The 230,686-nt window shown below is 70.8% G+C and carries 204 protein-coding genes, 1 tRNA gene, 1 pseudogene and 2 riboswitches (2 of these 208 running past the window's edge); of the genes and pseudogenes, 128 read left to right on the top strand and 78 right to left on the bottom strand.

From position 1 onward, the window contains the following. Positions 1-171 carry the final stretch of a 5-formyltetrahydrofolate cyclo-ligase gene (locus OHS57_RS10680; RefSeq protein WP_328581746.1) on the top strand. 555 nt of this gene lie to the left of the window's left edge, so only the last 171 of its 726 coding nucleotides appear in the window; the start codon falls outside the window, past its left edge; it ends in the stop codon at positions 169-171. Positions 172-548: 377 nt separating this feature from the next. Next, positions 549-1,424: a hypothetical protein gene (locus OHS57_RS10675; protein WP_328581745.1), complete on the top strand. Its 876-nt coding sequence runs from the start codon at positions 549-551 to the stop codon at positions 1,422-1,424. 178 nt (positions 1,425-1,602) lie between these two features. Here the strand turns inward: OHS57_RS10675 and OHS57_RS10670 are convergent, their stop codons facing one another. From OHS57_RS10670 to glnA, 3 genes are all read right to left on the bottom strand, one after another. Beyond that, a complete protein-coding gene (locus OHS57_RS10670) occupies positions 1,603-2,475 on the bottom strand; it encodes a TIR domain-containing protein (RefSeq protein ID WP_328581744.1) in 873 nt (290 codons plus the stop codon). Between the two features lie 42 nt (positions 2,476-2,517). Then, a complete protein-coding gene (locus tag OHS57_RS10665; RefSeq protein ID WP_328581743.1) occupies positions 2,518-3,027 on the bottom strand; it encodes a hypothetical protein in 510 nt (169 codons plus the stop codon). A 1,285-nt stretch (positions 3,028-4,312) separates the two neighbouring features. Next, on the bottom strand, positions 4,313-5,722 hold the full coding sequence (gene glnA / locus OHS57_RS10660) for a type I glutamate--ammonia ligase (RefSeq protein ID WP_041990516.1): 1,410 nt from the start codon (positions 5,720-5,722) through the stop codon (positions 4,313-4,315). A 221-nt stretch (positions 5,723-5,943) separates the two neighbouring features. Between glnA and OHS57_RS10655 the strand changes: the two genes are divergently transcribed. Next, the gene (locus tag OHS57_RS10655) at positions 5,944-6,411 is read left to right on the top strand and encodes an RDD family protein (protein ID WP_041996601.1); all 468 of its coding nucleotides are present in this window, start codon (positions 5,944-5,946) and stop codon (positions 6,409-6,411) included. A gap of 99 nt (positions 6,412-6,510) precedes the next feature. Here the strand turns inward: OHS57_RS10655 and OHS57_RS10650 are convergent, their stop codons facing one another. From OHS57_RS10650 to lipB, 4 genes are all read right to left on the bottom strand, one after another. Then, positions 6,511-7,209, bottom strand: a complete 699-nt coding sequence (locus OHS57_RS10650) for a DUF4191 domain-containing protein (protein ID WP_328581742.1) — start codon at positions 7,207-7,209, stop codon at positions 6,511-6,513. A 10-nt stretch (positions 7,210-7,219) separates the two neighbouring features. Then, a complete protein-coding gene (locus OHS57_RS10645; protein ID WP_328581741.1) occupies positions 7,220-7,426 on the bottom strand; it encodes an SCO2195 family GlnR-regulated protein in 207 nt (68 codons plus the stop codon). A gap of 239 nt (positions 7,427-7,665) precedes the next feature. Then, complete coding sequence (locus OHS57_RS10640; protein WP_328581740.1) at positions 7,666-8,667, bottom strand: lipoyl synthase; 1,002 nt, start codon at positions 8,665-8,667, stop codon at positions 7,666-7,668. A 156-nt stretch (positions 8,668-8,823) separates the two neighbouring features. After that, positions 8,824-9,615 (bottom strand): lipoyl(octanoyl) transferase LipB, encoded by a 792-nt coding sequence (lipB, locus tag OHS57_RS10635; RefSeq protein ID WP_041990521.1) that lies wholly within the window; start codon positions 9,613-9,615, stop codon positions 8,824-8,826. A gap of 226 nt (positions 9,616-9,841) precedes the next feature. Here lipB and OHS57_RS10630 point away from each other — a divergent pair, with 226 nt between their 5' ends. Further along, positions 9,842-11,341 (top strand): regulator, encoded by a 1,500-nt coding sequence (locus OHS57_RS10630; protein WP_328581739.1) that lies wholly within the window; start codon positions 9,842-9,844, stop codon positions 11,339-11,341. A 16-nt stretch (positions 11,342-11,357) separates the two neighbouring features. On the opposite strand, the gene OHS57_RS10625 is transcribed toward OHS57_RS10630, so the two are convergent. Next, positions 11,358-12,551, bottom strand: coding sequence for an FAD-dependent oxidoreductase (locus OHS57_RS10625; protein ID WP_328581738.1), 1,194 nt, complete (start codon positions 12,549-12,551; stop codon positions 11,358-11,360). Positions 12,552-13,231: 680 nt separating this feature from the next. Further along, positions 13,232-14,125, bottom strand: a complete 894-nt coding sequence (locus OHS57_RS10620; RefSeq protein WP_041990524.1) for a TIGR01777 family oxidoreductase — start codon at positions 14,123-14,125, stop codon at positions 13,232-13,234. Positions 14,126-14,160: 35 nt separating this feature from the next. On the opposite strand from OHS57_RS10620, the gene OHS57_RS10615 reads away from it, so the two are divergent. Then, the gene (locus OHS57_RS10615) at positions 14,161-14,646 is read left to right on the top strand and encodes a GNAT family N-acetyltransferase (RefSeq protein WP_041990525.1); all 486 of its coding nucleotides are present in this window, start codon (positions 14,161-14,163) and stop codon (positions 14,644-14,646) included. Between the two features lie 26 nt (positions 14,647-14,672). Here OHS57_RS10615 and OHS57_RS10610 read toward each other — a convergent pair whose 3' ends face one another. Continuing rightward, positions 14,673-15,188: a DUF4240 domain-containing protein gene (locus OHS57_RS10610; RefSeq protein WP_328585036.1), complete on the bottom strand. Its 516-nt coding sequence runs from the start codon at positions 15,186-15,188 to the stop codon at positions 14,673-14,675. 109 nt (positions 15,189-15,297) lie between these two features. On the opposite strand from OHS57_RS10610, the gene OHS57_RS10605 reads away from it, so the two are divergent. After that, positions 15,298-16,236, top strand: a complete 939-nt coding sequence (locus OHS57_RS10605; protein WP_328581737.1) for an SDR family oxidoreductase — start codon at positions 15,298-15,300, stop codon at positions 16,234-16,236. A gap of 62 nt (positions 16,237-16,298) precedes the next feature. On the opposite strand, the gene OHS57_RS10600 is transcribed toward OHS57_RS10605, so the two are convergent. Continuing rightward, on the bottom strand, positions 16,299-17,150 hold the full coding sequence (locus OHS57_RS10600; RefSeq protein ID WP_328581736.1) for a winged helix-turn-helix domain-containing protein: 852 nt from the start codon (positions 17,148-17,150) through the stop codon (positions 16,299-16,301). Positions 17,151-17,409: 259 nt separating this feature from the next. On the opposite strand from OHS57_RS10600, the gene OHS57_RS10595 reads away from it, so the two are divergent. Beyond that, on the top strand, positions 17,410-17,595 hold the full coding sequence (locus tag OHS57_RS10595; protein ID WP_041990528.1) for a hypothetical protein: 186 nt from the start codon (positions 17,410-17,412) through the stop codon (positions 17,593-17,595). Here the strand turns inward: OHS57_RS10595 and OHS57_RS10590 are convergent. The 8 genes from OHS57_RS10590 to OHS57_RS10555 form a co-directional block, all read right to left on the bottom strand. Beyond that, positions 17,587-18,501: a winged helix-turn-helix domain-containing protein gene (locus OHS57_RS10590; protein WP_041990529.1), complete on the bottom strand. Its 915-nt coding sequence runs from the start codon at positions 18,499-18,501 to the stop codon at positions 17,587-17,589. The two genes, OHS57_RS10595 and OHS57_RS10590, sit on opposite strands and share 9 nt — an antisense overlap. A 100-nt stretch (positions 18,502-18,601) precedes the next feature. Then, a complete protein-coding gene (locus OHS57_RS10585; RefSeq protein WP_198533304.1) occupies positions 18,602-19,576 on the bottom strand; it encodes a helix-turn-helix transcriptional regulator in 975 nt (324 codons plus the stop codon). Positions 19,577-19,712: 136 nt separating this feature from the next. After that, positions 19,713-22,379, bottom strand: coding sequence for a pyruvate dehydrogenase (acetyl-transferring), homodimeric type (gene aceE, locus OHS57_RS10580; RefSeq protein ID WP_041990530.1), 2,667 nt, complete (start codon positions 22,377-22,379; stop codon positions 19,713-19,715). Between the two features lie 229 nt (positions 22,380-22,608). Continuing rightward, complete coding sequence (locus OHS57_RS10575) at positions 22,609-23,232, bottom strand: GntR family transcriptional regulator (RefSeq protein WP_041990532.1); 624 nt, start codon at positions 23,230-23,232, stop codon at positions 22,609-22,611. Between the two features lie 99 nt (positions 23,233-23,331). After that, on the bottom strand, positions 23,332-25,152 hold the full coding sequence (gene sucB, locus OHS57_RS10570) for a 2-oxoglutarate dehydrogenase, E2 component, dihydrolipoamide succinyltransferase (RefSeq protein ID WP_328581735.1): 1,821 nt from the start codon (positions 25,150-25,152) through the stop codon (positions 23,332-23,334). 110 nt (positions 25,153-25,262) lie between these two features. Then, a complete protein-coding gene (lpdA, locus tag OHS57_RS10565) occupies positions 25,263-26,651 on the bottom strand; it encodes a dihydrolipoyl dehydrogenase (protein ID WP_041990539.1) in 1,389 nt (462 codons plus the stop codon). Between the two features lie 331 nt (positions 26,652-26,982). Continuing rightward, positions 26,983-28,515, bottom strand: coding sequence for a leucyl aminopeptidase (locus tag OHS57_RS10560; protein ID WP_328581734.1), 1,533 nt, complete (start codon positions 28,513-28,515; stop codon positions 26,983-26,985). A gap of 202 nt (positions 28,516-28,717) precedes the next feature. Continuing rightward, the gene (locus tag OHS57_RS10555) at positions 28,718-29,518 is read right to left on the bottom strand and encodes an adenosylcobinamide-GDP ribazoletransferase (protein WP_328581733.1); all 801 of its coding nucleotides are present in this window, start codon (positions 29,516-29,518) and stop codon (positions 28,718-28,720) included. A 101-nt stretch (positions 29,519-29,619) separates the two neighbouring features. Between OHS57_RS10555 and OHS57_RS10550 the strand changes: the two genes are divergently transcribed. After that, positions 29,620-30,384: a hypothetical protein gene (locus OHS57_RS10550; protein WP_328581732.1), complete on the top strand. Its 765-nt coding sequence runs from the start codon at positions 29,620-29,622 to the stop codon at positions 30,382-30,384. A 20-nt stretch (positions 30,385-30,404) separates the two neighbouring features. On the opposite strand, the gene cobT is transcribed toward OHS57_RS10550, so the two are convergent. Continuing rightward, positions 30,405-31,493 (bottom strand): nicotinate-nucleotide--dimethylbenzimidazole phosphoribosyltransferase, encoded by a 1,089-nt coding sequence (gene cobT / locus OHS57_RS10545; protein WP_328581731.1) that lies wholly within the window; start codon positions 31,491-31,493, stop codon positions 30,405-30,407. Positions 31,494-31,564: 71 nt separating this feature from the next. Next, positions 31,565-32,773 (bottom strand): bifunctional adenosylcobinamide kinase/adenosylcobinamide-phosphate guanylyltransferase, encoded by a 1,209-nt coding sequence (locus OHS57_RS10540; RefSeq protein WP_328581730.1) that lies wholly within the window; start codon positions 32,771-32,773, stop codon positions 31,565-31,567. Positions 32,774-32,864: 91 nt separating this feature from the next. Here OHS57_RS10540 and OHS57_RS10535 point away from each other — a divergent pair, with 91 nt between their 5' ends. Continuing rightward, the gene (locus OHS57_RS10535; RefSeq protein ID WP_041990553.1) at positions 32,865-33,074 is read left to right on the top strand and encodes a hypothetical protein; all 210 of its coding nucleotides are present in this window, start codon (positions 32,865-32,867) and stop codon (positions 33,072-33,074) included. A gap of 78 nt (positions 33,075-33,152) precedes the next feature. Here the strand turns inward: OHS57_RS10535 and OHS57_RS10530 are convergent, their stop codons facing one another. The 3 genes from OHS57_RS10530 to OHS57_RS10520 all read right to left on the bottom strand — a co-directional run bounded on the left by OHS57_RS10530 (position 33,153) and on the right by OHS57_RS10520 (position 35,746). Further along, complete coding sequence (locus tag OHS57_RS10530) at positions 33,153-34,250, bottom strand: S1C family serine protease (protein WP_328581729.1); 1,098 nt, start codon at positions 34,248-34,250, stop codon at positions 33,153-33,155. A 138-nt stretch (positions 34,251-34,388) separates the two neighbouring features. Next, positions 34,389-35,108: a class I SAM-dependent methyltransferase gene (locus tag OHS57_RS10525; RefSeq protein ID WP_041990557.1), complete on the bottom strand. Its 720-nt coding sequence runs from the start codon at positions 35,106-35,108 to the stop codon at positions 34,389-34,391. Between the two features lie 41 nt (positions 35,109-35,149). Next, the gene (locus OHS57_RS10520; protein ID WP_041990559.1) at positions 35,150-35,746 is read right to left on the bottom strand and encodes a DUF3043 domain-containing protein; all 597 of its coding nucleotides are present in this window, start codon (positions 35,744-35,746) and stop codon (positions 35,150-35,152) included. Between the two features lie 296 nt (positions 35,747-36,042). On the opposite strand from OHS57_RS10520, the gene OHS57_RS10515 reads away from it, so the two are divergent. From OHS57_RS10515 to OHS57_RS10495, 5 genes are all read left to right on the top strand, one after another. Further along, positions 36,043-36,837: a PspA/IM30 family protein gene (locus OHS57_RS10515; protein ID WP_198533305.1), complete on the top strand. Its 795-nt coding sequence runs from the start codon at positions 36,043-36,045 to the stop codon at positions 36,835-36,837. A gap of 9 nt (positions 36,838-36,846) precedes the next feature. Then, complete coding sequence (pspAA, locus tag OHS57_RS10510; protein WP_041990563.1) at positions 36,847-37,128, top strand: PspA-associated protein PspAA; 282 nt, start codon at positions 36,847-36,849, stop codon at positions 37,126-37,128. 128 nt (positions 37,129-37,256) lie between these two features. Then, positions 37,257-38,552 carry a sensor histidine kinase gene (locus OHS57_RS10505; protein WP_443043068.1) on the top strand — a complete coding sequence of 432 codons (1,296 nt, stop codon included), beginning with the start codon at positions 37,257-37,259 and terminating at the stop codon, positions 38,550-38,552. Beyond that, positions 38,549-39,235: a response regulator gene (locus tag OHS57_RS10500; RefSeq protein WP_041990568.1), complete on the top strand. Its 687-nt coding sequence runs from the start codon at positions 38,549-38,551 to the stop codon at positions 39,233-39,235. The genes OHS57_RS10505 and OHS57_RS10500 overlap by 4 nt, the downstream gene beginning before the upstream one ends. Before the next feature lie 198 nt (positions 39,236-39,433). Beyond that, entirely contained in the window at positions 39,434-42,586 is a 3,153-nt protein-coding gene (locus tag OHS57_RS10495; RefSeq protein WP_328581728.1) for an efflux RND transporter permease subunit, read from the top strand. 88 nt (positions 42,587-42,674) lie between these two features. On the opposite strand, the gene nadA is transcribed toward OHS57_RS10495, so the two are convergent. Continuing rightward, positions 42,675-43,877 (bottom strand): quinolinate synthase NadA, encoded by a 1,203-nt coding sequence (gene nadA, locus OHS57_RS10490; RefSeq protein WP_041990573.1) that lies wholly within the window; start codon positions 43,875-43,877, stop codon positions 42,675-42,677. Positions 43,878-44,126: 249 nt separating this feature from the next. Between nadA and OHS57_RS10485 the strand changes: the two genes are divergently transcribed. Further along, positions 44,127-44,483, top strand: a complete 357-nt coding sequence (locus OHS57_RS10485; RefSeq protein WP_041996613.1) for a HesB/IscA family protein — start codon at positions 44,127-44,129, stop codon at positions 44,481-44,483. Between the two features lie 90 nt (positions 44,484-44,573). On the opposite strand, the gene OHS57_RS10480 is transcribed toward OHS57_RS10485, so the two are convergent. Then, on the bottom strand, positions 44,574-46,085 hold the full coding sequence (locus OHS57_RS10480; RefSeq protein WP_328581727.1) for a hypothetical protein: 1,512 nt from the start codon (positions 46,083-46,085) through the stop codon (positions 44,574-44,576). A 95-nt stretch (positions 46,086-46,180) separates the two neighbouring features. Continuing rightward, positions 46,181-46,405: a hypothetical protein gene (locus tag OHS57_RS10475; protein WP_041990577.1), complete on the bottom strand. Its 225-nt coding sequence runs from the start codon at positions 46,403-46,405 to the stop codon at positions 46,181-46,183. Between the two features lie 173 nt (positions 46,406-46,578). Between OHS57_RS10475 and OHS57_RS10470 the strand changes: the two genes are divergently transcribed. Continuing rightward, on the top strand, positions 46,579-47,553 hold the full coding sequence (locus OHS57_RS10470) for a carbohydrate kinase family protein (protein WP_041990578.1): 975 nt from the start codon (positions 46,579-46,581) through the stop codon (positions 47,551-47,553). Positions 47,554-47,577: 24 nt separating this feature from the next. On the opposite strand, the gene OHS57_RS10465 is transcribed toward OHS57_RS10470, so the two are convergent. Next, positions 47,578-48,966, bottom strand: a complete 1,389-nt coding sequence (locus tag OHS57_RS10465; RefSeq protein ID WP_328581726.1) for a cysteine desulfurase/sulfurtransferase TusA family protein — start codon at positions 48,964-48,966, stop codon at positions 47,578-47,580. Positions 48,967-49,199: 233 nt separating this feature from the next. On the opposite strand from OHS57_RS10465, the gene ctaC reads away from it, so the two are divergent. The 4 genes from ctaC (at position 49,200) to OHS57_RS10445 (ending at position 53,869) form a co-directional block, all read left to right on the top strand. Next, on the top strand, positions 49,200-50,162 hold the full coding sequence (gene ctaC / locus OHS57_RS10460; RefSeq protein WP_041990581.1) for an aa3-type cytochrome oxidase subunit II: 963 nt from the start codon (positions 49,200-49,202) through the stop codon (positions 50,160-50,162). Further along, complete coding sequence (gene ctaD, locus OHS57_RS10455; protein WP_041990582.1) at positions 50,159-51,898, top strand: aa3-type cytochrome oxidase subunit I; 1,740 nt, start codon at positions 50,159-50,161, stop codon at positions 51,896-51,898. The genes ctaC and ctaD overlap by 4 nt, the downstream gene beginning before the upstream one ends. After that, positions 51,895-52,293 carry a cytochrome c oxidase subunit 4 gene (locus tag OHS57_RS10450; protein ID WP_041990584.1) on the top strand — a complete coding sequence of 133 codons (399 nt, stop codon included), beginning with the start codon at positions 51,895-51,897 and terminating at the stop codon, positions 52,291-52,293. Before ctaD ends, OHS57_RS10450 begins: the two co-directional genes overlap by 4 nt. A 286-nt stretch (positions 52,294-52,579) precedes the next feature. Then, complete coding sequence (locus OHS57_RS10445; RefSeq protein ID WP_041990586.1) at positions 52,580-53,869, top strand: L,D-transpeptidase; 1,290 nt, start codon at positions 52,580-52,582, stop codon at positions 53,867-53,869. Positions 53,870-53,893: 24 nt separating this feature from the next. Here the strand turns inward: OHS57_RS10445 and OHS57_RS10440 are convergent, their stop codons facing one another. Next, positions 53,894-54,295, bottom strand: coding sequence for a hypothetical protein (locus tag OHS57_RS10440; RefSeq protein WP_041990588.1), 402 nt, complete (start codon positions 54,293-54,295; stop codon positions 53,894-53,896). A 174-nt stretch (positions 54,296-54,469) separates the two neighbouring features. On the opposite strand from OHS57_RS10440, the gene ctaE reads away from it, so the two are divergent. The 6 genes from ctaE to OHS57_RS10410 all read left to right on the top strand — a co-directional run bounded on the left by ctaE (position 54,470) and on the right by OHS57_RS10410 (position 61,520). Next, entirely contained in the window at positions 54,470-55,090 is a 621-nt protein-coding gene (ctaE, locus tag OHS57_RS10435; RefSeq protein WP_041990590.1) for an aa3-type cytochrome oxidase subunit III, read from the top strand. Between the two features lie 74 nt (positions 55,091-55,164). Continuing rightward, positions 55,165-55,977, top strand: a complete 813-nt coding sequence (gene qcrC / locus OHS57_RS10430; RefSeq protein WP_041990592.1) for a cytochrome bc1 complex diheme cytochrome c subunit — start codon at positions 55,165-55,167, stop codon at positions 55,975-55,977. Then, positions 55,974-57,026, top strand: a complete 1,053-nt coding sequence (gene qcrA, locus OHS57_RS10425; protein ID WP_041990594.1) for a cytochrome bc1 complex Rieske iron-sulfur subunit — start codon at positions 55,974-55,976, stop codon at positions 57,024-57,026. The genes qcrC and qcrA overlap by 4 nt, the downstream gene beginning before the upstream one ends. After that, positions 57,023-58,651 carry a cytochrome bc1 complex cytochrome b subunit gene (qcrB, locus tag OHS57_RS10420; RefSeq protein ID WP_041990596.1) on the top strand — a complete coding sequence of 543 codons (1,629 nt, stop codon included), beginning with the start codon at positions 57,023-57,025 and terminating at the stop codon, positions 58,649-58,651. Before qcrA ends, qcrB begins: the two co-directional genes overlap by 4 nt. 181 nt (positions 58,652-58,832) lie before the next feature. Next, positions 58,833-59,900 (top strand): anthranilate phosphoribosyltransferase, encoded by a 1,068-nt coding sequence (gene trpD, locus OHS57_RS10415; protein WP_328581725.1) that lies wholly within the window; start codon positions 58,833-58,835, stop codon positions 59,898-59,900. 99 nt (positions 59,901-59,999) lie between these two features. Further along, positions 60,000-60,116, top strand: a riboswitch (SAM riboswitch). A 39-nt stretch (positions 60,117-60,155) separates the two neighbouring features. Next, complete coding sequence (locus OHS57_RS10410; RefSeq protein WP_328581724.1) at positions 60,156-61,520, top strand: aminotransferase class V-fold PLP-dependent enzyme; 1,365 nt, start codon at positions 60,156-60,158, stop codon at positions 61,518-61,520. 28 nt (positions 61,521-61,548) lie between these two features. On the opposite strand, the gene OHS57_RS10405 is transcribed toward OHS57_RS10410, so the two are convergent. Further along, positions 61,549-61,830, bottom strand: coding sequence for an Lrp/AsnC family transcriptional regulator (locus OHS57_RS10405; RefSeq protein WP_041990602.1), 282 nt, complete (start codon positions 61,828-61,830; stop codon positions 61,549-61,551). Next, on the bottom strand, positions 61,827-62,540 hold the full coding sequence (locus OHS57_RS10400; RefSeq protein WP_241778617.1) for a rhomboid family intramembrane serine protease: 714 nt from the start codon (positions 62,538-62,540) through the stop codon (positions 61,827-61,829). The genes OHS57_RS10405 and OHS57_RS10400 overlap by 4 nt, the downstream gene beginning before the upstream one ends. A 140-nt stretch (positions 62,541-62,680) precedes the next feature. Here OHS57_RS10400 and OHS57_RS10395 point away from each other — a divergent pair, with 140 nt between their 5' ends. The 5 genes from OHS57_RS10395 (at position 62,681) to OHS57_RS10375 (ending at position 68,164) form a co-directional block, all read left to right on the top strand. Next, complete coding sequence (locus tag OHS57_RS10395) at positions 62,681-62,923, top strand: hypothetical protein (protein WP_041990606.1); 243 nt, start codon at positions 62,681-62,683, stop codon at positions 62,921-62,923. Between the two features lie 36 nt (positions 62,924-62,959). Then, positions 62,960-64,324, top strand: a complete 1,365-nt coding sequence (locus tag OHS57_RS10390) for an NYN domain-containing protein (RefSeq protein ID WP_041990608.1) — start codon at positions 62,960-62,962, stop codon at positions 64,322-64,324. 316 nt (positions 64,325-64,640) lie between these two features. Continuing rightward, positions 64,641-65,663 (top strand): C40 family peptidase, encoded by a 1,023-nt coding sequence (locus tag OHS57_RS10385; RefSeq protein ID WP_041990610.1) that lies wholly within the window; start codon positions 64,641-64,643, stop codon positions 65,661-65,663. Between the two features lie 233 nt (positions 65,664-65,896). Beyond that, positions 65,897-66,931: a C40 family peptidase gene (locus OHS57_RS10380; protein WP_328581723.1), complete on the top strand. Its 1,035-nt coding sequence runs from the start codon at positions 65,897-65,899 to the stop codon at positions 66,929-66,931. Positions 66,932-66,964: 33 nt separating this feature from the next. Then, entirely contained in the window at positions 66,965-68,164 is a 1,200-nt protein-coding gene (locus OHS57_RS10375; protein WP_328581722.1) for a hypothetical protein, read from the top strand. Here OHS57_RS10375 and OHS57_RS10370 read toward each other — a convergent pair. Beyond that, entirely contained in the window at positions 68,121-69,359 is a 1,239-nt protein-coding gene (locus OHS57_RS10370) for a glycosyltransferase family 87 protein (protein ID WP_328585035.1), read from the bottom strand. The genes OHS57_RS10375 and OHS57_RS10370 overlap by 44 nt on opposite strands. A 103-nt stretch (positions 69,360-69,462) precedes the next feature. Between OHS57_RS10370 and OHS57_RS10365 the strand changes: the two genes are divergently transcribed. Further along, a complete protein-coding gene (locus tag OHS57_RS10365; protein WP_041990615.1) occupies positions 69,463-70,602 on the top strand; it encodes a glycosyltransferase family 4 protein in 1,140 nt (379 codons plus the stop codon). 500 nt (positions 70,603-71,102) lie between these two features. On the opposite strand, the gene OHS57_RS10360 is transcribed toward OHS57_RS10365, so the two are convergent. Beyond that, complete coding sequence (locus OHS57_RS10360) at positions 71,103-72,914, bottom strand: AMP-dependent synthetase/ligase (protein ID WP_328581721.1); 1,812 nt, start codon at positions 72,912-72,914, stop codon at positions 71,103-71,105. A gap of 312 nt (positions 72,915-73,226) precedes the next feature. Between OHS57_RS10360 and OHS57_RS10355 the strand changes: the two genes are divergently transcribed. From OHS57_RS10355 to OHS57_RS10330, 6 genes are all read left to right on the top strand, one after another. Next, positions 73,227-73,994: a metallophosphoesterase gene (locus OHS57_RS10355; protein ID WP_107070196.1), complete on the top strand. Its 768-nt coding sequence runs from the start codon at positions 73,227-73,229 to the stop codon at positions 73,992-73,994. A 56-nt stretch (positions 73,995-74,050) separates the two neighbouring features. Continuing rightward, entirely contained in the window at positions 74,051-74,497 is a 447-nt protein-coding gene (locus OHS57_RS10350; protein ID WP_328581720.1) for an SRPBCC family protein, read from the top strand. Further along, entirely contained in the window at positions 74,497-75,684 is a 1,188-nt protein-coding gene (locus tag OHS57_RS10345; protein WP_328581719.1) for an ArsA family ATPase, read from the top strand. The genes OHS57_RS10350 and OHS57_RS10345 overlap by 1 nt, the downstream gene beginning before the upstream one ends. 90 nt (positions 75,685-75,774) lie before the next feature. Further along, positions 75,775-76,257 carry a DUF5304 domain-containing protein gene (locus OHS57_RS10340; protein ID WP_041990623.1) on the top strand — a complete coding sequence of 161 codons (483 nt, stop codon included), beginning with the start codon at positions 75,775-75,777 and terminating at the stop codon, positions 76,255-76,257. Between the two features lie 65 nt (positions 76,258-76,322). Further along, positions 76,323-77,264 carry an ROK family glucokinase gene (locus OHS57_RS10335; RefSeq protein WP_041990624.1) on the top strand — a complete coding sequence of 314 codons (942 nt, stop codon included), beginning with the start codon at positions 76,323-76,325 and terminating at the stop codon, positions 77,262-77,264. A 137-nt stretch (positions 77,265-77,401) separates the two neighbouring features. Next, complete coding sequence (locus OHS57_RS10330; RefSeq protein WP_328581718.1) at positions 77,402-78,154, top strand: endonuclease/exonuclease/phosphatase family protein; 753 nt, start codon at positions 77,402-77,404, stop codon at positions 78,152-78,154. Between the two features lie 32 nt (positions 78,155-78,186). On the opposite strand, the gene OHS57_RS10325 is transcribed toward OHS57_RS10330, so the two are convergent. Both OHS57_RS10325 and OHS57_RS10320 read right to left on the bottom strand, forming a co-directional pair. Further along, positions 78,187-78,828: a hypothetical protein gene (locus OHS57_RS10325; protein WP_328581717.1), complete on the bottom strand. Its 642-nt coding sequence runs from the start codon at positions 78,826-78,828 to the stop codon at positions 78,187-78,189. Next, on the bottom strand, positions 78,821-79,600 hold the full coding sequence (locus tag OHS57_RS10320; RefSeq protein WP_041990629.1) for an alpha/beta hydrolase: 780 nt from the start codon (positions 79,598-79,600) through the stop codon (positions 78,821-78,823). Before OHS57_RS10320 ends, OHS57_RS10325 begins: the two co-directional genes overlap by 8 nt. A gap of 194 nt (positions 79,601-79,794) precedes the next feature. Here OHS57_RS10320 and OHS57_RS10315 point away from each other — a divergent pair, with 194 nt between their 5' ends. From OHS57_RS10315 to OHS57_RS10300, 4 genes are all read left to right on the top strand, one after another. After that, entirely contained in the window at positions 79,795-80,505 is a 711-nt protein-coding gene (locus OHS57_RS10315; protein ID WP_041990630.1) for a lysophospholipid acyltransferase family protein, read from the top strand. A gap of 30 nt (positions 80,506-80,535) precedes the next feature. Then, positions 80,536-81,717 (top strand): MacS family sensor histidine kinase, encoded by a 1,182-nt coding sequence (gene macS, locus OHS57_RS10310; RefSeq protein ID WP_328581716.1) that lies wholly within the window; start codon positions 80,536-80,538, stop codon positions 81,715-81,717. Continuing rightward, positions 81,714-82,379, top strand: a complete 666-nt coding sequence (locus tag OHS57_RS10305; protein ID WP_328581715.1) for a response regulator transcription factor — start codon at positions 81,714-81,716, stop codon at positions 82,377-82,379. Before macS ends, OHS57_RS10305 begins: the two co-directional genes overlap by 4 nt. A gap of 124 nt (positions 82,380-82,503) precedes the next feature. After that, positions 82,504-83,532 carry a 6-phosphofructokinase gene (locus OHS57_RS10300; RefSeq protein WP_041990636.1) on the top strand — a complete coding sequence of 343 codons (1,029 nt, stop codon included), beginning with the start codon at positions 82,504-82,506 and terminating at the stop codon, positions 83,530-83,532. A 92-nt stretch (positions 83,533-83,624) separates the two neighbouring features. Here the strand turns inward: OHS57_RS10300 and OHS57_RS10295 are convergent, their stop codons facing one another. Continuing rightward, positions 83,625-85,568 (bottom strand): anthranilate synthase family protein, encoded by a 1,944-nt coding sequence (locus OHS57_RS10295; protein WP_328581714.1) that lies wholly within the window; start codon positions 85,566-85,568, stop codon positions 83,625-83,627. A 267-nt stretch (positions 85,569-85,835) separates the two neighbouring features. Between OHS57_RS10295 and OHS57_RS10290 the strand changes: the two genes are divergently transcribed. Both OHS57_RS10290 and OHS57_RS10285 read left to right on the top strand, forming a co-directional pair. After that, positions 85,836-87,197 carry a class II 3-deoxy-7-phosphoheptulonate synthase gene (locus OHS57_RS10290; protein WP_107070197.1) on the top strand — a complete coding sequence of 454 codons (1,362 nt, stop codon included), beginning with the start codon at positions 85,836-85,838 and terminating at the stop codon, positions 87,195-87,197. A 179-nt stretch (positions 87,198-87,376) separates the two neighbouring features. Then, entirely contained in the window at positions 87,377-87,646 is a 270-nt protein-coding gene (locus OHS57_RS10285; protein ID WP_328581713.1) for a (2Fe-2S)-binding protein, read from the top strand. A 52-nt stretch (positions 87,647-87,698) separates the two neighbouring features. Here OHS57_RS10285 and bfr read toward each other — a convergent pair whose 3' ends face one another. Then, positions 87,699-88,178, bottom strand: coding sequence for a bacterioferritin (bfr, locus tag OHS57_RS10280; protein WP_041990640.1), 480 nt, complete (start codon positions 88,176-88,178; stop codon positions 87,699-87,701). A 156-nt stretch (positions 88,179-88,334) separates the two neighbouring features. Here bfr and OHS57_RS10275 point away from each other — a divergent pair, with 156 nt between their 5' ends. Then, on the top strand, positions 88,335-88,967 hold the full coding sequence (locus OHS57_RS10275) for a sulfite oxidase-like oxidoreductase (RefSeq protein ID WP_041990642.1): 633 nt from the start codon (positions 88,335-88,337) through the stop codon (positions 88,965-88,967). A gap of 34 nt (positions 88,968-89,001) precedes the next feature. Here the strand turns inward: OHS57_RS10275 and OHS57_RS10270 are convergent, their stop codons facing one another. The 6 genes from OHS57_RS10270 to thiO form a co-directional block, all read right to left on the bottom strand. Further along, complete coding sequence (locus tag OHS57_RS10270; RefSeq protein ID WP_041990643.1) at positions 89,002-89,496, bottom strand: DUF4396 domain-containing protein; 495 nt, start codon at positions 89,494-89,496, stop codon at positions 89,002-89,004. An 81-nt stretch (positions 89,497-89,577) separates the two neighbouring features. Continuing rightward, positions 89,578-90,432, bottom strand: coding sequence for a deoxyribonuclease IV (locus OHS57_RS10265; protein ID WP_328581712.1), 855 nt, complete (start codon positions 90,430-90,432; stop codon positions 89,578-89,580). A 55-nt stretch (positions 90,433-90,487) separates the two neighbouring features. Further along, positions 90,488-92,461, bottom strand: a complete 1,974-nt coding sequence (gene pknB, locus OHS57_RS10260) for a Stk1 family PASTA domain-containing Ser/Thr kinase (protein ID WP_328581711.1) — start codon at positions 92,459-92,461, stop codon at positions 90,488-90,490. Positions 92,462-92,886: 425 nt separating this feature from the next. After that, complete coding sequence (locus OHS57_RS10255) at positions 92,887-93,684, bottom strand: thiazole synthase (RefSeq protein ID WP_328581710.1); 798 nt, start codon at positions 93,682-93,684, stop codon at positions 92,887-92,889. A gap of 6 nt (positions 93,685-93,690) precedes the next feature. Then, the gene (gene thiS, locus OHS57_RS10250) at positions 93,691-93,915 is read right to left on the bottom strand and encodes a sulfur carrier protein ThiS (RefSeq protein WP_328581709.1); all 225 of its coding nucleotides are present in this window, start codon (positions 93,913-93,915) and stop codon (positions 93,691-93,693) included. Continuing rightward, the gene (thiO, locus tag OHS57_RS10245; protein ID WP_328581708.1) at positions 93,912-95,111 is read right to left on the bottom strand and encodes a glycine oxidase ThiO; all 1,200 of its coding nucleotides are present in this window, start codon (positions 95,109-95,111) and stop codon (positions 93,912-93,914) included. Before thiO ends, thiS begins: the two co-directional genes overlap by 4 nt. Then, a riboswitch (TPP riboswitch) is annotated at positions 95,109-95,222 on the bottom strand. It overlaps the preceding gene by 3 nt. 114 nt (positions 95,223-95,336) lie before the next feature. On the opposite strand from thiO, the gene OHS57_RS10240 reads away from it, so the two are divergent. The 5 genes from OHS57_RS10240 to OHS57_RS10220 all read left to right on the top strand — a co-directional run bounded on the left by OHS57_RS10240 (position 95,337) and on the right by OHS57_RS10220 (position 99,760). Beyond that, entirely contained in the window at positions 95,337-96,557 is a 1,221-nt protein-coding gene (locus tag OHS57_RS10240) for an NAD(P)/FAD-dependent oxidoreductase (protein WP_328581707.1), read from the top strand. A gap of 92 nt (positions 96,558-96,649) precedes the next feature. Next, positions 96,650-97,015 (top strand): Rv2175c family DNA-binding protein, encoded by a 366-nt coding sequence (locus tag OHS57_RS10235; RefSeq protein WP_041990658.1) that lies wholly within the window; start codon positions 96,650-96,652, stop codon positions 97,013-97,015. A gap of 97 nt (positions 97,016-97,112) precedes the next feature. After that, a complete protein-coding gene (gene thiE, locus OHS57_RS10230) occupies positions 97,113-97,763 on the top strand; it encodes a thiamine phosphate synthase (protein WP_328581706.1) in 651 nt (216 codons plus the stop codon). A gap of 65 nt (positions 97,764-97,828) precedes the next feature. Then, positions 97,829-98,743, top strand: coding sequence for a methylenetetrahydrofolate reductase [NAD(P)H] (gene metF, locus OHS57_RS10225; protein WP_328581705.1), 915 nt, complete (start codon positions 97,829-97,831; stop codon positions 98,741-98,743). Positions 98,744-98,794: 51 nt separating this feature from the next. Next, a complete protein-coding gene (locus OHS57_RS10220) occupies positions 98,795-99,760 on the top strand; it encodes a hypothetical protein (protein WP_328581704.1) in 966 nt (321 codons plus the stop codon). Between the two features lie 41 nt (positions 99,761-99,801). Here OHS57_RS10220 and OHS57_RS10215 read toward each other — a convergent pair whose 3' ends face one another. After that, positions 99,802-101,316: a phytoene desaturase family protein gene (locus OHS57_RS10215; protein ID WP_328581703.1), complete on the bottom strand. Its 1,515-nt coding sequence runs from the start codon at positions 101,314-101,316 to the stop codon at positions 99,802-99,804. A 10-nt stretch (positions 101,317-101,326) separates the two neighbouring features. After that, positions 101,327-101,938 carry a DUF4126 domain-containing protein gene (locus OHS57_RS10210; protein WP_328581702.1) on the bottom strand — a complete coding sequence of 204 codons (612 nt, stop codon included), beginning with the start codon at positions 101,936-101,938 and terminating at the stop codon, positions 101,327-101,329. A 522-nt stretch (positions 101,939-102,460) separates the two neighbouring features. Here OHS57_RS10210 and OHS57_RS10205 point away from each other — a divergent pair. From OHS57_RS10205 to OHS57_RS10195, 3 genes are all read left to right on the top strand, one after another. Beyond that, positions 102,461-103,000 carry an SAV_6107 family HEPN domain-containing protein gene (locus OHS57_RS10205; protein WP_041990670.1) on the top strand — a complete coding sequence of 180 codons (540 nt, stop codon included), beginning with the start codon at positions 102,461-102,463 and terminating at the stop codon, positions 102,998-103,000. A gap of 133 nt (positions 103,001-103,133) precedes the next feature. Continuing rightward, positions 103,134-103,919, top strand: coding sequence for a methyltransferase (locus OHS57_RS10200; protein ID WP_107070108.1), 786 nt, complete (start codon positions 103,134-103,136; stop codon positions 103,917-103,919). A gap of 274 nt (positions 103,920-104,193) precedes the next feature. Further along, positions 104,194-104,592 (top strand): DUF3040 domain-containing protein, encoded by a 399-nt coding sequence (locus OHS57_RS10195; protein ID WP_041990674.1) that lies wholly within the window; start codon positions 104,194-104,196, stop codon positions 104,590-104,592. 196 nt (positions 104,593-104,788) lie between these two features. Here the strand turns inward: OHS57_RS10195 and OHS57_RS10190 are convergent, their stop codons facing one another. The 4 genes from OHS57_RS10190 to OHS57_RS10175 all read right to left on the bottom strand — a co-directional run bounded on the left by OHS57_RS10190 (position 104,789) and on the right by OHS57_RS10175 (position 110,502). After that, positions 104,789-107,296, bottom strand: coding sequence for a transglutaminase TgpA family protein (locus OHS57_RS10190; RefSeq protein WP_328581701.1), 2,508 nt, complete (start codon positions 107,294-107,296; stop codon positions 104,789-104,791). Further along, positions 107,293-108,648, bottom strand: coding sequence for a DUF58 domain-containing protein (locus tag OHS57_RS10185; RefSeq protein ID WP_328581700.1), 1,356 nt, complete (start codon positions 108,646-108,648; stop codon positions 107,293-107,295). The genes OHS57_RS10190 and OHS57_RS10185 overlap by 4 nt, the downstream gene beginning before the upstream one ends. Next, positions 108,648-109,694, bottom strand: coding sequence for an AAA family ATPase (locus tag OHS57_RS10180; protein WP_041990681.1), 1,047 nt, complete (start codon positions 109,692-109,694; stop codon positions 108,648-108,650). The genes OHS57_RS10185 and OHS57_RS10180 overlap by 1 nt, the downstream gene beginning before the upstream one ends. A gap of 235 nt (positions 109,695-109,929) precedes the next feature. After that, entirely contained in the window at positions 109,930-110,502 is a 573-nt protein-coding gene (locus tag OHS57_RS10175; RefSeq protein ID WP_041990683.1) for a beta-class carbonic anhydrase, read from the bottom strand. A gap of 424 nt (positions 110,503-110,926) precedes the next feature. On the opposite strand from OHS57_RS10175, the gene rsmH reads away from it, so the two are divergent. From rsmH to OHS57_RS10095, 16 genes are all read left to right on the top strand, one after another. After that, positions 110,927-111,856: a 16S rRNA (cytosine(1402)-N(4))-methyltransferase RsmH gene (gene rsmH / locus OHS57_RS10170; protein ID WP_443042866.1), complete on the top strand. Its 930-nt coding sequence runs from the start codon at positions 110,927-110,929 to the stop codon at positions 111,854-111,856. Next, positions 111,853-112,449 carry an FtsB family cell division protein gene (locus tag OHS57_RS10165; protein ID WP_328581698.1) on the top strand — a complete coding sequence of 199 codons (597 nt, stop codon included), beginning with the start codon at positions 111,853-111,855 and terminating at the stop codon, positions 112,447-112,449. Before rsmH ends, OHS57_RS10165 begins: the two co-directional genes overlap by 4 nt. Positions 112,450-112,453: 4 nt before the next feature. Next, on the top strand, positions 112,454-114,424 hold the full coding sequence (locus tag OHS57_RS10160; protein ID WP_328581697.1) for a peptidoglycan D,D-transpeptidase FtsI family protein: 1,971 nt from the start codon (positions 112,454-112,456) through the stop codon (positions 114,422-114,424). Positions 114,425-114,614: 190 nt separating this feature from the next. Continuing rightward, complete coding sequence (locus OHS57_RS10155) at positions 114,615-116,177, top strand: UDP-N-acetylmuramoyl-L-alanyl-D-glutamate--2,6-diaminopimelate ligase (protein WP_041990689.1); 1,563 nt, start codon at positions 114,615-114,617, stop codon at positions 116,175-116,177. Between the two features lie 4 nt (positions 116,178-116,181). Beyond that, complete coding sequence (locus OHS57_RS10150; protein ID WP_328581696.1) at positions 116,182-117,612, top strand: UDP-N-acetylmuramoyl-tripeptide--D-alanyl-D-alanine ligase; 1,431 nt, start codon at positions 116,182-116,184, stop codon at positions 117,610-117,612. Then, positions 117,609-118,679, top strand: coding sequence for a phospho-N-acetylmuramoyl-pentapeptide-transferase (mraY, locus tag OHS57_RS10145; protein WP_041990693.1), 1,071 nt, complete (start codon positions 117,609-117,611; stop codon positions 118,677-118,679). The genes OHS57_RS10150 and mraY overlap by 4 nt, the downstream gene beginning before the upstream one ends. Further along, positions 118,676-120,109 (top strand): UDP-N-acetylmuramoyl-L-alanine--D-glutamate ligase, encoded by a 1,434-nt coding sequence (murD, locus tag OHS57_RS10140; RefSeq protein WP_328581695.1) that lies wholly within the window; start codon positions 118,676-118,678, stop codon positions 120,107-120,109. The genes mraY and murD overlap by 4 nt, the downstream gene beginning before the upstream one ends. A 44-nt stretch (positions 120,110-120,153) precedes the next feature. Next, the gene (gene ftsW / locus OHS57_RS10135; protein ID WP_328581694.1) at positions 120,154-121,557 is read left to right on the top strand and encodes a putative lipid II flippase FtsW; all 1,404 of its coding nucleotides are present in this window, start codon (positions 120,154-120,156) and stop codon (positions 121,555-121,557) included. Positions 121,558-121,563: 6 nt separating this feature from the next. Beyond that, entirely contained in the window at positions 121,564-122,658 is a 1,095-nt protein-coding gene (gene murG, locus OHS57_RS10130) for an undecaprenyldiphospho-muramoylpentapeptide beta-N-acetylglucosaminyltransferase (protein WP_041990699.1), read from the top strand. A 20-nt stretch (positions 122,659-122,678) separates the two neighbouring features. Then, positions 122,679-123,470 carry a cell division protein FtsQ/DivIB gene (locus OHS57_RS10125; protein WP_041990702.1) on the top strand — a complete coding sequence of 264 codons (792 nt, stop codon included), beginning with the start codon at positions 122,679-122,681 and terminating at the stop codon, positions 123,468-123,470. 276 nt (positions 123,471-123,746) lie between these two features. Continuing rightward, positions 123,747-124,955 (top strand): cell division protein FtsZ, encoded by a 1,209-nt coding sequence (gene ftsZ, locus OHS57_RS10120; protein WP_041990704.1) that lies wholly within the window; start codon positions 123,747-123,749, stop codon positions 124,953-124,955. Next, on the top strand, positions 124,952-125,698 hold the full coding sequence (gene pgeF, locus OHS57_RS10115; RefSeq protein ID WP_041990706.1) for a peptidoglycan editing factor PgeF: 747 nt from the start codon (positions 124,952-124,954) through the stop codon (positions 125,696-125,698). Before ftsZ ends, pgeF begins: the two co-directional genes overlap by 4 nt. 6 nt (positions 125,699-125,704) lie before the next feature. Next, the gene (locus tag OHS57_RS10110; RefSeq protein ID WP_041990708.1) at positions 125,705-126,424 is read left to right on the top strand and encodes a YggS family pyridoxal phosphate-dependent enzyme; all 720 of its coding nucleotides are present in this window, start codon (positions 125,705-125,707) and stop codon (positions 126,422-126,424) included. A 123-nt stretch (positions 126,425-126,547) separates the two neighbouring features. Beyond that, complete coding sequence (locus OHS57_RS10105) at positions 126,548-127,156, top strand: cell division protein SepF (RefSeq protein ID WP_041990709.1); 609 nt, start codon at positions 126,548-126,550, stop codon at positions 127,154-127,156. Positions 127,157-127,225: 69 nt separating this feature from the next. Then, positions 127,226-127,522, top strand: a complete 297-nt coding sequence (locus OHS57_RS10100; protein ID WP_041990710.1) for a YggT family protein — start codon at positions 127,226-127,228, stop codon at positions 127,520-127,522. 49 nt (positions 127,523-127,571) lie between these two features. Beyond that, the gene (locus tag OHS57_RS10095; protein ID WP_041990711.1) at positions 127,572-128,807 is read left to right on the top strand and encodes a DivIVA domain-containing protein; all 1,236 of its coding nucleotides are present in this window, start codon (positions 127,572-127,574) and stop codon (positions 128,805-128,807) included. 485 nt (positions 128,808-129,292) lie between these two features. Here the strand turns inward: OHS57_RS10095 and ileS are convergent, their stop codons facing one another. Then, positions 129,293-132,454: an isoleucine--tRNA ligase gene (gene ileS / locus OHS57_RS10090; RefSeq protein ID WP_328585034.1), complete on the bottom strand. Its 3,162-nt coding sequence runs from the start codon at positions 132,452-132,454 to the stop codon at positions 129,293-129,295. Positions 132,455-133,069: 615 nt separating this feature from the next. Here ileS and OHS57_RS10085 point away from each other — a divergent pair. The 5 genes from OHS57_RS10085 (at position 133,070) to OHS57_RS10065 (ending at position 137,561) form a co-directional block, all read left to right on the top strand. Then, a complete protein-coding gene (locus OHS57_RS10085) occupies positions 133,070-133,777 on the top strand; it encodes a TraR/DksA family transcriptional regulator (RefSeq protein WP_328581693.1) in 708 nt (235 codons plus the stop codon). Positions 133,778-133,877: 100 nt separating this feature from the next. Next, on the top strand, positions 133,878-134,438 hold the full coding sequence (gene lspA, locus OHS57_RS10080) for a signal peptidase II (RefSeq protein WP_328581692.1): 561 nt from the start codon (positions 133,878-133,880) through the stop codon (positions 134,436-134,438). Between the two features lie 17 nt (positions 134,439-134,455). Next, complete coding sequence (locus tag OHS57_RS10075) at positions 134,456-135,397, top strand: RluA family pseudouridine synthase (RefSeq protein ID WP_041990717.1); 942 nt, start codon at positions 134,456-134,458, stop codon at positions 135,395-135,397. Beyond that, complete coding sequence (locus OHS57_RS10070; protein WP_328581691.1) at positions 135,394-135,879, top strand: GNAT family N-acetyltransferase; 486 nt, start codon at positions 135,394-135,396, stop codon at positions 135,877-135,879. The genes OHS57_RS10075 and OHS57_RS10070 overlap by 4 nt, the downstream gene beginning before the upstream one ends. Before the next feature lie 95 nt (positions 135,880-135,974). Beyond that, complete coding sequence (locus OHS57_RS10065; RefSeq protein WP_328581690.1) at positions 135,975-137,561, top strand: Na+/H+ antiporter; 1,587 nt, start codon at positions 135,975-135,977, stop codon at positions 137,559-137,561. Positions 137,562-137,640: 79 nt separating this feature from the next. On the opposite strand, the gene OHS57_RS10060 is transcribed toward OHS57_RS10065, so the two are convergent. Further along, positions 137,641-138,795 (bottom strand): mechanosensitive ion channel family protein, encoded by a 1,155-nt coding sequence (locus tag OHS57_RS10060; protein ID WP_328581689.1) that lies wholly within the window; start codon positions 138,793-138,795, stop codon positions 137,641-137,643. A gap of 46 nt (positions 138,796-138,841) precedes the next feature. On the opposite strand from OHS57_RS10060, the gene OHS57_RS10055 reads away from it, so the two are divergent. Further along, complete coding sequence (locus OHS57_RS10055; protein WP_041990728.1) at positions 138,842-139,411, top strand: dienelactone hydrolase family protein; 570 nt, start codon at positions 138,842-138,844, stop codon at positions 139,409-139,411. A gap of 149 nt (positions 139,412-139,560) precedes the next feature. Here the strand turns inward: OHS57_RS10055 and OHS57_RS10050 are convergent, their stop codons facing one another. The 3 genes from OHS57_RS10050 to OHS57_RS10040 form a co-directional block, all read right to left on the bottom strand. Further along, a complete protein-coding gene (locus tag OHS57_RS10050; RefSeq protein ID WP_328581688.1) occupies positions 139,561-140,376 on the bottom strand; it encodes a thioredoxin domain-containing protein in 816 nt (271 codons plus the stop codon). A gap of 63 nt (positions 140,377-140,439) precedes the next feature. Continuing rightward, positions 140,440-141,123, bottom strand: a complete 684-nt coding sequence (locus OHS57_RS10045; RefSeq protein ID WP_041990732.1) for a hypothetical protein — start codon at positions 141,121-141,123, stop codon at positions 140,440-140,442. A gap of 87 nt (positions 141,124-141,210) precedes the next feature. After that, positions 141,211-142,554 carry a DUF2252 domain-containing protein gene (locus tag OHS57_RS10040; protein WP_041990735.1) on the bottom strand — a complete coding sequence of 448 codons (1,344 nt, stop codon included), beginning with the start codon at positions 142,552-142,554 and terminating at the stop codon, positions 141,211-141,213. A gap of 168 nt (positions 142,555-142,722) precedes the next feature. Here OHS57_RS10040 and dnaE point away from each other — a divergent pair, with 168 nt between their 5' ends. Beyond that, the gene (gene dnaE, locus OHS57_RS10035) at positions 142,723-146,259 is read left to right on the top strand and encodes a DNA polymerase III subunit alpha (RefSeq protein ID WP_328581687.1); all 3,537 of its coding nucleotides are present in this window, start codon (positions 142,723-142,725) and stop codon (positions 146,257-146,259) included. A gap of 87 nt (positions 146,260-146,346) precedes the next feature. Here dnaE and OHS57_RS10030 read toward each other — a convergent pair whose 3' ends face one another. Further along, positions 146,347-146,520 (bottom strand): hypothetical protein, encoded by a 174-nt coding sequence (locus OHS57_RS10030; protein ID WP_198533309.1) that lies wholly within the window; start codon positions 146,518-146,520, stop codon positions 146,347-146,349. 223 nt (positions 146,521-146,743) lie between these two features. On the opposite strand from OHS57_RS10030, the gene OHS57_RS10025 reads away from it, so the two are divergent. Genes OHS57_RS10025 through OHS57_RS10010 form a run of 4 tightly spaced genes read left to right on the top strand, consistent with a single transcriptional unit; the run spans position 146,744 to position 150,654 of the window. Further along, positions 146,744-148,018: an NYN domain-containing protein gene (locus tag OHS57_RS10025; protein WP_078863687.1), complete on the top strand. Its 1,275-nt coding sequence runs from the start codon at positions 146,744-146,746 to the stop codon at positions 148,016-148,018. 45 nt (positions 148,019-148,063) lie between these two features. Further along, complete coding sequence (locus tag OHS57_RS10020) at positions 148,064-149,035, top strand: ABC transporter ATP-binding protein (RefSeq protein WP_328585033.1); 972 nt, start codon at positions 148,064-148,066, stop codon at positions 149,033-149,035. Between the two features lie 22 nt (positions 149,036-149,057). Continuing rightward, positions 149,058-149,894, top strand: coding sequence for an ABC transporter permease (locus tag OHS57_RS10015; protein WP_443042863.1), 837 nt, complete (start codon positions 149,058-149,060; stop codon positions 149,892-149,894). A 34-nt stretch (positions 149,895-149,928) separates the two neighbouring features. Continuing rightward, positions 149,929-150,654, top strand: coding sequence for a hypothetical protein (locus tag OHS57_RS10010; protein ID WP_198533310.1), 726 nt, complete (start codon positions 149,929-149,931; stop codon positions 150,652-150,654). Positions 150,655-150,820: 166 nt separating this feature from the next. Here the strand turns inward: OHS57_RS10010 and ybaK are convergent, their stop codons facing one another. The 4 genes from ybaK to OHS57_RS09990 form a co-directional block, all read right to left on the bottom strand. Further along, entirely contained in the window at positions 150,821-151,321 is a 501-nt protein-coding gene (gene ybaK / locus OHS57_RS10005; RefSeq protein WP_041990745.1) for a Cys-tRNA(Pro) deacylase, read from the bottom strand. Positions 151,322-151,387: 66 nt separating this feature from the next. After that, positions 151,388-152,128, bottom strand: coding sequence for an LON peptidase substrate-binding domain-containing protein (locus tag OHS57_RS10000; RefSeq protein ID WP_041990747.1), 741 nt, complete (start codon positions 152,126-152,128; stop codon positions 151,388-151,390). Between the two features lie 5 nt (positions 152,129-152,133). Beyond that, entirely contained in the window at positions 152,134-153,162 is a 1,029-nt protein-coding gene (locus OHS57_RS09995) for a hypothetical protein (RefSeq protein WP_328581686.1), read from the bottom strand. A 104-nt stretch (positions 153,163-153,266) separates the two neighbouring features. Next, entirely contained in the window at positions 153,267-154,868 is a 1,602-nt protein-coding gene (locus OHS57_RS09990) for an oxidoreductase (RefSeq protein WP_328581685.1), read from the bottom strand. Positions 154,869-155,005: 137 nt separating this feature from the next. Between OHS57_RS09990 and hisD the strand changes: the two genes are divergently transcribed. The 11 genes from hisD to OHS57_RS09935 all read left to right on the top strand — a co-directional run bounded on the left by hisD (position 155,006) and on the right by OHS57_RS09935 (position 166,902). Continuing rightward, positions 155,006-156,337 (top strand): histidinol dehydrogenase, encoded by a 1,332-nt coding sequence (hisD, locus tag OHS57_RS09985; protein WP_328581684.1) that lies wholly within the window; start codon positions 155,006-155,008, stop codon positions 156,335-156,337. Beyond that, a complete protein-coding gene (locus OHS57_RS09980; RefSeq protein ID WP_041990760.1) occupies positions 156,334-157,440 on the top strand; it encodes a histidinol-phosphate transaminase in 1,107 nt (368 codons plus the stop codon). The genes hisD and OHS57_RS09980 overlap by 4 nt, the downstream gene beginning before the upstream one ends. After that, complete coding sequence (gene hisB, locus OHS57_RS09975; protein ID WP_041990762.1) at positions 157,437-158,030, top strand: imidazoleglycerol-phosphate dehydratase HisB; 594 nt, start codon at positions 157,437-157,439, stop codon at positions 158,028-158,030. Before OHS57_RS09980 ends, hisB begins: the two co-directional genes overlap by 4 nt. Beyond that, positions 158,027-158,197 carry a hypothetical protein gene (locus OHS57_RS09970; RefSeq protein WP_041990764.1) on the top strand — a complete coding sequence of 57 codons (171 nt, stop codon included), beginning with the start codon at positions 158,027-158,029 and terminating at the stop codon, positions 158,195-158,197. Before hisB ends, OHS57_RS09970 begins: the two co-directional genes overlap by 4 nt. Next, positions 158,194-158,829 carry an imidazole glycerol phosphate synthase subunit HisH gene (hisH, locus tag OHS57_RS09965; RefSeq protein WP_041990765.1) on the top strand — a complete coding sequence of 212 codons (636 nt, stop codon included), beginning with the start codon at positions 158,194-158,196 and terminating at the stop codon, positions 158,827-158,829. The genes OHS57_RS09970 and hisH overlap by 4 nt, the downstream gene beginning before the upstream one ends. Continuing rightward, complete coding sequence (priA, locus tag OHS57_RS09960; protein WP_328581683.1) at positions 158,829-159,572, top strand: bifunctional 1-(5-phosphoribosyl)-5-((5-phosphoribosylamino)methylideneamino)imidazole-4-carboxamide isomerase/phosphoribosylanthranilate isomerase PriA; 744 nt, start codon at positions 158,829-158,831, stop codon at positions 159,570-159,572. Before hisH ends, priA begins: the two co-directional genes overlap by 1 nt. Beyond that, on the top strand, positions 159,569-159,967 hold the full coding sequence (locus tag OHS57_RS09955; RefSeq protein ID WP_328581682.1) for a RidA family protein: 399 nt from the start codon (positions 159,569-159,571) through the stop codon (positions 159,965-159,967). The genes priA and OHS57_RS09955 overlap by 4 nt, the downstream gene beginning before the upstream one ends. Then, positions 159,964-160,719 carry an imidazole glycerol phosphate synthase subunit HisF gene (hisF, locus tag OHS57_RS09950; RefSeq protein WP_041990771.1) on the top strand — a complete coding sequence of 252 codons (756 nt, stop codon included), beginning with the start codon at positions 159,964-159,966 and terminating at the stop codon, positions 160,717-160,719. Before OHS57_RS09955 ends, hisF begins: the two co-directional genes overlap by 4 nt. A 778-nt stretch (positions 160,720-161,497) precedes the next feature. Continuing rightward, positions 161,498-162,400 carry a bis(hydroxyethyl) terephthalate hydrolase gene (gene bdeA, locus OHS57_RS09945; RefSeq protein WP_328581681.1) on the top strand — a complete coding sequence of 301 codons (903 nt, stop codon included), beginning with the start codon at positions 161,498-161,500 and terminating at the stop codon, positions 162,398-162,400. A gap of 95 nt (positions 162,401-162,495) precedes the next feature. Further along, on the top strand, positions 162,496-165,249 hold the full coding sequence (locus OHS57_RS09940) for a helix-turn-helix transcriptional regulator (protein ID WP_328581680.1): 2,754 nt from the start codon (positions 162,496-162,498) through the stop codon (positions 165,247-165,249). 372 nt (positions 165,250-165,621) lie between these two features. After that, positions 165,622-166,902, top strand: coding sequence for a PucR family transcriptional regulator (locus OHS57_RS09935; RefSeq protein WP_041990775.1), 1,281 nt, complete (start codon positions 165,622-165,624; stop codon positions 166,900-166,902). Between the two features lie 20 nt (positions 166,903-166,922). Here OHS57_RS09935 and OHS57_RS09930 read toward each other — a convergent pair whose 3' ends face one another. Beyond that, on the bottom strand, positions 166,923-167,555 hold the full coding sequence (locus OHS57_RS09930; RefSeq protein WP_328581679.1) for a TIGR03085 family metal-binding protein: 633 nt from the start codon (positions 167,553-167,555) through the stop codon (positions 166,923-166,925). A gap of 84 nt (positions 167,556-167,639) precedes the next feature. Here OHS57_RS09930 and hisI point away from each other — a divergent pair, with 84 nt between their 5' ends. The 11 genes from hisI (at position 167,640) to lgt (ending at position 176,457) form a co-directional block, all read left to right on the top strand. Continuing rightward, entirely contained in the window at positions 167,640-168,017 is a 378-nt protein-coding gene (gene hisI, locus OHS57_RS09925) for a phosphoribosyl-AMP cyclohydrolase (RefSeq protein ID WP_041990779.1), read from the top strand. Between the two features lie 18 nt (positions 168,018-168,035). Then, entirely contained in the window at positions 168,036-169,541 is a 1,506-nt protein-coding gene (locus tag OHS57_RS09920) for an anthranilate synthase component I (protein ID WP_041990781.1), read from the top strand. A 25-nt stretch (positions 169,542-169,566) separates the two neighbouring features. Further along, positions 169,567-170,250 carry a TIGR02234 family membrane protein gene (locus OHS57_RS09915; RefSeq protein WP_041990783.1) on the top strand — a complete coding sequence of 228 codons (684 nt, stop codon included), beginning with the start codon at positions 169,567-169,569 and terminating at the stop codon, positions 170,248-170,250. Between the two features lie 140 nt (positions 170,251-170,390). After that, complete coding sequence (locus tag OHS57_RS09910; RefSeq protein ID WP_041990785.1) at positions 170,391-170,645, top strand: HGxxPAAW family protein; 255 nt, start codon at positions 170,391-170,393, stop codon at positions 170,643-170,645. A gap of 122 nt (positions 170,646-170,767) precedes the next feature. Continuing rightward, on the top strand, positions 170,768-171,202 hold the full coding sequence (locus OHS57_RS09905) for a DUF2752 domain-containing protein (RefSeq protein ID WP_328581678.1): 435 nt from the start codon (positions 170,768-170,770) through the stop codon (positions 171,200-171,202). Positions 171,203-171,323: 121 nt separating this feature from the next. Further along, positions 171,324-172,133, top strand: a complete 810-nt coding sequence (trpC, locus tag OHS57_RS09900; RefSeq protein WP_041990789.1) for an indole-3-glycerol phosphate synthase TrpC — start codon at positions 171,324-171,326, stop codon at positions 172,131-172,133. A gap of 6 nt (positions 172,134-172,139) precedes the next feature. Beyond that, complete coding sequence (gene trpM, locus OHS57_RS09895) at positions 172,140-172,325, top strand: tryptophan biosynthesis modulator TrpM (RefSeq protein WP_328581677.1); 186 nt, start codon at positions 172,140-172,142, stop codon at positions 172,323-172,325. Positions 172,326-172,421: 96 nt separating this feature from the next. Beyond that, a complete protein-coding gene (trpB, locus tag OHS57_RS09890) occupies positions 172,422-173,657 on the top strand; it encodes a tryptophan synthase subunit beta (protein WP_328581676.1) in 1,236 nt (411 codons plus the stop codon). Then, positions 173,654-174,466, top strand: coding sequence for a tryptophan synthase subunit alpha (trpA, locus tag OHS57_RS09885; protein ID WP_328581675.1), 813 nt, complete (start codon positions 173,654-173,656; stop codon positions 174,464-174,466). Before trpB ends, trpA begins: the two co-directional genes overlap by 4 nt. A gap of 76 nt (positions 174,467-174,542) precedes the next feature. Then, on the top strand, positions 174,543-175,376 hold the full coding sequence (locus OHS57_RS09880) for a DsbA family protein (protein ID WP_328581674.1): 834 nt from the start codon (positions 174,543-174,545) through the stop codon (positions 175,374-175,376). A 70-nt stretch (positions 175,377-175,446) separates the two neighbouring features. Further along, positions 175,447-176,457, top strand: coding sequence for a prolipoprotein diacylglyceryl transferase (gene lgt, locus OHS57_RS09875; protein WP_328581673.1), 1,011 nt, complete (start codon positions 175,447-175,449; stop codon positions 176,455-176,457). Positions 176,458-176,536: 79 nt separating this feature from the next. On the opposite strand, the gene OHS57_RS09870 is transcribed toward lgt, so the two are convergent. Then, on the bottom strand, positions 176,537-177,700 hold the full coding sequence (locus OHS57_RS09870; RefSeq protein ID WP_328581672.1) for an ADP-ribosylglycohydrolase family protein: 1,164 nt from the start codon (positions 177,698-177,700) through the stop codon (positions 176,537-176,539). A 182-nt stretch (positions 177,701-177,882) separates the two neighbouring features. Between OHS57_RS09870 and OHS57_RS09865 the strand changes: the two genes are divergently transcribed. The 7 genes from OHS57_RS09865 (at position 177,883) to OHS57_RS09835 (ending at position 188,476) form a co-directional block, all read left to right on the top strand. Continuing rightward, a complete protein-coding gene (locus OHS57_RS09865; RefSeq protein WP_041990800.1) occupies positions 177,883-178,635 on the top strand; it encodes a VIT1/CCC1 transporter family protein in 753 nt (250 codons plus the stop codon). A gap of 366 nt (positions 178,636-179,001) precedes the next feature. Continuing rightward, entirely contained in the window at positions 179,002-183,561 is a 4,560-nt protein-coding gene (gene gltB, locus OHS57_RS09860; protein ID WP_328581671.1) for a glutamate synthase large subunit, read from the top strand. Beyond that, a complete protein-coding gene (locus OHS57_RS09855; RefSeq protein WP_041990805.1) occupies positions 183,554-185,014 on the top strand; it encodes a glutamate synthase subunit beta in 1,461 nt (486 codons plus the stop codon). The genes gltB and OHS57_RS09855 overlap by 8 nt, the downstream gene beginning before the upstream one ends. Positions 185,015-185,394: 380 nt before the next feature. Continuing rightward, on the top strand, positions 185,395-185,598 hold the full coding sequence (locus OHS57_RS09850; protein ID WP_015607926.1) for a cold-shock protein: 204 nt from the start codon (positions 185,395-185,397) through the stop codon (positions 185,596-185,598). Positions 185,599-185,863: 265 nt separating this feature from the next. Next, positions 185,864-187,465, top strand: a complete 1,602-nt coding sequence (locus OHS57_RS09845) for a DEAD/DEAH box helicase (RefSeq protein ID WP_328581670.1) — start codon at positions 185,864-185,866, stop codon at positions 187,463-187,465. 174 nt (positions 187,466-187,639) lie between these two features. Beyond that, positions 187,640-188,029, top strand: coding sequence for a ribonuclease domain-containing protein (locus OHS57_RS09840; protein ID WP_328581669.1), 390 nt, complete (start codon positions 187,640-187,642; stop codon positions 188,027-188,029). 60 nt (positions 188,030-188,089) lie between these two features. After that, positions 188,090-188,476: a barstar family protein gene (locus OHS57_RS09835; protein ID WP_328581668.1), complete on the top strand. Its 387-nt coding sequence runs from the start codon at positions 188,090-188,092 to the stop codon at positions 188,474-188,476. Positions 188,477-188,500: 24 nt separating this feature from the next. Here the strand turns inward: OHS57_RS09835 and OHS57_RS09830 are convergent, their stop codons facing one another. Together OHS57_RS09830 and OHS57_RS09825 are read right to left on the bottom strand one after the other, a co-directional pair. Beyond that, positions 188,501-190,066: an ankyrin repeat domain-containing protein gene (locus OHS57_RS09830; RefSeq protein WP_328581667.1), complete on the bottom strand. Its 1,566-nt coding sequence runs from the start codon at positions 190,064-190,066 to the stop codon at positions 188,501-188,503. Positions 190,067-190,129: 63 nt separating this feature from the next. Continuing rightward, complete coding sequence (locus OHS57_RS09825; RefSeq protein WP_328581666.1) at positions 190,130-191,029, bottom strand: hypothetical protein; 900 nt, start codon at positions 191,027-191,029, stop codon at positions 190,130-190,132. Positions 191,030-191,229: 200 nt separating this feature from the next. Here OHS57_RS09825 and OHS57_RS09820 point away from each other — a divergent pair, with 200 nt between their 5' ends. The 4 genes from OHS57_RS09820 (at position 191,230) to OHS57_RS09805 (ending at position 196,780) form a co-directional block, all read left to right on the top strand. Further along, positions 191,230-192,003 carry a S1 family peptidase gene (locus tag OHS57_RS09820; RefSeq protein WP_041990819.1) on the top strand — a complete coding sequence of 258 codons (774 nt, stop codon included), beginning with the start codon at positions 191,230-191,232 and terminating at the stop codon, positions 192,001-192,003. Positions 192,004-192,127: 124 nt separating this feature from the next. Next, positions 192,128-192,463 (top strand): chorismate mutase, encoded by a 336-nt coding sequence (locus tag OHS57_RS09815; RefSeq protein ID WP_328581665.1) that lies wholly within the window; start codon positions 192,128-192,130, stop codon positions 192,461-192,463. Positions 192,464-192,666: 203 nt separating this feature from the next. Beyond that, on the top strand, positions 192,667-195,159 hold the full coding sequence (gene pepN, locus OHS57_RS09810) for an aminopeptidase N (RefSeq protein ID WP_328581664.1): 2,493 nt from the start codon (positions 192,667-192,669) through the stop codon (positions 195,157-195,159). Between the two features lie 205 nt (positions 195,160-195,364). Continuing rightward, positions 195,365-196,780 (top strand): lysine N(6)-hydroxylase/L-ornithine N(5)-oxygenase family protein, encoded by a 1,416-nt coding sequence (locus OHS57_RS09805; protein WP_328581663.1) that lies wholly within the window; start codon positions 195,365-195,367, stop codon positions 196,778-196,780. Positions 196,781-196,796: 16 nt separating this feature from the next. On the opposite strand, the gene OHS57_RS09800 is transcribed toward OHS57_RS09805, so the two are convergent. Next, positions 196,797-198,608 carry a bifunctional metallophosphatase/5'-nucleotidase gene (locus OHS57_RS09800; protein WP_041990825.1) on the bottom strand — a complete coding sequence of 604 codons (1,812 nt, stop codon included), beginning with the start codon at positions 198,606-198,608 and terminating at the stop codon, positions 196,797-196,799. A 141-nt stretch (positions 198,609-198,749) separates the two neighbouring features. On the opposite strand from OHS57_RS09800, the gene OHS57_RS09795 reads away from it, so the two are divergent. Beyond that, the gene (locus OHS57_RS09795; protein ID WP_328581662.1) at positions 198,750-199,475 is read left to right on the top strand and encodes an SIMPL domain-containing protein; all 726 of its coding nucleotides are present in this window, start codon (positions 198,750-198,752) and stop codon (positions 199,473-199,475) included. A 137-nt stretch (positions 199,476-199,612) separates the two neighbouring features. After that, positions 199,613-201,046 carry a pyruvate kinase gene (gene pyk / locus OHS57_RS09790; protein ID WP_328581661.1) on the top strand — a complete coding sequence of 478 codons (1,434 nt, stop codon included), beginning with the start codon at positions 199,613-199,615 and terminating at the stop codon, positions 201,044-201,046. Positions 201,047-201,050: 4 nt separating this feature from the next. On the opposite strand, the pseudogene OHS57_RS09785 reads toward pyk, so the two are convergent. After that, positions 201,051-201,410: pseudogene (locus OHS57_RS09785) on the bottom strand (hypothetical protein); the annotation flags it as partial. 93 nt (positions 201,411-201,503) lie between these two features. Further along, positions 201,504-201,589, bottom strand: a tRNA-Leu gene (locus tag OHS57_RS09780). Positions 201,590-201,683: 94 nt separating this feature from the next. Here OHS57_RS09780 and OHS57_RS09775 point away from each other — a divergent pair. Further along, positions 201,684-202,346, top strand: a complete 663-nt coding sequence (locus OHS57_RS09775; protein ID WP_041990833.1) for an ANTAR domain-containing response regulator — start codon at positions 201,684-201,686, stop codon at positions 202,344-202,346. A gap of 92 nt (positions 202,347-202,438) precedes the next feature. Here OHS57_RS09775 and OHS57_RS09770 read toward each other — a convergent pair whose 3' ends face one another. From OHS57_RS09770 to OHS57_RS09735, 8 genes are all read right to left on the bottom strand, one after another. Further along, the gene (locus OHS57_RS09770; RefSeq protein ID WP_041990835.1) at positions 202,439-203,155 is read right to left on the bottom strand and encodes an ABC transporter ATP-binding protein; all 717 of its coding nucleotides are present in this window, start codon (positions 203,153-203,155) and stop codon (positions 202,439-202,441) included. Further along, entirely contained in the window at positions 203,152-204,012 is an 861-nt protein-coding gene (locus OHS57_RS09765) for an ABC transporter ATP-binding protein (RefSeq protein ID WP_328585031.1), read from the bottom strand. Before OHS57_RS09765 ends, OHS57_RS09770 begins: the two co-directional genes overlap by 4 nt. A 5-nt stretch (positions 204,013-204,017) precedes the next feature. After that, positions 204,018-205,787 (bottom strand): branched-chain amino acid ABC transporter permease, encoded by a 1,770-nt coding sequence (locus OHS57_RS09760; RefSeq protein WP_328581660.1) that lies wholly within the window; start codon positions 205,785-205,787, stop codon positions 204,018-204,020. A 5-nt stretch (positions 205,788-205,792) separates the two neighbouring features. After that, positions 205,793-206,722 carry a branched-chain amino acid ABC transporter permease gene (locus OHS57_RS09755; protein WP_041990838.1) on the bottom strand — a complete coding sequence of 310 codons (930 nt, stop codon included), beginning with the start codon at positions 206,720-206,722 and terminating at the stop codon, positions 205,793-205,795. Between the two features lie 194 nt (positions 206,723-206,916). Then, positions 206,917-208,152: a branched-chain amino acid ABC transporter substrate-binding protein gene (locus tag OHS57_RS09750; RefSeq protein WP_328581659.1), complete on the bottom strand. Its 1,236-nt coding sequence runs from the start codon at positions 208,150-208,152 to the stop codon at positions 206,917-206,919. A gap of 288 nt (positions 208,153-208,440) precedes the next feature. Continuing rightward, on the bottom strand, positions 208,441-209,046 hold the full coding sequence (locus OHS57_RS09745) for a hypothetical protein (RefSeq protein ID WP_052457143.1): 606 nt from the start codon (positions 209,044-209,046) through the stop codon (positions 208,441-208,443). A gap of 180 nt (positions 209,047-209,226) precedes the next feature. Then, positions 209,227-209,691: a hotdog fold thioesterase gene (locus tag OHS57_RS09740; RefSeq protein WP_041990842.1), complete on the bottom strand. Its 465-nt coding sequence runs from the start codon at positions 209,689-209,691 to the stop codon at positions 209,227-209,229. A gap of 67 nt (positions 209,692-209,758) precedes the next feature. Further along, positions 209,759-212,080, bottom strand: coding sequence for an FdhF/YdeP family oxidoreductase (locus tag OHS57_RS09735; protein WP_328581658.1), 2,322 nt, complete (start codon positions 212,078-212,080; stop codon positions 209,759-209,761). A gap of 117 nt (positions 212,081-212,197) precedes the next feature. On the opposite strand from OHS57_RS09735, the gene polA reads away from it, so the two are divergent. Both polA and OHS57_RS09725 read left to right on the top strand, forming a co-directional pair. After that, positions 212,198-214,909 (top strand): DNA polymerase I, encoded by a 2,712-nt coding sequence (polA, locus tag OHS57_RS09730; RefSeq protein WP_328581657.1) that lies wholly within the window; start codon positions 212,198-212,200, stop codon positions 214,907-214,909. A 159-nt stretch (positions 214,910-215,068) separates the two neighbouring features. Next, positions 215,069-216,778 (top strand): lytic transglycosylase domain-containing protein, encoded by a 1,710-nt coding sequence (locus OHS57_RS09725; protein ID WP_328581656.1) that lies wholly within the window; start codon positions 215,069-215,071, stop codon positions 216,776-216,778. 127 nt (positions 216,779-216,905) lie between these two features. Here the strand turns inward: OHS57_RS09725 and hrpB are convergent, their stop codons facing one another. Then, positions 216,906-219,425, bottom strand: coding sequence for an ATP-dependent helicase HrpB (hrpB, locus tag OHS57_RS09720; protein WP_328585030.1), 2,520 nt, complete (start codon positions 219,423-219,425; stop codon positions 216,906-216,908). Between the two features lie 2 nt (positions 219,426-219,427). Further along, entirely contained in the window at positions 219,428-220,261 is an 834-nt protein-coding gene (locus OHS57_RS09715; protein WP_041990848.1) for a class I SAM-dependent methyltransferase, read from the bottom strand. A 327-nt stretch (positions 220,262-220,588) separates the two neighbouring features. On the opposite strand from OHS57_RS09715, the gene rpsA reads away from it, so the two are divergent. The 6 genes from rpsA (at position 220,589) to OHS57_RS09685 (ending at position 226,524) form a co-directional block, all read left to right on the top strand. After that, positions 220,589-222,106 carry a 30S ribosomal protein S1 gene (gene rpsA, locus OHS57_RS09710; RefSeq protein ID WP_041990850.1) on the top strand — a complete coding sequence of 506 codons (1,518 nt, stop codon included), beginning with the start codon at positions 220,589-220,591 and terminating at the stop codon, positions 222,104-222,106. Between the two features lie 209 nt (positions 222,107-222,315). Further along, positions 222,316-223,926 carry a flavin monoamine oxidase family protein gene (locus OHS57_RS09705; protein WP_328581655.1) on the top strand — a complete coding sequence of 537 codons (1,611 nt, stop codon included), beginning with the start codon at positions 222,316-222,318 and terminating at the stop codon, positions 223,924-223,926. A gap of 81 nt (positions 223,927-224,007) precedes the next feature. After that, positions 224,008-224,949, top strand: a complete 942-nt coding sequence (locus tag OHS57_RS09700; RefSeq protein ID WP_078863692.1) for a PAC2 family protein — start codon at positions 224,008-224,010, stop codon at positions 224,947-224,949. Between the two features lie 89 nt (positions 224,950-225,038). Beyond that, positions 225,039-225,632: a dephospho-CoA kinase gene (gene coaE, locus OHS57_RS09695; protein ID WP_328581654.1), complete on the top strand. Its 594-nt coding sequence runs from the start codon at positions 225,039-225,041 to the stop codon at positions 225,630-225,632. Positions 225,633-225,711: 79 nt separating this feature from the next. Beyond that, a complete protein-coding gene (locus OHS57_RS09690) occupies positions 225,712-226,080 on the top strand; it encodes a DUF3592 domain-containing protein (RefSeq protein WP_041996656.1) in 369 nt (122 codons plus the stop codon). A gap of 78 nt (positions 226,081-226,158) precedes the next feature. Further along, complete coding sequence (locus OHS57_RS09685) at positions 226,159-226,524, top strand: tetratricopeptide repeat protein (RefSeq protein ID WP_041990856.1); 366 nt, start codon at positions 226,159-226,161, stop codon at positions 226,522-226,524. A gap of 16 nt (positions 226,525-226,540) precedes the next feature. On the opposite strand, the gene OHS57_RS09680 is transcribed toward OHS57_RS09685, so the two are convergent. Further along, positions 226,541-226,798 (bottom strand): DUF6343 family protein, encoded by a 258-nt coding sequence (locus OHS57_RS09680; RefSeq protein WP_041990858.1) that lies wholly within the window; start codon positions 226,796-226,798, stop codon positions 226,541-226,543. A gap of 85 nt (positions 226,799-226,883) precedes the next feature. On the opposite strand from OHS57_RS09680, the gene OHS57_RS09675 reads away from it, so the two are divergent. Further along, positions 226,884-227,816 carry an acyltransferase domain-containing protein gene (locus OHS57_RS09675; protein ID WP_328581653.1) on the top strand — a complete coding sequence of 311 codons (933 nt, stop codon included), beginning with the start codon at positions 226,884-226,886 and terminating at the stop codon, positions 227,814-227,816. 72 nt (positions 227,817-227,888) lie between these two features. Continuing rightward, positions 227,889-228,368, top strand: a complete 480-nt coding sequence (locus tag OHS57_RS09670) for a DoxX family protein (RefSeq protein ID WP_328581652.1) — start codon at positions 227,889-227,891, stop codon at positions 228,366-228,368. Positions 228,369-228,384: 16 nt separating this feature from the next. Here OHS57_RS09670 and OHS57_RS09665 read toward each other — a convergent pair whose 3' ends face one another. Further along, positions 228,385-228,723, bottom strand: coding sequence for a hypothetical protein (locus tag OHS57_RS09665; protein ID WP_328581651.1), 339 nt, complete (start codon positions 228,721-228,723; stop codon positions 228,385-228,387). Positions 228,724-228,936: 213 nt separating this feature from the next. On the opposite strand from OHS57_RS09665, the gene OHS57_RS09660 reads away from it, so the two are divergent. Beyond that, on the top strand, positions 228,937-229,875 hold the full coding sequence (locus OHS57_RS09660; RefSeq protein ID WP_328581650.1) for a slipin family protein: 939 nt from the start codon (positions 228,937-228,939) through the stop codon (positions 229,873-229,875). 78 nt (positions 229,876-229,953) lie between these two features. Continuing rightward, positions 229,954-230,686, top strand: partial view of a carboxylesterase/lipase family protein gene (locus tag OHS57_RS09655; protein ID WP_328581649.1) — the 5' portion only. 722 nt of this gene lie beyond the right edge of the window; the window shows 733 of its 1,455 coding nt (coding positions 1-733); its start codon is at positions 229,954-229,956; its stop codon lies beyond the right edge, outside the window.

Below are 230,686 nucleotides of genomic sequence, written 5' to 3'. Positions count from 1 at the left end.
GACGCTCTGATCCCCACCACCGAGCACGACGTCAGCGTCGACATGATCGTCACCCCCGACGAGACCATCGTCTGCCCGAACCCCCACCGGCCGTCAGGAGTCGACTGGTCGGCCCTTACACCGGAGAAGATCGCCACGATCCCGGCCCTGGCAGCACGCCACCTGGCATGACGACCCCAGCGGGACGGCTCCAGCGGGCGAAGCGCCCGTGGACGGTCTGTCACAGGCCGACCGCGAGTCCGTCGCACAGGTGGAAGCATCGGCGCGAGAACTGCCCGGGCGATGTCAGCAATCTCCCCAGGCTCACGATCCGGCTATCGGAAAGACCCACCCCGGTGGTCCGTGGGGTGCAACGTGCGGCCAAGTGGCCCCAAGCTTCTAATCCTGTTCGTTGTTCGTCTTGGTCACTCAGTCGGGGCGTTATGCCGATGCGCAAGGATGCAACCAGAACCCGCATAAATGAATCATCAGAGGATGTAGATGGCACAGTATTTGTCACCTATGATCAAAGGCGAGGAGCCTTGTCGCCGACAACTTACGATGACTGGATGACTATCAACGATGCGGGGCCGGAGGAACCAAACGATGAACTCGTCTCACGAATCGCCAAGGTAACCCCCGAACTCGCCGAATCTTTTCTGACCAAGGCTGCAGTAAACAGACGCCTGAATATGAGTCAAGTTAAAGTGCTGGCGGAAACAATTCTACGAGGAGAATGGAAGCTAACCCACCAGGGAATCGCCTTCGACAGCGATGGGGCACTTCTCGACGGCCAGCACCGCCTCCACGCAATTATGGAGGCAAAGACCACAGTAGAGATGATCATTTTTGAGGGGCTATCAAAAGAAGTCTTCCCAGTTCTTGACATCGGAAAGCGTCGCAGTGGCGCAGACACCCTCTTTTCGACAGGCGAGAAGAACTTGCCCCAGCTTTCCTCTACCGTCCGCCATGTAATTCTCTTCAAGACGATGTCGAACGCCCCTTGGAGAGGCCCCCAGGCTCGCGTTTCCAATGACCAAATCCTAGCGGCATACAACGAGGATCCAGAAGGTTACAGAGAATCGGTCACCATCGGTCGTGAGCTTTCAAAGTACCTGTTCGCGAGTTGGCCCGCAGTGTCAACGGGGGTCTACTTGACCACTGAGGCGGCGCCCGCCGCAGAGATCGAATCATGGATCTCTGGCCTCAAGTCAGGAGCGAGCCTGGACCCCCACGATGCGAGGCTTGCGCTACGAGAGGTGGCGAAAGACATCCAGAAGCGCAGTTCCAAGCGCAAGATGAACATGCGCGATCAGGTGGCAATCTACATCAAAGCATGGAATGCCTGGGTCGATCCGGAGAAGGCTGGAGACCTGCGTCTTCATCGACTGAAGAAGACGGAGAAAATGCCGATGCCAATCAAATTGCCATTTGAGTTCAAGTGATCTGGTCCAGAGTCACATCGGCGGATCTCTCGACATCGGTCTAAAATACAAATTCTGACTTTGATTGGTGCCTACCGGTGCTGCATCACGCAAACTCGTCTGCACTGCTGCGCCAGCTACTCCGTATCCGCCAAGAACGTAGGGCGATATCCACGAACCTCTTCCTTCAGGAAGGATTTCAGGCACGACTGCTGCGAACGATAACCTTCCCGGATTCCCCGAATACGATTACTTCTCGGCCAAGAGATTTCGCGAGTCGTTCGATAAAGTCGCGGGAAATCGAATGCGAAGGCCTGTCTGGACTGTGCGCCACAATAGTCACATTCTCGCCCTCCCAAGAGGAACTGAGGGCCTCCCAGCCAATCTTAGCGAATGACAAAGAAATGAATTTCTCTTCGCTGATACGGCGAATCTCCCGAGGCGGCCGCCTCGAAGTGCCGTCCACTCGTAGTGTATACCTCTCAAGATCGGCCATCCGATGATCAAGTTGGCGAGAAATCAGAAGGATCTCCTCCGTCATGTCAGCCTCGGAGCGTCGGACGGAATCCGAGAGGCCATCTTCCGAGGATCTTTCCTTGACACTGCTTACAATGCTCTCGAAATCTGGCCAACTTCTTTGGAATGCTCGCTCTAGCCTTTCGCGAGAGATGGCCAAATTCCCTGCAGCGTCGTTGATGTCGAACAGAAGTTTCTGTGCATCTTCCATACTGCCACCGTTGACGGCCTGGAACTGACTGAGAGGGCTAATCAGGTCAGTCATCCTCATACCCACCAGGAATGGAACGACGCAGCCACCATCAACCTGCTTGGAGAGGGCTCCAGCCTCGAAATTGATCCAGGTCGAATTTTGATTCTCTGGGGTTACACAGATGATTCCGAAGTTCGTCTCGGAAAGCTCGTCAGTAATCTCTCGGACGCCCCGGCTCCCTGCCGAGATGTCCAGACTGGAGAGCCATGGATTAATGTACTGGAGTACATCCGGCAACCAGGACCACAGAGCCTCGGCAGTTTTCTTGGAGCGCTCCCCTGACCAACTCAGAAATACTTTCATCGCGATGCCCTTCTAGGCGGCAGATTGATCGTCAAACTCGAATCAGCCGGACTCACGCACTGACCTAAGCAGGAGCGCCTGTTCCGCCTTCAGCGACTCATACGAGTCTCGCACGTAAAATAGAAACTGACCCCCCGGATGGCGGATCAAAGTGGATTTATCGCGACCCGCACCTTCCCAGTCCTCCATAAGCGCCTGATACGTCGCCGTGTGAGCACAAAATTCTAGAACCACAGGAGGCATTTCGACTCCGATGATCAGATCCCCTTGTGTCGTGATAATCTCTCGTATTTGTTGGGCGATCGGCGCGAACACAGATTTAATCCACGTACGCCATCGCGTCTCTTCTGCTTCCGGGAGCGAACTTCCGGCTGAAATTGCACCAACCGGTTCAATGTATCGTCTCCGATATTCGTTCCACGCTTTCTCGTTCGTTTCGGCGAGAACGAGAAGTGGACCGTAAAGGTCTTTTAGTTGACTGTTCACCCTGTCGATTCGCGCTTGCTGAAGAGATCTACGGACCTCTCCTTGATGGTTCAACCAGTAGGCCACGAGGGCAATCATGATGCTGGCACATGCCGTAACCAATGCCGCTGTCATTAGACCCAACGACACCCTTCTAATGCTATTGAAGCATAATTTACGGGAATCTCGCCACCTTGCGAACACAATACCCCCCAGATGGCTACAGGAGCATTTTCGAAAAGACATGCAAGTCTCGCACGACCATTCAACGGCGACAGTGAATACCCTCTCACTCGTTCGACATCAGGTTCGCAGGATCAGGTGACGGGTCCGTCACGGCGGATCGGGCCGCACCTACGGTGTTAGGTTCCAACTGTTGACTGTCATCGTCACGAACTTCCCAGCCGACCTTTGGGAATTCTTCCCCACCAACAGTTGAAGACCGCCCGGAGAGCTTTGGTCCCTCGGCCTTATTCTGCGGCATTCTCTGGAGTGAGATCCGCCGATACGAGGCAGAGCCCCGCGCTGCGTGCCTACAAGGGCGAGCCCCGCCCGTAGTGTTAATTGAGCTGTAGCCCGGGCGTCTGTGTCGGCCGGCTCAATCCAGGAGCGCCCCAGGACGATGCGGGCCCCTCCGACGTAACGCTCCCCGCCAGCTTCAGCCCTCTCGGAGGGAGCCGTGCGTCGCGCCAGGAAGGGGTCGGGCTCCGGTCGCAACACGACGGATCCGTGATCCGCCAGATCTTCGTACGCGGCGTCCGGCCCGCAGCCGATTGTGACGAGGCATGTTGACCCGAGTAGTCCTTCGTGCACTCGGACTCCTAGCGCATCTCCGGTTCTTCGGACCGCGCCCAACTTGGCCACCGCCATTGCCTGTCCCAGGCTCCTGAGTCTGATGCGATGGCGTTCGTGTACCGGCGTCCCGGCCGAGAACTCCGTTTGAACCCGCCCGGCCTCCTGGGTCTGGGCGGCGTTGCGGGGCCGTCGCCCGGGTGATTAGCCGAGTCAGACACGGACAGCACCCAAGAGGCATCCGGTCTTCGAGGCCGCGGATGAGCGGGCTCGTTCCGGAGGACGCGTCAGATCTGGCTTGATGCGCGAGGTCATGATCGTGACTCCGGACACCTGGGACGAGGTGTCGGAGGAGGCACATCACATGGTCTTCGGCTATCTGATTGAGCCAGATCGGTCCGGTCGGCCCTCTAGGACTTCCCGGTGCCGAGGCAGGTGCGGCCTTCGTTTCGCCTGAACGGTTTCACCCGGCGCCCCTCCGGGGCCACTGAAAAGGCAAGAACGAGCGCTGGCCCCGGATTTCGGTGGAGCCAACGCTCGTTGCGGCCTGCTCTTGCCTATCGAGTTCGAGCTTTACATCCTAGATGTCGAAGTACAGTTCGAACTCGTGCGGGTGCGGGCGGAGTTGGATCGGGGCGATTTCCTTGGTGCGCTTGTAGTCGATCCACGTCTCGATCAGGTCCGCCGTGAACACGCCGCCCGCCTGGAGGTACTCGTTGTCCGCCTCCAGGGCGTCGAGGACCGCCGGGAGGGACGTCGGGACCTGGGCCACGCTGGCGTGCTCTTCCGGGGCCAGTTCGTAGAGGTCCTTGTCGATCGGCTCCGGGGGCTCGATCTTGTTCTTGACGCCGTCGAGGCCGGCCAGCAGCAGGGCCGAGAAGGCCAGGTACGGGTTGGACGACGGGTCGGGGGCGCGGAACTCGACGCGCTTGGCCTTCGGGTTCGAGCCGGTGATCGGGATACGCATCGCGGCCGAGCGGTTGCGCTGCGAGTAGACCATGTTGACCGGGGCCTCGAAGCCGGGGACCAGGCGGTGGTACGAGTTGACCGTCGGGTTGGTGAACGCCAGCAGCGACGGCGCGTGCTTCAGGATGCCGCCGATGTAGTAGCGCGCCATGTCCGACAGACCGGCGTAGCCCTGCTCGTCGTAGAAGAGCGGCGTGCCGCCCTGCCACAGGGACTGGTGCACGTGCATGCCGGAGCCGTTGTCACCGAAGATCGGCTTGGGCATGAAGGTCGCGGTCTTGTTGTTGCGCCACGCCACGTTCTTCACGATGTACTTGAAGAGCATCAGGTCGTCGGCCGCGGCGAGCAGCGTGTTGAACTTGTAGTTGATCTCCGCCTGGCCTGCGGTGCCGACCTCGTGGTGCTGACGCTCGACCTGGAGGCCGGAAGCCTCAAGCTCCAGGGAGATCTCCGCGCGCAGGTCGGCGAAGTGGTCGACCGGCGGGGCCGGGAAGTAACCGCCCTTGTAGCGCACCTTGTAGCCGCGGTTGTCGGCCGTGGAGCCGGTGTTCCAGGCGGCTGCCTCGGAGTCGATGTGGTAAAAGCTCTCGTTCGCCGTCGTGTTGAAGCGCACGTTGTCGAAGACGTAGAACTCGGCCTCGGGGCCGAAGTACGCGGTGTCCGCGAAGCCGGTGGAGGCGAGGTAGGCCTCGGCCTTCTTGGCGATGTTGCGCGGGTCGCGGCTGTACTGCTCACCCGTGATCGGGTCATGGATGAAGAAGTTGATGTTCACCGTCTTGTCGCGGCGGAACGGGTCGACCCGTGCCGTCGACAGGTCGGCGCGCAGCGCCATGTCCGACTCGTGGATCGCCTGGAAGCCGCGGATCGACGAACCGTCGAAGGCCAGCTCCTCGGACGGGTCGAACGAGCCGACCGGGATCGTGAAGTGCTGCATCACGCCAGGCAGGTCGCAGAATCGGACGTCGACGAACTTGACGTCCTCATCCGCGATGAACTTCTTGGCCTCGTCGGCGTTCTGGAACATCCAGCTCCTCCTCCTCCCGACCCGGGGAGGGGCGGGGGCTTATCGCTTGGTCGTGCGGCCGATGTGGGGGCACACGCTGGAGCCGACCATAGGTTTCCGGCATTTCTCCAGCATGACCCTGTTGTTTCGCCCAAGTTAACCGCCCTGGGTGCACGGTGTTGACCTTGGGATTCGCGTACCCCGTCCGGATGGTCCGGAACCGGTCGCAGTACCGTGTGGGGGTGGACAACAGGCAAGCAATCGGATCGTGGCTCTCGGGACCGCGCGCGGCCGCCGAGGACATGGGCGTCGATTTCGGTTACCGCGGTGAACGGCTCGGGCTGCCGGAAGAGGGCCCCGGCTCCGTCGCTCCGCTCGGCCGCCGGTTCGGCGCGATCTTCGTCGACTGGGTGCTGTGCCTGGTCATCTCGTACGGGCTGCTCGCCGGCGGCGAGATGCACCGCGCCGGCAACTGGGCGCTGCTCGTCCTTCTCGTACTGAGCCTCCTGACCGTCGGAACGGTCGGCTCCACCCCCGGCAAGCGGCTCTTTGGGCTGCGCGTCGTCGGACTGACCGGCGGCCGGCTCGGCGTCGGCCGGGTCCTCGTCCGCAGCGTGCTGCTCTGCCTCGCCGTCCCCGCGCTGATCTGGGACCGCGACGGGCGCGGGCTGCACGACCGCGCCTCCGGAGCCGTTCAGGTTCGGATTTAGTCCAAGGGATTCAGTCCAAGGTTCGGATCTGGTCCGTACACGTAAAGGAGGGCGGTCCGGGTCTCCCCGGGCCGCCCTCCGACGTTCGTACGCCGCGCGTCAGCGCGCCTTTCCGCCCCTCGGCATCCGCATGCCCTTCGGCATCGGGCCCTTCGGCAGCGGCATGTTGCTCATCAGGTCGCCCAGCGCGCGCAGCCGGTCGTTCGTCGCCGTCACCTTCGGCCCGTCGAGCACCCTCGGCAGCTTCAGCAGCGTCGTACGGACCTTCTTCAGCGGCACCTGGCCCTCGCCGTCACCGACGATGATGTCGTGCACCGGCACGTCCATCACGATGCGCGCCATCCGCTTCTTCTCCGCGGCCAGCAGGCTCTTCAGCCGGTTCGGGTTGCCCTCGGCCACCAGCACGATGCCCGCCTTGCCGACCGCGCGGTGCACGACGTCCTGATTACGGTTCATCGCCACAGCGGGCGTCGTGGTCCAGCCACGGCCCACGTTCTCCAGGACCGCCGCCGCCGCGCCTGGCTGTCCCTCCATCTGTCCGAAGGCGGCACGCTCGGCACGGCGGCCGAAGATGATCGCCATCGCGAGGAACGCCAGGATGAAACCCAGAATGCCCAGATAGAGGGGGTGGTTGATCAGAAAACCGACCGCGAGGAGGACACCGAAGGTGACGATTCCGACGCCGCCGACGACAAGACCGACCTTCGGGTCGACCCGCCTGGTCATCTTGTAGGTCTGAGCGATCTGCTTCAGTCGCCCCTGGTTCGCAGCAAAGTCTGCGTTTTCCTTCCTCGCCATGTACGGGAGTTTACGTGGCTTGGGAAGCGGTGTTCGACACGGCCTCCAGAACGTGCTGCGCCTCCACCCGGTCCTTGGCCCTGCGGCGGTCTTCGAGGACGGCCGTCCAGGCGTTCCGGCGGGCTGTCCGCTGGCCGCCGCTCATCAGCAGCGACTCGACGGCGCGCAGAGCGGTGGAGACGGTTACGGTGACGGGTCGTACAGGCGCTGCCTGCATGATGTCGGTCCCCTTCGGAGCGGTGATCGCGGGTGGGCGCGGTACGTGGAACCAGCGTCACCGACAGGTGTTACCAGGGCGTGACCAAGCGGTCAAACGCGAATGAAACCTTGACGGCGGGGCCTTCTCACGCGGTTGCGGCCCGTACGCGCCCCCGACCTGCGGGGAACGTGCGGACCGCGGCACGGCCGGCCTCTACTGGCAAGTAGCCGCTTGTGCCCAGCTTCACACAGTCGGCGTCAGACGGCCTGTCCGGCGCCCTGCCCGACCGGCAGTCCCGCCGACTCTCCGTCGACCGGCGCGCCACGGCGCTCCATCGCCTGCCGGTACAGCCGGCCCGCGCGGTACGACGAACGCACCAGCGGCCCCGACATCACACCGGAGAAGCCGATCTCCTCGGCCTCCTGCTGCAGCTCGACGAACTCCTGCGGCTTCACCCAGCGCTCCACCGGGTGGTGGCGCACCGACGGGCGCAGGTACTGGGTGATCGTGATCAGCTCGCAGCCCGCCTCGTGCAGATGGCGCAGCGCGTCACTGACCTCGGCGCGCTCCTCGCCCATGCCCAGGATCAGGTTGGACTTGGTGACCAGCCCGGCCTCGCGGGCCCGGGTGATGACTTCGAGGGACCGCTCGTACCGGAAGCCGGGGCGGATCCGCTTGAAGATCCGGGGGACCGTCTCCACGTTGTGCGCGAGCACCTCGGGCCGCGACGAGAAGACCTCGGCCAGCTGCTCGGGAACGGCGTTGAAGTCGGGGATCAGCAGCTCGACCTTGGTACGGCCGTCGGCGCGCTCCGCCGTCATCCCGTGGATCTGGCGCACCGTCTCCGCGTACAGCCAGGCACCGCCGTCCGGCAGGTCGTCGCGGGCGACGCCGGTGATCGTGGCGTAGTTCAGGTCCATCGTGACGACCGACTCACCCACCCGGCGCGGCTCGTCACGGTCCAGCGGCTCGGGCTTGCCCGTGTCGATCTGGCAGAAGTCACAGCGCCTGGTGCACTGGTCGCCGCCGATGAGGAAGGTCGCCTCGCGGTCCTCCCAGCATTCGTAGATGTTGGGACAGCCCGCCTCCTGGCAGACCGTGTGCAGCCCCTCGGACTTCACCAGGGCCTGCATCTTGGTGTACTCGGGGCCCATCTTCGCCCGGGTCTTGATCCATTCGGGCTTGCGCTCGATGGGGGTCTGGCTGTTCCGGACCTCCAGACGCAGCATCTTGCGTCCGTCGGGTGCGACAGCGGACACGTCCGGCACCTCTCTCTGCTGGCGCGGCATTCGATTCTTCGGCGAATACCAGGTTACGCCCGTTATTTGCGTGGCATTACGTCTGGCCAACCCCCCGCCAGAAGGCCGCATTCCCTGCGGCCCCGGCGGCCCGGGGCCGCTACAGCCCCGCCCGTCTCACGCGCTGGCGCGCTCGACCTCGCGCGGCGCCAGCTCTGCGTTCTCCAGAACGTCCCGCAGATGCCCCTCGACGACGGGGAGCACCTCGGCGATCGTCACGTCATGCCCCAGCTCGTACGCGAGCGACGTCACCCCCGCGTCCCGGATCCCGCAGGGCACGATCCGGTCGTACTCCTTGTTGTCCGGGTTCACGTTCAGCGAGAAGCCGTGCATCGTGACGCCCTTGGCCACCCGGATGCCGATCGCGGCGAGCTTGCGGTCCTCCCGGCGCTGGCCCGCGTTGGACGGGGCGTACTCCGGGCCGTTCAGCCGGGGGTCGAACTCGTCGTCCTTCAGTCTCGGGTCGAAGTCAAGCGACAGACCCGAAGGCCGCTTCTCCACCGGGTCGCCCAGCACCCACACCCCGCTGCGGCCCTCCACCCGGGTGGTCGCCACACCGAAGTCGGTCGCGGTACGGATCAACGCCTCCTCCAGCCGGCGGACATGCGCGACGACGTCCACCGGACGCGGCAGCCGCACGATCGGGTAGCCGACCAGCTGCCCGGGGCCGTGCCAGGTGATCTTCCCGCCCCGGTCCACGTCGACCACCGGGGTGCCGTCCAGCGGGCGCTCGCTGTCCTCCGTACGCCGCCCTGCCGTGTACACCGACAGGTGCTCCAGCAGCAGACAGGTGTCGGGCACCTCGTCGGCGAAGCGCGCCGAGTGCACTCGGCGCTGCTCCTGCCACGCCTCCCGGTACTCGACGGCCTGCTCGCCGAACCCCAGATGAACGAACCGCAGCTCACTCACGGCAGTGCCTCCTTCAGACCCGCTCCGTGCACGTGTCGCGCTCCCGCAACTGTACGGCGGCACTCCGACAAGCAGCCCGGCAGGTGTGCGTCAGCTATGTCCAGAATCCTCACACGATCGGATGAATCCGGGTCGAACGTGCCGGTGGCGGCGGCCACTGCCGCTAAATTCGCGCCGTTCCATGAGGGCTGCTCTTGGGCCCGGAAGGCAGGAGACCGTACAGCTGATGTCGGAACGACCTCCGCAGCGCATTCCCAACCGCCAGCTCGCCGCGCTCATCGCGGAAGCCGGATTCTCCAACGCGGGCCTCGCCCGCCGGGTGGACCAGCTGGGCCTGGAACACGGCCTCGATCTGCGGTACGACAAAACGTCCGTGACGCGCTGGCTGCGCGGGCAGCAACCCCGTGGCACCACCCCCGCACTGATCGCGGAGGTCTTCACCCGCAGACTCGGCCGCCGGCTCGCCGCGCAGGACCTGGGGCTCGACGCCTGTGCCCCCGTCTACGCGGGCCTCGAATTCGCCGCCACCCCCGAGGAGGCCGTCGACATCGTGGCCGGCCTCTGGCGCAAGGACTCCGGCAGTCACGCGGAACTCCGCAAGATCGCCTTCACCCCCGCAGGGCTCGTCGTGCCGAGCCGCGACTGGCTGATCGGCCGGGCCGACGACCGGGTCGGCCGTCCGGAAGCGGGCCCCGCGCCGAACGTTCGGGTGCCCGGCCAGCAGCCGTCCCGGCCGGCGCCCGCGCTCCCGGCCGCGCCGGGTGTCGCCGCCGTGCCGGGCGTCCCCGGCGTCCCACGGCAGCGCACCGAACGGGCGGCGGGGCAGCGGGTCACCCCCGGCGACATCGAGGCGCTGCGCTCCGTCGGCGAGCTGTTCCGCACCCTCGACCAGACGTACGGCGGCGGCCACGCCCGGCAGGCGCTCGTGCGCTACCTCGAACACGAGACCGAGCCGATGCTGCGCGGCTTATACGGCGAGAACACCGGCCGCAGGCTGTTCGCCGCCGCCGCCGAGCTGACCCGGCTCGCCGGCTGGACGTCGTACGACATCGCCGCCCACGGCCTCGCCCAGCGCTACTTCGTGCAGGCACTCCGGCTCTCCCAGGCCGCCGCCGACCGGGCGTACGGCTCGTACGTGCTGATCACGATGAGCCGCCAGGCCGTCTACCTCGGCCACGGCCGCGAAGCCGTCCAGCTGGCGCGCGTGGCCCAGCAGGGCGTCGGCTCGGCGGTGCCGCCCGTCGTCCAGGCCCTGCTGCACGCCGTCGAGGCGCGCGGCCACGGCGTGCTCGGCGAGGCCAGGACGGCCACCGCCTCGCTCGTACGGGCCGAACGCGCCCTGGAGAGTGCCAGACCCGGCGACGACGTGCCCCACTGGGCGCGCCACTTCGACGAGGCGCAGCTCGCCGACGACTTCGGCCACTGCCACCGCGACCTCCAGCAGTACCGCACGGCCGCGCAGCACGCCGAGCGCTCCCTCCAGCTGCGCGCCCCCGCGCTGGCCCGCAGCCGGCTGTTCTGCCGCGTCGTCCTCGCCACGGCGCGGCTGGGCCTCGGCGAGCTGGACCAGGCGTGCCTGCTGGGCGCCGAGGCGGCCCAGCAGGCGACGGAGATGCGGTCGGCCCGCGCGGTCGAGTACGTCCGGGAGTTCGAACGGCGGCTGGAGCCCTACCGGGACGCGATGGCGGTACGCACGTACCGGGACCGGGTCGCGGCGCTGGGCTGAGACCTGGCGGGGGGCGTTACGCGGCGGCCGTCAGGGGGGCCGCCACCGTCCCCCGCACCGGCCTGGCGCCGATGTCCCGCAGCACCGCCCGCGCCGCCCTGCGGCCCGAAGACAGCGCGCCCTGCGCGGTGTTGGTGTCCCGGTGGTCACCGCACACGTACAGCCCCGCCAGCAGCCGCACGGCGCGAACCGGGTCGTACGGCGGCGGCATGGCCGGTACCGCCTCCGGGTCGTGGTGCACGCCGAGCAACTCCCAGTCGTCGGTGGGACATCCGTACATCCGGGCCAGCTGCGCCCGCACCGTACGGTCCAACTCGCCCGCCGCGGGTGGGACGCCGAGCACCGTCGACGAGATCAGCGCCCGGCCGGCGGGGGCGCGGCTCGGATCCACCGCGCTCATCACGGCGGTGTGCGCGACGGGCCCTTCCCTGTCGCCGTCCAGCAGCAGCGTGGGATCCGCCAACGGCGCGTTTTCCGCCGTGTGGTGAAGAACCGTCACCGGATGGAACGCGGGCACCCGCAGCCCCGGCAACAGCTCGGCCGCGGCCCGCGCGCCGGTCGCCACCAGCAGTGACCGGCAGGCGAACTCGCCGTGCTCCTTGGTCTGTACGCGGTTGATCGACGCCTCGGTCACGGACACCTCCGTACGTACCGAACCGGCCGGGAGCGCCCCCGCGAGCGCCTCGGCGAGCACGGCGGCACCGCCCTGCGGTACGCACAGTCCGCCCATGGCGAAGTCACGCAGGGCGAGTTCGGCGCGCCGGCCCGAGGTGGCGAGTTCCGGGTCGAGGAGCAGCGCGGCGAGCAGGGCGCGTTCCGTGGCGTCCGCGTAGACGTCCCGCGCGGGGCGGTCCGGGTGGGGCGCCTGCGCCGACATGCTTGCGTGCGCGCCCCATGCGCCCTGCGCGCGCCGTATGCCGCCGCTGTGCACGAGCACGCCGGGTGAGAACGCCCGCAGGGCGACGCCGTCGAGTCCGGGCGTTCTGTACAACTCGTCGTACGAGGCGCTGAGCAACTGCCCCAGACGGTCGAGCCGGAAGCCGTCCACGTCGTCGGTGGCCATCCGCCCCCCGACGTAGGGCGCGGCCTCAAGAACGGTGACGTCGAGGCCGGCATCGCGCAGATGGCGAGCGGCGGCGAGGCCGGCGATACCGGCACCGATGACGACGACGTCTGTGTGGTACGTGGTGTTGGTGCTGCTGTTGAACACGTGTCCCTCCCAACAAGCCCTGGCTATAGGCGAGTTCGGAGTTGAGCGTAGGTATGGGGACGGCCGGGGGCGGACGCGCGTGTTCGGGTGCACGGTGGCACGCGTGGCGCGCGGTGTCGCCGTCCGGCGCGGTTTTGGTTGGCGGTTCTTGGTTGCGGTCTCGCTGTCCGGTGGCGGGTTCCGGGTCCTGCGGTGTCGCCTTCCGGCGGGGGTGCGGTCTGGGTTGAGGTTGTTGCCATCCGGTGCGGGTTCCGGGTCCTGCGGAGGGGGGTGTCCGGACTGCTTGTCGCATGAGCTCCTTCGCTTTACGTCCGGACACCCCCCTCCTCCGGCCCCGGCCCCCTCCCCCCGGTGGTCGGGCACGGCTGTTCGCGTTAGCGCGGGTGGGGGTGCCGTGCGGGCCGGGGGCACGTCCCTGGCGTGGACGCCCGGTCCGCCTTGCCTTGGTGGTCGCGGCGCAGCGATCCGTGGGGCGGGGGGAAGGGGGTCGTGCAGGGGTGGTGTCCGGAGCGTAGAGCGTGATTTGTGGCGCATCTCGGCGGTGGCTCCGCGTCTCGGGAGTACGCGCCGTAAATCATGCAGCGCAGGACGCCTCCCCGGAACGGCACCCGGCGACAACCGCAACCAAGACCGCCAACCGACACCGCGCCCGACGGCGACAACCGCAACCAAGAACCCGACTACGCCGCGCCGATCGCCTCCGCGATCGTCGGGAACGCGAACGTGAACCCCGAATCGCGCAGCTTCGTCGGGATCACCCGTTGGCTGCCCAGCACGTCGCTCGACATCTCGCCCAGCGCCACCCGCAGCGCCGCCGCCGGTACCGGGAACGGGGTCGGGCGGTGCAGGGCCTGGCCCATCGCCGTCGTGACCTCGCGGTTCGTGACCGGTTCCGGGGCCGTGAGGTTCAGCGGGCCCTCCAGCGTCGGCGTGTCGATCGCGTGCCGCAGCGCCGCCACGTGGTCGTGGAGCGCGATGAAGCTCCAGTACTGCTTGCCGTCGCCCAGCCGGCCGCCCAGGCCCGCGCGGAACAGCGGGAAGAGCCGGCCCCACGCGCCGCCGTCCCGCGAGACGACCAGGCCCGTACGGGCGAGGACCGTGCGGACGCCCGCTTCCACCGCCGCCGCCGTGGCCTCTTCCCACTCCACGCAGACCGACGGCAGGAACCCGTCACCGGGCGGCGCGTTCTCGTCGACCACCCGGTCGCCGGTGTCACCGTAGAAGCCGATCGCCGAGCCGGACACGAGCACGCGCGGCGGTCCGTCCAGGACCGCGCAGGCCTCCGCGATCGCCGCCGTACCGAGGACGCGGCTGTCGCGGATCTCCTTCTTGTACTCGTCGGTCCAGCGATGGTCGCCCACCCCCGCGCCCGCCAGGTGGACGATCGCCTCGCAGCCGTTCAGGCCGCGTACGTCCACGTGCTGGCGCGCGGGGTCCCATTCGACCTCGTCGCCCGCGTTCGAGGGCCGCCGGACCAGTCGCACCACCTCGTGCCCGTCCGCGCGCAGGGAGCGTACGAGTGCCGTACCGATGAGCCCGGTGGAACCGGTGATCGCGATCCTCATGAAACCCATCCTGCCCCGGGAACCCCCGGTGGCACAGTTGCGCCATGGCAGATCTGAAGATACGTCCCGCTTTCCGCGCGGACGAGCAGGAGCTGGCCGACCTCGACCGGGAGATGTGGTCGCCGCTGCACGCGGTGACGCCCAGGCCGCAGGCGTACGAGCCGTTCTTCGACGACCGGCATCCGCCGGAGAACTTCCTGGTCGCCGAGGTGGACGGCCGGCTCGTCGGGTACGTCGCCGTGGCGCCCGCCACCGCGCTGGCGGCCAACGCGCACGTACGCCAGATCAGGGGTCTCGTCGTGGACGGCCGGGAGCGCGGCCGGGGGGTCGGGCGGGCGCTGGTGCGGGCGGCGGCCGGGCGGGCGCGGGCGCAGGGTGCGCGGCGGCTGACGCTGCGCGTCCTCGGGCACAACGCACCGGCCAGGCGGCTGTACGAGGCGGCGGGCTTCGTGGTCGAGGGGGTGCTGCCGGGGGAGTTCTTCCTGGACGGCCGGTACGTGGACGACGTCTTGATGGGGCGCACGCTCTAGCGGCCCCGAAAGGCGCCCCGCGACGCTTACCCGAACCGCTCCGTCAAGCGCGGGAAGCGCTCCGCCAGTGCCTCCGCGTCCTCGAAGTCGACGGGCGTCCCCTCCGGCTCCGCCGCCTGCGCCGCGATGCCGAGGGCCGGTGCCACCACTCCGGTGAGCTGCTCGTACGCCTCGTCCGCGGCGAAGCCCAGTTCCTCGCCGTCGCCGTCGATCTCCTCGTCGAACCCGTCCAGCAGCTCGGCGAGGCTGTCCGGGTCGTGCAGCGCCCCCTCGAAGACCTCGCGGCCCTGGCCGATGAGCCAGCACCGGAAGTAGTCGAAGGCGTCGTCGCTCGCGCCGTCCAGCAGGACGGCAGCCGCGCCCCACAGGTCCCAGTGGTACGCGCGGTTGTAGCGGGCCTCGAAGTGCCGGGCGAAGTCCAGGACCGAGTCGGGGTCGAGCTGCAGCAGCCGCTCGACCAGCAGGTCGGCCTGGTCCTCGGGGTCGCCTTCGGCGGCCTCGCGGGTGCTGTCGACGATCTCCCAGAACTCCGTCTCGTCCATCACGGGTCCAGCATCGTGCTTGCGGGGGTACGGCGCACGTGGAGTGGCCGAATTTCACGCCTTTCCTATGCGGACAGAAGATGTCTGCTTTCTGTGTGAGGGTCGCCGCATGGACCACGAAAAGACCACGGACCACGCGAAGACACTGACAGGAAAAGTCGCCCTGGTGGCGGGAGCCACCCGGGGAGCCGGGCGGGCAATCGCCGTCCAGCTCGGCGCGGCGGGCGCGACCGTGTACGCCACCGGGCGGACGACCCGCGAGCGGGTGAGCGAGGTCGGGCGGGCCTCGGAGACCATCGAGGAGACGGCCGAGCTGGTGACGGCGGCGGGCGGCGTCGGCATCGCCGTACAGGCCGACCATCTGGACCCCGCACAGGTGCGCGCGGTGGTCGAGCGGATCGAGCGGGAGCAGGGCCGGCTGGATGTGCTCGTCAACGATGTGTGGGGCGGCGAGCATCTGATCGACTTCGACACGAAGATGTGGGAGGTCGGCCTCGACAGGGGGCTGCGGATGCTGGAGCTGGGGGTGAAGACCCATCTGATCACCAGCAGCCTCGCGCTGCCGCTGCTCGTACGGCGGCCGGGCGGGCTCGTCGTGGAGATCACCGACGGCACCGCCGAGGCGAACAAGGCGTACCGGGGGAATCTCTTCTACGACCTCACCAAGAACGCGCCCATCAGGATGGCGTACGGGCTGGGGGAGGAGCTGAAGGAGTCCGGCTGCACCGCCGTCTCGCTGACGCCCGGCTTCCTGCGCTCCGAGCAGATGCTGGACCACTTCGGGGTGACCGAGGAGACCTGGCGCGACGCCGTCGCGCGGGAGCCGCATTTCGCGATCTCCGAGACGCCCGTCCTGGTGGGCAGGGCCGTCGCCGCGCTCGCCGGTGATCCGGAGCGGGAGCGGTGGAACGGCCGGTCGCTGTCCAGCGGGCGGCTGGCGCGGGAGTACGGCTTCACCGACGCGGACGGCAGCCGCCCCGACTCCGAGGCGTACTTCGCCGAGGTCGTCGCCGGTGGCAAGGACGCGACGGCCGAGGACTACCGCTAGGGAGTGTCCGCGACGTCTCGTCCGGCTCGCGATGCCTGGCGCGGACACGACCAAGGCCCTCCCTAGTCCAGTTGCAGCGGCTGGGCCACCTCGTCCCAGCGGGTGTCGAACCAGAGCTTGACCTGCTCGAATCTGGCTTGTTCCGATGCGTCGGCGCCGTCCAGTGTCGAGCGGAAGAGATCGCCGCCGCGCAGCTCGATGACGTCCAGTGAGGCGCCGTCCGGGTTGTTCTGCATCTGGCCGCGTTCCAGCCAGTAGTACGCGGTCAGCATCTCCGTGCCGTTGATCAGGTAGCGCTTCTCGCCGGGGATGGTGGGCAGTCCCCTGATCGCGACGGAGACCTGTCCGACCAGCCCCCGTTCCGCCAGCCGGGTCAGTGAGTGCTCCAGCGCTCCCGCGTAGGTCCGGATGACGTGCCGTAGCCGCAGCAGCGGGCGGGGGTCGGCCGGGTCGTCGGCGTGGCGGGGGTACGGGTGGCTGGTCGTCAGGTCGGGCAGCAGGACCCGGACGGTGATGGTCTCCGGGGGGCGGCGGCGGCCCTCCAGGATCGCCTCGACCTCGTTGCGCACCGCCTGGCTGAGCTGTTCCGTGGTCAGTGACCAGACGTCCAGGACGACATGCCGGGCGGTGAACGCCTGCGCGATGTAGTAGGCCAATGGCCGGAGGTTGGTCGTCCGATTGGCAACCCGGGCGGCTCTTCCCGGTGCCCCGTCCTCCAGCAGTCCCTCGTCGCGCAGCATCTGCTGGGCGCTCTGGATGGTGCCTCTGCCCACCTGGTAGTGGCGCTGCAACTGCTGCTGTTTGGGCAGCGCCTCACCCGCCGAAAGCCGCCCGTCCAGGATCCTGCTGCGCAGATCATCCGCGACGGAGCGGTAGCGGGGAAGGTCCTCGGCGTCACCCCGGTCGGTGGGCATCACTCTGCTGAGGCTACAACTCGGCTGCGGTGTCCGACAGATGGCTGCAGCAACCGGTCAAGTCGATTGGCTGCCCGGCAACTTGACCGGTTGTTCGGTCAGGCCGGTCCCGCTGCAGCTCAATGGCTGCCATTACGGATGGGTATCAAGGAGAGAACCGATACCCGACCATTGGCCTTCACTCCGCAGAAACTCATCTGCCAAAGGGTGCCAACCGAAGGGTGTCCCGCGAACGCAGAAGTGAACCGGAGGAGATGCCATGGGGGCGCTGTCACGAACGGACATGATCATTGAGGTGATCGGGGCCTTCGGGCCCCAGGGAGCCCTGCTGGGGCTGCTGTGCGCGCTGCTCGTACGGGCGCTGCGCGAGGAGAAGGGGTCGGGCGGCAACCTGCTGTGCGCCGCGACCGTACTGCTGGTCCTGCTGCTGGTCGGATCAGCCTGAGTCCCACGGGACGGCGATGGTGTCCCACAGGGAGTCGAACCACTTCTGGGTCTGTTCCACGTACGCCGCTGTGACCTGGTCCTCGTCGACCGCCGCGTGCCGGAACAGCATCCCTTCGACGCCGAGCATGTCGTAGATCTCGATCGGTTCGTCCCGGTCGAGGTCCACCGTGCGCGTCTGCACCTGGTAGTGCCCGGCCAGCACCTCCTCGCCGTTGAGGATGTACACCTTCTGGGTCGGCGATATGGAGACCTTCCTGGCCTCCACCCGCACCTCGGGCACCAGCCCCCTGACCTTCAGCATGCGCAGCGAGTGGCGCAGCGAGCCGTAGATGTGCCCGGTGGTCTCCCGCAGCCGCTCGCGCGGCCGGGTGTTGTGCGGCTCTCCGACGACCTGCGGCAGCGCCAGCGGGTCCTCAGCGTTCGGCAGCAGGATCCGTACGGCGATCCGCTCGGGGGTCGGTACGCCGGCGGTGCCGAGGGCGACGAGCGGTCCGGCGAGCGCGGAGGCGAGGGTCTCGCCGTTGAGGCAGTACGCGTCGATCGTCACGTGCGGCTGCTGGAAGCAGAGCGCGACCCGCTCGCCGAGGAACACCCCTGCGGGGCGCGGCGGGTGGCTTCTGGGCGTAGGCACGTCGTTGGCGGTCGGTCCCGGCAGCAGCCGGGAGGCGCCGCTCGGTGCGGTCCGTGCGACGGTCGGCGGAGTGCCCTGCTGGGCCCGCTTGATCAGGCCCTCGTTCTCCAGGACTTCGAGCGCCCTGCGGACGGCGCCGCGCGGTGCCTCGTAGCGCCGGCTCAACTCGGCCTGGGTGGGGATGTGGTCGCCGACGCGCAGCTCTCCTGACGAGATGTGGTCGCGCAACGCGTCCGCCACCACATCCCGCGGACGCCGTTGTCCGTCGGTCAAGGCGCTGTCTCCAGGCACAGCCAAACTCTACAACAGCCTGCCAATGGGCGAGAGTTATCTGCGAGGTCTTCCCAACTGCTGCCAAGCGGCTGCCATTGGCTCAGACGGGCGGGTCGTAGAGCGCGTGCAGCCGCGCCGCCGCCTCGGCGAACCGGTCGCGCAGCGAGGCGGGACGGAGGATCTCGGCGTCCGGGCCCAGCCCCAGCAGCTGGGCGTACGCCACCTCCTCCGACTCGACCGGCAGGGTGACCGTGAGCAGCCCCTGGGCGTCCGGCTCCCCGGCCGCCTCGATGGCCTCGCAGGCGGCGGCGCGGTCACCCGCGTACGGCAGCCTGCGCACCCCGTCGGGGGAGAGCCGTACGGTCACCTCGGTCCGCAGGATCGAGCGGGCGAACTCGGCCGAGCGCTGCTCCCAGAAGCTGGGCAGATCAAAGGACTCATCTCGGGAGAAACGTTCCTTCAGGGGTTCGGCGGCGGTGAACCGGTCGATCCGGTAGACCCGGAAGGCCCCCTTGGCGTCCGCGCACAGGTACCAGACTCCGGCCTTGAGCACGAGACCGTACGGCGCCAGCTCCCGCTCCACCTCGGCGTCCTCGCGCCGGTAGCGCGCCGACAGCAGCTGGTCGCCCCAGACCGCCTCGGCGATCACCTGCAGCAGCTCGGGCGTCTGCGGCTCGTGGTACCAGCCGGGGGCGTCCAGGTGGAACCGCCGGGCCGCCGAGTCGGGGGCGTCCCGCAGCGAAGGCAGCAGCGCGGCCGACACCTTGAGCCGGGCTGCCGAAGCGACGTCGTCCAGCCCCATCTCCCGCAGCGCGCCCGGCACCCCCGACAGGAACAGCGCCTCGGCCTCGCTGCGGGCAAGACCGGTCAGACCGGTGCGGTAGCCGCCGACGAGCCGGTAGCCGCCGGTCCTGCCGCGGTTCGCATACACCGGCACCCCGGCCTCCGAGAGTGCCTGGGCGTCGCGGGTGATGGTCCGCTCGGAGACCTCCAGTTCCCTGGCCAGCTGGGCCGCGGTCATGGACGGCCTCGACTGGAGCAGGAGCACCATCTTGATCAGTCGGGCAGCGCGCATGCCACCCATCATGCAGCCAGAGCGGCATCGCATACAGGGGAACCCCCGTCGCGAACTGCTCGATGCGACGGGGGTTCCCGCGGAAACGGACCGGAAGCGGACTCGGAGACAGACCGGAAACGGACCGGAGACGGGCTCAGAGGCCGTAGCGCTGACGGGCCTCCACGACGGTCTCCGGCTTGACCTCACCACGCCGCGCGAGCTGCGCGAGCGCCGCGACCACGACCGACTGCGCGTCGACGCCGAAGTGCCGGCGCGCCGCCTCACGGGTGTCGGAGAGACCGAAGCCGTCCGTGCCGAGCGAGGACCAGTCCTGCTCGACCCACTGGCTGATCTGGTCCGGCACCTGCCGCATCCAGTCGCTGACCGCGAGCACCGGGCCGGGTGCCCCGGACAGCGCGCGGGTCACGTACGGGATCCGCTGCTCACCGCGGAGCAGCGCCTCGTCCGCCTCAAGGGCGTCCCTGCGCAGCTCCGTCCAGGACGGCGCCGACCACACGTCGGCGGCGACGCCCCAGTCCGAGGCGAGGAGCTGCTGAGCCTCCAGCACCCAGTGGATCGCCGTGCCGGACGCGAGCAGCTGGAGCCTGGGCGCGTCGGCCGCCGCCGGCGCCGCCTCCTGGTAGCGGTACAGACCGCGCAGGATGCCCTCCTCCACGCCCGCGGGCATGGCGGGCTGCACCTTGGTCTCGTTGTAGACCGTCAGGTAGTAGAAGATGTCCTCGGCGTCGGGGCCGTACATCCGGCGCAGCCCGTCCTTGACGATGACGGCGACCTCGTAGGCGAACGCCGGGTCGTAGCTGACCGCCGCCGGGTTGGTCGAGGCGATCAGATGCGAATGACCGTCCGCGTGCTGCAGGCCCTCGCCCGTCATCGTCGTACGGCCGGCCGTCGCGCCGATGACGAAGCCCCGGCCCAGCTGGTCGGCGAGCGCCCAGAACTGGTCGGCCGTGCGCTGGAAGCCGAACATCGAGTAGAAGATGTAGAACGGGATCATCGGCTCGCCGTGCGTCGCGTACGACGTCGCGGCCGCGGTGAAGTCGGCCAGCGAACCGGCCTCCGTGATGCCCTCGTTCAGGATCTGACCGTCCTTGGCCTCCTTGTAGTACAGGAGCTGGTCACGGTCGACCGGGTCGTACGTCTGGCCCTTCGGCGAGTACAGACCGGCCGTCGGGAACAGCGACTCCATACCGAAGGTGCGGGCCTCGTCGGGGACGATCGGGACCCAGCGCTTGCCGGTCTCCTTGTCCCGCATCAGGTCCTTGGCCAGCCGGACGAACGCCATGGTGGTGGCGATCTCCTGGGTGCCCGACCCCTTCTTGAGCGCGTCGAAGGCCTTGTCGGCGGGCTGCGGCAGCGGTTTCGCGACGACCTTGCGGGCCGGGGCGGGACCGCCGAGCGCGGCGCGCCGCTCGCGCAGGTACCGGACCTCGGGCGAGTTCTCGCCGGGGTGCCAGTACGGCACGACGGCGTCGTCCAGCGCGCTGTCGGGGATGGGCAGTTCGAGCAGGTCGCGCATGGCGCGGAACTGCTTGCCGGTCAGCTTCTTCATCTGGTGGTTCGCGTTGCGCGACTCGAAGTCGGGGCCGAGCGTGTGGCCCTTCACGGTCTGCGCGAGGATCACCGTCGGCGCGCCCTTGTGCTCCATGGCCGCGCGGTAGGCCGCGTAGACCTTGCGGGGCTCGTGACCGGCGCGGGACGTCTGGAACAGCTCCAGCAGCTTGGCGTCGGTGAGGCCCTGCGCGATACGGCGCAGCGAGGGGTCGGTGAAGAAGTGCTCGCGGATGTAGGCGGCGTCGCGCGTCGCGTACGTCTGGAACTGGGCGTCCGGCACCTCGCGCAGCCGCCGCAGCAGCGCGCCGTCGGTGTCCTGGGCGATGACGGAGTCCCAGGCCTGGCCCCACAGCGACTTGACCACGTTCCAGCCGGCGCCCCTGAACTGGGCCTCCAGCTCCTGCACGATCTTGAAGTTGGGCCGGACCGGGCCGTCGAGCCGCTGCAGGTTGCAGTTGATGACAAAGGTCAGATTGTCCAGGCCCTCACGCGCCGCGAGGGCGAGGGAGGCCGTCGACTCGGGCTCGTCCATCTCGCCGTCGCCGAGGAACGCCCAGACGTGCGAGTGGGAGGTGTCCTTGATGCCGCGGTTCTCCAGATAGCGGTTGAAGCGCGCCTGGTAGATCGCGGAGATCGGGCCTATGCCCATGGAGACCGTGGGGAACTCCCACAGCCAGGGCAGCCGCCGCGGGTGCGGGTACGACGGCAGTCCGTCGCCGCCCGCCTCCTGGCGGAAGCGGTCGAGCTGGTCGGCGGAGAGCCGGCCGTCGAGGAAGGCGCGGGCGTAGATGCCGGGCGACGCGTGGCCCTGGAGATAGAGCTGGTCGCCGGAACCGTCGGCCTCCTTCCCGTGGAAGAAGTGCTCGAAGCCCGTCTCGTAGAGCCAGGCGACCGAGGCGTACGTCGCGATGTGGCCGCCGAGGCCGAGCCGGGAGCCGCGGGTCACCATGGCGGCCGCGTTCCAGCGGTTCCAGGCGGTGATCCGGGACTCCAGCGCCTCGTCGCCCGGGTAGGCGGGCTCGGCGGCCGTCGGGATGGTGTTGACGTAGTCGCTCTCCAGCAGCGCGGGCAGCGCGACCCCGGCGGAACCGGCGTGCTGGAGGGTGCGGCGCATCAGGTACGCGGCGCGGTGCGGTCCTGCGTTCTCGGTGACGGCGTCCAGGGAGGCCGCCCATTCGGCGGTCTCCTCGGTGTCACGGTCCGGGAGCTGGTCGAGCTCGCTCGGAAGCTTGCCTACGGGGTCGGTCATGGTCGCCGCCTTCCGGACAGGAGGGGGGTGGAGAAAGGCCCTTGTCTGGCAGGACAGGGCGACGGGCTGGGTGCAGCCCGCTGTCCACTGTAAGTCGCTGATCGATGATCGATCAAAGGGTAACGGGGTAAAAGTTCACGATCTGAAGAAATTGGCATCCCGTGCCAGCTCAGGCGGCACGCGGTGACCCTTGATCGTTCGTGTGTGCGACGCTGCGGTCGGGTGCCGGTCAGGCGCGCGGCGCGCAGCCGAGCACATGGGTCTTGACCAGCGGGCCGATCTCGGGATCGCGCCGCTTGAACGCCTCGACCAAGGCGTGGTGCTCCTCCGCGTACGACTTCTGCACCGTGCCGAGCCAGCGGATCGACAGCGCCGTGAACACCTCGATGCCCAGCCCCTCCCAGGTGTGCAGCAGCACGCTGTTGCCGGCCGCCCGCACCAGCTCGCGGTGGAAGGCGACGGTGTGCAGCACCTGCGCCGTACCGTCGTCCTTGCGGTCGGCCGCGTAGAGCCCCGCCACATGCGGCTCCAGCGCCGAGCAGTCCAGCGCCAGCCGTTCGGCGGCCAGTTCGGCGGCGATCTGTTCGAGGCCCGCCCGGACGGGATAGCTCTCCTCCAGGTCGGCGGCGGTCAGATTGCGCACCCGTACGCCCTTGTTGGGCGCCGACTCGATGAGCCGCAGACTCTCCAGCTCGCGCAGCGCCTCCCGGACGGGCGTCTGGCTGACCTGCAGCTCGGTGGCGATCCTGCGTTCCACGATCCGCTCGCCCGGCTTCCAGCGCCCGCTGACGATCCCCTCCACGATGTGCTCGCGGATCTGTTCGCGCAGCGAGTGGACGACGGGCGGGGTCATGGCGGCACTCCTCGGGGACATCGGCCTTTGGGTAGACGATACGGCGGCGCCCCCGCCCGGAGAGTCCGGACAGGGGCGCCGTCGCCGTACGGATTCCTGCTACAGCCCGAGCTCGACCTCGAACTCGCCGGCTTCCAGGATCGCCTTGACGGCCGTCAGGTAACGGGCCGCGTCGGCGCCGTCCACCAGACGGTGGTCGTAGGAGAGCGCGACGAACGTCATGTCGCGGACCGCGATGGTCTCACCCAGGTCGGGGTGGTTGATGACCACCGGGCGGCGGACCGTGGCACCGATGCCCAGGATCGCGGCCTGGTTCGGGGGCACGATGATCGTGTCGAACAGCGCGCCGCGCGAACCGGTGTTGGAGATGGTGAAGGTCGCACCGGCCAGGTCGTCCGGCGTGATCTTGCTGGCGCGCACGGCGCCGGCCAGCTCGGCGGTCTTCTTGGAGATGCCGGCGATGTTCAGATCGCCCGCACCCTTGATGACCGGCGTCATCAGGCCACGCTCGGAGTCCACAGCGATACCGATGTTCTCGGTGTCGAAGTAGGTGATCGTGCCCTCTTCGGCGTTGATCCGGGCGTTGATGACCGGGTGGGCCTTCAGCGCCTGGGCGGCGGCCTTGACGAAGAACGGCATCGGGGAGAGCTTGACGCCCTCGCGGGCCGCGAAGCCCTCCTTCGCCTGCGCGCGCAGCCGCATCAGCTTGGTGATGTCCACCTCGACCACGGAGGTCAGCTGGGCCTGGTCGTGCAGCGCCTTCATCATGTTGTCGCCGATGACCTTGCGCATGCGGGTCATCTTGACGGTCTGGCCGCGCAGCGGGGACGCCTCAAGCTTGGGCGCCTTCGAAGCGGCGGCGGGGGCGGCGGCCGGGGCCGACGCCTTTGCGGCCTTGGCCGCCTCGGCGGCCGCGACGACGTCCTGCTTGCGGATCCGGCCACCGACGCCGGTGCCCTTGACCGAGGCCAGGTCGACGCCGTTCTCGGCGGCGAGCTTACGGACCAGCGGCGTCACGTACGCGCCGTCGTCACTGGCGGTGGCGGCAGGCTGCTTCGGAGCGGCCTGCGCGGGGGCGGGCTGCGCGGGTGCCGGCGCGGGAGCCGGTGCGGGCGCGGCCTGCGGGGCCGGTGCCTGCTGCTGCGGCGCGGGAGCCGGCGTGGGCTCGGGCGCCGGTGCGGGCGTCGGGGCCGGTGCCTGCTGCTGCGGGGCGGCGGCCGGAGCCGGGGCCGCGGGGGCCTCGGCCTTGGCGGGCGCGGCGCCCGGAGCACCGATGACGGCGAGCTTCGCGCCGACCTCGGCGGTCTCGTCCTCGCCGACCACGATCTCCAGGAGCACACCGGCGGTGGGCGCGGGGATCTCGGTGTCGACCTTGTCGGTGGAGACCTCCAGCAGCGGCTCGTCCTCCTCGACCGACTCGCCGACCTCCTTCAGCCAGCGGGTGACGGTGCCCTCGGTGACGCTCTCGCCGAGCGCCGGAAGGACCACGTCGGTGCCCTCGGCGCTGCCGCCGCCGGACGCCGCCTGGGCGGTCGGCGCGGGCGCGGGGGCCTGCGACTCGGTGGACGGCGCTGCCGCGGCCGGCTCGGGCGCGGCCTGCGGCGCCGGTGCCTGCTGCTGCGGTGCCTCCTGGGCCGGCGCCTGCTCGGCGGCCGGTGCGGGCGCCTCGGCGGGCGCGCCGGAACCGTCGTCGATGAGGGCCAGCTCGGCGCCGACCTCCACCGTCTCGTCCTCGGCGACCTTGATGGACGCCAGCACGCCGGAGACGGGGGCGGGGATCTCGGTGTCGACCTTGTCGGTGGACACCTCAAGCAGTGGCTCGTCGGCCTCGACGCGCTCGCCCTCGGCCTTCAGCCAGCGGGTGACAGTGCCCTCGGTGACGCTCTCGCCGAGCGCCGGCAGGGTTACGGAAACCGCCATGGTTTCAGTTGCTCCTAACGAATGTGCGGTAGTGGTCGTCGCGCTCGGACTGGTGCCCCGACCGGCAATGTTTGCGCGACAGGGCAAAGCTTGACGGGAGGGGCACCAGATCAGTCGTGGGAGTGGAGCGGCTTGCCGGCCAGGGCGAGATGGGCCTCGCCGAGCGCCTCGCTCTGGGTCGGGTGCGCGTGGATGAGCTGCGCGACCTCGGCCGGCAGAGCCTCCCAGTTGTAGATCAGCTGAGCCTCGCCGACCTGCTCGCCCATCCGGTCACCGACCATGTGGACGCCGACGACGGCACCGTCCTTGACCTGGACGAGCTTGACCTCGCCCGCGGTCTTGAGGATCTTGCTGCGGCCGTTGCCCGCGAGGTTGTACTTCAGCGCGACGACCTTGTCGGCGCCGTAGATCTCCTTGGCCTTGGCCTCGGTGATACCGACGGAGGCGACCTCGGGGTGGCAGTACGTCACCCGGGGCACACCGTCGTAGTCGATCGGGACCGTGTTCAGCCCGGCCAGCCGCTCGGCGACGAGGATGCCCTCGGCGAAGCCGACGTGCGCGAGCTGGAGGGTCGGGACGAGGTCGCCGACCGCGGAGATCGTCTCCACGTTCGTCCGCATGTACTCGTCGACGAGGACGAAGCCGCGGTCCATGGCGACGCCCTGCTCCTCGTAACCGAGGCCCTGCGAGACGGGGCCGCGGCCGATCGCGACCAGCAGCACCTCCGCCTCGAAGGTCTTGCCGTCGGCCAGGGTCACCCGGACGCCGTCCTGGGTGTACTCGGCCTTGTCGAAGAACGTGCCGAGGTTGAACTTGATACCGCGCTTGCGGAACGCCCGCTCCAGGAGCTTGGAGCTGTTCTCGTCCTCCAGCGGCGCGAGGTGCTTCAGACCCTCGACGATCGTCACGTCCGTACCGAAGGACTTCCACGCCGAGGCGAACTCGACGCCGATGACACCGCCGCCCAGGATGATCGCGGACTGCGGGACGCGGTCCAGCTTCAGCGCGTGGTCCGAGGAGATGATCCGGTTGCCGTCGATCTCCAGGCCGGGCAGCGACCTCGGGACCGAGCCGGTCGCGAGCAGGACATGGCGGCCCTGGATCCGCTGACCGTTGACATCGACGGAGGTGGGCGAGGACAGCCGGCCCTCACCCTCGATGTAGTGCACCTTGCGGGAGGCGACAAGCCCCTGCAGGCCCTTGTAGAGGCCGGCGATGACCTCGTCCTTGTACTTGTGCACCGCGGCCATGTCGATGCCCTCGAAAGTGGCCTTGACACCGAACTGCTCGGACTCGCGTGCCTGGTCGGCGATCTCGCCGGCATGCAGCAGGGCCTTGGTGGGAATGCAGCCGTTGTGCAGGCAGGTGCCGCCGACCTTGCCCTTCTCGATCAGGGCGACGTCCAGGCCCAGCTGCGCCCCGCGCAGCGCCGCGGCGTACCCGCCGCTACCGCCGCCGAGGATCACTAGGTCGAAAACGGTGCTGGCGTCGTTCGCCACGTCACGTCCTCCATGCATGTGCGCCGGTCGCCGGTCTTCCATGACCGGGCGGCGGCTGGTGTTCGGCCGCTTTTGTTCGGCCCTGTGGTGGGGGCCCTGTCCTGCCGAAGACCCATCTTCGCACTTGTCGACGGGCGACGGGACGCGGGGCCGGGGTCCGGTACGGACGGACGTCCGCGACACGGGCTCCGCACTGCGTACTGACGTACGGACCGGCGTACGGATTTCTTCCAGGGCGAAATCCTGCCCTGCACCGACCGTTACGGTCCCAGCTGCTGAAGCCCGGGACCGTAACGGTTTATTCCGGGCGCTCCCGCCCGGGGCGCCGCCGTCAGCCGAGGTCGCCGTCGGCCGTCCGCTCGGCGAGCCTGACCAGCGTGCGGATACCGGAGCCCGTGCCGCCCTTGGGGGTGTAGCCGTACGGCGCGCCCTCGTGGAAGGCGGGTCCCGCGATGTCCAGGTGGGCCCAGGTGATGCCCTCGCCCACGAACTCCTGGAGGAAGAGCCCTGCGACCAGGCCGCCGCCCATCCGCTCGCCCATGTTGGCGATGTCGGCGGTGGGGGAGTCCATGCCCTTGCGCAGGTCGGCGGGGAGCGGCATCGGCCAGGCGGCCTCGCCGACGTCGCCCGCCACGTCGTGGATGGCGGTGCGGAACGCGTCGTCGTTCGCCATGATGCCGAAGGTGCGGTTGCCGAGCGCCAGCACCATCGCACCGGTCAGCGTCGCCACGTCGATGATCGCGTCCGGGTTCTCCTCCGAGGCGCGGGTGATCGCGTCGGCCAGCACGAGCCGGCCCTCGGCGTCGGTGTTCAGCACCTCGACGGTCTTGCCGCTGTACATGCGCAGGACGTCACCCGGGCGGGTGGCGGAGCCCGACGGCATGTTCTCGGCCAGGGCGAGCCAGCCCGTCACGTTGACGCGCAGGCCGAGCCTCGCCGCCGTGATGACGGCGGCGAACACGGCGGCGGCGCCGCTCATGTCGCACTTCATCGTCTCGTTGTGGCCCGGCGGCTTGAGCGAGATGCCGCCCGAGTCGTAGGTGATGCCCTTGCCGACGAGCGCGAGGGTCTTGTCCGCCTTGGAGTGGGTGTAGGCGAGGCGGACAAGCCGCGGCGGGTTGACCGAGCCCTGGCCGACGCCGAGCAGACCGCCGTAGCCGCCCTTGGTGAGCGCCTTCTCGTCGAGGATCTCGACCTTGACGCCGTTCTCCTTGCCGGCGGCCGTCGCGATGGCGGCGAAGGACTCGGGGGTGAGGTCGTTCGGCGGCATGTTGATCAGGTCACGGGCGCGGTTGATCTCCGCCGCCAGCGCGACCGCGCGCTCAGCCGCCGCCTTGTGGGCCTTGTCGCGCGGCTTGCCGCCGAGGACCGTGACGTCGGCGAGCGGCTGCTTGGGGCCGTTGCCGGCGCCCTTCGCCGTCTTCTCGCCGCCCTGGTACGTGGTGAAGGCGTACGCCCCGAGGAGCGCGCCCTCGGCGACGGCCGCGACATCCCCGGCCGACTCGACGGGCAGCGCGAACGCGGCCTTGGCCGTGCCCTTCAGCGCGCGGGCCGCGGTGCCCGCGGCGCGCCTGAGCTGCTCGGAGCCGTACGACTCGCCCTTCTCCGGCGCCGCACCGAGTCCGACGGCGAGCACGAGCGGCGCCTTGAGCCCGGCGGGCGCGGGCAGCTTGGTCACCTCGTCCTCGGCGCCCGAGGCACCGAGGGTCTGCAGGACGGCGGCGAGCTTTCCGTCGAACGCCTTGTCCACGGCCTCGGCGCCGGGAGCGACGGTGGGGCCCTTGGCGCCCTTCGCGACGCCGACGACTACCGCGTCGGTGCGGAGCGTCGCCGCTCCGTCGGGCTTCAGAGTGAGAGCAGTCACGGTGGTGAAATCTCGCTTCCGTTGAGTTCGTTGGCGGTCGAGGGGTGGGCCGACCGGACCCGCCGCATCGTATTCCGGCCTGAGAGCGCCGAGAATGAGCCTACGCTCAGTGATGAGGTCCCCTCACGCCCCGTCCCTTTCCACCCCTTCTGACCGTGTGTTTCGGCCCGTCAGCCGCTGTCGTTCCAGGGCCGGTCCGGGCTCAGCCCAGGGTCAGCGCGACGAGCGCGGTGGTGGCCGCCGTCTCGGCGAGCGCGCCGAAGACATCGCCCGTGACCCCGCCCAACCGCCGTACGCAGTGCCGCAGCAGCAGCTGGGCCGCCGCGAGCGCCGCCAGTACGGCGAGCCCGTGGCGCAGTGCGCCGCCCGCCCCGAAGAGCGCGCCGGCCGCCGCGCAGCAGAGCGTCACGAGTACGGCGACGGCGACAGCCGTACGCATCGGCAGCACCCCGGCGACCGCGGCCCCGAGTCCTTCGGGCCGGGCGGCCGGTACCCCGGTACGGGACGCCAGGGTGAGCGCGAGCCGCGCGGCGACGGCGGCGACGACGGACCCCACGGCGCCCTGTGCCCAGCCGGCGCCGTACAGCCCGGCCGACGCGGCGAGCTGCGCCGCGAACACCAGCAGCAGCGTGATCACCCCGAACGGGCCGATGTCCGACTGCTTCATGATCCGCAGCGCATCCTCGGCGGGCTTGCCGCTGCCCAGCCCGTCGGCGGTGTCCGCGAGACCGTCGAGATGCAGCCCCCGGGTGAGCACGGCCGGTACGGCGACGGAGGCCACGGCGGCGAGCGGCGCACCGGCCCCGGCGAGCAGCGCGAGCCCGCCGGCCGCCGCGGCGCACAGCCCCACGACGAGCCCGGCGAGCGGCGCGGACAGCATCCCGGCGCGGGCCGCCGCCCGGTCCCAGCGGGACACGGCGACCGGCAGCACGGTGAGGGTGCCGAACGCGAAACGTATGCCGTCGGCCGCCGAGGCGCGGGTGCTGTCGTCTGTGGGGGTCACCGGCCGAAGGGTAGCCAAGAGCGCCGACACCTCTGACAGCCGGTAAATTGGTGCATAACCAGCTATAGCCGGTGATTGACGGCAATTCAGGAGTGCGCTGCATGGGTCACTGGTTCCACCAGAACATCGTCGAGCCGGGCAAACTGCCCATGCTGCTCGCCCTCGCGTCCTTCGTGGTGTGCTTCCTGCTGACCCGGACGATCACCCGGCTGATCCGGGCGGGGAAGGGCCCGTTCGGCAACGTCTCGCCCGGCGGCATGCACATCCACCACGTGGTGCCGGGGGTGGTGCTCACCGTCGTCGGCGGCTTCGGCGCGGCGGGCAGCGGAACCCATGGCGTCACGGCCGCGGTGTTCTCGGTGATCTTCGGCTTCGGCGCCGGGCTGGTACTGGACGAGTTCGCGCTGATCCTGCACCTGGACGACGTCTACTGGTCGGAACAGGGCCGCCAGAGCGTCGAGGTCGTGGTGCTGGCCGCCGCCATGGCGTTCCTGGTCATCGGCGGCTTCGCCCCGCTCGGCGTCAACTCCCTGTCGGACAGTCAGCAGGACGGCCGGGGCACGGTCATCACGACGATCGTCATCGACTTCCTCCTCGCGCTGATCACCGCGTTCAAGGGGAAGCTGCGCATGGCGCTGATCGGCACGCTGGTGCCGTTCGTCGCGCTGGTGGGCGCGATCAGACTGGCCCGCCCGGTCTCACCCTGGGCCAAACGCTTCTACCGCCACCGCCCCAAAAGACGAGCCAGAGCCGTCCTCCGCGCCTACCGCCACGACATCCGCTGGTCGGGCCCGAGCCGCCGCTTCCAGGACCTGATCGGCGGAGCCCCCGACAAACCGGCACTGCCACCGGGCCCCGGGCGCTGACCCGGCTCGCCCGGCGGGCGTCAGGCGGTCGGGTCCGCGTCCGGTTCCGGCTGCTCCGGCTGCTCCGGCCGCTCCGGCAGTTCGGCTGCCAGAGCCGCTGCCGCCTGGACGAGGGGCAGGGCCAGCAGCGCGCCCGTGCCGCCGCCCGCTTTCACGCCGTGGTCGAGTACCGGTGTCATCGCCATCCGGTCCAGCGCCTTCGCCTGCGCCGGCTCTCCGCTCACCTGGCCCGCCAGCCACCAGTCCGGCGCGCGGAACGCCGCTCGCTGGGCGACCAGGGCGCAGGCGGCCGAGACCACGCCGTCCAGGATCACCGGCATCCGGCGTACCGCGCTCTGCAGCAGGAAGCCGGTGGTCGCGGCGAGGTCGGCGCCGCCGACAGCGGCCAGCAGTTCCAGCTGGTCGCCGAGGACCGGGCGGGCCCTGCGCAGTGCGTCCCGTACCGCAGCGCACTTGCGCATCCACGCCAGGTCGTCGATACCGGCGCCGCCGCGTCCCGTGACCACGCTGGCGTCCGTGCCGCACAGTGCGGCGATCAGGGTGGCCGCGGGGGTGGTGCCGCCGACGCTCAGGTCGCCCAGCACGATCAGGTCGGTGCCGGAGTCCGCCTCCTCGTCGGCGATCGCCATGCCGAGCCGTACGGCCTGCTCGGCCTCCTCGGCCGTCAGGGCGTCCTCGACGTCGATCCGCCCGCTGCCGCGCCGCACCCGGTGGCGTACGACCTCGTCGGGCAGCAGCCCGGGGTCGCAGTCGAGCCCCGCGTCCACGATCCGTACCGGCACCTCGGCGCGGCGCGCGAGCACGGCCGCCGGGCTGGCGCCCTCCAGGGCGTCCCGCACCAGCACATGCGCGCTGCCCGCGGGGCGTCCCGACACGTCGAGCGCCGCCACTCCGTGGTCGCCCGCGAAGATCACCACCCGGGGCTGGGTGACGGCCTTCACGGGGACGGAGTGCTGCGCGGCCGACAGCCACTCGCCCAGTTCGTCCAGGCGCCCGAGCGCGCCGGGCGGAACGGTAAGCCGCTCCCGCCGTTCCTCGGCCTCGCGCCGCATGTTGCCGTCGGGGCGCTCGATCAGATCGGAGAAGTCATCGAGATTCAGCGAGCTCATTCGCCGAACAGTACCGGCAGGCCGCCGCGCGGTTCCGCGCAGTCCGGTCCTGCTCGCGGCCAGGGCAGGCCCTAACCGCGCAACGGCAGGGCCTGGCCCGCCACCACCAGCAGTACGTGTTCGCACTCCGCCGCGAACGCCGCGTTCAGCCTGCCCAGTTCGTCGCGGAAGCGGCGCCCCGACGCCGTCGCGGGCACCACGCCCGAGCCGGCCTCGTTCGTCACCGCCACCACCGTGCGCCTCGTCTCCCGTACGGCGTCGGTCAGTTCGGCCATGCGCGCGCGCAGTGCCTTCTGGCCGTCCGCCGCCCACGCCGCGTCGTCCCAGGCGTTCACCCGGTCCATGGCGTCCGTCAGCCACAGCGACAGACAGTCGATCAGCAGCGGGGGGCCGTCGTCGGCGAGCAGCGGTACGAGGTCGCAGGTCTCGGTGGTCCGCCAGGACGCGGGGCGCCGCTCGCGGTGGGTTCTGACCCGTTCGGCCCACTCCGCGTCCCCCGCGCGCGTGCCGCCCGTCGCGACGTACAGCACGCCGGGGAACGTGGCCAGCCGCCGCTCGGCCTCCCAGGACTTGCCGGACCGCGCCCCGCCCGTGACCAGCGTGCGGCGCGGTACGTCGGGGACGGCCTGGTAGGCGCCCACGGTCAGCGTCGTACCGTCCGGCACGGCGCGCGCGCCCGCCGCCGCGAGCCGCCGCGCCAGCTCGGCGCCGGGCGGTACGTCGTGGTCGAGGTGGACGGCCAGCACATCGGTGGACCGGCCGACCGCCCCGGACTCGCGCAGCCGGGCGACCGCCTCGGGCCGCCCCACGACATCGGCGGCCACCACGTCGTACGTGACGTTCCTGTCCTGCCCGGCCAGCAGCCCGGCGGGCGCACCGCCCGGCGGCAGGTAGAGCAGCTGCTCGCCGCCGGGCGCCGTCACCTCGTACCCGGTGCCCGGCGCGTCCATCGCCACCGCCCGCACCCGGTGCCCGCTGAGCAGCGTCAGCACCCGGCCGTCCGCCACCCGTCCGGCGGGCGGCAGCCCTGCGGGCAGCTCGACCGCCGGGCCGTCGTGCGGATGGGTGAGCAGGACCTGCCGTACGCCGGTCAGGGTGTGCCCGGCGCGCGCCGCCGCGAACGCCGCTCCCGGGGTGAGGTCCAGCAGCAGGACGCCGTCCACCAGCAGCGAGGTCGCGGCGCGCGCGGAGGCGCCACGGGCCGCGGCGCAGGCGGCGCAGGGGCAGTCGGGGCGGGGGAGTCCTTCGGGGGCTCCGGTGCCGAGCAGAGTGAGTTCCACGGGATGATCCTCCCGTGTCCGCGCTCACGGTGCGCGCCCGGCTACGCTGCGGGCAGGAAACTGATCAGCTCGCGGGACCCGGGAGGCGCACATGGCGTGGACGTGGCGGTTCGAGAAGTCCGACGGGACGGAGGTGCCGCCGGCGGTCGAGCCGGAGGAGTTCACCACGCAGGGGGACGCCGAGTCCTGGATCGGCGAGGCGTGGAAGGAACTCAAGGAGGGCGGCGCCGACCAGGTGCAGCTCTTCGAGGACAGCAAGAAGATCTACGGACCGATGAGCCTGCACGCCGAACAGGCCTGAGAGCGCTGGTCCGGAGCTGACGAGCAGCGCGGCCCGCCGCCCTCACCGGGCCGCGGGCCGCGTCCGTACAGGTACCGGCTACATGTCCCCGAGCGTGACCTGGACGGTCTTCGCCGAGCTGCCCCTCGTGTAGCCCACCTGGACCTTCTGGCCCGGCTTGTCGGACGCGAGCATCTCGGACAGCGAGTCGATCGTCGTCACGCGCCGGCCGCCGAGCTTGGTGATGATGTCGCCCGACTTGATCCCGGCGGCCGCCGCCGCGCCGCCCTTTACGGCCGTCACGACGGCGACCCCCTCGGGCTGGAAGTCGTCGCCGAGCACGGTGCGTCCGGTGATGCCGAGCGCGGCCCGGCCCGAGTTGGTGACCTTGCCGTTCTTGATGATCTGGTCGGCGACGGTCTTCACCATCGAGACGGGGATCGCGAAGCCGATGCCGGGCGCCGCGCTGTTGCCCATCTGCGGGTCGCTCGCCGCGAGCGTCGGGATACCGATGACCTCGCTGTCCAGGTTGACCAGCGCGCCACCGCTGTTGCCGGGGTTGATCGCGGCCGACGTCTGCACCATGTTGGCGATCGTGGCGCCCGTACCGCCGCCCGATTCGCTCTCGCTGACGGTCCGTCCGACCGCCGAGACGATGCCCTGCGTGACACTGCTGGACAGACCGAGCGGCGAGCCCATCGCGAGGACGATCTGCCCGACGGCGACCTTGGACGAGTCGCCGAATTTAGCGGCCTTCAGCCCGCTGGGCGGGTTCTCCAGCTCGATCACGGCGAGGTCCTGCTGCGGGAAGCTGGAGACCAGCCGCGCCTGGAGCGGCTGCTCCTGGGTGGCGACGGTGACCTTGAAGGTCTTGCCCTTGCCCACCACATGGGCGTTGGTGACGATATGGCCCTTGTCGTCGTAGACGATGCCCGAGCCCAGCGCGTCCCCGGCGTCGATCTGCACGACCGAGGGCAGCGCGTTCTTGATCACGCTCTCGTAGTCGCTCTGCAGGTCGTCGCCGTCCGCGCGCTGCACGGCGGCTGCCTGCGTCGTCGTGTCCGCGTCGGACTCGGCGGAGCTCGCGGCCGGTGAGCCGGGGCCGGAGCAGCCGCCGGCCAACGCCACGGCGCAGACGCCTGCGGTCAGGGGGAGCAGCAGCCGGCGCGCGCGGCCACGGAGAAGAGATGCGTCCATGTCCGGAGTATCCCTTTTGCCCACCAGGGTCGGCCTGCGGTGCGCCGCCGATCAGGGGGTGCCCGCGATCAAGGAACGGCGGCAAAGAACGGCGGCAAGGAGTGGCGGCCCGGCACGCGGACGGTCAGCCCCGGACGGTCAGCCCCGGACCCCGCACACATGCAGCAGCGCGGCGATCCTGCGGAACGGCTCCGTGCGGCCCGCCCGGTCCTCGGCGGCCAGCAGCTGGCGCAGCTCGTCGCCCTCCGGCGCCGCCGCGTCACCCGCGCCGTCCGTGAAGACCCGCACGCCGTACCAGGCGTGCAGCGGAGCCGCGATACCGGCGAGCGTCGCCGTCACGTCGTCGAGCCGGTCGGCACGCACCCGCGCGCCCAGCCGGTCGGTGTACAGATGCGCGTCGAAGGCGGCCAGTGTCGTCGGCCAGTCACCGGCGAAGCCCGGCCGCAGCGGCAGCGCGTCCGCGTTGCGTACGAGCAGCGACAGCAGCCCGCCGGGGGCCAGCATCCTGGCGAGCCCCGCGATCATCGCGTCGGGCTCCTCGACGTACATCAGCACGCCGTGGCACAGCACCACGTCGAAACCGCCGGGCAGGAAGTGCACACCCGTCTCGAGTCCGTCGCCCTCCAGCAGCCGGACCCGCTCGCGTATGCCCTCGGGCTCGGCCGACAGGGCCGTACGCGCCGTCGACAGCGAATCGGAGTCCGACTCCAGGCCCGTCACCGTGTGTCCCGCACGGGCCAGCCGGAGCGCCTGGACGCCCCGTCCCATCCCGACGTCGAGGATCCGCAGCCGCTGCCCGACAGGGAACCGCCCGGCGATCTGCTCATCGAGCTGCCGGGCGACCAGCTCTTGACGCACGACGTCCCGCAGCTTCCCCGAGAAGCCGGAGACGTCCGTGGTCAGGGTCGCTCTCCGCGCTTGACCTGCGGCTTGGGCAGCCGGAGCCGGCGGACCTGGAGCGTGCGCATCAGGCCGTACGGCACGGCGCCGCGCTTCGGGGTGTCGGGGAAGCGGATCGCCAGCTGCTTCTTCAGCCGGAACCACAGCCCGATCGAGTCGACGACGATCACCACGATCACCACGAGCCACATCAGCAGCGCGATGTTCTGCAGCGAGCCGATCCGCACCATGCTCAGGACGAGGATCACCACCGCGAGCGGCAGGAAGAACTCGGCGGCCGAGTAGCGCGAGTCGACGTAGTCACGGACGAACTTGCGCACCGGGCCCTTGTCACGGGCCGGCAGATAGCGCTCGTCACCGTTGGCGAGGGCCTGCCGCTGCCTGGCCATGTCGGCACGCCGCGCCTCGCGCTGCTGCTTGGTGGCCGTCTTGCGGTCGGTCGGCGCCGTCGAGGCGCGTCGGCGCTGCGACTGCGCCTGGGCGCGCTTGGGGGTCGGGCGGCCCTTCGGGGCCTGCGGGTCACGGGTCTGCTTGGAGAGGTCGATCGACACCTTCGTGCCGGGGACCTTCTCTTCCTTGGCGCGGCTACGGAACACAAAGCCCAAGGGTACGGGGTGCCGTGCATGGACCCCACCCCCGAGGGGAACGATCCCGCAACGGCCTGCGTCTTCAAAGACGGAACAGACGGGACAGAGGGGGACACGGCGGGGGCTTCGCCTCCGCTTCCCCCTACGGTCACCTACTCCCTGCGCCGGACGGCCGCGGGGCGCAGTCGTCCTTGGGGAGGAGCGCATCCGCGCTCGAACAGTGCGGTAATGGATGCAGGCCCCGTACTGTGGGTTCTGTAGGAGTGCTGGAGCTGGAGTCCGTCAGAAGGGGGCGCGCGAAGCCCATGAGCGGTGTCATGAAGCGTATGGGGATGATCTTCCGCGCGAAGGCAAACAAGGCCCTTGACCGGGCCGAGGATCCGCGCGAGACCCTCGATTACTCGTACCAGAAGCAGCTTGAGCTGCTTCAGAAGGTACGCCGCGGCGTCGCCGATGTGGCGACCTCGCGCAAGCGGCTTGAGCTGCAGCTGAACCAGCTGCAGGGCCAGTCGACCAAGCTGGAGGACCAGGGCCGCAAGGCCCTCGCCCTCGGCCGGGAGGACCTGGCGCGCGAGGCGCTGTCCCGCCGCGCCGCGCTTCAGCAGCAGGTCAGCGATCTGGAGACGCAGCACACCACGCTGCAGGGCGAGGAGGAGAAGCTCACCCTCGCCGCGCAGCGCCTCCAGGCCAAGGTCGACGCCTTCCGTACGAAGAAGGAGACGATCAAGGCCACGTACACGGCTGCGCAGGCGCAGACCCGGATCGCCGAATCGTTCTCGGGAATCTCCGAGGAGATGGGCGACGTCGGTCTGGCCATCCAGCGGGCCGAGGACAAGACCGCGCAGCTGCAGGCCAGGGCAGGCGCGATCGACGAACTGCTCGCTTCGGGCGCCCTCGACGACCAGTCGGGGCTCGCGAAGGACGACATCGCCACCGAGCTGGACCGGATCTCCGGCGGTTCGGACGTCGAGCTCGAACTTCAGCGCATGAAGGCCGAGCTGGCCGGCGGGTCGCCGCAGCAGGCAATCGAAGGAGGCGCCGCAGGCGCGGCCGGAGAGAAGGACGCGCCGCCGTCCCAGTCGAAGTTCGACAAGAGTTAAGGATTCGTCATGATCGTACGGATCATGGGGGAGGGCCAGCGGCGGCTGGCGGACGGCCACGTCGCCGAGCTGGACAAGCTCGACGACCTGCTGCTCGCCGAGGTCAGGAACGGCGACGGGGACGGCTTCCGCCGCACCTTCCACGCCCTCCTCGACAAGGTGCGCGAGCTCGGCGAGCCACTGCCCGACGACTCGCTGGAGCCGTCGGAGCTGATCCTCCCCGCACCGGGCGCGACCCTCGAAGAGGTACGCGAGCTGCTCAGCGACGAAGGGCTGATCCCCTCCGTCTGACGGCACCCCACTCCACCACTCCCGGCGCCCCGCCCCAGGCGGGGCGCCGTCGTGTGTCCGGGCCGCCGGGTGTGCCGGAGCGCACCCCGCCGTTTTCCCGGGTGCGCGACGCCGACCCCGTACCGTGCATAGATGTGACCTCCCTCGGCATCGCGTACGGAACCGCCTACGCGCGCACCCGGCACTGGCTGCGCGCGCATCCGCTCGCCCCCGACGGCGCGCTCGCGGTCACCGTGCTGGTGTGCATGGTGATCGGCTCGTTCGCGAACCCGCACCGAGGGCAGGGCGGCCCCACCTTCAGCACGGAGCCGCCCAGCGCGCTCAGCCTGCTGCTGATGGCCGTCGCCGCCGCCGCGCTCGTCCTGCGCCGGCGCGCGCCCAGGCCCGTACTGCTGTGCACCAGCGCGGTGACCGTGCTGGAACTGGTGACCGGCGATCCGCCCGCGCCCGTCGTGTTCAGCGCCGTCATCGCCCTCTACACCGTCGCCGCCCGCACCGACCGCCCCACCACCTGGCGGATCGGCTTCGCCACCATGGCCGTGCTGACCGCCGTCGCGATGATCTTCAGCACCGGCCCCTGGTACTCCCAGGAGAACCTGGCGATCTTCGCCTGGACCGGGATGGCCAGTGCGGCGGGCGACGCCGTACGCAGCCGCCGCGCGTTCATCGACGCCATAAGGGAACGGGCCGAGCGCGCCGAGCGCACCCGTGAGGAGGAGGCCAGGCGCCGGGTCGCCGAGGAGCGGCTGCGGATCGCCCGCGATCTGCACGACGTCGTCGCCCACCACATCGCCCTGGTCAACGTCCAGGCCGGGGTCGCGGCCCATGTCATGGACAAGCGGCCCGACCAGGCGAAGGAGGCCCTGGCCCACGTACGGGAGGCCAGCAGGTCGGCGCTGAACGAACTGCGCGCCACCGTCGGGCTGCTGCGCCAGTCCGGCGACCCCGAGGCACCTACCGAACCGGCCCCGGGACTCGCGCACCTCGAAGGGCTGCTCGACACGTTCCGCAACGCCGGGCTGCCGGTGGAGTACGTGAGCGACGGCGACGTGGAGCTGCCCGCCGCCGTCGACCTCGCCGCCTACCGCATCATCCAGGAGGCCCTGACCAACTCGCAGAAGCACGCGGGCGCCGGTGCCAGGGCCGAGGTGAGCGTCGTACGGGTCGGCCCGACCGTGGAGATCACGGTCCTCGACGACGGGGAGGGGACGGCGGAGCCGACCCAGGGCGGCGGCCACGGTCTGCTCGGCATGCGTGAGCGCGTCACCGCGCTCGGCGGATCCCTCACCGCGGGACCCCGCTACGGAGGCGGCTTCCGTACGCAGGCGATACTGCCCGTGAAGGCGAAGGGGAAGCCGCGCGCGACAGCCGAGGCGCGGCCCGCCACGGGCACCGGCGGCTGCCGGGCAGGGGAGACCGTATGACGATCAGGGTCCTGCTGGCCGACGACCAGACGCTGCTGCGCAGTGCCTTCCGGGTGCTGGTCGACTCCGAACCCGACATGGAGGTCGTCGGCGAGGCGGCCGACGGCGCCCAGGCCGTCGAACTGGCCCGTACCGCCGCGCCCGACGTCGTCCTGATGGACATCCGGATGCCCGGTACGGACGGTCTGGCGGCGACCCGCGTCATCAGCGCCGACCCCGCGCTCGCCGGGGTGCATGTCGTCATGCTGACCACCTTCGAGGTCGACGAGTACGTCGTGCAGTCGCTGCGCGCGGGCGCCTCCGGCTTCCTCGGCAAGGGCGCCGAGCCCGTCGAACTGCTCAACGCCATCCGGATCGCGGCGGCGGGCGACGCCCTGCTGTCGCCCGTCGCGACGAAGGGCCTCATCGCGACCTTCCTCGCGCAGGGCGGCACCGACTCCGAAGGGCCCGCCCCCGCCGAGTACACCAAGCGGCTCGCGGCGCTGACCGTGCGCGAGCGTGAGGTGCTGGTGCAGGTGGCGGGCGGCCACTCCAACGACGAGATCGCCGAGCGGCTGCAAGTCAGCCCACTGACTGTCAAGACCCATGTGAACCGGGCGATGGCAAAGCTTGGCGCCCGCGACCGGGCCCAATTGGTGGTAATCGCCTACGAATCGGGCCTCGTGCGGGCCAGGGTGGAGTAGTACCCCACCCTCCGCGTACTCCAGGCGCGGTACTCGGCGCCCCAGGAAATGCGTCTGGCGGGCGACGGATCCGGCGCTCCGAATGGCTGATCGTATGTAGGGGGCGACAGGCCCCCGCCGACGATCAACCACGAACCATCCGGGCAGCTGCCCCACGGCCGCGCCCAACTGCCGCGTACACCACAGAAGAGAGACCCCATGTCCTGGCTGTCCAGATTCAGCCTCGCGCAACGGGCCCTGATCGGGCTGATGTCGATCATCGCGCTCGTCTTCGGCGCGATAGCGATCCCCCAGCTCAAGCAGCAACTGCTGCCCACCATCGATCTCCCCGTGGTCTCGGTGCTCGCCCCGTACCAGGGCGCCTCCCCGGATGTGGTCGAGAAGCAGGTCGTCGAACCCCTTGAGAACAACCTCAAGGCCGTGGACGGCATCAGCACCATCACCTCGACGGCCAGCGAGGGCAACGCCGTCGTCATGGCCAGCTTCGACTTCGGCGACGACGGCACGAAGCAGCTCGTCGCCGATGTGCAGCAGGCGGTGAACCGCGCGGGCAACCAGATGCCGGAAGGCGTCGACCCGCAGGTCATCGCGGGCTCCACGGACGACATCCCGACCGTCGTGCTCGCCGTCACCTCCGACAAGGACCAGCAGGCGCTCGCCGACCAGCTGGACCGCTCGGTCGTCCCGGCGCTCCAGGACATCGACGGCGTCGGCCAGGTCACCGTCGACGGTGTGCGCGACCTCCAGATCTCCGTCACGCCCGACACCAAGAAGCTCGCGCAGGCGGGGCTGAACACCGCCTCGCTCTCCGCCGCCCTCAAGGCCGGCGGCGTGCCCGTGGCCGCCGGCGCGTTCGCCGAGGAAGGCACCAGCCGTACGGTCCAGGTCGGCGGCAGCTACACGTCGCTCAAGCAGATCGAGGACCTGCGGATCCCGCCGCCGGCCGCCCCGGGCGGCGGAGCCGGTGCCGGCGGTACGGCCAAGCCCGTACGGGTCGGCGACATCGCCACCGTCGAGCAGCAGCCGGCCGCGGCCACCTCGCTGACCCGCACCGACGGCAAGCCCAGCCTCGCCGTCAACGTGACGATGGACAACGACGGTAGCGCCGTCGCCATCTCGGACGCGGTCAACGACAAGCTGTCCGACATGCGCAAGGACCTCGGTCCCGGGTCGGAGATCACGGTCGCGAGCGACCAGGGTCCTGCCGTCTCCAAGTCCATCTCGGGCCTGACCACCGAAGGCGCTCTCGGGCTGCTCTTCGCCGTGATCATCATCCTGCTGTTCCTCGCGTCGATCCGCTCGACGCTGGTCACGGCGATCTCGATCCCGCTCTCCGTGGTCCTCGCGCTGATCGTGCTCTGGACCCAGGGCATGTCGCTGAACGTGCTGACGCTCGGCGCGCTGACCATCGCGATCGGCCGGGTCGTCGACGACTCGATCGTGGTGCTGGAGAACATCAAGCGCCATCTGAGCTACGGCGAGGAACGGCACAGCGCCATCATCACCGCGGTCAAGGAGGTGGCGGGCGCCGTCACCTCGTCGACCCTCACCACCGTCGCGGTGTTCCTGCCGATCGGACTCGTCGGCGGCATCGTCGGCGAACTGTTCGGTTCGTTCTCGCTGACCGTGACGGCGGCGCTGCTCGCCTCGCTGCTGGTCTCGCTGACCGTCGTCCCCGTCTTCTCGTACTGGTTCCTGCGCCCGCCGAAGTCGGCGCTCGGCGTCAGCCCGGAGGAGGCCCGCAGGGTCGCCGAGGAGAAGGAGTCCCGCGGCAGGCTCCAGCGGATCTACGTACCGGTGCTGCGCTGGGCCACCCGGCGCAGGCTCACCAGCGTGATCATCGCTGTCGTCATCCTGATCGGCACGTTCGGCATCTCGGGTCTCATCAAGACCAACTTCTTCGACCAGAGCGACCAGGACGTCCTGTCCGTCACGCAGAAGCTGCCCGCCGGAACCGACCTGGCGTCGGCCGACGCGGCGGCGAAGAAGGTCGAGAAGGTCCTCGCGGGCCTCGACGAGGTCAAGGACTACCAGGTCACCGTCGGCTCCTCCGGGATCATGGCGGCCTTCGGCGGCGGCACGGGCGCCAACCAGGCGTCCTACCAGGTGACGCTGAAGGACGCGTCGGCGTACGAGAAGACCCAGGACGAGATCGAGAAGGGCCTCGCCAAGCTCGACGGCATCGGTGACACGACCGTCGCGGCCGGCGGCGGCTTCGGCAGCACGGACCTGAGCGTCGTCGTCAAGGCGTCCGAGGCCGACACCCTGAAGAAGGCGTCGGACCAGGTACAGGCGGCCGTCGCGAAGCTGGACGACGTCACGGACGTACAGAGCGACCTGTCGCAGAGCATCCCGCGCATCTCGGTCACGGCCAACTCCAAGGCGGCCGACGCCGGTTTCGACGACATGACGCTCGGTGCGGCCGTCGCCCAGGCCGTCAGCGGTACGAAGTCCGGGCAGGCGATGCTCGGCGACACCGAGCGCGACGTCGTCGTCACCTCCGCCAAGCCGGCCGCCACGATCGCCCAGCTCAAGGACCTGTCGCTGGGCCCGGTGAAGCTCGGCCAGATCGCCGACGTCAAGGTGGTGCCGGGACCGGTCACCATGACGCGGATCGACGGTGCCCGCGCCGCGACGATCACCGCCAGGCCGACCGGTGACAACACCGGCGCCGTCAGCACCGCGCTCCAGTCGAAGATCGACGATCTGAAGCTGCCGGCCGGTGCCACCGCCTCCATCGGCGGTGTCTCGCAGGACCAGGACGACGCCTTCGTCAAGCTGGGCCTCGCCATGCTGGCGGCCGTCGCGATCGTCTTCATGCTGCTGGTCGGCACGTTCAGGTCGCTGATCCAGCCGCTGATCCTGCTGGTCTCGATCCCGTTCGCCGCCACCGGCGCGCTGGGCCTGCTGCTCATCACCGGTACACCGCTGGGTGTGCCCGCGATGATCGGCATGCTGATGCTGATCGGCATCGTCGTGACCAACGCGATCGTGCTGATCGACCTGATCAACCAGTACCGGGCGCAGGGTCTGAGCGTGGTCGACGCGGTGGTCGAGGGTGGCCGTCACCGGCTCCGCCCGATCCTGATGACCGCCCTGGCGACGATCTTCGCGCTCCTCCCGATGGCGCTGGGTGTCACCGGGGAGGGCGGCTTCATCGCCCAGCCGCTGGCGGTCGTGGTGATCGGCGGTCTGGTGACGTCGACGCTGCTGACGCTGCTGCTCGTACCGACGCTGTACGCGATGGTGGAGCTGCGCAAGGAGCGCCGCGCGAAGAAGAAGGCGGCCAAGCGGTCGGCGAAGCAGGACGACACGTCCGCCGAGCCGGACAGGGAGCCCGCGAACGCCTGATCCGCCGAATCCGCCGTACGTCTTCCGTACGGAACGCCCAGGGGCCCCCGCCGTCCGGCGGGGGCCCCTGGTGCGTCACGGACGCGCTCTACGGCAGCGCCAGCATCCGCTCCAGCGCGAGCTGTGCGAGATCCGCCGTCTCCCGGTCGACCTGGATCCGGTTGACCTCGTTGCCCTCGGCCAGCGACTCCAGCGTCCACACCAGGTGCGGCAGGTCGATGCGGTTCATGGTGGAGCAGAAGCAGACCGTCTTGTCGAGGAAGACGATCTCCTTGTCCTCGGCGGCGAAACGGTTCGCCAGCCGCTGCACGAGATTCAGCTCCGTACCGATGGCCCACTTGGAGCCGGCCGGGGCGTCCTCAAGGGCCTTGATGATGTACTCCGTCGAACCGACGTAGTCGGCGGCCGACACGACCTCGTGCTTGCACTCCGGGTGCACCAGCACATTGACGCCCGGTATCCGCTCGCGCACGTCGTTCACCGAGTCCAGCGAGAAGCGGCCGTGCACGGAGCAGTGGCCGCGCCACAGGATCATCTTCGCGTCCCGCAGCTGCTCGGCGGTCAGCCCGCCGTTGGGCTTGTGCGGGTTGTACAGGACACAGTCGTCCAGGGAGAGCCCGAGGTCCCGCACGGCCGTGTTGCGGCCGAGGTGCTGGTCCGGCAGGAACAGCACCTTCTCGCCCTGCTCGAAGGCCCAGTTCAGGGCACGCTCGGCATTGGACGACGTGCAGATGGTGCCGCCGTGCTTGCCGGTGAACGCCTTGATGTCGGCGGACGAGTTCATGTACGAGACGGGTACGACCTGCTCGGCGATCCCGGCCTCGGTCAGCACGTCCCAGCACTCGGCGACCTGCTCGGCCGTCGCCATGTCGGCCATCGAGCAGCCGGCCGCGAGGTCGGGCAGGACGACCTTCTGGTCGTCGCCGGTGAGGATGTCGGCGGACTCGGCCATGAAGTGCACACCGCAGAAGACGATGTACTCCGCCTCCGGGCGGGCAGCCGCGTCCCTGGCCAGCTTGAAGGAGTCGCCGGTCACGTCGGCGAACTGGATGACCTCGTCACGCTGGTAGTGGTGGCCCAGGACGAACACCTTGTCCCCGAGCTTCTCCTTGGCGGCGCGTGCGCGCTCCACCAGGCCGGGGTCGGACGGCGACGGCAGATCACCCGGGCACTCGACGCCGCGCTCGCTGCGCGGGTCGGCGTCGCGGCCGAGCAGCAGCAGGGCGAGGGGCGTCGGCCGGACATCGAGATCCTGACGGGGCTGGGCGGTGGTGGTGGTCACGTCACGCACCCTTTCTTCTCTGCGGAGGAGCCTTTTCGTCTAATTGACGTTATCCATCATATCCCCTTCACGTCACTTTGACGATGCCGATCGCGTCGATGTGACGCATGACGAAGGGAGCTCGGCCCCGTGCCGTTCCCCCGCGTGGTGTGCGAGCATGAAGAGGAAGAGAAAGACAAATGCCAGGGCCGGAATGAATCAGCGGCCATGCCGGTTGCACTGTCGGCAAGCAGTCCGTACAACCCGGGAGAGAAGCAGATGTCCGTATCGGACGACACCACAACCGTGAGCGACGGCATCCTCCTGTCCGACGCCGCCGCGGGCAAGGTCAAGACCCTGCTGGACCAGGAAGGCCGGGACGACCTCGCACTGCGCGTCGCCGTTCAGCCCGGTGGCTGCTCCGGTCTGCGCTACCAGCTGTTCTTCGACGAGCGCTCGCTCGACGGCGATGTCGTCAAGGACTTCGGCGGCGTCAAGGTCGTCACCGACCGCATGAGCGCCCCGTACCTGGGCGGCGCCTCGATCGACTTCGTCGACACCATCGAGAAGCAGGGCTTCACGATCGACAACCCGAACGCGACGGGCTCCTGCGCCTGCGGTGACTCCTTCAGCTAGATCTTTTCGGCTGCCGGACAGAGCCGAAGAAGGCGGCGATCCCTGAAGGGACCGCCGCCTTTCGCATGCCTGGCGCCATTCACCGGTGGCTCAGCCGCGGCCGATTTTCTCGCCCGTCGTGCCGTTCACGACCTGCCGGCCGCCCAGCGGGCGCTCCAGCGTCACCGACGCCGTCTGCTCCTTGGCCATCGCCACACAGACCGTCCCCGGATCCTGGACCGGCTTCACCACCTCGACCTTCACCGCCGTACCGCTCTCGTCGGCGCGCGCCGTGTACGTACCGCAGACCCCGCCCCAGAACCGCACGGTGAGCTTCGTGCCCTCGGCGCTGTACGACATGACCTGCTTGCCCGGTGTGTCACCGGCGCTCTTCCCCGGGCCCACCGGTGAAGGGCCGCCCGGCATCTCCTGGTGCGGCGGCAGCGCGGGGGAAAGGAACTCGGGCGACACGGCCGGCCGGGTGAGCGTGTACGGCAGATTGCCGCCGCCGGGCGACACCTGGAACAGCCAGGACGGTACGAGCGCCCGGTGGCCGCCGACGCTCTGCGCCGCCAGACCGAACTCGGCCTTGTCGATCACCACGGCCTCGGGCGGCGCCGTCGGCTTGGGGGTGCACGGCGCGGCCGGCTTCTCCGCACCGGTCAGCGGCTCGGGCGTCGCGCAGCCGCCGACGCTGCCCCGGCCCGCACCCGACGCCGTGCTGTTCAGCTGCTTCAGCGCCTCGGCCGCGCTGATCACCGGATAGCTGTCGCCCCGCGCGGGCACGCTCAGCTGACCGCTGCCGCCGCTCACGGTGCCGTCGGCGGCGATCTGCAGCCCCGTCGACCAGCCGTACGTCGGCGCGCCGCCGACCAGCGGATTCGCGTTCACCACCCGGACCGCGCCCATCAACTGGCGCGCGTCCAGGCGGGCGTCACCCTGGCCCACGGCCTTGAGCACGGGCGCCGCCGCCTTCTTCGCCGCGTCCTCACTCACCGGCCCGCCACCCTCGACACCGCCGGCCGCGCCGCCGACGCTGCCGCCACCTCCGCCGCTCGGACAGGCCTTGCCCTTCAGGCAGTTGTCACCGCCGGGGGAGGGCGCGTACCGGGCGAACGTCCAACTGCCCGGCGCCTGCCGCTCCACCCGCAGCAGCGGACCCGAACCGTCCTTGTCCGCGCCGACCTTCCACGCCGTGCCGTCCGGCTGCGGTGTGCCCGACACGCCGAGCGCGGTCGCCAGCCGGGTCACCTCGGCCGCCGTCACACCCGACCCCGCCCGGTAGACACGGGCGTTCTCGGGCCCCGCGGGCAGCTTCCCCGCCGCGCGGTAGATCACCCGACCTGGATCAGGCTCGCCCGGCGCGATCCCCTCGGGGGCGCTCGGCGCCGGACCCGTCGCCGTGGACGGCACCGGATAACCGTCGAGGGCCAGCTTGGGCGGGTGGTGCGCCGCCTTCGCTTCACCGTCCCCCGAAGCGGCCGTCGCGAAGTACGCGCCGCCGCCCGCCACGATCAGTACCGCTGCCGCGACCGCGCCCACGGCGAGCGGGTGCCGCCCCCTGCGCCTGTTCTCGCTGTCGCCGTCTCCCGCGCTCTCGCGGGGCTGATCCGTACTGGTCACCGCTGCGCTCCCTCGGCCGGCTCGTCGTCCTGCGGACACCACTGGGACGGCGGCGGCCCGCAGCCGGTTCCCCCGGCACCGCGATCAGCGCGACGTCACTCGCCGTACTGGGCCGTTCCGGCGATCAGCCGTACCGAACCGGCCGGCACCGTGATCCCCCGGATGTGTGAAGGCGGCACGGGGACGGCGGCCGAAGGAGCGGGCGCCAGCCAGTGCGGCGCCATCCGCGCGCAGTCCCCGCGCAGCTGCGCCAGGCTGATCTCGGCCTCAAGGCCGCCGGTCCCCGTACCGTTCTCGGAACGCCCGCTGTGGTTCGCCATACGTCCACGGTAGGCAGGGTCCGGCGACCGGACAAACCCCTACCATCCGGTAGTTTCCCGTCCGTCGGCCGTCGGGTCCGCCGGCCGACAGGACGAAGCCGTGCCGACCGGCCGCCCGCGCGACCCGGTAGCGTGAACTGTCAACCGTTCTCCTCTCCAGGAGCGTTCACGCCGTGCGAATCGCAGTCTCCGGCTCCATCGCCACTGACCATCTGATGACCTTCCCGGGCCGCTTCGCCGACCAACTGGTCGCCGAACAGCTCCACACGGTCTCCCTGTCCTTCCTGGTCGACAACCTCGACGTGCGCAGGGGCGGTGTCGGGGCCAACATCTGCTTCGGCATGGGCCAGCTGGGCACGCGCCCGATCCTGGTCGGCGCGGCCGGCTCGGACTTCGACGAGTACCGGTCCTGGCTCGACCGGCACGGCGTCGACACCGGCTCCGTCCGCATCTCGGAGGTCCTGCACACGGCCCGCTTCGTGTGTACGACGGACGCCGACCACAACCAGATCGGCTCCTTCTACACGGGTGCCATGAGCGAGGCCCGGCAGATCGAGCTCAAGAAGATCGCCGACCGCGTCGGCGGCCTCGACCTGGTGCTGATCGGCGCCGACGACCCCGAGGCGATGCTCCGCCACACCGAGGAGTGCCGCAGCCGGGGCATCCCGTTCGCCGCCGACTTCTCCCAGCAGATCGCGCGGATGGAGGGCGACGACATCCGGGTCCTGCTCGACGGCGCCGCCTACCTCTTCTCCAACGAGTACGAGAAGGGGCTCATCGAGTCCAAGACCGGCTGGACGGACGCCGAGATCCTCAGCAGGGTCGGCCACCGCGTCACCACCCTCGGCAAGAACGGCGTCCGCATCGAGCGCGTCGGCGAGGAGCCGATCGAGGTCGGCTGCGCGCAGGAGGAGACCAAGGCCGACCCGACGGGCGTCGGTGACGCCTTCCGCGCCGGCTTCCTCTCCGGGCTCGCCTGGGGCGTCAGCCTGGAGCGCGCCGCGCAGATCGGCTGCATGCTCGCCACCCTGGTGATCGAGACGGTCGGCACGCAGGAGTACACCCTGGCGAGGACGCACTTCATCGAGCGCTTCACCAAGGCGTACGGTCACGACGCCGCCGTCGAGGTGCAGACCCACCTGGGCTGAGCCGCCCGGTCACGACACCAGCTACTACGACACCCGGCGGACCACGTAAGCGACACCGTGGTCCGCCGGCTGCTCGCCGACGTACTCCTGGCCCCGCATCTCGCACCAGGCGGGGATGTCGAGCCGCGCCGCCTCGTCGTCCGCGAGGACCGTCACCGTCCCGCCGACCGGCACGTCACCGATCACCTTCGCCAGCTCGATCACCGGGATCGGGCAGCGCCTGCCGATCGCGTCGACCAGCAGCGACGCCGTGCCCGCCGGCTCCGCGCCGACCCGGGTCACCGGAGCGCCGAGCCGGGCCCGTACCGACGCCACGGCGGCCGGCAGCACGTCGAGGAACCGCTCGACGTCAGCCGCCGGGGTGCCGAGGGGGAGCGAGACCCGGACGTTCCCCTCCGACAGCACCCCCATCGCCTTCAGCACATGGCTCGGGGTCAGCGTGCTGCTCGTGCACGACGAACCCGACGACACGGAGAAGTCAGCCCGGTCCAGCTCGTGCAGCAGCGCCTCCCCGTCGACATAGAGACACGAGAAGGTGACGAGGTGCGGGAGCCGGTGCTCCGGGTCACCCACCACCTCGACATCGGGCACCAGTTCGGGCACCCGGGTCCTGATCAGCTCCACCAGCGCCCGCAGCCGGGCCGCCTCACCGGCCGCCTCGTCCCGTACCGCGCGCAGCGACGCCACGGCCGCCACGATCGCCGGAAGGTTCTGGAAGCCGGGCGTACGCCCCGACTCCCGCTCGTCGGCGGGGCCTTGGGGGGCGAACCGCACCCCCTTGCGTACGGTGAGCAGCCCGACCCCGGGCGGACCGCCCCATTTGTGGGCACTCGCCGTCAGCAGCGACCAGGCACCGTCCACCGGACCCCAGCCCAGCGACTGCGCCGCGTCCACCAGCAGCGGCACCGACCGGCTCCGGCACACCTCGGCGACCTCGGCCACCGGCTGCTCCGTCCCCACCTCGTGGTTGGCGGACTGCAGGGCGGCCAGCGCGGTCTGCGCCCCGAGCGCTTCGGCGTACGCGCCGGGCGACACGGCCCCGTACCGGTCGACCGGCACCTCCGTCACCGGGCCGCCGGTCGCCGCCTCGTGGGCGGCGGCGCTGTTCAGCACCGACGAGTGCTCCACCGCGGACACGACCACATGACGTCCGACACGCCGACGGCCGAAGAGAGCTCCGGACATCCCCGCGTGCACCGCGTGCGTGCCCGAAGGGGTGAATACGAGTTCGTCGGGGCGGCATCCCACGGCGTCGGCGGCGGCCTCCCTGGCCGCGTCGAGGAGCAGCGCGGCCCGCCGCCCCTCCCGGTAGAGCCGGGCGGGATCCGCCCAACCCTCGTCCAGGGACGCCTGAAGGGCCTGACGGGCCACGGGATGGAGCGGGGCGGCGGAGGCAGAGTCGAAGTACGGCACCGCGCCACGCTAACCCCGCACGCGAAGGGAGCGTCAGAAGTGGCCCGGATGCTGGCATTCCACCCCTTCGGGGTGTCGGACGGCGCGTTGGGCACCCTCCCCGCGCGACCCCAAATTGCGTCCAGTAGGGTTTGGTCCGCATAAACATCCAAACCCCTGCCCGCGTCAGGGCCGGCGACCGACCGAGACGGCCGCAGCCGGCCGCGCGGGCGAGACTCTCGGGAAGGCGCTACGTGAGTCCCAACGGCTCCGACCGCTCGTCGCGGCGCCCGATGCGGCGGAAGCTGCCGCAGGTGCTGACTGCGGGCCTGATCCTGGTAACCGCAACCGGTTGCACATACAAGGACTTCCCCCGCCTGGGTATGCCCACCCCGGTGACGGAAGAGGCCCCTCGGATCCTCTCCCTCTGGCAGGGCTCGTGGGCGGCAGCGCTCGTCACGGGCGTACTGGTATGGGGTCTGATCCTGTGGAGCGTCATCTTCCACCGGCGCAGCCGCACGAAGATTGAGGTCCCCCCACAGACCCGGTACAACGTCCCGATCGAGACGCTGTACACCGTGGTCCCGCTCATCATCGTCTCGGTGTTCTTCTACTTCACCGCGCGTGACGAGTCGAAGCTCCTCGAACTCTCTCCCAAGCCGGTCCACACGGTGAACGTGGTCGGCTACCAGTGGAGCTGGGGCTTCAACTACATCGAGAACGTGGACGGCAGCGCCTCCACGGGGACGAAGATCCCCAGCCAGCTCGACGCGATTCCCGAACGGTTCACGAAGGCGTTCCCCAAGGGTGCCGAAGGCGTCTACGACGCGGGTGTCCCCGGCGAGCGGAACCCGCAGACCGGCAACCCCGGTCCGACGCTGTGGCTGGCCAAGGGCGAGAAGGTCCGGTTCATCCTGACCTCGCGCGACGTCATCCACGACTTCTGGGTCGTGCCGTTCCTGATGAAGCAGGACGTCATCCCGGGGCACGCCAACTCCTTCGAGGTGACGCCGAACCAGGAAGGCACCTTCCTCGGCAAGTGCGCCGAACTCTGCGGTGTCGACCACTCGCGCATGCTGTTCAACGTGAAGGTCGTTTCGCCTGAGCGTTACCAGCAGCACCTGAAGGACCTGGCCAAGAAGGGTCAGAACGGCTACATCCCCGCCGGTATCCCGCAGACGGCCCCGGCCAGGAACGCGGAGGACAAGAAACTGTGAGCATCCTCAACGAACCCAAGGGTGCCGCGCCGGCTGATCCTTATCCCGACGAGCTCCCGGTCCGGCGCAAGCAGCCGGGAACCGTCGTGGTGAACTGGCTGACGACGACCGATCACAAGACGATCGGGACGATGTACCTCATCACGTCGTTCGCGTTCTTCTGCATCGGCGGCATCATGGCGCTCTTCATGCGCGCCGAACTCGCCCGTCCCGGCACGCAGATCATGTCGAACGAGCAGTTCAACCAGGCGTTCACGATGCACGGCACGATCATGCTGCTGATGTTCGCGACGCCGCTGTTCGCCGGCTTCGCGAACTGGATCATGCCGCTGCAGATCGGCGCGCCCGACGTGGCGTTCCCGCGGCTGAACATGTTCGCCTACTGGCTCTACCTGTTCGGCTCGACGATCGCCGTGGGTGGCTTCCTCACCCCGCAGGGCGCCGCCGACTTCGGCTGGTTCGCCTACTCGCCGCTGTCGGACGCGGTCCGCTCGCCGGGTATCGGCGCCGACATGTGGATCATGGGTCTGGCCTTCTCCGGCTTCGGCACGATCCTCGGTTCGGTCAACTTCATCACCACGATCATCTGCATGCGCGCGCCCGGCATGACGATGTTCCGGATGCCGATCTTCACCTGGAACGTGCTGCTCACCGGCGTTCTCGTCCTGCTGGCCTTCCCGGTGCTCGCCGCCGCGCTCTTCGCCCTGGAGGCCGACCGGAAATTCGGGGCGCATGTGTTCGACGCCGCCAACGGCGGTGCCTTGCTGTGGCAACACCTCTTCTGGTTCTTCGGCCATCCAGAGGTGTACATCATCGCCTTGCCCTTCTTCGGGATCATCTCCGAGGTGATCCCTGTCTTCAGCCGCAAGCCGATGTTCGGCTACATCGGTCTGGTCGCCGCGACGATCTCCATCGCGGGCCTGTCCGTGACGGTGTGGGCGCACCACATGTACGTCACCGGCGGTGTGCTGCTGCCGTTCTTCTCCTTCATGACGTTCCTCATCGCGGTACCGACCGGGGTGAAGTTCTTCAACTGGATCGGCACGATGTGGAAGGGCTCGTTGTCCTTCGAGACACCGATGCTGTGGACGGTCGGCTTCCTGGTCACGTTCGTCTTCGGCGGTCTGACCGGGGTCATCCTGGCGTCGCCGCCGATCGACTTCCACGTCTCCGACTCGTACTTCGTCGTCGCGCACTTCCACTACGTCGTCTTCGGCACCGTGGTCTTCGCGATGTTCGCCGGTTTCCACTTCTGGTGGCCGAAGTTCACCGGCAAGATGCTCGACGAACGGCTCGGCAAGATCACCTTCTGGACGCTGTTCATCGGCTTCCACGGGACCTTCCTCGTCCAGCACTGGCTGGGCGCCGAGGGCATGCCACGCCGGTACGCCGACTACCTGGCGGCCGACGGGTTCACCGCGCTGAACACGATCTCGACGATCAGCTCGTTCCTGCTGGGCCTGTCGATCCTGCCCTTCCTGTACAACGTCTGGAAGACGGCGAAGTACGGCAAGAAGGTCGAGGTCGACGACCCGTGGGGCTACGGCCGTTCGCTCGAATGGGCGACGTCGTGCCCGCCGCCGCGGCACAACTTCATCACGCTGCCGCGCATCCGGTCCGAATCGCCGGCGTTCGACCTGCACCACCCGGAGATCGCCGCTCTCGACCAGCTCGAGAACGTCGGTCACGGCGGCACGGACCCCGCCCTCACCGGTAGCAAGGAGGCCAGCAAGTGAAGGTCCAAGGCAGGCTGTTCCTCTGGCTCAGCTTCTTCATCCTGGCCGTCGCCGTCGTCTACGGCTACTGGTCCAAGGAAGCGGCCGGCACGACCGCGCTCTTCCTGGCCTTCGCACTGGCCATCATGATCGGCTTCTACCTGTCCTTCACGGCCCGGCGGATGGACTCGCTGGCCCAGGACGACAAGGAAGCCGACGTCGCCGACGAGGCCGGCGAGGTGGGGTTCTTCTCCCCGCACAGCTGGCAGCCGTTCTCGCTGGCCATCGGTGGTGCGCTGGCGTTCCTCGGCGTGGCCATCGGCTGGTGGCTGCTCTACTTCTCGGCGCCGCTGATCGTGGTCGGTCTGTGGGGCTGGGTCTTCGAGTACTACCGGGGCGAGAACCAGAACCAGTGACCGCCCGGCGGTAGTGCCCCTCCCGGCAAGCTTTGCCCTGTCGCGGTCCCCGGCACGCGCGCTCGCCGCGTTGGCCGGGAGCCTGAGTAGCTCCGCTACAAGGGCTCCCGGCCGCCTTGCGATCACACGCACCGGGCCCCGCTCCTTCACGGGCAAACATTGCCGGTCACGGCACTAGCACACGCACAAAAGCGACAGGGCCCCGACACTCCGGCCGGAGTGTCGGGGCCCCCCGTTTGCCACACTCATCGCGCTGTGGCTGATGAACCTTCATACCGTGTGACACATGAACCACACGCCACGCTTCCGCACCGTTGTCAGCTGCACCCTGCTGGTCGTGTCCCTCGGGGCGGGCGCGGCCGCGTGCGCCGGCAGCGACAGCAGCCCGCTCTCCGCCGACCCGTTCGACGCAGCCGACCAGATCTCCTTCCACGCCCCCGGCGGCACGTCGAAGGGCGACCTCGTCGGCCTCGACAAGCCGCTGGAGATCACCGCCAAGGGCGGTGACGGCCGCATCACCGACGTCACGGCCACCGACACGGCCGGCCACTACCTCAAGGGCGAACTGGCCGCCGACGGCTCCCGCTGGCACTCCACGGCGCCGCTGACCGCCGGCACCCACTACACCGTCAAGATCGCCACGGAGGACGACGACGGCGCCCCCGGCGCCCGTACGTACAGCTTCCAGACGGCGACGGCGCCCGGCAAGAAGCAGCTCAAGGTCACCTTCGGCCCCGACGCGGGGGAGTACGGCGTCGGCCAGCCGGTCACCGCCGTACTGAGCGCGCCGGTCAAGTCCAAGGCGGCCAGGGCCGTCGTCGAGCGCTCCCTGAAGGTCCGCTCCACCCCCGCGGTCGAAGGCGGCTGGCACTGGGTGGACGACAAGAACCTGCACTTCAGGCCCAAGGAGTACTGGCCGGCCCACGCGACGGTCACCGCCACCAGCACCCTGGAGGGCGTGAAGGTCGCCGACAAGCTGTACGGCGGCGCTGCCAAGCCGCTCAGGCTCACCACCGGCGACCGGCTCGAAGCCATCACCGACGCCGCCTCGCACACCATGACGGTGCTGCGCGACGGCAAGGAGATCAACAGCATCCCGGTGACCACGGGCAAGCCCGGGTTCGACACGCGCAACGGTGTCAAGGTCGTCCTGGGCAAGGAGGCGTTCGTCCAGATGCGCAGCAGCACCGTCGGCATCTCGGCGGGCAGCAGCGAGTCCTACGACCTGCCCGTCCACTGGGCGACCCGGCTCACCTGGAGCGGTGAGTACGTGCACGCGGCGCCCTGGTCGGTCGGCTCGCAGGGCTCGGCCAACGTCAGCCACGGCTGTGTCGGCATGTCGACCGACAACGCCGAGTGGTTCTTCAACACCGTCCGGCCCGGCGACATCGTGAAGGTCGTCAACAGCGACGGCCACACGATGGAATCTTTCGGGAACGGCTTCGGCGACTGGAACATGCCCTGGAACAAGTGGACCCAGGGCAGCGTGTTGCAGGCGTCGGCCGGCAGCGGGGCGGCCACCGCGGACGGTGCCACCGGCCCCGCCGACCCGGCCCGGCTGCGGCCCCAGCTCTGACCGCCGCCGTGCGCGAACAGGCCGTCAGGCGCCCACGGCGAGCCTGCGGCGCAGCAGGGAGGCCAGTGTGTCCGCGAAACCGACCGGTTCGACCGGGAGGGTCACCGCGGCCTCCGCGCGGCTCCAGGTGGCCAGCCAGGCGTCCTGGGGGCGGCCCATCAGCAGCAGCACGGGCGGGCAGTTGAAGATCTCGTCCTTGATCTGCCGGCAGACACCCATCCCGCCGGCGGGCACGGTCTCCCCGTCCAGCACACAGACGTCGATGCCGCCCTTGTCGAGTTCCTTGAGGACCGCGTGCAGAGTCGCGCACTCCAGGAACTTGACCGGGGGCACGTCCGCAGCGGGCCTGCGGCCCGCCGCCAGCCGCACCTGCTCGCGGGTGTTCGCGTTGTCGCTGTAGACCAGCACCGTGGCAGTCGGCTGCATTTTTCCTCCGTCACATCAGTACCGATGGGCGGATGCTACTCCGTCGGACAGCGTGTCAGCACGGGTTCTGCACGGGGAATGACAGCACTCCACTGGGCTGTTCGGGCAGGACACGGGCCATGGACACACCGAAGAGCACCCCCGGGAGTGAGGGCGGGATAAGCGACCGACATAATGTCGGTCGTGGCGACAGCAACGACAGTAGAAACCGGGCACGCGCACCCGTCGGTCAATCGGCCGAACCTCACCAGCGTCGGAACCATCATCTGGTTGAGTTCCGAGCTGATGTTCTTCGCGGCCCTCTTCGCGATGTACTTCACCCTTCGATCGGTGACGGGCGATACGCACTGGAAGGAAGTGGCGTCGAGCCTGAACGTTCCGTTCTCGGCTACGAACACCACGATCCTGGTGCTCTCCTCCCTCACCTGCCAGCTCGGCGTCTTCGCCGCCGAGCGGGGTGACGTGAAGAAGCTCCGCACCTGGTTCTCGATCACCTTCGTGATGGGCGCGATCTTCATCGGCGGTCAGATCTTCGAGTACACGGAGCTGGTCAAGAACGACGGCCTCTCGCTGTCGTCCGACCCGTACGGCTCCGTGTTCTACCTGACCACCGGCTTCCACGGGATGCACGTGACAGGGGGTCTCATCGCGTTCCTGTTCGTCCTCGGCAGGACGTACGCGGCGAAGAGATTCACCCATGAGCAGGCAACCGCCGCCATCGTCGTGTCCTACTACTGGCACTTCGTCGATGTCGTCTGGATCGGCCTTTTCGCCACGATCTATCTGATCAAGTAGCGGGCAGAGCGCCCGACGCGCTCGCACACAGTCCAGAAGCACCGACGCTGAAGATCCTGACACCGGGGTAATCCGTGAAAAAGCTCTCCGCACGACGACGCCATCCGCTGGCGGCGGTCGTCGTCCTACTCCTCGCGCTGGCGGCCACCGGGGGGCTGTATGCCGCGTTCGCGCCCGCTGACAAGGCCCAGGCCCAGGCGGGCTCCCAGTCCACCGCCAAGATCACCGAGGGCAAGAAGCTGTTCGCCGTCGGCTGCGCGAGCTGCCACGGAATGGGCGGTCAGGGCAGTTCCGACGGTCCCAGCCTGGTAGGCGTCGGCGCGTCCGCCGTGGACTTCCAGGTCGGCACCGGCCGGATGCCCGCCCAGCAGCCCGGTGCCCAGGTGCCGGCGAAGAAGGTCATCTACTCGCAGAAGGAGATCGACGCGCTCGCCGCGTACGTGGCCTCCCTCGGCGCCGGCCCGAGCGTGCCGACGTCCAAGGAGTACAGCCCCGCGGGCGCCGACATCGCCAAGGGCGGCGAACTGTTCCGTACGAACTGCACCCAGTGCCACAACTTCACCGGTGAGGGCGGCGCCCTGACACACGGGAAGGTCGCCCCCAACCTCGACGGTGTCGACCCCAAGCACATCTACGAGGCCATGCAGACCGGCCCGCAGAACATGCCGTCCTTCCCCGACACGACGATGCCCGAGCAGCAGAAGCAGGACATCATCGCGTACATCAAGTCGGTGAACGGCGCGGAGGCCGAGAGCCCCGGCGGCCTCTCGCTCGGTGGCCTCGGCCCCGTCAGTGAGGGACTGTTCGCCTGGATCTTCGGTCTGGGTGCGCTCATCGCAGGTGCCATCTGGGTTGCGGCCCACACCGCTAAGGCCAAGAAGTCATGAGTAGCCAAGAGATTCCAGAAGAGAACCTGCCGAGTGCGCAGGAGACCTCGCACAGCGAGGTGGTGACGGCGAAGGACCCCTTCGCCGACCCGGGCCTGCCGGCCCACCAACCGCGGGTACAGGACATCGACGAGCGGGCGGCCGACCGGTCCGAGCGCGTCGTCGCCTTCCTGTTCGTGCTGTCGATCCTGGCGACGGTCGGATTCATCGCGTGCTACGTGATCTTCCCGGTCGACAAGATCGAGTACATCTTCCCGTTCGGTCACGTCAGCATCCTGAACTTCTCGCTGGGCCTGACGCTGGGTGTCGCACTGCTGTGCATCGGCGCCGGCGCCGTCCACTGGGCCAGGACGCTGATGTCGGACGAGGAGATCGCCGACGACCGCCACCCGATCGAGGCGTCGCCCGAGGTCAAGGCGCAGGTCCTGCGGGACTTCGCGGCCGGCGCCCGGGAATCGGCCCTCGGCAGGCGCAAGCTGATCCGTACCACCATGTTCGGTGCGCTGGCCGTCGTGCCGCTCGCCGGTGTGGTGCTGCTGCGCGACCTCGGTCCGCTGCCCGAGAAGAAGTTCCGGGTCACGCTGTGGGCCAAGGGCAAGCAGCTCATCAACATGAACACGAATCTGCCGCTGCGCCCCGAGGACGTCGCCGTGGGCTCGCTGACCTTCGCCATGCCGGAGGGGCTCAGTGAGGACCAGGAGGAGTTCCAGAAGGAGATCGCCAAGGCGGCCCTGATGATCGTGCGGATCCAGCCGGACGAGATCAAGGACAAGCGCGAGCTCGAGTGGTCCCACGAGGGGATCGTGGCCTACTCGAAGATCTGCACCCACGTCGGCTGCCCGATCAGCCTGTACGAGCAGCAGACACACCACGTGCTCTGCCCGTGCCACCAGTCCACCTTCGACCTCGCCGACGGCGCGCGTGTGCTCTTCGGCCCGGCCGGCCACGCACTTCCGCAGCTGCGGATCGGCGTGAACAGCGAGGGCAACCTGCAAGCACTCGGCGACTTCGACGAGCCTGTCGGTCCTGCCTTCTGGGAGCGCGGATGAGTACTGCGACGGACGAGACGAACCGCACGGCGCCGGCGGGCGAGAAGATCGCCGACTGGGCCGACGGCAGGCTGGGGATCTACTCCCTCGCCAAGTCCAACATGCGCAAGATCTTCCCGGACCACTGGTCCTTCATGCTCGGGGAGATCTGCCTCTACAGCTTCATCATCATCATCCTCACGGGTGTGTATCTGACGCTGTTCTTCCACCCGTCGATGAACGAGGTGGTGTACCACGGCAGTTACGTCCCGCTGCAGGGCATCCGGATGTCGGAGGCGTTCAACTCGACGCTCCACATCAGCTTCGACGTCCGTGGCGGTCTGCTGATCCGGCAGATCCACCACTGGGCGGCGCTGATCTTCCTCGCCGGCATGTTCGTGCACATGATGCGCGTGTTCTTCACGGGCGCCTTCCGCAAGCCCCGTGAGATCAACTGGATGTTCGGCTTCCTGCTGTTCGTCCTCGGTATGTTCACCGGCTTCACCGGCTACTCCCTCCCGGACGACCTGCTCTCCGGTACCGGCGTCCGGTTCGTGGACGGCGCGATCCTCTCCGTCCCGATCGTCGGCTCGTACCTCTCGACGTTCATCTTCGGCGGGGAGTTCCCCGGCGGCGACTTCGTGGCCCGGTTCTACTCGGTCCACATCCTGCTGCTGCCCGGCATCATGCTCGGCCTGATCGTGGGTCACCTGATCCTGGTCGTCTACCACAAGCACACCCAGTACGCGGGCCCCGGCAAGTCCAACAAGAACGTCGTCGGCATGCCGCTGCTCCCCGTCTACATGGCCAAGGCCGGCGGGTTCTTCTTCCTGGTCTTCGGTGTCATCGCCATCGTCGCCGCCATCGCCTCGGTCAACCCGATCTGGGCCATCGGCCCCTACCGGCCCGACCAGGTCTCCACCGGCGCCCAGCCCGACTGGTACATGGGCATGCCGGAAGGCCTGATCCGAGCGATGCCAGGCTGGGAGATCAACTTCGCCGGGCACACGCTCGTACTGGGCGTGTTCATCCCGCTGCTGCTCCTGCCGCTGGTGCTCACCGCCATCGCCGTCTACCCGTTCATCGAGTCCTGGGTCACCGGCGACAAGCGCGAGCACCACATCCTGGACCGGCCGCGCAACGCCCCGACGCGTACCGCCTTCGGTGTCGCCTGGATCACCTGGTACATGATCCTGCTGGTCGGTGGTGGCAACGACCTCGTCGCCACGCACTTCCATCTGTCGATCAACACGATCACCTGGTTCATCCGGATCGCGTTCTTCGTCGCCCCGGTCCTGGTGTTCATCCTCACCAAGCGGATCTGCATCGGACTTCAGCGCAGGGACGCCGAGAAGGTGCTGCACGGCCGCGAGTCCGGTGTCATCAAGCGGCTGCCGCACGGCGAGTTCGTCGAGGTGCACACGCCGCTCGCCCAGGGCGACCTGTACAAGCTCACGGCGCACGAGCAGTACACGCCGGACGAGATCGGCCCGACGACCGACGAGAACGGTGTCGAGCGCAAGGTCTCGCCCGTCGAGAAGGCCAGGGTCAAGCTCAGCAAGGGCTACTACGGCGAGGGGAACCAGATCCCCAAGCCGACGGCCGAGGAGTACAAGGAGATCACGAGCGGCCACGGCCACCACTGATCTCCGGCCTGACGGTCGCCACCACCGAGGGCCCCGGCCCGGCACCCCGCGAGGGGAGCCGGCCGGGGCCCTCGGTCGTGCCATCGGCGTATCTCATCGCCGGTGCGCGCCGATAGGCTTGCCGCCACGTCGGCCACGTCGCACCGGCCACGCGCCGGTCCCCAGACCCCCAGGAGCGAGCATGAGCGCTGTTACCCCCGTCGGAGGCGACACCGTGGCGGCCCGCACCTGGCCGGGCGTCCTCACCCCGCTCATGCGCGGCCAGGACCTGTCCGTGGAGGACACCGCCTGGGCGATGGACCAGATCATGAGCGGCGAGGCGACCGACGTGCAGATCGCCGGCTTCGCCGTGGCCCTGCGGGCGAAGGGCGAGACGGTCGAGGAGGTCTCGGGACTCGTCCGCAGCATGTACGAGCACGCCCGCACCATCGAAGTGCCGGGCCGCACCGTCGACATCGTCGGCACCGGCGGCGACATGGCGAAGACCGTCAACATCTCGACCATGGCGGCGATCGTCGTCGCGGGCACCGGCGCGAAGGTGGTCAAGCACGGCAGCCGCGCCTCGTCGTCGGCGAGCGGCGCCTCGGACGTGCTGGCGCAGCTCGGGGTCAATCTGGAGCTGTCGCCGGAGCGGGTGGTCGAGGTCGCCGAGGAGGCGGGCATCACCTTCTGCTTCGCGGTCAAGTTCCACCCCGCCCTGCGGCACGCGGCGACGGCGCGGGCCCAGCTCGGCACCCAGACCACGTTCAACATCCTCGGCCCGCTCACCAACCCGGCCCGGGTACGCGCCCAGGCGGTCGGTGTCGCCGACCTCCGGATGGCACCGATCGTGGCCGGTGTGTTCGCCGAGCGCGGCCACTCGTCGCTGGTCTTCCGCGGCGACGACGGCCTCGACGAGCTGACCACGACGGCGACCTCCCGCGTCTGGCTGGTCCGGGAGGGCAAGGTCACCGAGGAGGCCTTCGACCCGCGCGACGTCGGCCTGGAGCTCGTCCCCGTCGAGGCCCTGCGCGGCGCCGACGCGGCGTACAACGCCGAGGTGGCCCGCCGGATGCTGGCGGGCGAGGAGGGCCCCGTACGGGACGCGGTGCTGCTGAACGCGGCAGCCGCGCTGGTGGCCCTCGACCAGACGGGGGACCCGCTCACGCTGCAGCTCTCGGCGGGACTCGCGAGGGCGGCCGAGTCGGTCGACTCGGGCGCCGCGGGGCGCACGCTGGAGCGCTGGGTGGCGGCGTCACAGCGCGCGTAGCCCGCGCGTGGACCGTCGTGTCCGGCTCGGTCTCAGCCCTGTCCGCAACGTGGAACGGGGTTGAGGCCGGGCGGCACCCTGTGCCAGACTTCTTCACAAGGTCATGAGTGACAGCGTTAAGGCCCCGGCTTGCTGTCCGGCAACCCTCCGTCCGTGGCGGGGTGCCCCGGGTGAAGACCAGGCCGTAGGCAGCGAGGTCTACGGCAAGCGCGGACCCCTCTCTGCTGTGGGGTCCTGGTCCCCAGGGAGTCTGGCATGTCCGTGTTTTCCGACGTCGTCACCACCACCGCCCCGCTGCCCGTCCTCGGACGTGACGTCAGCGTGCCGCTGGTCACCGGCGGCGAGGTCAGCTACGCGGCGCTCGACTACGCGGCCAGCGCGCCCGCGCTGCAGCGGGTGTGGGACGACATCGCCGCGTACGCGCCGTACTACGGCAGCGTGCACCGCGGCGCCGGCTACCTGTCGCAGCTCTCCACCGACCTGTTCGAGAACAGCCGCCGCACCGTCGCCGAGTTCCTCGGCTGCCGCGCCGACGACCAGGTCGTCTTCACCCGCTCCACCACCGACTCGCTGAACCTGCTGGCAGCCGTCGTGCCGGCCGGCTGTCAGGTCTTCGTCTTCGAGACCGAGCACCACGCCTCGCTGCTGCCGTGGCGCGCCGCCGACGTGACGTACCTGGACGCGCCCAGGACCCCGGCCCAGGCCGTCGAGATCCTGGAGCGCGCGCTGGCGGCGCGCACCGGCGAAGGGCCCGCGCTGGTCTGTGTGACCGGGGCCTCGAACGTGACGGGCGAGCTGTGGCCCGTACGGGAACTGGCCGCGGCGGCGCACGCCCACGGTGCGCGGATCGTGCTCGACGCGGCGCAGCTCGCGCCGCACCACCCGGTGGACATCGCCGAACTGGACGTCGACTGGGTGGCCTTCTCCGGGCACAAGCTCTACGCGCCGTTCGGCTCCGGGGTGCTCGTCGGCCGCGCCGACTGGCTGCTGGCCGCCGAGCCGTATCTGGCGGGCGGTGGCGCCAGCCGTAAGGTCACGCGCCGCGACGACGGCGGCGTTGACGTCGACTGGCACACCAACTCGGCCCGGCACGAGGCGGGTTCGCCGAACGTCATCGGGGTGTACGCCATCGCGTCGGCCTGCAAGGCCCTCACCGAGGCCGGCTTCGACTCGCTGGTGGCCAGGGAGCAGGAGCTGGTCGGCCGGGTGCGGGCCGGGCTCGCCGAGGTGCCGGGAGTGAAGGTGCTGTCGCTGTTCGGGGACGACGCGCCGAGGGTGGGTGTCATCTCGTTCGTGGTCGAGGGGTGGAACAGCTCGCACTTCGCTGCGGCGCTCTCCGCCGAGTACGGCATCGGTGTGCGGGACGGTCTGTTCTGCGCGCACCCGCTGGTGCGGACGCTGCTGGACAGCGACCCGCAGGAGCCGGGCGAGTGCGGCGCCCCCGAGGCCGCGCCCGGCGAGCGCTCGCTGAACGCGATCCGGGTCAGCTTCGGCGCCGGCACCCCCGACGAGCACGTGGAGCGGTTCGTGGCGGCCGTGACGGAGCTGGTGCGCGACGGCGCGCGGTGGAGCTACCGCACCGAGGACGGCCGCTGCGTGCCGGACCGCGACGCCGCGTAAGGACCGAGGCGCGCGGGAACGCGCGGACTCAGGCGTCGAGGCCGATGGAGAAGGCCGCTTCCAGGTCGTGCTGGGAGTACGTACGGAAGGCCACGTGCGTGTCCGTGGCCTCGACGCCCTTGATCTTGCTGATGCTGCCGGGGATGACGTCCGCCAGGTCGTCGTGCTTGGCCACGCGCACCATGGCGATCAGGTCGTACGTCCCGGTCACCGAGAACACCTCGCTGACGCTGTCCAGCGACGCGATGGCCTCCGCGATCTCGGGGATCCGGTCCACGCTGGTCTTGATGAGCACGATCGCGGTGATCACGGTTGGCGTTCTCCCTCGGTGGCCCCGGTTTGGGCCCTCACTCTATCGGTACGCCAGTACCGCACCCAGGCGTAGAGGAACCCTCCGCCGAACCCCACGAGGTGCGCGAGATAGGCGACTGCGGGACCGTCCGGCGGGGTCTGTTGCTGTGCCACGTACTGCAGGGCGAACCAGAAGACCAGCACGATCCAGGCGGGGAAGCGCAGCGGCAGGAAGAAGAGGAACGGGAAGAGGCTGGTGACCCGCGCCTTGGGGAAGAGATAGAGGAAGGCGCCGAGCACACCGGCGATCGCGCCGGAGGCTCCGACCAGGGTCTCCTGCGACGAGGCGTTGGCGATCGCGTAGGCGGTCAGCGCGAGGTAGCCGATGACGAGGTAGAACACGGCGAACCGCAGCCGACCCATGCGTTCCTCGGCCATCGCGCCGAAGACGTAGAGGAACAGCATGTTGCCGAGCAGGTGCAGCCAGTTGCCGTGCACGAACAGGGCGGTGAGAGGGGTGAGCAGGGCGTGCGGCGACCCGGTCATCAGCTGGCTCGGGATGACGCCCCACCGCTCGAAGTACGCGCTCTGCGCCGCGAGCAGCGCGTCACCTCTGCCGTACACCGGATTGAAGCCGGACAGCGGACTGACCAGGAAGGCCAGACAGCACAGCCCGATCAGGGCGTAGGTCACCACAGGGCCGTCGTCCGTCGTCCGCCACCTTTTCACTGACAGAGCATGTCGTACCGGGGCGTACCGGTACAGAGTGCCTCGCCGGGGTTCGGGGTAGGCGGTGGGTAAGCGGAAGGCCGTAGGGTTACGCCACCGCGGGCAACCGTGGTGGCGGGCGACGAGAAGAGGACGGCACGATGGCGACGGTTCCCCAGCCGACTTCCGAGCAGCGGTGGCGTTGTGCCCTGTGCGGCAATCTCACCCGGTTCGACGTGACACGTACGTCGAAGGCCGTCGAGTACGTCCATCTGGACCTGGCAGGGGATCCGAAGGTCGAGGAGCGCGAGGTGGTCAGTGAGACCATCGAGTCCGTGCGGTGCCGTTGGTGCAACGCGGTGGATCAGATCGAGCTGGTGGACAGGCCGGGCGCCGGCTCCTGAGGGAGCCGCCCGAAAGGGGTAGTGGGGTGACGGATCGTGGAGCAGCCCGCAAGCGGTGCTGAGTCGGCCGGTGCGGCCGACGGTGACGCCGCCGAGGTGCTCGACCGCCCGCTGCCCGACGGGGTCAGGCGGCGGGTCGTCGCGCTGGTCTCGGACGCTTTCGGCGGGCTGACCGTCGCCGAGCTGCCCACCCAGCTGCGGCAGTACGCCCGTTTCACCCCGAACAGGCGGGCGAAGTTCGCCGGCAACGCGATGGCGGCGGCGCTGGAGAGTGACCCGCTGTTCCGCCAGCGTATCGGCGAGCGGCTGGGTGCGGCGCAGCCCGAACTGGCCGAGGCGCTGGAGGCGGGATCGCCGCCCGCGGCCGCCGATCCGGTCGATGTGGCCGCCGCCGCGTACGTACTCAGGCCCCCCGGATGGGTGAAGTTGGTGACCGCCGCGGGCGAGGAGGCCCTGCGGGCGGAAGCGGAACGCGCCGACGAGGAGGCCAGGCGCGAGCTGGAGCAGCTGCGGGACGATCTCGCCGCTGCCAGGGCCCAGACGAAGAGCGAGACGGAGCGGCTGCGCGCCGAGCTGGAGGCCGTACGCAAGGACGCGGAGTCGCTGCACCGCAAGCTGCGCAGCGCGCAGAGCGATGTGAAGCGCGGCGAGGCGGCGCTGCGCCGGGTCAACGCGGAGCTGGAGGGCGTCAGGTCGGAGAGCGCCGCCCAGGTGTCGGCGGCCGAGAGCGAGACCCGGCGGATCAGGGCGCGGCTCGCCGAGGCGGAGTCCGCCGTCGAGACCAGCAGGCGCGCGGCGCGCGAGGGCCGTTCGATCGAGGACATGCGGCTGCGGCTGCTGCTCGACACGGTGCTGGAGTCGGCCCAGGGGCTGCGCCGCGAGCTGGCGCTGCCGCCCGCGTCCGCGCGGCCCGCCGACACGGTCGACGCGGTCGAGCCGGGCCGGATGTCGCCGAAGGACGTGGCGGCGCGGGCGCTGTCCGACACGGACCCGGCGCTGCTCGACCAGCTGCTGGCGCTGCCGCAGGCGCATCTGCTCGTGGACGGCTACAACGTGACCAAGACCGGTTATCCGACGATGCCACTGGAGAAGCAGCGGCTGCGGCTGCTGGGCGGTCTCGCCATGCTCGCCGCACAGTCGGGCGCCGAGATGACGTGTGTCTTCGACGGCGCCGAACTGGCGGCTCCCGTGCTGCTCGCGCCGCCGCGCGGGGTGCGGGTGCTGTTCTCGAAGCCGGGGGTCACCGCGGACGAGCTGATCCGCCAGTTGGTCCGGGCGGAACCGCCGGGCCGGCCGGTCGTGGTGGTCTCCACGGACCGTGAGGTCGCCGACGGAGTGGCGAAGGCCGGCGCCCGGCCCGTCGCGTCCGCCTTGTTGCTGAAGCGGCTTTCGCGCGCCTGAGCAACTGTTGCGGCTAATGACCGAATTGATTGCTTCACGTCACAACATGGCGTCAAATAGTCATCACTGAACGTGTGCTGTACGTAAATTATGCCTTCGAGATCAAGATTTTTCTCGTGAGGATTTGAACTGATCACAAGAAGGTCACTAAGGTCAGGTCGAACCTTCGCGCGGTCGATCACCCATCCGGGGTGTCGGCGAAGGCACCGCCGAATCCACGCAGTTCAGCTCAAGCACGGGGGAGCCGAACATGTGGAGCCGGGACATGCGTCCCCCTTTGCCCGGTAGGCGGCTGAGGAAGAAGGAGCTCGCCTTCGTGGCGTCCCACCGTCGTCCCAAGCCTCCGAGCCGCACCCGTGTGACTGTGCTCACCGCCACTGCCGCCGCCGCCGTCGCGCTGACCTCCCAGGCCGCGCACGCCGACCCGAAGCCCACCACGAAGGACGTCAAGGCCAAGGTCGAGGGCCTGCGCCACGACGCCGAGGTGGCCACCGAGAAGTTCAACGGCGCCAAGGAGCAGCAGGACAAGCTCACCAAGCAGGTGAACTCCCTGCGCGACAAGGTCGCCCGCGGCCAGGACGAGCTCAACGACCTGCGCGACAACCTCGGTTCGATGGCGAGCGCCCAGTACCGCAGCGGTGGTATCGACCCCTCGGTGCAGCTCTTCCTCTCCTCGGACCCGGACACCTACCTGGACAAGGCGTCCACCATGGACCAGGTGAGCGCCAAGCAGGCCGAGGCGCTCCAGCAGATCCAGGCGAAGCAGCGCACGCTCGCCCAGGAGCGCAAGGAAGCCCAGGACAAGGTCAAGGACCTCGCGGACACCCGCAAGGAACTCGGCCAGAAGAAGAAGGACGTCCAGGAGAAGCTGGCGGCGACGCAGCGGGTGCTCCTCACCCTCACCGCCCAGGAGCGCGCCTCGCTCGCCAACGACGAGAGCCGCGCCAACCGCGCCAGCAGCCGGGTCGACCTCGGCGCCTCCGTCCCCGCGTCGCAGCGCGCTGCGGCCGCCTTCGCGGCGGCCCAGACCCGCATCGGCATGCCGTACGTCTACGGCGCGACGGGCCCCGGCTCCTTCGACTGCTCGGGACTCACCGGCTGGGCCTACGCCCAGGCCGGCGTCTCGCTGCCGCGTACCTCGCAGGCCCAGGGCGGCGCGGGCCCGCACCTCTCGGCGAGCCAGCTCCAGCGGGGTGACCTGGTCATCTTCAGCGGCGGCAGCCACATCGGTCTGTACGCCGGCAACGGCCAGGTGCTGCACGCCCCCCACCCGGGCGCGAACGTGCGCTACGAAGCCATGAGCAACATGCCGTTCAACTACGGCGTGCGCGTCGGCTAAGCCGCTCACCCGCCGCTGACACCCGCCCATTCGGGCGAAATTACGCGTCTTCCGCTGACGCCGCGCCCCGCCGATGACCTGTTGGTCTCCGGCGGGGCGTCACTTTGTATGCCCGGTGGGGTCGTTGGCCGTCCCGTGTCCGCCCGGCTACTGTCTGCATCCGCGCGGCAGGTGCCGCGCGGAGCGCGCCCGGTGCGTACGGCGCGCACAGCGGAAGGAAGTGCGGCTCTCTCGTGGTCTCCCATCGGCGTCCCTCACATTCCGGCCTGGTCCTGACCACACGCGTGACGGTCCTGTCGGCCGCGGCGGCGACGGCCGCCGCCGCACTCGCCGCGGCCCCGGCGGGCGCCGCGCCGAAGGACACGCCCGACACCACCCGGTCCAAGGTCGACCGGCTGTACGAACAGGCGGAACGGGCCACGGAGCAGTACGACAAGGCCGACGAGCGGGCCGACGCGCTCCGCAAGCTCCTCGGCAGCTCCCGCGACCGGGTGGCACGCGGCCAGGACCGCATCAACCAGATGCGCGGCGCGCTCGGTTCGGTGGTGAGCGCCCAGTACCGGTCGGGCGGCATCGATCCCGCCCTCGCCCTGCTGCTGTCGTCGGACCCCGACACCTATCTGGAACGCGCCTCCGTGCTCGACAGGGCCGGGGAACGCCAGTCGGGCGCCCTGGCCGAACTCCGGCAGGCCCAGCGGACCCTGAACCAGGAACGCGCCACGGCCACCCACGAACTCGCCGAGCTGGAACGGAGCAAGGCCACCGTCGCCCGGCACAAACGCACCGTCCAGGACAAGCTCGCCACGGCCCGGCGGCTGCTCAACACGTTGCCCGCCGCCGACCGCGCCTCCTACGGCCGCGCCTCACGCTCGTCCGGCCGGCCCGACGACCTGGACCTGGCCGGCGGCCTCGGCCCCGCCTCCTCACGCGCCGCCGCCGCCGTCATGGCGGCCAGACAGGCCCTCGGCCGGCCGTACGTCTGGGGCGCCAACGGGCCCTCCGGCTTCGACTGTTCGGGCCTCATGCAGTGGTCGTACGCACGCGCGGGCGTCGGCCTGCCCCGCACGTCACAGGCCCAGCGCTACGCGGGACACCAGATCCCGCTCTCCCAGGCCAGGCCCGGCGACCTCGTGGCCTACCGCGCCGACGCCAGCCACATCGCGATGTACGTCGGCAACGGCCAGGTCATCCACGCCCCCTACCCCGGCGCTCCGGTGCGCTACGACCCCGTCGGCATGATGCCGATCTCGTCCGTCACGCGCGTCTGAGCCGTACCCCCGGCACCCCGTACGATCTCCGGCATGCGCCGCCGTAACGCCCTCCAGGGACTCGCCGGGCTCCTGCTGGCAGGTTGCGGTTCCCCCGCGGCGGTGCCCGACCGGGCCACCCCGCAGATCGGCCGGACCCTCGACCGCAGGGCCGCCGCGCTGCTGCGCCGCGACGAGAGCGGCTACCTGGCGGCCGTCGACCCCACGGCCCACGCGCTGCGCGCCGCACAGCGCGCGGAGTTCCGGAACCTCGCCGACGTGCCGCTCAGCTCCTGGGCGTACCACCTCGGCCCGGTGCGGCGCACCGGGGACCGCGCCACCGTCCAGGCCGACCTGCGTTACCGCATCGCCGGCTACGACAGCGCGCCCGTCTCCACGCCCCGCACCCTGGAGCTGCGCGAGCGGCACGGCCGCTGGTACGTGACCGCCGACCGGCCCGGCGAGGACGGCGCCCAGGCGCTCTGGCAGCAGGGCCCGGTGACGGCCGTACGGGGCAGCCACAGCCTCGTCCTCGGCGCGGGACAGGGCGACACCGTGCTGCGGTCCGTGTCCGCCGTCGCCGACGCGGCCGTACCCGCCGTGAACGCCGCGTGGCCGGGCCCGTGGGCACACAGGGTCGTCGTGCTCGTCCCCGGCTCGCTGGCGGCCATGGCGGCGCTCCTCGGGGCACCGGCCGCCGGTTACACGGGCATCGCCGCCGTCACGACGGGGGAGACCGGCGGCTCGGGGGCGACACCCGCCGACCGGATCATCGTCAACCCCGAGGCGTACGCCGAACTCGGCGACTTCGGGCAGCACATCGTGCTGACCCACGAGACCACCCATGTCGCCACCCGCACCGTCACCTCGGCCGCCACCCCCACCTGGCTCTCCGAGGGCTTCGCCGACTGGGCCGCCTACCGCACCTCCGACCGCACGGCAGCGCAGATCGCACCGGAGCTGCGCGCCGCCGTCCAGCTCGGCCACGTCCCCGCCACGCTGCCCGACGACGAGGACTTCGCGTTCGGCGGCGACGCCGACCGGCTGGCCCAGGCGTACGAGGGCGGCTGGCTGGCCTGCGAGCTGATCGCGACCCGCTGGGGCGACCGGCACCTCACCGACTTCTACCGGGCGGTCGGCGAGCACGGCGGCCGGGACGGCGCCGTGGAGAACGCGCTGAACGACGTGCTGAAGACGACCCCCGACGACTTCACCGCGCTGTGGCGCGGCTATCTGCGGAAACGGCTGGGCTGACGTCCGCAGCGGGCTCCCGCCGCCGCGGCACCGTACCGCGCCACAGCCGCCCGCACGCGCACAGCGTCGCGGCGACCAGCAGCCCGTTGCGTACGAGCAGCAGCAGCACGCCGCGCAGGTCACCGCCGACCACATGCCCGAACCCGAGCGGGAACTCCAGCAGCGTCACCCCGGTGGCGGCCAGCACCAGCACGGCGGGCAGGGTCATCCGGCTCTCCCGCAGGACGAGACAGACGGCGGCGAGCCCCACCAGCCACAGCATGTACTGCGGGCTGATCACCCGGCTGGTCGTGGTGAACAGCAGAACCGCGGCGAACCCCGCGTCGCCCGGCGTGCTCGCGGTGAACTCCCGCGCCGTGATCCGCCACCACAGCAGCCACCCGAAGGCGAGCACCGACAGCGCCATCGCCGCCGACGAGACGAGCGGCACGTACGGCCCCACGAACTCCACCGAGCCGTAGTTGAGCAGCACCTGGCCGTGCCAGCCGAAGTGCCGGGCGATCTGGAAGACGAGCCCGCCCAGCGACTCCACCTCGGTGCCCCGGTCGCGCTGGTACGTCAGGAACGCCAGCGACCCCGGCATCGCCACGGCGGCGACCAGCACCACGGCAGCGCCGGTCACGGCCGCGGCCGCCCACGACACCCTGGTGGTCCTGCCGCGCGGCGTGCCGAGCAGCACCAGCACCGGCCACACCTTCAGCATCGCGCCGAACCCGGCGAGCGCGCCGAGCACACCGGGCCGCCGGACCCCGGCGAGCAGCGCTGCCACCGCGACCGCCGTCACCATCAGGTCGTACCGGGCGTACGCGGTCGGCCCCAGCAGCGGCACCCCCGCCACCCACACCCAGACCCCGCGCGGCGACCTGCCCGGCCGGGTACCGGCCCGCAGCAGCAGTCCGAAGGCCGCCGCGTCGCAGAGGAACGCCACGACGAAGAAGGCCGACGTGTACGCCATGAACGGCAGCGCACCGGGCGACAGGATCGCGAGCGCGGCCGCAGGCGGGTACTGCCAGGTGACGTCCCCGACCGGATAGCTGCCGGACTTCAGCACCTCGAACCAGCCGTGGTAGATCACCGACACATCGCTGGTGACATCGGGTCCCGGCACCACGACGACCTTGAAGACACAGAGCAGCAGCACCGCCCGGGTGACGATCCACACCGCGACAGGGAACCGTGCGCCGATCATGATCATCCCGTCGTATTCGTACGTACTGGCGGGAGACATGATGCCGGTGCCGACGGGTCGGGGGCCACAACGGCGGAACCGGCGCGGCCGTTCGGTACTGTCGGCGACCATGCGCAAGACCCTGATCGTGACGAACGACTTCCCGCCCCGGCCCGGCGGTATCCAGGCATTCCTGCACAACATGGCGCTGCGGCTCGACCCCGAACGGGTGGTTGTCTACGCGTCGACCTGGAAGCGCGGCGAGGAGGGCGCGGCGGCGACGGCCGCGTTCGACGCGGAGCAGCCGTTCACGGTGGTACGCGACCGTACGACGATGCTGCTGCCGACGCCCCGGGTCACCGCCCGCGCGGCCGGCCTGCTCCGTGAGCACGGCTGCGAGTCGGTCTGGTTCGGCGCGGCGGCCCCGCTGGGCCTGATGGCCCCGGCGCTGCGCCGCGCCGGCGCGCGCCGCCTGGTCGCCACGACACACGGCCACGAGGCGGCGTGGGCGCAACTGCCCGCGTCCCGCCGGCTGCTGCGCCGCATCGGCGAGGGCACGGACACGATCACCTACCTGGGCGAGTACACCCGCTCCCGTATCGCCGCGGCGCTCACGCCTGCCGCGGCGGGCCGGATGGTCCAACTGCCGCCGGGCGTCGACGAGAAGACCTTCCACCCGGGCTCGGGCGGCGCGGCCGTACGCGAACAGCTGGGCCTGACGTCGCGTCCGGTCGTGGTCTGCGTGTCGCGGCTGGTGCCGCGCAAGGGCCAGGACACGCTGATCCGCGCGATGCCGACGATCCTGGCGAGCGTGCCGGACGCGGTGCTGCTGATCGTGGGCGGCGGCCCGTACGAGAAGTCCCTGCGCTCGCTGGCGCGGACGACGGGGGTCGCCGAGTCCGTACGGTTCACGGGCCCGGTCCCGTGGCCCTCGCTGCCCGCGCACTACGGGGCGGGCGACGTCTTCGCGATGCCCTGCCGCACCCGGCGCGGCGGGCTCGACGTGGAGGGCCTGGGCATCGTCTACCTGGAGGCCTCGGCGACGGGCCTGCCGGTGGTGGCGGGCGACTCGGGCGGCGCGCCGGACGCGGTGCTGGACGGCGAGACGGGCTGGGTGGTGCGAGGCGGCGCGCCGGAGACGGCGGAGAGGGTGGTGACGCTGCTCGGCGACGCGGAGCTGCGACGCCGGATGGGGGAGCGGGGCCGCCGGTGGGTGGAGGAACGCTGGCGCTGGGACTTGCTGGCGACGCGGCTGCGTTCGCTGTTGTAGCGGTGCCGCCGTCCGGCGGTGTCGCCGTGCGGCGCGCGGGTCGGTTGCGGGTTCTGGTTGCGGTTGTTGCCGGGGGCCGTTCCGGGGTCGTGTCCTGCGCTGCATGATTTACGGCGCGTACTCGTCTGACGCGGAGCCACCGCCGAGATGCGCCACAAATCACGCTCTACGCTCCGGACACCACCCCTGCACGACCCCCTTCAGCCCCGCGCCACGGATCGGCTGCGCCGCGACCACCAGGGGCCGGCGGCCGGGCGTTCACGCCAGGGATGTTCCCTCGGCCCGCGGGACACCGCTTGCCCGCGCTGACGTGGGCGGTTGGGTGGGACCCACCTACGGGAGGGGGCCGGGGCCGGAGGAGGGGGGTGTCCGGACGTAAAGCGAAGGAGCTCATGCGACAAGCAGTCCGGACACCCCCCTCCGCAGGACCCGGAACCCGGCACCAGCCGAACGCGGCGCAGCCAAGACCCGCAACCGACCCGCCGTCGGAAGGCGAACCGTCAACCCTGATAGATCGCTTCGATCTCGTCGGCGAAATCCTTCGCCACCACGTTCCGCTTCAGCTTCAGCGACGGCGTGATGTGTCCCGACTCCTCCGTGAACTGCGCCGTCAAGATGCGGAACTTGCGTACCGACTCCGCCTTCGACACCGCCGCGTTCCCCTCGTCCACCGCCCGCTGCACCTCCGCCAGCAGCTCCGGGTCCAGCCGTAGCGTCGCCGTCGTCGAGCCTGGCTGTTTGCCGTGGTCGGTGGCCCAGCGGGTCAGGAACTCCTCGTCCAGGGTGATCAGCGCGCCCACGAACGGGCGGCCGTCGCCGACGACCATGCATTCGGCGACCAGCGCGTGCGCGCGGATCCGGTCCTCGATGACCGCCGGGGCGACGTTCTTGCCGCCCGCCGTCACCAGGATCTCCTTCTTCCGGCCGGTGATCGCGAGGTAGCCGTCCTCGTCCAGCGTGCCGATGTCGCCGGTGTGGAACCAGCCGTCCGCCAGCGCCTCGGCCGTCGCCGGTTCGTTGTTCCAGTACCGGGTGAACAGGTGCTCGCCGTGCAGCAGCACCTCGCCGTCGTCGGCGATCCGGACGACGGACCCCGGCAGGGGCTGGCCGACCGTGCCGATCTTCTGCCGGTCCCAGGGGTTGAAGGCGGTCGCCGCGCAGGACTCGGTGAGGCCGTAGCCCTCTAGGACCGTGAAGCCGATGCCCCGGTAGAAGTGGCCGAGCCGCTCGCCCAGCGGGGCGCCGCCGGAGATGGCGTACTCGCCGCGGCCGCCGAGCACCGCGCGCAGCTTGCCGTAGACGAGCCGGTCGAAGAGCTTGTGGCGGAGCCTGAGGCCGAGGGACGGGCCCTGCGGCGTCGACAGGGCGCGGCTGTAGGCGATGGCCGTGTGGGCCGCCTGGTCGAAGATGCGGCCCTTGCCGTCCTCCTGGGCCTCGGCGCGGGCCGAGTTGTAGACCTTCTCGAAGACGCGCGGGACGCCCAGGATCAGCGTCGGCCGGAAGGCGGCCAGCTCGTCGGTGAGGTTCTTGATGTCGGGGACGCAGCCGAGCTTGATGGGCGCCATCACGGACGCCACCTCGACCAGCCGGCCGAAGACATGCGCGGCGGGCAGGAAGAGCAGGACGGAACACTCGCCCGTACGGAACAGCGGCTTGAGGCGCTCGACCACGTTGCCGCACTCGGCGAAGAAGCTGCGGTGGGTGAGCACACAGCCCTTGGGGCGGCCCGTCGTGCCCGAGGTGTAGACGATGGTCGCGGGGTCGTCCGCCTTCGCGGACGCTGACCGGTCGTCCACCGTCTCGTCGCTGACATCGGCACCGGCCGAGGTCAGCTGCTCGGCGGCGCCGCCGCCGCCCGCGCCCTTGTCGATCTGCCAGACGTTCCGCAGGGCCGGCAGCCCGTCGCGTACCGACTCGATCGAGGCGGCGTGCTCCTCGCTCTCGACGATCACGGCGACCGCGCCGGAGTCGCCGAGGATCCACTGGATCTGCTCGGCCGAGCTGGTCTCGTACACGGGGACCGTGACCGCGCCTGCGCTCCAGATCGCGAAGTCGAGCTGCACCCACTCGAAGCGGGTGCGGGACATCAGGCCCACCCGGTCGCCGGGGCCGACGCCCGCGGCGATGAGGCCCTTGGCCGCCGCGCGTACCTCGGCGAGGAACTGCTCGGCCGTGACATCCGTCCAGGTGCCGGCGACCTTTCGGGCGAGGACCGCCACCTCGGGGTGGTGGGTGGCGTTGCGGCGGATGAGATCCGTCAGATTGCCGTCCGAGGGGACCTCGTACAGGGCCGGAAGACTGAACTCGCGCAAGACTGCTGCTCCTCATCGGGCGCCGGCGCCACGGCTGCATGAGCACGGCTGGACTGCCCGGACGTTACCCATCGGTACTGGCGCACGATAGGGGGTCCAGACCAGATGTTTCCCGCGTCACACGATTCTTCACGTACTCCGCGCACAGTAGTCCACCCCGCTGACACCCCGGCAGAAGTCGCAGGTCCGGAGCTCTCTACCCGGGTAGGGGAGGCGAGTTGCGTCTGTCGTTCGGATCAGGCCGGATCAGGGAGCGGTGCCGGCCCCCGCGAGCCCGGCACGATCCGAACGACAGGCCCTAGGGTGATCGGTATGCGGGTCAACGTGGTCAGTGACGTACACGGGAACGTGCGGGATCTCGCGCGGGCGGGTGACGGCGCCGACGCGCTGATCTGTCTCGGCGACCTGGTGCTCTTCCTCGACTACGCCGACCACTCGCGCGGCATCTTCCCCGACCTCTTCGGCGTCGAGAACGCCGACCGGATCGTGGAGCTGCGCACCGCCCGCCGCTTCGAGGAGGCCAGGGAGTTCGGCCGCGGGCTCTGGGCGGAGCTGGGTGTCGAGCCGGCGGACGCCATCGAGGGCGCGGTGCGCAGGCAGTACGCCGAGATGTTCGCCGTGCTGCCCACGCCGACGTACGCCACCTACGGCAATGTCGACATGCCGCCGCTCTGGCGGGAGTACGCGGGCCCCGGCACCACCGTCCTGGACGGCGAGCGCGTCGAGATCGGCGGCCTGGTGTTCGGCTTCGTCGGCGGCGGGCTGCGGACCGCCATGAGTACCCCGTACGAGATCTCCGACGAGGAGTTCGCCGCCAAGGTCGAGGCGCTCGGCGAGGTCGACGTGCTCTGCTCGCACATCCCGCCGGAAGTGCCGGAGTTGATCTACGACACGGTGGCCCGCCGCTTCGAGCGCGGCAGCCGCGCGCTGCTGGCCGCCGTGCGCCGTACCCGGCCGCGCTACGCCCTCTTCGGCCATGTCCATCAGCCGCTGGCGCGCCGGATGCGGGTCGGTGTGACGGAATGTGTGAACGTAGGACACTTCGCCTCGACAGGACGGCCGTGGGCCCTGGAATGGTGAGCCCCGCGCACGCGATAGCCTGCACGCGGCGTACCCAGTCCTGGAGGAGCACGGCGATGGCGGAACACACCAGTTCGAGCATCACGATCGAGGCGGCCCCGGCCGACGTCATGGGCGTGATCGCCGACTTCGCGCGCTATCCCGAATGGACCGGCGAGGTCAAAGAGGCCGAGGTGCTCGCCACCGACGCCGAAGGCCGTGCCGAGCAGGTCAGGCTGGTGCTCGACGCCGGAGCGATCAAGGACGACCACACCCTCGCCTACACCTGGACCAGCGCGCACGAGGTCAGCTGGACGCTGGTGAAGTCCCAGATGCTCCGCTCCCTCGACGGCTCGTACCTGCTGGCGCCGCTGGGCACCGACCGCACCGAGGTCACCTACCGGCTGGCCGTCGACGTGAAGATCCCGCTCCTCGGCATGATCAAGCGCAAGGCCGAGAAGGTCATCATCGACCGGGCACTCGCGGGGCTGAAGAAGCGCGTCGAATCCACCCCCGGAGTCTGATGCGTACGGTCCTGGTCACCGGCCCCGGCGGGGCCGGCCGGACGACCGTGGCCGCGGCGACCGCCCTCGCGGCGGCCCGGCGCGGCAGCCGCACCCTGCTGCTCTCCGCCGACCCCGAGGGGCAGCCGCTGCCCGTGCCCGCGGGGCCGCGCCCCGACGAGCCGGCCGAGGTCGCGGAAGGGCTGTGGGCCGCGCGCACCGACTCGGCGGGACACTTCCGCAGCGAGCTGCTCACCCTCCAGGAGCGGGTCGGCCCCGGGCTCGATCTGCTCGGCGCCCGCAGACTGGCCGGCGAGGAGCTGACCGAACTGCCCGGCAGTGAGCAGTTCGCCCTGCTGCACTCCCTGAGCGCCGCGGCGAAGGGCGACTGGGACGTCCTCGTCGTCGACATGCCGCCCCTGCGGGACGCCCTCGCCGTACTGGCCCTGCCCGAGCAGCTGCGCCGCTACCTGCGCCGGCTGCTGCCCCCTGAGCGGCAGGCGGCCCGCGCGCTGCGGCCGATGATGGCCCAGCTCGCCGGCGTACCGATGCCCGCGCAGTGGCTGTACCGGACGGTCGAGCACCGGGACACGGAGCTGGCCGCGGTCCAGGCGCTGATCGAGGACCGTACGACGACGGTACGGCTGGTCGCCGAGCCGGGACCTGCCGCCGACGAGACGCTGCGCTCGGCCCGGGTGGGGCTCGCCCTGTACGGGATCCGGGTCGAGACGCTGGTGGCGAACCGGCTCGTCCCCGCCCACCAGGCGGACCCGTGGGCGGCCGGCGTCGCGGCCCAGCAGCACAAGAGCCTCGACGGCTGGCACGAGAGCTGGGCGCCCGAGGTCCCCGTACGGGAGACCGCGCATCTGGGCCGCGACCCGCACGGCACCGCCGATCTCGCCGCCCTCGGCGTACCCGAGCCGGACGAGCGGACCGAGGGCCGGGCGGACGACCCCTGGTGGACCGAGGACCGGCTGGCCGACGACGGTCTGCTCGTCTGGAGCCTGTCGCTGCCCGGGGTGCGCAAGAAGGACGTCAACCTCGTGCGCAAGGACGACGAACTCCTGCTGACCGTCGGCCCGTTCCGCCGGATCGTGCCGCTGACCTCGGCACTGCGCCGCTGCACCGTCACGGGCGCCGCCCTCACCGACGATGTGCTGCGGGTCAGATTCACCCCGGACCCCGCGGTCTGGCCGCACGCCGACTGAACGTAATACGGCCGTTCGGGTACCGTCGGATACAAGCACCCTTTCGCCGTGCTCGGTGAGAGGCCCCTGTCACTGACGCGGGAGTACCCCATGAGCGATGCAACCGAGCGCCCCGCCGCCGACTCGGACGCCTGGGCCACGGCATGCGCGGAAGACCTGGCAGCCGAGAAGGCCAGGCGCCGGGCCGTCTACGGACCGCCGCCCGCCTCCGCCTCCGACGAACTGCGTAAATTCGTCGACGCCGTCTCCGACAAGGTCTCCTCGCTGCAGACCCCGCTGTTCGGCATGGCGGCGCAGGGAGCCGTCCAGCAGTTCATCAACCAGGCCAGGTCGGCCGTCGAGCCGGTCATCGAGCGCAACCCCGGCCTCTTCGACCATCTCGCCGCCGCGGGCAACGAACTCCTCGCCGCGTACCGCTCGGCGGTCGAGGGCCAGGAGACCCGCTGGACCCAGGGTCCCGTCACCCCGCCGACCGGCCCCGTCGACCTCTCGGCCGATCTGAAGAAGTCGGACGACCCCTCGGACCCCCGTGACGAACGGCCAGGTCCGGACGGTCATATCGACCTGGACTGAGGGGAGAAGCCCCGCCCTCGGGTACGGTTGCCCTTAGCGGGGCTCGACCGAAAACTGAGGGACACATGGGACTCACCATCGGCGTCGACATCGGCGGCACGAAGATCGCGGCCGGCGTGGTCGACGAAGAGGGCACCATTCGGGGGATGCACAAGGTGGCCACCCCGCAGACGGCCGAAGGAATTGTCGACGCGATTTGCGCTGCCGTATCGGGCGCGGGCGAGGGACACCAGATCGAGGCGGTCGGCATCGGCGCCGCCGGCTACGTCGACGACAAGCGCGCCACCGTCCTCTTCGCGCCGAACATCAACTGGCGGCACGAACCGCTCAAGGACAAGGTCGAACAGCGCATCGGCCTGCCGGTCGTCGTGGAGAACGACGCCAACGCCGCGGCATGGGGCGAGTACAAGTTCGGGGCAGGACAGGGCCACGACGACGTCATCTGCATCACGCTCGGCACCGGCCTGGGCGGCGGCATCATCATCGGCAACAAGCTGCGCCGTGGACGCTTCGGTGTGGCCGCCGAGTTCGGGCACATCCGGGTCGTGCCCGACGGGCTGCTGTGCGGTTGCGGCAGCCAGGGCTGCTGGGAGCAGTACGCCTCGGGGCGGGCCCTCGTCAGGTACGCGCGCCAGCGCGCGCACGCGACACCGGAGAACGCCGAGCGGCTGCTCGCGCTCGGCGACGGCACGGTGGAGGGCATAGAGGGCAGGCACATCAGTGCCGCGGCCCGCGACGGCGACCCGGTCGCCGTCGACTCCTTCCGGGAACTGGCCCGTTGGGCGGGTGCCGGTCTCGCCGACCTGGCGTCGCTCTTCGACCCTTCGGCCTTCATCGTCGGCGGCGGGGTGTCGGACGAGGGCGAGTTGGTCCTCGACCCGATCCGCAAGTCGTTCCGGCGCTGGCTGATCGGCGGCGAATGGCGTCCGCACGCCCAGGTGCTGGCGGCCAAACTGGGCGGTGAGGCAGGCCTGGTGGGAGCGGCCGACCTGGCTCGCCAAGGCTGAGAGCGGCAGCGCGCCACCGTCACGACCTACACGACTGTGCCCGCCGTATCCCGTCACCGGGGTACGGCGGGCACAGCCGTTTCCGGGGGCGCCGGGCGGTGCGTCGATACGCCGCCGGGCTCACGTATCGTGTGCGCATGGCGATGTCCCCACTGCCCGACTCCCGTACCGAGCCGGACGGTTCGGCCGTGATCCGGGTGCTCAGTTACAACATCCGCTCGATGCGCGACGACCGTGCGGCCCTGGCCCGGGTGATCCGGGCCTGCGCACCCGACCTGGTGTTCCTCCAGGAGGCGCCGCGCTTCTTCCGCTGGCGCAAGAAGGCCTCACGGCTGGCCATGGCGACCGATCTCGTGGTGCTCGGCGGCGGCGCGACAGCGGCGGGACCGCTGCTGCTGTGCTCACTGCGCGCGACCGTGGAACAGACCGAGGACGTACTGCTGCCGCTCACGCCTGGGCTGCACCGGCGCGGCTTCGCCACGGCGGTCGTGCGGTTCGGCGGCGCCAGGCTCGGTGTCCTCAACTGCCATCTGAGCCTCCAGGACGACGAGCGGTACGCCCAGGCAGGACAGGCGCTCGACCGGCTGAAGGCGATGGACGCACCGCACGCGATCCTCGCCGGCGACCTCAACGAACCTCCGACGGGTCGCGCCTTCCGCCTGCTCACCGGCGCCCTGCGGGACGCCTGGACGGCGCGGCCCTGGGGCGGCGAACACACCTACCCGTCGGCCGGGGCCCACCGCCGTATCGACGCGATCCTCGCCACCGAAGGCGTGGAGATCCTCGGCTGCGGAGTGCCGAGCGATCTGCCGGGGCTCACCGAAGCGGACCTGAGGGCGGCGACGGACCATCTGCCCGTGCTCGCCGCCCTGCGCGTACCCGCCTCCTGACCCGTCCCGGCCGCTGATCCGGCCGGGCGGCGCTACACCACGGCGCCGCGCCCCGGGTCGTCGTGGTCGTCGTCCTCGTCATGCTGCATACGCGCCACCAGCGTGGCGAAGCCGCCGAGGAAACCGCCGATGCTCAGCGTCGTCAGCCACCACGTCATGTCCCACTGCAACAGGATGACGATCAGCATCAGCAGCGGACCGCCGATGACGGCGAGCCAAGCGAACCTCGTCGTGACGTCGGCCTCCGGCAGCGGCGGCGGCTCGGGCGGTACGAAGTGGCCCTCGCCGTCGTCGTCATCGTCGTCGATACCGTCGTCATGGGGCTCGTCGAGCGCGTAGTCACGGGGGCCGCCCACCCCCGGGGCGAACACCACCGAGCCGCCCAGCGGCGGCTTCACACCCTCCGGCGCCGACGCCGGAGGGACCTCGGCGGCCGGGCTCTCGGGCTCCGGGCCCTCAGGCTCCGGGCCGGACTCCGGTGTGCCGCCCTGCTCGGTGTCGGACCCCCTCGTCCTGTTGCGCTCGCCCTCCAGCACCGCCAGACCGTCGACGGACTTGAAGGGCTTCGCGCCCGGCGGGTCGGCCGGCTCCTCGCCGTACCCCGCCACGATCGCCGCCCACGCGGCGTCCTCGTCGATCGGCTGCGGCTCGCGGTCCGCGTCATGCTCAGCCACCGGTGCTGCTCCCCTTCTTCCCGACGCTCGGAGCGAGGCGGCCGATGAACGCGTGACTCTCCTCGAAAATCCGCTCCGCGTCATGGTCCAACGTCGCAACGTGGTAGCTCTGTTCCAGCAGGACCTCCCGGACATCGCGCGACGAGACGCGCGCGAGCACCCGGGCCGAGTCGACCGGCGGTACGACATGGTCCTGCGTGCTGTGCAACAGCAGCAGCGGCTGGGTGACCTGCGGCAGCGCCGCGTCCACCAGCCGGAAGAACTTCCGCACCGAGTGCGCCGCGTGCAGCGGCACCCGGTCGTAGCCGATCTCGTCACCGCCGGCCTTCGCGATGTCGTTCGCCAGGCCCTTGGTGCTGGGGATCAGATGACGGACCACCGGCAGGGCGTGCGCCGCGAGCCCGTGCACCTTCAGCCCCGGGTTGACCACGATCACCCCGCTGATCGCCGGACCGTGCTTCGAGGCGAGCCGCAGCGCCAGCGCGCCGCCCATCGAGAGCCCGGCGACGAAGACCTGCTCGCACCGGTCCAGCAGCTGCCGCAGCGCCAGGTCCACCTCCGCGTACCAGTCCTGCCAGCCGGTGACCTGCATGTCCTGCCAGCGTGTGCCGTGCCCCGGCAGCAGCGGCAGCGACACGGAAAGACCGCGCTCGGCCAGATACTCCGCCCAGGGGCGCAGCGACCGCGGCGAACCGGTGAAGCCATGACAGAGGAGGACGCCGACGTCACCGCCCTCATGGCGGTACGGCTCGGCTCCAGGAACGACCGGCACCGGGGTCTCCTGTTCGTAAGAGGGGGGTTCGGGCAGTAGAGGGGTGTGCGGCGACGCTCAAAAGGTGTACTTCACCGTACGCGACCGGACCGACACCGACCAGGTCCGTCGGACCCCTCACGCAGATGAGCGCAGGTCTCGTCGGCCTCCGCACGGGTTATGGTCAGTCGGAGCGCACACAGGAGGCAGTCGAGTTGATCTACGGCGCAATGAAGTTCTCCATCGGCGGGTCGTTGAAGCTCGCCTTCCGGCCCTGGGTGGAGGGCCTAGAGAACGTTCCCGCAGAGGGGCCGGCGATCCTCGCGAGCAACCATCTGTCCTTCTCCGACTCCTTCTTCCTGCCGGCCGTCCTCGACCGCAAGGTCGTCTTCATCGCCAAGGCCGAGTACTTCACCTCTCCCGGAGTCAAGGGAAAGCTGACGGCGGCCTTCTTCAAGGGCGTGGGACAGCTGCCGGTCGACCGGTCGGGCGCGCGCGGCGCGGGCGAGGCCGCGATCAACAGCGGTGTGAAGGTGCTGGCCGACGGCGAGCTGTTCGGCATCTACCCGGAGGGCACCCGCTCGCCCGACGGCCGGCTCTACCGGGGCAAGCCCGGCGGTCTCGCGCGGGTGGCGCTCGCCAGCGGCGCGCCCGTCATTCCCGTCGCGATGATCGACACGGAGAAGATCCAGCCGCCCGGCCAGGTGATGCCGAAGCTGATGCGCCCGGGGATCAGGATCGGCAAGCCGCTGGACTTCAGCCGCTACCGGGGCATGCAGGGCGACCGCTTCATCCTGCGGGCGGTCACCGACGAAGTCATGTACGAGATCATGAAGCTGTCCGGCCAGGAGTACGTGGACATCTACGCGACGGCGGCGAAGCGCCGGCTCGCCGAGGCGGGCAAGGCCGACGCACCCCAGGGCTGAGTCAGGGGGCGCGTGGCGCATGGGGGAGCGATGAAGAGCGAGCGTGTCGTGAGGATGTCGGTCGAGCAGCCGCTGTGGCGCGCGCTGACCGCGTACCGCCTGCTGACCATGGTCTACGCCGTGGTGCTCTTCGCCCTCGAACGGGACAGGTTCGAGCGGGCCTGGGTGGCGGTGGCCTACCTCGCCGTGATGGGTGTGTGGACCCTGGCCACCCTCCCCAGGGTCGCCGGCGCCGCGAGATGCACCCGGCCCTTCCTGGCCGTCGATCTTGTCGTGGCGCTCGCCGGCATCCTGCTCACCCCGCTCGCCGACGAGCAGGCCCAGCACATCGACGGGCCCACCCTGCCGTCGATATGGACCGCCGGTGTGGTGCTCGCGTTCGCGGTGAAGGGCGGCTGGCGGTGGGCCTGCGTCGCCTCGTCCTTCGTCGCAGCGGCCAACATCGTCGAGCGCGGCAACCCCAGCAGGGACACGCTCCACAACGTGCTGCTCGTCTGGGTGGCCTCCATCGCCATCGGCTACGTCGTCGAGGTCGCCCGCGCCTCCGAGCGCACCCTCGCCCACGCCATGGAGATCGAGGCGCGGACCAGGGAGCGGGAGCGGCTGGCCAGGGACATCCACGACAGCGTCCTCCAGGTGCTGGCCATGGTGCAGCGGCGCGGTACGGCGCTGGGCGGCGAGGCCGCCGAGCTGGGCCGGATGGCGGGCGAGCAGGAGGTCGCCCTGCGCACGCTGGTCTCCAGCGGTCTCGTACCGACCGCGCGTACGGCCGACGGCGGCACAGGCGGGACGCCCGGCGCCGCCGAGCCGTCCGAGATCGATCTGCGGACGCTGCTCGCGCCGTACAGCGGGTCCAAGGTCAGCTTCGCCGAGCCGGGCGCCCCGGTGCCGCTGGCTCCGGCCGCGGCGCGGGAGACCGCGGCGGCTGTCGGTGCGGCCCTGGACAATGTCCGAAGGCACGCGGGCGCCGAGGCCAGCGCCTGGATCCTGGTCGAGGACTGGCCGGACGAAGTGGTCGTGACCGTACGGGACGACGGCCCCGGCATCCCGGAGGGCCGGCTCGCGCAGGCCGAGGGCGAGGGGCGGCTCGGGGTCGCCCTGTCGATCCGTGGCAGGCTGCGGGAGCTGGGCGGCACGGCGGAGCTGATCTCCGTGCCGGGGCAGGGCACAGAAGTCGAACTGAGAGTTCCACGGGGGAAGGCGGAGCGATGACCGAGGCGATCAGGGTGATGGTGGTCGACGACCATCCGATGTGGCGTGACGCGGTCGCCCGCGACCTGGCCGAATCGGGGTTCGACGTCGTCGCGACGGCCGGGGACGGCGCGCAGGCCGTACGGCGCGCCAAGGCCACCGTCCCCGCGGTGCTGGTCCTCGACCTCAACCTGCCCGGCATGCCGGGCGTCCAGGTCTGCAAGCAACTCGTCGGCGCCTTCCCCGCCCTGCGGGTCCTCGTGCTGTCGGCGAGCGGGGAGCACGCCGATGTCCTGGAGGCGGTGAAGTCCGGCGCCACCGGTTATCTGCTCAAGTCCGCCAGCACGGCCGAGCTGATCGACGCGGTGCGCCGCACGGCGGCCGGCGACCCGGTGTTCACCCCCGGCCTCGCCGGGCTCGTCCTCGGCGAGTACCGGCGGCTGGCCTCGGACCCCGCTCCCGCCGCGCCCGACGAGCCCAAGGCGCCCCAGCTCACGGAGCGCGAGACCGAAGTGCTGCGGCTCGTCGCCAAGGGCCTCTCGTACAAGCAGATCGCCGAGCGGCTGGTCATCTCGCACCGCACCGTGCAGAACCACGTGCAGAACACGCTCGGCAAACTCCAGCTCCACAACCGCGTCGAGCTGGTGCGTTACGCGATCGAGCGCGGCCTCGACGACGTCTGAGTTTCACCCGCTTCCAACCGCCCTCTGGCGCAACGGAATTCGTGCTGCGCACCATGCGGGAGTGACCTGTGTCACTTCACCGGTGGCCCGGGTACCTCACCGACGGCGAAGGGAAGTGTTTTCCATGCGAGTCGGAGTACTGACCGGGGGCGGCGACTGCCCCGGACTCAACGCGGTCATCCGAGGCATCGTGCGCAAGGGCGTCCAGGAATACGGGTACGCGTTCACCGGGTTCCGGGACGGCTGGCGCGGGCCGCTGGAAGACGACACCGTACGGCTCGACATCCCCGCCGTGCGCGGCATCCTGCCGCGCGGCGGGACCATTCTCGGTTCTTCGCGCACCAATCCTCTCAAGGAGGAGGACGGGATACGGCGGATCAAGGAGACCCTGGCCGCCCATGAGGTCGATTCGCTGATCGTGATCGGCGGCGAGGACACCCTGGGCGTCGCCGCCACCCTCTCCGACGAGCAGGGCATCCCCTGCGTCGGAGTCCCCAAGACCATTGACAACGACCTCTCGGCCACCGACTACACCTTCGGCTTCGACACGGCGGTCGGTATCGCGACCGAGGCCATCGACCGGCTGCACACCACCGCCGAATCCCATATGCGGGTGCTGGTCTGCGAGGTGATGGGCCGTCATGCCGGCTGGATCGCCATGCACTCGGGCCTGGCCGGCGGCGCCAATGTCATCCTCATCCCCGAACAGCGCTTCGACGTCGAGCAGGTCTGCGCCTGGGTGACGTCACGGTTCAGAGCGTCGTACGCCCCCATCGTCGTCATCTCGGAAGGCGCGATGCCCAAGGACGGCGACCTCGTGCTCAAGGACGGCACCCTCGACTCCTTCGGCCATGTCCGGCTCTCGGGCATCGGCGAGTGGCTGGCCAAGGAGATCGAGCGGCGCACCGGCAACGAGGCGCGGACGACCGTCCTCGGACATGTGCAGCGCGGCGGCACCCCGAGCGCCTTCGACCGGTGGCTGGCGACCCGATTCGGGCTGCACGCCATCGAGGCCGTACGGGACGGCGACTTCGGCAAGATGGTCGCCCTGCGCGGCACGGACGTCGTGCGGGTACCCATCGCGGAGGCGGTCGCCGAGCTGAAGACGGTGCCGTCGGAGCTGTACGAGGAGGTAAGCGTCTTCTTCGGCTGACGGATTCTTCGGTTGAGCGTCTTCTCCGGTTGCGCGGCCCGGCGCCCGGGATCACCACGGAAAGCTCGCGATGATCCCCGGCGCCCGGTGCCTCAGCCCCGCTCGATCGGCGTCCCCGACCGCCGTTCCGACTCCTCGGTGTTCATCGCCCCGGCCAGTGACTCCCTTACGATCCGCGGCCCGTCCAGGGTCAGCACGGACTCCGCGTGGAACTGCAGCGAGGCGAACCCGGCGCCGCGCAGCGCGAACACCTCGTCGCTCGTCTCGTCCCTGCTCACCTCGATGCCGTGCGCCGCCAGTTCGCGCGCCGTCTCCGCGTCGCAGCGTGCGGTGAAGCTGTTGTAGAAACCGACCGTCTCCGCCCTGCCGAACAGCGGGATCCGCGTCTGCGCACCCTGGTACGGGACCTGCTTGCGGACCGTTTCCAGGCCCAGTTCGGCGGCGATCAGCTCATGGCCGAGGCAGACGCCGAGCAGACCGTGCCGGTGGTCGCGGATCAGCTCGGCGGTCAGCGCGCGCAGCAGCCGCATCTTCGGATCCGTGGCGTCGGCGGGATCCCCCGGGCCGGGCCCCAGCACCACGGGACCCTGGTGCGTGAGCGCCGCTTCGCGCAGTCCCGGCGCGTCGAACCGCCGTACCGTCACGTCGAGTCCCGACGAGCGCAGCAGATGGGCGAGCATCGCGGTGAAGGTGTCCTCGCCGTCCACGACCAGGGCATGGCCGGTGAGCGAGGCAGGCTCGGTCTGCATCTTCAGCCAGAACGGCGCGAGCCCGGCCCGGCGTCCGTCCAGCGCCGCCCGCACCCGGGGGTCGTCGGCCAGCCGCGGCCCGGCCGACTCGGCGCGCGGGCGGGCGGGCCGTACGCCGAGGGCCGCCAGCACCCCCGCCGCCTTGGCGTGGGTCTCGGCGACCTCGCCCGCCGGGTCGGAGTGGCGTACGAGCGTGGCGCCGACCGGCACCCGCAGCCGGCCGTCGGCCGCGATGTCGGCGGTGCGGATCAGAATGGGGGAGTCGAGGGTCTGCGCCCCGCCGGCGTCGAGCCCGACGAGCGCCAGCGCCCCCGCGTAGTAGCCGCGCCCCCGCCCGTCGGGTCCGAGCGGTTCGTGCCGCTCGATCACCCGGCAGGCGTTCTGCACGGGCGATCCGGTGACGGTCGCCGCGAACATCGTCTCCTTCAGCACCTCGCGCACGTCCAGCGAGGAGCGGCCGCGCAACTCGTACTCGGTGTGCGCGAGATGCGCCATCTCCTTGAGCCGGGGGCCGATCACCACCCCGCCCCTGTCCCCGACGGTGCACATCATCTTCAGTTCCTCGTCCACGACCATGGACAGTTCCTCGGTCTCCTTGCGGTCGGCCAGGAACGCCAGCAGTCCCTCGGGGGTGGGTCCCTCGGGCGGATAGCGGAACGTGCCGCTGATCGGATTCATCACGACCGTCCCGCCGCTCATCCGGACATGCACCTCCGGGCTCGCGCCGACCAGGGTGCGCTCCCCGGTGTGTACGACGAACGTCCAGTACGCGCCGCGCTCGGCGGTGAGCAGCCGCCGGAACAGGGCGAGCGCGTCGGCGCTGCCGAAGCCCGGAACATGGCCTTCGAACGTGCGCTTGATCACGAAGTTCGCGCCCTCGCCCCGGCCGATCTCGTCCTCGATGACCCGCCGCACGACGGCCGCGTACCGCTCGTCGTCGATGTCGAAGGCGCCGCCTTCGACCCGTACCGCGTGGTCGGGCAGCAGCTCGGTCACCTCGGCCAGCGGCAGTTCGTACGTCTCGTCGGCGACCAGGACGGCCAGCGGCGTCCCGTCGTCGTGCACGTCGAAGCCGCGCTCCCTGATCTGCCGGAACGGCACCAGGGCGAGCGAGGGACGGCTGCCGACGGGGATACCGGCGAGTGTGTCCGCCTCGTGCACGGCCCCGATCAGCAGCTCCACGGTGTCGTGGTCGCGTCCGGGGGTGCGGCGGCGGAGCAGGGCGAAGGGCGGGCAGTCGGAGTCGAGGAGACGGGCGAGCAGACTGCGCGCCGACGGCTGAGACATGGGCGGGTGTTCCTTCCGGGACGGGGCGGGAGCGGGGCGGGAGGGCCGCCCCCGCTTCCCGCCCGGAGATCCCGGGCCCGGAAAACACCGAAGGCCGCCCTCGGGCGGCCTTCGCGATGCTGACGCTCGCGACGAATCAGGGGGCCGCCGGATGATCCGGCCACCACCAGCTCTGATTCGAATGCGCGAACATGCGTGGGACCTTACCGCACACGACCCGTTCCACACTGTGAGCCGGGCGGTTGTCACGGGCCGCGAGCGCGTAATCTGGGCGCCGTGACCGTGAAAGCTGAGAACCCCGCGACCCCTGTGCCGACCTGGAAAGATCTTCCCGCTGCCCAGCAGCCGGAGTATCCCGACCGGGAAGCCCTGCGCGAGGTCGTGGCGGACCTGGAGTCCTTTCCGCCGCTGGTCTTCGCGGGCGAGTGCGACCAGCTGCGGTCCAGGCTGGCCGCCGTCGCGAAGGGCGAGGCGTTCCTGCTCCAGGGCGGCGACTGCGCCGAGGCGTTCGACGCCGTGTCCGCCGAACACATCAGGGCGAAGCTGAAGACCCTGCTCCAGATGAGCGCCGTGCTCACCTACGCGGCCTCCGTGCCCGTGGTGAAGGTCGGCAGGATCGCCGGCCAGTACTCGAAGCCGCGCTCCAAGGGGACCGAGACCCGCGACGGCGTGACCCTGCCCACCTACCGGGGCGACTCCGTCAACGGCTTCGCCTTCGACGAGAAGTCCCGGATCCCGGACCCCGACCGGCTGAAGCGGATGTACCACGCGTCGGCCTCGACCCTCAACCTGGTCCGTGCCTTCACCACCGGCGGCTACGCCGACCTGCGCCAGGTGCACGCCTGGAACCAGGACTTCGTGAAGTCCTCACCGTCCGGGCAGCGTTACGAGCAGCTCGCCCGCGAGATCGACAACGCGCTCAACTTCATGAAGGCGTGCGGCACCGACCCGGCCGAATTCCGCGCCGTCGAGTTCTACGCGTCGCACGAGGCGCTGCTGCTGGACTACGAGTCGGCGCTCACCCGCACCGACTCGCGCACGAACAAGCTGTACGACACCTCGGGCCACATGGTCTGGGTCGGTGAGCGCACCCGCCAGCTGGACGGCGCGCACATCGAGTTCGCCTCGAAGATCAGCAACCCCATCGGGGTCAAGCTCGGCCCCTCGACGACCGTGGACGACGCGCTCAGCTACATCGACCGGCTCGACCCGGACCGGGAGCCGGGCCGGCTGACCTTCATCGTCCGGATGGGCGCCGACAAGGTCAGGGACAAGCTGCCGCAGCTGGTCGACAAGGTCACCGCCTCGGGCGCGACGGTGGTCTGGGTGACGGACCCGATGCACGGCAACACGTTCGAGGCGGCCTCCGGCCACAAGACGCGCCGCTTCGACGACGTCCTGGACGAGGTCAAGGGCTTCTTCGAGGTGCACAAGGGCCTCGGCACGCACCCGGGCGGCATCCATGTCGAGCTGACGGGTGACGACGTCACGGAGTGCGTGGGCGGCGGCGACGAGATCTTCGTGGACGATCTGCATCAGCGCTACGAGACGGCCTGCGACCCCAGGCTCAACCGCAGCCAGTCGCTCGACCTGGCCTTCCTGGTCGCGGAGATGTACCGGGACCAGTAGGGCGCTCATGATCGGCGAGGGGATGGGGCGTGGATCCGTGTGATCCGCGCCCCATCGCCGTGCGCGGGGCTTTTGTGTGCGGAAGCCGGTGGGTAAGGTTAGGTTAGCCTCACCGATTCTTCGGGGGGCCTCGCCGTCGCTACGGCCCCACCATCGATCCCGCCGGGAGGTGAACCCGCGTGTACGTCTGCTCGTGCTTCGGAATCACCGATAAGCAGATCAAGGAACACGCGGACGCCGGAGCGTGCACCCCCCGGCAGATAGCTTCGGCCAGCAAGGCCGGCACCGACTGCGGCTCGTGCGTACGCCACATCCAGTCGCTGCTCGGCCGGGGCGGCTGCCCGCGCCGTGAGCTGCTGGAGTCGGTCGCACCCCCGGTGGCGGCCTCGGCCGCCCCCGTACTGCCGGGAGCGACGGCCGTGACCGTCGGCCTGGACGAGGCCGCCTAGACCCTGCTCGTTCGGATCAGGCCCGGGGGCCGGTCGTCCGGATCAGGCCCTCCTAGCTTTCCGGCTGCTCGATGAGCTGGGCGATGTACAGCGCCTCGCCGAGCTTCTCCACCAGCTCCAGCTGGGTGTCGAGGTAGTCGATGTGGTGCTCCTCGTCCTCCAGGATCGATTCGAAGATCCGTCGGGACGTGTGGTCGCCCTTGCCCCGCATCACGTCGATGCCGCGCTTGAGGCGGTCGATGGCCTCCACCTCGACCTCGCGGTCGGCCTTGAACATCTCCGTGACGGTCTGGCCCACGCGTACGTGGAAGAGCCGCTGGTAGTTCGGCAGACCGTCCAGGAAGAGAATCCGGTCGGTGAGCAGCTCGGCGTGCTTCATCTCGTCGAACGACTCGGCGCGGGTGTTCTTCGCGAGTTTCGTCCAGCCGAAGTTCTCCTGCATCTTCGCGTGGAGAAAATACTGGTTGATCGCGGTGAGCTCGGCGGTCAGCTGCTCGTTGAGGAACTCGAGGACCTCGGGGTCGCCCTGCATCGCGGCGGCTCCTTCCAGGCGTGTGAGCGGGCAGAATGCTTCGGATCCTCGCACCGTGGTGATCAGCCGTCCAGTAAGGGGCTACTTAGTCGGAGTTGCCCGAATCCGGGCAGACCTGGTCATGACCACCCCTCCCGGTCTGTCACCATTGACGGCATGGGTCAGCCGGAGAACCGGGGGTTTCGGGAGCCGGAGGAGTCCGGGCTTCCACCAGGTCAGCGCCTCCAGCGGGGCTGGCCGGTCACCCATTACGGGCCGGTACCCAAATTCAAACAGGACCGCTGGGAATTCCGGGTCTTCGGGGCCACCGCCGACGGCGACAAACACTGCTGGAACCACGAGCAGTTCTCGGCCCTGCCGTTCTCGACCGTCGTCGCCGATCTGCACTGCGTCACGAAGTTCTCCATGCTGGGAGCCGAATGGGGCGGCGTCCCCGCGCGTACGGTCCTGGACCTCGCGCCGCCCGCGCCCGGCGTCACGCACGCCATGGTCTGGGCCGAGTACGGCTACAGCGCCAATCTGCGGCTGGACGACTTCCGCTCCGACCGGACGATATTCGCCACCCACCGGGACGGTGAGCTGCTGACCGCCGAGCACGGCTTCCCGCTGCGGCTCGTCGTACCGCAGCTGTACGCCTGGAAGGGACCGAAGTGGGTCAGGGGCGTGGAGTACATGACGGCGGACCGCAGAGGCTTCTGGGAGGAGCGCGGCTACCACAACGTCGGCGACCCCTGGCGTGAGCAGCGCTACTCGTACCAGGAGCTGCCGGAGGACGGCCCGGAGCTGTAGGTCTGGAGCTCTCGGGGCGGGGCCGGGGCCGCCGTCAGTGGTGGTACTGGTGCACGACCGCGTGGCCCTTGCCCCGGCCGATCAGCCACTTGTTGACCGGGGTGGTGACGACGAAGGCGATGGCCAGCGACAGCGCCAGACTGACCCAGAACAGCAGATCGGCCAGGCCGGCCTCCATCGCGCCGGGCCACAGGGCGATCACCCCGTTGTCGATCAGTTCCATCACGGCGATCGAGAGCGTGTCGGCGGCGAGCGCCACCCGGAAGGCCGCCTTGAAGGCGACGCCGGCGGCCAGGATGCCGCGCAGGGTGAGCGCGTAACCGAAGAAGAAGGCCAGTACGACCGCGAGGACCGTGGTCTCCACGTTGCCCCAGCCGAAGGCCGTGCCGATCACCATGCCGAGGATCTCGCCGATGGCACAGCCGGTGAGACAGTGCAGGGTCGCCCGGGCGGCCATGGGCCAGTCGGCGCGGGCGTGACCGCCGTGCTGGTGGGCGCCGGGCCGGCCGGTGCCGTGCTCGTGATCCATCGGAACCCCCTGTGACGGGACGACGTCTTCTGCCGACCCGTCCAACGGTATACCCCCATGGGGTATTCCGTCGGCTCCGGTTCATCCGTCGCGGAGCTTCTTCAGCCGCTCCACATCCGCCGCGTGCCCCTCCTTGCCGCCCGGCGTCTCGATCACCAGCGGCACCCCCTCGGTCGCCGGATGCCGGAACAGCTCACGGAACGGCTCCTCGCCGATCTGTCCGGAGCCGATGTTCTCGTGCCGGTCCTTGTGCGCCCCCGCCACGTCCTTGGAGTCGTTGGCGTGGATCAGCCGCAGCCGCCCCGCACCGACGGCGGCCACCAGCAGATCCAGCGTCCGCCGTGTGCCGTGCGGGGCGGCGAGGTCGTGCCCGGCGGCGAAGATATGGCAGGTGTCCAGGCAGATGCCCAGCTTGGGGTGGGAGTCGAGCGCCGCGAAGTACGCGGCGAAGTCGTCGGCCGTCGAGCAGAGCGAGAAGCCCTGACCGGCCGTCGACTCCAGCAGCAGATACGGATCGTCGTCGTGGGTCAGCTCGTCCAGCAGCGGCAGCAGCAGCCGCCGCACCTGCGCGAGAGCCACCTCGCGCGAACGGCCGCCGGTCGCGGAGCCCGTATGGACCACCACGCCGCGCGCACCGATCTCCCGGCCCCGCCGCAGACTGTGCCGCATCGATTCGACCGACATCCGCGCCGTCGCCTCGGTGTGCGAGCCGAAGTTGATCAAGTAAGGCGCGTGGACGAACACCGGGATCGCCTCGGCAGCGCACCGGGCCCGGAACGCCTCGTCCTGCGCCGGACTGCCCATGGGGGTCGCCCAGCCACGCGGATTGGCGACGAAGACCTGGACGGCCTCGGCGGCCAGCTCGTCGGCGTACGCGAGCCCCACCTTGGCGAGACCGCCGGCCACAGGGACATGGGCGCCGACCGGGTTACGCATGGGGAGCACGATACTTCGCGGCCGGAGCCGACAGGGCCTAGGCCCTGTCCGGTGCCTAGAGCCCCTCGGTCTTGATCGTGATCGTGCTGCCCTCGGGCGCGGTGTCGCCGCCCTCGACGGACTGCTCGGCCACGGTGTCGTCGATGAACGGGAAGCTGTGCTTGACGCGGACGTCGAAGCCCGCGTCCTCCAGCGCGCTCTGCGCGTCGTCGATCGAGCGGCCCGTGACATCGGGGACCGTGATCAGCTTCGGCCCCTTGGAGAGCGTCAGCGTCACGGTGTCGCCCTCCGCCAGCTGGGCGCCCTCGCCGGGGGACTGCCGGGCCACCGCGCCCTCGTCGTCGTCGGAGTTCACCCGCTCGGCCGCGACCTTGACCTTGAGGCCGTTGTCCTCCAGCTCCGCCGTGGCGTCCTCGACGGACTCGCCGGTCACGTCGCTGACGTCGATCGCGCCGCCCTTGCTCACATCGAGCGCGATGCCCTTGTCGGGCCGTACCTCCGTGCCCGGCTCGGGGTCCGAACGGATGACGGTGCCCTGGTCGTGGTCGTCGTCGAAGGACCGCGAGATCGTCCCCGAGGCCAGCCCCACCTTCTTCAGCGCCGTCCTGGCCTCGGCCAGGGTCATCCCCTCCAGGTCGGGGACGTCGACGATCTCCGGGCCGCGCGAGATGACGATCGTCACCGGGCCGTCACCACGGATGCGCGAGCGCGGCTCCGGATCGCTCTTCATGACCGTGCCGCGCTTGAAGGTGTCGCTGAAGTCCCGGGTGACCTTGGCGTCGAGCCCGGCGTCCGAGAGTCTGTTCTTCGCCGTCTGCTCGCTCTGGCCCAGCAGCGCGGGGACCCGGGTGAACTGGCCCGAGTTGATGTACCAGACACCGGCGCCCACCCCCACCACCAGCAGCGCGGCGACGATCATCGCGATCAGCCCGCGCCGGGGCACCCCCGCGCGGCCCGCCCGGCCACGGCCCCGGCCCGCGCCATGACCCTGCCCGCGCGGCGGCCGGCCCGGCGGCGGCCCCTCGGGGGACGCCATCTCCAGCCTGCTGGTCCGGTTCACCCCGCCGACCCCCGCGACACCGTCGACAGGGAACGCGCGCGGCAGCACGGACGTACGGTTCTCCGCGCCCGACTGCCCGTCGGGTACGGGTTTGGCGCGCGGCGGTACGGCGTCGAGCTGCGCGTCGTCGAGCGCGGCACGCGCCTGACGCACCAGCGCCAGCATCGCCACCGCGTCGGCCGGCCGGGCCCTCGGATCGCGGACGGTGGTGGCCGCGACCAGCCCGTCCAGCTCGACGGCGAGCGCCGGCACCAGCGCCGACGGCGGGGGCACGTCCTCGTTCAGATGCTGGTACAGCACCTGGGCGGGAGAACCGCCGCCGTGCGGCTTCGCGCCGGTCAGCATCTCGTACAGGACAACGCCGCACGCGTACACGTCGACCCCGGCGCCGGACGCGTCGGACTCGATCTGCTCAGGAGCGAGATACGACACCGTGCCGAGCACGGTCCCGGTCGTGTTCGTCACGTCCCCGGCCGTCCTGACCAGCCCGAAGTCGGCGACCTTCACCCGGCCGTCGTCCCCGATCAGCACGTTCTCCGGCTTCATGTCCCGGTGCACGAACCCCGCGCGGTGCGCCGCCCCGAGCGCGGCGAGCACCGGCTCCAGGATGTCCAGCGCGGCCCGCGGCTGGAGCGCGCCGCGCTCCCGCAGGACGTCGCGCAGCGTGCACCCCGCGACGTACTCCATCGCCAGATACACGTACGCGCCCTGGGCGCCCTGGTCGAAGACGGCGACCACATTGGGATGCGCGAGCCGGGCCACGGACTTGGCCTCACGGATGAAACGCTCCACGAACGTCACGTCGGTGGCGAGGGCCGGATGCATCACCTTGAGGGCGAGAACCCGGTCGAGCCGGGTGTCGACCGCACGGTAGACCGTCGCCATGCCGCCGACGGCAATGCGCGCGTCGACGCGATAGCGGCCGTCGAGCACCTGTCCGACAATCGGGTCGTTGAGGGTCGTATCCACGCCGCGAGTCTACGATCAGGGTCGGACGGAGCCCCAGCCGCGGGCAAAGCGGTCGCAATACTGCAGCCGTCCCGTGACTGTATTTTTTGGGCTCGGTTCGCCCCCGGGGCGCTTCAAGCCCCTGCCTCCCTTTTTAAGGGCGCGTTCGCCTCCGGGGCGCTTTAAGCCCCTGTCGACGGTCGACCGTGCTCGCCCCACTCGTACCTCGCGGGCCTGCGCGCGCTCTCCCTTTCGACAGCGGCGCGCACACCCTTTTTTGGGGCTCGGTTCGCCTCCGGGGCGCCTTGTGCCACTGTCGACGGTCGACCGTGCTCGGTCCGCTCGTTCCTCACGGACCTGCGCGCGCTCTCCCTTTCGACAGCGGCGCGCCCCTCCGGCTCACTCGCCGGGAGGCTGACCTGAGCCGGAGAGGGCGGGTCGGGGTGTTAGGTGAACGCCGGGCGTTCTGGGTCCAGGGTGGGGTGGCCCGTTGTCGGGGACGAGGCCTCGGCGAAGTGGCGGCGGGGGATGCGGCCCGCCCGGTGGGCCAGGCGGCCCGCCTCGACCGCGTGGCGCATCGCCTCCGCCATCAGCACCGGCTCGCGCGCGCGGGTCACCGCCGACGCCAGCATCACCGCCGCGCAGCCCAGCTCCATCGCCAGCGCCGCGTCCGACGCCGTACCCGCGCCGGCGTCCAGGATGACCGGCACGCGCGCGTGTTCCACGATCAGCTGGAAGTTGTGCGGGTTGCGGATGCCGAGACCCGAGCCGATGGGGGAGCCGAGCGGCATGATCGCCGCGCAGCCCACGTCCTCCAGCCTTCGCGCCAGCACCGGGTCGTCGTTGGTGTACGGCAGGACGGTGAAACCGTCGTCCACCAGCGTCTCGGCCGCTTCCAGCAGTTCGATCGGGTCGGGGAGCAGCGTGCGCTCGTCCGCGACGACCTCCACCTTCACCCAGTCCGTGCCCAGCGCCTCACGGGCCAGCCGGGCCGTCAGGACCGCCTCGCCCGCCGTGAAGCAGCCGGCCGTGTTCGGCAGGGCCCGGATGCCCAGGTTGTCCAGCACGGACAGCACGGAGCCCTGCACGGACGGGTCGAGGCGGCGCATCGCGACCGTGGTCAGCTCCGTGCCCGAGGCGGCCAGGGACCGTTCCAGGACGTCCAGGCTGGGCGCGCCGCCGGTGCCCATGATCAGGCGTGAGGTGAACGTGGCGCCGCCGATGGTGAGCTTGTCGTCCGCCATGCGCGATCAGCCTCCCTGTACGGCGGTGAGGATCTCGACGCGGTCGCCGTCCCCGAGGAGCGTCGAGGACCACCGGCCGCGTGGCACCACCGTCTCGTTGACGGCGGCCGCCACACCGGACGGCGCGGCCGTGAAGCCGGCCACGAGTGTCGCGAGCGTGGTGGCGGCGGGGAGGTCCCGCTGCTCGCCGTTGACGGAGACCCTGACGCCGGTGCGTGCTTCGCTGCTCATACGGGCTGCTCCTGACGTACGGAGGTGGCGGCAGGCGAGAACCGGAGCGGGGTGAACGGCCGCGCCTCGGGCGGAAGTTCGCCCGTGGTCAGGACGGCAGCCAGCGCGTCGCCGGTGACCGGCGCGAGGAGCACGCCGTTGCGGAAGTGGCCGGTGGCCAGATGCAGCCCCGGCAGCGCGGTCGGCCCGAGCAGCGGCGCGTTGTCGGGGGACGCGGGCCGCAGACCCGCCCGGGTCTCGGTCAGCGGCAGTTCGGTGATGCCGGGGATCAGCTCATGCGCGTCGCGCAGCAATTCGTACACACCGCCCGCCGTGACCGTCGTGTCCCAGCCCTGTTCCTCGCTCGTCGCGCCGACGACCAGCTCGCCGTTCTCGCGCGGCACCAGATACACGTCGCTGCCGCGCACCACGGCCCGTACGGTCCTGGACAGGAAAGGCGCGTACCGCTCCGGCACGGTCAGCCGCAGTATCTGGCCCTTGACCGGCCGCACCGGCGGCAGCACGTCCGCCGGGACCCCGGCGAGCCGCCCGCTGAGCGAGCCGGCCGCCAGCACCACCTGGTCGGCGGCGAGTTCGGTGCCGTCGTCCAGTACGGCGCCGACGGCCCGGTCGGCCGCCACCGCGAGCCGTTCGACCCAGTGGCGCCGGAACACCACACCGGCACGCTCGCAGGCCGCCAGCAGCGCCGCGGTGAGCCGGCGGGGGTCGATCTGGTGGTCGCCGTCCACCCGCAGCCCGCCCCGTACGCCGGGTGCGAGCAGCGGTTCGAGGCGCCGGCACTCCCGGCCGCTGAGCCAGTCGGACGTCAGCCCCGAACCCTGCTGGAGGGCGTGCAGTTCACGCAGATGGGCGCGGTCGTCGGCGTCGAGGGCGACGGCGAGGGTGCCGCAGGTGCGGTAGCCGGTGTCCCGGCCGCTCGCCGCCTCCAGCTCCGCGACGAACTCCGGATAGCGCTCCACGGACGCCAGGTTGAGCCCGAGCAGCGTCTGCTCGCCGTAGTGGAGTTCGGTGACGGCGGCGAGCATCCCGGCGGCGACCTGCGCCGCGCCGCCGCCGGGGGCCGGATCGGCGACCGTGACCCGCAGCCCGCGCTGCGCCGCGCGCCAGGCCGTGACCAGACCGATGACCCCGCCCCCGACGATCAGGACATCGGCACCGGCCGGACGAGATGGCTGAGTTGGGTGAGACGACTGCATGGGCGTCCAGCCCCTCCCTTCGCCGGCATGACCCGGATCAGGTTCGTACGGTCGGAGGCCGCAGCAGCCTCCCTCTCAGCCCGATGCGTCCGGGCTCCCGCGAGGTAGTGTCAGCCGCCAGCGTAACCCCGTGCCGCCGTGCGTCGAAAGGGAGTGCCCCGCCGTGGCCCGCTCGCTGCACGGACTCGTCCGCACCGGGTGACCGGTAACTCATAGGGTGACCGGGTGAGCGATGAGCAGAGACAGACGGAACAGCCCCGGGTCGTCATCGTCGGCGCCGGCATGGCGGGCGTGCAGACCGCCGTCGCGCTGCGGGAGAGCGGCCACCGCGGTCCCGTCACGCTGATCGGCGCCGAGGCGCATCCGCCCTACGACCGGCCGCCGCTGTCCAAGGCGGTGCTGCTCGGCACCGCAGAGGGCTCCGCCTTCGACATCGACTTCGCCGCGCTCGGCGTCGACCTGCGGCTCGGCGTCGATGCCACCGGCGTACGTCCGCAGGCGCGCGAGGTCGACACGGCCGCCGGGCCCGTCCCGTACGACGTGCTCGTCATCGCCTGTGGGGCCGAGCCGATCGTCCTGCCGGGCACCGAGGGCGTGGCCGGTGTCCACACGCTGCGCACCCTGGACGACGCCGAGCGGCTGCGGCCGGTGCTCGCGCGACAGCACGAGGTCGTGGTGGTCGGCGCCGGCTGGATCGGCGCGGAGTTCGCGACCGCCGCCCGCGAGGCCGGGTGTGTCGTGACGGTCGTCGAGGCGGCCGACCGGCCGCTGGCCGGCGTCCTGCCCGCCGAGGTCGCCACTCCGATGGCCGACTGGTACGCGGAGAGCGGCGCCGAGCTGCTGACCGGCACCCGGGTCACCGGCGTCGAACCGGGCACGGTGATCCTCGCCGACGGCCGCCAGCTGCCCGCCGGCGCGGTCGTCGTCGGCATCGGCGCCCGGCCCGCGACCGGCTGGCTGGCCGGCTCCGGCATCGCGCTCGGCCCCGACGGCGCGATCGCCGCCGACGAGCGGCTGCGGGCCTCGGCGCCCGGGGTGTACGCGGTCGGCGACTGCGCCTCGTTCCCCTCCGCCCGCTACGGCGAGCGGCTGCTCGTCCACCACTGGGACAACGCCCTCCAGGGGCCGCGCACGGTCGCCGCGCAGATCGTCGGCGAGAGCGAGCGGGTCTACGACCCGGTGCCGTACTTCTGGTCCGAGCAGTTCGGCCGTTTCGTGCAGTACGCGGGCCATCACGCCGCCGCCGACACCCTGGTGTGGCGCGGCGACCCGGCGAGCGCCGCCTGGTCGGTGGTGTGGCTGCGGGACGGCGTCGCGGTCGCGCTGCTCGCCGTCGGCCGGCCACGGGATCTGACCCAGGGCCGCAAACTCATCGAGGCGGGCGCCGCGCTCGACCCGGAACTGGTCGCCGATCCGGCCCTGCCCCTGAAGAAGGCCGTCCGATGAGCGCCCTCCTGTGCCGTCGCTGACGCCTCTCTGACGGGCCCGGCCGCCCTTTCCCGCTACCGTCTGTCAGTCCGGGATGGCAGGCTTGTCCTGTGACTGAGATTGACATGAAGATCGATGCGCTCGTCCCCGCCTGGCTCTACCTGCCGGACATCGCGGAAATGCTCGATGTCCAGGTGACGCGCGTGCGGCAGCTGGTGAAGGAAGGCCAGCTCATCGCCGTGCGCCGTGGGGAGAACCGGGCGCTTCAGGTGCCCGCCGCCTTCATCGACGGCGACAAGGTCGTCAAGGGCCTCGCCGGTACCCTGACGCTCCTGAAGGACGACAACTTCTCCGACGAAGAGATGCTGGAATGGCTCTTCACCCCCGACCCGAGCCTGCCGGGCACCCCCGCGCAGGCGCTCAGCGAGAATCGCGGCACGGAGGTGAAGCGCCGGGCCCAGGCGCTCGCCGTCTGACGACACCACGCGCGCAGTGCGGCGGCGCCGCGGTCACCGCGGCCGCTGTGATGTGACGACGCCGCCGCACGGCGCCGAACCAACGGGGGACCCCGGAATGCCCACTGCCCGCTCGCCGCTGTCCGACGCCCGGCTGTATCTGTGCACGGACGCCCGCACGAGACAGGGCGACCTTCCGGAGTTCCTGGACGCCGTCCTCAGCTCCGGTGTGGACATCGTCCAACTGCGCGACAAGGGCCTGGAGGCCGCCGAGGAGCTCGACCACCTCCAGGTCTTCGCCGACGCCTGCCGCCGGCACGGAGCGCTGCTGGCGGTGAACGACCGCGCCGATGTGGCGCATGCGATCGGCGCCGATGTGCTGCATCTGGGCCAGGGCGACCTGCCCGTGCCCGCCGCCCGCGCGATCCTCGGCGCCGAACCGCTGATCGGCCGGTCCACCCACGCCGAAAGCGAGGCGGCCGCCGCCGCCGTCGAGCCGGGCGTCGACTACTTCTGCACAGGACCCTGCTGGCCCACCCCGACCAAGCCGGGACGGCACGCGCCGGGCCTCGGCCTGGTGCGGTACGCGGCGGGGCTCGGCACGGACCGCCCCTGGTTCGCGATCGGCGGCATCGACGCCAGCAACCTCGACGAGGTACTGGCAGCGGGCGCCCGCAGGATCGTCGTGGTCCGGGCCGTCACGGACGCCGACGACCCGGCCGCCGCTGCCGCCGCGCTCGCCAAGCGCGTCAGGGAGCACGAGCTGTGACCGGCCACGGCCGTCGCCGTACAGCCGGCCTGGGCCTGTCCGGCGGACACCGCTAACCTGCACTTATGGCCTTCGGCACACCATCGACCTGGACGACCCACGCGCCTACGGTGCGTGAGCTGCTCGCGTCGGGACCGACGTACTCGTTCGAGTTCTGGGCGCCCAGGACCCCGAAGGGCGAGCGGAACCTCTGGAACGCGCTGCGCAGGATCGAGTCGGTCGCCCCGAGCTTCGTCTCCGTGACCTACGGCGCCGGCGGCTCCACCCGTGACGGCACGGTCAAGGCCACCCAGCAGATCGCCGCCGACACCACGCTCACCCCGGTCGCCCATCTGACCGCCGTCGGCCAGTCCGTCGCCGAACTGCGCAACATGATCGGCCAGTACGCCGACGCCGGGATCCGCAACATCCTCGCGGTGCGGGGCGATCCGCCCGGCGACCCCATGGGCGAGTGGGTCGAGCACCCGCAGGGCATGCGGTACGCCGCCGAACTGGTCAGGCTCATCAAGGAGTCCGGCGATTTCTGCGTCGGTGTGGCGGCATTTCCGGAAATGCATCCGCGCTCGGCCGACTGGGAGAGCGACACCCGGCACTTCGTCGACAAGTGCCGGGCGGGCGCCGACTACGCCATCACCCAGATGTTCTTCGACCCCGAGGGATATCTGCGGCTGCGGGACCGGGTGGCCGCCGCGGGTTGCGCGACTCCGATCATTCCCGAGATCATGCCGGTCACCAGCGTCGGACAGCTGGAGCGGCTGCGACAGCTCAGCACAGCGGTCTTCCCTGCCCAGTTGAAAGAGCGGATCCTCTCCGTCAAGGATGATCCCGCCGCTGTACGCTCCATTGGCATCGGGTTCGCGACGGAGTTCTGCGCGAGACTCCTCTCCGAGGGAGTTCCTGGGTTGCACTTCATTACACTCAACAACTCCACTGCGACGCTCGAAATTTACGAGAATCTCGGACTGCACGAGCAGTCGTGACCGGCCGCACCCGCCCTGTCCCGGGGCGGCGGCCGCAGGAGAGGGGCGGGCATGGGCTGGACGGTCCTCTACATCGCATTCGGCATCGTGGCCCTGTGGCTGCTCGGCGAGGTGCTGCTGCAGTACAAGGCGCGGCTGCGCTGGCGGTTGCTCGCCTTCACCGGATTCCTGGGCGTCGTCATCGGTGTGCTGATGCCGCAGATAGTCGTCATCGCCCTGGGCGCCGTCGCGTTCGCCGTCGGTCAGACGTATGTGACGCTCTCCTTCCGCCGCGGCTTCTCGGCCGGCTGGGCGGTCGGCGGCAGCCCGCGCGAGAACCCCCGCCGCAAGGCGCAGGCTCCGGCCGCGACAGCCGAACCCAGCCTGGAGGTCAGCGATCTCCAGTACACCCCGGTCGACTACCCGCCCGTCGACGAGACGGCGATGACGGCCGAGGCGACGGGACCCGCCTCGATCTACGAACCGCAGCCGATGCCCGACGACACCGGCCAGTACGGGGTCTACGACACCGGCACCGGCTACACGGTCAACTCCCCGGGCGCGCAGGGCGACTACGGCACCGGCTACGAGAACTACCCGGGCTACGGGCAGCAGCCGTACGCGGCGCAGGGGCCCTACCCGGCACAGGACGCCCCGTACGCGGCGCAGGAGGACACCGGCCAGGACGCCTACGCGGCGCAGCAGGCGTACCCCACGGACCAGGCCGGTTATGGGACGCAGTACGACTACGGCACCGGACAGCAGCAGCAGTACGCCCCGTACTCCGACCCGTATGCCGGATCGGCCAACGGCGGCCAGCAGTACAGCGCGTACGACGCCAACGGCGGTTACCAGGACCAGCAGCAGTACGCCGACCCGTATGCCGCTCAGCAGTACAACGACACACCGCCCGGCGGGGTGTGGGTACCGCAGCAACGAGAAGCGGACCAGCAGGTTCCGCCGATGCCGCAGGAAGATCCGCAGCAGCAGTACGGCTACGACCCGAATGCCTACAACGAGCAGCAGTACCGGTACTAAGACGGCGGCGGGCGCGCGTGCGCCGGCCACCGCACGCCGCGTCACCGCGAGCCGCGGAAGTCCGCCCCCTCGACGATCAGGCCGGCCGCCAGCGCGCCCGACATGCCCGCGTGTGCCAGGCCGCCGCCCGGGTGTGCCCAGCCGCCCGCCAGGGTCAGCCCGCGCAGCCGCGTCGCGTTCGCCGGCCGCAGCAGTCGGCCGCCGGCGCCCGCCAGGGCCGGGGCCGGCACCCGGCCTCCCGCGGCGCCCGTCTGCTCCGCCGTTTCGGCGGGGGTGCGCACCTCGCGCCAGAGCGTCCGCGCCGTCAGGTCGGGTACGGCGGCGCCGGCCGCCGCCACCAGCACGTCCGCGTACCGCTCGCGCAGCGCGCCGTCCGACCAGTCGACCCGGCCGCCGTGCGGGGCGACCGTCGCCGTGAGCGTCACGGCCTCATGGCCGTCGTCGGGGCGGGTCCCCGGGTCGTCGGGGCGCAGCACCGTGACCGTGGGTCGCGCGGCCGTCCGGCCGCCGAAGATGTCGGCGGCCTCGGCCGACCCGTCGGGGGAGTGCACCACCGTGCGGTGGGCCGTGCCCGCGGGACGCGCGCCGCGCAGCGCCAGCAGCACGGTGAACCGGCCGGCCGCCGCCGTCGGGTCCGCCGCGTCCGCAGGCCGTACGTCGCCGTCCGCCCACAGCGCCGACTCCACCAGGGCGGCGGGGGCGACCCCGGCCACCACCTGGTCGGCTTCGGCGACCGTCCCGTCGGCCAGCTCGACGCCCACGGCCGCTCCGTCCTTCTCCACGATCCGGGTCACCTCGGCGTCGAAGACGAACCGCACCTTGCGGGCCACGCACCGCTCGTACACCGCGCGGGCCAACTCCCGCATCCCGCCGCGCACATACCAGCTGCCGAAGGTCTGCTCCAGATACGGCAGCACGGCGGCGCTCGCCGGTGTGCCGCGCGGATCGAGCCCGTACGCCAGCGCGTACCCGTCGAGCAGGGCCGCCAGCCGGGGGTCCGTCAGCTCCCAGGCGCCGATCTCGGCGACGGTGGAGGCCAGCCTGGCACCGCGCAGCAGCCGCTTCCTGGGCACGGCCGGATACGGGTCGCGGCCGAGCACCTGGTGATCCGGCCACAGCGGCTCCTCCAACAGGGGCCGCCTCGACCGCTCCCACGCGTCCCTGGCGCGGCCGAGGAAGTCCGCCCAGCGCTCACCGGCGCCCGCGCCCAGGGCCCCGTCCAGGGCGGTGACGACACCGGCCCGGGACGCGTTCGGCAGGAGTACGTCGGCGCCGTCGGCGAAGACATGCCGGCTCGCCGGGTCGACCGCGCCGACCTCGACGCACCGCTCCAGCGGCTCCTTGCCCGTCTTCACGAACAAGTCGCGGTAGACGGCGGGCAGATGCAGCAGCCCCGGCCCCGTGTCGAACACGAAGCCGTCCCGCTCGAACCTGCCGACCGAGCCGCCGTACGTCGCCGCGCGCTCGTACACCGTCACCCGGTGGCCCGCCACGGCCAGCCGGGCGGCCGCCGCCATGGCGCCCATCCCGGCGCCGATCACCACAATCCCCGCCATGCCCGTGATTTTAGACGGGGGGACCGACAGCCTGTCCCGCGCGTCGCTCCGCCCTGCGCTGCGCCCTGCGTCGCAGGAACGCCCGGATCCGCGACACGAGGAACAGCGCGGTGACGGTGCCGAGCACCAGCAGCGTGCCCGCCACGACGGCGGCGCCGACCGGATGGAAGATCGCGAAGGTGATGATCCCGGCGACGCCCAGATCCTCGGTCGTGGACATGATGACGTTGCTGAACGGTTCGGGGGAGGTGTTGATCGCCATCCGGGTCCCGGCCTTCACCAGATGGCTGACCAGCGCCGTGGAGCCGCCGACCGCGCCGGCGGCCAGCTCGGGGACCGAGCCGCTCTGCCCGGCCAGCAACGCCCCGACCACGGCGCCCGACACGGGTCTGATCACGGTGTGCACCGAGTCCCAGAGCGAGTCGACGTACGGGATCTTGTCCGCCACCGCCTCGCAGAGGAACAGCACGCCGGCGGCGATCAGCACATCGGGGCGCTGCAGCGCTTCGGGCACCTCGTCGGTCAGCCCGGTGGCGCCGAAGACGCCGAACAGCAGGACGACGGCGTAGGCGTTGATCCCGCTGGCCCAGCCGCTGGTGAATATGAGAGGGAGTACGGACACGGACGCGATCGTAGCCAGCCGGGCCGCTCCTGGGGTGGGGTCGGACACACACGGCTGAGTAGGGGTACCTAGGCGTCCGGATGAGTAGCCGCGCGGATAGGCCGCGAGCCGTGGGAACGGAAGAGTGGAGTCCACGGAAGGGGCGCGCGCACCGGTACCGCCGGCACGGGGCTGCGGAACGGTGCGGCTCCCCCGACGTAACGGGGGTGCACTCCGGAGGGCCCGGCCGACCACGGGGGATCGGGCTCTCCGGCTGTACCGGGGGACGACGGGGGAAGCCCGGGGGATACGGGGGACAACGGGGGCACGGGGGAAACGCCGGTACGGCGGGCTCGGAAGGACGAGCCCGCCGTACCGGCGTTCGTGCTGCCGACAGATAGCGGCCGTCCGAGCGGGCACCCGACAGAACAGGTATGGCCGACAAACGAGAGAAAGGTGCAGGTCAAGGCCGATTGTCAGTGGTAGCCCCCAGGATGGACACATACGGCCACAGCGCCGTCACACGACGACAGGAGGTTCGTCATGGCCAGCTCCTACGCCGGCGCCGCACGCCGGCGACCGACAGGCGGCCCTGCCCCCTCACTGACCGGTCCGCCCGGTGACGTCCACCCCGTCCTGCGACGGGCCACGGCGCCACCCGCCGCACTCGATCTCCTCGCCCAGGCCCGCACGGGCCTCGACGAGGCGGCGACCCTGGCCACTCCGAACGAGCGCTATGCCACCGCCCACCTCGCCGCGCTGCGCACCGCGGCGGCCGTCCTCGCCGCCCGTGGCCGCCCGGAGGCCACGACGCAGCGGCGCCGCCGGATCCGCAGCGCCTGGGAGGTGCTGCCGGAGATCGCACCCGAACTCTCCGAGTGGAGCGCCCTGTTCGCCTCCGGAGCCCAGCGCAGGGCGCTCGCGGAGGCGGGCATACAGGGCGCTGCGAGCAGCCGCGACGCCGACGATCTGCTGCGGGACACCGCCATGTTCCTGCGGCTGGTCGAGCGGCTCCTGGTGCTGGAGCCGGTGCTCCCCGCGCCGCGGCCCGAGCAGTCCGCGCAGGACGACGCCGCCGGGTGACGCCCGCGAGGTTGAGGACAGGGCGGCACGCTCCAGGGGGCCGGGAGGCCCTGCCGAGGCAATAGGGTGGGCGGCAGCCTGCACCTTTCTTGTCCCGCCGCCAGCGCGGCACCGCGCCGAGGAGTCAACTGCCGTGTCGGACCCTTCCCCTGTCATCGGTGGAGAGACGCCATCGCGCCCCCGGGGTTCTCTCCGCACCGCCGTGGTCTGGGAGGTCCTGCGGGACGCCCTCGACCGCCGGGTCAAGGTCTCGCAGGAGAACAGCCTCGACGTGCTGGACACCGGCGGCGGCACGGGTAACTTCGCGGTCCCCGTCGCCCGGCTCGGCCATCGCGTCACCGTCGTCGACCCGAGCCCCAACGCGCTCTTCGCGCTGGAGCGCAGGGCCGCCGAGGCCGGCGTCGCCGAGCGGGTCCGCGGTGTCCAGGGCGACATCCTCGGCCTGTTCGACGTCGTCGAGCGCGGCGGCTTCGACGCCGTGCTGTGCCACGGCGTCCTGGAGTACGTGGACGACCCGGCCGAGGGCGTGCGCAACGCCGTGGACGCCCTGCGCCCCGCAGGGGCCCTCAGCCTGCTCGCCGCAGGTCTCGGCGGCGCCGTGCTCGCCAGGGCGCTGGCCGGTCACTTCAACGAGGCCCGGCAGGCGCTCACCGACCCGGCGGGGCGCTGGGGCGAGGGCGACCCGGTGCCCAGGCGGTTCAGCGCCGAACAGCTCACCGGACTGGTGGCGGCGGCCGGTCTCGACGTCGCCTCCGTGCACGGCGTCCGGGTCTTCGCCGACCTGGTCCCCGGGGGTCTCGTGGACACCCAGCCGGGCGCCCTGGACGCCCTGCTGAGGCTGGAGGCCGCCGCGGCCGAGCTGCCTTCGTTCCACTCCATCGCCACCCAGCTGCACGTCCTGGGCGAGAAGCGGACCTGACGGACCGCTGATCGGCTGCTTGATCAGCGGTGCAGCGGCGCATGCAGTCCGCCACAGGCCACCCGGTAGCGCGCTTCGCGCCGTATGATCGGGGTACACCATCCGGCATGACGGATCGGTCGTTGGGGAATCAACGCCTCAGCAGCCGAGCCCGCATGGCGGCCCGGAATGGCTAAATGGCGTTGAGGGCGGGTTTCACGGGGGCGAATCCCTGCCTATTCTTGAAGGGGCCGCATACCGGTCGCCCCCCGCGACCGACGACTAGGAGGACTCCGTGCCGCTCTCGGAGCACGAGCAGCGAATGCTCGAGCAAATGGAGCGAGCGCTGTACGCCGAAGATCCCAAGTTCGCGACAGCGCTTGAGGGAAGCGGGCTGCGTACATACACCCGGCGACGGGTCTATCAGGCGGTCGCAGGCTTCCTGGTGGGTATCGCGCTCCTCATGTCTGGAATGGTCGCCCAGCAGATCTGGGTCAGCGTGGTGGGGTTTCTCGTCATGCTGGGCTGCGCGGTCCTGGCGGTCACCGGCTGGCGCAAGGCGCCCAAGCCCGGTGAGCAACAGGCCGCCGGTGGCGGCCCCCCGGCCGGCCGCCGACAACCCAAACCACGTCGTTCGGTGATGAACCGGATCGAGGAGCGGTGGCAGCGCCGCCGTGACGAACAGGGCCAGTAAGCCCGGCAGATCGAATCCGGACAGATAGCAGTCAGCGCCGGACGGACGAACAGAGCCGGACGAACAGAGCCCGGCGAACAGAGACCGTACGGCTGAGGGGCGGACGCGATACGCGTCCGCCCCTCAGCCGTACCCAGCCGTGTCACCAGGTGCCCCGGCCTCGGGGCCCCGGCCGCCTGGCCCGGGGCCCCTGGGCTCAGCCGCGCTGCCTGGCGGGCCGCAGCCGCGCCACGAAGGCCGTCCAGCGGTCGAGCCGCAGCCTGTGCACACCCCACCGGTCGGTGAAGGCCGTCCAGCGCTCCGACAGGGCCCATATCACCCGAATGGACGAGCGAGGCACGAGAAGTGCCCGCAGCCGGGTCCAGCGCCCGACGGACGCCCGTAGCCCGGCCCGCACCAGCCGGGTGTCCTCGGCGAGCCCCACACCCGGCCGTGGCTCCGGCGCGTACAGCGCCTGCTCCACGGCCCCGGCCACCCGGTGCACCGCGTCGGCCGCCGGCTGCTCCAGCCGGCCGAGCCGTACGACCCGGTCCGCGGCCTTACGCGGGGTCTGCGACTCGTCGGGCGGGATGCCGTGGTCCCACGCCGTGTCGATCAGCTCCCGCCAGGCCGCCAGGGCACGCTCCGCGGCGACGGCGGGCGTCGGCGGCGCGCCGCCCCGGCCGACGGCCGCTCCGCTGTCCCCGTCCGCGTCCGTCACGACCCACGAGGGGCCGTCCACCGACGCGTGGTCGCCGTACCCGGACCTGAGCCGTCGCGCCCGTACCCGCACCCGCCACAACAACGGCAGCAGCGGGATCAGCAGAACGGCGAGCGCGGCCAGCGCGATCCCGATCCAGGTTCCCGTCGGGGTGCCCGAGTCGGTGGGCGGCTGCACACCCAGCGGGGCGGCCGCGTCGCACTCACCGATCCGGCGCGTCTGCTCGGCGCAGCTGCTCGACGAGGACGGGGCTGCCGACGGCGCGCCCGAAGCCGCCGAGTCCGGCGCCTCCGTGCTGCTCGGCACCCCGGACGGGGTGTCGGCGACGGTGTAGTCCGGGATGCTGCCACGGCTCGGGGTCGGCTCGAAACGCGTCCAGCCCACGCCTTCGAAGTACAACTCGGGCCACGCGTGGGCGTCGTTGAGACCGACGGACACGATGTCCCCCTCGGGGGTGCCGGGGGTGAAGCCCACGGCGACCCGGGCCGGGATGCCGAGCGTGCGGGCCATCGCCGCCATGGCGAAGGAGAAGTGGATGCAGAAGCCCCTCTTGTCCTGGAGGAACTTGGTGATCGCCGAGATCCCGGTGCCGGAGTTGACCGAGACGTCGTACTTGAAACCGCCGTCCATCGCGAACCAGTCCTGGAGCTTGACGGCCTTCGCGTAGTCGGTCGTCGCGCCCGCCGTGACGTCCTCGGCGGTCTCCTTCACCACGCCGGGCAGCCTGTTCGGCACCTTCGTGTACTCGTCGCGCAGCGCCTTGGACGCCTGCGGGGCCGACGCCAGCTGCTCGCTGGTCGGATCCACCTCCAGGCTCTCGACCTGGTACTCGGCGCCACGGGTCGACTGCCCCCGGTCGCCGACGAGGGTGCGGCCCACCGGCTCGAAGCGCCAGCGGCCCTCGATCTTCACCTTCGTCGCCGGGTAGGGCATCGGGAGGTAGTTCTGCCGGTACCAGCCGGCCGCCGTGATGTTGGTCGTGACCTTCGTGGTCCGCACGTCGGGGGAGAGGCCCGGCGGGTTGGGCAGCTCCTCCGGTACGTCGTCGACCTTGCGCTGCGAGAAGCGCCAGGACGTCCCGTCGAACGTGTCGAGGGCCATGATCCGCAGATACATGTCCGAGCCGGCGGCCTGCGTGGTCCGGTAGCGCAGGGCCTCCCGGTCCTCCGGCTGGTTCAGGTTGTCCTGGAGCGAGACCAGGGGGTTCACCGCGGAGATCGTGCCCCCGCCGCCCACCCCCGAGCCGTTGCCCGTCCCCGCGCCTGCCAGCAGCCCGTCGCCCATGGCGGGCAGGGCGGCCGGGACCACCAGGGCGATACCGAGCGCCAGCACACCGATGCGGCGGCCCGTACGCGCCGGGGCCAGCGCGTGGCCCGGCGTTCGGGCCGCCCGGCCCTGGCCCTGCGGCGCGCCGCCGAACACCCGGCCCCACTGGGACAGCCGGTCACGGCCCTCGGCGAGCAACAGCAGCAGATAGCCGCAGGCGGCGACCAGGAACCACAGCCAGCCGCCCGCCCCGCCGGAGAGTCCGGCGGCCACGGAGTAGAGCGCGAGCAGCGGCAGCCCGGCGGGGGCCGCGCTGCGGAACGTCACGGCCAGCGCGTCCACCGCGAGACCGATCACCAGGACGCCGCCGATCAGCATCAGCTTGATGCCGTCGGTCGCGGGCGCCGGTATGGCGAACCGGCTGACGTCGTCGCTGCCCGCCGTCAGCAGCGTGCCGAACTGCCGGATGACGTCAGGCGTCGGCAGCAGCCCGAGCGGCGCCTGGTCCCGGGCGAAGACGACCGTCAGCTCCAGCAGCCCGACGACGGCCTGCACCAGGATCGTCGCCAGTCTGGCCAGCGGTGCCCGCCTGGCCAGCGCGCCGACCCCGCTGATGACCGCCAGCAGGAAAGCGGCCTGGAACAGCCAGCCGACCGTGTCGACCAGCGGCAGCATCGAGCCCGCCGCCATCAGCGTGGCGGCGAAGGCGCACAGCGCCAGCCTCCCGCGTCCGCTCATGACCATCCTCCGGAAGCTGTCGGCCCTGTGACGCCCGATTCGGAGCGCTCGCGCGCGGCCTGCCGCCACAGGTCGGGCAGGGAGGCCCCGGCCGGTACGGCGAACGCCGTCCAGCCCGCTTCGCGCAGCAGCCGCAGCCGCTCGTCGCTCTGCCCCTGCGCGGGCGGGCTCCGCGTCCAGCCCTCGCTGTCGAGCACGAAGGCGACGGCCGCGCCGCTGCGCTGCCTCATCCGGGCGACCACGCCCGCCTGTTCGTCGTCGAGGTCGCCGAAGAAGCCGATCAGCAGGCCTTCGGTGCCACGGCGCAGGACGTCGTACGAGGGGAAGAGCCCCTCGCCCGGGGAGTGGTCGACGACGGCGAGGGTGTCCATCATCAGCCCCGCCGAGTCGGCCGACTCCTGGGTGGCGCCCGCGAAGCCGTCGGCGCCCTCACCCGGCACGGAGCTGCCCGTGTCGGTCAGCAGCCGTACGGCGAAGCCCCGTTCCAGCATGTGCACCAGCGCGGACGCCGCGCCCGACACGGCCCACTCGAAGGCCGAGTCCGGTCCGGCGCCCTGGTAGGCGACCCGTCTGGTGTCCAGCAGCACCGTGCATCGGGCGCGCTGCGGCTGCTCCTCGCGGCGCACCATCAGCTCGCCGTAGCGGGCGGTGGAGCGCCAGTGGACCCGGCGCAGATCGTCGCCGTGCCGGTAGCCGCGGGGGATCACGTCGTCCTCCCCGGCGAGCGACAGGGACCGCTGCCGGCCGTCGCCGTACCCCGACGCCTCACCGGCGAGCCGTACCGAAGGCAGCGCCTCGGTGCGGGGGATGACGGTCAGGGTGTCGTACGCGCTGAAGGAACGGGTCAGTTCGCACATCCCGAACGGATCGCTCAGCCGCAACTGCAACGGGCCGAGGGGATAGCGCCCGCGCAGGTCCGAGCGGACGCGGTACGACACCTCGCGGCGCCCGCCCGCCTCCACCCGGTCGAGCACGAAGCGCGGTCGCGGGCCCAGCACGTACGGGACGTGGTCCTGGAGCATCAGCAGTCCGGTGGGCAGCCGGGACACGTTGTCCATCCGCAGATGCACCCGCGCCTCCGACCCCGCCGGCACCCGGGAGGGCGTGAGCCGGCGGCTGCCCGCCACCCGGTAGCGGGTGCGGTAGAGCACGGCGACACAGACCAGCGGCAGCACGGCGAGCAGCAGCCCCACGCGCAGCAGGTCGGACTGGCCGAGGACGTAGGCGCAGACGGCCGCCGCGATGCCCGCGGCGAAGAACGACCGGCCCCGGGTGGTCAGTCCGCCCAGGGCCACGCGCAGGCCGCCCTTGTCCTGCTCGCCCGCCGTCGTGACGGGGTCGGCCGACGTCATCACAACCGCCGGACGCCGGGCGGCTGCTGGCCGTAGGCCGGCCCCGCGGGAGCCGGTCTGCCCGCCGTCACCCGGCCGCCGTCCGCGGTGGGCACCGGCGTCTGCTGAAGGATCTCCAGCACGACCTGCTCGGCGGTCCTGCGGTTGAGCTGGGCCTGGGCGGTGGGCAGCAGCCGATGCGCCAGCACGGCGACCGCCAGCGCCTGTACGTCGTCGGGCAGGGCGTAGTCCCGGCCGCTCAGCGCCGCCGACGCCTTCGCCGCGCGCAGCAGATGGAGCGTCGCGCGCGGTGAGGCCCCCAGCCGCAGGTCCGGGTGGCTGCGGGTCGCCCCGACCAGCTCCACCGCGTAGCGCCGTACGGCGTCGGCCACATGGACGGTGCGCACCGCGTCGATCAGCTTCACGATCTCGTGCGCGTGCGCCACCGGCTGGAGGTCGTCCAGCGGGGAGATCCCGCCGTGCGTGTCCAGCATCTGCAGCTCCGCCTCGGCGCTCGGATAGCCGATCGACACCCGGGCCATGAAACGGTCGCGCTGTGCCTCGGGCAGCGGGTACGTGCCCTCCATCTCCACCGGGTTCTGGGTGGCCACCACCATGAAGGGGCTGGGCAGTTCGTACGTCTGCCCGTCGATGGTGACCTGGCGCTCCTCCATGGACTCCAGCAGCGCCGACTGCGTCTTCGGCGAGGCGCGGTTGATTTCGTCGCCGATCACGATCTGCGCGAAGATCGCGCCCGGTTTGAACTCGAAGTCCCTGCGCTGCTGGTCGTAGATGGACACTCCCGTGATGTCCGAGGGCAGCAGATCGGGGGTGAACTGGATTCGCTGCACCGAACAGTCGATGGAACGTGCGAGCGCCTTCGCCAGCATGGTCTTGCCCACGCCGGGGACATCCTCGATCAACAGGTGTCCCTCGGCGAGCAGCACGGTCAGCGAAAGCCGTACGACCTCTGGCTTGCCCTCGATCACACCCTCCACCGATGTGCGGACACGCTCCGCTGTGGTGGTCAGATCAGTGAGGCTCGCTCGATCGTCATAGGTCGTCACCCGGCCCTCCTCGGCCCGTTCATACGGACCGGAGCTCAACAGACGGCCCGGCCCACCCCAAGATACGGACGCCGGCCCCGGAATGTTCCGGGGCGGCTGTCACACACGCATTCTTGTTGCCGTTACCGCTTCGTGTCACTCGCCTGTGGATAAAAGAGGGGGATTTGTCGATTTCGCCGCTTTTTTGGTGCCACGGGAATGCCTCCCAGGCCCATGGCGGGGCGATTTCCCCGGCTCACCCGGCCGGGTCGACCTCCGTCATGAGCCCCGTCGTGACGTCGAAGACGAAACCGCGCACATCGTCCGTGTGCGGCAGGAACGGTGAGGTCCTTACGCGCTGCATCGACTGCCGGACGTCCTGTTCCACGTCGGCGAACGCCTCGACGGCCCAGACCGGCCGCTGGCCGACCTCCAGCTCCAGCTCGTGCCGGAACTCCTCGGTGATGGTCTGCATGCCGCAGCCGGTGTGGTGGATCAGCGCCACGCTGCGCGTCCCGAGCGCCCGCTGGCTGATGGTGAGTGAGCGGATGACGTCGTCGGTCACCACGCCGCCCGCGTTGCGGACGGTGTGGCAGTCGCCCAGTTCGAGGCCGAGGGCGGCGTGCAGGTCGAGCCTTGCGTCCATGCAGGCCACCACGGCGACCCGCAGCACGGGCCGCGCGTCCATGCCGGGGTCCTGGAACCTGGCGGCATAGTGGTTGTTCGCCTCTATGAGCCGGTCGGTGACCGTACCGCCGGTGCGGGCCGGACCGGCGGAGGTCTCAGGGGTCTCTGCGGTCTCTGCGGGCAGGTGTGCGGAAGTCGACATACCTATGACGGTAATGGCCATCAGGGGTCGAAGCCCGCTGTGGGACCAGGACAAAGAACGTCAACGGGCATTGTTGTGACCTAACCCACAAGGGCCAGCACCACTCATCCGAACGGGTGAAAAAGACCGTTTGTTCGGTTGTGGCGCGTGACCCGTGCGACGCGCTGGCCGGTTGATTGACCGGAAGGACGAGTGGACTAAAGTGACGCGAAGTTCACGGACACATCCCGAACACATCCCGATTGTCCCCGCGTGTGCGGCGTACGTGCGGCTCGGCCCTCTCCCGCTCGGCGGTCGGCCGACGCCCTTTGCGGCGCCGGCGGATCACTCCCCTTCTGAGCGGGCGGGGACCCGGCGGCACGTACGACCGCGCCGGACCTGAGAGGGCGCATTGAGCGAGCGCAGCGAGCGACACGTCCCAGTGATGCTCCGGCGGTGCCTTGACCTGCTGGCCCCCGCTCTCGCCCAGCCGGGCGCGGTCGTCGTCGACTGCACCCTCGGCCTCGGCGGCCACAGTGAGGCGCTGCTTTCCACCTTCCCCTCCGCCCGGCTCGTCGCCCTGGACCGCGACAAGGAGGCGCTGCGGCTCTCCGGCGAACGGCTCGCCCCGTACGGCGAACGGGCCACCCTCGTGCACGCCGTCTACGACGAGCTGCCCGACGTGCTCGACCGGCTGGAGATCCCCCGCGTCCAGGGCGTCCTGTTCGACCTGGGCGTCTCGTCCATGCAGCTGGACGAGGCTGACCGCGGCTTCGCCTACGCCCACGACGCGCCGCTCGACATGCGGATGGACCAGACGACCGGGCCCGGCGCCGCCGAGGTGCTCAACACCTACCCACCCGGCGAACTCGTGCGGATCCTGCGCCAGTACGGCGAGGAGAAGCAGGCCAAGCGGATCGTTTCCGCGGTCGTACGCGAACGGGACAAGGAACCCTTCACCCGCAGCGCCCGGCTGGTCGAACTGATCCGCGACGCCCTGCCGCAGGCCGCCAAGCGCACCGGCGGCAACCCCGCCAAACGCACCTTCCAGGCGCTGCGCATCGAGGTCAACGGCGAGCTGTCCGTACTGGAACGGGCCGTACCCGCAGCGGTGAAGACCCTCGCCGTCGGCGGCCGCATCGCCGTCCTGTCGTACCACTCGCTGGAGGACCGGCTGGTCAAGCAGGTCTTCGCGGCGGGCGCCGCCAACACGGCGCCGCCGGGGCTGCCGGTGGTCCCCGAGCGCTACCAGCCCCGCCTCAAACTGCTCACCCGCGGCGCCGAACTGCCGACGGAGGAAGAGGTCGCCGAGAACCGCAGGGCGGCCCCCGCCCGGCTGCGGGGGGCGCAGCGGATCCGGGAGGACGCACTGTGAGCGGAGCTGCCAGGCAGCTGAAGGGGCGGGCCGGCCGGCTCGCCCGGATGATGCCGTCCGGCTCGGGACAGGCGGCGCGCACGCCCTTCGTCCTGCTGGTCGTCCTGCTGCTGGGCGGCGGTCTGATCGCCCTGCTGCTGCTGAACTCCTCCCTCAACGAAGGATCGTTCAGGCTGAGCAAGCTCAAGAAGCAGACCACCGACCTCACCGACGAGCAGCAGGCGCTCCAGCGCGACGTGGACGACTACTCGGCGCCCGACGCGCTGGCCCGCAGGGCCCGGGAGCTCGGCATGGTGCCCGGCGGCAGCCCCGCCTTCCTCGGCCCCGACGGCAAGGTCCACGGCGTGCCGGGCAAGGCCACCCCGCTGCCGCCCGTACAGCAGTCCGTCGTGGTGCAGGCCCCGCCGGCGCCGCCCGCCCCGTCAGCGCAGGCGTCCACCGCTAGCACACCGGCCCCGGCGCGCTCCGGCCCGCCCGCCGCACCGCCCACGGGACAGGCCGCCGCCCCGACGGCCACCGTCTCCCCGTCAGCCACCGGCCAGGGCCAACCGCTGAAACCGGCAGCCCAGGCCCCGACGACCTCCGGCAGGTGACGCAGTGCCCTCCAAGGAACCACCGCGCCGCAGGGTGCCAGGACCCGCACGGCCACGGGGCGGTGCGCGCCCCGTCGGCGGCGCCCGCCCGACGGCCCGGCCCACGGGCCACCCGGCCGGCCGGCCGCGCCAGGGAAGCCGCGCCCCGCGCCGTATCCAACTCGGCAGCCCGCGCCCCCGGCTGCGCCTGGTCAGCCTCGGCCTGACCCTCGTGATGCTGGTCTTCGTCGTACGGCTGCTCCAGGTGCAGGCCGTCGACGCCAGCGCGTACGCCGCCAAGGCCGACAAGAACCGCTTCCTGCACCACACGATCGCCGCCGAGCGCGGCGAGATCACCGACCGCTCCGGGGTCCCGCTCGCCACCAGCGACGACGCGTACGACATCACCGCCGACCCGTCGATGTTCACCCCCAAGGCCAGCAAGGCGCCGGACGCCCCCGAGCAGGCGGCGGCGCTCCTCGCGCCGATCCTGGGCGCCGACCCCACCGAGATGGTGAAGAAGCTCAAGGCGCCCAAGTCCCGCTACACGGTGCTCGCCCGGCGGCAGACGCCGCAGGTCTGGAACCAGATCAGCGACCTCAAGGGCGTCCTGGCACAGAAGGCGAGCAAGGACGCGCTCTCCGGCCGCCCCGCAGTGAACGTACTGGCCGGTGTCCTCCAGGAGCCGACCACCAAGCGTGTGTACCCCAACGGCGATCTCGCCGCCGGGATACTGGGTTTCGTCAACGCGTCAGGGCACGGCGGCGGCGGTGTGGAGTCCATGCTGGACAAGCAACTGGCCGGCGCCGACGGCGAGGTCACCTACACCCAGTCCGGCGGCCGCCGGGTGCCCACGGGCAGTTCGCGTGAGAAGCCCGCGGTGCCGGGCTCCGACGTCGAGCTGACCATCGACAGGGACATCCAGTGGGAGGCCCAGCGGGCCATCAGCGAGCAGGTGAAGAAGTCCAAGGCCGACCGGGGCTACGTGATGGTCCAGAACACCAGGACCGGGGAAGTCCTCGCGATGGCCAACGCCCCCGGGTTCGACCCCAACGACCTCTCCCAGGCCAGCTCGGCCGCCATGGGCAACGCCGCGCTCCAGGACGCCTACGAGCCGGGCTCCACCAGCAAGGTCATGTCGATGTCCGCGGTGATCGAGGAGAAGAAGGCCACCCCGCTCACCCATGTCGTCGTGCCCAACCGGCTGCACCGCGGCGACCGGCTCTTCCACGACGACATCGACCACCCCACCTGGAACCTGACGCTCAACGGGGTACTCGCCAAGTCCAGCAACATCGGCACCATCGAGGCCTCCGGACACCTGGGCGACACCCAGCCGGAGGCGAACAAGGTCCTCTACAAGTACCTGACCAAGTTCGGCATCGGCCGGCCCACCGGGCTCGGCTACCCCGGCGAGACCCAGGGGCTGCTCGCCAAGCCGCAGGACTGGTCCACCTCGCAGCAGTACACGATCCCGTTCGGCCAGGGCCTGTCGCTCAGCGCCATGCAGGCCGCCTCCGTGTACTCGACCATCGCCAACGGCGGCGTACGGATCGCCCCCACCCTGATCCGGGGCACCCGCGGACCCGACGGGCGCTTCACCCCGGCCCCCGCGCCGAAGAAGACCCGCGTCGTCAGCGACAGCACCGCCAAGACCGTCTCCACGATGCTCGAATCGGTCGTCGGCGACCAGGAGGGCACCGGTACGGCGGCGAAGATCCCCGGCTACCGGGTGGCGGGCAAGACCGGAACCGCCAACAGGGTGGATCCCAAACTCGGCGTCTACAAGGGCTACACCGCGTCCTTCGCCGGCTTCGCACCCGCCGACAACCCGCAGATCACCGTCTACTGCGCGATCCAGAACCCCACCAGCGGCGCGTACTTCGGCGGATCGATCTGCGGTCCCATCTACAAGAAGGTCATGGAGTTCTCGCTCAAGACCCTCCAGGTCCCCCCGACCGGCAGCAAACCGGTCCGCCTGCCGGTCACCTTCTAGACCGGCGGACCCCCACCCGGCCAGTGACTCCAGGGAAAGCCCAGTGACAACCATCACCTCCGATTCCGGGAACCGACCCGACCCGACCGAGACCCCTCAGGGCGGACTTGGCCCCGGGACGGCCACGCCCGGTACGCTCACCGCCGTGCCACACGCTGATCAGCTTCGAACCGCCCCGAAGGACACCCTTGTGAGCCATCCCGGGACGCCTCGTCCTGACAGGGTCCGCCCCACCCCGCTCGCGGAACTGGCAGCCCGGCTGGGCCTCACAGACGCGTTCGGCGAAGGGGAGGTCACCGGCATCACCCACGACTCGCGGGCGGTACGCCAGGGGGACGTGTACGCGGCGCTGCCCGGCGCCCGCTTCCACGGAGCCGACTTCGCCGCGCAGGCGGCCGACCTCGGGGCCACCGCCGTACTGACCGACCCGGCGGGCGCCGAGCGCGCCGCCGCCACCGGACTGCCGGTCCTGGTCGTCCCCGACCCCCGGGGCAGCATGGGCGAACTCGCCGCGGGGATCTACGGGCACCCCGGCCGTGACCTGCTGCAGATCGGCATCACCGGCACCTCGGGCAAGACCACGACGGCGTACCTCGTCGAAGGCGGTCTGCGCGGCGCGGGGCACCGCACCGGGCTGATCGGCACCGTCGAGATGCGGATCGACGACGAGGCCATCAAGTCCGAGCGCACCACCCCCGAAGCCACCGACCTGCAGGCGCTCTTCGCCGTCATGCGTGAGCGCGGGGTCGACTCGGTCGCCATGGAGGTCTCCAGCCACGCGCTGGTGCTCGGCCGGGTCGACGGCTGTGTCTTCGACGTCGCCGTCTTCAACAACCTCAGCCCGGAGCACATGGAGTTCCACTCCGGCATGGAGGACTACTTCCAGGCCAAGGCCCAGCTGTTCACCCCCCGGCTCAGCAAGGTCGGCGTGGTCAACTACGACGACGAGTACGGCCGCAGGCTCGTCGACGAGGCAAGCGTGCCCATCACGACCTTCTCGGCCGAGGGACACCCGGACGCCGACTGGCGCGCCGAGAAGGTCGAAGTGGGCTCCCACCGCTCGGCCTTCACCGTCGTGGGCCCCAAGGGCGAGCGGATCAGCGCCGAGGCCCCGCTGCCCGGCCCCTTCAACGTCGCGAACACCCTCGCCGCCGTGGTCACCCTGGCCGTCGCCGGGATCGACCCGCAGACGGCCGCCGACGGCGTCGCCGCCGTCCCCGGCGTACCGGGCCGCCTGGAGCGCGTGGACGCGGGACAGCCGTATCTCGCCGTCGTCGACTACGCGCACAAGACGGACGCCGTCGAATCCGTCCTGCGCTCCCTGCGCAAGGTCACCGAGGGCAAGCTGCACATCGTCCTCGGCTGCGGCGGCGACCGCGACCAGTACAAGCGCGCCGCCATGGGCGCGGCAGCCGCCCGGCTCGCCGACACCGCCGTACTGACCTCCGACAACCCGCGCTCCGAGGACCCCCTCGCGATCATCGCAGCGATGCTCGCCGGCGCGGCCGAAGTACCCATCCACGAACGCGGCTCCGTACTCGTCGACGCCGAACGGGAATCGGCCGTCGCCGCCGTGGTGGCACTCGCCGAGGCGGGCGACACCGTACTGGTCGCGGGCAAGGGCCACGAGCAGGGCCAGGACATCGCGGGAGTGGTACGCCCCTTCGACGACCGTCAGGTCCTGCGCGCCGCCATCGAGAACTCTCTCCGTCACGAGAACCACAGTCGTCACGAGAACAACAGTCAGGGATGACCCAGTGATCGCCCTCTCCATCGCCGAGATCGCCGCCATCGTCGGCGGGCAGTCCCACGACATACCGGATCCGGCCGTACGCGTCACGGGACCCGTCGTCTACGACTCCCGAAAGGTGGAGAGCGGCAGTCTGTTCGCCGCCTTCGCCGGGGAGCGGGTCGACGGCCACGACTACGCGCGCGGCGCCGTCGAGGCGGGCGCGGTGGCCGTGCTGGCCACCCGGCCCGTCGGGGTGCCCGCCATCGTCGTCGACGATGTCGTCCAGGCCCTCGGCCGCCTCGCCAACACCGTGGTGGAACGCCTCGGTGCCACCGTCGTCGCCCTCACCGGGTCCGCGGGCAAGACCAGCACCAAGGACCTGATCGCCCAGCTCCTCCAGCGGAGCGGGCCCACGGTCTGGCCCGACGGCAACCTCAACAACGAGATCGGGCTGCCGATCACCGCCCTGCGGGCCGTCGAGGACACCCGCTACCTCGTCCTGGAGATGGGTGCGCGGTACATCGGGGACATCCGCTACCTCACCGGACTTGTCCCGCCGCGCATCGGTCTCGTCCTGAACGTCGGCAGCGCCCACATCGGCGAGTTCGGCAGCCGCGAGAACATCGCCGTCGCGAAGGGCGAGATGGTCGAGGCGCTGCCCTCCGCCGAGGCGGGCGGAGTTGCCGTCCTGAACGCCGACGACCCGCTCGTCAGCGCGATGAGATCCCGCACCAAGGCTCGAACAGTTTTCTTCGGAGAGTCCGACGAAGCAGACGTACGGGCAGAGAACGTCCGGCTCACAGCCACCGGACAGGCCGCGTTCCTGCTTCGAACACCCTCCGGGTGCAGGGACGTGACGCTGCGGCTGTACGGTGAGCACCACGTGTCGAACGCGCTCGCCGCGGCCGCCGTCGCCCATGAGTTGGGCATGTCCGTCGACGAGATCGCAGAGGCGCTCTCCGAGGCGGGAACCCTCTCCCGCTGGCGTATGGAGGTCACCGAGCGCTCGGACGGCGTGACGATCGTCAACGACGCCTACAACGCGAACCCCGAATCCATGAAAGCGGCGCTCCGTGCGCTGGCCGCCATGGGCGGCGCCTCATCGGCAACGGGGGGACGTACCTGGGCGGTGCTCGGCCCGATGGCCGAGCTCGGTGACGAGGCGCTCGCCGAGCACGACGCGGTCGGACGGCTCGCCGTCCGGCTCAACGTCAGCAAGCTCGTGGCAGTCGGGGGCCGGGAGGCGTCCTGGCTGCGACTGGGCGCTTACAACGAGGGTTCGTGGGGTGAGGAGTCGGTGCACGTGTCCGACGCGCGGGCGGCGGTCGACCTGTTGCGCAGTGAACTGCGTCCGGGAGATGTCGTGCTGGTGAAGGCGTCCAGGTCGGCCGGTCTTGAGCAGGTGGCCCTGGCACTGCTGGAGACGACCTCCGAGGGCGAGGTTGCCGGCCGATGAGGCAGATCCTCTTCGCGGGAGCCATCGGGCTCTTCCTGACCCTGATCGGCACGCCGCTGCTGATCAAGCTGCTGGCCCGCAAGGGATACGGCCAGTTCATCAGGGACGACGGCCCGCGCTCCCACGGCAGCAAGAAGGGGACGCCCACCATGGGCGGCATCGCCTTCATCCTCGCCACCCTGATCGCCTACATCCTGGCGAAGGTGATCACCGGCGAGGACATGCGGTTCTCGGGTGTGCTGGTCCTGTTCCTGATGACCGGCATGGGCGTCGTCGGATTCCTCGACGACTACATCAAGATCGTGAAGCAGCGCTCGCTGGGGCTGCGGGCCAAGGCGAAGATGGCGGGGCAGCTGATCGTCGGCATCGCCTTCGCCGTCCTCTCGCTGCAGTTCGCCGACGCCCGCGGCAACACCCCGGCCTCGACCAAGCTGTCGTTCGTCTCGGACTTCGGCTGGTCGATCGGCCCGGTGATCTTCGTGGTCTGGGCGCTGTTCATGATCCTCGCGATGTCGAACGGGGTGAACCTCACCGACGGCCTCGACGGCCTCGCGACCGGCGCCTCCGTGATGGTCTTCGGCGCCTACACCTTCATCGGCCTCTGGCAGTTCCAGGAGTCCTGCGCCAACGCGGCGACCCTGACCAACCCCAACGCCTGTTTCGAGGTGCGAGATCCGCTGGACCTCGCGGTCGTCGCCTCCGCCCTGATGGGCTCCTGCTTCGGCTTCCTGTGGTGGAACACCTCACCCGCCAAGATCTTCATGGGCGACACCGGATCGCTGGCGCTCGGCGGCGCGCTCGCCGGCCTCGCCATCTGCTCGCGCACCGAGTTCCTGATCGCCCTGCTCGGCGGTCTCTTCGTCCTGATCACCATGTCCGTGGTGATCCAGGTCGGTTCGTTCAAGACCACCGGCAGGCGGGTCTTCCGGATGGCGCCACTCCAGCACCACTTCGAACTCAAGGGGTGGTCCGAAGTCCTTGTCGTGGTCCGCTTCTGGATCATCCAGGGCATGTGCGTGATCGTCGGACTCGGCCTCTTCTACGCCGGCTGGGCGGCCCAGAAGTGACCGGCCCGCACCCGGAGCCGACCGACTGGCACGGCAAGCGGGTCACCGTCGCCGGACTCGGCGTCTCAGGTCTCCCCGCGGCCCGGGTGCTGCGCGGACTCGGCGCCGACGTCACCGTCGTCAACGACAGCGACGACGAGCGCGCACGCGCCCAGGCGGCCGAACTCGAACCGCTCGGCGTCACCGTGCGCCTCGGCGACGGGGACACGCTGCCCGTCGGCACCGAACTCGTCGTCACCGCCCCCGGCTGGCAGCCGGGCAAGCCGCTCTTCGCGGCGGCCGCCGCCGCGGGCGTGGAGATCTGGGGCGACGTCGAGCTGGCGTGGCGGCTGCGCGGCCCCGACGCGGCCCCCTGGCTGGCCGTCACAGGCACCAACGGCAAGACGACGACGGTCAGGATGCTCGCCGCCATCCTGGCCGCTGCCGGGCTGCGTACGGCCGCCGTCGGCAACATCGGCGTCTCGCTCCTCGACGCGGTCACCGGCGACGAGACGTACGACGTCCTCGCCGTCGAACTCTCCAGCTACCAGCTGCACTGGGCGCCGAGCCTGCGCGTCCACTCGGCCGCCGTGCTCAACCTCGCCCCGGACCACCTGGACTGGCACGGCTCCATGGAGGCGTACGCCGCCGACAAGGGCCGCGTCTACGAGGGCAACCGCGTCGCCTGCGTCTACAACGCCGCCGACAAGGCCACCGAGGACCTGGTGCGCGCCGCCGACGTCGAAGAGGGCTGCCGGGCCGTCGGATTCACCCTCGGCGCCCCAGCGCCCTCCCAACTCGGCGTCGTGGACGGGATCCTGGTCGACCGCGCGTTCGTCGACAACCGCAGGGAGCAGGCGCAGGAGCTGGCCCACGTCTCCGACGTCGACCCGCCGGCCCCGCACAACATCGCCAACGCCCTCGCCGCCGCCGCCCTCGCCCGCGCCTACGGTGTCGAACCCGCCGCCGTACGCGACGGACTGCGCGCGTTCCGCCCCGACGCGCACCGCATCGAGCATGTCGCGGACGTCGCGGGCGTGAGCTTCGTGGACGACTCGAAGGCCACCAACACCCACGCGGCAGAGGCGTCCCTGGCGGCCTACGAGCCGATCGTGTGGATCGCCGGCGGCCTCGCCAAGGGCGCGACCTTCGACGAGCTCGTCGCCCGCTCGGCGAAGCGGCTGCGCGGCGTGGTCCTGATCGGCGCCGACCGGGCGCTGATCCGCGAAGCCCTCGCGCGACACGCCCCCGAAGTCCCTGTCGTGGACGTCGAACGGACCGACACTGGAGCGATGTCGGCGGCGGTACGCGAAGCGGCGCGGCTCGCACAGCCGGGGGACACCGTACTGATGGCCCCGGCCTGCGCCTCGATGGACATGTTCGCCAACTACAACAAGCGCGGCGAGGCGTTCACCGACGCGGTCCGCGCACTCGCCGCCGAGCACGCCTGACACCAGCGGCCGCACCGCAGGCCCGACCGGAGGGGACAGCGACGATGCCGGCTGAGGACACCGCAGGACCCGGCATCGCCGCAGGGCGCAGGCTCGCCCTGCGCAGCCGCTCGGCGGGGGCGGCCGTCCGCCGCCCGCCGAGCGCCCGCCGCGGCGGCGCCGGCGGCAGCAGACCGCGCCCGCCGCGCGGCGGCGGGGTTCGCGGCTTCTACGAGAACGCCCGCCGTACCTGGGACCGGCCGCTCACCGCGTACTACCTGATCCTCGGCAGCGCCTCGCTGATCACCGTGCTGGGTCTGGTGATGGTCTACAGCGCCTCGATGATCAAGGCACTTGAGCTGTCGCTGCCCGCCTCGTACTTCTTTCGCAAACAACTGCTCGCCGCCCTCATCGGCGGCGGGCTGCTGCTCGTCGCCTCCCGGATGCCCGCCAAACTGCACCGGGCGCTGGCCTATCCGCTGCTCGCCGGCACGGTCTTCCTGATGGCGCTCGTGCAGGTCCCGGGGATAGGGCAGTCGGTCAACGGCAACCAGAACTGGCTCTCGCTCGGCGGCCCTTTCCAGCTCCAGCCCAGCGAGTTCGGCAAGCTGGCGCTGATCCTGTGGGGCGCGGATCTGCTCAGTCGCAAACAGGACAAGAACCTGCTGACCCAGTGGAAGCACCTGCTGGTGCCGCTCGTCCCCGTCGCCTTCATGCTGCTCGGTCTGATCATGCTCGGCGGCGACATGGGTACGGCGATCATCCTGACCGCCATCCTCTTCGGCCTGCTGTGGCTGGCCGGGGCTCCCACCCGGCTGTTCGGGGCGGTACTCGCGGTGGCCCTCGCCGTCGGTGCCATGCTCATCAAGACCAGCCCCAACCGGATGGGCAGGCTCGGCTGCATCGGCGCCAGCGAGTCGGGTCCCGCCGACCAGTGCTGGCAGGCCGTCCACGGCATCTATGCTCTGGCATCGGGCGGATGGTTCGGTTCCGGTCTCGGCGCGAGTGTGGAGAAGTGGGGCCAACTGCCCGAACCGCACACGGACTTCATTTTCGCCATCACCGGGGAGGAACTGGGTCTTGCGGGGACGCTGTCGGTGCTCGCCCTCTTCGCGGCTCTAGGCTATGCGGGTATCCGCGTGGCCGGACGCACGGAGGACCCCTTCGTGAGGTACGCGGCGGGAGGTGTGACCACCTGGATCACGGCTCAGGCCGTGGTGAACATCGGTGCGGTGCTCGGCCTTCTGCCGATCGCCGGGGTCCCGCTGCCGCTGTTCTCCTACGGAGGGTCGGCCCTGCTGCCGACGATGTTCGCCGTCGGGCTGCTGATCGCCTTCGCGCGAGAGGATCCAGCGGCGAAGGCGGCCCTGGCCATGCGGCAGCCTGTCTTCGGCAGGAAGAAGCGTGCCGGGGCGAGATGGAAGACGATGAGACGGCGCGTCAAGAAGCGTCCGTCCGGAGAGCGGTGAATTTCGGTGCATGTCGTACTCGCAGGTGGGGGGACCGCCGGTCATATCGAGCCGGCGCTCGCCCTCGCGGATGCCCTGCGCAGGCAGGACCCCACCGTGGGGATCACGGCCCTCGGCACGGAACGCGGTCTCGAGACCAGGCTCGTACCCGAGCGCGGGTACGAACTGGGGCTGATTCCCGCCGTACCGCTGCCCCGCAGGCCCACACCCGAGCTGATCACCGTCCCCGGGCGGCTGCGCGGCACGATCAAGGCCGCCGAGCAGATCCTGGAACGCACCAAGGCCGACTGCGTCGTGGGCTTCGGCGGCTACGTGGCGCTGCCCGGCTATCTCGCCGCCAAGCGTCTCGGCGTGCCGATCATCGTCCACGAGGCCAACGCGCGCCCCGGCCTGGCCAACAAGATCGGCTCCCGGTACGCGGCGGCCGTGGCCGTCTCGACCCCTGACAGCAAGCTGCGGGGCGCCCGCTACATCGGCATCCCGCTGCGCCGTACGATCGCCGTCCTCGACCGCGCCAAGGTCAGGCCCGAGGCGCGCGCCGCGTTCGGTCTCGACCCCAACCTGCCGACGCTGCTCGTCTCCGGCGGTTCGCAGGGCGCGCGCCGGCTGAACGAGGTCGTCCAGCAGATCGCGCCGACGCTCCAGCGCTCCGGGATCCAGATCCTGCACGCGGTCGGTCCGAAGAACGAAATGCCGCATGTGGACAACATGCCGGGTATGCCGCCCTATGTCCCGGTACCGTATGTGGACCGGATGGATCTCGCGTACGCCGCTGCCGACATGATGCTCTGCCGCGCGGGCGCGATGACCGTCGCCGAACTCTCGGCGGTCGGGCTGCCCGCCGCCTACGTCCCGTTGCCGATCGGCAACGGCGAACAGCGGCTCAACGCCCAGCCGCTGGTGAAGGCCGGCGGCGGCCTGCTGGTCGACGACGCCGATCTCACTCCCGAGTGGGTCCAGGGCAATGTGCTCCCGGTGCTCGCCGATCCGCACCGGCTGTACGAGATGTCCCGCGCGGCCTCCGAGTTCGGCCGCAGGGACGCCGACGACCTGCTCGTCGGCATGGTGTACGAGGCGATCGCCGCACGCCGTCAGGCGTAGGAGGCGGAGAGGCAGGGAGCATGGCCGGACCGTCGACCGCCGAGCGTGGCGCGCGACCGCAGTCGGAGTCCGGCCGCCCCGACGGGGGGCCGGAGGGGCGGGACAGCCGGATTCCCAGCCGTCGTGTGATCGTCGTATTGATTGCGGTGGTTCTGGTTCTCGCCGGCGGAATCTGGCTGCTTTACGGTTCTTCGTGGCTGCGCGTCGACCGGGTGAAGACTTCCGGCACAGAAGTGCTGACTCCCGGCCAGGTGGCGCAAGCGGCGGCCGTACCGATGGGATCGCCGCTGATTTCCGTCGACACGGACGGGATTGAGGCACGGGTCCGGCAGAAGCTGCCGCGTATCGACTCCGTGGAGGCGGTTCGTTCTTGGCCGCACGGCATCACGCTGAATGTCGTCGAACGAAAGCCCGCGCTGCTAATCGAAAAGGGCGCAAAGTTCATCGAAGTGGACGCCGGAGGAGTGCGTTTCGCCACCGTGGAGAAGGCGCCCAAGGGCGTACCCCTGCTCGAATTGACGGTGGCTCAGTCCCCGGCCCAACAGCGCTTCACCAGCACCCGGCTGGTGCGTGAGGCGGTCGCGATCCGCAGGGCACTGCCCGGCAAGGTCGCCGCCGACACCAGGACTTTGCACGTGCGTTCGTACGACTCGATCTCTCTCGAGTTGAGCGGAGGCCGTACGGTGATGTGGGGAAGCAGCGAGGACGGCGCGGCCAAGGCACGTGCGCTCACCGCCTTGATGAAAGCAGTTCCGAAGGCTGGTCACTTCGATGTGAGCGCGCCCACCGCGCCTGCCGCGTCAGGGAGTTGACGGGCATATGTGCTGGCCACCACCCTGGTTGGTCATCGCTATGGGTGATCACATAGGGTGAAAAGAAAAACGGGAGGTTCGGCGTGTTCGTTGAACGTGCGCCACTTGTCGACTTAGTGTCCTGTTCGGAAGAGTCCAAGAAGCAGACACACTGGTAACCCTAAACTTCAACGTTAGGGTTTGGGTCGGCGTTTCGGACCGTCCCATCGGCATCAGTCGTCGCGGCGCCACATCGGCGGAGCGACGACACGTAACTCGAGGCGAGAGGCCTTCGACGTGGCAGCACCGCAGAACTACCTCGCAGTCATCAAGGTCATCGGTGTCGGCGGCGGTGGTGTCAATGCCATCAACCGAATGATCGAGGTCGGCCTCAAGGGTGTCGAGTTCATCGCGATCAACACTGACGCGCAAGCCCTGTTGATGAGCGACGCAGACGTCAAGCTCGACGTCGGCAGGGAACTCACCCGTGGCCTCGGCGCCGGAGCCAATCCGGCAGTCGGTCGTAAGGCGGCAGAAGACCACCGTGAGGAGATCGAGGAGGTCCTCAAGGGGGCCGACATGGTCTTCGTCACCGCAGGCGAAGGTGGCGGCACAGGCACCGGCGGCGCACCCGTCGTCGCCAACATCGCACGCTCGCTCGGCGCGCTCACGATCGGTGTGGTCACCCGGCCGTTCACCTTCGAGGGCCGGCGCAGGGCGAACCAGGCGGAGGACGGCATCGCCGAACTCCGCGAAGAGGTCGACACCCTCATCGTCATCCCCAACGACCGGCTGCTGTCCATCTCGGACCGTCAGGTCAGCGTCCTCGACGCGTTCAAGTCCGCGGACCAGGTGCTGCTGTCGGGTGTTCAGGGCATCACCGACCTCATCACCACACCCGGTCTGATCAACCTCGACTTCGCCGACGTCAAGTCCGTGATGTCCGAGGCGGGCTCGGCGCTCATGGGCATCGGCTCGGCGCGCGGCGACGACCGCGCGGTGGCCGCCGCCGAGATGGCGATCTCCTCGCCGCTCCTCGAAGCGTCCATCGACGGCGCGCGCGGCGTGCTGCTCTCCATCTCCGGCGGCAGCGACCTCGGTCTCTTCGAGATCAACGAGGCGGCGCAGCTGGTGAGCGAGGCGGCCCACCCCGAGGCCAACATCATCTTCGGCGCCGTCATCGACGACGCCCTGGGCGACGAGGTGCGGGTCACCGTGATCGCCGCGGGCTTCGACGGCGGACAGCCGCCGACCCGGCGCGAGACGGTGCTCGGTGCCTCGGGCAAGCGCGACGAGCAGCCGGCCCCGGCCAGGAACGCGGACAGCGGCCGCTCCACGAGCGGTCTCGGCACCGTGCCGCCGCGTGAGGAGAAGCCGGTCCAGGCCGACCCCACGCCGGTCAACGAGAAGCCGCTCCCGCCGGTCAGCGCACCCCAGGTCCCGCCGGCCCGTCCGTACCAGGACAGCCAGGCCGAAGAGCTGGACGTCCCGGACTTCTTGAAGTGATAAGTCCGATCACCGAAGTCAGTTCGAAGGGCGGCGCGCACTTCGCCTTCACCGACAGGTGGGGCGGGGTGAGCGCCGCTCCGTACGAGGAGCTCAACCTCGGCGGCGCGGTCGGCGACGACCCCGCCGCCGTCCTGGCGAACCGCGGGACGGCGGCGAAGTCCCTCGGGCTCGACCCCGAGCTGGTCGTCTGGATGAACCAGGTGCACGGCCGGGACGTCGCCGTGGTCGACGAGCCGTGGCAGCCGGCGGCGGGCGGCGGGATCCCCGCGGTCGACGCGCTCGTCACCCGGCGGCGCGGCCTCGCGCTCGCGGTGCTCACCGCGGACTGTGTCCCCGTCCTGCTGGCCGATCCGGTCGCCGGGATCGCGGCGGCGGCGCACGCCGGACGGCCCGGGATGGTCGCGGGGGTCGTCCCCGCCACCGTCGAGAAGATGATCACACTGGGCGCCGATCCGGCCCGGATCACCGCGCGTACCGGACCCGCCGTCTGCGGGCGCTGCTACGAGGTGCCGGAGCAGATGCGGGCCGAGGTGGCGGCGGCCGTACCCGCCGCCTGGGCCGAGACCAGTTGGGGCACCCCGGCCGTCGACGTGACCGCGGGTGTGCACGCGCAACTCGACGCGCTGGGCGTTCAGGACCGTCGGCGCTCCGCGTTCTGCACCCGGGAGTCGGCCGATCACTACTCGTACCGGCGCGACCGCACGACCGGGCGGCTCGCCGGCTATGTCTGGCTGGACTGATACGCGATGACCGACCGAAGAGCCGAACTCACAAGAAACCTCGCCACGGTGGAGGAACGTATCTCCTCCGCCTGCGCCGCAGCGGGCCGGCGGCGGGACGAGGTCACCTTGATCGTCGTGACCAAGACCTACCCCGCGAGCGACGTCCGACTCCTGCACGAGCTGGGTGTCCGGCACGTCGCCGAGAACCGCGACCAGGACGCCGCCCCGAAAGCCGCCGCTTGTTCGGATTTGTCGCTTACCTGGCACTTCGTCGGTCAATTGCAGACCAACAAAGTCCGTTCCGTAGCCAGTTACGCGGACGTGGTGCAGTCTGTCGATCGGCTCAAGCTTGTCACGGCGCTGTCGGCTGCCGCGGTGCGCACCGGGCGTGAACTGGAGTGTCTGATCCAGGTGGCGCTCGACGCCGAGTCCGGCGAACGCGGATCGCGCGGCGGCGTGGCGCCCGACGGGATCGAGGAGTTGGCCACCGCGGTGGCCGAAGCCCCGGGACTGCGGCTCGGCGGTCTGATGACGGTCGCGCCGCTCGCCGGACCGTACGCGGGTCGGCAACGGGCCGCGTTCGAGCGTCTGCTGGAATTGTCATCCAGCCTGCGCGCGGCCCTTCCGGCTGCGAACATGGTCTCAGCAGGGATGAGCGCGGATCTCGAAGAAGCCGTGAAGGCGGGTGCGACACATGTGCGCGTCGGTACGGCGGTACTCGGAGTCCGACCCCTGCTCGGGTAACGTCGCGAAGCAAGTCGGACCACAGTAGAAAATATGGTCATTTCGCCGTAAGGCGGATGGACCGAGTGGATCGAGGGCACTTGGTGACGAGGCCGATCCACCACAGAGCGGAGGACCCAGAGCATGGCCGGCGCGATGCGCAAGATGGCGGTCTACCTCGGCCTCGTGGAGGACGATGGGTACGACGGCCGGGGCTTCGACCCCGACGACGACTTCGAACCCGAGCCGGAACCCGAGCGGGAGCACCGGCGCCACCAGCCGGTGCACCAGGAGCGGGACGAACCGGTGCGCATGGCCCAACCACCCGCCCAGCGCGAGCGGGAGCCGGTGCCGCTAGCCGCAGAAAGCGGACGTCCGGCACGAATCGCCCCCGTGGCATCCATCACACCTGAACGCCCGAGCCTGGAGAAGAACGCACCGGTGATCATGCCCAAGGTTGTGTCCGAGCGGGAGCCGTATCGCATCACCACACTGCACCCGCGGACCTACAACGAGGCCCGTACCATCGGGGAACACTTCCGCGAAGGCACGCCGGTGATCATGAACTTGACCGAGATGGACGACACCGATGCGAAGCGACTTGTCGACTTTGCCGCGGGTCTGGTGTTCGGTCTTCATGGCAGCATTGAGCGGGTGACGCAGAAGGTGTTCCTGCTGTCTCCTGCTAACGTCGATGTCACGGCGGAGGACAAGGCCCGCATCGCAGAGGGCGGATTCTTCAACCAGAGCTGAGAACCACACCGGGAACGACCCGGCCGCGAGGCCGGGCCAAGGCAGAGCCAGGGGAGAGGGAAGCGCGGGATGGGCGTAGCGCTGCAGGTGGTCTACATCGCGCTGATGTGCTTCCTCATCGTGCTGATTTTCCGGCTGGTCATGGACTACGTCTTCCAGTTCGCGCGTTCATGGCAACCAGGCAAGGCGATGGTGGTCGTACTTGAGGCCACCTACACTGTCACCGATCCACCGCTCAAGCTTCTGCGGCGGTTCATTCCGCCGTTGCGTCTCGGGGGCGTGGCACTCGACCTGTCCTTCTTCGTTCTGATGATCATCGTGTACATCCTGATCTCGCTCGTAAGCAAACTTGCGAGCAGCGTGTGAACGATACGGTCTTGCCGACTGCCGACGACTACGTAGAGGTGAAGAAGAGATGCCGCTGACCCCCGAGGACGTGCGGAACAAGCAGTTCACGACCGTCCGCCTCCGAGAAGGCTATGACGAGGACGAGGTCGATGCCTTTCTCGACGAGGTCGAGGCCGAACTGACCCGCCTGCTCCGCGAGAACGAGGATCTGCGCGCCAAGCTGGCCGCCGCGACGCGTGCCGCCGCGCAGAACCAACAGCAGCAGGGGATGCGCAAGCCTCCAGAACCTCAGGATCGCACCGGCGGTCCCGTTCCAGCGGCCATATCCGGCCCGCCGGTCCAGCAGCAGCCCCCGCAGATGGGTCCGCCTCAGCTGCCCGGCGGTGCCCCGCAGCTCCCGGCAGGCCCGAGTGCCCACGGCCCGCAGGGCCACGGACCCCAGGGTCACGACCCGCGCGGCCAGCAGCAGCACGGCCCCGGTCCGATGCAGGGCGGCCCGATGCAGGGTGGACCCATGCAGGGCGGCCCGATGCAGGGCGGTCCCATGCAGGGTGGACCCATGCAAGGCGGCCCGATGCAGGGCGGTCCCATGCAGGGCGGCCCGATGCAGGGTCAGCAGATGCAGGGCGGCCCCATGGGCGGACCGATGGGCGGCCCCATGGGCGGCCACCCGGGAATGGGCCAGCCCGGCCAGGGCCCCGGCGGCGACAGCGCTGCCCGAGTCCTCTCGCTCGCCCAGCAGACCGCGGACCAGGCGATCGCCGAGGCGCGTTCCGAAGCCAACAAGATCGTCGGTGAGGCGCGCAGCCGCGCCGAGGGTCTGGAGCGGGACGCCCGCGCCAAGGCGGACGCGCTGGAGCGGGACGCGCAGGAGAAGCACCGCGTGGCGATGGGCTCGCTGGAGTCCGCCCGCGCGACGCTGGAGCGCAAGGTCGAGGACCTGCGCGGCTTCGAGCGCGAGTACCGCACCCGTCTGAAGTCCTACCTGGAAAGCCAGTTGCGTCAGCTGGAGACCCAGGCCGACGACTCGCTGGCCCCGCCGCGCGCACCCGCTGCCGCGTCGCTGCCGCCGTCGCCGTCCATGGCTCCGGCCGGTGCGGGTGCGATGGGTCACACCATGGGCGGCAACCCGTCCATGGGCGGCGGCCACGGCCCCGGCCCCGGTCCGTCGTACGGCGGCCAGCAGCAGATGTCGCCGGCGATGACCCAGCCGATGGCACCGGTACGGCCGCAGGCGCCGCAGCCGATGCAGCAGGCACCGTCGCCGATGCGCGGCTTCTTGATCGACGAGGACGACAACTGACGGGGTTGCGCGCGCGCTGCGCGTAGCCGTCGGCAGGCAAAGGGCCGGGCCCGAGGTGAAAACCTCGGGCCCGGCCCTTTTGCGCGCGTTGCGAGTTCCCCTACCCGCCCCTTCCCGAAACCGGGGCCGGCCCCGGACCCCGGCCCGGAGGCGCACCGCGGCTACGCCGCTCGCGCCCGGGGCGGGGATGGAAACCGGGGCAAGCCCCTGGACCCCACGACCGGTGCAGGCGCGGCTGCGCCGCTCGCGCCGGGACGGGACGGAAACCGGGGCGAGCCCCGGACGCGGGGTGCACGGCACCCGCGCGGGGTTCGCGTCCTGACGGACCGAACCCCGGCAACAAACCGGGGCGAGCCCCGGACCCCTGCCACAGGTGTGGCGTAGCCGCGACGCGCCGGCTCGGGGGTCCGGGGGCTTGCCCCCGGTTTCGGGAAGGGGCGGGTAGGGGAACTGCCCGCGCAGCGAAGCCGGCCGCCCCCTGCCCGTTACACCTTGTGCAGGTGGAACGTCAGCGACAGGCCCTCGTCCGTGAACGCCGCACCGTACGACTCGTCGTCCGGTGCGCCCGGCGCGAAGTCCAGGGCCAGGACCTCTTCCGCGATCAGGTCCGCGTGGGCGCGCAGGGCCTCTTCCGTCGGGGACGACGGGGAGGTCCAGCGGACCGCGATCCGGTCCGCCACGTCCAGGCCGCTGTTCTTGCGGGCCTCCTGGATCAGCCGGATCGCGTCGCGGGCCAGGCCCGCCAGGCGGAGTTCCGGGGTGATCTCCAGGTCGAGGGCGACCGTCGCGCCCGAGTCGGACGCCACCGACCAGCCCTCGCGCGGGGTCTCCGTGATGATGACCTCGTCCGGGGCCAGCGAGACCTCGGCGCCGTCGACCGTGACCGACGCCGTACCGTCGCGCAGCGCCGCCGACAGGGCCGCCGCGTCCGCCGCGGCGACGGCCGCGGCCACCGCCTGGACGCCCTTGCCGAAGCGCTTGCCCAGGGCGCGGAAGTTGGCCTTCGCCGTCGTGTCGACCAGCGAGCCGCCGACCTCCGACAGGGTCGCGAGGCCCGCGACGTTCAGCTCCTCCGTGATCTGGGCGCGCAGCTCGTCCGAGAGCGACTCGAAGCCCGTCGCCGCGATCAGCGCGCGCGACAGCGGCTGACGGGTCTTCACCCCCGACTCCGCACGCGTCGCGCGGCCCAGCTCCACCAGGCGGCGGACGAGCAGCATCTGCTTCGACAGCTCCGGGTCGATCGCCGCCAGGTCCGCCTCCGGCCACACCGACAGGTGTACGGACTCGGGTGCGTCCGGGGTGACCGGGACGACCATGTCCTGCCAGACGCGCTCCGTGATGAACGGGGTCAGCGGCGCCATCAGCCGCGTCACCGTCTCCAGCACGTCGTGCAGCGTCCGCAGCGCCGCCTTGTCACCCTGCCAGAACCGGCGGCGCGAGCGCCGCACGTACCAGTTCGACAGGTCGTCGACGAACGCCGACAGCAGCTTGCCGGCGCGCTGCGTGTCGTACGCCTCCAGCGCCTGCGTCGACTGGTCGACCAGGGCGTGCAGTTCGCTCAGCAGCCAGCGGTCGAGCAGCGGCCGGTCGGCCGGCGCCGGGTCGGCCGCCGAGGGTGCCCACAGCGACGTACGGGCGTACAGCGCCTGGAACGCGACCGTGTTCCAGTACGTCAGCAGCGTCTTGCGCACGACCTCCTGGATCGTGCCGTCGCCGACGCGCCGCGCCGACCACGGCGAGCCGCCCGCCGCCATGAACCACCGCACGGCGTCAGCGCCGTGCTGGTCCATCAGCGGGATCGGCTGCAGGATGTTGCCGAGGTGCTTGGACATCTTGCGGCCGTCCTCCGCGAGGATGTGGCCGAGGCAGACCACGTTCTCGTAGGACGACTTGTCGAAGACCAGCGTGCCGACCGCCATCAGCGTGTAGAACCAGCCACGCGTCTGGTCGATCGCCTCGGAGATGAACTGCGCCGGGTAGCGCTTCTCGAACAGGTCCTTGTTCTTGTGCGGGTAGCCCCACTGCGCGAACGGCATCGAACCCGAGTCGTACCAGGCGTCGATGACCTCGGGCACGCGCGTCGCCGTCAGTTCGCAGCCGGACTCCGGGCAGCCGAAGACCACCTCGTCGATGTACGGGCGGTGCGGGTCGAGCGACGACTGGTCGGTGCCGGTCAGCTCGGTCAGCTCGGCGCGCGAGCCCACGCACGTGAGGTGGTTGTCGGCGCAGCGCCAGATCGGCAGCGGCGTGCCCCAGTAACGGCTGCGCGACAGCGCCCAGTCGACGTTGTTGTCCAGCCAGTCGCCGTACCGGCCGTGCTTGACCGAGTCGGGGAACCAGTTGGTCTTCTCGTTCTCCGCCAGCAGCCGCTCCTTGACCGCCGTCGTCCTGATGTACCAGGACGGCTGCGCGTAATAGAGGAGCGCGGTGTGGCAGCGCCAGCAGTGCGGGTAGCTGTGCTCGTACGGCACATGACGCAGCAGCAGACCGCGTGCGCGCAGATCCTCGGTCAGCGCCTCGTCGGCCTTCTTGAAGAAGACGCCGCCGACGAGCGGCACGCTCTCCTCGAACGTGCCGTTCGGCCGGATCGGGTTGACCACCGGCAGGCCGTACGAGCGGCAGACCTTCAGGTCGTCCTCGCCGAAGGCGGGGGACTGGTGGACCAGACCCGTACCGTCCTCCGTCGTCACGTACTCGGCGTTGACGACGTAGTGCGCCGGCGTGTCCTCGGGGAAGTCGATGAGCGTGAACGGGCGCTGGTACGTCCAGCGCTCCATCTCGCGGCCGGTGAAGGTCTGCCCGGTGCGCTCCCAGCCCTCGCCCAGCGCCTTCTCCAGCAGTGGCTCGGCGACGACAAGACGCTCCGTGCCGTCCGTCGCGACGACATACGTGACGTCGGGGTGCGCGGCGACCGCGGTGTTGGACACCAGCGTCCACGGGGTGGTCGTCCAGACCAGCAGCGCCGCCTCGCCCGCGAGCGGGCCGGAGGTCAGCGGGAAGCGGACGAAGACGGAGGGGTCGACGATCGTCTCGTACCCCTGCGCCAGCTCGTGGTCGGACAGCCCCGTCTCGTCCTTCGGGCACCAGGGCGAGACCCGGTAGTCCTGGATGAGCAGACCCTTGTTGAAGATCTCCTTCAGCGACCACCAGACGGATTCGACGTACTCCGGGTCCATCGTCCGGTACGCGTCGTCGAGGTCGGTCCAGTACCCCATGCGGGTCGTCAGCTCGGCGAAGGCGTCCGTGTGCCGGGTGACCGACTCGCGGCACTTGGCGTTGAACTCGGCGATGCCGTACGCCTCGATGTCCTTCTTGCCGTTGAAGCCCAGCTCCTTCTCGACGGCCAGCTCGACCGGCAGCCCGTGGCAGTCCCAGCCGGCCTTGCGCGCGACGTGATAGCCGCGCATGGTGCGGAAGCGGGGGAAGACGTCCTTGAAGACGCGGGCCTCGATGTGATGCGCGCCCGGCATGCCGTTGGCGGTGGGCGGGCCCTCGTAGAAGACCCACTCGGGGCGGCCCTCGGACTGGTCGAGGCTCTTGGCGAAGACCTTGGCGTCGCGCCAGAAGTCCAGCACGGCGTGCTCCAGGGCGGGCAGGTCGACCTGCGCCGGCACCTGGCGGTAGAGCGGCGGCTGCGGCGGGGTCAGGGGTGTCGCGGGTGTCGCTGGCGTGGTCATCGGTCGCTTCCTCCGGCGGAACTGCGTCGTCTCCGTCGAAGGGACGAGAGCTGGGCTCCCGCGGTACCACCCTCCTTGGCCCCGGGCGTACGCCGCCCGTGGCCCCCTCATTGGGGTCGCGCTGCCGGTTCTACTCGCGCCGGTCCTTCGAGGACCCGCGCTTTCTTCCGGCGGCTCCGGGGTGATCCTTCACTTCGCGCTGTGCCCCCGGGCTCGCACCGTCCCCGGGTCGCTCATGGCCGCTTACGACGCTACTCGTCCCCATCCACGCCTTTCGCTGACGCCAGTGTACGGTCCCGCGCGGCGCGGGCAGACCCGATTTTTCCGCGCGGCGGCGGGGCCGGCCCCAGGTCGGCATACGGCGCAGCGCGTGACCCGAATGGTCATGACGTAGCAGGACACTCCCGGCAGCCGCCCGGCGGCGGATTACCGGGCGGGGAGCTGGGCACAACGCATGGAGGCGTGTCTTGTCACGACAGGGGGAGGCCCGTGGCGGCGGCGTGCCCCGTTGCCGCGGGGGCGATGTCGATTTATCGTCCCAACACGATTTGCGCGCAAGATCACAAAATGTGAAGGGGCCGCGGCATGGTGGCGAAGAAGTCCGCCGCGAACGACTCAGCCGCGAGCAAGGCGGCAGCGAAGAAGGCGGCGAAGAAGGCGTCGGCCGAGCGGTCGCCGGAGGGCACGGCACCGGCGAAGAAGAGGCCGGCGAAGAAAGCCGCGGCGAAGAAGGCCGCACCAGCGGCCGAGGGGGCGGCCCAGGCCGCGGAACAGACGGGAGCCAAGACGGTGGGAGCCAAGAAGACTGCGGGCGGCAGCGGGACCACAGCCGCCACCGAGGGCGCCGCGACCGCGACAGCGGTTCCGCCGGCACCCGTCGCCGCCGCGACACCTCCGGGGGAGCTGGCGGTACGCCCGGGTGAGGACCCGTGGACACCGGAAGAGGTCGCCGAGGCGCGTGCGGGCCTGGAGGGCGAGGTGACGAGGCTGGCGCACGAGATCAGCTCGTCCGAGCAGGCCCTCGCCGGGCTGATGCGGGACTCCGGGGACGGCGCGGGTGACGACGACGCCGACACCGGTACCAAGAACATCACCCGCGAACACGAGATGTCCCTCAACGCCAACGCCAGGGAGATGCTCGAACAGACCGAGCGGGCGCTCCAGCGCCTCGACGCGGGCACGTACGGCCTGTGCGAGGTCTGCGGCAAACCGATCGGGAAGGCGAGGATGCAGGCGTTCCCCCGGGCCACGCTCTGCGTCGAGGACAAGCAGAAGCAGGAGCGCCGGGGCTAGCCGCTCGCAGCTGTCCGGCGGATCGCCCTCGGGCGGCGGCTGACCTGGGGAGCGTCGTGTCGTATCCTCGGCGTCAAAGCATCTAGGTTGAGGGACTCACGTGACAGAGGCGGAGCGCATCATCGGTACGCCGGATGTCGACGACGAGGCAGCGGAGGCCGCCGAGCGGCCCAAGGGGCGGCGCAAGATCGTCGCCCTGTTCGTCGTCGCCCTCCTCGCCTACCTGCTGGATCTCGGCAGCAAGACGCTGGTCGTGGCCAAGCTGGAGAACGAGGCCCCGGTCGACGTCTTCGGCGACGTGCTGCGGTTCCGGGTGATCAGGAACGCGGGCGCTGCGTTCGGTCTCGGCGCCGCGTACACCGTGATCTTCACGGTCATCGCGGCCGCCGTGATCGTGGTCATCGCCCGGCTCGCCCGCAAGCTGCACAGCCTGCCCTGGGCCATCGCCCTCGGCCTGCTGCTCGGCGGCGCGCTCGGCAATCTCACCGACCGGATCTTCCGGGCACCCTCCGTCTTCCAGGGCGCGGTCGTCGACTTCATCGCGCCCTGGCACTTCGCCGTGTTCAATCTCGCCGACTCCGCGATCTGCTGCGGCGGCGTCCTCATCGTGATCCTGTCCTTCCGGGGCCTGGACCCGGACGGGACAGTCCACAAGGACTGACAAGGCATACTCGACGGGTGAGCTTCCCCGAGATCAGAACGCTGCCCGTGCCCGATGGACTGGAAGGCGAGCGCGTCGACGCCGCCATAGCCCGTATGTTCGGGTTCTCCCGTACGAAGGCGGCCGAGCTGGCCGCCTCAGGGAAGGTCCAGGTCGACGGCTCCGTCGTCGGGAAGTCCGAGCGGGTGAACGGCGGCGCCTGGCTCGAAGTGGAGATGCCGGCCCCCGCGGTGCCGGTGCGGATCGTCGCCGAGCCGGTCGAGGGCATGGAGATCGTCCATGACGACGACGACATCGTCGTGATCGTCAAGCCGGTCGGAGTCGCGGCCCATCCCAGCCCCGGCTGGACGGGCACCACCGTCATCGGCGGCCTGGCCGCCGCCGGATTCCGTATCTCGACCTCCGGCGCGGCCGAGCGCCAGGGCATCGTGCACCGGCTGGACGTCGGCACCTCCGGGCTGATGGTGGTGGCCAAGTCGGAGCGTGCGTACACGCTGCTGAAGGCCCAGTTCAAGGAGCGCGTCGTCGACAAGCGCTACCACGCGCTGGTGCAGGGACACCCGGACCCGATGAGCGGGACCATCGACGCCCCCATCGGCCGGCACCCGCACCACGACTACAAGTGGGCGGTCACCGCCGACGGCAAGCCGTCCGTGACGCACTACGACCTGATCGAGGCGTTCCGGTCGGCCTCGCTGCTGGACATCAAGCTGGAGACGGGCCGTACGCACCAGATCCGCGTGCACATGTCGGCCCACCGGCACCCCTGCGTGGGCGACCTGACCTACGGCGCCGACCCGACCCTGTCCAAGCGCCTCGGCCTGACCAGGCAGTGGCTGCACGCGGTGCGCCTCGGCTTCGAGCACCCCTCGGACGGGCGCTGGGTGGAATTCGAGAGCACGTACCCCGCCGATCTGCAGGGTGCGCTGGACAAGGTGAGGGCGGAGAGCAACGCATGACCGAGGCAGCGGCGGGCGGCGCCGCGTACCGGATACGGGTCGCGGTCGACCCGGCCGACCGTGAGGCGTGCTTCGGCATCCGCAAGGACGTCTTCGTCGCCGAGCAGCGGGTGCCCGAGGACATCGAGTACGACAGGCACGACGAGACGGCCGTCCACGTACTCGCGGTCCGCGACGACGGGCTGCCGCTGGGCACCGGACGACTGCTGTACGGCGCCGACGCGGCCGGCAGCACCGGCGGAGCGCCCGGCGTCGGCTCGCTCGGCCGGCTCGCGGTGACCAAGGCCGCCCGCGGTCTGGGCGTCGGCGCGGCGCTGGTGCGGGCCATCGAGGACGCGGCGCGCGAGCGCGGTCTGACCGCCGTCGACCTGCACGCCCAGACGCACGCCATGGGCTTCTACCAGAAGCTGGGCTACGAGCCGTACGGACCCGAGTTCCAGGACGCGGGCATCGCCCACCGGTCGATGCGGCGGGGGCTGTAAAAGCGCCGGTCGGAGCACATGGCACTCTGGTGTCTTGATCGTCCGATCCCCGCCCCAACCTCTGTGGCGGCTGTCGACCGCCGGAGGACGCACCCGTGGACCAGTTGGCGTTGCTCTTCGCGCTGTTGCTCGGTGCGGTGGTCATGGTGCCGGTCGGCGAGCGCATCGGACTGCCGCCGCCGGTCCTGATGACCCTGCTCGGGGTCGTCCTCGCCCTGCTGCCGTTCGTGCCGAACGTCGAGGTGCCGCCGGACTTCATCCTGCCGGTGCTGCTTCCGCCGCTGCTGTACGCGGCCGTGCAGCGCACCTCCTGGCGGCAGTTCGCCGCCAACAGACGCCCCATCTTCCTGCTCGCCGTCGCGCTGGTGTTCGTCACGACGGCTGCGGTCGCCGCGGTCGCCGGCTCCGTCGTACCGGGACTGCCGATCGCCGCCGCCGTCGCGCTGGGCGCGCTCGTCGCGCCGCCCGACCCGGTCGCGGCGACCGCCGTCGCCGGATCGCTGGGGCTGCCGCGCCGGCTCGTGTCGATCCTGGAGGGCGAGGGGCTCTTCAACGACGTCACCGCGATCGTGCTCTACCACGTGGCGGTCCTCGCGGCCGTCAGCGGCAGCTTCTCGTGGCCGCACGCCGTGGGGTCGCTGGTGCTCTCCGCCGTGGTGGCCGTCGCCGTCGGGCTCGTTTTGGGCTGGGTCTCCAACAAGCTCATGGCACTGCTCGGCGACGCGACCCTGCAGATCGGCCTCACGCTGCTGGTGCCGTTCATCAGCTACGTCCTCGCCGAGGAGCTGAGCGGCTCCGGTGTGCTGGCCGTGCTCACCGTCGCGCTGTTCCTCGCCGAGCACACGGCGGACGCCGACGACGTGATGGGACGGCTCGCGGGCAACTCGTTCTGGGAGATCGTCGACACGCTCGTCACCGGCGTCGCCTTCGGCCTCATCGGCCTCGAACTGCACAACGCGCTCGGCACCGCCGACAGTCACATGGCGGAGATGCTGGGCTGGGGCGGCGCCGTCGTCGTGGTCGTCGTCGGGGTACGGCTGCTGTATCTGCTGCCTGCCACCTGGCTCGCCAAACGACTGCACAAGCTGCGCGACTACGACGAGGACATCCCCGTCGGCTGGCGCGAGACGGTCGTCATGTGGTGGGCCGGTATGCGCGGTGTCGCCTCCGTCGCGCTGGCGCTCGCCATCCCGCTCAAGACCGACGACGGCAAACCGTTCCCGGGGCGCGACGAGATCGTCTTCATCGCGTTCGTCGTCATCATGGCCACGCTCGTCATCCAGGGGCTCACGCTGCCCTGGCTGGTGCGCAAGCTGGGCGTACGCGCCGACACGGACGCCGAGCGGGAGCTGGAGCACTCGCTGGCGATCCGGGCCGCCAGGGCGGCGCGGCGCAGGCTCAGGGAGATCGACGCCGCCGAGGAACTGCCCGAGGAGATCAGCGAGCGGCTGGCGCGCGCGGCGATCGACATCGGGGCGCGGATCAGCCCGCTGGTCGTCGACGACGAGCGGCGCGATTGGTTCGCCAAGCGGCAGGACTACCTGAAGACGCTCCAGCGCGTCCAGCGCGACATGATGTCGGCGGCCCGCCACGAGATCCTGGCGGCCCGCAACGAGCCGGGCGCCGACCCGGAGGTCGTGGACAAGGTGCTACGCCACCTGGACGTCCGCAGCATGCGCTGACCCGGCCCCGCATGGGGCCCGGGTCTCGCACGCCGGGCTTCATCCCGCGCCGGGCCAGGTCAGCTCCCGGCCGCCCGCTTCAGCCGCGGCCCGTGTCCGGGGCCTGGGCCTGGGCCTCGACGCTTTCGCGTTCCTCGCGGCCCTCCCGCTGTGTCGGCGGGCGTCCGCCGTTCGACGGGAACTGGCCGTCGGGGGACGGCACAGGCGCCGCCGCCATGGCGACCCTCGGCAGTGCGTACGGGTGGTCCTCCGCCAGCCACGCGATCAGCTGCTCGCGTACCGCGCAGCGGACCGTCCAGATGTCGTCGGCGTCCTTGGCCGTGACGACCGCCCGCACCTCGATCGTCGTCGGACCCGTGTCCGTGACGGCCAGGCTCCACGTACGGCCGTCCCACGCCTCGCACCCGAGCAGGATCTCCTCCAGCTTCTCGCGCATCAGCGGCACCGGGGCCGAGTGATCCAGCTGGAAGAAGACCGTGCCGGTCATCTGCACCCCGCCGCGCGACCAGTTCTCGAACGGCTGGCTGGTGAAGTACGACACCGGCATCGTGATGCGCCGCTCGTCCCAGGTCCGCACGGTGAGGAAGGTCAGCGTGACCTCCTCGACGACACCCCACTCGCCGTTCACCACGACCGTGTCGCCGATCCGCACCATGTCGCCGAAGGCGATCTGGAAGCCGGCGAAGAGATTGCCGAGGGTGGCCTGCGCGGCGACACCGGCGACGATCCCGATGATCCCGGCCGACGCCAGCATCGACGTACCGATCGCGCGCATGCCGGGGAAGGTGAGCAGGATCGCGGCGACCGCCACGATCACCACGACCGCCGTGACGATCCGCATGATCAGCGTCACCTGGGTCCGCACCCGGCGCACCCGGGCCGGGTCGCGGGTCGCCGACGCGTAGCGCGTGTACGAGGACTGGACGACGGCGGACACGATCCGCACCACCAGCCAGGCGCTCGCGCCGATCAGCACCAGCGTCAGCAGCTGCCCGATGTGCGCCTGGTGGTCCTGGATGACCTGCCACTTGACTGCGCGGTAGGTGCCGCGCAGCAAGGAAGTGAGCAGTACGACCAGGAGCGGTGGCTGGCAGCGGCGCAGCAGCCCCCACAGCGGGGTCTCGCGGTGCCGCTCGTCCGCGCGGCGCAGCAGGACGTCCACGCCCCAGCCGAGCAGCAGCGCGAGGACGACGGACCCGCCGATCACGGCCAGCGGTCGCAGTACGTTCTCCATGTCTCCCTCGATCGTCGTCCCCGTTCCGGGCTGGCAGGATGGCCGGATGGACATCATGCTTTTCCATTCGGCCCTCGGGCTGCGCCCGGCCGTGCACACGGCAGCCGAGCGGCTGCGCGGGGCCGGGCATTACGTGCGCGTGCCCGACCTGTACGAGGGACAAACCGCCGGGACGGTCGAGGACGGCATGGCGCTGAAGGACAAGATCGGCAAGGAGGAGCTGCTGCGGCGGGCCGTCCTGGCCGCGGCGCCGTACTCCGAGCGCGGTCTGGTCTACGCCGGGTTCTCGCTCGGCGGCTCGATCGCACAGAACCTCGCGCTCGGCGACGACAAGGCGCGCGGCCTGCTGCTGTTGCACGGGACGTCCGACATCGCGGAGAACGCGTCGGTGGACGAGCTGCCCGTACAGCTGCACGTGGCCGAGCCGGACCCGTTCGAGACGGACGACTGGCTGAACGCCTGGTACCTGCGCATGCGGCAGGTCGGCGCCGATGTGGAGATCTACCGGTACCCGGGGGCCGGCCATCTGTACACCGACCCCGAGCTGCCCGACCACGACGCCGAAGCGGCCGAGCAGACCTGGCGGGTCGCGCTGGGTTTCGTCGAATCGCTCTGAGCGACCCCGAGGAGCCGGCCCGCCAGGGCCCGTCCGGTGGCAGGCTCAGCCCAGGGCCTCAGCCCAGGGCCTCAGCCCAGGGCCTCAGCCCAGGGCCTCAGCCCAGGGCCTCAGCCCAGGGCCTCAGCCCAGGGTCTCAGCCCAGGGCCTCAGCCCAGGGCCTTCGTCAGCGCCGCGTTGAAGTCCGCCACCGTCATCGGCGGGTTCTGGCTGCCGTCCGAAGCGGTGAGCGTCTTGCCGTCCATCTTGAAGGTCGGGGTGCCCTGCACACCGCTCTTGTCGAAGGCGGCCGACATCTTCATCGCCCAGGCGTCGTACGTCCCGTCCTTGACGGCCTTCTGGAACGCCGCGTTGATCTTCAGCTCCGGCACCGTGTTGGCCACCTGGATCAGATAGCTGTCCTTGGCGAACTTGTCCTGCGTCTCCTCGGGGTGGTACTTCGCCGAGTAGAGGGCCGTCTTGTAGTGCATGAAGGCGTCCGTGCTGACGTTGAGCGCGGCGCCCATCGCCGACAGGGCGTTCTTCGAGCCGACGCCGTTGCTGCTGTTGTCGATGAAGGTGGCGCCGACGTACTGGATCTTGAACTTGCCCGCGTCGAGGTCGTTCTGGACGGTCGAGCCGACCGTCTGCTCGAAGCTCGCGCAGATCGGGCAGCGCGGGTCCTCGAACGTCTGCAGGGTCTTCTTGGCGGTGGACTTGCCGATGACGACGGTCGTGCCGTCCGTGCCCGAGGTGTGGGCGGGCGCGACGACGTTCGTCACCTTCTTCGCCGCCTCCCAGTGGTCGGGCTTGTTGGACTGCACGACGGCGAAGCCGACACCTGCGGCTATCGCGAGGACCACGACGACCGAGCCGCCGACGATGGACTGCCTGCGGACCTTGTCCTTGCGCGCCTGCCGCTCGCGCTCCTCGCGCAGCCGCTCGCGGGCGGCAGCCTTGTTGGACTGGTTGTTGCGTGTGCTCATGGGGGTTCACTCCGTGTGACGTACTGAGGTACTGAGAGAAGACGGACGCGGGGGAGCTGCGGCTCAGACGGAGCCGAGCGCGAGACGCGGAGGTCCCCGCCGTCCTACGGAGTGCACGAGAAGCCGGGTACGGGAGAAGCGCGGGCGGTCGGCCGGGCGCGCCCCGCGCCGGACGGCGCCGCGCACCGTGCCCGCCACGCCGGCCGCGGTCAGCAGCGGGCGGAAGGCGAGGGTGGCGACGGCGCGTACCAGCGAGGCGAGGGCCGACTCGCCGTGCCGCAGCCAGTAGGCGGCGAACATGCCGACCGAGACATGCACGGCGAGCAGCAGCCAGGGCAGCGCCGGGTCGGGCGAGCTGAGCAGCGCTGCGATGCTCCCGCCGGGGGAGGCCACGCCCGGCAGCGGGGTGCCGACGGCGCCGCCGCACAGGACGTCGAAGCCGACGGAGCGCAGCGACCCGGCGACGGGCCCGCCCGCCGGGCCGTAACAGACGTGCTGGCCCGCGGTGAAGACGGTGTCCGCGGCCAGTTCGAGCGGGACGAGCAACGCCGCCGTGCGGCCGAAGCTCCGCTCACGGCCGCCGGTCGCGTAGGCGAGGGCGAAGACCACGGCACTCAGCCCGGCGACGACGGACAGCGGAAGCGGCGCCCGGGACAGCAGCACGTGCGAGCCCGCGGACAGCGTCACGACCAGTGCCGTGAAGAGTGCTGCCCGCGCCGCCCTGAGCTGCGTCCCGGATATGTCCATCGTCGCCGAGTGTGCCATGGCGCCCTGTATGCCCGCCCTAAAGGAGCGGGTGAGAAAATGCTGAGAGCTTCGGCGCGCGGCGGGCCGTTACGGCGCCAGCCGGCCGTTGCGGAAGAGGTCCACGAAGATCTGGTGGTCGGCCCTGGCCCGTGCCCCGTAGGCGTGGGCGAAGTCCACCAGCAGCCGCGCGAAGTTCTCCTCGTCGCCCGCGATGGCCGCGTCGATGGCCCGCTCGGTGGAGAACGGCACCAGAGTGTGACCACTCTCATCGTCGGCGGCCGCGTGCATCGTGGCCGTGGCCCTGCCGAGGTCGGCGACGACCGCCGCGATCTCCTCCGGGTCGTCCAGGTCTGACCAGTCGAGATCGACCGCGTACGGGGAGATCTCCGCCACCAGCTGGCCGGCGCCGTCCAGCTCGGTCCAGCCGAGCCACGGGTCGGCGTGCGCCTGCAGGGCCCGCTGGGAGATGACCGTGCGGTGGCCCTCGTGCTGGAAGTAGTCCCGTACGGCGGCGTCGGTGATGTGCCGGGAGACCGCCGGGGTCTGCGCCTGCTTCATGTAGATCACGACGTCGTTCTCCAGCGCGTCGCTGTTGCCCTCCAGCAGGATGTTGTAGGAGGGCAGGCCCGCCGAGCCGATGCCGATGCCGCGCCGCCCCACCACGTCCTTGACGCGGTAGGAGTCGGGCCGGGTCAGGCTGGAGTCCGGCAGGGTCTCCAGGTAGCCGTCGAAGGCGGCCAGGATCTTGTAGCGGGTCGCCGCGTCCAGCTCGACCGAGCTGCCGCCGGGCGAGAACCGCCGCTCCCACTCGCGGATCTCGGTCATCGAGTCGAGCAGTCCGAAGCGGGTCAGCGAGCGGGCCGAGCGCAGCACGCCGAGCAGCGGGCCCTCGGCGGTGTCCAGCGTGAAGGGCGGCACCTCGTCGTTCTTGGCGCCGGTGGCCAGGGCGTGGATCCGCTCCCGGTAGGCGCCCGCGTAGATCTCCACCAGTTCGGTGATCTGCTCGTCGCTGAACGCCTTGGTGTAGCCGATCAGCGCCAGCGAGGCGGCGAGGCGCTGGAGGTCCCAGGTGAACGGGCCGACGTACGCCTCGTCGAAGTCGTTGACGTTGAAGATCAGCCGGCCGTTGGCGTCCATGTACGTGCCGAAGTTCTCCGCGTGCAGATCGCCGTGGATCCACACCCGGGCGGTCCGCTCGTCGAGGAACGGGCCGGCCGCCCTGCTGCCCGCGCCCTCCTTCTCCAGGTCGTTGTAGAACAGGCACGCCGTGCCCCGGTAGAAGGCGAAGGCCGAGGCGGCCATCTTGCGGAACTTCACCTGGAAGGCTGCTGGATCGGCCGCCAGAAGCTCGCCGAACGCGGTGTCGAACACGGCGAGGATCTCCTCGCCGCGTCCCTCGTCAGCTGCTTCAACGGGTCGCGGGACCGACATCGCTGGGTGCCTCCTGGGGGGGATGGTGGGTGTTACGGGCCCGGCAAGGGCCCCGGAATGCGCAACGCACGACGGTACTCGCGAGTGCCCGGGAGTGCCCGCGTCTGTCGGTCCCGAGTCGTAGACTTCCACGCTGTTCCCCCCTGCCGTTCGTTGGAGGCCAGCACCGTGACAAAGCCGCCGTTCACGCACCTGCACGTGCACACCCAGTACTCGCTCCTGGACGGTGCCGCGCGGCTCGGCGACATGTTCAACGCGTGCAAAGAGATGGGGATGTCCCACATCGCCATGACGGACCACGGGAATCTGCACGGCGCGTACGACTTCTTCCATCAGGCGAAGAAGGCGGACGTGACGCCGATCATCGGCATCGAGGCGTACGTGGCGCCCGAGTCGCGGCGCAACAAGCGCAAGGTGCAGTGGGGCCAGCCGCACCAGAAGCGTGACGACGTGTCGGGTTCCGGCGGTTACACGCACAAGACGATCTGGGCGTCGAACGCGACGGGGCTGCACAACATCTTCCGGCTCTCCTCCGACGCGTACGCGGAGGGCTGGCTGACCAAGTGGCCGCGGATGGACAAGGAGACCATCGCCAAGTGGTCCGAAGGTCTGATCGCCTCCACCGGCTGCCCGTCCGGCGAGTTGCAGACCCGGCTGCGGCTCGGCCAGTTCGACGAGGCGCTGAAGGCGGCCTCCGAGTACCAGGACATCTTCGGCAAGGACCGGTACTTCCTGGAGCTGATGGACCACGGGATCGAGATCGAGCGGCGCGTGCGTGACGGGCTGCTCGAAGTGGGCAAGAAGCTCGGGATCCCGCCGCTGGTCACCAACGACTCGCACTACACGTACGCCAACGAGGCGACGGCGCACGACGCGCTGCTGTGCATCCAGACCGGCAAGAACCTCTCGGACCCCGACCGGTTCCGGTTCGACGGCACGGGCTACTACCTGAAGTCGACCGACGAGATGTACGCGGTCGACTCGTCGGACGCCTGGCAGGAAGGGTGCGCCAACACCCTGCTGGTGGCCCAGCAGATCGACACCGAGGGCATGTTCCAGGAGAAGAACCTGATGCCCAGGTTCGACGTGCCGGACGGCTTCACCGAGGTCACCTGGTTCAAGGAAGAGACGATGCGGGGGATGGCCCGCCGCTACCCGAACGGCATCCCCGAGGACCGGCAGAAGCAGGTCGAGTACGAGATGGGGATCATCATCGAGATGGGCTTCCCCGGGTACTTCCTGGTGGTCGCCGACTTCATCATGTGGGCCAAGAACAACGGCATCGCGGTCGGCCCCGGCCGTGGCTCGGCGGCCGGCTCGATCGTCTCGTACGCGATGGGCATCACCGACCTCGACCCGATCGAGCACGGCCTGATCTTCGAGCGGTTCCTCAACCCCGAGCGCATCTCCATGCCGGACGTCGACATCGACTTCGACGAACGCCGGCGCGGCGAGGTCATCCGGTACGTGACGGAGAAGTACGGCGCCGACAAGGTCGCCATGATCGGCACGTACGGCAAGATCAAGGCGAAGAACGCGATCAAGGACTCCGCACGGGTGCTGGGCTACCCGTACGCGATGGGTGACCGGCTCACCAAGGCGATGCCCGCCGACGTCCTCGGCAAGGGCATCGACCTCAACGGCATCACCGACCCCAAGCACCCGCGCTACGGCGAGGCGGGCGAGATCCGGGGGATGTACGAGAACGAGCCGGACGTGAAGAAGGTCATCGACACGGCGAAGGGCGTCGAGGGCCTGGTCCGGCAGATGGGTGTGCACGCGGCCGGCGTGATCATGTCCAGCGAGACGATCACCGACCATGTGCCCGTGTGGGTGCGCCACACCGACCAGGTGACGATCACCCAGTGGGACTACCCGAGCTGTGAGTCGCTCGGCCTGCTGAAGATGGACTTCCTGGGGCTGCGCAACCTGACGATCATGGACGACGCCGTCAAGATGGTGAAGGCCAACAAGGGCGTCGACCTGGACCTGCTGGCCCTGCCGCTGGACGACCCGACGACGTACGAGCTGCTGTGCAGGGGCGACACGCTCGGTGTCTTCCAGTTCGACGGCGGGCCGATGCGCTCGCTGCTGCGGCTGATGAAGCCCGACAACTTCGAGGACATTTCCGCCGTCTCCGCCCTGTACCGGCCGGGCCCGATGGGCATGAACTCGCACACGAACTACGCCCTGCGCAAGAACGGCCAGCAGGAGATCACCCCGATCCACCCGGAGCTGGAGGAGCCGCTGCGTGAGGTGCTCGGGCTGACCCACGGCCTGATCGTCTACCAGGAGCAGGTGCAGAAGGCCGCCCAGATCATCGCCGGGTACTCGCTCGGCGAGGCCGACATCCTCCGTCGCGTGATGGGCAAGAAGAAGGCCGACGAGCTGGCCAAGAACTTCGTCCTGTTCCAGGCCGGCGCCAAGAAGAACAACTACTCGGACGAGGCCATCAAGGCCCTGTGGGACGTGCTGGTCCCGTTCGCCGGCTACGCCTTCAACAAGGCGCACTCGTCCGCGTACGGCCTGGTCACATACTGGACCGCGTATCTGAAGGCGAACTACCCCGCCGAGTACATGGCCGCGCTGCTGACGTCGGTGAAGGACGACAAGGACAAGTCGGCCGTCTACCTCAACGAGTGCCGCCGGATGGGCATCAAGGTCCTGCCGCCCAATGTGAACGAGTCCCAGTCGAACTTCGCGGCGCAGGGCGACGACGTGATCCTCTTCGGCCTGACCGCCGTCAGGAACGTCGGCACCAACGTGGTCGACTCGATCATCCGGTGCCGCAGGGCCAAGGGGAAGTACGCCTCCTTCCCCGACTTCCTCGACAAGGTCGAGGCCGTCGTCTGCAACAAGCGCACGGTGGAATCGCTGATCAAGGCGGGTGCCTTCGACGAGATGGGCCACACCCGCAAGGGGCTGGTCGCCCATCACGAGCCGATGATCGACAACGTGGTCCAGGTCAAGCGCAAGGAGGCCGAGGGCCAGTTCGACCTGTTCGGCAGCGGCGAGGAGGAGAGCAGCGAGCCGGGCTTCGGGCTCGACGTCGAGTTCTCCGACATCGAGTGGGACAAGTCGTACCTGCTCGCGCAGGAGCGGGAGATGCTCGGGCTCTATGTCTCCGACCACCCGCTGTTCGGCATCGAGCATGTGCTCTCCGACAAGTCGGACGCGGCGATCTCGCAGCTCACGGGCGGTGAGCACGCCGACGGCGCGGTGGTGACCATCGGCGGGATCATCTCCGGGCTCCAGCGCAAGATGACCAAGCAGGGCAACGCCTGGGCCATCGCCACCGTCGAGGACCTGGCCGGCTCGATCGAGTGCATGTTCTTCCCCGCGACCTATCAGCTGGTCTCGACCCAGCTCGTCGAGGACACGGTCGTCTTCGTCAAGGGCCGGCTCGACAAGCGCGAGGACATCCCCCGGCTTGTCGCCATGGAGCTCCAGGTCCCCGACGTGTCGTCGGCAGGGACCGACGCGCCCGTCACCATCACCATCCCCACAGTGAAGGTCACCCCGCCGATGGTCAGCAGGCTCGGCGAGATCCTCGGCAGCCACCGGGGCAACTCCGAGGTCCGGATCAAACTCCAGGGCGCCAGGAAGACCACGGTGCTGCGGCTCGACCGGCACCGCGTCCAGCCCGACCCCGCCTTGTTCGGCGATCTGAAGGTGCTGCTCGGCCCGGCCTGTCTGGCCGGCTAGCACCCCGCCCGGACGTACACGCGTGAGGGGCACGCCCGGTGACCGGGCGTGCCCCTCACGCGTGTGTCACGCGTCAGCGCTACGGCGTCAGTTGTGGCCGAAGCGCTTCTCGCGGCCCTTGTGCGGCACGTCCGACGGGGTTATGCGCGACTGCACCTGCTCCGTGCGGTCCTCCATGGACGACGACCGGTCCTGCTCGCCGGAGCGGTCCGACGACGGGGCCTGCTGCTTGCTGCGGTCACGGTTCTTGTTCTTGGCCATGGCGATGCCTCCTGTAGGAGTAGCTGGGGCGGATCGCGTTCAGACTCACATACAGGGCATATAGCCGCATTTTGGATCATTGCCGTGTGTAGTGGTGCCTCGTCAGCGGCCTGTCCGGCGATACGCCACGCCGATGATCGAGTTCCGGACGTTAACGCTCACGTGGTCGGGCAGACTCGAAGGAAACCCTTCACCATCCCGATCCCGAGGTTCCCGAGAGAAGGTGGAACACGTGGACCGCTGCGTTGTCCTGGTGGACGCCGGCTATCTGCTGGGCGCCGCCGCGAGTCTCCTCGCCGGAGAACCGGCCCGCTCCCGCATCACCGTGGACCACTCCGCCCTCATCCAGGGCCTGCGCGAACGGGCAGAGCACGACACCGAACAGCCCCTGCTGCGGATCTACTGGTTCGACGGCGCCCCCGACCGGGTCCCGCAGCCCGAACACCGGCGGCTGCGCGTCATGCCACGGGTCACGGTCAGGCTGGGCGCTCTCACCCGCAGCGACGGGCGCTGGGCGCAGAAGGGCGTCGACGCGGCGATGCACGCGGAACTCACCGAACTGGCCAGAAACCGCGCCTGCTCGGACGTCGTACTTGTCACCGGTGACGGTGATCTGCTTCCCGGTCTGATGTCCGCCAAGGAGCACGGCGTCGCCGTCCACCTCTGGGCCGTCCAGGCCGCCGACGGCGACTACAACCAGTCGGAGGACCTGGTCGCCGAGGCCGACGAGCGGCGGGTCCTCGACCGCGCGTGGATCACCAAGGCCGTACGCGCCAAGGACTTCGGCGGTGTCTGCGCACCCACCCCCGGCACCCGGCCCGAGATCGCGGCGATCCTCTCGGCGCCGCTGCCCGAGTCGGCGCTCGCCGCCTCGGCGGAACGGGCCGCCGAGGCACAGACGGCGGCCGGGCAGAACGGCTCGTCGGCGCCGGCCGTCGAGCACACCCACGACCACGACCACGACACCGCCCAGCCGCACCCCGGCACCAAGGGCGTCCCCACCCCCAAGGACCTCGCGAGCCTGCGCGCCCCCGGCATCCAGCCCCCCGCCGAACAGCGCGGGCCGGCCGGTGCGACGCTGCGCTGGTCGTCCGACAAGGGCTGGGTCGAACGCCCCGGCGGCGGCCCGGCGGGCGAGCCGCCCGAGACCGCCTCACTGCCCACCCTCGCCCAGCTCACCAGCGCCGAACAGCGCTGGGCCGACCGCGAGGAGGACATCACCACCGTCGGCGGCGACCCCTTCGAGGTCGGCCAGGTCTTCGCCCGCCGCTGGATGGCCCGGCTGCCCGAGACGGCCCACGTGCAGGCGCTCTCCGTGATGTATCCGCGCATCCCGCACCGCATCGACGGCGAACTGCTCAGGTACGCGGCGCGGTTCGGGCTGCTCGCCCACAAGGACGACCAGATCGACGAGCACGACCGCTACGCCATCCGGGCGGGCTTCTGGCGGGAGATCGACGTCAGGGCCGCCGCCGAGCACGGGGCAGCACCCGAGTAGAAGCGGTACGCACCGGACAACGTAGGCTCGTACCTCGTGAGTACGGTGTGCGTGGTGCGCGATCTGGTGAAGACGTACCCCGCCGCGCGCGGCGGCCGGGGCACCCCGGCGACGCCCGAGGTGCGCGCCACCGACGGGATCAGCCTCGACGTGCGGCGCGGCGAGATCTTCGGCCTGCTCGGGCCCAACGGCGCCGGCAAGTCCACCCTCGTACGGCAGCTCACCGGACTGATGCGGCCCGACTCCGGCAGCGTCGAGATGCTCGGCCACGACCTGGTGCGCCATCCCGAACTGGCCTCCCGGCTCGTCGGCTACCTCGGCCAGGAGTCCACGGCGCTGGACGAGCTGACGGTGGCGCTCGCCGCCGAGACCACCGGCCGGCTGCGCGGGCTGACGCTGCGCGAGGCCCGTACGGCCCGGGACGCCGTCCTGGACGAACTGGGCCTGACCGAGATCGCCGGACGGCCCCTGAAGAAGCTCTCGGGCGGCCAGCGGCGGCTGGCGTGCTTCGCCACCGTCCTGGTCGGCGAGCGGCCCGTCCTGGTCCTCGACGAGCCCACCACCGGCATGGACCCGGTCGCCCGGCGCGCCGTCTGGGCCGCCGTCGACCGCAGGCGCGTCGAACAGGGCGCGACCGTCCTGCTCGTCACCCACAACGTCATCGAGGCGGAGACCGTGCTCGACCGGGTCGCCGTCCTGGAACGCGGCAAGGTCATCGCCTGCGACACCCCGTCCGGGCTCAAGGAACAGGTCGCCGGGGAGGTCAGGGTCGAGCTGATGTGGCGCGAGCGCGCCCCGCTCGACGTGCCCGAGGTGGCCGCCCTGCGCGACTCGGCGCAGGAGTCGGGGCGGCGCTGGGTGCTGCGGCTCGCCCCCGACGAGGCACGGGCCGCCGTCGCCGCCGTGACCGGCGGCGCCGCCTTCGCGGCCCTGGACGACTTCACCCTGGCGACGCCGAGCCTGGAGGACGTCTATCTCGCGCTCGGCGGACGGACGAAGGGGCTGGTCAAGGCATGACCGACGACAGGAGCAGTGGCAGGTGAGCATCGTGCCAGCGGAGGCCGTGTCCGGACGGGCCGACCCGGCCGCCAAGACCCGGGGTGAGCCGGCCAGGTCCGTACCCGCGCCGCTCGCCCCGCGCGCCAGGCTGCTGCCCTCGCTCGCCGCCGTCTACCGGGCGCAGCTCTCCCGGGCCCGGGTCGCCCGGATCCCGCTGCTGTTCGTCGCGACCTTCCAGTCCGTCGGGATCATGGTCCTGATGCGGGGCGTCGTCGAGGGCGGCTCGGAGGCGCGCGCCGTCGTCGCGGGGGCGAGCGTGCTCGTCGTCGCCTTCGTCGCGCTCAACCTGCTCGCCCAGTACTTCGGCCAGCTGCGGGCGAGCGGCGGTCTCGACCACTACGCCACCCTGCCGGTGCCGCCCGCCGCCGTCGTGCTCGGCGCCGCCGGTGCCTACGCCTCCTTCACCGTGCCGGGCACGGTCGTCACCGCTCTCGCCGGCAGCGCCATGTTCCAGCTGCCGCTCGCCCATCTGTGGATCCTGCTCGCCGTCGTCCCGCTGTCCGGCGCCGCCCTGTCGGGCCTGGGCGCCGCGTGCGGGCTGCTGGCACCCCGGCAGGAGATCGCCACGCTGCTGGGCCAGCTCGGCATGTCGGCGGCGCTGCTGCTGGGCGTCCTGCCCGCCGACCGGCTGCCCGGCCCGGTCGGCTGGCTGCGCGATCTGCTGCCTTCGACGTACGGCGTCGAAGCGCTCGCCCGTTCGTTCGACTCGCATCCGGACTGGTCGGCCGTCTGCATCGACCTGGGCGTGTGCGCCGGCGTCGGTGTCGCCTCGCTCGCCGTCGCGACGTGGGCGTACCGGCGTGCGGCAGTCCGGTGAGGCGCCCTTCGAACAGGCCTGGCACGATGGCACAGTGACCGCTCCTCTGACGCCGCCGCACCAGCCGCCGCCGAATCAAGACCCCTGGCAGATGCCGCAGGCCGGCGCTTCGCCCTACGCGGGGGACAAAGCGGAGGAAGGGCCCGATATGACCAAGGAGCTGCGCCAGGCCGCCGTGGTGTTCGCCGCGACCGCCGTGTCCGGCGTGCTGCTGGGGCTGCTGTGGCTCTGGCTCGCGCCGCGTATCCCGCTGATCTCCGACAACACCGCCGTCTTCCTCAAGGACACCGAGGGCGAGGAGGCGATCGGCGCCGACGGAACGTTTGTCCTGCTCGCCCTGGCCTTCGGCCTGGTCACCTCGGCGCTGGTGTTCTTCTTCCGCAGGCGCGGCGGCGTCCCGCTGGTCGTGGCGCTGGCGCTGGGCGGTCTGCTCGGCGCCGTCATCGCCTGGAAGGTGGGCGGCTGGCTCGGCCCCACCTCGGACGTGGTGGCGCACGCGCGCGCGGCGGGCAAGGGCGTCACCTTCGACGCGCCGCTCGAACTGAACATGAAGGGCGCGCTGCTCGCCTGGCCGGTCGCCGCCATGGTCGTCCACCTGGCGCTGACGGCGCTGTTCGCGCCGCGCGACCCGGAGCCCGACTGGGGAGCGATGTACGCCCAGCCGCAGAGCGGCGGCGCTGACGGCGGTACGGCGCAGCAGAACGGCCACCAGGACCGCCCAGGACCCGCCGACCAGGCGTGGGGCGGGCCCGACAACTAGGTCCTGCCCGGCCGGTCTTCGCGGGCCCGCGACGCCTGGCACGGCACCTCGCCGCGTTGTCGGACCGATCCCCGTACAACCAGTACGGGGATGATCCTCCGCCTTGCGATGCACCGCACCAGACGCCGCAGGCTGATCCGCGAAGACCGGCCGGACAGGACCTGGCTCAGCCGGCGCGGCCGATCGGGGCCAGGACCGCCGACGTCAGCGCCGCCAGGTCGGCGGGCGCCAGCTCGACCTCCAGGCCGCGGCGGCCCGCCGAGACACAGACCGTGGGATGGCCGGCCGCCGAGGCGTCCAGCACCGTACGCAGCCGCTTGCGCTGCCCGAGCGGCGAGATGCCGCCCCGTACATAGCCCGTGGTGCGCTCGGCCGCCGCGGGGTCGGCCATCGCGGCACGCTTGCCGCCGACGGCCGCCGCCAGCGCCTTGAGGTCCAGCGAGCCCGCCACCGGTACGACGGCGACGGTCAGCTCGCCGTCGACGTCGGCGACCAGCGTCTTGAAGACCCGCTCGGGGGAGACGCCCAGCGCACGCGCCGCCTCCTCGCCGTACGAGGGCGACGCCGGGTCGTGCGCGTACTCGTGCAGGGTGTACGCGGTGCCCGCCGCGGTCAGCGCGACCGTCGCAGGGGTGCCGCCCGCCTGTTTCCTGGCCTTCTTCGCCATCGGTTCCCGTACGTCGGTCGGAGTCGGTGAGCCGGTCGGTGCCGGTGGGTCAGTCGGAGTCGGTGGTCAGTTGGGGTTGGTGCGGGTCTGCGTCAGCTCGGCGGCCGGCAGCGACGGCAGATGCCGGATCACCGCCGTCTCGGCCCGCAGCAGTTTCAGCTCCTGGCGCAGCCGGTCCGCCGTGTCGTCCGCTTCGAGCAGCCGCTGCTTCGTCGGGATGTCCAGCACGGCCGCCGCCGCGACCAGGTACGACACCACGGACGGCTCGTCCGGCAGCTCGGTCTCCGTGGAGAGCGTGCGCTCCCTCGCCCCGGCCAGCCGCTTCTGATAGCTCTGGAAGGCCCGCAGCACCCCTTCGGCGAGCGCGCCGGCCCCTTCGCCCTCCTCCTCCGGCAGCTCCTCGACCTCGGCCGTCAGGAAGGCGCCGCCGGCCTCGACCGACAGGAGCCGCACCCGGGTGGTGCCGGTGACGACCACCTCGAAGGTGCCGTCGGGGCGTTCGCGGATCGTCGCGGCGTCGGCGACGCACCCCACGGGATGGAACGCGTCGAGCGGTTCGGGGCCGAACCCTTCGGCGGGACCGCGTTCGGGCACGGCCGCCTGGTCCGGCATGCCGGAGGCGGTCGGCGCCAGTTCGCGCCCGTCGCGGATGGCGACCACGGCGAAGCGCCGTCCCTCGGACTCGTCGGTCTTCAGCAGCTCACGCATCAAGGCGCGGTAGCGCTCCTCGAAGACGTTCAGCGGCAGGACGAGGCCGGGGAACAGCACCGCGTTCAGCGGGAAGAGAGGGAGGCGAGCGGTGGTCACAACGGTCAAGCGTAATGGCCGCGGGCGCCTCTCCGGTCTGCGCGGCCGCGCAAAGGCGTCGCCGAGGCCACCTGGATCCGCAGACCGTCCCGCGTTTCCAGGAACTGACCCAGCGGATCGTCGGTGAAACACGTCCACGGGAAGGACGTCGCGTGCGGTCCGATCAGCCGGAACTGCTCCAGCGCCTCCGCCCATCTGCCGCGCGCGAGCAGGACGTACGCCAGCAGGTTGCGGACCTCGGCCGGCCACGGATCGGCGGCCTCGTACCGGGCCGAGACGGCGACGGCGAGATCGGCTGCCCGGTCGATCCGGTCCGCCTGTACGGAGGTCGGGGTGCCGCTGAGCAGCTGGGTGAAGGCGGCCCTCACCGGCAGCGCCTGTACCAGCGATCCGGGCAGCGCGTCCTGCGCGGCCTGCTCGGCGAAGTCGAAGCACTCGCTGTGCGAGCCGTACCACTGGGCCGACAGGTAGAGCAGGGCGGCGACATGGACGCCGTAGTGGTGCGAGGCGCGCCGCACCGCCTGTTCCCACAGCGACTCGAAGGCGGTGTGCGGCGCGTGCGTGCCGCGCGCGTGGTCCAGCGCGATGCGCCAGGGCACCGGGTCGCGCGGGTCCGCCTCGGCCGCCGCGTCGATCAGCGGGCCGCTCTCGCGCAGCCGCTCGGCCCTGGCCGGTGACTCCCAGGCCCTGCGGACCGTCAGCTCGGCCATGACGACGAGCGCGTCGGGATCGCCCGGCGCCGCGCGCAGCCAGGCGGCCAGCCACTCGTCGCGGCGGTGGGCGAAGGCGGCGAGCCGCGTCACGTAGCGGTCGCGGTTCTCCCACTCGGCCGACTCCCGGGTGGTGGCGAGCAGTTTCGCCGCGTGCTCGTACTCGCCGAGTGCGGCGGAGACCAGCGCGGGGGCGAGCCGCTCGTCGGGGGCATCGAGCAGTACCGCGTCGTCCGGAGGCAGACCCGTGGCGAGCAGCGGGGTGTGCCGGACCATGCGCGCGGTGCTGATCAGAGCGCGAAGCAATGACATGGTGCGGACCATTGAAAGCCGCAGGTCGTAGACGCGCCAGAGGGCTGCTGTGAAGCTTTGGTGGCGAGCCGGAAGGTTGTCCTGGCGCAAGTAAAGGCAGGGCAAAGAAAGCTGGGTCAGCCGCGGCGCAGGAGACGGGAGGCGCCTGCCGCGACAGTCGTGGCGAGTATCCAGCCGAGCACGATCAGCGCCGCCGACGCCCACTGCCAGCCGCCCGCGGGACGCCAGTAGCCGTCCTGCCCCAGATTGATCACCGGGATCAGCAGATCGAGGGCGTACAGCGCCGGGTTCCACTGCGGATGCGAGTCCGCCTGGAGCGGCGCGGGCGCGTGCCGGGAGAAGGCGACGGCGCCCGCGGCCCACAGCACGGCCATCCACAGCGCGGCCCGGCCCGGCCGGTAGCCGTAGGCCACGGTCCAGTCCTGCAGATAGCCCCAGACCTTCGCCGCCAGCGGCAGCGTCTCGCGCCGTCTGCGCTGCTTGGCCAGCAGCACCTCACGGGCGTCGGCGTCCTCGCCGCCCGTCCGCAGCACCTGCGCGAGGCGCTCGTACGGCTCGGGGGAGTACTCGGGCGTGGCGGCGGCCAGCCAGTCCAGCCGCCGCACCAGCGGGAAGTGGCCGTACGGGACAAGGTTCTCGTACAGGAAGCCGCCCATCGCGAGCCCGCCGGGACCCGGCCAGGCCGTCGAGATGTCGACCAGCGTGACGATCTTCGCGCCGTTCAGCACGACCCGGCCGTCCTGCGGGGCCTCGCAGGTGAACCGCAGCTCGGGCGTGACGATCCGGCGCAGCGACAGCTCCTCGTCGGCGGCCAGGAAGAACCGCGCCTGGCCCAGATCGACGGCGTCCCCGAACCGGCCGTCGTCGAGCCGTACCCCGCCGTGGCACTCGAAGCGCCGCAGCTCGGTGCCGGGCACCGGCTCGGGGACGTGCCCGATGCCGTACGGCGGTGTCGCGCCCGCGCTGCCGGTCGCCTCGGTCACCCACACGCTCGCCAGGTGGAACGACCGCTCCACCGACAGCTGCGGCGCGTTCAGCGCCCGCCGGCCGGGCGTGGCGCGCAGCTTGCTGCCGCGCATGCTCATCGACACCCCGACGCTCGCGCCGCGCAGGCTGATCTCGCCGTATGTCTCGATCTGGTCGGCCTGCAGATCCTGCCCGACCGACATCCCGTCGGCGACGATCGCCCGGCCGCGCCGGTCGGGCCGGACATCGATCTGACTGATCAGCAGATCCGTGCCGATACGGGCGTCCGTCAGCCGGATGCCGTGCTCGATCCGGCAGCCCGGCAGATGCAGGTCCCCCTCGGTGTGCAGCCGGGCGGCGTCCAGCCGGGGCAGGGCGCAGCGCGCGATACGCACCGTCGTGAAGTGCGCCTCCGGCAGCACCACCTCGTTCTCGAAGCGGCAGCCGGTCAGCTCCACGAACGGCGCGACGATGCCGCCCGCCAGCGTGAGCGTGCCGGTGATCTGCACCCCGCGCAGCTTCAGCGCCGAGACCCGCCCCGGCAGCGCGGGCGGCCCGCTGAGCAGCAGCAGCGCCACGACCCTGGCCCGTACGGACCGCTCGATGCCCCAGGGACGGGCCGAGAAGGGGTCGTCCAGCACCGGGTCGGAGGCGGACAGGTCGTACGTGCTCCCGTTGCGGAACGCCTGCCACATGCCGAGTTCCGTGGCGCTGAGCCAGGCCGGAGCCTCGCCGTCGTCCTGATCGCTCACTCCGTCCTCCCCCTCCTCGCGCTTCCCGCCGGTAACAGTGGGCCCAGAGAGTAGCCGTCCCGTGCGGCGCCCGGGACATGTATCAGCCAGTGATACGGGCGACCGGAGCGCTGATCCGGTCTGCGAGAATTGACCACGTGATCTCACGAATCGATCTGCGCGGCGACACCCTCCCCGAGGGTGGCGCCCTGCGTGACCTGCTGCCCCGAGCCGAGTTCGACGTGGAAGCCGCCCTGGAGAAGGTGCGGCCCCTCTGCGAGGACGTACGCCATCGGGGCACGGCGGCGCTGATCGAGTCCGCGGCGACGTTCGACGGGGTGACGCTGGAGCGCGTCCGGGTGCCGGCCGAGGCCATCGACGCCGCGCTGGCGCAGCTCGACCCGGCCGTACGGGCCGCCCTGGAGGAGTCGATCAGGCGCGCCCGGCTGGTCCACCGCGCGCAGCGGCGCTCCGCGCACACCACCCAGGTCGTCCCCGGCGGCACGGTCACCGAGAAGTGGGTGCCCGTCGAGCGCGTCGGGCTGTACGCACCGGGCGGCCGGTCCGTCTACCCGTCGTCCGTGATCATGAACGTGGTCCCCGCGCAGGAGGCCGGCGTCGAGTCGATCGCGCTCGCCTCCCCGGCGCAGCGGGAGTTCGGCGGCCTGCCGCACCCCACGATCCTCGCCGCCTGCGCGCTCCTCGGCGTGGACGAGGTCTACGCGGCGGGCGGCGCGAGCGCCGTCGCCATGTTCGCGTACGGCGTCCCGGGTCCCGACGGCTGTCCGCCCGCCAACATGGTCACCGGCCCCGGCAACATCTGGGTCGCGGCCGCCAAGCGCTACTTCACCGGCCGGATCGGCATCGACGCCGAGGCGGGTCCCACCGAGATCGCCGTCCTCGCCGACTCGACCGCCGACCCCGTGCACGTCGCGGCCGACCTGATCAGCCAGGCCGAGCACGACCCGCTGGCCGCCGCCGTCCTCGTCACCGACTCGGCCGACCTCGCCGCGGCGGTGGAGAAGGAACTGGAACCGCAGGTCGCCGCGGCCAAGCACAGCGCCGACCGGATCGGCCCCGCCCTCGCGGGACGGCAGTCCGCGATCGTCCTCGTCGACTCCATCGACGACGGACTGCGGGTGGTCGACGCGTACGGCGCCGAGCACCTGGAGATCCAGACCGACGACGCGGCGGCGGTGGCCGACCGGGTCCGCAACGCGGGCGCGATCTTCGTCGGCCCCTACGCGCCGGTCTCCCTCGGCGACTACGCCGCGGGCTCCAACCACGTCCTGCCGACCGGCGGCTGCGCCTGCCACTCCTCGGGCCTGTCCGTCCAGTCGTTCCTGCGCGGCATCCACGTCGTGGACTACAGCCGCGACGCGCTCGCCGAGGTCGCCCACCACGTGGTCACCCTGGCCGAGGCCGAGGACCTGCCGGCGCACGGCGCCGCGCTCAAGGCACGGTTCGGATGGAAGGTGCCGGTCGTATGACGGACATCGACGACCTGCCGATCCGCGACGAACTGCGCGGCAAGTCCCCGTACGGCGCGCCCCACCCGGACGTACCCGTCCAGCTGAACGTCAACGAGAACCCGTACCCGCTGCCCGAACCGCTCGTGGAGCGGATCGCCGAGCGGGTGCGCGAAGCGGCCCGCGGCCTCAACCGCTACCCCGACAGGGACGCGGTCGAGCTGCGCACCGAACTCGCCGCCTACCTGACCCGTACCGGCAAGTACCCGCTGACCGCGGCCCACGTGTGGGCGGCCAACGGCTCCAACGAAGTACTCCAGCAGCTGCTGCAGACCTTCGGCGGACCCGGCCGCACCGCGATCGGCTTCGAGCCGTCGTACTCGATGCACAGCCTCATCGCGCGCGGCACCAGCACCGGCTGGATCTCGGGCCCCCGGCACGACGACTTCACCATCGACGTCGCCGCTGCCACGGCCGCCATCGCCGAGCACCGCCCCGAGGTCGTCTTCGTCACCACGCCCAACAACCCCACCGGCACCGCCGTCGGCGCCGACACCGTCCTCGCGCTGTACGAGGCCGCCCAGGCGGCCCGGCCCTCGCTGGTCGTCGTGGACGAGGCGTACGTCGAATTCAGCCACCACCCCTCGCTGCTCCCGCTCATCGAGGGCCGGCCCAACCTGGTCGTCTCCCGCACGATGTCCAAGGCGTTCGGCGCGGCGGGCCTCCGGCTCGGGTACTTCGCCGCCGACCCCGCCGTCGTGGACGCCGTCCAGCTCGTACGGCTGCCGTACCACCTGTCGGCCGTCACCCAGGCCACCGCGCTCGCCGCGCTCGAACACACCGATACGCTGCTCGGGTACGTCGAGCAGCTGAAGACCGAGCGTGACCGCCTGGTCGTCGAGTTGCGGGCCCTCGGCTTCGAGGTCACCGACTCGGACGCGAACTTCGTACAGTTCGGCCGCTTCGAGGACGCCCACGCGGCCTGGCAGCAGATCCTCGACCGGGGCGTCCTGATCCGGGACAACGGCGTGCCTGGCCGGCTGCGGGTCACCGCAGGCACCCCCTCCGAGAACGACGCGTTCCTCGACGCGGTACGTGAATTGACGAAGGAGCAGAGCGCATGAGCCGCATCGGCCGCGTGGAACGCAGTACGAAGGAAACCTCCGTCGTGGTCGAGATCGACCTCGACGGCCGGGGCGAGGTGGACGTGTCGACCGGAGTCGGGTTCTTCGACCACATGCTCGACCAGCTCGGCCGGCACGGCCTGTTCGACCTCACGGTCAAGACCGAGGGCGATCTGCACATCGACTCGCACCACACCATCGAGGACACCGCCCTCGCCCTCGGCGCCGCCTTCCGGCAGGCGCTCGGCGACAAGGTCGGCCTCTACCGCTTCGGCAACTGCACGGTCCCGCTGGACGAATCGCTCGCCGAGGTGACCGTCGACCTCTCGGGCCGCCCGTACCTGGTGCACACCGAGCCCGACAACATGGCGCCGATGATCGGCAGCTACGACACGACGATGACCCGGCACATCCTGGAGTCGTTCGTCGCCCAGGCCAGGGTCGCGCTGCACGTGAACGTCCCGTACGGACGCAACGCGCACCACATCGTCGAGTGCCAGTTCAAGGCACTCGCCCGCGCCCTGCGCTACGCCTCCGAGCGCGACCCGCGCGCGGTGGGAATCCTCCCCTCGACCAAGGGCGCGCTGTGACCGGCCTCAACACCCTGCTCATCCTGGCGGGGCTCTTCCTCGCCGGCGGCGTCTACTCGTTCATCAAGCAGAAGCTGCCCGTGGGCGTGATCGTCCTCGTGGCTCTCTGCTCGGTGTTCTGTCTGGTGGCCGGCATCCTGCGCATCAAGGGGCTGTGGGGCGGATGACCAAGCGAGTCGTCGTCTTCGACTACGGATTCGGCAACGTCCGCTCCGCCGAGCGCGCCGTCGCGCGGACCGGGGCCGAGGTCGAGATCACCCGCGACTTCGACCGGGCGATGAACGCCGACGGGCTGCTCGTCCCCGGCGTCGGCGCGTTCGCCGCCTGCATGGAGGGACTGACCGCCGCACGCGGCGAATGGATCATCGGCCGCAGGCTCGCGGGCGGCCGGCCGGTGCTCGGCGTCTGCGTCGGCATGCAGATCCTCTTCGCCCGCGGCATCGAGCACGGCGTGGAGACCGAGGGCCTGGACGAATGGCCCGGCAGCGTCGAGCCGCTGAAGGCCCCGATCGTGCCGCACATGGGGTGGAACACCGTCACCGCGCCCGACGACAGCGAACTGTTCGCCGGACTCGACGCCGAGGCCCGCTTCTACTTCGTGCACTCCTACGCCGTGCACCGGTGGGACCTCCAGGTCACCAACCCCAAGATCCGCTCACCCAGGGTCAGCTGGACCACTCACGGCGAGCCGTTCGTGGCCGCCGTCGAGAACGGCAGCCTGTGGGCCACCCAGTTCCACCCGGAGAAGTCCGGCGACGCCGGCGCCCAGCTGCTCACCAACTGGATCGGAACCCTCTGATGTCTCCTGTCCCCTCAGCGCCGAAGCTCGAACTCCTCCCCGCGGTCGACGTACGCGACGGCCAGGCCGTCCGGCTCGTCCACGGCGAGTCGGGCTCCGAGACCTCGTACGGCTCGCCCCTCGAAGCGGCCCTCGCCTGGCAGCGGTCGGGCGCCGAGTGGCTGCATCTGGTCGACCTGGACGCGGCCTTCGGCACCGGCGACAACCGCAAGCTGATCGCCGAGGTCGCCGACGCGATGGACATCAAGGTCGAGCTGTCCGGCGGCATCCGCGACGACGCCTCGCTCGCCGCTGCCCTCGCCACCGGCTGCACCCGCGTCAACCTCGGCACCGCCGCGCTGGAGACCCCCGAGTGGGTCGCGAAGATCATCGCCGACCACGGCGACAAGATCGCCGTCGGTCTCGACGTACGCGGTACGACCCTGCGCGGCCGGGGCTGGACCCGGGACGGCGGCGACCTGTACGAGACGCTGGCCCGCCTCGACTCGGAGGGCTGCGCGCGCTACGTCGTCACCGACATCGCCAAGGACGGCACACTCCAGGGCCCCAACCTGGAACTCCTGAAGAACGTCTGCGCCGCCACCGACAAGCCCGTCGTCGCGTCCGGCGGCGTCTCGTCCCTCCAGGACCTGCGCGCCATCGCCGCGCTCGTCCCCGAAGGAGTCGAGGGCGCGATCGTCGGGAAGGCGCTGTACGCCAACGCGTTCACCCTCGAAGAAGCACTTGCGGAGGTATCCCGATGAGCGGCGTACGCAGGATCTCGTCCACCAACCCGTGGGAGGACTCGATCGGTTACTCCCGCGCCGTGGAACTCCCCAACGGCCTCGTGCTGGTCTCGGGATGCACCTCGGTCATCGACGGCCGCATCGCCGAAGGCAGCCCGTACGAGCAGACCAAGACGGCGTTCGGCGTCGCGGTGACCGCCCTGCGCGAACTGGACCTCGAAGTCTCCGACGTGGTGCGCACCCGCATGTACATCACCCACGCCAGGGACGCCGACGACGTGGGCCGCGCCCACCACGAACTGTTCCACGACGTCCGTCCCGCGGCCTCGATGATCGTCGTGGCCGGCTTCATCGACCCGAGCCTGGTCGTCGAGGTCGAGGTGGAGGCGTACCGCTCGGGAGCGGCCACATGAGCCTCGCCGTCCGGGTCATCCCCTGCCTCGACGTGGACAACGGCCGCGTGGTCAAGGGCGTCAACTTCCAGAACCTGCGCGACGCGGGCGACCCGGTCGAGATGGCCAAGCTCTACGACGCCGAGGGCGCCGACGAGTTGACGTTCCTCGACATCACCGCGTCGTCCGGCGACCGCGAGACGACGTACGACGTGGTGCGCAGGACCGCCGAGCAGGTCTTCATCCCGCTGACGGTCGGCGGTGGTGTCCGTACGACGGAGGACGTCGACAAGCTGCTGCGGGCGGGCGCCGACAAGGTCGGTGTGAACACGGCCGCCATCGCGCGCCCCGAACTGATCCGCGAGATCGCGCAGCGCTTCGGCCGCCAGGTACTGGTCCTGTCGGTCGACGCACGCCGCACCCCGGCCGGTTCCTTCGAGGTCACCACCCACGGCGGCCGCACGGGCACGGGCATCGACGCGGTCGAATGGGCGCGGCGCGCGGCGGAGTTGGGGGCGGGGGAGATCCTGCTCAACTCGATGGACGCGGACGGTACGAAGGACGGGTACGACGTCGAGATGATCGCGGCCGTGCGCAAGCACGTCACGATCCCGGTCGTGGCGTCGGGCGGCGCGGGCCGCCTGGCGGACTTCCCGCCGGCGATCGACGCGGGAGCGGACGCGGTGCTGGCGGCGTCGGTCTTCCACTTCGGCGATTTGCGCATCGCGGAGGTCAAGTCAACGCTACGGACGGCGGGGCACCCGGTCCGCTAACGGTTCGCCGTCCGGGTTCTTGGCTGCGCCGCGCTTATCCGGTGCCGGGGTCCGGGTCCTGCGGAGGGGGGTGTCCGGACTGCTTGTCGCATGAGCTCCTTCGCTTTACGTCCGGACACCCCCCTCCTCCGGCCCCGGCCCCCTCCCGTCCGGTGGGTCCCACCCAGCCGCCCGCGTCACCGCGGTGAGCGGTGCCGTGCGGGCCGGGGGCCCGTCCCTGTCGTGGACGCCCGGTCCCCTCCCGTCGGTGGGCGGGCACACCTGCCTGCGGCGAGTGCCGGTGGGCGGTGTCGTGCCGGCTGAGGCCGCGCCCCCGTCGTGAACGCCCGGTCCGCCGGCCCTTGGTGGTCGCGGCGCAGCGATCCGTGGCAGCCGGGCTGAAGGGGGTCGTGCAGGGGTGGTGTCCGGAGCGTAGAGCGTGATTTGTGGCGCATCTCGGCGGTGGCTCCGCGTCTGGGGAGTACGCGCCGTAAATCATGCAGCGCAGGACGCGACCCCGGAACGGCACCCGGCGACGACCGCAACCGCGACCGCCAACCGAACCGCGCCGGACGGCGACACCGCGCAGGACACGACCCCGGAACGGCCCCCGGCAACAACCGCAACCAAGACCGCCAACCGACACCGCGCCGGACGGCGACCCCGCGACACTGGCGAACTTGCCGATGCCCTCCGCACCGCCGCAGCGCCATCGTGGCGGGCGTCAGGGACAACGGCAGGTCCGCTCCGGTCAACGGGACGGGCACGGGCCCGCCACGACCGAGAGGACCCCCCCTCCGTGCACCCTCGCTCTCAGCCAAGATCCCGTACCGTCCGCAGCCTGTGGGCCGGGGCGGTGGCGACCGTAGGACTGGTCGTCGCGCTCATCCCCGGCGCCGGTAACGCCGGCGCCGCCGACAACCCGTACGAGCGCGGCCCCGCCCCCACCACCTCCAGCATCGAGGCGGCGCGCGGCTCGTACGCCGTGTCGCAGACCTCCGTGTCCTCGCTGAGCGTGACCGGCTTCGGTGGCGGCACCATCTACTACCCGACCTCCACCGCTGACGGCACCTTCGGCGCCGTGGCCATCTCGCCCGGATTCACCGCCACCCAGTCCAGCATCGCCTGGCTCGGCCCCCGGCTGGCCTCCCAGGGCTTCGTCATCTTCACCATCGACACCAACACGACGCTCGACCAGCCCGCCAGCCGTGGCGACCAACTCCTGGCCGCGCTCGACTATCTGACGCAGCGTTCGTCGGTGCGTACCCGCATCGACGCGTCGCGGCTCGGCGTCATGGGGCACTCCATGGGCGGCGGCGGAACGCTGGAGGCGGCGAAGGACCGGACGTCGCTCCAGGCGGCCATTCCGCTGACCGGCTGGAACACCGACAAGACCTGGCCCGAGGTGCGGACGCCTACCCTGATCGTCGGCGCGGACGGTGACACCATCGCGCCGGTCGCCACGCACTCCGAGCCGTTCTACAACTCGCTGCCCGCGTCGCTGGACAAGGCGTACCTGGAACTGAACGGCGCCACGCACCTCACGCCGAACAGCTCCAACACGACCATCGCGAAGTACAGCATCTCCTGGCTGAAGCGGTTCGTCGACAACGACGCCCGCTACGAGCAGTTCCTCTGCCCGCTGCCCAGGCCGAGCCTGACGATCGAGGAGTACCGGGGCAACTGCCCGCACACATCCTGAAGTTGGCTGTGCCACCGCACAGCGGGGCCGCGTCCCTCACGGGGCGTGGCCCAAGGGGCTTCCGGGCCACGTTACACAGCAGTAACGTAACGCAGGTGACCTCATCGACGACCGTGCGTAGTCCCCACCGCCTGTACGGCCGGAGCGGTGAACTCACCATCCTGGACACCCTGCTGGCGCGGCTGACGGCCGGTCACGGCGCCACGCTCGTACTGACGGCGCCGCCCGGCCTCGGGCGCAGCGCGCTGCTGCGGCACGCGGCGGACGGGTGGGGCGACGGGCCCGTGCTGTACGCGGCGGCCGCGCCCGGCGAGCGGCGGCTGCCGTTCAGCGGACTGCACGCGCTGCTGTGTTCGGGGGAGTCGCGCGGGCGGTCCGTGGCGCCGGTCCCCGATGTGCTGCGCGCCGGACTCGCGCCGACGGCGCTGCTCGATCTGCTGACCGATCTCGGGGCGCGCGGGCCGCTGTTGGTCTGCGTGGACGACGCACACGACTGGGACCCGCAGTCGCGTGACGCGCTGGCCTTCGCGGTCCGCAGGCTCCCGCAGGACCGCCGGGTGGGTGTGCTGCTCACCGCGGCGGAGCAGGAGCCCGGCTCCGCCGCCTTCGCGGGGCTGCCCGCGCTGCGGCTGGGGCCGCTGGACGACGCGGCGGCCCGCGCCTTGTTGGAGCAGTTGACGGACGGTCGGTCGCCCGCGGCGGCGGTGGTGGAGGAGGTGCGCCGCGAAGGCGCGGGCAACCCCCGGCTGCTGACCGCGCTCGTCGAGCGGCTCAGCCACGACGAGTTGACGGGCCGTCAGCCACTGCCTGAGCCACTGTCCGGCGGTGAGGAGCTGATGCACGCCTACGCCAGCCGTGTGCGCGAACTCCCCGCCGAGACGCGGACGTTGCTGCTGCTCGCGGCAGCCGCCGAGGAGCATGAGCCGGAAGGCGCCGGCGCCGACGCGATCCTGCTGCGGCGCGCCGGGCAACTGGCCGGGATCGACCCCGGCAGACTCGGCCCGGCGGAGACGTCCGGCGCCGTGCGCAGCGGCGGCGGCCGGGTCCGCTTCAGCCATCCGCTGTTACGCAGGGCGGTGCTGAGCAGCGCGTCGATCGCGCATCGGCGGGCCGTGCACCAGCTGCTAGCGACCGTGCTGGACGGACCGCACCGCACCCTGCCCCGGCTCGTCCAACGGGCCTGCGCCGCAAGCGGTTACGACCCGGCGCTGGCCGATTCGCTGGTCAGGGCGGCCGTACCGCCACGGCCGCACGCCGACCGCGCCGCGGCCCTCACCAGGGCGGCGGCGCTGTCCACCGACGAGGCGCTGCGCAGCGCCCGGTTCGCCGCCGCGGCCGAACACGCCTGGCTGGCGGGGGAGCCGGGCCGCGCCCGGATCCTGCTGGCCCGGGTGCGGGCCGTGCCCGAGCCGGGGCGGGCGCACTACGTGCGGGGCCAACTCGCCCTGTACGACGGGCCCGTGGCCGACGCCCGCGAGGCGCTGCTCACGGCCGCGGCGCTGCTGGCCCCGCGTGACCCCGCCCGTACCGTCACGGCTCTGCTCGGCGCCGCCGATGCCGCCTGGGCGATGGGGGACGCGCCCGCCTATCTGGACGCGATGAGCCGCATACGGCCGCACGGCGCGGAGCCGTCGCTCGGGCAGTACTGCGCCGGCATGCACGCGGTGCTCGTGGGACGGACGGGCGAGGGCCATGCCCTGCTGCGGAACTGCTTCGAGTCGGCGGCACGCACCGGCGACGCGGCGGAGCTGCTGCGGGCCGGGATCTCCGCGCTCGTACTCGGCGAGGTGGAGGCCGCGTGCCGGGCGGGTGCCAGGGCGCTGGCCGCCGTACGCGCGCACGGCCCCGACGTCCTGCTGCCGCAGGTGCTGGAACACCTCGCCTACGGCGAACTGCGGGCCGGACGGCACGCGCGGGCCCGTACCCACGCCCGCGAGGGCCTGTGCGCTGCCGAGCGGTCGGGCCAGCGCAACGTGGCGGCCCATCTGCACGCCGTACTGGCCCTGGCGGCCTCCGTCGAGGGCGAGTCGGCGCAGTGCGCCGAGCACGCGGAGGCGGCGGCGGCCGTGGCGCAGCCGCACGGGCTGGCCCAGGCGGCGACCCTCGCGGCCTGGGCGGTGGCCCGCGCCGAACTCGCCGACGGCCGCTCGGCGGAGGCGGCGGCGCGACTGTTCCCCCTGGTCAGCCAGGGTCCCAGGCGCGGTCACTTCGCCACGCGGATGCTGGCGGTGCCGTGCTTCGTGGAAGCGGCGGTGCTGGCGGGGCGGGGGAGCGAGGCGCAGTGGGCGGTCGAGGAGTTCGCGCTCTGGACGAGCAGGACGGCCGATCCGCAGGCCCCCGCCCAACTGGCCCGCTGCCGGGCCCTGCTGGCGTCCGGCGACGAGGCGGGGGCGCGCTGGGAGGAGGCCCTGACCCATCACGACCGGGCGGCGGGCGACTTCGAGCGGGCCCGCACCCAACTGCTCTACGGCCACTGGCTCCGCAGGCAGCGCAGGACCCGCGAGGCCCGCACCCCGCTGCGCGACGCGCTGGTCGGCTTCGAACGCTGCGGCGCGCGGCTCTGGACGGGCCGGGTACGCGGCGAACTCCGCGCGGCGGGCGAGTCGGTGGCCGCAGCGGCCCGCGGCACCGGCCTGCCGGACCTGCTGCTCCTCACCCCGCAGCAGCAGCGCATAGCCCGCTGCGTGGCGGAGGGCGCGACCAACCGCGAGGTGGCCCTCAGACTCTCCCTGAGCACCCGCACGGTCGACCACCACCTGCGCAACGTCTTCGCCGCACTGGGAATCCGCTCCCGCACAGAACTGACCCGCCTCCTGAACCGCGACGACCCAAACCCGGCCCCCCTCTAGCCGTCCCCCGGCGTCAGGCACAAGGTGCCGCCCGGCGCCCGGTGGCCGCTGCACGCGCCCGCCGCGAGTCCCACCCTGCGGGCGGCCGACGGCGGGACGTTTTCGCTGGTGGCCCGCGTGAGGCGCGCGTTGTGCCGGTGGCCGGGGGTTCGTCCACGACCTGTCGTACAGGCTCCGTCCCGTGCGCCCCGTGCCGGGGGCGGACGGCCGTCCGGCTCGGTACCCCGTGAGGCCGCCGCGACGGCCACCCGACCCGCAACGCCACCCCCCGCGCGGGCAGTTCGCGAAGATCGGCTGGGTAAGGGCCTTGGTACCGACCGGCCGGTATGTCATTCTGCGGGCGTCAGGCGACCGATACCGGTGGAGGCCGCAATGCCGCATGTCATCCGCACGCAGCAGACGCCGATCGCGCTGCTCCCGGTCCGTACCACGACCCCCGTCCGCTCACTGGTCGACGCGGAGGCCGTCGCCGTGCTGCACCGGGCCGCCCGGGTGCTGCTGGACGATCTGGCCGGTCTCACCGACCGGCTGGTCGCCACCCTGCGGGCGCAGGAGCCCGCCTACCGGGTGGCGATCGACGCCGACGCGTCGGAGATATGGCAGGAGGTGCACCGCTCGCTGCGGCACAACATCGGATCGCTGATCAGGCCGCGGGAGGCCAGGGACGCCGCCCGCCGCACCTCCTGGCGTATCGGCGCCACCCGCGCCGAGCAGGGCGTGCCGCTCGACGCCGTGCTGCACGCCTTCCGGCTCGGCGGCGCCATGGTGTGGCAGGGGCTCATCGACGAGACGGCGCGCCGGCACGCCGACGACATCCGGCTGCTCATCCATGTCGCGGCGGACGTCTGGAACTTCGTCGACGAGCACTGCGGCCTGGTCGCCGACGCCTACCGGCAGACCGAGCGCCGGATGGCCTGGCGCCGGGAGAACCGGCTCCGGCTGATGACGGCGGCGCTGCTCGAAGGATCGGCGCGGGTCAGCGACCTGCCGGACGCCGCCGCCATGCTGGACCTGCCGGCGGACGGCAGCTACGCCGTCCTCGCCGTGGCCGGCCTACGCGTCACCCCGCAGGGCGACGCACCGCCACTGCCCCTGCCGCCGGGCACCCGCGCCGTCTGGCACGCCTCCGCCGACGCCCACCACGCGATCGTGCCGCTCACCGGCGCCGAGACAGTCGCCTCGGTGCTGGCGGGCCTCGCACCGCCGCCGGGGGTACGTGTCGGCGTCAGCTCGGCCGTGACCGGGATCGCCGCCGTCGGCGAGGCCCGCAGGCTCGCCGACATCGCGCTGCGCACCTGTCCGCGCGCCGGCGGCGTCGTACTCCTCGACGACCATCTGCCGGCCGCGCTCGTCGCCTCGTCACCCGACCTGGGCGCGGCCCTGGCCGGGCGGGTGCTCGGCCCGCTGGACCGGCTGGATCCGGCCGACCGTGACCTGCTCGTCGAGACGCTCACGGCCTGGCTCGACTCCGACGGCTCGGCGCGGCGCGCGGCGGCCCGGCTCTACTGCCACCGCAACACCGTCCTGAACCGGCTGCGCCGCTTCGAACAGCTCACCGGCCGCAGCCTGGCCCGCCCGACCGACGCGGTCGAGGTCTCCCTGGCCCTGGTGGCGGGCCGCCTGCACCCCCGCCGCCCGGACGAGCGGACCTAGCCTCGAACAGCAGCGGCTGTTCAGACGCCGAGCTTCGCCTCCAGCAGCCGCGCCACCGCGTCCTTGTCGCCCTCCAGTTCCACGTCCGCCGACGACTGCCGGCCCGACAGGAACAGCGTCAGCTCGCCCGGTTCGCCCGTGGCCGTCACCACCGGGGTGCCGCGGTGGGCCACCGCCGTGCGGCCGTCGGCCAGGCGCAGCACCAGGCCGACCGGGGACTTGCGGCCCATCAGCCGCGCACCCTTCTCCAGGCGGGACCAGAGCGAGTCGGCGAACACCCGGTCCAGCTCGCGCGGCGTCCAGTCGGGCTGGGCCCGCCTGACGTCCTCGGCGTGGATGTAGAACTCGGTGGTGTTGGCCGCCTCGTCCAGCTGCTTGATGTTGTACGGGGAGATCCGCGGCGGGCCGGTACGGATGAGCTGGATCAGCTCCTCGTACGGCTTCTCGTGGTATTCGCCCTGCACACGGTCGAGGCGGTTCTTCAGCCGGGAGATCAGCATCCCGCCGGCCGCGTCGGGGCGGCGCTCGCGCACCACCACATGGGCGGCGAGGTCCCGCGTCAGCCAGCCCTCGCACAGGGTCGGGGCCTCGGGCCCCGCCGCTTCCAACAGATCGGCGAGCAGAAGTCGTTCACGCTTGGCATGGGTCGACATGTGCGCAAGCGTACGGCCGGGGCCACCCGTCCGCCCAGTGGACACCGGGCCCGTACCGGCGGGGCGGCGCGGCACAATGGCGGTATGAGCAGCACGACCGCGGCACCCGGCCCGAGCGGCAATCTCGACCCCGCCATCGCCGACCGGCTCAAGCGCAGCCCCGAGGGGCTGGTTCCGGCCATCGCGCAGCAGTACGACACGGGCGAGGTGCTGATGCTCGGGTGGATGGACGACGAGGCGCTGCACCGCACCCTGACCACCGGGCGGTGCACCTACTGGTCGCGCAGCCGGCGGGAGTACTGGGTCAAGGGCGACACGTCCGGCCATGTCCAGCACGTGAAATCGGTGGCGCTGGACTGCGACGCCGACACCGTGCTCGTCAAGGTCGACCAGGTGGGCGCCGCCTGCCACACCGGGGACCGGACGTGCTTCGACGCCGGGATCCTGCTGGGTGACGGGTAACGAGTAGGGTCTGCGGCCATGGATCTTGAGACCTTCCGCAAGCTGGCGGCCGACCGCCGCGTCATCCCCGTCAGCCGGCGTCTCCTCGCGGACGGCGACACCCCGGTCGGCCTGTACCGCAAACTGGCGGCCGAGCGGCCCGGCACGTTCCTGCTGGAGTCGGCGGAGAACGGCCGCTCCTGGTCCCGGTACTCCTTCGTCGGCGTACGGTCGTCCGCCACCCTGACCGAGCGCGACGGCGCCACGCACTGGCTCGGCACCCCGCCCGTCGGCGTCCCCGTGGACGGCGATCCGCTGGCGGCCCTGCGCGCCACGGTCGAGGCGCTGCACACCCCGCGCGACCTCGCCGACGGCATGCCGCCCTTCACCGGCGGCATGGTCGGCTACCTCGGCTTCGACATCGTCCGCAGGCTGGAGAAGATCGGCGACCACGCGCGCGACGACCTGCGGCTGCCCGAGCTGACGATGCTGCTCACCTCGGACCTCGCCGTCCTGGACCACTGGGACAACACGGTCCTGCTGATCGCCAACGCGATCAACCACAACGACCTGGACACGGGGGTGGACGAGGCGTACGCCGACGCCGTCGCCCGGCTCGACGCGATGGCCGCCGACCTCGCCAGGCCCGTCGACTCCGCGCCCACCGCGCTGCCCGCCTCCGAACTGCCCGACTACACCGCCCGCTGGGGCGGCGCCGACTTCCAGGCCGTCGTCGAGGAGATCAAGGAGCGGATCAGGGCGGGGGAGGCGTTCCAGGTCGTGCCCTCGCAGCGCTTCGAGACCGACTGCACGGCGAGCGCGCTCGACGTGTACCGGGTGCTGCGGGCCACCAACCCCAGCCCGTACATGTACCTCTTCCGGTTCACCGGCGCCGACGGCGCGCCCTTCGACGTCGTCGGGTCGAGCCCCGAGGCCCTGGTCAAGGTCGAGGACGGGCACGCGATGGTGCACCCCATCGCGGGGACCCGGCCGCGCGGCGCGACCCCGCAGGAGGACCAGGCGCTCGCCGACGAACTCCTCGCCGACCCCAAGGAGCGCGCCGAGCACCTGATGCTGGTCGATCTCGGCCGCAACGACCTGGGGCGGGTCTGCCGGCCCGGCAGCGTCGAGGTCGTCGACTTCATGTCCGTCGAGCGCTACTCGCACGTGATGCACATCGTCTCCACCGTGACCGGACAGGTCGCCGAGGGCCGCAGCGCCTTCGACGTCCTCACCGCGTGCTTCCCGGCAGGCACTCTTTCGGGTGCTCCCAAGCCGCGCGCGCTGCAGATCATCGACGAGCTGGAGCCGACGCGGCGCGGCGTGTACGGCGGGTGCGTCGGCTATCTCGACTTCGCCGGCGACTCCGACACCGCCATCGCCATCCGTACGGCTCTGCTGCGCGGCGGCACCGCGTACGTCCAGGCGGGAGCGGGCATCGTCGCCGACTCCGACCCGGTTTCCGAGGACACCGAATGCCGTAACAAGGCCGCCGCCGTGCTGCGCGCCGTCCACACCGCCAACCGGCTGAACGCGACCGGCTGAACGCCGGGTGGCGCCGTAGGGGATAGTGGGGTGCGTGAGTGCCGTACCCATACCCCAGCCACGAGCGGCTGCCGCCGCCGCTTCGGACGCCCCGAGCAGCCGCCGCAGCCTCGCCGCTGCCCTGCTCCTCGGCGCCGTCGGCGCGGCCGTCGTGCTGATCGCCTCCGGCCAGACCTGGGCCGAGGGCAAGGCGTTCGTCGGCGGCGGCTCCGTGCCCCTGAGCGCCGACGGCCGTGATGTCACCGGGGTGCCCGCCGCCTTGGCCGTCGTCGGTCTCGCCGCGCTCGTCGCCGTCTTCGCCGTCCGCAGGGCGGGCCGGCTGCTGGTCTCGCTGCTGCTCGCGCTCAGCGGCGCCGGCGCCGCGACCGCCGCGTTCCTCGGCGCCTCGGGACACTCCGCCCTCGACAGCCAGGCCGCCGAGACCACTGGCGACACCGCGGCGACCGTCAGCGCGCTGAGCCACACCGCCTGGCCGTACGTGACGGCGGCGGCCAGCGTACTGATCCTGCTCGCCGGGCTGCTCGCCCTGCGCTACGGCAAGAACTGGCCCGCGATGTCCGGACGTTACGAGCGTGACGCCGCCACGGGCCCGGGAGCCTCCGGCGGTCTGCGGCGCACCGCGCGGCGCGCCCCGGTCGTCGATCCCGACCGGCCCGAGGACCTGTGGAAGGCGATCGACCGCGGCGAGGACCCCACCACCCTGACCTGACGCCCCGTGACCGGCGCCCCGTGCCCTCCTCGTGAGCGACCCCTCGTGACCGACCCCCGGGACCGGCGCACGTGGTGCGTGCGGGACAATGTTCTGAGAGCGTCAGACCTGTACAGCGCATCAGCGACGAGGAGCACTTCATGGCGGGCAGCAGCCACGGACACAGCCTGGCGGCCTGGACCGGCGTCATCATCGCCTTCATCGGCTTCTGTGTCGGCGGGGTCTTCATGGTCGCCGACAACACCTTCGGGTTCTGGGTCGGTATCGGTGTCGTCCTGATCGGCGGCCTCGTGGGACTCGCCATGAGGCTGGCGGGCCTGGGCGTCCCCAAGGAGTCCACGGAAATGGCCGAGGCCAGGGAGAAGGCGGGACGGGCGCAGACGCAGTCCGTCTGACCTCCCGCAACCGGTTCGGCCGAGCCACCGTTCGGTCCTGGGCGCGGTCCGGCCCCCGGCGCAGTCCGCCGGGCCGGGCTGCGCCTTCGTACGTCAGCAGGCACAATCACCGGGTGGACGCCATGCTCCCAACCCCAGCGGCGCCGGCGGCTGCGCCCGCGCCCCTCCCGCGCCGGCTGCTGCCGCCGCTCGCGACCCTCGCCGGGATCGCCGCCGCCTTCACCTACGTCGGCCTGGTCGACCCGAACGAGACGGGTCACTACCCGCTCTGCCCGATGTACGCCGTCACCGGCCTGTACTGCCCGGGCTGCGGCGGTCTGCGCAGTGCCCATGCCTTCATCCACGGCGATCTGGCCACGGCGTTCGGTGACAACGCGCTCGCTGTCGTCGGCTATGTGCTCTTCGCGGCCGTGTGGGTGATCTGGCTGGTACGCGCCCGGAAGGGGCGGCCGGTCCGGCTGGTCCTGCCCACCGCCGTGTGGTGGTCGCTCGGCGCGGTGATCCTGGTCTTCACCCTGCTGCGGAACCTCCCGTTCGGCTCGGCGCTCGCCCCGTGACGGACCAGGTGGCGACGGGGCCGGCGCACCGGATGCGAGTCCTGCGGCCTCTTCCGGCTAGCATCGATATGGCTGAACCTGATCGCATCCGACACCACCCTTCCGGAAGGGGGCCGCTCGCGTGAGTGTGCTCGACGAGATCATCGACGGCGTACGCGCCGACCTCGCAGAGCGGCAGGCGCGTGTCGGCCTCGACGAGCTCAAGAAGCGCGCGGCCAAGGCACCCGACGCCAAGGACGGGGTCGCGGCCCTGCGCGGGGACAGCGTCAAGGTCATCTGCGAGGTGAAGCGCTCCAGCCCGTCGAAGGGCGCGCTCGCCGCCATCGCCGACCCCGCGGGGCTCGCCGCCGACTACGAGGCGGGCGGCGCGGCCGTCATCTCCGTACTGACCGAGCAGCGGCGCTTCGGCGGTTCGCTGGCCGACCTGGAGGCCGTCCGCGCCAAGGTCGACATCCCGGTCCTGCGCAAGGACTTCGTCGTCACGTCGTACCAGCTCTGGGAGGCCCGCGCCTACGGCGCCGACCTGGTGCTGCTCATCGTCTCGGCGCTGGAGCAGGACGCGCTGGTCTCCCTGATCGAGCGGGCCGAGTCGATCGGACTCACCCCGCTGGTCGAGGTGCACGACGAGGACGAGGTCGAGCGCGCCGTCGACGCGGGCGCGAAGATCATCGGCGTCAACGCCCGCGACCTGAAGACCCTGAAGGTCGACCGCGGCACGTTCGAACGGGTCGCCCCCGAGATCCCCGCCCACATCGTGAAGATCGCCGAGTCCGGGGTGCGCGGGCCGCACGACCTGATCGCCTACGCGAACGCCGGCGCCGACGCCGTGCTCGTCGGCGAGTCGCTGGTCACCGGACGCGACCCGAAGTCGGCTGTCGCCGATCTCGTGGCCGCGGGCGCCCACCCGGCGCTGCGGCACGGGAGGGACTGACCCCTCATGTCCACCGCCTCCGTCGTCAGCGCGCTGCCCCTCGCCGGGTACGCGCCGCTGGCGCGCGGGTGCCGGCCGCGCGGCTGCCGGGCGCCCGCCCGCCGGGTGCACGGCAGGCGGGTGCGGTACGTGATCGGTGACGAGCCGGGACAGGTCAACGGGATGCGATGGCGGCGCGCCACGGCGCTCTGAGTCCGGGCCGCTCCCCGCGCACGCGCGTGCGGGACGGCTCGGTGACGGCGCATACGGTGCCCCGTGTCCGCAGCTTCCCCGAGGAGTCGTTCTTCCGTGTCCGAGTTCTTCATTCCTGACCCGGCGGGTCAGATCCCCAGCGTCGACGGGTACTTCGGTGCCTTCGGCGGCAAGTTCATCCCCGAGGCGCTCGTCGCCGCCGTCGACGAGGTCGCCGTCGAGTACGAGAAGGCCAAGGGCGATCCTGCCTTCGCCGCCGAACTCGACGAACTGATGGTCAACTACACCGGCCGGCCCAGCTCGCTGACCGAGGTGCCGAGGTTCGCCGAACACGCGGGCGGCGCCCGGGTGTTCCTCAAGCGCGAGGACCTCAACCACACCGGCTCGCACAAGATCAACAATGTGCTCGGCCAGGCGCTGCTCACCCGGCGCATGGGCAAGACCCGGGTCATCGCCGAGACGGGCGCGGGCCAGCACGGCGTGGCGACCGCCACCGCCTGCGCGCTGTTCGGCCTCGAATGCACCATCTACATGGGCGAGATCGACACCGAGCGCCAGGCGCTCAACGTCGCCCGGATGCGGATGCTCGGCGCCGAGGTCATCGCGGTGAAGTCCGGCAGCCGCACCCTGAAGGACGCCATCAACGAGGCGTTCCGCGACTGGGTCGCCAACGTCGACCGTACGCACTACCTGTTCGGCACGGTCGCGGGACCGCACCCGTTCCCCGCCATGGTCCGCGACTTCCACCGGGTGATCGGTGTCGAGGCCAGGCGGCAGATCCTGGAGCGGGCCGGCCGGCTGCCCGACGCCGCCGTCGCCTGCGTCGGCGGCGGCTCCAACGCGATCGGCCTCTTCCACGCGTTCATCCCCGACACCGAGGTGCGGCTGATCGGCTGCGAGCCGGCCGGACACGGCATCGACAGCGGCGAGCACGCCGCCACCCTCACGGCCGGCGAGCCCGGCATCCTGCACGGGTCGCGGTCCTACGTGCTCCAGGACGACGAAGGCCAGATCACCGAGCCGTACTCGATCTCGGCCGGACTCGACTACCCGGGCATCGGCCCCGAGCACGCCTACCTCAAGGACAGCGGACGCGGGGAGTACCGCGCGGTCACCGACGACGCGGCGATGCAGTCGCTGCGCCTGCTGTCGCGCACCGAGGGCATCATCCCGGCCATCGAGAGCGCCCACGCGCTGGCCGGCGCCATCGAGGTCGGCCAGGAACTCGGCGCCGAGGGGCTGATCGTCGTCAACCTCTCCGGGCGCGGCGACAAGGACATGGACACGGCCGCCCGCTACTTCGGGCTGTACGACGGGGAGGGCACGAAGTGAGCGGCAACATCCAACTGCTCGGCGACACGCTCGCCGCGGCCAAGGCGGACAACCGCGCCGCGCTGATCGCCTATCTGCCGGCCGGGTTCCCGACCGTGGACGGCGGGATCGCCGCGGTCAAGGCCGTCTTCGACGGCGGCGCCGACGTGGTCGAGATCGGGCTGCCGCACAGCGACCCGGTGCTCGACGGCCCGGTCATCCAGACCGCCGACGACATCGCGCTGCGCGGCGGCGTCAAGATCGCCGATGTGATGCGTACGGTCCGCGAGGCGTACGAGGCCACCGGCAAGCCGGTGCTGGTCATGACGTACTGGAACCCGGTCGACCGCTACGGCGTCGAGCGGTTCACCGCCGAGCTGGCCGAGGCGGGCGGCGCCGGGTGCATCCTGCCCGACCTGCCCGTGCAGGAGTCGGAGCTGTGGCGGCAGCACGCGGAGAAGCAGGGGCTCGCCACGGTCTTCGTGGTCGCCCCCAGCAGCCGCGACGAACGCCTCGCGAAGATCACGGCGGTGGGCAGCGGATTCGTCTACGCCGCGTCCCTGATGGGCGTCACCGGCACCCGCGCCTCGGTCGGCGCGCAGGCCCAGGACCTGGTCCGGCGCACCCGCGCCACGACCGGGCTGCCGGTCTGTGTCGGCCTCGGCGTCTCCGACGCCGCGCAGGCCGCCGAGGTCGCCGGATTCGCCGACGGGGTCATCGTCGGCTCGGCCTTCGTCAAGCGGATGCTGGACGCCGCCGACGAGGAAGCCGGTCTTGTCGCCGTCCGGGCGCTCGCCGCCGAGCTGGCGGAAGGCGTTCGCAAGCGCTGACGGGTGACGTCATCCGTACGGGTGGACCTGGGACCGGGGAGGTGCGTACGCGCCTCCCCGGTTCGTTGCTGTGGGCGTGAGCGAGAAGAACCGAGAGGCAACGAGGAGCGCGAGAGAGCGGCTCCGGCGGGAACGTGAAACGCACAAGGCGCGGGAGAAGCGCAAGCGCGGTCTGATCGTGGCGGCGACGGTCGTCGGCGTACTGGGGGCGACGGCCGCCGTGGGGGTGGTCGCCGCCAACATCGGCAAGGACAAGACCACCGGCGCGGCGGGCGCGGGGCCCGCGGTCGCGCCCTCGGGCGCCCGGGGCAAGGACGACCTCGCGATCCAGGTGGGCTCGGCGAAGGCACCGTCCACGCTCACCGTGTGGGAGGACTTCCGCTGTCCGATCTGCGGCCAGTTCGAGAACGTGTTCCGCAGCACGTTCCACGACCTGGAGAGCTCGGGACAGCTCAAGATCGAGTACCACCTCGCGACGATCATCGACGGCAACATGGGCGGTACGGGCTCGGTGCGCGCCGCGAACGCGGCGGCCTGCGCCCAGGACGCGGGAAAGTTCGCCAAGTACCACGACACGCTGTACTCGAACCAGCCGCCGGAGACCGACGACGCCTTCGGCAAGAACAGCAGGCTGCTGGACCTCGCGGCCAAGGTCCCGGGGCTGCGCACGCCCGCGTTCGACTCGTGCGTGAAGGACGGGAAGCATGACTCCTGGGTCCGCGCCTCGGCCGACGCCTTCCGCACCGGCGGCTTCGCCGGCACCCCGACGGTCCTGCTGAACGGCACGCCGGTGTTCCCGAAGAAGGGCAACGAGAACATCAGCCCGGCCAACTTGAAGAAGTGGGTCGCCGAGGCCAACAAGGGCAAAAAGCCGGGCGCGAGCGAGGCCGCGAGCCCGTCCGCGAGCTGACGCTCGTTATCCAGACGTTGCCGGGCGGGTTGCCGTACCTCCCGCCCGGCACGGTAGCGTCGGTTCTGCCATGGAACTTGCCTACATTCCCAGCCCGTCGACCGGAGTGATCCATCTCGGACCACTTCCGCTGCGCGGCTATGCGTTCTGCATCATCATCGGGGTCTTCGTCGCCGTCTGGTACGGCGGCAGGCGCTGGATCGACCGGGGCGGCAAAGCAGGGACGGTCGCCGACATCGCCGTCTGGGCGGTGCCCTTCGGCCTGGTCGGCGGCCGGCTCTACCACGTGATCACCGACTACGAGCTGTACTTCAAGAGCGGTGAGGACTGGGTCGACGCCTTCAAGATCTGGCAGGGCGGCCTGGGCATCTGGGGAGCGATCGCCTTCGGCGCCGTCGGCGCGTGGATCGGCTGCCGCAGGCGGGGCATCCCGCTGCCGGCGTGGGCCGACGCACTGGCCCCGGCCATCGCCTTCGCGCAGGCCATCGGCCGCTGGGGCAACTGGTTCAACCAGGAGCTGTACGGCAAGAAGACCGATCTGCCCTGGGCGCTGAAGATCAGCGCGGGTCCGAACAGGGAAGCCGGGCTCTACCACCCGACCTTCCTGTACGAGTCGCTGTGGTGCGTGCTCGTCGCGCTGCTCGTCATCTGGGCCGACCGCAGGTTCAAGCTCGGCCACGGCAGGGCCTTCGCCCTCTACGTCGCCTCGTACTGTGTGGGCAGGGCCTGGATCGAGTACATGCGCGTCGACGACGCCCACCACATCCTCGGTGTCCGGCTGAACGACTGGACGGCCGGGATCATCTTCGTCCTGGCGGTCGTCTACATCGTGGTCTCCTCGAAGATCCGCCCGGGCCGAGAAGAGATCGTCGAACCGGCCGCGGCGGACGGCGTGACGTCCGGCGACCCGAAGGACACGGACTCGAAGGACGCGGACTCCAAGGACACGGAGCCGAAGGACGGCGCTCCCAAGGAAGCGGGCTCGAAGGCCGACGAGCCCGAGGACGCGGGTCCGAAGGACGACGAGGGCGACGACGGCAAGGCCAAGCCGGCCGGCGCCACCACGCTGAAGAAGACCTGACCGGCCGGGCGCACACCGCACGTTCCGCAGGGCCGCCGGGGCCGCCGACCTGATCCAGGTCCGGCGGCCCCGGCGTTTGTCACCCTCGCGTCAGGGCGGCGAAGGCCGTCTCGTGGGCCCGGCGGCCCGCCGTGTCCTGGGCGAAGACCTCGCGCGCCACGGCCGCCAGCGCCAGCGCCGGGCCGCGCAGATCGAGCCGGCTCGCCTCGCCCACCCGCTTCGCCCAGTCGGCGGGGACGGCCGCCTCGCCGCCCAGCGCCCCGGCGAGCGCGCCGCTCATCGTGGCGATGGAGTCGCAGTCCCTGCCGTAGTTGACCGAGCCGAGGACCGTACGGCGGTAGTCGCCCGCGCCGATCAGCAGCATCCCGAGCGCCACCGGCAGCTCCTCGATCGCGTGCAGCCGGGAGGGCCGCCGGGCGCCGAGCGACGGCGCGCGGTAGTCGGGGCCCACCGTGTCGAACGGGGCGACCGCCGCGCGCAGCCCGCGCACCGCCGACTCCGCGTCCCGGTGCCTGGACGCCACGTCGCACACGGCCTCGATCGCGGCGCGGGTGCCGTCCTTGGCGAGCGCCAGACAGGTCTCGACGACCGTGGCGGGCGTCGCGCCCGGCAGACACGCGGCGGCGACGGCCGCCGCGAACACCCCGGCCGCCTCGCGCCCGTACGACGACTGGTGCGGGGCCGCGACCTCCAGCGCCTCCGCGTACGCGGCCTGCGGATGGGCGGCGTTGACCAGCCCGACGGGCGCCATGTACATGGCCGCGCCGCAGTTGACGATGTTGCCGCTGCCCGCCTCGCGCGGGTCGACATGGCCGTAGTGCAGCCGGGCCACGATCCACTTCTCGGCGAGGAAGATCCGCTGGAGCGGCAGTGCCTCGGCCTCCAGCTCCGGGATCCAGCGCGGGGTGGTCATCAGCTCGGGGACGAGGTGGTCGGCGACCGCGTAGGCGTCGAGGTGGCCCCGTACCGTCTCGTAGACCCTGACCAGCGCGTGGGTCATCAGGGTGTCGTCCGTGACGTGTCCGTCGCCCTTGTGGTATGGCGCGACGGGCCTGGCCGTGCGCCAGTCGTCGTCCCACGGTCCGACGATGCCGGTGACCGGGCCGCCGTGCCGCTCGGTGATCTGCTCGGGGGTGTGGCCCTCGACGGGACCGCCGAGCGCGTCACCGACGGCCGCGCCGATCAGGCAGCCGGCGATCCGGTCGTCGAGCGTGGGCCCCGGTGAGGGCGGGTGCGTCGTCATGTCCGAATTGTCCACCGGGGCGGGTGGTCGCGCGGCGCTGCGGACCCCGGCGAGTTCCCCGTACCCCCGACCGCGCTCAGGGCCGGAACCCGCTGGTTAGGCAGGCTTTCCTTGCTGGCGGGGACGGTTTTTCGTGCGTACTTTCGACCGTGCTGTGTACGTCGCCGAAGGGGAGCAGAACCATGACCGTCACCGAACCGGAAGCGACGCCGCGCGGAACAGCGCAGGAGGCGCCGCAGCCGGCCCACCACGACCAGCACACCCACCGCGACGTGACCGGCGGCTGGCTCCGCCCCGCCGTGTTCGGCGCCATGGACGGGCTCGTCTCCAACCTGGCCCTGATGACCGGCGTCGCCGGCGGTGACGTCTCGCGGCACACCATCGTGATCACCGGCCTCGCCGGGCTCGCGGCCGGCGCCTTCTCGATGGCCGCGGGGGAGTACACCTCGGTGGCCTCGCAGCGCGAGCTGGTCCAGGCGGAGCTGGAGGTGGAGCGCACGGAACTGCGCAGACACCCCGACGACGAGCTGGCCGAGCTGGCCGCGCTCTACGAGTCGCGCGGGGTGGAGCCCGAGCTGGCCCTGCGGGTCGCCGAGCAGCTGTCCGCCGACCCCGAGCAGGCCCTGGAGATCCACGCCCGCGAGGAGCTGGGGGTCGACCCCGACGACCTGCCGTCACCGACCGTCGCTGCCGTGTCGTCGTTCGGTTCGTTCGCGCTGGGCGCCCTGCTGCCCGTACTGCCGTACCTGCTGGGCGCGACCCAGCTGTGGCCCGCCCTGCTGCTGGCGCTGGTCGGCCTCTTCACCTGCGGCGCGCTGGTCGCCCGCGTAACGGCACGCAGCTGGTGGTACAGCGGGCTCCGGCAGCTTCTGCTCGGCGGGGCCGCCGCCGCGCTGACCTACGGACTCGGGGCGCTGTTCGGCGCCGCCGTCTGATCCGTCGCCGTCCGCCCGGCATCCGCGCACACCGCGATGACCTGCTGTGACGCACGTCCCTGCGCGATGGGGGCGTGCGGGTGGGACACTATGGCAGGCGCCTCGGACAGACCTGTTACACGGCGGTTTCGACTCCGCGATGACCGGGCATGACCCGTAGGCGCTACGGGCAACGAGGCCCGCGCCCGGGCGGACGACGATCTGTCCAGACTTTGAGCCACCTCCACCGCGATGCGGTGTCCGCATGTTGGAATGACTTATCCGCTTCCTGAGAAGTGTCCCATCATGTAACCTGCTCGAAATTTCTTGGAGGGCCAACGTCGTCCCTCGGTTATTGCATATGCCACGACGACGACGGGAGAGCCGATGCGTTCCCACGCCTGGTCGCCCATGGACGGTCGCCCCGCCCCGCAAGGGATGTACGACCCCCGTAACGAGCACGACGCCTGTGGCGTCGGGTTCGTGGCCACCCTCACCGGTGTAGCCGGCCACGCCCTGGTCGAGCAGGCGCTGACCGTACTGCGCAATCTCGAACACCGCGGCGCCACAGGCTCCGAGCCCGACTCCGGCGACGGCGCCGGAATCCTGCTCCAGGTGCCGGACGCCTTCTTCCGCGAGGTCACGGAATTCGAGCTGCCCGAGGCAGGCTCGTACGCCGTCGGCATCGCCTTCCTGCCCGCGGTCGACTACGAGGACGCCGTCTCACAGATCGAGACGATCGCCGTCGAGGAGGGCCTGACGGTCCTCGGCTGGCGCGACGTCCCCGTCGCCCCGCAGATGCTCGGCTCCATCGCCCGCGCGACGATGCCGGTATTCCGCCAGCTCTTCGTCGCCGACGGCACGAGCACCGGCATCGCCCTCGACCGCAAGGCGTTCCTGCTGCGCAAGCGCACCGAGCGGGAGGCCGGGGTGTACTTCCCCTCGCTCTCCGCCCGGACGATCGTCTACAAGGGCATGCTCACCACCGGCCAGCTGGAGCCGTTCTTCCCCGACCTGTCCGACCGCCGGTTCGCCACGGCCATCGCGCTGGTCCACTCCCGCTTCTCCACCAACACCTTCCCGAGCTGGCCGCTCGCCCACCCGTACCGCTTCGTCGCGCACAACGGCGAGATCAACACGGTCAAGGGCAACCGGAACTGGATGAAGGCCCGCGAGTCCCAGCTGGGCTCCGACCTCTTCGGCCCCGAGAAGCTGGAGCGGATCTTCCCGCTCTGCACCCCCGACGCCTCCGACTCCGCGTCCTTCGACGAGGTCCTGGAACTGCTCCACCTCGGTGGCCGTTCGCTGCCGCACTCGGTGCTGATGATGGTCCCCGAGGCGTGGGAGAACCACGACTCCATGGACCCGGCCCGGCGGGCGTTCTACCAGTACCACGCCACGATGATGGAGCCGTGGGACGGCCCCGCCTGCGTCACCTTCACCGACGGCACGCAGGTCGGCGCCGTGCTCGACCGCAACGGGCTGCGCCCGGGACGCTACTGGGTCACCGACGACGGCCTCGTCGTCCTCTCCTCCGAGGTCGGCGTCCTCGACATCGACCCCGCCAAGGTCGTCCGCAAGGGCCGCCTCCAGCCGGGCCGGATGTTCCTCGTCGACACCGTCGAGCACCGCATCATCGAGGACGACGAGATCAAGGCGACCCTCGCCGCCGAGAAGCCGTACGAGGAATGGCTGGCGACCGGCGAGATCGAGCTGGAGGACCTGCCCGAGCGCGAGCACATCGTGCACACCCACGCCTCGGTCACCCGCCGCCAGCAGACCTTCGGCTACACCGAGGAAGAGCTGCGCGTCCTGCTCGCCCCGATGGCACGCGCGGGCGCCGAGCCGATCGGCTCCATGGGCACCGACTCGCCCATCGCGGCGATCTCCGCCCGCCCCCGGCTGCTCTTCGACTACTTCACCCAGCTGTTCGCGCAGGTCACCAACCCGCCGCTGGACGCCATCAGGGAAGAGCTGGTCACCTCGCTGCGCTCGTCCCTCGGCCCGCAGGGCAACCTGCTGGAGCCGACGGCCGCGTCCTGCCGCAGTGTCACCCTGCCGTTCCCGGTGATCGACAACGACGAGCTGGCCAAGCTCGTGCACATAAACGCGGACGGCGACATGCCCGGCATGAAAGCCGCCACGCTCTCCGGTCTCTACCGCGTCAACGGCGGCGGCGAGACGCTCGCCGCGCGTATCGACGAGATCTGCGCCGAGACCGACGAGGCGCTGGAGTCCGGCGCCCGGATCATCGTGCTCTCCGACCGGCACTCCGACGCCGAGCACGCCCCGATCCCGTCCCTGCTGCTCACCGCCGCCGTGCACCACCACCTCATCCGCACCAAGCAGCGCACCCAGGTGGGGCTGCTCGTCGAGGCCGGCGACGTGCGCGAGGTGCACCACGTCGCGCTGCTCATCGGCTTCGGCGCCGCCGCCGTCAACCCGTACCTCGCGATGGAGTCCGTCGAGGACCTGGTGCGCGCCGGCACGTTCATCGAGGGCCTGGAGCCCGAGCAGGCCATCCGCAACCTGATCTACGCGCTCGGCAAGGGCGTCCTGAAGGTCATGTCCAAGATGGGCATCTCGACCGTCGCCTCCTACCGGGGCGCCCAGGTCTTCGAGGCCGTCGGCCTGGACGAGGAGTTCGTCGAGCGGTACTTCTCCGGCACCACCACCAAGATCGGCGGAGCGGGACTCGACGTCGTCGCCCAGGAGGTCGCGGCCCGGCACGCCAAGGGCTACCCCGCCTCCGGGATCTCCGCGAGCCACCGCAAGCTCGACATCGGCGGCGAGTACCAGTGGCGCCGCGAGGGCGAGCCGCACCTCTTCGACCCCGAGACGGTCTTCCGGCTCCAGCACGCCGCGCGCTCGCGCCGCTACGACATCTTCAAGAAGTACACCGACCGGGTCAACGAGCAGTCCGAGCGGCTGATGACGCTGCGCGGCCTGTTCAACTTCGCCTCGGCGCGCGAGCCGATCTCCATCGACGAGGTCGAGCCGGTCTCGGAGATCGTCAAGCGCTTCTCCACCGGCGCCATGTCGTACGGCTCGATCTCCCAAGAGGCGCACGAGACCATGGCCGTCGCCATGAACCAGCTCGGCGGCAAGTCCAACACCGGCGAGGGCGGCGAGGACGCCGACCGGCTGTACGACCCGAAGCGCCGCTCGTCGATCAAGCAGGTCGCCTCCGGACGGTTCGGCGTCACCAGCGAATACCTGGTCAACGCCGACGACATCCAGATCAAGATGGCGCAGGGCGCCAAGCCCGGCGAGGGCGGCCAGCTGCCCGGACACAAGGTCTACCCGTGGGTCGCCAAGACCCGGCACTCCACCCCGGGCGTCGGCCTGATCTCCCCGCCGCCGCACCACGACATCTACTCCATCGAGGATCTCGCCCAGCTGATCCACGACCTGAAGAACGCCAACCCGCAGGCCCGCATCCACGTGAAGCTGGTCTCCGAGGTCGGCGTCGGCACCGTCGCCGCCGGTGTCTCCAAGGCACACGCCGACGTGGTGCTCATCTCGGGCCACGACGGCGGCACGGGCGCCTCCCCGCTCACCTCACTCAAGCACGCGGGCGGCCCCTGGGAGCTGGGCCTCGCCGAGACCCAGCAGACGCTGCTGCTCAACGGGCTGCGCGACCGCATCGTCGTGCAGACCGACGGCCAGCTCAAGACCGGCCGTGACGTCGTCATCGCCGCCCTGCTGGGCGCCGAGGAGTTCGGCTTCGCGACGGCGCCGCTCGTCGTCTCGGGCTGCGTCATGATGCGCGTCTGTCATCTCGACACCTGTCCCGTCGGCATCGCCACCCAGAACCCGGTCCTGCGGGAGCGGTTCACCGGCAAGGCCGAGTACATCGTCAACTTCTTCGAGTTCATCGCCGAAGAGGTCCGCGAACTCCTCGCCGAGCTGGGCTTCCGCACCCTCGAAGAGGCCGTGGGACGCGCCGAGCTCCTCGACACCGAGCGGGCGCTCAACCACTGGAAGGCCCAGGGCCTCGACCTGCGCCCGCTCTTCCACGTGCCGCTGCTCGGCGAGGGCACCGCACGCCACCGCACCACCGAGCAGGACCACGGCCTGGGCAAGGCCCTCGACAACGAGCTGATCAAGCTCGCCGCCGACGCCCTGGGCGCCGAGAGCGCCGAGGCGGCCCAGCCGGTGCGCGCGCAGATCGCCATCCGCAACATCAACCGCACCGTCGGCACGATGCTGGGCCACGAGGTGACGAAGAGGTTCGGCGGCGCGGGACTGCCCGACGACACCATCGACATCACCTTCACCGGCTCGGCCGGCCAGTCCTTCGGCGCCTTCCTGCCGCACGGAGTGACCCTGCGGCTCGAAGGCGACGCCAACGACTACGTCGGCAAGGGCCTGTCCGGCGGCCGGGTCGTCGTACGGCCCGACCGCGGCGCCGACCACCTCGCCGAGTACTCGACCATCGCGGGCAACACCATCGCCTACGGCGCCACCGGCGGCGAGCTGTTCCTGCGCGGCAGGACAGGCGAGCGGTTCTGCGTCCGCAACTCCGGCGCCACGGTGGTCGCCGAAGGCGTCGGCGACCACGGCTGCGAGTACATGACCGGCGGCCACGCCGTCGTACTCGGCGAGACCGGACGCAACTTCGCGGCCGGCATGTCCGGCGGTATCGCCTACGTCATCGACCTCGACCCGGACAACGTCAACTCCGGGAACCTGTCGGCCGTCGGCCCGCTGGACGACGCGGACCAGGAGTGGCTGCACGAGGCGGTACGCCGCCACCAGGAGGAGACGGCCTCCACCGTCGCCGGGCGGCTGCTCGACGACTGGGACACCGCCGTCACCCGCTTCAGCAAGATCATCCCCACTACGTACAAGGCAGTGCTCGCCGCCAAGGACGCCGCCGAGCTGGCCGGACTCTCCGAGACCGAGACCACCGAGAAGATGATGGAGGCGGCGACCAATGGCTGACCCGAAGGGCTTTCTCACCACCGGGCGGGAAATCGCCACCTCCCGCCCGGTCGAGGAGCGCGTCAAGGACTGGAACGAGGTCTACGTTCCCGGCTCGCTGCTCCCGATCATCAGCAAGCAGGCCGGGCGCTGCATGGACTGCGGCATCCCGTTCTGCCACCAGGGCTGTCCGCTGGGCAACCTGATCCCCGAGTGGAACGACTACGCGTACCGGGAGGACTGGCAGGCGGCCATAGAGCGGCTGCACGCCACCAACAACTTCCCCGAGTTCACCGGGCGGCTGTGCCCCGCGCCCTGCGAGTCGGCGTGCGTGCTGTCCATCAACCAGCCCGCCGTCACCATCAAGAACGTCGAAGTCTCCATCATCGATAAGGCGTGGGAGAGCGGCGACGTCACCCCGCAGCCCCCCGAGCGGCTGTCCGGCAAGACCGTCGCCGTCATCGGCTCGGGCCCCGCGGGACTCGCCGCCGCCCAGCAGCTCACCAGGGCCGGACACACCGTCGCCGTGTACGAGCGCGCCGACCGTATCGGCGGACTGCTGCGCTACGGCATCCCCGAGTTCAAGATGGAGAAGTCCCACATCAACCGCCGCATCGAGCAGATGCGCGCCGAGGGGACCAAGTTCCGCACCGAGGTCGAGGTCGGCCGTGACGTGAACGCCGCGAAGCTGCGCAAGCGGTACGACGCCGTCGTCATCGCCGCCGGCGCCACCGTCTCGCGCGACCTGCCGGTCCCGGGCCGGGAGCTGAACGGCATCCACTTCGCGATGGAGTACCTGCCGCCGTCCAACAAGGTGCAGGAGGGCGACCTCACGGTCTCCCCGATCAACGCGGCGGGCAAGCACGTCGTGGTCATCGGCGGCGGCGACACCGGCGCCGACTGCGTCGGCACCGCCCACCGCCAGGGCGCGGCCTCCGTCACCCAGCTGGAGATCATGCCCAGGCCCGGCGACGCGCGCGCCGACCACCAGCCGTGGCCGACGTTCCCGATGCTCTACAAGGTCACCTCGGCGCACGAGGAGGGCGGTGAGCGGGTCTACTCCGTCTCCACCACGCACTTCGAGGGCGACGAGGACGGCAACGTCCAGTACCTGCACCTCACCGAGGTCCAGTTCAAGGACGGCAAGCTCGACCCGCGGAGCGGCACCGAGCGCAAGATCCCCGCGCAGCTGGTCACGCTCGCCATGGGCTTCACCGGGACCGACCAGTCCAACGGACTCGTCGAGCAGTTCGGCCTTGAACTCGACGGGCGCGGCAACATCGCGCGGGACGCCGACTTCGCGACCAACGTCCCCGGCGTGTACGTTGCCGGTGACGCGGGCCGCGGCCAGTCCCTGATCGTGTGGGCCATCGCCGAGGGCCGCTCGGCGGCGCGCGGCGTCGACAGCTACCTGACGGGGGCCAGCGACCTGCACGCCCCGATCAGGCCCACGGACCGCGCGATGATGGTCTGAAACAAGACGTCCCGTACAAAGGCGTACGGGCGGTGTCGGCCCGGGGGACGTCCTCCGGACCCTCCGCAAGACGCGGCGCCTGCCCCCAGTCCCCGACCGGACGACGGCAGGCGCCGTGGCATGTGGACGGATGCGCACCGACGACGACGGATGTGGATCACCGGCGTGTCCCCGCCCGTCATTCACCGCCGGGGCATGCTAGGCTGACTGCGTTGCAGTTTTGGTACCCATGAACTTTATGTGCGCCTGACGGGATTGCTACCTCTCCTCTTCAGGCGCATTGTTGTTTCTGCCGGTTTTCTCCGGATGGGGCTCAATGCGGCGACGAGGAATTCGTAAAGTGCGGATTTCCGGCTCTGCACCTGTTTTAGGAGAATGACATGGCTACAGGCACAGTGAAGTGGTTCAACTCGGAAAAGGGCTTCGGCTTCATTGAGCAGGACGGCGGCGGCGCCGACGTCTTCGCCCACTACTCGAACATCGCCACCCAGGGCTTCCGCGAGCTCCAGGAGGGCCAGAAGGTCTCGTTCGACGTCACGCAGGGCCAGAAGGGCCCGCAGGCGGAGAACATCGTCCCGGCCTAATTGCCTGGACGCGTACCTCGTAAGCCGGGGCCTGCACCTGCACGGTGCGGGTCCCGGCTCGCGCTGTCCCTAGTGCCGTTCCCGCTCCCGGCGAAACTCGCCCTGTCGCGGTCCCCGGCACGCGTGCTCGCCGTCTTGGCCATCAGTCCCCGACCGCTCGCGGAAAACACGAGGGCTCCCGGCCGGCCAGCGCACACACGCCCCGGACCCGCTGTTGACAGGCACCTCGCCGGTCACGGCGCTAGGCCCAGAAAGGCTTTACCGAATGACTCGACCCGAACGCCAGGACCGTGCTGGAAGAACAGCAGGCAAGCGCCCGGTGAATTCACGTACCAGGAGTGCGGCGAAAGGCGTGTCGAAAGCTCCCGCCCGCCGTGCCCCCGCCCGTCCGCAGGAATTCACCCTGCCGGAGACCCTTACCCCCGCACTGCCCGCGGTCCAGGCTTTCGACGAGCTGGACATGCCGGCGGGACTGCTGAAGACGCTGACCGCCCAGGGTGTGACGGAACCTTTCCCCATCCAGGGCGCCACCCTGCCGAACGCCATCGCCGGCCGTGACATCCTCGGCCGCGGGCGCACAGGCTCGGGCAAGACCCTCGCCTTCGGACTCGCGCTCCTCGCCCGTACGGCGGGCCGCCGCGCCGAGCCCAAGGCCCCCCTGGTGATGGTGCTGGTCCCCACCCGCGAGCTGGCGCAGCAGGTGACGGACGCGCTCACCCCGTACGCCACAGCGGTGAACCTGAAGATCGCCACCGTCGTCGGCGGTCTCTCCATCTCCAAGCAGGCGGGCCAGCTGCGGCGCGGCGCCGAGGTGCTCGTCGCCACGCCCGGCCGGCTCAAGGACCTCATCGAGCGCGGCGACTGCCGGCTCGACCAGGTGACCATCACCGTCCTCGACGAGGCCGACCAGATGGCCGACATGGGGTTCATGCCGCAGGTCACCGCGCTGCTCAAGCAGGTGCAGCCGGACGGCCAGCGGATGCTGTTCTCGGCCACGCTGGACAAGAACATCGACCGGCTGGTGAAGCAGTACCTCACCGACCCCGTCGTGCACTCCGTCGACCCGTCCCAGGGCGCGGTGACCACGATGGAGCACCACCTGCTGTACGTCCTGGACGAGACGGACAAGAAGGCGGTGACCGTGCGCATCGCCGCGCGCGAGGGCCGCGTCCTGCTGTTCCTCGACACCAAGCGGTCCGTCGACCGGCTGGTGAAGCGGCTGCTGGCCAGCGGCGTACGCGCCTCGGGGCTGCACGGCGGGCGTTCCCAGCCGCAGCGCAACCGCACCCTCGACCAGTTCAAGACGGGACAGGTCACCGCGCTCGTCGCGACGAACGTCGCCGCGCGCGGTATCCACGTGGACGATCTGGACCTGGTCGTCAACGTGGATCCGCCCGTCGACCACAAGGACTACCTGCACCGCGGCGGCCGTACGGCCCGCGCGGGGGAGTCCGGCAGCGTCGTCACGCTGGTCCTGCCCGAGCAGCGCAGGGAGATGACCCGGCTGATGTCCGACGCCGGTATCGCCCCCAGGTCCGCCAGCATCAAGTCGACCGACGAGGAGCTGGCCCGGCTCACCGGCGCGCGGGAGCCCTCCGGGGTCGCCGTCATCGTCGATGTGCCGCAGCCCGTCGTCCAGGGCAAGCAGAAGCCCCGCACCTCACGCCCGGCCCGCTCGGGCACCCGTGGCGCGGGACGCGGCTCGGGCGGGTCCGGCGGCTCCGGCGGTACGGCACGGGCCGGCGCGACCGGCGGCGGAGCCCGTACCGGCGGCGGCGCCCGGCTGGAGACCGCGCCGCGCGCGGGCGGCGGTCGCAGCCGCCGTGGCCGGGGCAGCTCCGAAGGCGGCAGGCGCACCGCGGCCTGACTCTCCGTACCGACCAGCACCGATGCACCTGAACCGCCCGGCAGCGCACCCTCGCGTGCTGCCGGGCGGTTCGGTGTACGGCGCCGCACGATCCGTCGCCGATCGGTTAACTTCCGGGAAACTGACCGGAGTTGGCATTGACGTGCACCTGTCTACGCGCGTCATCATAGGGCCATGCGAATTCCCCCACGTATCGCCGCCCTCGGCGGACTCGTCGCCCTGACCTCCACGCTCCTTGTCGGCGGTATCTCCGCCTCCGCCACAGCGGCCCCGGCCGCCGTCGGCAGCATCTGCTACGGCAGCCTCCCCTCCCAGGCCCACCACACCCTCGACCTCATCGAGGCCGGCGGCCCGTTCCCGTACTCCCAGGACGGTGCCGTCTTCCAGAACCGCGAGCACCTGCTGCCCAGCCAGTCGAGCAGCTACTACCACGAGTACACCGTGGTGACGCCCGGCTCTCCCGACCGTGGCGCGCGCCGCATCATCACCGGCAAGAAGAGCAACGAGGACTACTACACCGCCGACCACTACGCGTCGTTCAAGCTCGTCAACTACAGCTGCTGAGCACGGACGACCGCTGACCGCCGACCGCCGACGACCGCACGGAAAGGTAACCTCCGCCCCATGACGGTGACGTATGTGATCGACGGGGCGGAGGTCACCGACCTCCAGCGTTTCTGGCAGGCGATCGGCGCCGCCGTGAACGGCCCCGGCGGCTATTTCGGCAGCAATCTCGACGCGTTCGCCGACTGCCTGAGCGGCGGGTACGGCACGCCGGACGACGGCGACTTCGTCATCGAATGGCGCCGGCACGACCTGTCCCGGGCCGCCCTCGGCCACCAGGAGACCGCGGTGGCGCTCCAGCGGCGGCTCGCCAACGCCCACCCTGCCAACCGGGCGGCGATCGAAGGCGAGTTGGCCGAGGCCAAGGCCGGCAGGGGGCCCACTGTCTTCGACTGGCTGGTGCAGATCATCGAGGAGAAGGCACCGGGCACCCTGCGACTGCTCTGACGGTCCGTCATGCCCGACCGCCCGTCAGGCGTGGCTGCGGCGCGGCAGCGTGGACTCCAGCCTGAGCCGGTCCTCGCCGTCGGGGACGTAGCGCACCGCGTCCAGCGCCGTGGCGCGCGCGTGCCCCGCCGGATCCTCCTCCGCGAGGATCCGGGCCAACGCGTCGACGGCGCGCGCGTCCTGACGTACCGCCAGGCCGTACGCCGCCCACGCCGCCGTCCCGGCGTCCGGGTCGTCGAGCCGGGCCGCCAGCGCCTCGCGGAGCTCCGCAGCGTCGGCCGGTACGCCCGCCAGCGCCGGGACCGCCCCCGCCCTGACCGACGCCCACGCGTCCCCGCTCAGGGCGACCAGCGCCCGTACGGCCCCGCCGTCGGCGCCCGGCGCCGCGGCCAGGACCTCGCGCAGCGCCAGCGCCACCGACCGCCGTACACCGCCATCCGGGTGGCCCGCGTGGCGCAGGATCTCCGGGAGCGCCGACGGATCGCCGCACCGCCCCAGCGCCCGCACGGCCGCACACGCCGGTTCAGGTTCTTCCGCCGTCCGGGACAGCTCGCCCAGCAGCGCCACCGCCCGCGCGGTGAACGGACCCGCACCCGCGTCGCCGTTCGCGTCCTGCGTGCCGTGCGCCGGAGCCGAACCCAGCCTGCCCAGCGCGTCGGCGGCGAAGGCCCGGCGCAGCGGATCGTCGCTCGCACACCACGCGGCGACCGACTGGAACGTTTCCTCATCGCCGCGCCGCCACAGCGCGGCCACCGACTCCAGCCAGTCGTCACGCTCCGGATCGCCGCACCGCAGCGCGCGCAGCGCCAGCTCCTCGTACGGCGTCGCGACCGCCAGCTCCGCCTCCAGCACCGTAGCGACGGCCGCGTGGCCGGTCTGCTGCTCCCGGCCCGCCACCGGGGTGCCGTCGTCCCGTACCAGCTCCACCAGGACGCTCTGCGAGCCGTCGGCGACGATCCGGCGCACCACCGTCCCGTAGCCGTCCCCGTAGGCGTGCCGCAGCCCCGCGCGCAGCTCGTGCTCCACGTCCAGCGCCGACCAGCGCAGCGCCTCGGCGAGCGCCGCCTCCCGCGCGCCCTCGTCGTGGAGCCCGGCGCCGTGCCGCAGCAGTGCCCGTACGGCGGCGGGCGAGCCCCTGCGGGCGGCCAGCACCAGCGGCCGCTCCCCGCCGGGCCCCGGCAGATCGGGGTCGGCGCCGTGCTCCAGCAGCGCCTCCAGCGTGTCGGCGAAGCCCTGCACGACCGCCCAGGCGACGGCGGTGAACCCGAACGCCTCACGCCGGTCGGGCTGCGCGCCACCGGCGAGCAGCGCCCGTACGACCTCGGTGTGCCCGCCGCACGCGGCGCCGCAGAGCGGCAGGTCCGCGCCGTCCTCGCCGCTCGCCCGGTCCGGATCCGCCCCGGCGGCCAGCAGCAGCCGCGCCACGCCCGGCTCGTCGCTGACCGCCGCCAGGTACAGCGCGCTCTGCCCGTCCTCGTCGGTGGCCTCGGCCGGCACCCCGGCCCTGAGCAGTTGGACAACGGTGTCCTGCGCCCCGCCGTAGACAGCGGCGAACAGACCCTGGACACCCGCCGTGGGCTCACCGGTCATGCTTCGATCCCAGGGTCTGCCGTTCGTCATGACCCTCACGCCCCTCGGGGGCGCGCCTTTCCCTCACGTATCGCATTCGAGCACGGTCCTGCACAGCCCGCACCGGGCTCTGACCCGGCCCCGGACCGGTACCCGGATCCGCTGTTGGCATGTGGGGCAGGCGAACGCGACCCGCAGTCCGTCCCCGACCCGCTCGAAGGCGTACGGCATGCCGGGGTCGGCCGCCGGGGGAGCGGCGGAGTGGTCCAGCGCGTAGCGGCGGTCCTTGGCGTAGCGGTGCCTGCCCGCCCAGCCGGCCGTCGTCAGCGGCGGCTGCTGCTCGTCCCGCAGCGCCTGCGCCCTGCCCTTCGTGTACGCGGTGTACCCCTGCGGGCTGGTGAACCAGATCCGGGGGTCCTCCTCGAAGACCAGCGCCCGCTTCGCGAGCACGTAACCGAACTCCTCGGGGGTGAGGTAGCCGAGCTTCTGGCTGGAGTCGCGGTCCTCGCGGTACGCGTCGAGCAGCAGCCACCCGGCGCCGAGGTACGTCGTGGCCGTGTCGGTGAGGATCTCGTTGTCCCGGGTGCCGGGGAAGCTGAGCCCGAGCCGGTGCAGCAGGACATGGGTGATCTCGTGCGCGAGGGCGGCGCCGATGTCCCTGCGATGGGTACGGAACCGGTCGTTCAGCTCGATGAAGTACTCGGGTCCCGCGGTCAGCTCGACGCTCGCCGCGTGCTCCATCTCGGAGAAGCTCACGATCATCCGCGCGTCCGGCAGCCGCAGCTGCTGGACCAGCGCGCGGGCCACCCGCTGCGCGCCGAGGTGCAGATCGTCCACGTCGGAGAAGGCGACGTCGGCGGGGGCGACGCTCGGCGCGTACGAGAGGATCGTGTCCGGCGAGAGCCGCCGGTACAGGGCGGTCAGGGCCGCGCGGACCGTGTCGAGATGCGGGTAGCCGTGGACGACCTCACTGGCGTCTCTCACATCAGCACCCCCACTGCGAGGCCGCACAGCGGTGTGGCGGCCGGCCCGCGTCAAGAATACGGCGGGCGGGCCGATGGCCGAAAACAGCCACTTGTGGCGACCTCTGCGGGCTCTCCATACTCCGGACCAACATTTGTCGGGCACATGACATCCCATGGGCCCGGCGGAGTACGAACCCGTCCCCCACGAAGGGCAGTCCGTTGAAGCAGCTCCTGCGCACCCTCAAGAGATGCGCCGCCGCCGGCGCCGTCATCCTCGCAGCCGTCAGCCTCCAGCCCTCCTCCGCATCGGCGGCGCCCGCGCCGGTCGTCGGCGGCACCCGCGCCGCCCAGGGCGAATTCCCGTTCATGGTCCGCCTGTCCATGGGCTGCGGCGGCGCGCTCTACGCGCCCAACATCGTCCTCACCGCCGCCCACTGCGTCGACGGAAGCGGCAACAACACCAGCATCACGGCCACGGCGGGCGTCGTGGACCTGCAGAGCTCCAGCGCGGTCAAGGTCAAGTCCACCAAGGTCCTGCAGGCCCCCGGCTACAACGGCTACGGCAAGGACTGGGCGCTGATCAAGCTCGCCAAGAACATCAACCAGCCCACCCTGAAGATCGCCACCACCACCGCCTACGACAGCGGCACCTTCACCATCGCGGGCTGGGGCTCGGCCAGCGAGAACGGCGCCCAGCAGCGCTACCTGCTCAAGGCCACCGTGCCGTTCGTCTCCGACACCTCCTGCCGCGCGTCCTACGGCAGCGACCTCGTCGCGAGCGACGAGATCTGCGCGGGCTACGCCCAGGGCGGCACCGACACCTGCCAGGGCGACTCCGGCGGACCCATGTTCCGCAAGGACAACGCCGGCGCCTGGATCCAGGTCGGCATCGTGAGCTGGGGCAACGGCTGCGCCCGGGCCGGCTACCCCGGCGTCTACAGCCAGGTGTCCACCTTCGCCTCCGCCATCGCGTCGGCCGCGGCCGGACTGTGACCTGAGCTGACACCACCGGAACGGGACACGCGTACGAACTGGCGCACCGCACCACCCGTACGCGTGTCCCGCATCCTGAGCAGCCTCCCGCCCGGACCGCCCGCTCCGTCTAAGCTGCCCGACCATGACCACGAGCGACCCGGCCGACGACGCGTCCGTAACAGCCGAGCTGAACCGCCTCCGCGGGAGTATCGACAACATCGACGCCGCCGTCGTGCACATGCTCGCCGAACGCTTCAAGTGCACCCAGCAGGTCGGCCACCTCAAGGCGGCCCACCACCTGCCGCCCGCCGACCCGGCGCGCGAGGCCCGGCAGATCGCCCGGCTGCGCAGCCTCGCCGAAAGCGCCAAGCTGGACCCGGCCTTCGCCGAGAAGCTGCTCAACTTCATCGTGGCCGAGGTGATCCGCCACCACGAGACGATCGCGGGCGCCCGCGGCGACGCGGAACAGCGCCCCTAGGCCGGGTCCGCGAAGTCGCGTCCGGCTCACGATGCCCGGCACGCACGCTCGCGGCCACTCCCTGGCGCGCTCCCGGCAGCACCCGCGGGCCCCGACCGCGGACGACGGCACGGCGCGGGCGCCCGGTCAGGGGTGCGCGCGGGGCTTCGGCCGCTCGCAGAACCCTGCTGCACTCGTCCGTGGCCATCAGGCAGCATGGCCCCATGTCCGTACTGACGCGCGACGAAGCGCAGACCCGTGCCCGGCTCCTCGAAGTCCACCGGTACTCGATCAGCCTCGATCTGACCACCGGCGACGACACCTTCGACTCCCGCACCACCATCCACTTCACCACCCGGGCTGCCGGAGACACCTTCGTCGAACTCAGGCCGGCCGCACTGCGCACCCTCACCCTCGACGGCCACCCGCTCGACCCCGGCGCGCTCACCGGCAACCGGCTGGCCCTCACCGGGCTCGACCCCGGCGCACACGAGCTGCGCGTCGAGGCCGACATGCCGTACTCGCACACCGGCGAAGGCATGCACCGCTTCACCGACCCGGCCGACGGTGAGACCTACCTCTACACCTCGCTCGGCCCCAGCGACGTCGCCTGCGTCTTCCCCGCCTTCGACCAGCCCGACCTCAAGGCCGTCTTCGAACTCGACGTCACGGCGCCCGAAGAGTGGACCGTGCTCGGCAACGGCGTCGCCACCCACAACGGCGCGGGACACTGGAGCCTCGCCCCCACGCCCCGGATCTCCACCTATCTCGTCGCCGTCGCCGCGGGACCCTGGCACTCCGTACGCACCGAACACGCCGGACTGCCCTTCGGCATCCACTGCCGCCGCTCCCTCGCGCCCCACCTCGACGTGGACGCCGACGAGATCCTCGGTCTCACCCGCGCCTGCTTCGACCGCTACCACGAGAAGTTCGAGGAGCCCTACCCCTTCGACTCCTACGACCAGGCGTTCGTCCCCGAGTTCAACTGGGGCGCCATGGAGAACCCCGGACTCGTCACCTTCCGCGACGAGTTCATCTACCGCTCGGCGGTCACCGACACCGAACGCCAGACCCGCGCCATGGTCATCGCCCACGAAATGGCCCACATGTGGTTCGGCGACCTCGTCACCCTCGCCTGGTGGGACGACATCTGGCTCAACGAGTCGTTCGCCGAGTACATGGGCTACCAGACCCTCACCGAAGCCACCCACTACACCGACACCTGGGTCGACTTCGGCATCGGACGCAAGGCCTGGGGGTACGACGCCGACCAGCGGCCCACCACGCACCCCGTCGCCCCCGACCCCGAAGCCGTCCCCGACGTGGACGCCGCCATGCTCAACTTCGACGGCATCTCCTACGCCAAGGGCGCCTCGGCGCTGCGCCAACTCGTCGCCTGGCTCGGTGAGAAGGACTTCCTCGCCGGCATCAACACCCACTTCGCCCGGCACAAGTTCGGCAACGCCACCCTCGCCGACTTCATCGACTCCCTCGGCCAGGCCACCGAACGCGACGTGCACGCCTGGGCCGACGCGTGGCTGCGCACCACCGGCGTCGACACCCTCACCCCCACCGTCACCCAGACCGGCGACGGCTGGAGCCTCGACGTCGCGCACGACGGCAGCCGTCCCCACCACATCACCGTCGGCACCTACGACATCGACGTCGTCGACCCGGGCCGGCTCGTCCGGCGCGACCGCCTCGACCTCGACATCCCCCGCACCGAAGGGCCCCTCACCCGCCCCGGCGCGCGGCCCGCCCTCGTCGTGCTCAACGACGGCGACCTCACCTACGCCAAGATCCGGCTCGACCCCGAATCCTGGGCCATCGCGCTCAGTTCGCTCTCCGGCATTCCCGACCCGCTCACCCGCGCCGTCATCTGGAACGCCGCACGCGACATGGTCCGCGACGGCCAGCTCGCCCCCGCCGACCACCTCGACGCCGCCCGCGCCCACCTCCCGCACGAGCCCGACCTCGCCATCGTCCAGGGTGTCCTCGCCTTCGCCGCCACCCACGTCACCGACCGCTACCTCCCGGCGCCCCAGCGGCACACCGCGCTCGCCACCCTCACCGACATCTGCCGCGACCTGATCCGCCGCACCGAGGACGGCAGCAACCCGGGGCTGCGCCTCACCGCCGTACGGCACTTCATCGACGCGGCCACCCAACCCGCCGCCATCCAGGACTGGCTGGACTCGGGCGGTGTCCCCGGCGGCCCCGACCTCGACCCCGAACTGCGCTGGCGCGTCCTCACCCGCCTCGCCGTACTCGGCGCCGTCGACGAGCCCGCCATCGCCGCCGAACTCGACCGCGACCCCAGCGCCACCGGACAGGAAGGCGCCGCTCGCTGCCGGGCCGCACTCCCCGGCCCCGAGGCCAAAGCAGCCGCCTGGGCCCGGCTGTTCACCGACGACACCCTGTCCAACTACCTCTTCACCGCCACCGCGCAAGGCTTCTGGCAGCCCGAACAGACGGACGTGCTGCGTGACTACGTACCCCGCTACTACACCGACGCCGCCACGCTCGCGGCCCGGCGCGGCACCGCCATCGCCGAAGCCGTCGGCCGGCACGCCTTCCCCCAGTACGCCGTCGACGAGGAAAACCTCCGCCTCGGCAGGGAAGCCCTCGACCACGGCGAGCTGACCCCGTCGCTGCGCCGCAAACTGGCCGACCAGATCGACGACCTCGCCCGCGCCCTGCGCGTACGCGAAGCCTGATCCGCGCAATCCGAGACGCGCATTCCGACACGCGCATTCCGGTACGCGAGGACGCGGCCGGTACCGACCCCAGCCACCGGGGCCGGTGCAGGCCGCGCCCAAACCACCCTCAAGGGGCAATACCGGTGCCGGGCACGGGTCGTTGAACACCGGGGCAGTCCAGCCCCCGAAGGCCCTGTCACCCTCGTGGAAGGCACCGCAGCCGATGACCACCCCACACGCCCCCGACGACCTCAACCAGCCGCACGACCTGGTGGGCATCGGCATCGGCCCGTTCAACCTCTCCCTCGCCGCGCTCGCCGACGGCGTGCACGGCGGCATCAGGGCCGCCTTCTTCGACCAGAACCCGTCCTTCGAGTGGCACCCGGGGATGCTCATCGAGGGCGCCGGCCTCCAAGTGCCCTTCCTCGCCGACCTCGTCACCCTCGCCGACCCCGCGAACCCCTGGTCCTTCCTCAGCTATCTGCGCGCCCGCGAGCGGCTGTACCCCTTCTACTTCGCCGAGCGCTTCCACATCCAGCGCGCCGAGTACGACGCCTACTGCCGCTGGGTCAGTGAACAACTCCCCGCGCTGCACTTCGGGCATCAGGTCGACGCGGTCCGCTGGAACCCCGAACGCGGCCTCTACGAAGTCGACTTCACCCAGCTCGACGGTGAAGGCGAGGCGGAAGCCCTCGGCCGCACCTACACCCGCAACATCGCTCTCGGCGTCGGCACCGAGCCGTACATCCCCGACCCGCTCAAACCCCTCGTCGAGACACCCGCCGTGCCCGTCATCCACGCGGCCGACTACCTCGACCACCGCGAACGGATCCTCGCCGCCGAGCACATCACCGTCATCGGCTCGGGCCAGTCCGGCGCCGAGGTCTTCCTCGACCTGCTCCGCGCCCGCCCGGCCGGCGCCGAGAAACTACACTGGCTCGCCCGCACCGAGGCGTTCGCCCCCATGGAGTACTCGAAGCTCGGCCTCGAACACTTCACGCCCGACTACACCCACTACTTCCACGCGCTGCCCGAACACGTGCGCGGCGAACTGCTGCCCAGGCAATGGCAGTTGCACAAGGGCATCGACGCCGACACCATCGCGGCCATCCACGACGAGCTCTACCGCCGGACCCTGCACGGCGGCTGGCCCGACGCCGTCCTCACCCCCGGGGTCAACGTCCGCACGGCGGGCCGGGTCGCCACCACCAAGGTCGAACTCCACCTCGAACACACCCAGCAGGGCGCCAGGTCCCGGCTCACCACCGACGCCGTCGTCCTCGCCACCGGCTACCGGGAACGTCCCCTCGACCGGATCCTCGCCGGACTCGACCCCTACATGCGGCGCGACGCCGCCACCCGGCCGCGCGTCGACGAACACCACCGGCTCGTCCTCGACCCGTCCGTCACCGGATCCGTCTATGTCCAGAACGCCGAACGGCACAGCCACGGCGTCGGAGCCCCCGACCTCGGCCTCGCCGCCTGGCGCAGCGCCACCATCCTCAACCACCTGACCGGCAACGAGCCCTACCCGCTGCCCCGGCGCACCGCCTTCACCAGCTTCGGACTCGACGGGCAGGACCGGACCCGCAAGGTGCCCGCACCCAGGGGCCTGGTCCCGCTCACCGAAGTCCGCTGAAACAGCTGGAACGTCCCTAGAAGACCGGCGTACCGTCCCGCGTCAGCTTCCAGTCCACCGAGGCGAACGACGCGGGATCGACGGAACCCGCCGCCTGCACCCACGCGATGATCGTGTTACGGATCTCGTCCGAATTGGCCCACACCTGCTGGGCCGTCGCCACCTGCGGGAAGTTACCGCCGCCGCTCGCCCGGTAGTTGTTCACCGCCAGCACGAACCGCGCCGCCGGGTCCAGCGCGTTGCCCTCGAACCGCAGATTGGCGATCCGCGACCCGGCCGGCTTCGCGATGTCGATCTCGTACGTCAGCCCCGACACCGCGTCGTAGTTGTAGTCCGGTGTGTTGCCCGCGTTCGTCAGCTTCGCCGGGTCCACCGGAGCGCCCGCCGCCGTCTGCACGTAGTACCGCGCCGAGAACTCCAGGTACTCCTGGATCTGAGCCCCCGTCAGCAGCCGCGCCTCCAGGGTGTTCTCGAACGGGTACAGCCCCGCCGCGTCCTTGATCGTCACATTGCCCGCCGGGATGACGGCCGTACGGGAGAAGCACGACGCCTGCGACAGCACCGGCAGCGCCGCGTACTCGCCGCCCGCCAGCGCCGCCTTCACCGTCTCCGTCTGCACATGGTTGATCAGATCGATGATCGGCTCGTCCTTCCAGGCCGCCTCGGCCGTCGTCATCGTCACCGACGACGTACCGATCACCTGGTTCACATACGCCACGACCTTGCGATGCTCGCCCGAGAGCATCTTGGTGATCTTCTTGTCCTCGACGGCCGTGTTCGAGTTCAGCACCTTGGAGGCGACCCGCTCCACCGACCAGCCGCCCCGCTCCCAGACCAGGTCGAAGTCGAACACCGTCAGCCGCTGGCCCCACTTGAGCGGCTCCGACAGCACCACCTCCTTGCCGGACTCCTTGTTGACCACCCGCCGCTCCGGGATCTCCACATGCGCGTGGCCCACCAGGATCGCGTCGATCCCCGGCACCTGCTCCGCCACCAGCGCCGCCGCGTTCTCCACGTACGGCACCTGGTCGCCGTACGAGGACGTGCCGTCGGCGCCCGAGTGCGCGGAGACGATCACGACGTCCGCGCCCATCGAGCGGAGCTTCGGCACCCACTTCGCCGCCTGCTCCTCCAGACCGGGGAACGTCATCTTCCCCTGCACATTGACCTTGTCCCAGATCGCGATCCCCGGGTTCGTCAGCCCCAGCACCGCCACCCGCACCTCACGGCCCTGCGGGGTGCGCAGCTTCTTGATCACATACGGCGCGAAGGCGGGACGCAGCGTCTTCGCGTCCAGGGCGTTGGCCCCCAACAGCGGGAAGTCGCACTGCTCCTCGAACTTCCGCAGCACCGGAATGCCGTAGTTGAACTCGTGATTGCCCAACGCCGCCGCGTCGTAGCCGATCGCGTTCATCGCCTGCGCCATCGGATGCACCGGGCCGTGCTTCGCGGTGATCGGGTCGACCTTCGCGTAGTAGTACGAGAGCTGGGTGCCCTGGATCGTGTCACCCGCGTCGATCAGCAGCGTGTTGCGACGGCCGCGCTCCCGGCGGATCCCGTCCACCATCGTCGAGATCTTCGCCAGGCCCACATCGTTGTGCGCCGCGTCGTCGAACTCCTTGTCGGTGAAGTAGTCCCAGTTCAGCGCGTTACCGTGCAGATCCGTCGTACCCAGCACCGTGAACGAGTAGCGCTGGGGCGCGTGGCCGCCGCCGTGACCCGGCTTGTGACCGTGTGCCTCGGCCGGCGCAGCGACCCCTCCCACCAACGCCGCACCCGCACCGGCCACAGCCGAACTCCCCAGGAAAGTCCTACGATCCAGCGACATGCCACTCCCTCGTCCAACCCGATCCCGATGAAACAACGCGCGTAGATAATGACCCACGAGCCCCCGCCGGACAACACCTGCCAGAGTGAACACCTGTCTTGTCGCCGCCCCAACTCCCCGCCCGCGAAGGAGCAAACACCCATGACGGCCGAAACGCCCACGGACACCGCCGTCCCCTACGGCACCCCCGGCACCCCGCGCGTCGCCGTGCGCGGCGAAGCGCGCCTCGAAGTCGACCCCGAGATCGCCCGCATCAGCATCGCCGTCGACGCCCGCGGCACCGACCGGCGCACCGCGCTGGAAGACCTCACCCGCCGTAACAGCCAGGTCCTCGACCTGGTCAAGAGCTACGGCGAGGCCGTCGAGAAGATCGAGACCGGCGCGTTCTCCATCAGCCCCGAACTCACCCGGCGCGGCCGCACCGAACGTATCCGCACCTACCACGGCCGGGTCCATCTCACCGCCGAACTCAACGACTTCACCGCACTCGGCGAACTCACCACCCGCCTCGCCGACCTCGACCTCACCCATGTCACCGGCCCCTGGTGGGCGCTGCGCCCCGACTCGCCCGCCCGGGGCGACGCCCGCCGCCAGGCCGTACGCGAAGCGGTGCAGCGCGCCCGCGAATACGCCGAAGCCGTCGGCGCCGACCTCGCGGCCCTCGTGGAACTCGCCGACCTCGGCGCCGAGAACAGCGCAGCGGCCTACGCGCCCCCCGCCCCCGGCGGCGCCATGCGCAGCCGCGCGTCCTTCGGCGCCGACCAGGAGGAAGAAGCCCCCGCGCTCGATCTCGAACCGCAGCGGCAGACCGTTTACGCACAGGTGAATGCCCGCTTCACCATGACACCGCCCGACCTCGGCGCGTAACCGAAAAGGCCGGGGAATTGCTCAAAAGAGCGACCCCCCGCACAATTCAAGCCTTGTCAACAACCTTTCACCCGGAGGTTGTTACCTCGTCATTCCGGTCCAATTACCTACCCGCCGGTAAGGTCTACTCTCGATATATGCGCCGAGCAAAGATCGTCTGTACCCTGGGGCCCGCAACCGACTCGTACGACCAGATAAAAGCCCTGGTCGAAGCCGGAATGGACGTCGCGAGACTCAATCTCAGCCACGGCACTTACGCCGAGCACGAGGACCGGTACCAGCGGGTACGCAAAGCGGCGGACGAGACGGGCCGCAATGTCGGAATCCTCGCCGACCTTCAAGGCCCGAAGATCCGACTCGGCACCTTCCGGGAAGGCCCGGTACTGCTTGAACGCGGCGACGCGTTCACCATCACCGTCGAACCCCACCACGGCGACCGCCACACCTGCGGCACCACCTACCCCGGGCTCGCCGCCGACGTCACCGCCGGTGAACGCATCCTGGTCGACGACGGGAAAGTCACCCTCGAAGTCACCGAGGTCGACGGACCGCGCGTCCGCACCACGGTCGTCGAAGGCGGCATGGTCTCCGACCACAAAGGACTCAACCTCCCCGGCGTCGCCGTCTCCGTCCCCGCACTCAGCGAAAAGGACATCGACGACCTCCGCTGGGCGCTGCGCACCGGCGCCGACGTCATCGCCCTCTCCTTCGTACGCAGCGGGGCGGACATCGTCGACGTCCACCGGATCATGGACGAAGAAGGCCGGCGCCTCCCCGTCATCGCCAAAGTCGAAAAGCCCCAGGCCGTCGAGAACATCGACGGCATCGTGGCCGCTTTCGACGGGATCATGGTCGCGCGCGGCGACCTCGGCGTGGAAATGCCCCTCGAACAAGTCCCCATGGTCCAGAAGCGCGCCGTGAACCTCGCCCGGCGCAACGCCAAACCGGTCATCGTCGCCACGCAGATGCTCGACTCCATGATCGAGAACAGCCGCCCCACCCGCGCGGAGGCCTCCGACGTCGCCAACGCCGTCATCGACGGCACGGACGCGGTCATGCTCTCCGGCGAGACCAGCGTCGGAAAGTACCCGGTCGAAACGGTCCGGACGATGGGCCGCATCGTCGAGGCGGCGGAGGAGGACATCCTCGCCAAGGGCCTCCCGGAACTGACCGAAAGCAGCAAACCCCGCACCCAGGGCGGCGCCGTCGCCCGCGCCGCAGCGGAAATGGGCGACTTCCTCGGCGCGACGGCCCTGGTCGCCTTCACCCAGTCCGGCGACACGGTCAAACGCCTCTCCCGCTACCGCTCCCCGATCCCCCTCCTGGCCTTCACCCCCGACCCGGCCACCCGCAGCCAGCTCAACCTCACCTGGGGCACGGAAACGTTCCTGGGCCCGTACGTGGACACGACGGACGCGATGGTCGACCAGGTCGACGAACTACTCCTGAGCAGCGGCCGCTGCCGGCAGGGCGACATAGTAGTGATCACGGCGGGCTCCCCGCCGGGCGTAGCAGGCACGACCAACATGGTCCGCGTCCACCACATCGGCGAGGACGACAGCCCGAAGTAGCGGATCAGTACTTGGGCCCGACGTACGCGTCCATCAGCGCGACGGACGCACGGCGGGCAACGGAAATGTTCTTGTCGTTGGCCCGCTTCCAGGCGACGCCGACCTGTGACGAGCCGGGTCGTCCAGTTCATGATCCGGCGCCCGTCGGGAGTGCACGAGCGCGCGCACGAGTTCCCACGGACGCTCCCGGCCGCACCGTCAGGATGGCCGTGCGGCACCGTTCTATGAGTCCGGGCCAGGCGTCGGCGCACGCGATACGCAGGTACTGGCCGCCGTGCGGATGCGGGCTTATGCAGCCGTCGCCGAGGTAGAGGCCCAAGAGGTAGCTGTACGTGGCGGTGTCGGCCGGAGGCGCGGGGCAGGGGCGAGTCATGCACGCACTGTGTGTGATGTCTCGTGCCTCTGTGTAACGAAAAGTGGATGTTCACCGGAACGTGAACATCCACTTTCATCGCATTGGTGCCGGGTACGGGACTCGAACCCGTATGTCCTTTCGGACAGATGTGTTTGAGACATCCGCGTAAGCCATTCCGCCAACCCGGCCAGATTGCTGATGAGATTGTACCCGGTGACCAATGGGTGCATCAGCTAGGTAGGCTCATGGATGCAGCCTGCGCCCCGCTACAAGGAGCTCCCCGTGACCACCCCCGAGTCGCCCCAGCCCGTCGACGATGACGACAAGTCGCACGTCCCGCCGCTGACGACGCGTGTCGTCATCGCCGAGGACGAGGCGCTGATCCGTCTCGATCTCAAGGAGATGCTCGAAGAAGAGGGCTATTCCGTCGTCGGTGAGGCCGGGGACGGGCAGCAGGCTGTGGAGTTGGCGCGGGAGCACCGGCCCGATCTGGTGATCCTGGATGTGAAGATGCCCGTCCTGGACGGGATCTCCGCCGCCGAGCAGATCGCCGCCGAGTCCATCGCGCCGGTCCTGATGCTGACCGCGTTCTCGCAGCGCGATCTCGTGGAGCGGGCCCGGGACGCCGGGGCCATGGCGTATCTGGTGAAGCCGTTCAGCAAGAGTGACGTGGTGCCGGCCATCGAGATGGCGGTCTCGCGGTTCACCGAGCTGCGGACGCTGGAGCAGGAGGTCGCCGACCTCACGCAGCGGCTGGAGACACGGAAGCTGGTGGACCGGGCGAAGTCCGTTCTGCAGACGCAGTACGGGCTGACGGAGCCGGCCGCGTTCCGGTGGATCCAGAAGACGTCGATGGACCGCCGGCTGTCGATGCAGCAGGTCGCCGAGGCGGTCATCGAGGACGCCGAGGAGAAGAAGGCCGCCAAGGGCGAGCAGGGCTCGTAGTACGGGACCATGGCTGAGGCCCGCCCCCGGATGTGTTCCGGGGGCGGGCCTCAGTCGTATCCGTGCGGCGTATCGGTGGTGTATCGGCGGCGTCAGTCCTCGCCGAGGTACGCCTTCCGCACCGACTCGTCGTGCAGCAGGTCCTGTCCCGTGCCGGAAAGGACGATGCTGCCGATTTCCATGACGTGCCCGTGGTCGGCGAGCGACAGAGCCGCCTGCGCGTTCTGCTCGACGAGCAGGATCGTCGTGCCGGCCGCCTTGAGTTCCACGATGGTCGCCATGATCTTCTGCATCATGATGGGGGAGAGGCCCATGGAGGGCTCGTCCAGCATGAGCAGTTTCGGCTGGGACATCAGGGCGCGGCCCATGGCGAGCATTTGCTGTTCGCCGCCGGAGAGCGTGCCCGCAGCCTGCTTCCGGCGTTCCCCGAGAATGGGGAAGAGGTCGTAGGCGCGCTGGATGTCCTTTTCGATGCCCGCCTTGTCCGTCCGGAGAAACGCTCCGAGCTGGAGGTTTTCCGCGATGGTGAGGCGGGGGAAGATGTGCCGGCCTTCGGGGGAGTGGGCGAGCCCGAGGGAGACGATTTTGTGCGCGGGGATTCCGGCGAGTGGTTTCCCGTCGAAGCTGATACGGCCGCCGGCCGGCTTGAGCAGCCCGGAAAGGGTGCGCAAGGTGGTGGTCTTGCCCGCGCCGTTGGTGCCGATGAGGGTGACGACCTGGCCGGCTTCGACGCTGAAGGAGATTCCCTTGACGGCTTCGATCTTGCCGTAGGCGACTTTGAGGTCTTCGACTTCGAGCAGCGCGGTCATTTGGTGTCTCCTTCCGCGTTTCCGGCGGCGGGGCCGGCGGGAGTGGCGGGAGTGGCCTCGTCGGCGCCGTTGGTGTCGTCGTCCATGGGCGTGCCGAGGTACGCGGCGATGACGCGTTCGTCGGCCTGGACGACGTCGGGGGTGCCTTCGACGAGCTTTTCGCCCTGGACGAGACAGGCCACCCGGTCGCACAGGTTGAAGATGAAGCGCATGTCGTGCTCGATGACGAGGACGGCGATGCCCTGGTCCCGGATGGAGAAGACCAGTTCCTCGGTGGCCCGGGTCTCCTGCGGGTTCATGCCGGCTGTGGGTTCGTCGAGGAGCAGCAGCCCGGGTTCGCTGGCGAGTGCGCGGGCGATTTCGAGCTTGCGCTGTTCGCCGTAGGGGAGGTTGCGCGAGAGGTGGTCGGCCTTGTGCTGGAGGCCGATGAACTCGAGCAGTTCCATGGCGCGTGCGCGTGACTTCTCTTCGGCCTTCTTGAAGCCGGGGCCGCGGAGCAGCGCCGACCAGAGGCCTTCCTTCGTCCGGGTGTGCCGTCCGACGAGGACGTTCTCCAGGACGGTCATGTTGGCGAAGAGCCGGATGTTCTGGAAGGTCCTGGCGATGCCGGCGCTGGTGACGAGGTGCGGTTTGGCGGGGAGGACGGTGCCTTTGTAGGCGACGGTGCCCTCGGTGGGCACGTACAGCCCGGTGAGGCAGTTGAAGAACGTCGTCTTGCCCGCGCCGTTGGGGCCGATGAGCCCGACGATCTCGCCGCTGTTGACGGTGAGGTCGACGGAGCGTACGGCGGTGAGGCCGCCGAACCGCATGGTGACGCCGGTCGCCTGGAGGACGGTGGTGGTGGTCGCGGTTGTCATCGTGGTCACGCCCCCGCCTTGGTTACGCCGACGGTGCTGGTGGGGAGGGTGTCGTCGGGTGTGTCGAGTTGTCCGGTGTCGTGGAATTCGAGCTGCCGCCGCCGGTTGGCGATGATGCCTTCCGGCCGGAAGCGCATGAGCAGGACGAGTGCGATACCGAAGGCGAGCAGCTCGTAGTTCTGCAGGAAGCCGAGCTTCTCGGGGATCAGGTAGAGCAGGGTGGCACCGAGGATCGGGCCGTTGACCGTACCCATGCCGCCGAGGACGACGGCGGCCAGCAGGAAGGCCGAGTTGGGCGGCGCCGAGCCGGCGAACTGGTACGGGTTGGGCACGACGCTGTAGGTGACGTGCGCGCTGACCGTACCGGCGAGGCCGGCGAGCGAGGCGCCCAGGGCGAAGGCGATGAGCTTGACGCGGAAGCCGTTGATGCCCATGGCGGTCGCGGCTGTCTCGTCCTCGCGGATGGCGATCCAGGACCGGCCGATACGGGAGTCCGCCGCCCGGTTGAAGATGATCACGACGAGTGCCGTGATCAGCAGCATCAGGAAGAAGTAGTTGGCGAAGCGCCCGATGGTGAACGATCCGAGTTCGTGGTCGATGCCGAAGTCGAATCCGAAGAGGTTCAGGTCGGGGATGGCGGGGATGCCGTTGGGGCCGTTGGTCAGGTTCGGACCCGACGAGCCGTTCATGTTGTTGACGGCGATACGGAAGATCTCTCCGAACCCGAGGGTCACGATGGCGAGGTAGTCGCCGCGTAGCCGCAGGGTCGGCGCGCCGATGAGCACCCCGAATATCAGTGAGGCCGCGAGGCCGGTGAGCGCCGCCGCCCAGAACGGGAACTGCACTCCGGAGAAGCGGGAGAACTCGGACCCTGACACCAGGGCTGCCGCGTAGGCGCCGACGCCGAGGAAGGCGACGTACCCGAGGTCGAGGAGTCCGGTGAGGCCGACGACGATGTTCAGACCGAGGGCGACGGTGCCGAAGATGAGGATGTTGACGCCGAGGTTGGCGTTGTGGTCGTCGCTCTGGGTGAACGGGAAGATCGCCGCGGCGAGGAACGCCATGGAGGTGGCGAATCCCTTGTACCGGCCGTTGAGTTCGGAGAACCGGTCGAGGAGCCCCGAGGCGAAGACGGCCCAGGCACCGAACAGGATGAGCAGGACGAAGCCGATGAAGGTTTCGCTGTCGTCGTTGTCGATGCTGATGCCGTAGCTGAAGATGACCAGCCCGACGGCGGTGGCGAGGGTGATGATGACGCGCTGCACCCAGGGGGCCGGCATCGTGGCCTGCGGCATGGTGTCGGGCTTGGTGAGGTATTCCTGCAGCGTGTCGCCCGGGTGGGGCAGCGCGAGTGCGCCGAGCAGGGTGAGGAGCCCGCCGACGGCCGCGACATAGGCGCCGGGGTCGAGGTTGGCGAGTCCGCCGAGGTCGACGGCGATGGCGATCGCGCTGAACCAGGTGACGCTGAACGTGGCGACGGCCGCCAGGAACACCGGGTTGGTGGCGCGGGTCGGGTTGAGCCAGCGCAGCCCTCGGACGTCCCAGTGGGTGAGGACGAAGAGCAGGGCGAGCAGCGCGGCGACGATGGCGAGGATCTGCAGACCCGCGGGATAGCCGTAGACGGTGAGGTCGCCGGGGAATTCCGAGGTGTAGGTCCACGACATGAACCCGCTGATGATGGTGGCGGTCGCGCCGACGGCGGTGAGGGTGCGGGCGGCGGTGCTGGGCAGGGGGACGACGCCGCGGACGCCGGGTGTGGTGGTTTCTGTGGTCATGGTTCTCACGCCCTGTCCGCGACACGTTCGCCGAGTAGGCCTTGTGGCCTGAACAGCAGTACGAGGATGAGGAGGATGAAGGCCCAGACGGACGCCCAGCTCTGGCCGCCGAACTGTTCCATGCCGGGGATGTCGGAGATGTACGCGGTGGCCATGGCTTCGGCGAGGCCGAGGACGAGGCCGCCGAGCATGGCTCCGTAGATGTTGCCGATCCCGCCGAGCACGGCGGCGGTGAAGGCTTTGAGCCCGGCCTGGAAGCCCATGGAGTAGTCGATCTGGCCGTACTTGACGCCGTACGCGACGCCGGCGACGGCGGCGAAGAGGCCGCCGATGGCGAAGGCGATGACGATGATGCGGTTGGTGTCGATACCCATCAGCTGCGCGGTGTCGGGGTCCTGCGCGGTGGCCTGCATGGCACGCCCGGTCCGTGAGGTGCGCATGAAGTAGGCGAGCGCCGCCATGGAGACGACAGCGGCGGCCAGCAGGAAGATGTCGCCGCCCTGGATGTCCACCGAGCCGAGGTGGTAGGGCCCGAAGCCCAGCTGGGGGAACGGCCGGGCGCTCTTGGCGTCCGGGTACAGGTTGAAGACGATCTGCTGGAGCGCGAGCGAGAGGCCGATGGCGGTGATGAGTGGCGCGAGGCGTGGCGCGCCGCGTAGGGGCCGGTAGGCGAATCGTTCCGCTCCGACGGCGATGAGCACGGCGACGAGCGCGCCGCCTATCAGCATCAGAGGGAGGGCTATCCACATGGATATGCCGTCTGGCAGGACGAGATAGACCGTGAGGGCTCCGAAGCCGCCGGTCATGAATATCTCGCCGTGGGCGAAGTTGATGAGCTGGACGATGCCGTACACCATCGTGTAACCGATGGCGATCAGCCCGTACATCGAGCCGAGGAACAGCCCGTTGGCCAGCTGCTGCGGCAGGGTGTTCACCGCATGGCCTCCATGTGGGTGGTGGGGAGTGTGCGCGGGGTGGTGGGGACGGCTCGCTGTGGCGGCGCTGTCCTTGGTGGTGCGTGGGCTGTTCCCTGCGGGGTGCTACCGGCCGGAGCCCGGCACCATCACATGAGGTGTGGTGCCGGGCTCCGTGTGCGGGTTCAGCTCACTGTCGGCTCGGCGCTGTCGGCTCAGCCGGCGTCGTAGGTGCCGCTGTTGACGGCCTTCCAGGCACCCTTGGTGACCTGGTAGACGGTGAGCTGCTTGTTGGTGGTGTCGCCGTACTGGTCGAACGAGACGGGTCCTGCGATGCCCGAGAAGTTGGACTTCTGGACCTCGGCGACGACCTGCTCACGCGCGTCGTCCGGGATCTTCCCGTCCTTCACGACGTTGCCGACGGCCTTGATGATGGCGGTCGCGGCGTCGTAGGAGTAACCACCGTAGGTGCCGTAGTCACCGGGGTACTTCTTCGCCTTGTACTCGGCGATGAAGGCCTTGGCGGCGGGCAGGGTGTCCAGCGGGACACCGACGGAGGTGGCGAGGTCGCCCTCGGCGGCCGCGCCTGCCGTCTTGATGTACGTGTCGGAGAACATGCCGTCGCCGCCGAAGAGCGGGATCTTGGCGCCCGCGTCCTTGAGCTGCTTGGTGAGGATCTGCGACTCGTCGTACTGACCGCCGTAGTAGACCAGGTCGGCCTTGGAGTTCTTGATCTTGGTGACGAGGGTGGAGAAGTCCTTGTCACCGGTGTTGACGTGGTCCTGGCCCGCGACCTTGCCGCCTTGCTTGACGAAGCCCTCCTTGAAGAGCTTCGCGAGGCCGGCGCCGTAGGTCTGCTGGTCGTCGACGACGTAGACGCTCTTCTTCTTGAGGTCCTTGAAGGCGTACTGGGCGGCGAAGCCACCCTGCAGGGCGTCGGTCGTGGCGGTGCGGAAGTACGTCTTGTAGTCGCGCTTCTTCGTGCCGGTCTGCCAGTCCTTGCCCTGCGTGAGCTCGGGCGCCGTGTTGGCGGGGGAGATCTCGACGAGGTTGGCGTTCGCGAAGGTCTTCTGCATCGAGGTGGCCACACCGGAGTTGAGCGGGCCGACGACGCCGAGGACTTCCTTCTCGGCCACCAGGGCGCTGGCGTTCTGCTGGCCGGAGGCCGGCAGGGCCTTGTCGTCGAGGGCCTTGATCTTGAAGGTGACGCCGGGGACGGACTTGTTCTTGTTGGCGTCGTCGGCGGCTATCTGGGCGCCGTACTGCAGGCCGAGGCCGGTCGCGGAGTTCTGTCCGGTGAGCGGCGCGTCGACGCCGATGACCACGGTGACGTTCTTGCCGCTGTCGCCGCCGCTGGAGTCGCTGTCGTCGTCGCGCGATCCGCAGGCCGTGAGTGTGAGTGCTCCGGTGGTGAGCACGGTGGTGAGTATGAGCAACGAACGCTGTCGCACGATGAATCCTCTCCCTGGCGCGGCGGCCTCTGCTGAGGCGCCGTGTGTCTCGCCGGGCCGTACTGGCGGTGCTGGGTCGTGCTGTGGACGCGCCCGGCGGCGCGGTGACTGGGCGTGACTCTAAGCGAGGCGGGGGAGTGGGGAACCGATGAAGGTCAGGATGTGACTGTCTTGTTATGCCCCGACGGCGGGCAGCCGGGCTCCATGGGGGCAGACCGGGAGTTTCCGCACAGCCGGTTTGTGTTCACATGCTGAGAACCCGCAGTTCCGCTAAGGGGCTTGACGCGATCATGGTACTGACGGCCGGCAGATGGTCCGGATGGCGGCCGAGACGTCGGCGGCGTAGGTGCGGCTCAGCACGAAGGTCTGTTTCTGTATTGCACGCTTGTTACGGAGTGTTACATCCAGGAAAGGCAGTTCGAATCCGGCCGGTGTGCCCGCGCAGTCGTCGACCCTGATCCGCAACGTGATCCGGCGGCTGTGGTGTTCGGTCAGCGTGAACGGGGTTTCGGGCAGCGTGGTGGTGGTCAGCGCGGTGAAGGGCTGCTGCATCTCCTCGACGGTGAGGGGTGGTCCGGCCGCCGTGGTGACGGTGACCCGCAGGCTGAAGGTGTGGCTGCCCGGGTCGGGCGCGCCGACGGGTCCCGCGTAGCTGATCCGGGTGGCGTCCCCGGGCAGCGGCGCTGGTGTGACGGCTGACCGGGGCTGTCGGGTCAGCGTGTTGGCGACGGCGAGTACGACGACGAGTGCGCAGCCGGTGACGAGCAGGACGCGGCGCCACCGGGTCGCGGGCGGGAGCGGCGGTTCGGCGTCGAGGATGTCACCGGCCTGTGGCCGGACGGGGAGGGGGAGTTGCGCGTCGGACGCGGATTCGACGGGGCCGATGGCGTTCATCGGGCAGGCCCCGGCCGGTACGGGCGGCGAACCGGGCGCTGTGCGCCGGTGACGGGTCGGTCCGAGGCGTGCGGCGTGGTCCCCATGGGGGAAAGCTAGGTCGTCACCTTCGGTGACACAACCGGTTGCGCCGGGACGGTTGTTGCCGCCCCGGCGCCGCGGGGGCGGCCCGGCCCTGAGTCAGCTCCGCGGACCCGCGTCGCGCAGCAGACAGGTGAGGCGCGCGGTGCACACGCGCTTGTCGTGTTCGTCGGTGATGACGATTTCGTAGGTCGCGGTCGAGCGGCCGAGGTGAACGGGGGTGGCGATGCCGGTGACGGTGCCGCCACGTACGCCGCGGTGGTGCGTGCAGTTGAGGTCGACGCCGACGGCGACCTTGCCGCTGCGCCCGTGCAGCATCGCCCCGACGGAGCCGAGGGTTTCGGCCAGGACGGCGGAAGCGCCGCCGTGCAGCAGCCCGTACGGCTGGGTGTTGCCTTCGACGGGCATGGTGCCGACGACGCGCTCGGCGGTGGCCTCGACGATCTCGACGCCCATGCGCTCGCCGAGGTGCCCGGCGGAGAAGAGCGCGGGGAGGTCGGTGCCGAGCGCCGCGTACTCGTCGATGATGTCCTGGGGCAGTTTGATGGCGGACTGGTCACCCATGGGGCTCGGCTCCGATCGTCGGTGGGGCGTGTGCGGGTCTCACTTAACCAGATGGCTGAGCGGACGCTTAGGGAGCGTCCCGCTGACCGGCCCGCTCGCCGGAACCCGGCTGCTCGAAGCGCACGACGACGGATTTGCTGACGGGGGTGTTGCTGGTGTCGGCGGTGGAGCCGAGCGGGACCAGGACGTTCGTCTCGGGGTAGTACGCGGCGGCGCAGCCGCGCGCGGTGGGGTAGTGGACGACGCGGAAGCCGGCGGCGCGGCGTTCGACGCCGTCGCGCCATTCGCTGACCAGGTCGGTGTACGCGCCGTCCGCGAGGCCGAGTTCGGCCGCGTCGTCGGGGTTGACGAGGACGACGCGGCGGCCGCCCTTGATGCCCCGGTAGCGGTCGTCGAGGCCGTAGATCGTGGTGTTGTACTGATCGTGGGAGCGGATGGTCTGCAACAGCAGCCGCCCCTGCGGCAGTTCGGGGTGCTCGACCGGCGCTGCCGTGAAGTTGGCCTTGCCGGTCGCGGTCGGGAAGCGGCGTTCGTCGCGCGGGGCGTGCGGCAGCTGGAAGCCGCCGGGGTGCGCGACGCGCGCGTTGAAGTCCTCGAAGCCGGGGACGACGCGGGCGATGCGGTCGCGGATGGTCGCGTAGTCCTTCTCGAAGTCCTCCCAGGGGGTGGTGGACGCCGGGCCGAGCACGGCGCGGGCCATCCGCGCGACGATGGCGGGCTCGGAGAGCAAGTGGGGGCCGGCCGGCGGGAGGTTGCCGCGTGAGGCGTGGACCATGCCCATGGAGTCCTCGACGGTGACGACCTGCCGGCCGCCCGCCTGGACGTCCTTGTCGGTGCGGCCGAGGGTCGGCAGGATCAGGGCCCGCCGGCCGGTGACCGCGTGCGAGCGGTTGAGTTTGGTGGAGACCTGCACGGTGAGCCGCGCGTTGCGCATCGCCGCTTCGGTGACGTGGGTGTCGGGCGTCGCCGCGACGAAGTTGCCGCCCATCGCGAAGAAGACCTTGGCCTTGCCGTCGCGCAGCGCCTCGATGGAGCGGACGACGTCGTAGCCGTGGTGCCGGGGCGAGGTGATGCGGAACTCACGGTCGAGGGCGTCGAGGAAGGCCGGCGCCGGCCGTTCGAAGATGCCCATCGTGCGGTCGCCCTGCACGTTGGAGTGGCCGCGCACCGGGCACACACCGGCGCCGGGACGGCCGATGTTGCCGCGCAGCAGCAGGAAGTTGACGACCTCGCGGATGGTCGGCACGGCGTGCTTGTGCTGGGTGAGACCCATCGCCCAGCAGACGATGGTGCGTTGCGAGGCGAGGACCATGTCGAGGGCCCGTTCGATGTCCGCGCGTTCGAGCCCGGTCGCCGTCAGAGTGTCGGCCCAGTCGGCCTCCTCGGCCGCCGCTGCGAACTCGGCGTAGCCGTGGGTGTGTTCCTCGACGAACGCGGTGTCGACGGCGCCGGGGGTGCCGATGATCAGCTTGTTGAGCAGCCGGAAGAGCGCCTGGTCGCCGCCGATCCTGATCTGCAGGAACAGGTCGTTGAGCGCGGCGCCCTTGAGCATGCCCTGCGGGGTCTGCGGGTTCTTGAACCGTTCGAGCCCCGCCTCGGGCAGCGGGTTGACCGAGATGATCTTGGCGCCCGCCGATTTGGCCTTCTCCAGCGCCGAGAGCATCCGGGGATGGTTCGTGCCCGGGTTCTGGCCCGCGACGATGATCAGGTCGGCCTGGTGGATGTCTTCGAGGGAGACGCTGCCCTTGCCGACGCCGATCGTCTCGGAGAGCGCCGAGCCGGACGACTCGTGGCACATGTTGGAGCAGTCGGGCAGGTTGTTCGTGCCGAACTCGCGGGCGAACAGCTGGAGCAGGAAGGCCGCCTCGTTGCTGGTGCGGCCCGACGTGTAGAACAGCGCCTCGTCGGGCGAGTCGAGCGCGGCCAGCTCCTCGGCGATGATCGCGAAGGCACGCTCCCAGCTGACCGGTTCGTAGCGGTCCTCGCCGTCCGGGGCCGCGCCGCGCTCCAGCAGGACGGGTTCGGTGATCCGGCCCTGCTGCCCCAGCCAGTAACCGCTACGGGTGAACAGGTCGGCCAGCGGGTGGGCGGCGAAGAAGTCGGGGGTGACCCGGCGCAGCGTCGCCTCCTCGGCGACGGCCTTCGCGCCGTTCTCGCAGAACTCGGCGATGTGCCGGTGGTCACCCTCGGGCCAGGCGCAGCCGGGGCAGTCGAAGCCGTCCTTCTGGTTGACCTTGAGCAGCGTCCGTGCCGTGCGCCGGACCCCCATCTGCCGCTGGGCGATCTGCAGGCTGTGCGCGACGGCGGGGATGCCGGCCGCCGCGTGCTTGGGCGGCGAGACCCGCGGGTCGTCCTGGGCGGGATCGTCCGCGGGCGGTTTGGTGGCCATCACGCTCTCCTCGTTGGTCGACCGTGTACGGTATCCAACCTTGCCACGGCGGTCCCCGGGCCGGTCGGCGGGACGGGCCGGTCGGGATTGTCAGTGGGGCGTGGCAGGATCGGGTGCGTGGCTGAGACAGCATCGAAGAAGACCGCAGACATCCGTCCTCGCCTGCTCCTCATGGACGGGCACTCCCTGGCGTACCGGGCGTTCTTCGCGCTGCCCGCGGAGAACTTCACCACCGCGACCGGCCAGCCGACCAACGCCATCTACGGCTTCGCGTCGATGCTGGCGAACACGCTGCGCGACGAGGCGCCCACGCATTTCGCCGTGGCCTTCGACGTGTCCCGCAAGACCTGGCGTTCCGAGGAGTTCCCGGAGTACAAGGCCAACCGTTCCACGACTCCCGACGAGTTTAAGGGACAGGTCGAGCTGATCGGAGAGCTGCTCGACGCGATGGGCGCCGTCCGGTTCGCCGTGGACGGCTTCGAGGCCGACGACATCATCGCCACCCTCGTCACCCAGGCAGAGGCCGCCGGGTTCGACGTACTGATCGTCTCGGGCGACCGGGACTCCTTCCAGCTCGTCAGTGAGCACACCACGGTGCTCTACCCCACCAAGGGCGTCTCCGAGCTGACCCGTTTCACCCCGGCGAAGGTCCAGGAGAAGTACGGACTGACGCCCGCGCAGTATCCGGACTTCGCCGCCCTGCGCGGCGACCCGTCCGACAACCTCCCGGGCATCCCCGGGGTCGGCGAGAAGACGGCCGCCAAGTGGATCAACCAGTTCGGGTCCTTCGACGAGCTGATCGCGCGCGCCGACGAGGTCAAGGGCAAGGCCGGGCAGAACTTCCGCGACCATCTGGAGTCGGTCAAGCTCAACCGCCGGCTCACCGAGATGGTGCGCGACGTGCCGCTGCCCAAGAGCGCGGTGGAGCTGGAGCGCGCCCCCTACGACCGCACGGCGGTCGCCGGGGTGCTGGAGGTCCTGGAGATCCGCAACCCCAGCCTGCGGGAGCGGCTGCTCGCGGTCGACCCCGGCGCCGTCGAGGACGCGCCCCCGCCGCCCGAGGCCGGTGTCGAGCTGGACGGCGCCGTCCTCGCCACGGGTGAACTCGCCCCCTGGCTCGCCGAGCACGGCGCGCAGCCCCTCGGTGTCGCCACCGTCGACACCTGGGCGCTGGGCACGGGCAGCATCAGCGAAATCGCGCTGGCCGCCGCGGGCGGCGCCGCCGCCTGGTTCGACACCACCCAGCTCGACGAGGCCGACGAACAGGCGTTCGCCGGCTGGCTCGCCGACGCGGAGCGCCCGAAGGTCATGCACAACGCGAAGGCCGTCATGCGGGTCGCCCCCGAGCACGGCTGGCGGATCGACGGCGTCACGATGGACACCGCCCTCGCCGCCTATCTCGTCAAGCCGGGCCGCCGCTCCTTCGCGCTGGACGCCCTCGCCGTCGAATACCTCGGCCGGGAACTCGCCCCCGCCGCCGCGGCCGACGGACAGCTCGCCTTCGGCACGGACGAGCAGGCCGAGGCGCAGGCGCTCATGACCCAGGCCCGCGCCGTCCTCGACCTGGGCGACGCCTTCACCGGACGGCTCGCCGAGGTCGGCGCCGCCGAGCTGCTCGACGACATCGAGCTGCCCACCTCGATCATGCTGGCCCGCCTGGAGCGGCACGGCATCGCCGCCGACCGCGCCCATCTCGAAGCCATGGAGCAGCAGTTCGCAGGCGCCGTGCAGCAGGCGGTCAAGGAGGCACATGCCACGGTGGGCCGAGAGTTCAACCTCGGCTCGCCCAAGCAGCTCCAGGAAGTCCTCTTCGCCGAGCTGGGCCTGCCCAAGACGAAGAAGACCAAGACCGGTTACACGACGGACGCGGACGCGCTGGCCTGGCTCGCCGCGCAGACCGAGCACGAGCTGCCCGTCATCATGCTGCGCCACCGCGAGCAGGCGAAGCTGCGGGTCACCGTCGAGGGGCTGATCAAGTCGATCGGCGCCGACGGCCGGATCCACACCACCTTCAGCCAGACCGTGGCCGCCACCGGACGTCTCTCGTCCACCGACCCCAATCTGCAGAACGTGCCGGTGCGTACCGACGAGGGCCGGGCCATCCGCCGCGGCTTCGTCGTCGGCGAGGGCTACGAGTCGCTGATGACGGCCGACTACAGCCAGATCGAGCTGCGCGTGATGGCGCATCTGTCCGAGGACGCCGGGCTGATCGAGGCCTTCACCTCGGGCGAGGACCTGCACACCACCGTCGCCTCCCAGGTGTTCGGCGTGGAGCGGGCCGCCGTCGACCCCGAGATGCGGCGCAAGATCAAGGCGATGTCGTACGGCCTCGCCTACGGTCTGTCCGCCTTCGGCCTCTCCCAGCAGCTCAACATCGAGGCCGCCGAGGCACGCGGTCTGATGGAGACCTTCTTCGAACGGTTCGGCGGGGTGCGTGACTACCTCCAGCGCGCCGTCGTCGAGGCCAGGGCCACCGGCTACACGGAGACGATGCTCGGACGCCGCCGCTACCTGCCCGACCTCAACAGCGACAACCGACAGCGCCGCGAGGCGGCCGAGCGGATGGCGCTCAACGCCCCCATCCAGGGCACGGCCGCCGACATCGTCAAGGTCGCGATGCTCCATGTCGACACCGCGCTGCGCCAGTCGGGGCTCACCTCCCGGATGCTCCTCCAGGTCCACGACGAAATCGTGCTGGAGATCGCCCCCGGCGAGCGCGCGGCCGTGGAGGAACTGCTGCGCCGCGAGATGCTGGCCGCCGTCGAACTGCGCGCGCCGCTCGACGTCTCGGTGGGCGTCGGCGCGGACTGGGAGTCGGCGGCGCACTGACGGCGGACTCGGGGCCCCGGCCACCTGCGGCCCAACCGCAGGTGGCGAACTGGTGAAAACCGGTCACGGACCGATGTGCTGGGGCCGGGAGTTGACGTAGAGTCGCCTGAGTCCACGCGCGGGGAGCGCGAACGTCCGTTTCACGGGAGGGCCAGACGTATGGCAGCGCTATTCGGCCGCCGACTGCGCAGAGGGGCGACCAGCACAGCCGTGGCCGCGGCCGCTATCGCGGCCCTGGCCGCATCACAAGCCCCTGGCGCTACCCCCGCCCCCAGACCGGACGGCGGGACGACGGCCGATGTGACCCCACCCGCCGCGGACACGGTCACCGGCGGCTCCCAGTACTACACGGAGCTGCCTCCGCTGAACACGCCGAACAAGCCGGGCAGTTCGATAGGCAAGCCGGGCGCCCAGGGACCGGCGGAAGCGGGTATCCCCGCCTCGGTCCTCGCCGCGTACCGGCAGGCGGAAGCGACCCTCAAGGAGAGCAAGCCGCAGTGCCGCCTCCCCTGGCAGCTGCTCGCCGCCATAGGCAAGGTCGAGTCGGGGCAGGCACGCGGCGGTCAGGTCAACGCGCAGGGCACCACCAACGCGCCGATCCTCGGCCCGGTGCTCAACGGCGCGGGCTTCGCCAACATCCCGGACACCGACGGCGGACAGTACGACGGCGACAGCGTCCATGACCGCGCCGTCGGCCCGATGCAGTTCATCCCCTCCACCTGGGCCACCTGGGGCCGCGACGCCAACGGCGACGGCGCCAAGGACCCCAACAACGTGTTCGACGCGGCGCTCGCCGCGGGCCTCTACCTCTGTGCGGGCGACCGCGACCTGTCCATCGACAGCGAGCGGAACGCGGCGATCCTCAGCTACAACCACTCGCAGGAGTACCTCAACACGGTCCTGTCGTGGCTGGAGTTCTACCGCAACGGCACCCACGAGGTCCCGGACGGCAGTGGCGTACTGCCCTCCGGCAACGGCCCGCTCAACCCCGAGCCCTCGACCAGCCCCAGCACATCGCCGAGCACCAGCCCCAGCGTGGACGCGACGCACCCGCCGTCCAAGCCGCACAAGCCCGGCACCCCCAAGCCGCCCGGCGGTTCGGGTTCACCGACCACGCCGCCGACCACCCCGCCCGGCGACGGTACCACCACCCCGCCCGGCGACGGCGGCAGCCCCGGCGGCCCGACCACACCCCCCGCGCAGCCCGTGGTCGGCCATCTGGAGAAGGCCGGCGGTGACGGCCTGTCGGCGGTCGCCGGAAGCCTGTTCGCCGGCCGGGCCACGGTCAAGGCGGAAACCGACGCGGGCAAGCCCGTCGCGGGTACGGCGGTGCAGTTCGAGATCGTCGGCGACACCGACGCGCACTTCGAGGGCACTCCGGCCAAGATCGTCGTCACCACAGGCAAGGACGGCACGGCCACCGCGCCGGCCGTCCGCGCGGGCGAGAAGGCCGGCAGCTTCACCGTCAAGGCCAGCGTGAAGACCGGCGGGGTCGCCGCCGTCCAGTACGCGGCGACGGTCACCGCCCGCCAGGCCGACACCGTCGCCAGGACCGACGACGCGGCCCTGACCGCGGCGCCCGGCGCGGAGTTCGCCAACCCCGTCACGGTCAAGGCCACCGTCAAGGGCGCGGCTGTCGCCGGCACGGCCGTCAAGGTCAGCATGGTGACCGCCGACTCGGGGCCGTACTTCAAGGACGAGGCCGGTAAGCCGGTCCGCGCCCTGGACGGCCTCAAGACCGACGCCGACGGCAAGCTCCAGCTGCCGAAGATCTACGCAGACGACACCGCCGGCACCTTCGACCTCCGGATCGAAGCGGCGGGCGGCGCCGTCCTGACCGTCCACCTCACGGTCGAGGCGCCCAAGTAGCACCCCGCGAAGCGGTATACGGACAGCCCCCGGCCGGGACGAACCGGCCGGGGGCTGTCCGTATACCGCCGCGCCCAGGGTCTGTCGTCCGGCCCACGCGAGCCCGGCACGATCCGTACGAGAGGCCCTAGGTACGGCGGCTGTTGAGCCGGCGCGTCGGCTCGGCCGTCGACGGGTCCTCCGGCCACGGATGACGCGGATAGCGGCCCCGCAGCTCCGCCCGCACCGCCCGGTACCCCTCCTGCCAGAACGACGCCAGATCCGCCGTCACCGCGGCGGGCCGGCCGGCCGGGGACAGCAGATGCACCAGCACCGGCACCCCCGCGAGCAGCGGAGTCTCCCGCCAGCCGAACAACTCCTGCAATTTCACGGCCAGTACGGGCTGCTCACCGCCGTACTCCACCCGCACCCGCGACCCGCTCGGCACCTCGATACGCTCCGGCGCCAGCTCGTCGAGCCGGGACGCCTCACCCGTCGACCACGGCAGCAGCCGCCGCAGCGCCTGCCCCGCCTCGATCCCGCCCAGATCCGTACGGCGCCGCGCCCGGGACAGCTCGGGCTCCAGCCACTCGCCCGCCCGCTCCAGCAGCGCCTGGTCCGACACGTCCGGCCAGTTGCCGCCGAGCGCGCGGTGCAGGAACCCCAGCCGCTCCCGCAGCCCGCGGGTGTCCCGGGTCCAGCGCAGCAGCCCGAGCCCGTCCCGCCGCAGCCCGTCCAGCAGCGCCCCGCGCACCAGTTCGGCGCCGGGCTTCTTCAACGGCCGTACGGACAGCTCGACGGCGCCCAGCCGCTCCACCCGCCGGGCGACCACGTCACCGTCCTCCCAGCGCACCTCCTCGCCCGCCGTACGCAGCCGTCCCGCCACCGCGAGCGCCGTGGCCTCGTCGATGACGGCGGCCAGCCGGATCCGCGCCGCCGCCGCCGTGGCAGGCCGGTCGGCCACCGCGACCGCCAGCCACGGCGCACCCCGCAGCCGCGACCCTTCACCGACCTCGCCGCCGGTGCCGGACACCATCAGATAGGTGCCCTCCGCCCGCGCCCGCGCCACCCGTTCGGGAAACGCCAGCGCCACCACCAGACCCGCGGCCGCGTCGTCGGTGACCGGACCACCGCCCGCCGGGCCCGCCTTGCCCGCCGCCGAGGCCAGCCGCCGCGCCTCCTGGCGCCAGCGCGCGCCGTACGCGTCGCCGCCCGCGCGCGCCTGCCGCCAGGCCGCCGCCAGATCGTCCCCGTACGAGCGCGGCGGCTCCTCGCTCAGCAGCGCCACCACCTCGGCCGCCCGCCGCGCGCCGACCTCGCGCGCCCCGTCGACCAGGGCCCGCGCCAGCCGGGGATGCACCCCGAGCCCGGCCATCCGCCCGCCGCGCTCCGTCACCCGGCCCGCCGCGTCCACCGCGCCGATCGTGGCCAGCACGGCGCGGGCGGCGGCCAGCGCCCCGGCCGGCGGCGCGTCGAGCAGGGCGAGCCCCGAGGCGTCCGGATCGCCCCAGCAGGCCGCCTGCAACGCGAAGGCCGCCAGATCGGCGACCTTGATCTCGGGGGAGGGGAAGCGCACGAGCCGGCCGTCCTCCGCCTCCGTCCAGCACCGGTAGACACTGCCCGGCGCCTCGCGTCCCGCCCGGCCCGCCCGCTGCCGGGCGCCCGCCTGCGACACCCGTACCGTCGTCAGCGCGCTCAGCCCGCGCGCGTGGTCCGTGCGCGGCTCGCGCGCCAGGCCCGCGTCCACGACGACCCGTACCCCCGGCACCGTCAGGCTCGACTCGGCGACCGCCGTGGCCAGCACGACCCTGCGCCGGTCCGACGACCCGGCGAGCACCGCGTCCTGCACGGCCGCCGGTGCCCGCCCGTGCACCTGGAGCACCTCGGCGTCGATCCCGCCCAACTGGCCCGCCACCCGGCCGATCTCACCGACCCCCGGCAGGAAACACAGCACGTCACCCGTCCGTTCGGCGAGCGCCCCGCGCACCACCGACGCCACATGCGTCAGCAGCGCCGGGTCCACCCGCATCCCGTGCGGCGGCCGTACGGGCGCGGCCGGCGGCGCCCACACCACCTCGACCGGGTACGACACGCCGCGCGCCTCGACCACCGGCGCGTCCCCCAGCAGCCGGGCCCAGCCCGCGGCGTCGGTCGTCGCCGACGCCGCCACCAGCCGCAGCTCGGGGCGGAGCGTCGCGCGTACGTCCAGCAGGAAGGCGGCGACGGTGTCCGCGTCCAGATGCCGCTCGTGGCACTCGTCGATGATCACCACATCGACGCCGGTCAGCTCCTGGTCGCGCTGGAGCCGCTGCAGCAGCACCCCCGTCGTGACGACCTCGACCACCGTGCGGGGACCCACCAGCCGTTCGCCGCGCACCGTGAAACCGACCCGGTCGCCCACCTGTTCGCCGAGCAGCCAGGCCATCCGCCGGGCGGCGGCCCGTGCCGCGATCCGCCGGGGCTCGGCGACGACGACGCGCCGGACCGGCCCTTCGCCCGCGCGCAGCTCACCGGTCAGCAGCCCCGCGAGCACCAGCGGCACCAGCGTCGTCTTGCCCGTGCCCGGCGGTGCGCACAGCACGGCGCAGCCGGGACCGGCCAAGGCCCGCGCCAGCGCGGGCAGCGCCTCGCGTACCGGCAGCGCGGCCAGTGCCTCGGCGCGGATCACCCTCAGTCCCGTACGCAGACGAAGATCGCGGTGCCCGGCAGCAGCCGCCCACGGAGCGGCGACCAGCCGCCCCACTCCTGGGTGTTCCACTCCGGCCATTCCGGCTCCACCAGGTCGACCAGCCGGAAGCCGCCCGCCACGACGTCACGCACCCGGTCGCCGACCGTGCGGTGGTGCTCCACGTACAGCGCGTTCCCCTCCTCGTCCTGCTCCACGTACGGGGTGCGGTCGAAGTAGGGGACGGTCGCCGTCAGGCCCTCGGGTCCCGGTTCGTCGGGGAACGCCCAGCGGATCGGGTGCGTCACCGAGAACACCCAGCGCCCGCCGGGCCGCAGTACCCGTCGTACCTCCCGGAAGACCTTCACCGGGTCGGCCACGAACGGCACCGCGCCGTAGGCGGAGCAGGCCAGGTCGAACGAGCCGTCGGCGAAGGGCAGCGCCCCTGCGTCGGCCTGCACCAGCGGGAACGCCACCTCGTCACCGCCGGCGATCCGCAGCGCGTGCTGGAGCTGGCGGTGCGAGAGGTCGAGGGCGACCGGACGCGCGCCCTGCGTGGCGAGCCAGCGTGAGCACTGCGCCGCGCCCGCGCCGATCTCCAGGACGTCCTGGCCACGCAGCGACTCCACCGGGCCGAGCAGCCCCGCCTCGATCTCGTCGAGTCCTTCGGGGCCCCAGACGAAGCGGTCGTCGCCGAGGAACGTGCCGTGCTCGTTCTGGTATTCGTCCGCGTTACGGTCCCACCAGCCACGGTTGGCCCGGGAGCTTTCGCCCTCGCCGCTCTGGCGCCTGGTCGCCTCGGACTCTTCTTCGTGGATCTCTTGGATGATCGTGTCCATCGTCGTAGTGTGCTGGCATCCGGTTCGCCGGGGCGTGCCCGGGGTGCCGACCTTGTGCCGGATATGGGGCGTTCCGCCCCGGGTGTGTGCCTTCGCGCATTGACCGTGCTCGGCTGCCCCCGTATGCTAAAGGTTGCGCTGCGGGCTTGCGCGCCTCAGACGTAGCAGCCGCGCTCGCGTCTGTCGTATGTCCCCTCGGCTGTCGAGGCGCCTTCCCTGGTGTATTGGGGCGGCGCTTCCCATGCTGTCCGGCTTCTGCAGAAGCGATACGGGCTCCCGGCGTAGCAGTACCTACGACTCAATGTCCGTACCGGAGCCCTAACCCACATGACGAGCAGCACCGAGACCACCGCCACCACCCCGCAGGTTGCGGTCAACGACATCGGTAACGAGGAAGCTTTCCTCGCCGCGATCGACGAGACGATCAAGTACTTCAACGACGGCGACATCGTCGACGGCGTCATCGTGAAGGTCGACCGGGACGAGGTCCTGCTCGACATCGGTTACAAGACCGAAGGCGTCATCCCCTCCCGCGAGCTTTCGATCAAGCACGACGTCGACCCCAACGAGGTCGTCGCCGTGGGCGATGAGATCGAGGCCCTGGTTCTCCAGAAGGAGGACAAGGAAGGCCGTCTCATCCTGTCCAAGAAGCGCGCTCAGTACGAGCGCGCCTGGGGCACGATCGAGAAGATCAAGGAAGAGGACGGCATCGTCACCGGCACCGTCATCGAGGTGGTCAAGGGTGGTCTCATCCTCGACATCGGCCTCCGTGGCTTCCTGCCGGCTTCCCTCGTCGAGATGCGCCGTGTCCGCGACCTCCAGCCCTACGTGGGCAAGGAGCTCGAAGCCAAGATCATCGAGCTGGACAAGAACCGCAACAACGTGGTCCTGTCCCGCCGTGCCTGGCTGGAGCAGACGCAGAGCGAGGTCCGCCAGACCTTCCTCACGACCCTGCAGAAGGGCCAGGTCCGCTCCGGCGTCGTCTCCTCGATCGTCAACTTCGGCGCGTTCGTGGACCTCGGCGGCGTCGACGGTCTCGTGCACGTCTCCGAGCTGTCCTGGAAGCACATCGACCACCCCTCCGAGGTTGTCGAGGTCGGCCAGGAAGTCACCGTCGAGGTTCTCGACGTGGACATGGACCGCGAGCGTGTCTCCCTGTCGCTCAAGGCGACGCAGGAAGACCCGTGGCAGCAGTTCGCCCGGACGCACCAGATCGGTCAGGTCGTCCCCGGCAAGGTCACGAAGCTCGTTCCGTTCGGTGCGTTCGTCCGCGTCGACGAGGGCATCGAGGGTCTGGTCCACATCTCCGAGCTGGCCGAGCGCCACGTGGAGATCCCGGAGCAGGTCGTCCAGGTCAACGACGAGATCTTCGTCAAGGTCATCGACATCGACCTGGAGCGCCGCCGCATCAGCCTCTCGCTGAAGCAGGCCAACGAGTCCTTCGGCAGCGACCCGGCCTCGGTCGAGTTCGACCCGACCCTGTACGGCATGGCCGCGTCCTACGACGACCAGGGCAACTACATCTACCCCGAGGGCTTCGACCCGGAGACCAACGACTGGCTCCCCGAGTTCGACGCCCAGCGGGAGGCGTGGGAGGCCCAGTACGCCGAGGCGCAGCAGCGCTTCGAGCAGCACCAGGCCCAGGTCATCAAGTCCCGCGAGGCCGACGAGGCCGCCGCTGCCGAAGGTGCCGCGGCTCCGGCCGCCGGTGGCACCGGCGGTGGCAGCGCCCCCGCGGCGTCCGGTGGCTCGTACTCCTCGGAGTCCGACGACAACTCCGGCGCCCTGGCGTCGGACGAGGCGCTGGCCGCCCTGCGCGAGAAGCTGGCGGGTGGTCAGAGCTGAGGCTCTGCACCTCCCGGCGGGTAGCTCGTAGGTAGCTCTCAGGTCCGGTACGACGTAAGGCCCGCTCCCCTTGGGGGGCGGGCCTTACGCATGTGCGGCCCCCGGAGGTGAGCAGAGGGCAACGTGCGGGATACACCAGCATCCGCAGCGCCGTAACAACCGCTTGTCAGGATCCCGGCACACCTGAAGATCGAAAGGGGTACCGGGACATGAGCCATGCGCCGAACACCGCCACCGGATCGAGCCGCCGCAACTTCCTGCGCCAGGTAGGCGTCACCGGAGGAGCGGGCGCCATGCTCGCCACCATGGGAGCCCTGGGCCTGGCGCCCACCGCGGAGGCCGCGAGCCGCGAAGCGGCGTTCCGGGCCCCCACCGAGAGCGACTTCAACCTCAAGGGCAAGGGCAGAGGCGCCAAGGTCGTCATCGTCGGCGGCGGCATAGCGGGCCTCACCTCCGCCTACGAACTGGGCAAAGCCGGCTACGACTGTACGGTCCTGGAGGCGCGGGACCGCACCGGCGGCCGTAACTTCACCGTACGCGGCGGCGATTCGACCCAGGACCTCTACGGGAACCGGCAGACCGCCCGGTTCAGCGACGGCCAGTACATGAACGCGGGCCCCGCCCGTATCCCGCAGTGGATGATCACCATGGACTACTGCCGCGAACTCGGCGTTCCCGTCGAGGTGTTCACCAACAGCAACGCCAGCGCCTACATCTACAACGAGAAGGCCGGCATGACGGAGGCGGTGCGCTACCGCACCGCCAAGGCCGACACCTACGGATACGTCTCCGAACTGCTCGCCAAGGCCACCAACCTCGGCGCCCTCGACGCGGACCTCACCACGGACGACAAGGCGAAGCTGCTGAGCTTCCTGGAGAGCTTCGGGGACATCGGCAAGGAGCGGAAGTACACCGGCAGCGAGCACCGCGGCTTCACCGTCGACCCGGGCGCCGCGGGCACCCCCGGCACCGAACTGGGCTCCGTGCCCTCGGCGTCCGAGGTCTTCGCCAGCGGCGTCGGCCGCTACTTCTCCTTCGAGTTCGGCTACGACCAGGCCATGTTGATGTTCCAGCCGGTCGGCGGCATGGACCGGATACCCGCCGCGCTCACCAAGGCCGTCGGCAGCCGGAAGATCCACACCGGCGCCGTCGTCCAGCAGATCACCGACAAGGCGCACGGCGTCACCGTCACCTACAAGCAGGACGGCCGCACCCGCGCCATCGACGCCGACTACTGCATCGCGGCCCTGCCGCCGCACATCCTCGCCAAGACCGCGCACAACCTCGGCAGCGCCGTACAGACCGCGCTGGAGGCGGTCAAGCCCGTCTCCTCCGGCAAGATCGGGCTTGAGTACCGCAACCGGTGGTGGGAGACCGACCACCGGATCTACGGCGGTATCACCGAGACCGACATGGACCTCAGTCACATCTGGTACCCGTCCTACGGGTTTCACGGCAAGCGCGGTCTGATCATCGGCTACTACAACACCGGGACGAACGCCGACACCTACGCGCTGCTCAGCCCCGCCGAGCGGGAGGCGCGCGCCGTCGCCCAGGGCGTGAAGATCCACGGCGAGCAGTACCGCACCGAACTGGCCACCTCCTTCTCCCACCACTGGCGGCAGACCCCGCATCTGGAAGGCGCCTGGCACAGCATGTCCGGCGGCCCCGACGCCGCCACCTACGCGCCGCTCAACAAGGCCGCCGGACGGGTGTACTTCGCCGGTGACTACCTGTCGTACGCCGACGCCTGGCAGCATGGCGCCTTCAGCTCGGCCCGCAAGGTCGTGACCACGCTGCACGAGCGGGTCCTGGCCTGACGGCTCCACCAGGGACGCGGGCAGGGAATGCCCGCGTCCCGCGGCGCGTTCTTCCAATGAACACGAGGAGGAGCGGTAATCGTGCTTGATCCGCAGAGTTTGTACGAATGGGAGCCCAAGGGGCTCGCCGTCGTCGACATGGCGCTCGCGCAAGAGTCGGCGGGCCTTGTCATGCTCTACCACTTCGACGGATATATCGACGCGGGGGAGACCGGCGACCAGATCGTCGACAACCTGCTGGAAGCGCTGCCGCACCAGGTGGTCGCCCGGTTCGACCACGACAGACTGGTCGACTACCGCGCGCGCCGCCCCTTGCTGACCTTCCGGCGCGACCGCTTCACCGAGTACGAGACGCCCACCCTTGAGGTGCGCGTCGTCCAGGACGCGACGGGCGCGCCGTTCCTGCTGCTGTCGGGTCCCGAGCCCGACGTGGAGTGGGAGAGGTTCGCTGCGGCGGTCGAGCAGGTCGTGGAGCGGCTGGGAGTACGCCTTTCGGTCAACTTCCACGGCATCCCGATGGGCGTCCCGCACACCCGCCCGGTCGGCATCACCCCGCACGGCAACCGCACGGACCTCATGCCGGGCCATCGCAGCCCCTTCGACGAGGCGCAGATCCCCGGCAGCGCCGAGTCCCTGGTGGAGCTGCGGCTGATGGAGTCGGACCATGACGTGCTCGGTGTCGCCGCGCACGTACCGCACTACGTCGCCAGGTCCTCGTACCCGGACGCGGCACTGACCGCCCTTGAGGCGATCACGGCGGCGACCGGACTGGTCCTGCCGGCCGTGGCGCACTCACTCCGTACGGAGGCGCAGCGCACCCAGACCGAGATCGAGCGGCAGCTGGGCGAGGGCGACGAGGAACTGGTCACGATGGTCCAGGGCCTTGAGCACCAGTACGACGCGGTGGCCGGCGCCGAGAGCCGCGGCAATCTGGTCGCCGAACCGACCGAACTTCCCTCGGCCGACGAGATCGGCCTGGAGTTCGAGAAGTTCCTCGCCGAGCGCGAGGGCGACGGCGGCTGACCCGCCCGCCTCGATGCACGACGCGCCGGGGCACCCGCACGAAGGCCGCCGCTGTCCGCCCCGACAGCGGCGGCCTTTACGCTGGCCCCATGCTGAAGATCGGACTAACCGGTGGGATCGGCGCGGGCAAGAGTGCGGTGTCCCGACTGCTGGCCGGGTACGGGGCGGTGCTCATCGACTCCGACCTGATCGCGCGCGAGGTGGTCGAGCCCGGTACGCCGGGGCTCGCCGCCGTGGTGGCCGAGTTCGGCGACGGGGTACTCACGGCCGACGGCGCGCTGGACCGGCCCAAGCTCGGCGGGATCGTCTTCGGCGACCCGGACCGGCTGCGGGCGCTGAACGCCATCGTGCATCCGCTGGTGCGTGACCGCTCCGCCGAGATCGCCGAGGAGGCGGCGGCCGACGCCGTCGTCGTCCACGACGTGCCGCTCCTCGTCGAGAACGGGCTGACCGAAGGGTTCGACCTGGTGCTGGTCGTGGACGCGGCGCCGGAGACCCAGCTCGACCGGCTCGTACGGCTGCGGGGCATGACACCGGAGGACGCCAGGCAGCGGATGGCGGCCCAGGCCACCCGCGAGGAGCGGCTGGCAGCAGCCGATCTCGTCATCGACAACGACGGCCCGCTGGAGGAGCTCGAACCGCAGGTACACGCGGTCTGGCGACAACTCGCTGAACGGGCCTGAGGCCGGGCGCACGTCAGGCGGCCGTCAAGGCGGGCGCCGGTACGGGCCGTCCGTGCCGGACCGGTACTACCATCGGCCCGTGCAGATCGTCTTCGCGGGCGCCACCGTGGTCAGCGGCCTGCTCGTGCTGCTCGCCGGGGTCTACGGACTGCGCAGGACCCGGCAGATCCTCGCCGCGGGACACTCCGTGACGGGCCTGGTCAAACGGCCCCCGGCCGGCGCCGAGCGGCCGCTGCTCCAGTTCGAGACGGCGGACGGACGGGTGATGGAGATCGTCTCGCCGGTCCCGCTCGACATCGGCTCCGTCGTCGAGGTGTCGTACGACCCGGCCGACCCGCGCGACGTGGCGCTGCCCGCCCACCGGCGCACCGGACTGGACGTCGGGTTCGTGGTGGCGGGCGCCGGCGTGGTCGTCCTCGCGGCCGTCTTGGCCGCGACCTCCTTCTGATGTTCCGCCTCGGATGCAGAATGGAAACGCGCCGCGGAGACCGGCGTTGAACGTGCGCAGCAAGGGAAGGATGCGACCGTGCCCGAAAGCCCGGAGACCCATGTCATCGACTACCGAGCGGCGGAGCAACTGCTGGCCGCCCGGGATCCGCGTGGGGCGGTCAAGCTCCTCGACTCCGTGATCGCTTCCCATCCGGAGAACACCGCCGCCCGGCTGCTGCGCGCCCGCGCGTTCTTCGCCGCCGCCCAGCTGCGCCCCGCCGAGCTCGAATTCGAGCTGGTCCTGGAGCGTGAGCCGGACAACGCGTTCGCGCATTTCGCGCTGGCGCGCACCTTCGAGCGGTCGGGGCGGCCCGAGCAGGCGAGGAAGCACTTCCGGCTGGCGGCGGCGCTCGACCCGAATCCGGAGTATCTGAAGGCGGCGCAGTTCGACTCGGACCACTGACCGCGACCGGGCGGGCTCACGGTCGCCAGTTGCTCCGGGGCGGGACGTTACGGCCGGGCTGGTAGCGCGATCCCTGCCGGATGTGGCGGACGATGAATCCCAGATCCACGATGACGATCAGCGCGAGGGCGCCGCAGGCGGCGGCCCAGCCCGGCCGGTCCGCGATGGCGAAGGCCACCGTGCCGAAGGCGGTCCAGGCCAGGCCCCATATGCTCAGCCAGAACCGCATACGCAGGGGGCTGCGTGCGGTCGTCGGTTCATTTCCGGTGCGCATGGCTCGGCACCTCCCACCTGGCGTGTACCCATGAGGGCGGCCCCGTACAACCGATAACGGAACAAACAGATAATAGGGGGCATAGGTGACGAGCTACGTGGAATCACTGCCCGTCGCCGACGCTCTGGCGGATGTGCTGCTCGACCTCGCCGTCCCGCACGAGGACATCGGCGCGCTGCTCGCCCTGCGCCGCAGGATGACGGCCGACCCGGAGCTGCGCGACCTGCTGGAGGCGGCCGTCGGCGCGCTGATCGCGGACATGGGCGAGGCGGGCGGCCGGCCGCCCGCGCCACGGCAGCCCCCCGGGTCCGAGGCGGTGGCCCGCTACTTCCCGGTGTTCGCGCTGGTCGCCGCGCTCCCCGCCGTACGGGCGTACCACCGGGGGCTGGGCGTGTCCGAAGAGATCAGCCGCCGTACCCTCGCCGACCTGGGCCGACAGCTGGCGGTCCACCGCCGCAGGCACGGCACGGGCGGGCTGGCCACCCCCGGGTGGCTGGCGCTGCACTTCCGCGGCGAGATCTACCAGCTCGGCCGGCTCCAGTTCCAGCGCGGCCGGCTCGACGACCGGATGGGCGCAGCCGTGCGCGAGGCCGGACTGCCGTACGGTCCGGGCGACCGCTGTCTGGACGTACACATCCCGGACTTCCTCGGTCCGCTCACCCCGGAGACCTGCGACCGGTCCTTCGCCCTGGCCGGGGCGTTCTTCGCCCGGCACTTCCCTGACGAGACCTACGGCGTCGCGGTCTGCGAGTCGTGGCTGCTCGACCCGCAGCTCGCCGGGTACCTGTCGGCCGACTCGAACATCGTCCGCTTCCAGCGGCGCTTCACGAGCGGCTACGAGCTGACGGAGAACTACGACAGGGGCCCGCTGGAGTTCGTGTTCGGCGACCCGGCACTCCCGGTGGAGACCCTGCCGCGCCGCACCACCCTGGAACGCGCGGTCGGCGACCATCTGCGGGCCGGGCTGCACTGGTACGGCGGGCACGGCTGGCTGGAGATCCAGCCGGCTACGCCCTGAGAGCGATGAGTTCGGGGGGCGCGGCCCGTCTACCTCTGTGAAAGCAGCCATTCACGGAGGGGAACCACCACCATGTCGGACTCGTCGCTCACCACCGCCCGCACCACCACCGCCCGCACCACCACCGTCGCCGCGACCGCGGCGCCGGTCACCGCGCGCCGCACCCCGTCGCGCCGTACGCATCTGACGGTGCGTGTGCTCCAGATCGTGCTGGCGCTGTTCTACGTCGGGGCCAGCGCGGCGCCGAAGCTCGCCGCGCTCCCGGCGGCCGTCGAGTCCTTCGACACGATCGGCTTCGGCCACTGGTTCATGTACGCCGTCGGAGTCCTGGAGCTGGCCGGCGGGATCGCGCTGGTGGTCCCGCTGCTGTCCGGCGTCTCGGCGCTGGCGCTGATCGGCCTGATGATCGGCGCCTTCGTCGTACAGCTGACGTCGTTCGACGGCGAGAACGCGCTCACACCGCTGCTGCTCATCCTGCCGCTGGCGCTGATCGCCCGGGTCCGCCGCAACGAGACCGCCCGGCTCGTCGCCCTCGTCCGCGCGCGACTGTGACCGGCAGCGTCGCGGGTCAGTGCACGGTGCCGTAGCTCTGCCACGGCCCGGCGCCCGGGGCGGTCTCGTTGGAGAGCGTCGTGCCGAGGTAGGTGTACTTCCCCTTGCAGTCGCCCTTCGGGTACAGCTTCAGATCGACCAGGGTGAGGTTGGTGACCGTGCGGGCGCCGCCCGCCGCGAGCCGGTGACAGCCCCTCACCGGAGGGCTGTTCACCTGCACGTGGCTGGCGTCGCCCGACGTGTAGGTGACCGGCCCCACGGCGGTCCTGCCGAGCACGGAGCAGCCGGTCACGGCGAGGGTCAGGAGCGCGGTCCCGGCGGCGATGCGGAGGCGCCGGTGGTGGGTCAGGGACATGGGCCGTCCTCGTCTGTACGGAGAAGCCTGGTCCTGGTCACCCTGCCGGACCGGTGGGGGAGCGGCACGAGAAGCGCGGCCGGTCGGGGTACGGGGGCGGTGCGGGCGCGGTGCCGGCCGGGTCCGTACGGGCCGCTGCGCGAGTCTCGACCGGCGTACCGGCTGAGGCTTACCGTGTTCGACAGACACCTCGGTCGGCGTCAGGGGGCCCTCATGGTCGAGGAACTGGTGACAGCGGGCATCGCGGTGGTCTGCGCGGGCGGGGTGTACGCGGCGGCCGCGGCCCGGGTCGTCAAACAGTACGAACGAGGCGTGGTGTTCCGCTTCGGCCGGCTGCGCGAGGGGGTCAGAGGACCCGGACTCACCCTCGTCGTGCCGTTCGTGGACAAGCTCCGCAAGGTCAATCTGCAGATCGTGACGATGCCGGTCCCCGCACAGGACGGGATCACCCGGGACAACGTGACGGTCCGGGTCGACGCGGTCATCTACTTCAAGGTGGTCGACGCGCCGGACGCGCTGGTGCAGGTGGAGGACTACCGGTTCGCGGTCTCCCAGATGGCGCAGACCTCGCTCCGTTCGATCATCGGCAAGAGCGATCTCGACGATCTCCTGTCGAACAGGGAGAAGCTGAACCAGGGCCTGGAGCTGATGATCGACAGCCCGGCGATCGGCTGGGGCGTGCAGATCGACCGGGTGGAGATCAAGGACGTCTCGCTCCCGGAGACGATGAAGCGCTCCATGGCGCGGCAGGCGGAGGCGGACCGGGAGCGGCGGGCCCGGATCATCAACGCGGACGCGGAACTGCAGGCGTCGAAGAAGCTCGCCGAGGCGGCCAAGGAGATGTCGGAGCAGCCGGCCGCCCTGCAACTGAGGTTGCTGCAGACGGTGGTGGCGGTCGCGGCCGAGAAGAACTCCACGCTGGTGCTGCCCTTCCCCGTCGAACTGCTGCGCTTCCTGGAGCGGGCGACACCGGCGGAGGCGGCGCGGGCGGTGCAGACGGTGTCGCAGGCGGCCACGGCCGCGGTCCCGGCGGTCCCGCCGCAGGAGTCGGTGCCGCCGCGGGAGTCGGTGCCGGAGTCGGTGCCGGCCGCCGAGCCGGTGCCGGCGGTGGAGCCGGTGCCGGCGCCCGCCCCGCCCCCGTCGCACGCCTGAACACGCGCTCGGGTGACCCGCTGCCTACCTTTGGGTATGTCGGAGGAAGCGGCGGTCGGCTGAAGGAGCCCGGAACGTATGGAACCCGTGTGTACGACGCGTCAGGGCCAGGTCAGCGGCCGGATCTCGGCGGAAGGGGTGGCGTCGTTCCTGGGCGTCCCGTACGCGAAGGCGCCCCGGTTCGGGCCACCGGAGCCGGCCGAGCCGTGGGAGGGGATACGGCCGGCGGTCGCGTACGGACCGACGCCGCCGAAGGCACGCTACGCGCCGCCTCTCGACGCGCTCATCCCGGAGACCTTCGTCGCGGCGGGGCCGGGTGAGAGCTACCTCAACCTGAATGTGTGGACCCCCTCGCCCACGTCGGGCGGCGCCGGTCTGCCGGTGATGGTGTGGATCCACGGCGGGTCGTTCACGAACGGCTCGTCGGCGGACCCCACGTACGACGGGACCGCGTTCGCCCGGGACGGCGTGGTGCTGGTGAGCGTCAACTACCGGCTCGGTACGGAAGGCTTCCTCCATCTCGCAGGAGTGCCCGACAACCGCGGTCTGCTCGACCAGATCGCGGCGCTGGAGTGGGTGCGGGACAACATCGCTTCGTTCGGCGGCGATCCCGGCCGGGTCACGGTCTTCGGTGAGTCGGCGGGCGCGATGGGCATCGGCGTCCTGCTCGGGACGGAGCGGGCGCGCGGGCTGTTCCGCCGGGCCATCCTGGAGAGCGGGGCCACCCACCACTTCCTGCGGCCCGCTTCGGCGGCTCTGATCACCGCCCGGCTCGCCGAGAAGCTGGGGATCGAGCCCACGGCCGCCGCTT

This window comes from Streptomyces sp. NBC_00370, assembly GCF_036084755.1.
Taxonomy (GTDB): Bacteria; Actinomycetota; Actinomycetes; order Streptomycetales; family Streptomycetaceae; genus Streptomyces.
The sequence above is the reverse complement of the archived record's forward strand: the minus strand, read 5'-3'. Positions and strand labels throughout refer to the sequence as shown.

Bases quoted from the DNA above. Each gene is read 5' to 3' on its own strand.
- OHS57_RS10370 (WP_328585035.1), bottom strand. From the start codon at position 69,359: ATGATCATGATCGGCGCACGGTTCCCTGTCGCGGTGTGGATCGTCACC.
- qcrB (WP_041990596.1), top strand. From the start codon at position 57,023: ATGAGTACTGCGACGGACGAGACGAACCGCACGGCGCCGGCGGGCGAG.
- OHS57_RS10515 (WP_198533305.1), top strand. From the start codon at position 36,043: ATGAGCGGTGTCATGAAGCGTATGGGGATGATCTTCCGCGCGAAGGCA.
- OHS57_RS10530 (WP_328581729.1), bottom strand. From the start codon at position 34,250: ATGGACGCATCTCTTCTCCGTGGCCGCGCGCGCCGGCTGCTGCTCCCC.
- OHS57_RS10485 (WP_041996613.1), top strand. From the start codon at position 44,127: ATGTCCGTATCGGACGACACCACAACCGTGAGCGACGGCATCCTCCTG.
- thiO (WP_328581708.1), bottom strand. From the start codon at position 95,111: ATGCAGTCGTCTCACCCAACTCAGCCATCTCGTCCGGCCGGTGCCGAT.
- pepN (WP_328581664.1), top strand. From the start codon at position 192,667: ATGTCCGTACTGACGCGCGACGAAGCGCAGACCCGTGCCCGGCTCCTC.
- aceE (WP_041990530.1), bottom strand. From the start codon at position 22,379: ATGACCGACCCCGTAGGCAAGCTTCCGAGCGAGCTCGACCAGCTCCCG.
- glnA (WP_041990516.1), bottom strand. From the start codon at position 5,722: ATGTTCCAGAACGCCGACGAGGCCAAGAAGTTCATCGCGGATGAGGAC.
- OHS57_RS09805 (WP_328581663.1), top strand. From the start codon at position 195,365: ATGACCACCCCACACGCCCCCGACGACCTCAACCAGCCGCACGACCTG.
- OHS57_RS10220 (WP_328581704.1), top strand. From the start codon at position 98,795: ATGGGCTGGACGGTCCTCTACATCGCATTCGGCATCGTGGCCCTGTGG.
- OHS57_RS10365 (WP_041990615.1), top strand. From the start codon at position 69,463: ATGCGCAAGACCCTGATCGTGACGAACGACTTCCCGCCCCGGCCCGGC.
- OHS57_RS10275 (WP_041990642.1), top strand. From the start codon at position 88,335: ATGGGTCAGCCGGAGAACCGGGGGTTTCGGGAGCCGGAGGAGTCCGGG.
- rpsA (WP_041990850.1), top strand. From the start codon at position 220,589: ATGACGAGCAGCACCGAGACCACCGCCACCACCCCGCAGGTTGCGGTC.
- OHS57_RS09770 (WP_041990835.1), bottom strand. From the start codon at position 203,155: ATGACCGCGCTGCTCGAAGTCGAAGACCTCAAAGTCGCCTACGGCAAG.
- OHS57_RS09995 (WP_328581686.1), bottom strand. From the start codon at position 153,162: ATGGTCCGCACCATGTCATTGCTTCGCGCTCTGATCAGCACCGCGCGC.
- OHS57_RS10295 (WP_328581714.1), bottom strand. From the start codon at position 85,568: ATGTCTCAGCCGTCGGCGCGCAGTCTGCTCGCCCGTCTCCTCGACTCC.
- sucB (WP_328581735.1), bottom strand. From the start codon at position 25,152: ATGGCGGTTTCCGTAACCCTGCCGGCGCTCGGCGAGAGCGTCACCGAG.
- OHS57_RS10595 (WP_041990528.1), top strand. From the start codon at position 17,410: ATGGGGGCGCTGTCACGAACGGACATGATCATTGAGGTGATCGGGGCC.
- OHS57_RS09855 (WP_041990805.1), top strand. From the start codon at position 183,554: ATGGCTGACCCGAAGGGCTTTCTCACCACCGGGCGGGAAATCGCCACC.
- cobT (WP_328581731.1), bottom strand. From the start codon at position 31,493: ATGAGCTCGCTGAATCTCGATGACTTCTCCGATCTGATCGAGCGCCCC.
- OHS57_RS10475 (WP_041990577.1), bottom strand. From the start codon at position 46,405: ATGGCGAACCACAGCGGGCGTTCCGAGAACGGTACGGGGACCGGCGGC.
- OHS57_RS09910 (WP_041990785.1), top strand. From the start codon at position 170,391: ATGGCGGGCAGCAGCCACGGACACAGCCTGGCGGCCTGGACCGGCGTC.
- gltB (WP_328581671.1), top strand. From the start codon at position 179,002: ATGCGTTCCCACGCCTGGTCGCCCATGGACGGTCGCCCCGCCCCGCAA.
- OHS57_RS09745 (WP_052457143.1), bottom strand. From the start codon at position 209,046: ATGAACGCCATCGGCCCCGTCGAATCCGCGTCCGACGCGCAACTCCCC.
- priA (WP_328581683.1), top strand. From the start codon at position 158,829: ATGTCTCCTGTCCCCTCAGCGCCGAAGCTCGAACTCCTCCCCGCGGTC.
- OHS57_RS09670 (WP_328581652.1), top strand. From the start codon at position 227,889: ATGTCGGACTCGTCGCTCACCACCGCCCGCACCACCACCGCCCGCACC.
- OHS57_RS09705 (WP_328581655.1), top strand. From the start codon at position 222,316: ATGAGCCATGCGCCGAACACCGCCACCGGATCGAGCCGCCGCAACTTC.
- OHS57_RS09840 (WP_328581669.1), top strand. From the start codon at position 187,640: ATGCGAATTCCCCCACGTATCGCCGCCCTCGGCGGACTCGTCGCCCTG.
- OHS57_RS09935 (WP_041990775.1), top strand. From the start codon at position 165,622: ATGCCGCATGTCATCCGCACGCAGCAGACGCCGATCGCGCTGCTCCCG.
- OHS57_RS10615 (WP_041990525.1), top strand. From the start codon at position 14,161: ATGGCAGATCTGAAGATACGTCCCGCTTTCCGCGCGGACGAGCAGGAG.
- OHS57_RS10350 (WP_328581720.1), top strand. From the start codon at position 74,051: ATGGCGGAACACACCAGTTCGAGCATCACGATCGAGGCGGCCCCGGCC.
- OHS57_RS09735 (WP_328581658.1), bottom strand. From the start codon at position 212,080: ATGGCCACCAAACCGCCCGCGGACGATCCCGCCCAGGACGACCCGCGG.
- OHS57_RS10055 (WP_041990728.1), top strand. From the start codon at position 138,842: ATGGACATCATGCTTTTCCATTCGGCCCTCGGGCTGCGCCCGGCCGTG.
- OHS57_RS10105 (WP_041990709.1), top strand. From the start codon at position 126,548: ATGGCCGGCGCGATGCGCAAGATGGCGGTCTACCTCGGCCTCGTGGAG.
- OHS57_RS10300 (WP_041990636.1), top strand. From the start codon at position 82,504: ATGCGAGTCGGAGTACTGACCGGGGGCGGCGACTGCCCCGGACTCAAC.
- OHS57_RS10610 (WP_328585036.1), bottom strand. From the start codon at position 15,188: ATGGACGAGACGGAGTTCTGGGAGATCGTCGACAGCACCCGCGAGGCC.
- OHS57_RS10670 (WP_328581744.1), bottom strand. From the start codon at position 2,475: ATGAAAGTATTTCTGAGTTGGTCAGGGGAGCGCTCCAAGAAAACTGCC.
- OHS57_RS10270 (WP_041990643.1), bottom strand. From the start codon at position 89,496: ATGGATCACGAGCACGGCACCGGCCGGCCCGGCGCCCACCAGCACGGC.
- OHS57_RS10345 (WP_328581719.1), top strand. From the start codon at position 74,497: ATGCGTACGGTCCTGGTCACCGGCCCCGGCGGGGCCGGCCGGACGACC.
- OHS57_RS09680 (WP_041990858.1), bottom strand. From the start codon at position 226,798: ATGCGCACCGGAAATGAACCGACGACCGCACGCAGCCCCCTGCGTATG.
- metF (WP_328581705.1), top strand. From the start codon at position 97,829: ATGGCCTTCGGCACACCATCGACCTGGACGACCCACGCGCCTACGGTG.
- hisH (WP_041990765.1), top strand. From the start codon at position 158,194: ATGACCAAGCGAGTCGTCGTCTTCGACTACGGATTCGGCAACGTCCGC.
- OHS57_RS10305 (WP_328581715.1), top strand. From the start codon at position 81,714: ATGACCGAGGCGATCAGGGTGATGGTGGTCGACGACCATCCGATGTGG.
- qcrA (WP_041990594.1), top strand. From the start codon at position 55,974: ATGAGTAGCCAAGAGATTCCAGAAGAGAACCTGCCGAGTGCGCAGGAG.
- OHS57_RS10060 (WP_328581689.1), bottom strand. From the start codon at position 138,795: ATGGAGAACGTACTGCGACCGCTGGCCGTGATCGGCGGGTCCGTCGTC.
- OHS57_RS10630 (WP_328581739.1), top strand. From the start codon at position 9,842: ATGTCGGAACGACCTCCGCAGCGCATTCCCAACCGCCAGCTCGCCGCG.
- ybaK (WP_041990745.1), bottom strand. From the start codon at position 151,321: ATGGCGAAGAAGGCCAGGAAACAGGCGGGCGGCACCCCTGCGACGGTC.
- OHS57_RS09835 (WP_328581668.1), top strand. From the start codon at position 188,090: ATGACGGTGACGTATGTGATCGACGGGGCGGAGGTCACCGACCTCCAG.
- OHS57_RS10650 (WP_328581742.1), bottom strand. From the start codon at position 7,209: ATGGCGAGGAAGGAAAACGCAGACTTTGCTGCGAACCAGGGGCGACTG.
- OHS57_RS10675 (WP_328581745.1), top strand. From the start codon at position 549: ATGACTATCAACGATGCGGGGCCGGAGGAACCAAACGATGAACTCGTC.
- trpM (WP_328581677.1), top strand. From the start codon at position 172,140: ATGTCCACCGCCTCCGTCGTCAGCGCGCTGCCCCTCGCCGGGTACGCG.
- OHS57_RS10175 (WP_041990683.1), bottom strand. From the start codon at position 110,502: ATGTCGACTTCCGCACACCTGCCCGCAGAGACCGCAGAGACCCCTGAG.
- OHS57_RS10100 (WP_041990710.1), top strand. From the start codon at position 127,226: ATGGGCGTAGCGCTGCAGGTGGTCTACATCGCGCTGATGTGCTTCCTC.
- OHS57_RS10355 (WP_107070196.1), top strand. From the start codon at position 73,227: ATGCGGGTCAACGTGGTCAGTGACGTACACGGGAACGTGCGGGATCTC.
- OHS57_RS10070 (WP_328581691.1), top strand. From the start codon at position 135,394: ATGACCGAGGCAGCGGCGGGCGGCGCCGCGTACCGGATACGGGTCGCG.
- OHS57_RS09815 (WP_328581665.1), top strand. From the start codon at position 192,128: ATGACCACGAGCGACCCGGCCGACGACGCGTCCGTAACAGCCGAGCTG.
- OHS57_RS09830 (WP_328581667.1), bottom strand. From the start codon at position 190,066: ATGACCGGTGAGCCCACGGCGGGTGTCCAGGGTCTGTTCGCCGCTGTC.
- OHS57_RS10205 (WP_041990670.1), top strand. From the start codon at position 102,461: ATGGCCAGCTCCTACGCCGGCGCCGCACGCCGGCGACCGACAGGCGGC.
- hisF (WP_041990771.1), top strand. From the start codon at position 159,964: ATGAGCCTCGCCGTCCGGGTCATCCCCTGCCTCGACGTGGACAACGGC.
- OHS57_RS10265 (WP_328581712.1), bottom strand. From the start codon at position 90,432: ATGCGTAACCCGGTCGGCGCCCATGTCCCTGTGGCCGGCGGTCTCGCC.
- OHS57_RS10050 (WP_328581688.1), bottom strand. From the start codon at position 140,376: ATGAGCACACGCAACAACCAGTCCAACAAGGCTGCCGCCCGCGAGCGG.
- OHS57_RS10395 (WP_041990606.1), top strand. From the start codon at position 62,681: ATGGCGACGGTTCCCCAGCCGACTTCCGAGCAGCGGTGGCGTTGTGCC.
- ctaE (WP_041990590.1), top strand. From the start codon at position 54,470: ATGTCGGTCGTGGCGACAGCAACGACAGTAGAAACCGGGCACGCGCAC.
- OHS57_RS09870 (WP_328581672.1), bottom strand. From the start codon at position 177,700: ATGACGACGCACCCGCCCTCACCGGGGCCCACGCTCGACGACCGGATC.
- OHS57_RS09760 (WP_328581660.1), bottom strand. From the start codon at position 205,787: ATGACCACAGAAACCACCACACCCGGCGTCCGCGGCGTCGTCCCCCTG.
- OHS57_RS10620 (WP_041990524.1), bottom strand. From the start codon at position 14,125: ATGGGTTTCATGAGGATCGCGATCACCGGTTCCACCGGGCTCATCGGT.
- OHS57_RS10550 (WP_328581732.1), top strand. From the start codon at position 29,620: ATGGGTCACTGGTTCCACCAGAACATCGTCGAGCCGGGCAAACTGCCC.
- OHS57_RS09725 (WP_328581656.1), top strand. From the start codon at position 215,069: ATGGCAGCGCTATTCGGCCGCCGACTGCGCAGAGGGGCGACCAGCACA.
- OHS57_RS10335 (WP_041990624.1), top strand. From the start codon at position 76,323: ATGGGACTCACCATCGGCGTCGACATCGGCGGCACGAAGATCGCGGCC.
- OHS57_RS10605 (WP_328581737.1), top strand. From the start codon at position 15,298: ATGGACCACGAAAAGACCACGGACCACGCGAAGACACTGACAGGAAAA.
- trpD (WP_328581725.1), top strand. From the start codon at position 58,833: ATGAGCGCTGTTACCCCCGTCGGAGGCGACACCGTGGCGGCCCGCACC.
- OHS57_RS10110 (WP_041990708.1), top strand. From the start codon at position 125,705: ATGACCGACCGAAGAGCCGAACTCACAAGAAACCTCGCCACGGTGGAG.
- OHS57_RS10585 (WP_198533304.1), bottom strand. From the start codon at position 19,576: ATGCGCGCTGCCCGACTGATCAAGATGGTGCTCCTGCTCCAGTCGAGG.
- OHS57_RS10495 (WP_328581728.1), top strand. From the start codon at position 39,434: ATGTCCTGGCTGTCCAGATTCAGCCTCGCGCAACGGGCCCTGATCGGG.
- OHS57_RS09660 (WP_328581650.1), top strand. From the start codon at position 228,937: ATGGTCGAGGAACTGGTGACAGCGGGCATCGCGGTGGTCTGCGCGGGC.
- OHS57_RS09865 (WP_041990800.1), top strand. From the start codon at position 177,883: ATGACCGTCACCGAACCGGAAGCGACGCCGCGCGGAACAGCGCAGGAG.
- OHS57_RS10440 (WP_041990588.1), bottom strand. From the start codon at position 54,295: ATGCAGCCGACTGCCACGGTGCTGGTCTACAGCGACAACGCGAACACC.
- lgt (WP_328581673.1), top strand. From the start codon at position 175,447: ATGGAACTTGCCTACATTCCCAGCCCGTCGACCGGAGTGATCCATCTC.
- rsmH (WP_443042866.1), top strand. From the start codon at position 110,927: ATGCTCCGGCGGTGCCTTGACCTGCTGGCCCCCGCTCTCGCCCAGCCG.
- OHS57_RS09905 (WP_328581678.1), top strand. From the start codon at position 170,768: ATGCTCCCAACCCCAGCGGCGCCGGCGGCTGCGCCCGCGCCCCTCCCG.
- OHS57_RS09795 (WP_328581662.1), top strand. From the start codon at position 198,750: ATGACGGCCGAAACGCCCACGGACACCGCCGTCCCCTACGGCACCCCC.
- OHS57_RS09930 (WP_328581679.1), bottom strand. From the start codon at position 167,555: ATGTCGACCCATGCCAAGCGTGAACGACTTCTGCTCGCCGATCTGTTG.
- thiS (WP_328581709.1), bottom strand. From the start codon at position 93,915: ATGAGCAGCGAAGCACGCACCGGCGTCAGGGTCTCCGTCAACGGCGAG.
- OHS57_RS10030 (WP_198533309.1), bottom strand. From the start codon at position 146,520: ATGGCCAAGAACAAGAACCGTGACCGCAGCAAGCAGCAGGCCCCGTCG.
- OHS57_RS10085 (WP_328581693.1), top strand. From the start codon at position 133,070: ATGGTGGCGAAGAAGTCCGCCGCGAACGACTCAGCCGCGAGCAAGGCG.
- mraY (WP_041990693.1), top strand. From the start codon at position 117,609: ATGAGGCAGATCCTCTTCGCGGGAGCCATCGGGCTCTTCCTGACCCTG.
- OHS57_RS10445 (WP_041990586.1), top strand. From the start codon at position 52,580: ATGAACCACACGCCACGCTTCCGCACCGTTGTCAGCTGCACCCTGCTG.
- OHS57_RS10645 (WP_328581741.1), bottom strand. From the start codon at position 7,426: ATGCAGGCAGCGCCTGTACGACCCGTCACCGTAACCGTCTCCACCGCT.
- pyk (WP_328581661.1), top strand. From the start codon at position 199,613: ATGCGCCGAGCAAAGATCGTCTGTACCCTGGGGCCCGCAACCGACTCG.
- OHS57_RS10410 (WP_328581724.1), top strand. From the start codon at position 60,156: ATGTCCGTGTTTTCCGACGTCGTCACCACCACCGCCCCGCTGCCCGTC.
- pspAA (WP_041990563.1), top strand. From the start codon at position 36,847: ATGATCGTACGGATCATGGGGGAGGGCCAGCGGCGGCTGGCGGACGGC.
- thiE (WP_328581706.1), top strand. From the start codon at position 97,113: ATGCCCACTGCCCGCTCGCCGCTGTCCGACGCCCGGCTGTATCTGTGC.
- OHS57_RS09715 (WP_041990848.1), bottom strand. From the start codon at position 220,261: ATGGACACGATCATCCAAGAGATCCACGAAGAAGAGTCCGAGGCGACC.
- OHS57_RS10330 (WP_328581718.1), top strand. From the start codon at position 77,402: ATGGCGATGTCCCCACTGCCCGACTCCCGTACCGAGCCGGACGGTTCG.
- hisB (WP_041990762.1), top strand. From the start codon at position 157,437: ATGAGCCGCATCGGCCGCGTGGAACGCAGTACGAAGGAAACCTCCGTC.
- hisI (WP_041990779.1), top strand. From the start codon at position 167,640: ATGAGCAGCACGACCGCGGCACCCGGCCCGAGCGGCAATCTCGACCCC.
- OHS57_RS10375 (WP_328581722.1), top strand. From the start codon at position 66,965: ATGCGCCGCCGTAACGCCCTCCAGGGACTCGCCGGGCTCCTGCTGGCA.
- OHS57_RS10500 (WP_041990568.1), top strand. From the start codon at position 38,549: ATGACGATCAGGGTCCTGCTGGCCGACGACCAGACGCTGCTGCGCAGT.
- OHS57_RS09845 (WP_328581670.1), top strand. From the start codon at position 185,864: ATGACTCGACCCGAACGCCAGGACCGTGCTGGAAGAACAGCAGGCAAG.
- OHS57_RS10340 (WP_041990623.1), top strand. From the start codon at position 75,775: ATGAGCGATGCAACCGAGCGCCCCGCCGCCGACTCGGACGCCTGGGCC.
- OHS57_RS10095 (WP_041990711.1), top strand. From the start codon at position 127,572: ATGCCGCTGACCCCCGAGGACGTGCGGAACAAGCAGTTCACGACCGTC.
- OHS57_RS09665 (WP_328581651.1), bottom strand. From the start codon at position 228,723: ATGTCCCTGACCCACCACCGGCGCCTCCGCATCGCCGCCGGGACCGCG.
- OHS57_RS10255 (WP_328581710.1), bottom strand. From the start codon at position 93,684: ATGGCGGACGACAAGCTCACCATCGGCGGCGCCACGTTCACCTCACGC.
- OHS57_RS10185 (WP_328581700.1), bottom strand. From the start codon at position 108,648: ATGACGTCGGCCGACCCCGTCACGACGGCGGGCGAGCAGGACAAGGGC.
- OHS57_RS10535 (WP_041990553.1), top strand. From the start codon at position 32,865: ATGGCGTGGACGTGGCGGTTCGAGAAGTCCGACGGGACGGAGGTGCCG.
- macS (WP_328581716.1), top strand. From the start codon at position 80,536: ATGAAGAGCGAGCGTGTCGTGAGGATGTCGGTCGAGCAGCCGCTGTGG.
- OHS57_RS10040 (WP_041990735.1), bottom strand. From the start codon at position 142,554: ATGTCGGTCCCGCGACCCGTTGAAGCAGCTGACGAGGGACGCGGCGAG.
- ftsW (WP_328581694.1), top strand. From the start codon at position 120,154: ATGCCGGCTGAGGACACCGCAGGACCCGGCATCGCCGCAGGGCGCAGG.
- OHS57_RS10190 (WP_328581701.1), bottom strand. From the start codon at position 107,296: ATGAGCGGACGCGGGAGGCTGGCGCTGTGCGCCTTCGCCGCCACGCTG.
- OHS57_RS09765 (WP_328585031.1), bottom strand. From the start codon at position 204,012: ATGACAACCGCGACCACCACCACCGTCCTCCAGGCGACCGGCGTCACC.
- OHS57_RS10600 (WP_328581736.1), bottom strand. From the start codon at position 17,150: ATGCCCACCGACCGGGGTGACGCCGAGGACCTTCCCCGCTACCGCTCC.
- OHS57_RS09740 (WP_041990842.1), bottom strand. From the start codon at position 209,691: ATGGGTGACCAGTCCGCCATCAAACTGCCCCAGGACATCATCGACGAG.
- OHS57_RS09800 (WP_041990825.1), bottom strand. From the start codon at position 198,608: ATGTCGCTGGATCGTAGGACTTTCCTGGGGAGTTCGGCTGTGGCCGGT.
- OHS57_RS10125 (WP_041990702.1), top strand. From the start codon at position 122,679: ATGGCCGGACCGTCGACCGCCGAGCGTGGCGCGCGACCGCAGTCGGAG.
- coaE (WP_328581654.1), top strand. From the start codon at position 225,039: ATGCTGAAGATCGGACTAACCGGTGGGATCGGCGCGGGCAAGAGTGCG.
- OHS57_RS10575 (WP_041990532.1), bottom strand. From the start codon at position 23,232: ATGACCCCGCCCGTCGTCCACTCGCTGCGCGAACAGATCCGCGAGCAC.
- bfr (WP_041990640.1), bottom strand. From the start codon at position 88,178: ATGCAGGGCGACCCCGAGGTCCTCGAGTTCCTCAACGAGCAGCTGACC.
- OHS57_RS10215 (WP_328581703.1), bottom strand. From the start codon at position 101,316: ATGGCGGGGATTGTGGTGATCGGCGCCGGGATGGGCGCCATGGCGGCG.
- OHS57_RS09955 (WP_328581682.1), top strand. From the start codon at position 159,569: ATGAGCGGCGTACGCAGGATCTCGTCCACCAACCCGTGGGAGGACTCG.
- OHS57_RS09920 (WP_041990781.1), top strand. From the start codon at position 168,036: ATGGATCTTGAGACCTTCCGCAAGCTGGCGGCCGACCGCCGCGTCATC.
- OHS57_RS10045 (WP_041990732.1), bottom strand. From the start codon at position 141,123: ATGGACATATCCGGGACGCAGCTCAGGGCGGCGCGGGCAGCACTCTTC.
- OHS57_RS09850 (WP_015607926.1), top strand. From the start codon at position 185,395: ATGGCTACAGGCACAGTGAAGTGGTTCAACTCGGAAAAGGGCTTCGGC.
- OHS57_RS09980 (WP_041990760.1), top strand. From the start codon at position 156,334: ATGACGGACATCGACGACCTGCCGATCCGCGACGAACTGCGCGGCAAG.